This is a genomic window from Paraburkholderia sp. BR10937, from assembly GCF_040965695.1.
GTDB lineage: Bacteria > Pseudomonadota > Gammaproteobacteria > Burkholderiales > Burkholderiaceae > Paraburkholderia.
In genome coordinates this window covers 1-225,731 of record NZ_JBFRCL010000002.1, presented here as the reverse complement: position 1 = coordinate 225,731, position 225,731 = coordinate 1, and the positions used below count along the sequence as shown (strand labels likewise).

General features: G+C 65.0%; 203 protein-coding genes, 11 pseudogenes and 1 riboswitch (1 of these 215 running past the window's edge). Of the genes and pseudogenes, 106 read left to right on the top strand and 108 right to left on the bottom strand.

The features are described 5' to 3' along the window. Positions 1–79, top strand: the final stretch of a protein-coding gene (locus tag AB4Y44_RS03000) for a YMGG-like glycine zipper-containing protein (RefSeq protein ID WP_368698662.1). The gene continues 737 nt to the left of window position 1, outside the view; only the last 79 of its 816 coding nucleotides appear in the window; its start codon lies off the left edge, out of view; the stop codon is at positions 77–79. 26 nt (positions 80–105) lie between these two features. Here AB4Y44_RS03000 and AB4Y44_RS02995 read toward each other — a convergent pair whose 3' ends face one another. The 4 genes from AB4Y44_RS02995 to AB4Y44_RS02980 all read right to left on the bottom strand — a co-directional run bounded on the left by AB4Y44_RS02995 (position 106) and on the right by AB4Y44_RS02980 (position 3,311). Further along, on the bottom strand, positions 106–678 hold the full coding sequence (locus AB4Y44_RS02995) for a hypothetical protein (protein WP_368698661.1): 573 nt from the start codon (positions 676–678) through the stop codon (positions 106–108). Between the two features lie 205 nt (positions 679–883). After that, positions 884–1,012 (bottom strand): hypothetical protein, encoded by a 129-nt coding sequence (locus tag AB4Y44_RS02990; protein ID WP_342923225.1) that lies wholly within the window; start codon positions 1,010–1,012, stop codon positions 884–886. Next, positions 1,009–1,407, bottom strand: coding sequence for a 2-oxoglutarate dehydrogenase (locus tag AB4Y44_RS02985; protein ID WP_342923226.1), 399 nt, complete (start codon positions 1,405–1,407; stop codon positions 1,009–1,011). The genes AB4Y44_RS02990 and AB4Y44_RS02985 overlap by 4 nt, the downstream gene beginning before the upstream one ends. A gap of 83 nt (positions 1,408–1,490) precedes the next feature. Continuing rightward, a complete protein-coding gene (locus AB4Y44_RS02980) occupies positions 1,491–3,311 on the bottom strand; it encodes a peptidase S10 (protein WP_342923227.1) in 1,821 nt (606 codons plus the stop codon). Positions 3,312–4,145: 834 nt separating this feature from the next. On the opposite strand from AB4Y44_RS02980, the gene AB4Y44_RS02975 reads away from it, so the two are divergent. The 3 genes from AB4Y44_RS02975 (at position 4,146) to AB4Y44_RS02965 (ending at position 8,831) form a co-directional block, all read left to right on the top strand. Further along, positions 4,146–5,309, top strand: a complete 1,164-nt coding sequence (locus AB4Y44_RS02975) for a hypothetical protein (RefSeq protein WP_368698660.1) — start codon at positions 4,146–4,148, stop codon at positions 5,307–5,309. Positions 5,310–5,369: 60 nt separating this feature from the next. Continuing rightward, on the top strand, positions 5,370–6,470 hold the full coding sequence (locus AB4Y44_RS02970; RefSeq protein ID WP_368698659.1) for a TAXI family TRAP transporter solute-binding subunit: 1,101 nt from the start codon (positions 5,370–5,372) through the stop codon (positions 6,468–6,470). 234 nt (positions 6,471–6,704) lie between these two features. Continuing rightward, positions 6,705–8,831, top strand: coding sequence for a D-(-)-3-hydroxybutyrate oligomer hydrolase (locus AB4Y44_RS02965; protein WP_368698658.1), 2,127 nt, complete (start codon positions 6,705–6,707; stop codon positions 8,829–8,831). A gap of 30 nt (positions 8,832–8,861) precedes the next feature. Here AB4Y44_RS02965 and AB4Y44_RS02960 read toward each other — a convergent pair whose 3' ends face one another. Next, positions 8,862–9,740 (bottom strand): LysR family transcriptional regulator, encoded by an 879-nt coding sequence (locus tag AB4Y44_RS02960; RefSeq protein ID WP_342923231.1) that lies wholly within the window; start codon positions 9,738–9,740, stop codon positions 8,862–8,864. Between the two features lie 159 nt (positions 9,741–9,899). Between AB4Y44_RS02960 and AB4Y44_RS02955 the strand changes: the two genes are divergently transcribed. Continuing rightward, positions 9,900–11,366 carry an MFS transporter gene (locus AB4Y44_RS02955; protein WP_368698657.1) on the top strand — a complete coding sequence of 489 codons (1,467 nt, stop codon included), beginning with the start codon at positions 9,900–9,902 and terminating at the stop codon, positions 11,364–11,366. Between the two features lie 340 nt (positions 11,367–11,706). On the opposite strand, the gene AB4Y44_RS02950 is transcribed toward AB4Y44_RS02955, so the two are convergent. Continuing rightward, positions 11,707–11,928 carry a hypothetical protein gene (locus AB4Y44_RS02950; RefSeq protein ID WP_342923233.1) on the bottom strand — a complete coding sequence of 74 codons (222 nt, stop codon included), beginning with the start codon at positions 11,926–11,928 and terminating at the stop codon, positions 11,707–11,709. Positions 11,929–12,285: 357 nt separating this feature from the next. Between AB4Y44_RS02950 and AB4Y44_RS02945 the strand changes: the two genes are divergently transcribed. Beyond that, a complete protein-coding gene (locus AB4Y44_RS02945; RefSeq protein WP_342923234.1) occupies positions 12,286–12,453 on the top strand; it encodes a hypothetical protein in 168 nt (55 codons plus the stop codon). On the opposite strand, the gene AB4Y44_RS02940 is transcribed toward AB4Y44_RS02945, so the two are convergent. After that, entirely contained in the window at positions 12,436–13,713 is a 1,278-nt protein-coding gene (locus tag AB4Y44_RS02940) for a divalent metal cation transporter (protein ID WP_342923235.1), read from the bottom strand. The two genes, AB4Y44_RS02945 and AB4Y44_RS02940, sit on opposite strands and share 18 nt — an antisense overlap. A 163-nt stretch (positions 13,714–13,876) precedes the next feature. Here AB4Y44_RS02940 and AB4Y44_RS02935 point away from each other — a divergent pair, with 163 nt between their 5' ends. From AB4Y44_RS02935 to AB4Y44_RS02920, 4 genes are all read left to right on the top strand, one after another. Beyond that, positions 13,877–14,434 carry a sugar O-acetyltransferase gene (locus AB4Y44_RS02935; protein ID WP_342923236.1) on the top strand — a complete coding sequence of 186 codons (558 nt, stop codon included), beginning with the start codon at positions 13,877–13,879 and terminating at the stop codon, positions 14,432–14,434. Positions 14,435–14,582: 148 nt separating this feature from the next. Further along, positions 14,583–15,392 carry a methyltransferase domain-containing protein gene (locus AB4Y44_RS02930; protein WP_342923237.1) on the top strand — a complete coding sequence of 270 codons (810 nt, stop codon included), beginning with the start codon at positions 14,583–14,585 and terminating at the stop codon, positions 15,390–15,392. A 51-nt stretch (positions 15,393–15,443) separates the two neighbouring features. Beyond that, the gene (locus tag AB4Y44_RS02925) at positions 15,444–16,817 is read left to right on the top strand and encodes an LLM class flavin-dependent oxidoreductase (protein WP_368698656.1); all 1,374 of its coding nucleotides are present in this window, start codon (positions 15,444–15,446) and stop codon (positions 16,815–16,817) included. 139 nt (positions 16,818–16,956) lie between these two features. Next, positions 16,957–17,895 (top strand): DMT family transporter, encoded by a 939-nt coding sequence (locus AB4Y44_RS02920; RefSeq protein WP_368698655.1) that lies wholly within the window; start codon positions 16,957–16,959, stop codon positions 17,893–17,895. On the opposite strand, the pseudogene AB4Y44_RS02915 reads toward AB4Y44_RS02920, so the two are convergent. Then, positions 17,862–18,752, bottom strand: a pseudogene (locus AB4Y44_RS02915) (alpha/beta fold hydrolase); the annotation flags it as partial. The gene AB4Y44_RS02920 and the pseudogene AB4Y44_RS02915 overlap by 34 nt on opposite strands. A 95-nt stretch (positions 18,753–18,847) precedes the next feature. Between AB4Y44_RS02915 and AB4Y44_RS02910 the strand changes: the two are divergent. Further along, a complete protein-coding gene (locus tag AB4Y44_RS02910) occupies positions 18,848–19,768 on the top strand; it encodes a LysR substrate-binding domain-containing protein (protein ID WP_368698654.1) in 921 nt (306 codons plus the stop codon). Between the two features lie 112 nt (positions 19,769–19,880). Beyond that, positions 19,881–21,110 (top strand): MFS transporter, encoded by a 1,230-nt coding sequence (locus tag AB4Y44_RS02905; protein ID WP_368698653.1) that lies wholly within the window; start codon positions 19,881–19,883, stop codon positions 21,108–21,110. A gap of 57 nt (positions 21,111–21,167) precedes the next feature. On the opposite strand, the gene AB4Y44_RS02900 is transcribed toward AB4Y44_RS02905, so the two are convergent. Beyond that, positions 21,168–21,560, bottom strand: coding sequence for an isochorismatase family protein (locus tag AB4Y44_RS02900; protein WP_368698652.1), 393 nt, complete (start codon positions 21,558–21,560; stop codon positions 21,168–21,170). A 122-nt stretch (positions 21,561–21,682) separates the two neighbouring features. Between AB4Y44_RS02900 and AB4Y44_RS02895 the strand changes: the two genes are divergently transcribed. Next, entirely contained in the window at positions 21,683–21,949 is a 267-nt protein-coding gene (locus AB4Y44_RS02895) for a hypothetical protein (RefSeq protein ID WP_342923243.1), read from the top strand. A gap of 375 nt (positions 21,950–22,324) precedes the next feature. Here AB4Y44_RS02895 and AB4Y44_RS02890 read toward each other — a convergent pair whose 3' ends face one another. Further along, complete coding sequence (locus AB4Y44_RS02890) at positions 22,325–22,948, bottom strand: ABC transporter ATP-binding protein (RefSeq protein WP_342923244.1); 624 nt, start codon at positions 22,946–22,948, stop codon at positions 22,325–22,327. Positions 22,949–22,959: 11 nt separating this feature from the next. Next, positions 22,960–24,159 (bottom strand): hypothetical protein, encoded by a 1,200-nt coding sequence (locus AB4Y44_RS02885; protein WP_368698651.1) that lies wholly within the window; start codon positions 24,157–24,159, stop codon positions 22,960–22,962. Positions 24,160–24,452: 293 nt separating this feature from the next. Here AB4Y44_RS02885 and AB4Y44_RS02880 point away from each other — a divergent pair, with 293 nt between their 5' ends. The 10 genes and pseudogenes from AB4Y44_RS02880 to AB4Y44_RS02835 all read left to right on the top strand — a co-directional run bounded on the left by AB4Y44_RS02880 (position 24,453) and on the right by AB4Y44_RS02835 (position 34,643). After that, positions 24,453–26,804 carry a TonB-dependent receptor gene (locus tag AB4Y44_RS02880; RefSeq protein WP_368698650.1) on the top strand — a complete coding sequence of 784 codons (2,352 nt, stop codon included), beginning with the start codon at positions 24,453–24,455 and terminating at the stop codon, positions 26,802–26,804. 25 nt (positions 26,805–26,829) lie between these two features. Further along, positions 26,830–27,468, top strand: a complete 639-nt coding sequence (locus AB4Y44_RS02875) for a MotA/TolQ/ExbB proton channel family protein (protein ID WP_368698649.1) — start codon at positions 26,830–26,832, stop codon at positions 27,466–27,468. Next, positions 27,465–27,869, top strand: coding sequence for an ExbD/TolR family protein (locus AB4Y44_RS02870; protein WP_368698648.1), 405 nt, complete (start codon positions 27,465–27,467; stop codon positions 27,867–27,869). The genes AB4Y44_RS02875 and AB4Y44_RS02870 overlap by 4 nt, the downstream gene beginning before the upstream one ends. A 61-nt stretch (positions 27,870–27,930) precedes the next feature. Continuing rightward, the gene (locus tag AB4Y44_RS02865; protein ID WP_368698647.1) at positions 27,931–28,563 is read left to right on the top strand and encodes an energy transducer TonB; all 633 of its coding nucleotides are present in this window, start codon (positions 27,931–27,933) and stop codon (positions 28,561–28,563) included. Positions 28,564–28,718: 155 nt separating this feature from the next. Then, positions 28,719–29,090 (top strand): annotated as a pseudogene (locus AB4Y44_RS02860) (helix-turn-helix domain-containing protein); the annotation flags it as partial. Positions 29,091–29,220: 130 nt separating this feature from the next. After that, positions 29,221–30,147, top strand: coding sequence for a pyridoxal-phosphate dependent enzyme (locus AB4Y44_RS02855; RefSeq protein WP_342923250.1), 927 nt, complete (start codon positions 29,221–29,223; stop codon positions 30,145–30,147). A 425-nt stretch (positions 30,148–30,572) separates the two neighbouring features. Further along, positions 30,573–32,120: pseudogene (locus AB4Y44_RS02850) on the top strand (phospholipase C); the annotation flags it as partial. A gap of 524 nt (positions 32,121–32,644) precedes the next feature. Next, positions 32,645–33,142 carry a hypothetical protein gene (locus AB4Y44_RS02845; RefSeq protein ID WP_342923251.1) on the top strand — a complete coding sequence of 166 codons (498 nt, stop codon included), beginning with the start codon at positions 32,645–32,647 and terminating at the stop codon, positions 33,140–33,142. Between the two features lie 148 nt (positions 33,143–33,290). Next, the gene (locus tag AB4Y44_RS02840) at positions 33,291–33,692 is read left to right on the top strand and encodes a DUF1488 family protein (protein WP_368698646.1); all 402 of its coding nucleotides are present in this window, start codon (positions 33,291–33,293) and stop codon (positions 33,690–33,692) included. 255 nt (positions 33,693–33,947) lie between these two features. Continuing rightward, on the top strand, positions 33,948–34,643 hold the full coding sequence (locus AB4Y44_RS02835) for a phosphatase PAP2 family protein (RefSeq protein ID WP_342923252.1): 696 nt from the start codon (positions 33,948–33,950) through the stop codon (positions 34,641–34,643). Positions 34,644–34,788: 145 nt separating this feature from the next. Here AB4Y44_RS02835 and AB4Y44_RS02830 read toward each other — a convergent pair whose 3' ends face one another. Then, a complete protein-coding gene (locus tag AB4Y44_RS02830; protein ID WP_342923253.1) occupies positions 34,789–36,888 on the bottom strand; it encodes a protein kinase in 2,100 nt (699 codons plus the stop codon). A 531-nt stretch (positions 36,889–37,419) separates the two neighbouring features. Between AB4Y44_RS02830 and AB4Y44_RS02825 the strand changes: the two genes are divergently transcribed. The 3 genes from AB4Y44_RS02825 to AB4Y44_RS02815 all read left to right on the top strand — a co-directional run bounded on the left by AB4Y44_RS02825 (position 37,420) and on the right by AB4Y44_RS02815 (position 38,404). Further along, positions 37,420–37,692: a hypothetical protein gene (locus AB4Y44_RS02825; protein ID WP_028204749.1), complete on the top strand. Its 273-nt coding sequence runs from the start codon at positions 37,420–37,422 to the stop codon at positions 37,690–37,692. 96 nt (positions 37,693–37,788) lie between these two features. After that, positions 37,789–38,061 carry a hypothetical protein gene (locus AB4Y44_RS02820; RefSeq protein WP_368698645.1) on the top strand — a complete coding sequence of 91 codons (273 nt, stop codon included), beginning with the start codon at positions 37,789–37,791 and terminating at the stop codon, positions 38,059–38,061. A 127-nt stretch (positions 38,062–38,188) separates the two neighbouring features. Continuing rightward, positions 38,189–38,404: a hypothetical protein gene (locus AB4Y44_RS02815; RefSeq protein ID WP_368698644.1), complete on the top strand. Its 216-nt coding sequence runs from the start codon at positions 38,189–38,191 to the stop codon at positions 38,402–38,404. Positions 38,405–38,406: 2 nt separating this feature from the next. On the opposite strand, the gene AB4Y44_RS02810 is transcribed toward AB4Y44_RS02815, so the two are convergent. Next, the gene (locus AB4Y44_RS02810) at positions 38,407–38,649 is read right to left on the bottom strand and encodes a hypothetical protein (protein ID WP_266227853.1); all 243 of its coding nucleotides are present in this window, start codon (positions 38,647–38,649) and stop codon (positions 38,407–38,409) included. 58 nt (positions 38,650–38,707) lie between these two features. Then, on the bottom strand, positions 38,708–39,175 hold the full coding sequence (locus AB4Y44_RS02805; RefSeq protein WP_368698643.1) for a lecithin retinol acyltransferase family protein: 468 nt from the start codon (positions 39,173–39,175) through the stop codon (positions 38,708–38,710). Between the two features lie 478 nt (positions 39,176–39,653). On the opposite strand from AB4Y44_RS02805, the gene AB4Y44_RS02800 reads away from it, so the two are divergent. Both AB4Y44_RS02800 and AB4Y44_RS02795 read left to right on the top strand, forming a co-directional pair. Beyond that, positions 39,654–39,947 carry a hypothetical protein gene (locus AB4Y44_RS02800; protein WP_324140722.1) on the top strand — a complete coding sequence of 98 codons (294 nt, stop codon included), beginning with the start codon at positions 39,654–39,656 and terminating at the stop codon, positions 39,945–39,947. A 68-nt stretch (positions 39,948–40,015) separates the two neighbouring features. Continuing rightward, entirely contained in the window at positions 40,016–40,735 is a 720-nt protein-coding gene (locus tag AB4Y44_RS02795) for a PP2C family serine/threonine-protein phosphatase (RefSeq protein ID WP_368698642.1), read from the top strand. Positions 40,736–40,768: 33 nt separating this feature from the next. On the opposite strand, the gene AB4Y44_RS02790 is transcribed toward AB4Y44_RS02795, so the two are convergent. The 9 genes from AB4Y44_RS02790 to AB4Y44_RS02750 form a co-directional block, all read right to left on the bottom strand. Further along, positions 40,769–42,088: a sigma-54 dependent transcriptional regulator gene (locus AB4Y44_RS02790; protein WP_342923257.1), complete on the bottom strand. Its 1,320-nt coding sequence runs from the start codon at positions 42,086–42,088 to the stop codon at positions 40,769–40,771. After that, positions 42,085–45,156: a peptidase domain-containing ABC transporter gene (locus tag AB4Y44_RS02785; RefSeq protein WP_368698641.1), complete on the bottom strand. Its 3,072-nt coding sequence runs from the start codon at positions 45,154–45,156 to the stop codon at positions 42,085–42,087. The genes AB4Y44_RS02790 and AB4Y44_RS02785 overlap by 4 nt, the downstream gene beginning before the upstream one ends. 18 nt (positions 45,157–45,174) lie before the next feature. After that, positions 45,175–45,927 carry a peptidylprolyl isomerase gene (locus AB4Y44_RS02780; RefSeq protein ID WP_342923259.1) on the bottom strand — a complete coding sequence of 251 codons (753 nt, stop codon included), beginning with the start codon at positions 45,925–45,927 and terminating at the stop codon, positions 45,175–45,177. Positions 45,928–45,975: 48 nt separating this feature from the next. Continuing rightward, on the bottom strand, positions 45,976–47,361 hold the full coding sequence (locus tag AB4Y44_RS02775; protein WP_368698710.1) for an HlyD family efflux transporter periplasmic adaptor subunit: 1,386 nt from the start codon (positions 47,359–47,361) through the stop codon (positions 45,976–45,978). Between the two features lie 22 nt (positions 47,362–47,383). Beyond that, on the bottom strand, positions 47,384–49,246 hold the full coding sequence (locus AB4Y44_RS02770) for an FHA domain-containing protein (RefSeq protein ID WP_368698640.1): 1,863 nt from the start codon (positions 49,244–49,246) through the stop codon (positions 47,384–47,386). Between the two features lie 177 nt (positions 49,247–49,423). After that, entirely contained in the window at positions 49,424–50,812 is a 1,389-nt protein-coding gene (locus tag AB4Y44_RS02765; RefSeq protein WP_368698709.1) for an efflux transporter outer membrane subunit, read from the bottom strand. A 208-nt stretch (positions 50,813–51,020) separates the two neighbouring features. After that, positions 51,021–51,290, bottom strand: coding sequence for a hypothetical protein (locus tag AB4Y44_RS02760; protein ID WP_069262261.1), 270 nt, complete (start codon positions 51,288–51,290; stop codon positions 51,021–51,023). A gap of 324 nt (positions 51,291–51,614) precedes the next feature. Beyond that, positions 51,615–52,040, bottom strand: coding sequence for a DUF4399 domain-containing protein (locus AB4Y44_RS02755; RefSeq protein ID WP_133187104.1), 426 nt, complete (start codon positions 52,038–52,040; stop codon positions 51,615–51,617). Positions 52,041–52,091: 51 nt separating this feature from the next. Further along, positions 52,092–52,517, bottom strand: coding sequence for a DUF4399 domain-containing protein (locus AB4Y44_RS02750; RefSeq protein ID WP_342923261.1), 426 nt, complete (start codon positions 52,515–52,517; stop codon positions 52,092–52,094). A 527-nt stretch (positions 52,518–53,044) separates the two neighbouring features. Between AB4Y44_RS02750 and AB4Y44_RS02745 the strand changes: the two are divergent. The 5 genes and pseudogenes from AB4Y44_RS02745 to AB4Y44_RS02725 form a co-directional block, all read left to right on the top strand. Continuing rightward, positions 53,045–54,190, top strand: a pseudogene (locus AB4Y44_RS02745) (formylglycine-generating enzyme family protein); the annotation flags it as partial. Between the two features lie 687 nt (positions 54,191–54,877). Further along, positions 54,878–56,956 (top strand): xanthine dehydrogenase family protein molybdopterin-binding subunit, encoded by a 2,079-nt coding sequence (locus tag AB4Y44_RS02740; protein WP_368698639.1) that lies wholly within the window; start codon positions 54,878–54,880, stop codon positions 56,954–56,956. Next, on the top strand, positions 56,953–57,474 hold the full coding sequence (locus AB4Y44_RS02735) for a 2Fe-2S iron-sulfur cluster-binding protein (RefSeq protein WP_342923263.1): 522 nt from the start codon (positions 56,953–56,955) through the stop codon (positions 57,472–57,474). The genes AB4Y44_RS02740 and AB4Y44_RS02735 overlap by 4 nt, the downstream gene beginning before the upstream one ends. A 2-nt stretch (positions 57,475–57,476) precedes the next feature. Then, positions 57,477–58,496, top strand: a complete 1,020-nt coding sequence (locus AB4Y44_RS02730) for a hypothetical protein (protein WP_368698638.1) — start codon at positions 57,477–57,479, stop codon at positions 58,494–58,496. 19 nt (positions 58,497–58,515) lie between these two features. Then, positions 58,516–59,127: a hypothetical protein gene (locus AB4Y44_RS02725; protein WP_368698637.1), complete on the top strand. Its 612-nt coding sequence runs from the start codon at positions 58,516–58,518 to the stop codon at positions 59,125–59,127. 31 nt (positions 59,128–59,158) lie between these two features. Here AB4Y44_RS02725 and AB4Y44_RS02720 read toward each other — a convergent pair whose 3' ends face one another. Then, on the bottom strand, positions 59,159–59,980 hold the full coding sequence (locus tag AB4Y44_RS02720; RefSeq protein WP_368698636.1) for a flagellar brake domain-containing protein: 822 nt from the start codon (positions 59,978–59,980) through the stop codon (positions 59,159–59,161). Positions 59,981–60,277: 297 nt separating this feature from the next. On the opposite strand from AB4Y44_RS02720, the gene AB4Y44_RS02715 reads away from it, so the two are divergent. From AB4Y44_RS02715 to AB4Y44_RS02700, 4 genes are all read left to right on the top strand, one after another. Further along, a complete protein-coding gene (locus AB4Y44_RS02715) occupies positions 60,278–60,847 on the top strand; it encodes a sigma-70 family RNA polymerase sigma factor (RefSeq protein WP_342923267.1) in 570 nt (189 codons plus the stop codon). Positions 60,848–60,863: 16 nt separating this feature from the next. After that, positions 60,864–61,166 (top strand): hypothetical protein, encoded by a 303-nt coding sequence (locus AB4Y44_RS02710; RefSeq protein ID WP_368698635.1) that lies wholly within the window; start codon positions 60,864–60,866, stop codon positions 61,164–61,166. Between the two features lie 73 nt (positions 61,167–61,239). Then, the gene (locus AB4Y44_RS02705) at positions 61,240–63,021 is read left to right on the top strand and encodes an ABC transporter transmembrane domain-containing protein (RefSeq protein WP_342923269.1); all 1,782 of its coding nucleotides are present in this window, start codon (positions 61,240–61,242) and stop codon (positions 63,019–63,021) included. Positions 63,022–63,290: 269 nt separating this feature from the next. Further along, positions 63,291–65,048: a peroxidase family protein gene (locus AB4Y44_RS02700; RefSeq protein ID WP_368698634.1), complete on the top strand. Its 1,758-nt coding sequence runs from the start codon at positions 63,291–63,293 to the stop codon at positions 65,046–65,048. An 8-nt stretch (positions 65,049–65,056) separates the two neighbouring features. Here AB4Y44_RS02700 and AB4Y44_RS02695 read toward each other — a convergent pair whose 3' ends face one another. Next, positions 65,057–65,797 carry a hypothetical protein gene (locus AB4Y44_RS02695; protein ID WP_368698633.1) on the bottom strand — a complete coding sequence of 247 codons (741 nt, stop codon included), beginning with the start codon at positions 65,795–65,797 and terminating at the stop codon, positions 65,057–65,059. A 267-nt stretch (positions 65,798–66,064) separates the two neighbouring features. Between AB4Y44_RS02695 and AB4Y44_RS02690 the strand changes: the two genes are divergently transcribed. Further along, positions 66,065–67,435: an MFS transporter gene (locus AB4Y44_RS02690; RefSeq protein ID WP_342923278.1), complete on the top strand. Its 1,371-nt coding sequence runs from the start codon at positions 66,065–66,067 to the stop codon at positions 67,433–67,435. A 95-nt stretch (positions 67,436–67,530) separates the two neighbouring features. Here the strand turns inward: AB4Y44_RS02690 and AB4Y44_RS02685 are convergent. The 3 genes and pseudogenes from AB4Y44_RS02685 to AB4Y44_RS02675 form a co-directional block, all read right to left on the bottom strand. Continuing rightward, positions 67,531–69,090 (bottom strand): annotated as a pseudogene (locus AB4Y44_RS02685) (phospholipase C); the annotation flags it as partial. Positions 69,091–69,526: 436 nt separating this feature from the next. Next, the gene (locus tag AB4Y44_RS02680) at positions 69,527–70,273 is read right to left on the bottom strand and encodes an SDR family NAD(P)-dependent oxidoreductase (protein WP_342923279.1); all 747 of its coding nucleotides are present in this window, start codon (positions 70,271–70,273) and stop codon (positions 69,527–69,529) included. 69 nt (positions 70,274–70,342) lie between these two features. Continuing rightward, positions 70,343–70,558 carry a hypothetical protein gene (locus AB4Y44_RS02675; RefSeq protein WP_254357275.1) on the bottom strand — a complete coding sequence of 72 codons (216 nt, stop codon included), beginning with the start codon at positions 70,556–70,558 and terminating at the stop codon, positions 70,343–70,345. 176 nt (positions 70,559–70,734) lie between these two features. Here AB4Y44_RS02675 and AB4Y44_RS02670 point away from each other — a divergent pair, with 176 nt between their 5' ends. Then, positions 70,735–72,678, top strand: coding sequence for an aconitate hydratase (locus tag AB4Y44_RS02670; protein WP_368698632.1), 1,944 nt, complete (start codon positions 70,735–70,737; stop codon positions 72,676–72,678). A gap of 29 nt (positions 72,679–72,707) precedes the next feature. On the opposite strand, the gene AB4Y44_RS02665 is transcribed toward AB4Y44_RS02670, so the two are convergent. The 7 genes from AB4Y44_RS02665 to sufB are packed head-to-tail and all read right to left on the bottom strand — an operon-like array spanning position 72,708 to position 78,692. Next, positions 72,708–73,040, bottom strand: a complete 333-nt coding sequence (locus AB4Y44_RS02665) for a non-heme iron oxygenase ferredoxin subunit (RefSeq protein ID WP_342923281.1) — start codon at positions 73,038–73,040, stop codon at positions 72,708–72,710. Position 73,041: 1 nt separating this feature from the next. After that, positions 73,042–73,368: an SUF system Fe-S cluster assembly protein gene (locus AB4Y44_RS02660; protein WP_342923282.1), complete on the bottom strand. Its 327-nt coding sequence runs from the start codon at positions 73,366–73,368 to the stop codon at positions 73,042–73,044. Between the two features lie 28 nt (positions 73,369–73,396). Next, the gene (sufU, locus tag AB4Y44_RS02655) at positions 73,397–73,849 is read right to left on the bottom strand and encodes a Fe-S cluster assembly sulfur transfer protein SufU (protein ID WP_069262276.1); all 453 of its coding nucleotides are present in this window, start codon (positions 73,847–73,849) and stop codon (positions 73,397–73,399) included. Further along, positions 73,846–75,099: a cysteine desulfurase gene (locus tag AB4Y44_RS02650; protein ID WP_342923283.1), complete on the bottom strand. Its 1,254-nt coding sequence runs from the start codon at positions 75,097–75,099 to the stop codon at positions 73,846–73,848. The genes sufU and AB4Y44_RS02650 overlap by 4 nt, the downstream gene beginning before the upstream one ends. Then, positions 75,096–76,421, bottom strand: coding sequence for a Fe-S cluster assembly protein SufD (sufD, locus tag AB4Y44_RS02645; RefSeq protein ID WP_368698631.1), 1,326 nt, complete (start codon positions 76,419–76,421; stop codon positions 75,096–75,098). The genes AB4Y44_RS02650 and sufD overlap by 4 nt, the downstream gene beginning before the upstream one ends. Next, on the bottom strand, positions 76,418–77,230 hold the full coding sequence (sufC, locus tag AB4Y44_RS02640; RefSeq protein WP_342923285.1) for a Fe-S cluster assembly ATPase SufC: 813 nt from the start codon (positions 77,228–77,230) through the stop codon (positions 76,418–76,420). The genes sufD and sufC overlap by 4 nt, the downstream gene beginning before the upstream one ends. A gap of 13 nt (positions 77,231–77,243) precedes the next feature. After that, a complete protein-coding gene (gene sufB, locus AB4Y44_RS02635; protein ID WP_342923286.1) occupies positions 77,244–78,692 on the bottom strand; it encodes a Fe-S cluster assembly protein SufB in 1,449 nt (482 codons plus the stop codon). A 351-nt stretch (positions 78,693–79,043) separates the two neighbouring features. Here sufB and AB4Y44_RS02630 point away from each other — a divergent pair, with 351 nt between their 5' ends. From AB4Y44_RS02630 to AB4Y44_RS02620, 3 genes are all read left to right on the top strand, one after another. Further along, the gene (locus AB4Y44_RS02630) at positions 79,044–79,307 is read left to right on the top strand and encodes a hypothetical protein (protein WP_368698630.1); all 264 of its coding nucleotides are present in this window, start codon (positions 79,044–79,046) and stop codon (positions 79,305–79,307) included. 81 nt (positions 79,308–79,388) lie between these two features. After that, positions 79,389–79,649 carry a DUF1488 domain-containing protein gene (locus AB4Y44_RS02625; protein ID WP_028204289.1) on the top strand — a complete coding sequence of 87 codons (261 nt, stop codon included), beginning with the start codon at positions 79,389–79,391 and terminating at the stop codon, positions 79,647–79,649. A 349-nt stretch (positions 79,650–79,998) separates the two neighbouring features. Beyond that, positions 79,999–80,154, top strand: a complete 156-nt coding sequence (locus tag AB4Y44_RS02620) for a hypothetical protein (RefSeq protein ID WP_342923288.1) — start codon at positions 79,999–80,001, stop codon at positions 80,152–80,154. On the opposite strand, the gene AB4Y44_RS02615 is transcribed toward AB4Y44_RS02620, so the two are convergent. Together AB4Y44_RS02615 and hpnJ are read right to left on the bottom strand one after the other, a co-directional pair. Further along, positions 80,151–81,845, bottom strand: a complete 1,695-nt coding sequence (locus AB4Y44_RS02615; RefSeq protein WP_342923289.1) for an ATP-binding protein — start codon at positions 81,843–81,845, stop codon at positions 80,151–80,153. The genes AB4Y44_RS02620 and AB4Y44_RS02615 overlap by 4 nt on opposite strands. Before the next feature lie 257 nt (positions 81,846–82,102). Next, entirely contained in the window at positions 82,103–83,524 is a 1,422-nt protein-coding gene (gene hpnJ, locus AB4Y44_RS02610) for a hopanoid biosynthesis associated radical SAM protein HpnJ (protein WP_368698629.1), read from the bottom strand. A 280-nt stretch (positions 83,525–83,804) separates the two neighbouring features. Between hpnJ and AB4Y44_RS02605 the strand changes: the two genes are divergently transcribed. Then, entirely contained in the window at positions 83,805–84,161 is a 357-nt protein-coding gene (locus AB4Y44_RS02605; protein ID WP_324141858.1) for a hypothetical protein, read from the top strand. Here the strand turns inward: AB4Y44_RS02605 and AB4Y44_RS02600 are convergent. The 3 genes from AB4Y44_RS02600 to AB4Y44_RS02590 form a co-directional block, all read right to left on the bottom strand. Then, on the bottom strand, positions 84,154–84,747 hold the full coding sequence (locus AB4Y44_RS02600) for a recombinase family protein (protein ID WP_342923523.1): 594 nt from the start codon (positions 84,745–84,747) through the stop codon (positions 84,154–84,156). The genes AB4Y44_RS02605 and AB4Y44_RS02600 overlap by 8 nt on opposite strands. 34 nt (positions 84,748–84,781) lie before the next feature. Beyond that, positions 84,782–88,861, bottom strand: a complete 4,080-nt coding sequence (locus tag AB4Y44_RS02595; protein ID WP_368698628.1) for a CheR family methyltransferase — start codon at positions 88,859–88,861, stop codon at positions 84,782–84,784. A 76-nt stretch (positions 88,862–88,937) separates the two neighbouring features. Next, positions 88,938–89,927, bottom strand: a complete 990-nt coding sequence (locus tag AB4Y44_RS02590; protein ID WP_368698627.1) for a chemotaxis protein CheB — start codon at positions 89,925–89,927, stop codon at positions 88,938–88,940. Between the two features lie 149 nt (positions 89,928–90,076). On the opposite strand from AB4Y44_RS02590, the gene AB4Y44_RS02585 reads away from it, so the two are divergent. Genes AB4Y44_RS02585 through AB4Y44_RS02570 form a run of 4 tightly spaced genes read left to right on the top strand, consistent with a single transcriptional unit; the run spans position 90,077 to position 93,541 of the window. Next, positions 90,077–91,009 carry a hypothetical protein gene (locus AB4Y44_RS02585; RefSeq protein ID WP_342923526.1) on the top strand — a complete coding sequence of 311 codons (933 nt, stop codon included), beginning with the start codon at positions 90,077–90,079 and terminating at the stop codon, positions 91,007–91,009. Beyond that, positions 91,006–91,677, top strand: a complete 672-nt coding sequence (locus AB4Y44_RS02580) for a gluconate 2-dehydrogenase subunit 3 family protein (RefSeq protein WP_368698626.1) — start codon at positions 91,006–91,008, stop codon at positions 91,675–91,677. Before AB4Y44_RS02585 ends, AB4Y44_RS02580 begins: the two co-directional genes overlap by 4 nt. Further along, the gene (locus AB4Y44_RS02575) at positions 91,667–93,328 is read left to right on the top strand and encodes a GMC family oxidoreductase (protein WP_368698625.1); all 1,662 of its coding nucleotides are present in this window, start codon (positions 91,667–91,669) and stop codon (positions 93,326–93,328) included. Before AB4Y44_RS02580 ends, AB4Y44_RS02575 begins: the two co-directional genes overlap by 11 nt. Positions 93,329–93,388: 60 nt before the next feature. Continuing rightward, complete coding sequence (locus AB4Y44_RS02570; RefSeq protein ID WP_176732830.1) at positions 93,389–93,541, top strand: DUF6496 domain-containing protein; 153 nt, start codon at positions 93,389–93,391, stop codon at positions 93,539–93,541. Between the two features lie 55 nt (positions 93,542–93,596). On the opposite strand, the gene AB4Y44_RS02565 is transcribed toward AB4Y44_RS02570, so the two are convergent. Next, positions 93,597–93,779 carry a hypothetical protein gene (locus tag AB4Y44_RS02565; protein ID WP_342923528.1) on the bottom strand — a complete coding sequence of 61 codons (183 nt, stop codon included), beginning with the start codon at positions 93,777–93,779 and terminating at the stop codon, positions 93,597–93,599. A gap of 143 nt (positions 93,780–93,922) precedes the next feature. On the opposite strand from AB4Y44_RS02565, the pseudogene coxB reads away from it, so the two are divergent. From coxB to AB4Y44_RS02545, 4 genes and pseudogenes are all read left to right on the top strand, one after another. Beyond that, positions 93,923–94,906: pseudogene (gene coxB / locus AB4Y44_RS02560) on the top strand (cytochrome c oxidase subunit II); the annotation flags it as partial. A 52-nt stretch (positions 94,907–94,958) separates the two neighbouring features. Continuing rightward, the gene (gene ctaD / locus AB4Y44_RS02555) at positions 94,959–97,550 is read left to right on the top strand and encodes a cytochrome c oxidase subunit I (protein WP_368698708.1); all 2,592 of its coding nucleotides are present in this window, start codon (positions 94,959–94,961) and stop codon (positions 97,548–97,550) included. Further along, the gene (locus AB4Y44_RS02550; RefSeq protein ID WP_342923529.1) at positions 97,547–97,996 is read left to right on the top strand and encodes a hypothetical protein; all 450 of its coding nucleotides are present in this window, start codon (positions 97,547–97,549) and stop codon (positions 97,994–97,996) included. Before ctaD ends, AB4Y44_RS02550 begins: the two co-directional genes overlap by 4 nt. Further along, complete coding sequence (locus AB4Y44_RS02545; RefSeq protein ID WP_368698624.1) at positions 97,993–99,291, top strand: cytochrome c; 1,299 nt, start codon at positions 97,993–97,995, stop codon at positions 99,289–99,291. The genes AB4Y44_RS02550 and AB4Y44_RS02545 overlap by 4 nt, the downstream gene beginning before the upstream one ends. Positions 99,292–99,364: 73 nt before the next feature. Here AB4Y44_RS02545 and AB4Y44_RS02540 read toward each other — a convergent pair whose 3' ends face one another. Next, complete coding sequence (locus AB4Y44_RS02540) at positions 99,365–99,664, bottom strand: hypothetical protein (RefSeq protein ID WP_368698623.1); 300 nt, start codon at positions 99,662–99,664, stop codon at positions 99,365–99,367. 171 nt (positions 99,665–99,835) lie between these two features. Here AB4Y44_RS02540 and AB4Y44_RS02535 point away from each other — a divergent pair, with 171 nt between their 5' ends. Further along, positions 99,836–100,573, top strand: a complete 738-nt coding sequence (locus AB4Y44_RS02535) for an MgtC/SapB family protein (RefSeq protein WP_342923532.1) — start codon at positions 99,836–99,838, stop codon at positions 100,571–100,573. Between the two features lie 24 nt (positions 100,574–100,597). On the opposite strand, the gene AB4Y44_RS02530 is transcribed toward AB4Y44_RS02535, so the two are convergent. The 5 genes from AB4Y44_RS02530 to katE all read right to left on the bottom strand — a co-directional run bounded on the left by AB4Y44_RS02530 (position 100,598) and on the right by katE (position 107,970). Then, positions 100,598–102,385, bottom strand: coding sequence for a glycoside hydrolase family 15 protein (locus AB4Y44_RS02530; protein ID WP_368698622.1), 1,788 nt, complete (start codon positions 102,383–102,385; stop codon positions 100,598–100,600). A gap of 439 nt (positions 102,386–102,824) precedes the next feature. Beyond that, on the bottom strand, positions 102,825–103,109 hold the full coding sequence (locus AB4Y44_RS02525) for a hypothetical protein (protein ID WP_368698621.1): 285 nt from the start codon (positions 103,107–103,109) through the stop codon (positions 102,825–102,827). A gap of 21 nt (positions 103,110–103,130) precedes the next feature. Continuing rightward, positions 103,131–104,924 carry a thiamine pyrophosphate-requiring protein gene (locus AB4Y44_RS02520; RefSeq protein WP_368698620.1) on the bottom strand — a complete coding sequence of 598 codons (1,794 nt, stop codon included), beginning with the start codon at positions 104,922–104,924 and terminating at the stop codon, positions 103,131–103,133. A gap of 103 nt (positions 104,925–105,027) precedes the next feature. Beyond that, positions 105,028–105,849 carry a CHAD domain-containing protein gene (locus AB4Y44_RS02515; RefSeq protein WP_368698619.1) on the bottom strand — a complete coding sequence of 274 codons (822 nt, stop codon included), beginning with the start codon at positions 105,847–105,849 and terminating at the stop codon, positions 105,028–105,030. 24 nt (positions 105,850–105,873) lie between these two features. Continuing rightward, positions 105,874–107,970, bottom strand: coding sequence for a catalase HPII (gene katE, locus AB4Y44_RS02510; protein WP_368698618.1), 2,097 nt, complete (start codon positions 107,968–107,970; stop codon positions 105,874–105,876). A gap of 229 nt (positions 107,971–108,199) precedes the next feature. On the opposite strand from katE, the gene AB4Y44_RS02505 reads away from it, so the two are divergent. The 5 genes from AB4Y44_RS02505 to AB4Y44_RS02485 all read left to right on the top strand — a co-directional run bounded on the left by AB4Y44_RS02505 (position 108,200) and on the right by AB4Y44_RS02485 (position 114,281). Beyond that, positions 108,200–109,144 carry a cation diffusion facilitator family transporter gene (locus AB4Y44_RS02505; RefSeq protein ID WP_342923537.1) on the top strand — a complete coding sequence of 315 codons (945 nt, stop codon included), beginning with the start codon at positions 108,200–108,202 and terminating at the stop codon, positions 109,142–109,144. Positions 109,145–109,254: 110 nt separating this feature from the next. Next, entirely contained in the window at positions 109,255–109,854 is a 600-nt protein-coding gene (locus AB4Y44_RS02500; RefSeq protein WP_368698617.1) for a (2Fe-2S)-binding protein, read from the top strand. Further along, a complete protein-coding gene (locus AB4Y44_RS02495) occupies positions 109,851–110,882 on the top strand; it encodes a xanthine dehydrogenase family protein subunit M (protein WP_368698616.1) in 1,032 nt (343 codons plus the stop codon). Before AB4Y44_RS02500 ends, AB4Y44_RS02495 begins: the two co-directional genes overlap by 4 nt. Beyond that, complete coding sequence (locus tag AB4Y44_RS02490) at positions 110,879–113,161, top strand: xanthine dehydrogenase family protein molybdopterin-binding subunit (RefSeq protein ID WP_368698615.1); 2,283 nt, start codon at positions 110,879–110,881, stop codon at positions 113,159–113,161. The genes AB4Y44_RS02495 and AB4Y44_RS02490 overlap by 4 nt, the downstream gene beginning before the upstream one ends. Positions 113,162–113,183: 22 nt before the next feature. Next, the gene (locus AB4Y44_RS02485; protein ID WP_368698614.1) at positions 113,184–114,281 is read left to right on the top strand and encodes an enolase C-terminal domain-like protein; all 1,098 of its coding nucleotides are present in this window, start codon (positions 113,184–113,186) and stop codon (positions 114,279–114,281) included. A gap of 11 nt (positions 114,282–114,292) precedes the next feature. Here the strand turns inward: AB4Y44_RS02485 and AB4Y44_RS02480 are convergent, their stop codons facing one another. From AB4Y44_RS02480 to AB4Y44_RS02465, 4 genes are all read right to left on the bottom strand, one after another. Beyond that, positions 114,293–114,973 (bottom strand): hypothetical protein, encoded by a 681-nt coding sequence (locus AB4Y44_RS02480; RefSeq protein ID WP_368698613.1) that lies wholly within the window; start codon positions 114,971–114,973, stop codon positions 114,293–114,295. 111 nt (positions 114,974–115,084) lie between these two features. Then, positions 115,085–116,053 (bottom strand): ROK family protein, encoded by a 969-nt coding sequence (locus AB4Y44_RS02475; protein ID WP_368698612.1) that lies wholly within the window; start codon positions 116,051–116,053, stop codon positions 115,085–115,087. A 42-nt stretch (positions 116,054–116,095) separates the two neighbouring features. Continuing rightward, complete coding sequence (locus tag AB4Y44_RS02470) at positions 116,096–116,413, bottom strand: hypothetical protein (RefSeq protein WP_342923544.1); 318 nt, start codon at positions 116,411–116,413, stop codon at positions 116,096–116,098. A gap of 42 nt (positions 116,414–116,455) precedes the next feature. Then, a riboswitch (SAM-I-IV-variant riboswitch) is annotated at positions 116,456–116,559 on the bottom strand. 126 nt (positions 116,560–116,685) lie between these two features. After that, entirely contained in the window at positions 116,686–118,440 is a 1,755-nt protein-coding gene (locus tag AB4Y44_RS02465; protein ID WP_368698611.1) for an IlvD/Edd family dehydratase, read from the bottom strand. A 222-nt stretch (positions 118,441–118,662) separates the two neighbouring features. Between AB4Y44_RS02465 and zwf the strand changes: the two genes are divergently transcribed. Next, positions 118,663–120,285: a glucose-6-phosphate dehydrogenase gene (zwf, locus tag AB4Y44_RS02460; RefSeq protein ID WP_368698610.1), complete on the top strand. Its 1,623-nt coding sequence runs from the start codon at positions 118,663–118,665 to the stop codon at positions 120,283–120,285. Between the two features lie 22 nt (positions 120,286–120,307). Continuing rightward, positions 120,308–121,147, top strand: coding sequence for an ROK family protein (locus AB4Y44_RS02455; protein WP_342923547.1), 840 nt, complete (start codon positions 120,308–120,310; stop codon positions 121,145–121,147). Positions 121,148–121,155: 8 nt separating this feature from the next. Here the strand turns inward: AB4Y44_RS02455 and AB4Y44_RS02450 are convergent. From AB4Y44_RS02450 to AB4Y44_RS02440, 3 genes and pseudogenes are all read right to left on the bottom strand, one after another. Further along, positions 121,156–121,640, bottom strand: a pseudogene (locus AB4Y44_RS02450) (cyclopropane-fatty-acyl-phospholipid synthase family protein); the annotation flags it as partial. A 134-nt stretch (positions 121,641–121,774) separates the two neighbouring features. Next, on the bottom strand, positions 121,775–123,595 hold the full coding sequence (locus AB4Y44_RS02445) for a chloride channel protein (protein ID WP_342923548.1): 1,821 nt from the start codon (positions 123,593–123,595) through the stop codon (positions 121,775–121,777). A gap of 95 nt (positions 123,596–123,690) precedes the next feature. Then, a pseudogene (locus AB4Y44_RS02440) lies at positions 123,691–124,365 on the bottom strand (LysR substrate-binding domain-containing protein); the annotation flags it as partial. Between AB4Y44_RS02440 and AB4Y44_RS02435 the strand changes: the two are divergent. Beyond that, positions 124,365–125,567 carry an FAD-dependent monooxygenase gene (locus AB4Y44_RS02435; RefSeq protein ID WP_368698707.1) on the top strand — a complete coding sequence of 401 codons (1,203 nt, stop codon included), beginning with the start codon at positions 124,365–124,367 and terminating at the stop codon, positions 125,565–125,567. The pseudogene AB4Y44_RS02440 and the gene AB4Y44_RS02435 sit on opposite strands and share 1 nt — an antisense overlap. 99 nt (positions 125,568–125,666) lie before the next feature. Beyond that, positions 125,667–126,191, top strand: coding sequence for a cytochrome b (locus tag AB4Y44_RS02430; RefSeq protein ID WP_342923619.1), 525 nt, complete (start codon positions 125,667–125,669; stop codon positions 126,189–126,191). Positions 126,192–126,200: 9 nt separating this feature from the next. On the opposite strand, the gene AB4Y44_RS02425 is transcribed toward AB4Y44_RS02430, so the two are convergent. The 10 genes from AB4Y44_RS02425 to AB4Y44_RS02380 form a co-directional block, all read right to left on the bottom strand. After that, entirely contained in the window at positions 126,201–126,629 is a 429-nt protein-coding gene (locus AB4Y44_RS02425) for an ExbD/TolR family protein (RefSeq protein ID WP_368698609.1), read from the bottom strand. Beyond that, positions 126,626–127,324 (bottom strand): MotA/TolQ/ExbB proton channel family protein, encoded by a 699-nt coding sequence (locus tag AB4Y44_RS02420; RefSeq protein ID WP_368698608.1) that lies wholly within the window; start codon positions 127,322–127,324, stop codon positions 126,626–126,628. The genes AB4Y44_RS02425 and AB4Y44_RS02420 overlap by 4 nt, the downstream gene beginning before the upstream one ends. Positions 127,325–127,337: 13 nt before the next feature. Beyond that, a complete protein-coding gene (locus tag AB4Y44_RS02415; protein WP_368698607.1) occupies positions 127,338–128,093 on the bottom strand; it encodes an energy transducer TonB in 756 nt (251 codons plus the stop codon). Between the two features lie 13 nt (positions 128,094–128,106). Continuing rightward, a complete protein-coding gene (gene pqqE / locus AB4Y44_RS02410) occupies positions 128,107–129,225 on the bottom strand; it encodes a pyrroloquinoline quinone biosynthesis protein PqqE (protein WP_342923554.1) in 1,119 nt (372 codons plus the stop codon). A gap of 1 nt (position 129,226) precedes the next feature. Further along, positions 129,227–129,514, bottom strand: coding sequence for a pyrroloquinoline quinone biosynthesis peptide chaperone PqqD (gene pqqD, locus AB4Y44_RS02405; RefSeq protein WP_069262319.1), 288 nt, complete (start codon positions 129,512–129,514; stop codon positions 129,227–129,229). Next, a complete protein-coding gene (gene pqqC / locus AB4Y44_RS02400; RefSeq protein WP_368698606.1) occupies positions 129,511–130,230 on the bottom strand; it encodes a pyrroloquinoline-quinone synthase PqqC in 720 nt (239 codons plus the stop codon). The genes pqqD and pqqC overlap by 4 nt, the downstream gene beginning before the upstream one ends. A 2-nt stretch (positions 130,231–130,232) precedes the next feature. Then, positions 130,233–131,156 (bottom strand): pyrroloquinoline quinone biosynthesis protein PqqB, encoded by a 924-nt coding sequence (gene pqqB, locus AB4Y44_RS02395; protein ID WP_342923556.1) that lies wholly within the window; start codon positions 131,154–131,156, stop codon positions 130,233–130,235. Positions 131,157–131,222: 66 nt separating this feature from the next. Then, complete coding sequence (gene pqqA, locus AB4Y44_RS02390; RefSeq protein ID WP_006410019.1) at positions 131,223–131,297, bottom strand: pyrroloquinoline quinone precursor peptide PqqA; 75 nt, start codon at positions 131,295–131,297, stop codon at positions 131,223–131,225. 226 nt (positions 131,298–131,523) lie between these two features. Continuing rightward, complete coding sequence (locus tag AB4Y44_RS02385) at positions 131,524–133,512, bottom strand: sigma-54-dependent Fis family transcriptional regulator (RefSeq protein ID WP_368698605.1); 1,989 nt, start codon at positions 133,510–133,512, stop codon at positions 131,524–131,526. Positions 133,513–133,789: 277 nt separating this feature from the next. Next, positions 133,790–136,105, bottom strand: coding sequence for a TonB-dependent receptor (locus AB4Y44_RS02380; RefSeq protein WP_368698604.1), 2,316 nt, complete (start codon positions 136,103–136,105; stop codon positions 133,790–133,792). A gap of 436 nt (positions 136,106–136,541) precedes the next feature. Here AB4Y44_RS02380 and AB4Y44_RS02375 point away from each other — a divergent pair, with 436 nt between their 5' ends. The 3 genes from AB4Y44_RS02375 (at position 136,542) to AB4Y44_RS02365 (ending at position 139,918) form a co-directional block, all read left to right on the top strand. Further along, positions 136,542–138,269, top strand: coding sequence for a methanol/ethanol family PQQ-dependent dehydrogenase (locus AB4Y44_RS02375; RefSeq protein WP_368698603.1), 1,728 nt, complete (start codon positions 136,542–136,544; stop codon positions 138,267–138,269). A gap of 94 nt (positions 138,270–138,363) precedes the next feature. After that, complete coding sequence (locus AB4Y44_RS02370) at positions 138,364–139,584, top strand: c-type cytochrome (protein WP_368698602.1); 1,221 nt, start codon at positions 138,364–138,366, stop codon at positions 139,582–139,584. Positions 139,585–139,603: 19 nt separating this feature from the next. Then, complete coding sequence (locus tag AB4Y44_RS02365) at positions 139,604–139,918, top strand: high-potential iron-sulfur protein (protein ID WP_368698601.1); 315 nt, start codon at positions 139,604–139,606, stop codon at positions 139,916–139,918. Positions 139,919–139,938: 20 nt separating this feature from the next. Here the strand turns inward: AB4Y44_RS02365 and AB4Y44_RS02360 are convergent, their stop codons facing one another. After that, positions 139,939–140,679 (bottom strand): SDR family oxidoreductase, encoded by a 741-nt coding sequence (locus AB4Y44_RS02360; RefSeq protein WP_342923562.1) that lies wholly within the window; start codon positions 140,677–140,679, stop codon positions 139,939–139,941. A 98-nt stretch (positions 140,680–140,777) separates the two neighbouring features. After that, the gene (locus AB4Y44_RS02355; protein WP_368698600.1) at positions 140,778–141,362 is read right to left on the bottom strand and encodes a TetR/AcrR family transcriptional regulator; all 585 of its coding nucleotides are present in this window, start codon (positions 141,360–141,362) and stop codon (positions 140,778–140,780) included. A 150-nt stretch (positions 141,363–141,512) separates the two neighbouring features. Here AB4Y44_RS02355 and AB4Y44_RS02350 point away from each other — a divergent pair, with 150 nt between their 5' ends. Continuing rightward, the gene (locus AB4Y44_RS02350; protein WP_368698599.1) at positions 141,513–142,247 is read left to right on the top strand and encodes a metallophosphoesterase; all 735 of its coding nucleotides are present in this window, start codon (positions 141,513–141,515) and stop codon (positions 142,245–142,247) included. A gap of 37 nt (positions 142,248–142,284) precedes the next feature. Here AB4Y44_RS02350 and AB4Y44_RS02345 read toward each other — a convergent pair whose 3' ends face one another. Both AB4Y44_RS02345 and AB4Y44_RS02340 read right to left on the bottom strand, forming a co-directional pair. Next, a complete protein-coding gene (locus AB4Y44_RS02345) occupies positions 142,285–143,274 on the bottom strand; it encodes a zinc-dependent alcohol dehydrogenase family protein (protein WP_342923565.1) in 990 nt (329 codons plus the stop codon). Between the two features lie 41 nt (positions 143,275–143,315). Then, positions 143,316–143,564: pseudogene (locus tag AB4Y44_RS02340) on the bottom strand (alkene reductase); the annotation flags it as partial. A gap of 233 nt (positions 143,565–143,797) precedes the next feature. Here AB4Y44_RS02340 and AB4Y44_RS02335 point away from each other — a divergent pair. Continuing rightward, the gene (locus AB4Y44_RS02335; RefSeq protein ID WP_368698598.1) at positions 143,798–144,292 is read left to right on the top strand and encodes a DUF3237 domain-containing protein; all 495 of its coding nucleotides are present in this window, start codon (positions 143,798–143,800) and stop codon (positions 144,290–144,292) included. 26 nt (positions 144,293–144,318) lie between these two features. Here the strand turns inward: AB4Y44_RS02335 and AB4Y44_RS02330 are convergent, their stop codons facing one another. Then, entirely contained in the window at positions 144,319–146,040 is a 1,722-nt protein-coding gene (locus tag AB4Y44_RS02330; protein ID WP_368698597.1) for a dihydroxyacetone kinase family protein, read from the bottom strand. Between the two features lie 368 nt (positions 146,041–146,408). Here AB4Y44_RS02330 and AB4Y44_RS02325 point away from each other — a divergent pair, with 368 nt between their 5' ends. Together AB4Y44_RS02325 and AB4Y44_RS02320 are read left to right on the top strand one after the other, a co-directional pair. Next, complete coding sequence (locus AB4Y44_RS02325) at positions 146,409–149,159, top strand: putative bifunctional diguanylate cyclase/phosphodiesterase (RefSeq protein WP_368698596.1); 2,751 nt, start codon at positions 146,409–146,411, stop codon at positions 149,157–149,159. Continuing rightward, complete coding sequence (locus AB4Y44_RS02320; RefSeq protein ID WP_368698595.1) at positions 149,134–150,633, top strand: diguanylate cyclase; 1,500 nt, start codon at positions 149,134–149,136, stop codon at positions 150,631–150,633. The genes AB4Y44_RS02325 and AB4Y44_RS02320 overlap by 26 nt, the downstream gene beginning before the upstream one ends. Before the next feature lie 17 nt (positions 150,634–150,650). Here AB4Y44_RS02320 and AB4Y44_RS02315 read toward each other — a convergent pair whose 3' ends face one another. The 3 genes from AB4Y44_RS02315 to AB4Y44_RS02305 are packed head-to-tail and all read right to left on the bottom strand — an operon-like array spanning position 150,651 to position 156,438. After that, entirely contained in the window at positions 150,651–152,126 is a 1,476-nt protein-coding gene (locus tag AB4Y44_RS02315; protein WP_368698594.1) for an efflux transporter outer membrane subunit, read from the bottom strand. Next, complete coding sequence (locus AB4Y44_RS02310) at positions 152,119–155,307, bottom strand: multidrug efflux RND transporter permease subunit (RefSeq protein ID WP_368698593.1); 3,189 nt, start codon at positions 155,305–155,307, stop codon at positions 152,119–152,121. The genes AB4Y44_RS02315 and AB4Y44_RS02310 overlap by 8 nt, the downstream gene beginning before the upstream one ends. Before the next feature lie 12 nt (positions 155,308–155,319). Continuing rightward, entirely contained in the window at positions 155,320–156,438 is a 1,119-nt protein-coding gene (locus AB4Y44_RS02305; RefSeq protein WP_368698592.1) for an efflux RND transporter periplasmic adaptor subunit, read from the bottom strand. Between the two features lie 498 nt (positions 156,439–156,936). Between AB4Y44_RS02305 and AB4Y44_RS02300 the strand changes: the two genes are divergently transcribed. Next, positions 156,937–157,263 carry an RcnB family protein gene (locus AB4Y44_RS02300; RefSeq protein ID WP_342923572.1) on the top strand — a complete coding sequence of 109 codons (327 nt, stop codon included), beginning with the start codon at positions 156,937–156,939 and terminating at the stop codon, positions 157,261–157,263. Positions 157,264–157,350: 87 nt separating this feature from the next. Here AB4Y44_RS02300 and AB4Y44_RS02295 read toward each other — a convergent pair whose 3' ends face one another. Together AB4Y44_RS02295 and AB4Y44_RS02290 are read right to left on the bottom strand one after the other, a co-directional pair. Beyond that, positions 157,351–157,731 (bottom strand): SHOCT domain-containing protein, encoded by a 381-nt coding sequence (locus tag AB4Y44_RS02295; RefSeq protein WP_110383799.1) that lies wholly within the window; start codon positions 157,729–157,731, stop codon positions 157,351–157,353. Positions 157,732–157,862: 131 nt separating this feature from the next. After that, complete coding sequence (locus AB4Y44_RS02290) at positions 157,863–158,423, bottom strand: hypothetical protein (RefSeq protein ID WP_342923573.1); 561 nt, start codon at positions 158,421–158,423, stop codon at positions 157,863–157,865. A gap of 87 nt (positions 158,424–158,510) precedes the next feature. On the opposite strand from AB4Y44_RS02290, the gene AB4Y44_RS02285 reads away from it, so the two are divergent. Beyond that, positions 158,511–160,367, top strand: coding sequence for a beta-galactosidase (locus AB4Y44_RS02285; RefSeq protein ID WP_368698706.1), 1,857 nt, complete (start codon positions 158,511–158,513; stop codon positions 160,365–160,367). On the opposite strand, the gene AB4Y44_RS02280 is transcribed toward AB4Y44_RS02285, so the two are convergent. Then, the gene (locus tag AB4Y44_RS02280) at positions 160,364–162,286 is read right to left on the bottom strand and encodes an enterotoxin (RefSeq protein WP_368698591.1); all 1,923 of its coding nucleotides are present in this window, start codon (positions 162,284–162,286) and stop codon (positions 160,364–160,366) included. The two genes, AB4Y44_RS02285 and AB4Y44_RS02280, sit on opposite strands and share 4 nt — an antisense overlap. Positions 162,287–162,582: 296 nt before the next feature. Between AB4Y44_RS02280 and AB4Y44_RS02275 the strand changes: the two genes are divergently transcribed. The 4 genes from AB4Y44_RS02275 (at position 162,583) to AB4Y44_RS02260 (ending at position 166,255) form a co-directional block, all read left to right on the top strand. Then, entirely contained in the window at positions 162,583–162,879 is a 297-nt protein-coding gene (locus AB4Y44_RS02275) for a hypothetical protein (protein ID WP_368698590.1), read from the top strand. A 356-nt stretch (positions 162,880–163,235) separates the two neighbouring features. Further along, a complete protein-coding gene (locus AB4Y44_RS02270) occupies positions 163,236–164,012 on the top strand; it encodes an ABC transporter substrate-binding protein (RefSeq protein WP_342923577.1) in 777 nt (258 codons plus the stop codon). Positions 164,013–164,109: 97 nt separating this feature from the next. Next, a complete protein-coding gene (locus tag AB4Y44_RS02265; RefSeq protein ID WP_368698589.1) occupies positions 164,110–165,225 on the top strand; it encodes a succinylglutamate desuccinylase/aspartoacylase family protein in 1,116 nt (371 codons plus the stop codon). 334 nt (positions 165,226–165,559) lie between these two features. Continuing rightward, positions 165,560–166,255: a phosphatase PAP2 family protein gene (locus AB4Y44_RS02260; RefSeq protein WP_368698588.1), complete on the top strand. Its 696-nt coding sequence runs from the start codon at positions 165,560–165,562 to the stop codon at positions 166,253–166,255. Positions 166,256–166,298: 43 nt separating this feature from the next. Here the strand turns inward: AB4Y44_RS02260 and AB4Y44_RS02255 are convergent, their stop codons facing one another. From AB4Y44_RS02255 to AB4Y44_RS02245, 3 genes are read right to left on the bottom strand one after another with little or no spacing between them, the layout of a single operon-like run. Then, positions 166,299–167,741, bottom strand: a complete 1,443-nt coding sequence (locus AB4Y44_RS02255; protein WP_368698587.1) for an aldehyde dehydrogenase family protein — start codon at positions 167,739–167,741, stop codon at positions 166,299–166,301. A 23-nt stretch (positions 167,742–167,764) separates the two neighbouring features. Next, positions 167,765–168,943, bottom strand: a complete 1,179-nt coding sequence (locus AB4Y44_RS02250; RefSeq protein ID WP_368698586.1) for a fumarylacetoacetate hydrolase family protein — start codon at positions 168,941–168,943, stop codon at positions 167,765–167,767. 25 nt (positions 168,944–168,968) lie between these two features. Then, the gene (locus AB4Y44_RS02245) at positions 168,969–170,753 is read right to left on the bottom strand and encodes an IlvD/Edd family dehydratase (protein WP_342923620.1); all 1,785 of its coding nucleotides are present in this window, start codon (positions 170,751–170,753) and stop codon (positions 168,969–168,971) included. A 324-nt stretch (positions 170,754–171,077) separates the two neighbouring features. On the opposite strand from AB4Y44_RS02245, the gene AB4Y44_RS02240 reads away from it, so the two are divergent. From AB4Y44_RS02240 to AB4Y44_RS02230, 3 genes are all read left to right on the top strand, one after another. After that, positions 171,078–172,430 carry an MFS transporter gene (locus AB4Y44_RS02240; protein WP_368698585.1) on the top strand — a complete coding sequence of 451 codons (1,353 nt, stop codon included), beginning with the start codon at positions 171,078–171,080 and terminating at the stop codon, positions 172,428–172,430. Between the two features lie 307 nt (positions 172,431–172,737). After that, positions 172,738–173,520 (top strand): transporter substrate-binding domain-containing protein, encoded by a 783-nt coding sequence (locus tag AB4Y44_RS02235; RefSeq protein WP_321921838.1) that lies wholly within the window; start codon positions 172,738–172,740, stop codon positions 173,518–173,520. 8 nt (positions 173,521–173,528) lie between these two features. Beyond that, positions 173,529–176,276: an EAL domain-containing protein gene (locus AB4Y44_RS02230; protein ID WP_368698584.1), complete on the top strand. Its 2,748-nt coding sequence runs from the start codon at positions 173,529–173,531 to the stop codon at positions 176,274–176,276. Positions 176,277–176,298: 22 nt separating this feature from the next. On the opposite strand, the gene AB4Y44_RS02225 is transcribed toward AB4Y44_RS02230, so the two are convergent. Next, entirely contained in the window at positions 176,299–177,204 is a 906-nt protein-coding gene (locus AB4Y44_RS02225) for an SDR family oxidoreductase (protein WP_368698583.1), read from the bottom strand. Positions 177,205–177,245: 41 nt separating this feature from the next. Then, positions 177,246–177,998 (bottom strand): SDR family oxidoreductase, encoded by a 753-nt coding sequence (locus tag AB4Y44_RS02220; protein WP_368698582.1) that lies wholly within the window; start codon positions 177,996–177,998, stop codon positions 177,246–177,248. 117 nt (positions 177,999–178,115) lie between these two features. On the opposite strand from AB4Y44_RS02220, the gene AB4Y44_RS02215 reads away from it, so the two are divergent. Then, a complete protein-coding gene (locus AB4Y44_RS02215; protein WP_342923586.1) occupies positions 178,116–179,030 on the top strand; it encodes a LysR family transcriptional regulator in 915 nt (304 codons plus the stop codon). Positions 179,031–179,069: 39 nt separating this feature from the next. Continuing rightward, positions 179,070–179,179: pseudogene (gene dkgB, locus AB4Y44_RS02210) on the top strand (2,5-didehydrogluconate reductase DkgB); the annotation flags it as partial. Between the two features lie 14 nt (positions 179,180–179,193). Here the strand turns inward: dkgB and AB4Y44_RS02205 are convergent. Then, on the bottom strand, positions 179,194–180,333 hold the full coding sequence (locus tag AB4Y44_RS02205) for an iron-containing alcohol dehydrogenase (RefSeq protein ID WP_342923587.1): 1,140 nt from the start codon (positions 180,331–180,333) through the stop codon (positions 179,194–179,196). Between the two features lie 175 nt (positions 180,334–180,508). On the opposite strand from AB4Y44_RS02205, the gene AB4Y44_RS02200 reads away from it, so the two are divergent. The 6 genes and pseudogenes from AB4Y44_RS02200 (at position 180,509) to AB4Y44_RS02175 (ending at position 185,244) form a co-directional block, all read left to right on the top strand. Next, positions 180,509–181,444 (top strand): LysR family transcriptional regulator, encoded by a 936-nt coding sequence (locus tag AB4Y44_RS02200; RefSeq protein WP_368698581.1) that lies wholly within the window; start codon positions 180,509–180,511, stop codon positions 181,442–181,444. A 116-nt stretch (positions 181,445–181,560) separates the two neighbouring features. Further along, positions 181,561–182,082 (top strand): 2,4'-dihydroxyacetophenone dioxygenase family protein, encoded by a 522-nt coding sequence (locus AB4Y44_RS02195; RefSeq protein WP_368698580.1) that lies wholly within the window; start codon positions 181,561–181,563, stop codon positions 182,080–182,082. A 5-nt stretch (positions 182,083–182,087) separates the two neighbouring features. Continuing rightward, positions 182,088–182,219 (top strand): annotated as a pseudogene (locus AB4Y44_RS02190) (SDR family NAD(P)-dependent oxidoreductase); the annotation flags it as partial. 97 nt (positions 182,220–182,316) lie between these two features. Then, a complete protein-coding gene (locus tag AB4Y44_RS02185) occupies positions 182,317–183,618 on the top strand; it encodes an MFS transporter (RefSeq protein WP_342923590.1) in 1,302 nt (433 codons plus the stop codon). Between the two features lie 27 nt (positions 183,619–183,645). Continuing rightward, entirely contained in the window at positions 183,646–184,374 is a 729-nt protein-coding gene (locus AB4Y44_RS02180) for an SDR family NAD(P)-dependent oxidoreductase (protein WP_368698579.1), read from the top strand. A gap of 54 nt (positions 184,375–184,428) precedes the next feature. Continuing rightward, the gene (locus AB4Y44_RS02175; protein WP_342923592.1) at positions 184,429–185,244 is read left to right on the top strand and encodes an IclR family transcriptional regulator; all 816 of its coding nucleotides are present in this window, start codon (positions 184,429–184,431) and stop codon (positions 185,242–185,244) included. Between the two features lie 29 nt (positions 185,245–185,273). Here the strand turns inward: AB4Y44_RS02175 and AB4Y44_RS02170 are convergent, their stop codons facing one another. From AB4Y44_RS02170 to AB4Y44_RS02155, 4 genes are all read right to left on the bottom strand, one after another. Next, entirely contained in the window at positions 185,274–185,708 is a 435-nt protein-coding gene (locus AB4Y44_RS02170) for a phosphate-starvation-inducible protein PsiE (RefSeq protein ID WP_069262357.1), read from the bottom strand. Between the two features lie 102 nt (positions 185,709–185,810). Beyond that, positions 185,811–186,689 (bottom strand): 4-hydroxy-tetrahydrodipicolinate synthase, encoded by an 879-nt coding sequence (locus AB4Y44_RS02165; protein ID WP_368698578.1) that lies wholly within the window; start codon positions 186,687–186,689, stop codon positions 185,811–185,813. Position 186,690: 1 nt separating this feature from the next. Then, a complete protein-coding gene (locus AB4Y44_RS02160; protein ID WP_368698577.1) occupies positions 186,691–186,948 on the bottom strand; it encodes a hypothetical protein in 258 nt (85 codons plus the stop codon). A gap of 174 nt (positions 186,949–187,122) precedes the next feature. Beyond that, on the bottom strand, positions 187,123–187,443 hold the full coding sequence (locus AB4Y44_RS02155; protein WP_342923595.1) for a hypothetical protein: 321 nt from the start codon (positions 187,441–187,443) through the stop codon (positions 187,123–187,125). Positions 187,444–187,488: 45 nt separating this feature from the next. Here AB4Y44_RS02155 and AB4Y44_RS02150 point away from each other — a divergent pair, with 45 nt between their 5' ends. The 4 genes from AB4Y44_RS02150 to AB4Y44_RS02135 all read left to right on the top strand — a co-directional run bounded on the left by AB4Y44_RS02150 (position 187,489) and on the right by AB4Y44_RS02135 (position 190,378). Beyond that, positions 187,489–188,073: a hypothetical protein gene (locus AB4Y44_RS02150; RefSeq protein ID WP_342923596.1), complete on the top strand. Its 585-nt coding sequence runs from the start codon at positions 187,489–187,491 to the stop codon at positions 188,071–188,073. Between the two features lie 101 nt (positions 188,074–188,174). Continuing rightward, positions 188,175–188,510: a hypothetical protein gene (locus AB4Y44_RS02145; protein WP_342923597.1), complete on the top strand. Its 336-nt coding sequence runs from the start codon at positions 188,175–188,177 to the stop codon at positions 188,508–188,510. A gap of 150 nt (positions 188,511–188,660) precedes the next feature. Next, complete coding sequence (locus AB4Y44_RS02140; RefSeq protein WP_342923598.1) at positions 188,661–189,944, top strand: diguanylate cyclase; 1,284 nt, start codon at positions 188,661–188,663, stop codon at positions 189,942–189,944. Positions 189,945–189,991: 47 nt separating this feature from the next. Then, the gene (locus AB4Y44_RS02135) at positions 189,992–190,378 is read left to right on the top strand and encodes an MAPEG family protein (RefSeq protein WP_342923599.1); all 387 of its coding nucleotides are present in this window, start codon (positions 189,992–189,994) and stop codon (positions 190,376–190,378) included. A 71-nt stretch (positions 190,379–190,449) separates the two neighbouring features. Here AB4Y44_RS02135 and AB4Y44_RS02130 read toward each other — a convergent pair whose 3' ends face one another. Further along, positions 190,450–191,805 (bottom strand): pyridoxal-dependent decarboxylase, encoded by a 1,356-nt coding sequence (locus AB4Y44_RS02130; RefSeq protein WP_342923600.1) that lies wholly within the window; start codon positions 191,803–191,805, stop codon positions 190,450–190,452. Positions 191,806–191,838: 33 nt separating this feature from the next. Further along, positions 191,839–193,098: an MFS transporter gene (locus AB4Y44_RS02125; protein ID WP_368698576.1), complete on the bottom strand. Its 1,260-nt coding sequence runs from the start codon at positions 193,096–193,098 to the stop codon at positions 191,839–191,841. A 120-nt stretch (positions 193,099–193,218) separates the two neighbouring features. Here AB4Y44_RS02125 and AB4Y44_RS02120 point away from each other — a divergent pair, with 120 nt between their 5' ends. Continuing rightward, a complete protein-coding gene (locus AB4Y44_RS02120) occupies positions 193,219–193,665 on the top strand; it encodes a helix-turn-helix domain-containing protein (protein WP_342923602.1) in 447 nt (148 codons plus the stop codon). 12 nt (positions 193,666–193,677) lie between these two features. Here the strand turns inward: AB4Y44_RS02120 and AB4Y44_RS02115 are convergent, their stop codons facing one another. From AB4Y44_RS02115 to AB4Y44_RS02095, 5 genes are all read right to left on the bottom strand, one after another. Next, positions 193,678–195,078: an amidase family protein gene (locus AB4Y44_RS02115; protein WP_342923603.1), complete on the bottom strand. Its 1,401-nt coding sequence runs from the start codon at positions 195,076–195,078 to the stop codon at positions 193,678–193,680. Between the two features lie 42 nt (positions 195,079–195,120). Continuing rightward, on the bottom strand, positions 195,121–196,317 hold the full coding sequence (locus AB4Y44_RS02110; RefSeq protein ID WP_342923604.1) for an MFS transporter: 1,197 nt from the start codon (positions 196,315–196,317) through the stop codon (positions 195,121–195,123). Between the two features lie 148 nt (positions 196,318–196,465). Further along, positions 196,466–197,254, bottom strand: a complete 789-nt coding sequence (locus AB4Y44_RS02105) for an alpha/beta fold hydrolase (RefSeq protein ID WP_368698575.1) — start codon at positions 197,252–197,254, stop codon at positions 196,466–196,468. A 51-nt stretch (positions 197,255–197,305) separates the two neighbouring features. Continuing rightward, complete coding sequence (locus AB4Y44_RS02100; protein ID WP_368698574.1) at positions 197,306–197,662, bottom strand: DUF4148 domain-containing protein; 357 nt, start codon at positions 197,660–197,662, stop codon at positions 197,306–197,308. 274 nt (positions 197,663–197,936) lie between these two features. After that, a complete protein-coding gene (locus tag AB4Y44_RS02095) occupies positions 197,937–199,769 on the bottom strand; it encodes a cytochrome c biogenesis protein DipZ (RefSeq protein ID WP_368698573.1) in 1,833 nt (610 codons plus the stop codon). 318 nt (positions 199,770–200,087) lie between these two features. Here AB4Y44_RS02095 and AB4Y44_RS02090 point away from each other — a divergent pair, with 318 nt between their 5' ends. Then, positions 200,088–200,651 carry a thioredoxin family protein gene (locus AB4Y44_RS02090; protein ID WP_342923608.1) on the top strand — a complete coding sequence of 188 codons (564 nt, stop codon included), beginning with the start codon at positions 200,088–200,090 and terminating at the stop codon, positions 200,649–200,651. 55 nt (positions 200,652–200,706) lie between these two features. Here AB4Y44_RS02090 and AB4Y44_RS02085 read toward each other — a convergent pair whose 3' ends face one another. Further along, positions 200,707–201,447, bottom strand: a complete 741-nt coding sequence (locus AB4Y44_RS02085; protein WP_342923609.1) for a class I SAM-dependent methyltransferase — start codon at positions 201,445–201,447, stop codon at positions 200,707–200,709. Positions 201,448–201,527: 80 nt separating this feature from the next. Between AB4Y44_RS02085 and AB4Y44_RS02080 the strand changes: the two genes are divergently transcribed. Further along, positions 201,528–201,938, top strand: coding sequence for a GFA family protein (locus AB4Y44_RS02080; RefSeq protein WP_342923610.1), 411 nt, complete (start codon positions 201,528–201,530; stop codon positions 201,936–201,938). Between the two features lie 5 nt (positions 201,939–201,943). Here the strand turns inward: AB4Y44_RS02080 and AB4Y44_RS02075 are convergent, their stop codons facing one another. The 3 genes from AB4Y44_RS02075 to AB4Y44_RS02065 form a co-directional block, all read right to left on the bottom strand. Beyond that, entirely contained in the window at positions 201,944–202,351 is a 408-nt protein-coding gene (locus AB4Y44_RS02075; RefSeq protein WP_342923611.1) for a GFA family protein, read from the bottom strand. A 75-nt stretch (positions 202,352–202,426) separates the two neighbouring features. Continuing rightward, the gene (locus AB4Y44_RS02070) at positions 202,427–202,954 is read right to left on the bottom strand and encodes a cytochrome P460 family protein (protein ID WP_368698572.1); all 528 of its coding nucleotides are present in this window, start codon (positions 202,952–202,954) and stop codon (positions 202,427–202,429) included. 11 nt (positions 202,955–202,965) lie between these two features. Next, complete coding sequence (locus AB4Y44_RS02065) at positions 202,966–204,009, bottom strand: alpha/beta hydrolase (RefSeq protein WP_342923613.1); 1,044 nt, start codon at positions 204,007–204,009, stop codon at positions 202,966–202,968. Between the two features lie 411 nt (positions 204,010–204,420). Between AB4Y44_RS02065 and AB4Y44_RS02060 the strand changes: the two genes are divergently transcribed. Beyond that, complete coding sequence (locus AB4Y44_RS02060) at positions 204,421–204,669, top strand: DUF4148 domain-containing protein (RefSeq protein WP_368698571.1); 249 nt, start codon at positions 204,421–204,423, stop codon at positions 204,667–204,669. Between the two features lie 40 nt (positions 204,670–204,709). Then, positions 204,710–205,132 (top strand): organic hydroperoxide resistance protein, encoded by a 423-nt coding sequence (locus AB4Y44_RS02055; protein WP_133181099.1) that lies wholly within the window; start codon positions 204,710–204,712, stop codon positions 205,130–205,132. 80 nt (positions 205,133–205,212) lie between these two features. Here AB4Y44_RS02055 and AB4Y44_RS02050 read toward each other — a convergent pair whose 3' ends face one another. Both AB4Y44_RS02050 and AB4Y44_RS02045 read right to left on the bottom strand, forming a co-directional pair. Continuing rightward, positions 205,213–206,247, bottom strand: a complete 1,035-nt coding sequence (locus tag AB4Y44_RS02050) for a 2-hydroxyacid dehydrogenase (protein WP_368698570.1) — start codon at positions 206,245–206,247, stop codon at positions 205,213–205,215. A gap of 232 nt (positions 206,248–206,479) precedes the next feature. Then, complete coding sequence (locus AB4Y44_RS02045; protein WP_368687203.1) at positions 206,480–206,842, bottom strand: DUF4148 domain-containing protein; 363 nt, start codon at positions 206,840–206,842, stop codon at positions 206,480–206,482. A gap of 322 nt (positions 206,843–207,164) precedes the next feature. Here AB4Y44_RS02045 and AB4Y44_RS02040 point away from each other — a divergent pair, with 322 nt between their 5' ends. Then, entirely contained in the window at positions 207,165–207,290 is a 126-nt protein-coding gene (locus AB4Y44_RS02040; RefSeq protein ID WP_256094506.1) for a hypothetical protein, read from the top strand. A gap of 255 nt (positions 207,291–207,545) precedes the next feature. Here AB4Y44_RS02040 and AB4Y44_RS02035 read toward each other — a convergent pair whose 3' ends face one another. Continuing rightward, positions 207,546–207,674, bottom strand: a complete 129-nt coding sequence (locus tag AB4Y44_RS02035) for a hypothetical protein (protein WP_368698569.1) — start codon at positions 207,672–207,674, stop codon at positions 207,546–207,548. 284 nt (positions 207,675–207,958) lie between these two features. Here AB4Y44_RS02035 and AB4Y44_RS02030 point away from each other — a divergent pair, with 284 nt between their 5' ends. The 3 genes from AB4Y44_RS02030 to fusA all read left to right on the top strand — a co-directional run bounded on the left by AB4Y44_RS02030 (position 207,959) and on the right by fusA (position 212,522). Further along, positions 207,959–209,527, top strand: coding sequence for a nodulation protein NfeD (locus AB4Y44_RS02030; protein WP_368698568.1), 1,569 nt, complete (start codon positions 207,959–207,961; stop codon positions 209,525–209,527). Further along, on the top strand, positions 209,524–210,285 hold the full coding sequence (locus tag AB4Y44_RS02025; RefSeq protein WP_342919597.1) for a slipin family protein: 762 nt from the start codon (positions 209,524–209,526) through the stop codon (positions 210,283–210,285). The genes AB4Y44_RS02030 and AB4Y44_RS02025 overlap by 4 nt, the downstream gene beginning before the upstream one ends. 182 nt (positions 210,286–210,467) lie before the next feature. Beyond that, on the top strand, positions 210,468–212,522 hold the full coding sequence (gene fusA, locus AB4Y44_RS02020; RefSeq protein ID WP_368698567.1) for an elongation factor G: 2,055 nt from the start codon (positions 210,468–210,470) through the stop codon (positions 212,520–212,522). Positions 212,523–212,634: 112 nt separating this feature from the next. Here fusA and AB4Y44_RS02015 read toward each other — a convergent pair whose 3' ends face one another. The 3 genes from AB4Y44_RS02015 to AB4Y44_RS02005 all read right to left on the bottom strand — a co-directional run bounded on the left by AB4Y44_RS02015 (position 212,635) and on the right by AB4Y44_RS02005 (position 215,846). Next, positions 212,635–213,003 (bottom strand): hypothetical protein, encoded by a 369-nt coding sequence (locus AB4Y44_RS02015; protein ID WP_368698566.1) that lies wholly within the window; start codon positions 213,001–213,003, stop codon positions 212,635–212,637. Between the two features lie 198 nt (positions 213,004–213,201). Then, on the bottom strand, positions 213,202–214,284 hold the full coding sequence (locus AB4Y44_RS02010) for a T6SS immunity protein Tli4 family protein (protein ID WP_368698565.1): 1,083 nt from the start codon (positions 214,282–214,284) through the stop codon (positions 213,202–213,204). Then, entirely contained in the window at positions 214,281–215,846 is a 1,566-nt protein-coding gene (locus AB4Y44_RS02005; protein ID WP_368698564.1) for an esterase/lipase family protein, read from the bottom strand. Before AB4Y44_RS02005 ends, AB4Y44_RS02010 begins: the two co-directional genes overlap by 4 nt. Before the next feature lie 357 nt (positions 215,847–216,203). On the opposite strand from AB4Y44_RS02005, the gene AB4Y44_RS02000 reads away from it, so the two are divergent. Continuing rightward, a complete protein-coding gene (locus AB4Y44_RS02000) occupies positions 216,204–216,920 on the top strand; it encodes a TetR/AcrR family transcriptional regulator (RefSeq protein ID WP_368698563.1) in 717 nt (238 codons plus the stop codon). Between the two features lie 76 nt (positions 216,921–216,996). Continuing rightward, positions 216,997–217,917 (top strand): alpha/beta fold hydrolase, encoded by a 921-nt coding sequence (locus AB4Y44_RS01995; RefSeq protein ID WP_368698562.1) that lies wholly within the window; start codon positions 216,997–216,999, stop codon positions 217,915–217,917. Between the two features lie 12 nt (positions 217,918–217,929). Here the strand turns inward: AB4Y44_RS01995 and AB4Y44_RS01990 are convergent, their stop codons facing one another. Genes AB4Y44_RS01990 through AB4Y44_RS01980 form a run of 3 tightly spaced genes read right to left on the bottom strand, consistent with a single transcriptional unit; the run spans position 217,930 to position 219,180 of the window. Beyond that, entirely contained in the window at positions 217,930–218,673 is a 744-nt protein-coding gene (locus AB4Y44_RS01990; protein ID WP_069266943.1) for a response regulator, read from the bottom strand. Next, positions 218,636–218,800 carry a hypothetical protein gene (locus AB4Y44_RS01985; RefSeq protein ID WP_165979342.1) on the bottom strand — a complete coding sequence of 55 codons (165 nt, stop codon included), beginning with the start codon at positions 218,798–218,800 and terminating at the stop codon, positions 218,636–218,638. The genes AB4Y44_RS01990 and AB4Y44_RS01985 overlap by 38 nt, the downstream gene beginning before the upstream one ends. Next, the gene (locus tag AB4Y44_RS01980) at positions 218,797–219,180 is read right to left on the bottom strand and encodes a GFA family protein (protein WP_368698561.1); all 384 of its coding nucleotides are present in this window, start codon (positions 219,178–219,180) and stop codon (positions 218,797–218,799) included. The genes AB4Y44_RS01985 and AB4Y44_RS01980 overlap by 4 nt, the downstream gene beginning before the upstream one ends. 233 nt (positions 219,181–219,413) lie before the next feature. Here AB4Y44_RS01980 and AB4Y44_RS01975 point away from each other — a divergent pair, with 233 nt between their 5' ends. Next, positions 219,414–219,779, top strand: a complete 366-nt coding sequence (locus AB4Y44_RS01975; RefSeq protein WP_133181087.1) for a hypothetical protein — start codon at positions 219,414–219,416, stop codon at positions 219,777–219,779. Positions 219,780–219,825: 46 nt separating this feature from the next. Here the strand turns inward: AB4Y44_RS01975 and AB4Y44_RS01970 are convergent, their stop codons facing one another. Together AB4Y44_RS01970 and AB4Y44_RS01965 are read right to left on the bottom strand one after the other, a co-directional pair. Then, positions 219,826–221,142 (bottom strand): ATP-binding protein, encoded by a 1,317-nt coding sequence (locus AB4Y44_RS01970; protein ID WP_368698705.1) that lies wholly within the window; start codon positions 221,140–221,142, stop codon positions 219,826–219,828. Between the two features lie 186 nt (positions 221,143–221,328). Further along, on the bottom strand, positions 221,329–222,249 hold the full coding sequence (locus tag AB4Y44_RS01965; RefSeq protein ID WP_368698560.1) for a LysR family transcriptional regulator: 921 nt from the start codon (positions 222,247–222,249) through the stop codon (positions 221,329–221,331). A gap of 142 nt (positions 222,250–222,391) precedes the next feature. Between AB4Y44_RS01965 and AB4Y44_RS01960 the strand changes: the two genes are divergently transcribed. Next, on the top strand, positions 222,392–223,375 hold the full coding sequence (locus tag AB4Y44_RS01960) for an aldo/keto reductase (RefSeq protein WP_368698559.1): 984 nt from the start codon (positions 222,392–222,394) through the stop codon (positions 223,373–223,375). Positions 223,376–223,394: 19 nt separating this feature from the next. Here the strand turns inward: AB4Y44_RS01960 and AB4Y44_RS01955 are convergent, their stop codons facing one another. After that, entirely contained in the window at positions 223,395–223,661 is a 267-nt protein-coding gene (locus AB4Y44_RS01955) for a hypothetical protein (RefSeq protein ID WP_368698558.1), read from the bottom strand. A gap of 199 nt (positions 223,662–223,860) precedes the next feature. On the opposite strand from AB4Y44_RS01955, the gene AB4Y44_RS01950 reads away from it, so the two are divergent. The 4 genes from AB4Y44_RS01950 to AB4Y44_RS01935 form a co-directional block, all read left to right on the top strand. Next, on the top strand, positions 223,861–223,989 hold the full coding sequence (locus tag AB4Y44_RS01950; protein ID WP_368698557.1) for a hypothetical protein: 129 nt from the start codon (positions 223,861–223,863) through the stop codon (positions 223,987–223,989). 80 nt (positions 223,990–224,069) lie between these two features. Continuing rightward, positions 224,070–224,666, top strand: coding sequence for a GNAT family N-acetyltransferase (locus AB4Y44_RS01945; protein ID WP_368698556.1), 597 nt, complete (start codon positions 224,070–224,072; stop codon positions 224,664–224,666). A 374-nt stretch (positions 224,667–225,040) separates the two neighbouring features. After that, the gene (locus AB4Y44_RS01940; protein ID WP_342919610.1) at positions 225,041–225,412 is read left to right on the top strand and encodes a hypothetical protein; all 372 of its coding nucleotides are present in this window, start codon (positions 225,041–225,043) and stop codon (positions 225,410–225,412) included. A gap of 126 nt (positions 225,413–225,538) precedes the next feature. Beyond that, positions 225,539–225,731 (top strand): transposase domain-containing protein (locus AB4Y44_RS01935; RefSeq protein WP_368698555.1); only part of this gene is annotated, 193 nt, incomplete at its 3' end.

Genomic DNA, 225,731 nt, shown 5'->3' with positions numbered 1-225,731 from the left:
GGCGCAACAGCAGGCGCTCGCTAACTATCGCCAGGCGTGGGAGGCTTGCATGCAGGGCCGGGGCTACTCGCTGCGCTAGGTGCGGACGATATCGAAGAGACGCGCTTAGCGGAAGCCGTAAACGAGAACCTTCTTCCCCTCGAATTGTTCCTGCACACCTTGATCACAATTCGGCGGGCACGTCGTGCCGTCGGCGGTGGGGCCGGACGCGGGCGAATACGCTTTATAGACAACGGACTCGATGAGCGTCCCGTCGTCGGAAACGACGATCTGCAGGTCGGTCTCGACACCGGCCGGCACCGGCCCGCCGCTGGCATAAACCAGTTTCATGATGCCCGTGCAATCGGAATTCACGGTGTAGGTGCCGCTCTGGTACGGGTTGAAGGCAGTCTGGCCGCCTTTCGCCAAGCCGTTGATCATGCCGAAGTCGGTACGGGTGAATTTACCCGAGCCGTCGAACGTCACGATGGCGACATCATCGAGTGTCGACGGTGAGGCAAATGGGTGCAGCTTGTTGTTGCTATCCAGCAGGCCAAGAATCTCTCCATGCCCGTGAAATCCATAAGCTCCCCTTAACGTTGCGTTCGAGCAAAGGCCTCCGTCGGCGTGTGCGACGCCACTGAGCGAGAGCAGTGCAAAGGCTGCTGCCGACAACATTCTTGAATGCATGATCTTCATGGTCATCTCCTTGTCACCATAGCAGGCGTCTGGCTTCATAACGCGCAGTGAGCCATAAGCAGTCGCCGAGGGAGGCCCCGGCTCGTGCCGGTGAGCGCTCCGCTTCCTAAGCCTATGGAACCGCGCACGCTTGCGCCTCCATCATTTGATGGAGAGAGCGGGTCAGTAGGAGATTTCGGGTGCAGAAAATTCGATGGGAAAGGCGTTACGGCTTCACTGCTTGAGGCATTGCGACGGAAACGGCGTCGAGCGCGAAGCTGGCCGGGGCGCCTGCCCCCGCCGCCAGCACGCCCACGACGCCGATCACGGCCGCGCGACAGAACGGCAGCCTCATTGGCCCTGTTTCTGCAGATACTGCCGCACGTCGCTCATCGACACCCTCCCGGTATGTGCCGTGTCGATCTGATCGAAATGCTGCGCGATATACCCGAGCCCGCTGCTTTGCGCCTGCGCCTTCGTGATCGAAGCGCCGTTGCTCAACGCGGAAGTCGCGCCGAGGCGGGCCTCCACCCGCTGTTGCGCCTGCTGCTGCAATTGCGTACCGGTGGAGGGTGTAAGCGGTGCTGGCCGGTTCGACGGAAAGAATGGGCCATCCACACCGTGGCCGCCTTTCGGCAGCTGAACGGACGCCACCGCTTGCGTTGCCGCCTGCGCATGGCCTGTCGTGACCGCAGCCATCGCGCAAAGCATAAGCGGAGCAACGCACCACAGCGTTTTGAATGTAGACATGATCGCTCGCCTTCAATGAGTGAGGAGCGGGCCCCAATCGACTATCGATGATCGATGCTCGACGAAGCCCCCGGCCTGTGACGTTATTGGCCCGCTGCCGCGACTGCCGTGGAAGTCGGCGTACCCGCGGGACTCTCGTCGGGCCACGGCTGCGGAAGCGTCCAGAGCGAAAGCGCCAATGGGATGGGTTGACCACCATAGTAGCTCACGAGATCGGCCTTCATCTTCGGGCGCGCCACGTCGTCCAGATAAATCATGTGTCCGCCCTGGAAGAAGTTGACCTGCAGGTTCGGGCTCAATCCGGCTACCGTTTGCAGACGCGCGAGCTGCTTCTCCGTATTGAAGAACGGCGTGGCGAGATCGTGATAGCCGTTCTCCGCGAGCACCTTCAATTGCGGATTGAGCTGGATCGCGCCGAGCAGGTCGGGCAGCGTATCGGGCAGCGGCTGGCCGTCGTGCGAGAAGTCCCAGACCTCGATGATGTTGTCGTTCAGCGGCATGTAAGTCGCATTCGGCGCCGTGTAGCCGAGATAATCCGGCATCTGCGTGGCGAGTGCGGTCGTGAACGGCTGCGAGATGAGAATGTCCGACGGGTCGCCGTCGCTCTGCAAACGTGGATCCGAATTCGGCAACGATACGCGCCCATCGTAACGACCAATCGTCGTGCCCGGGATCAGTTCGTTATTGAACGGATTCACGTTGAAGTAGCCATTGAGCGCCTGCAATGTGAGGCTCGAGGGCCAGCGCCACGAATCCAGCGTTTTCTCGGGCGGAAAGACCGGCTTGCCCAGCGCGTCGGGAATGCCGAGTTGACTCAGCACCCACGATTGCGCGTACTTGCGGAAATGCTTGTACTGGCCCGTCGCGAAGATCTCCGACTGCAACGCAAAGAGGCCCTGATCGATCAATGGCGGCGAAACCAGATTGAAGTAGGCGGCCACCTCCGCATAGCCGGGGTAATAGCCCGCGAGTGTATCGGTATCGAGCACCAGGCCCGCCGTCGAATCCGTAATGGCCGTCGCCTCGATCGCATCGGCAAAGTAGTTCAGGATGGACGACTGCAGCACGATGCCGGTCAGCTGCACGCCCGCCGCTTCGAGCGCGAGCGCAAGCATGTCGGTGCGCGGCGTGCCATACGATTCGCCGTAGAGATAGATCGGCGAACTACCGCGGTTATTCACGGCCAGATAGCGCTTGATGAAATCGCGCATCACGTTCACATCGGGATCGCAGCCCCAGAACTTCTGGTTCGTGTTCGGCAGAATGGCCTCCGAAAGCCCCGTGCCCGGCGGGTCGATGAACACCATGTCCGTCGTATCGATCAGGCTCTCGGCATTGTTGACGAGCGGAAAGTTCGGCCAGTTGGTGAGCAGCGGATCGGGCGTAGCGACACGCGTTGGCGCAAACGAGCCGAGACGCAGCCAGATCGACGACGAACCGGGTCCGCCGTTATAGATGAACGTCACCGGCCGCGGCGAGCCGTTCGTGGCCGGCGCGGTATAGGCGACATACGACATCGTCGCCTCCGGATTGCCGTTTGCGTCCGAAGCGGTCAGATGGCCGGTTGTCGTCGTGTAGTTGATCGTCGTCTTGCCTGAGGTCCACTGGTAATGCATGATCGCGGCTTTTTCGGCGACCTGCGATGCGGCAAGGCCATCGTTGGCGTTCGGCGAGTAGGCGATCGGGTCCGTATAGGGTTGGTTGGCGTTTGGCGAGTTCGGCGTTTGCGCGGCGGCTCTCGCGCTTGCCGAAACCTGGTTCATTGCATTCGCGGCAGACGAGGACGGGCTATCGCCACCACCGCAACCCGCCAGCATCAGCACGCCGATGGCGATCGCGCCTGCATGGCGCAGCGGGCACCAGGTGCGGCTCGAGCCCACGCTGGATTTACTGTCCGGATGCATTGTTATACCCCTTCGAATGATCACGTCACACTACGCGGGGGCCGCGTACGCCGGCAAAAACGCCTTGAATAAAGGCATCGAAATTCAAATGCCATTACTGGCAGAAAGCGGCTGACATTTAACTTTCCATTCCTGACAAAGTCGATTCAATTCAAGCTTCATTTATTTACTATGGATGACTAAATAACACATAGAGCATCGGGCGAAACCATTGAGTTTCGCCGACGGGATTGCGCTGGAAATATTTGGTAATGAAAGGTGGCAGAGGAAAAATAGGAGGCGCCGCAGTACTTTGTCAAGGGCTAGTTTCGGAACCTATGCGCGCTGATTCGTTGCGCACGCAGCAATTGCGTCGAGCATGAAAAAGCCGCATGCATGCGGGTCGGCAATGCGGGATCTCGTTGCAACGCGGCCGTGAGTGAAGGGCAAACGGGACGTTCGACAATGCCCCACAGGCTGCCTGAATGATTGCAATCCGTAGCTTGCGCATCGCGCCAATACATCCAATTGGGGCCATACTTCTCGTTCGGTGCAGGACCGTCAAGAAGGACGCCGGCTTATTTAGCTACTCTTATAAATAAAAACCGCCACGGTAAAAAATTCCGCCACGCGATCTTTACCACAACGCACTCAACACGCATATGTGCGCTGGGCAACAACGGAGATTGACGCGCTGTGCGAAATCAACCATATTTTCTCCAGACGGCTGCGCTCGGTCCGGCCCCGTCGCTTTCCTGCGCATGCAGATCGTGAGTTCCGCGAGGCCATGCCCATCGCTTCAACGACGATTCTGAGCATGCCGAAATGGCATCGCCATAACGGTAGGACGACATCATGTCCGCTCAGATTGGTCGCGACCAGAATTTCCCCGCAGCGTGCAAGCGTTGCGGCGGGCTGCTGTACGAGAACTTCGAATTCTGCCCTTACTGCGGCACGGATCTTCCACTCGACAAAGTTTCGCTGGGCACCCATCCGAAAGCCACGTTGACACCCCTCGGCGCCACGGCGGCAGCACCCCCTGCCCCCGCGGCACCGAAGCTCGCGCAGGCGGTCGTGCACGCGACCGACGGGCCGTCGCTGGACACCGGCTACCCGCACGCCGCACAGCACGCCGCAGCGCTTACGCACGGGTTGCACTTCTCGCACATGTCGCAACGGATCTTTCCCAGGGGCCTGTTCGTGATCGCACTGATTCTTGCGTTCGCGTACGGCACGTATCTGCTGCTCGGTGCGAACCGCCAGCGGGAGGGCACGGCCAGCGAAGCGACCCTGCACTCTTCGGGCGGTTCGGTTTCAACCGATGCCTCTGTGCGACAGACCGATGAGATGCCCCCCGGCGCCGCCAGGCAGATCAGCGAGCAGCCGCAATCGCCCCCGCGCAATGCGCACCCCGCACCGCAATTCGCGGACGTGGCCGACGGTCTGCGTGTCGCGCGGGCCAGTCTTGCGGAAAACAATCTGTTCGACGCGAAGGCCGTGGCCAATGCCGTGCTCGCGCGCGACGGCGGCAACGAGGAGGCGCGCGCGCTACAGAACGATATCGCGGCGCGCGAGCAACGGCGCGACAGCGCGCTGCAAAACGCGGACCGCTGCGTCGCGCAGCGTGCCTGGGCCTGCGTGCAGCAACAAGCTTCGGAAGCGCTCGCGATCGATTCGAGCAGTCAAGCCGCGCAATCGTTGATGGAGCGCGCCATCGTATCGACGGCCTGGAAGCCCCTCAGTCCACCCAATGGCGCTCAGCAAACGAACGCGGCAGCGGCGTTGCCGCGCGGCGCGAACACCGTGCGGCTGCCATCGTCGCAGGATTGGAACACGAGCGCCTCGCCGCCGCCACTGCCCGGCGCCATGAACACTGCGAACCTGACGAACGCCACGCACGCGGCAAACGTCGCGACGGCCGCCAGTCCCACCGGCGGCGACAACAGCGTCGACGCCCAGCAGCGCGCGATCGTGCAAAACGGCTGGAAGCACGCCGCGCCGTCTGGTACCGCACATTAAACAGGATTCCATCACGTATCGAAGTCTGCCGTACATCGCAAACAAGGCGGGAGAGAGACCATGCTGAACACGACTCTAGCGGGAGTGGCGGCGCTGATCGCCCTGCTTTTCCCGGTGCTCGCCGTCGCCGCCGAGGTCGACGCGCACTACCGCATCGTGACCGGCCCGGAGCGCGGCACTTACATTCAGATCGGCCAGGACCTCGCGAAATGGGTCGCGCAGCCGGCGGGCATCGACCTCGAAGTGATCCCATCGAAAGGGTCGGCGGAAAACGTGCAGCGCATGCGCTTCGAGCCCGGCGTGAAGCTCGCGCTCGTGCAGTCCGACGTCTACCAGGCCTACGTCGACATGGCCAATTCCGGCAACGAAGAGGCCGGCACGCTGATACGGCCACTGCGACTCATCATGCCGCTCTATGACGAAGAAATTTACTTCGTCGTGCGTAACGACTCGCCGATGAAGACGATCAACGAGATCAAGGACAAGGTAATGAGCGTCGGCCTGATCGGCAGCGGCACCGCGCAGTCGGCGACCACGCTGTACCGCCTCATGTTCGGCCAGCCGATTCCCGAGCAGAACGCGCAGCACCTGAGCAACGAAGACGCACTGGCCGCGCTCATCGTCAAGAAGATCGATGTGGCCATCATCGTCGCCGGGCAGCCCGCCAAGCTCTTCACCGACATGAACCCCGAGCTGCTGCAGCAGATCCGCTTCCTGCGCGTCGATGCGAACGCGCCGGAGACGGCGCGCGCAAAGCAAACCTATTATCCCGCGACGATCCACGTGTCGAGCTACCCGAACTGGCTCAAGGAAGACGTGCCGACGTGGACGGTCAAGGCCTTTCTCGTCACCTATGACTACAACCTGCGCGATACGGTCGGCAACCTGAAGCGTTTTGCCGATTCGCTCTGCGCGAACTTCGACAACCTGCAGGAGCACGGCCATCCGAAGTGGAAGCAGGTGAAGCTCGATCTACCGGGCCTCGGCAAAGGCTGGCAGTACTATCCGCCCGTCGAGCGACGCCTGAAGGCCTGTTTCGCGCATCGCGCCGCGATGCAGGCTGCCACCGGTTCGACCGCGGCGCAAGGCGCTCCCGCCGCGCAGAAAGTCGATGGGCGGCCATGCTCGGATCAGGAGCGCCTGCTCCTGCTCTGCAAATAATCCCGCAAGGAATCCTCTGAGGGAACGCGGTTCCCATCGCTCGCGAACACCAGCAAGGGGGCCCTTCCAACGCCAGCACGGCGTGGAAGGCGATCCCCTTGCGCCCGCATGCAATCTCTCCTGGTATCTGCTTTCAGGATGTCCTAATGTCCATGGGTGCCGTCATGCCGGCACGTCGAAACGGTCTTCCCGATGCAGTGCGTCCTAGCCTAACAACAAACAAAGGAGACACCCATGAGAGGTACCCCGTTCACAGTCCGGCGCATAACGGCACGCCTGTGTGCCGCGATCGCCATTGCAGGCGCGGCGCTCGCGCCCGGCGCACACGCTGCCGGGAACAACGCCAGTCACCCGGCATTCAACCGACTGCCGTCGTTCGTGGTGGCGAGCAGTCTGCAAGCCACCAGCTACGATGGCGTCAGCGACGATCTGTTGACCGCCGGGCTCGGCAAAACCGGGCTTGCCGGGGCGCAACCGGCCATCGCGAACCCCGCGGCCCCGACGGCGGCGGAACTGCGCCGGCTCGCGATCTGGTCGAACTATCGCGCGCTCGTCGATATCAGCGCGCACGGCGGTTATGGCCGCTTCTGGGGGCCCAACGTCGATGTATACGGCAACGACACACTGGGTGAAGGCAAAATTGCCGGCACCGAATATCTCGCGTTCGCCGACGACGGCAGCGGCCGCCAGAACGTCAGCCTGCTCGTGCAGGTGCCGACCAGCTTCGATCCGGCGAACCCGTGCATCGTGACCGCCACGTCGTCGGGTTCGCGCGGCGTGTACGGCGCGATCTCGGCGGCCGGCGAGTGGGGGCTCAAGCGCGGCTGCGCGGTCGCCTATACCGACAAGGGCTCGGGCAACGGCGCAGAAGAACTGATGAGCGGCCTCGTGACGTTGATCGATGGCGTCACGGCCAACGCCGCAACGGCTGGACGCACGAGCATTTTCACCGCGAACGTGCCAGCGGGCGCGCTCGCCGCATACAACCAGAAGTTTCCGAACCGCTATGCGTTCAAGCACGCGCATTCGCAGTTGAACCCCGAAGCGGACTGGGGCAAGGACACGCTCGAAGCGGTCCAGTTCGCGTACTGGGTGCTCAACCAGCAGTTCGCGCCGCGCGTCGACGCATCGAATCGCGGCGTGCGCTACGCGCCCGGCGACATCACGACGATCGCGGCTTCCGTCAGCAACGGCGGCGGCGCGTCGCTCGCGGCTGCCGAAGAGGACACGGGCAAGTGGATCACGGCAGTGGTGGTCGGCGAACCGCAGATCAACGTGCGCCTGCCCGGCGACGCGCAAGTCATGGAAGGCGGTCAGCGTATTGCCGCGGCCGGCAAACCGCTGGCCGACTACATGACGCTCGCGAACCTGCTGCAACCGTGCGCCGCGCTCGCGGACGCCGCCGCCGGCGCGCCCTACCTCACCGCGCTGCCCCTGGCGACCACGACCGCCATTCGCCAGGCGCGCTGCACCTCGCTCGCGGTGGCAGGCTATATCCACGGCGGCGACACGCAGGCGCAGGCGAACGACGCGCTCGCCCGCCTGCATGAGGCCGGCTATGAAGCGGACTCCGATCTGCTGCAGGCGCCGATGTGGGATTCACAGGCCGTGCCGGCTGTTGCGGTGACCTACGCCGACGCCTACACGCGCTCGAGCGTGCTCGACAATCTGTGCGGATTCAGCTTCGGTACGACGAATGCTTCGACGGGTGCCGCGGGCGTTGCGCCCGCCGTCTCGCCGATGTTGACCATCTTTGGCGTGGGCAACGGCGTGCCGCCGACCAATGGCGTCAATCTCGTCTACGACGTCACGCCGCCTGGCGGCGCCGACCATCGGCTCGCCACGGCCGATGCCAGCTTCGCGGGCGCGGCATGTCTGCGCGCGTTGTGGACGAAGGGCGATCCGCGCATGCGCCAGAGCGTCCAGGCGATCAGCGTGAATGCGAACCTGCACGGCAAGCCCGCGATCATCGTGCAAGGCCGCAGCGACGCGCTCGTGCCGATCAATCATGCCTCGCGCGCGTATCTCGCGGCAAACAGCGAACGCGAAGGTTCGCGCAGCCACCTGTCGCTATACGAGGTGTTGAACGGGCAGCACTTCGATGCGTTCCTCGCCGTGCCGGGCTTCGATACGCACTTCGTGCCGGTGCACTACTACAACATCGCGGCGCTCAATCTGATGTGGAGTCATCTGAAGAATGGCACGCCGCTGCCGCCTTCCCAGGTCATCCGCACGATCCCGCGCGGCGGCAGCCCGGGGGCGGCGCCGGCGCTGGGCCTCGCGAACCTGCCGGCCATCGTGGAGAACCCCGGCAGCAATGCGATTCGCGCGAACGACGGTGTCGTGAACGTGCCGCATTGAAGCGCGAAGGACGCTGTCGCGGCGGTCGCCTCACACCAGCAGTTGCCGCGACAGCACTTCCCTCGCCTGTGTCACGGTGTCCCCTTCGCCGGGATGCGGCGGCAGGAGCGAGAACACGGCATCGGGCAACGGCGGCAGCCGGTGCTTCGGGCCGAGCCGCATGAGGCCCTCCCCGATTGCCGACGCGCACAGGCAGCCCACGCCCAGGCCGGCTGCCAGCATGGACTGCAGCCCGGCCACGCCCGACGCGCTGTGAACGAGCACGTACGGGATGTCGTTTTCTTCGAGCGAGCGCACCGCGACCTGGTGCATCATGCAGTCGCCCGGTAGCAGCACGAGCGGCAACGCCTGTGGCAACTGCTCGGCGAGCGCCGGTGACGCGACCCAGTAGAGCGGCTCGCGCAGCAACTCCCAGCGCGCGTCCGCGTCGGTGGCGGCGGGCCGGAACGGGCCATGCGACAGGTGCATGACCACGCCGAGATCGATCTGCCGCTTCGCATAGGCGAGCTCGATATCGGCGCTCTTCATCGCGCTCACGTGCAAGCTCAGCTGCGGATAGCAGTCGCGCAGCCGCACGAGCAAACCTGCCACCTCGTTGGTGCGGAAGTACTCGGTGATCGCGACGCGCAGCTCGCCCTTGATGGCCTGGCCGCGCACGTCGTCGAAGGCCGCTTCGTTGAGCGCCACGAGACGCCGCGCATGGTCGAGCAGACGCGTGCCCGCGGGCGTGAGTTCCACACCGCGCTTGCTGCGCACGAAAAGCGGCATGCCCGCGCGCACCTCGAGCTTGCGAACCTGCTCGCTGATCGTGGATTGCGAAAGATGCAGCAGCGGTGCCGCCGCCGAAAGGCTGCCCACGTTCGCCACTGCCGCGAACGTCTTCAACTGGTCGAATTCGAAGCCACGCATGACATTCCGCATCTATCGAGTAACTCGATGGATACTACCATCAATTCCCGCTTTTCCGTCAGATAGAGATTGACCAGAATGTCGACTGGACGCTCACGCTGCGCGCGTGCTGGATCGCGCAGCCTGACGAAATCCGGCCCTTTATCGCTGAGCACACTCATGTCTGACAATACGTACGCCGCCTGCGCCGTAGCACCGCGCGCCGCCGACGCCAGCCACGGCCATCACGGCTGGGCGCTGGTCGTTTTGCTGGTGGGCGCGATTCTGCCGCCGCTCGACTACTTCATCGTGAATCTCGCGCTGCCCGCCATCCGCGACGGACTCGGCGCGAACGCGTCCGAACTCCAGCTGGTCGTCTCGGCCTACGCATGCGCGAATGCCGTCATGCTGATCACGGGCGGGCGCCTCGGCGACCTGTACGGCCGCAAGCGCATTTTCATGGTGGGCATGGCAGGCTTCGTCGTCGCCTCCACGTTCTGCGGCCTCGCCACCAGCGGCACAGCGCTCGTCGCCGGACGCATCCTGCAAGGCCTGTTCGCCGCGACCCTCGCGCCACAGGTGCTCGCCACGATCCGCAGCGTATTCACGCCGCACGAGCAGGTGCGCGTGATGGGGCTCTACGCCTTCGTTTTCGGTGTTGCCGCGGTGATCGGCCAGCTTGGCGGCGGCGCGCTCATCAGCCTGCATCCGTTCGGCCTGGGCTGGCGCGCGATCTTTCTCGTCAACCTGCCCATCGGCGTGTTCGCGCTCATCGGCAGCTGGCGCTTCATCCCGGAAAGCCGGCCGCCGCGCGGCAAGCGCATCGACGTGCCGGGCACCCTGCTGCTGTCGCTGGTTCTGCTGATGCTCGTCTATCCGCTCACGCGCGGGCGCGAGGCGGGCTGGCCGCTGTGGATGCTCGTCTGCCTCGCCGGCTCGCTGCCCATGCTGGGCGTGCTGCTGCGCGTGGAGTGGCGCAGCCTCGTCAGCGGCAAGGATCCCCTGCTCGACGTGCGCCTCTTCCGCAATCCGGTCGTCGCGCTCGGCCTCGTGCTGGCGTTCCTCTTCTATACGATGAGCGCGTTCTTCCTGACCTATGGCATTTATCTGCAAGGCGGCCTGCACTGGACGCCGCTCGCTTCTGGACTCGCAATCCTGCCGTTCGGCATCGGCTTTCTGTCCAGCCCGCTGCTGATGCCGCGCCTCGTGCACCGGTTCGGCGGTTATCGCGTGCTGACGCTGGGCTTCGTGATGCTCGCGGGCGGACTCGCGATTGCGGCTGCGCTCGCGGGCGAGGTGCAGCCCGGCGCGGGGTTCTATCTGGGACTCGCGGCGATCGGCATCGGCCAGGGGCTCGTCTTGCCTTCCGTCGTGCGCATCGTGCTGGCCGAAGTGGAGCCCGAGCGCGCGGGCATCGCCTCGGGCATGGTCACGGCAACGCTGCAGATCGGCGCCGCCGTCGGCGCGGCCACGCTAGGCGGCCTGTTCTTCTCGACGCTCGGCGCGGCGCCCAGCGTCATCGACTACGCCCATGCGTTCAGGACGACAATGTTCGCACTCGTCGCGATCCTGCTGCCCTGCGCGCTGCTCTCCACCGCGCTGGGACCGCTGCATCGGCGCACGCATGCGAACGGTCCCGCTGCGTAAACGAATACGCAGAGATTTGCTGCGGAATCCTCGCTCTCAGAAGTCGATCTGCGCGGAGAGCAGCACGGTGCGCGGCGCGGAGGTCGTGAGGTAGGTGCCCCGCTGGATCCAGTAGCGGCTGCCGAACAGGTTCTCCACGTTCGCGCGGAACACCACGTCTTTCTGGGCGATCCGCGTGCTGGGGGAAGTTGTATGGACAACGGCGCGCTGACTCGCATGCCGCTTTCACGACCTGGGCCACGAGGCATCGAAGTATAGCGGCAAGGAAAACGCCGGCGCGAGGCCGGCGATCTTTCAGCGCACCTGCGATTAAATTGGATGCCTAACTATATTTCCTGCCTCACTGGGCCTGGTCACCCACGGGAGGAAATACATTCCAGTAGCCGTCGTCGTGCTGAAAGAAGAACAGCGCGTGAAATCCCGTTGTCTGACGCGTCTCCACGCACACGTAGCGCGCCCTGCCCGAAGGGGTATGACCAAACGCGGTGACATGCACCGGCGAGGTCGGTGCGAGCCATTTTTCGACCTGGTAACGCAGTGACTGCGTCTTCGTGCGTCTCATCTGGTCCTCCCAGAGATCGGTTAGTTTTGCAGCCCTTTTCGCCGGAAACCGCGAAAACACCCTGCACAAACCGAACGTTCTTGATGCAAAGCGCAATTCTTACCGCGTTGCATCAAGTGTTTGAGAAAGCACTTTAACTATAGCCAGAAAAGCCCTTTGCGACATCGATTTCAGCAAGATAGCAACAAAACAACGGAAATCGGGAAACCTGCGGCTGGCTGCGTCGCGCGAGCCTCGCTGATGCGCCGCACCAGGCTGTGAAATGAATGGAAACGTATGCGATGCGTGAGGCACGCCGTCCCGGCGTATCCTGATTCGATGGCAGCGAGCCCCGGGATCTTTACACTGGCGATCGAAATGATGAGACACGTGTACGTTGCGATTTACATCTTGTTGTTGATAGCCGTTATCGTCGGCGTGGATATTATTTTCCTCAAGAATCTTTTCTGGCTGCGGCTGGCCGTGAACATCGGCATCGTCGTGGTGTTCGCCGCCGTCTACTACGCACTATTGAAGAATCTGTAAGCCAGCGATCGCGAGTGAAGGACGCAAACCCTGCAGCGCGCCCCACGCACCCGCGGCACACACGACCGCGCCCACGAAAACCACGAGCCACAAATAAAGCCCGCGGGGCCGATACCGTTGCGGGAGCGCGGTGACGCTCAGGGCGACGAGCAACCCCAACACGAGCGGCAGCATCAACGTGTTGACCACTTGCGCCGCAACGTTCAGGGAAACGAGGTCGGGCGCGAGCCAGACAGCCCAGGCACTGCCTGCAACGGCCAGCGCATACGCGCCGTAGAACCAGGGCGCGCGGTCGGGACGGACCTCGAGCGAGGCGCGGTAGCCGAACACATCGCCGAGCCCCCATGCCAACGCGAGAGAACTCACGATGGCGGCCACCAATGCCGCACCGAGCACGCCCGCGCCGAAGAGCAGGCGGCCCGCAAACGGGCCCGTGACGGCAACGAGCGCATTGCTGATTTCGCCGATGCTGTCGAGGGAGCGCGGCTCGCCATGCGCCGACAGCGTTGCCGCCGCCGCGACGAGCACCGCTGCCGTCAGCAATTGCGTGAGGACGGCGCCGACCGCCGTCTCGACTCTGGCCGACGCGAAGTCCTTCGCCGTGAGGCTGTCCGCGACCGCCGCCTGCTGATAGAACACCATCCACGGATTGAACGTCGCGCCAATGAGCGCCGCCGCCAGATAGCCGGCCTCACGGCCGCCCGCTGCCAGGTGGGTCATCTGCGGGACCATGACCTGGAGTTCGTGGCGCGCGCTCCATGCGACGGCGAAGAACGTCAGGTCGAATGCACCGATGGCAATCGCGATCCGGTCGACGCGCCTGTGCGAGCCCGTGAGCACGATGCCGGTCAACAGCACGACGGCGAGCGGCAGCGTGACGGCACGCGATACCCCATACATTTCCCCCACGCCGGCAACGCCGGTGAACTCCGTCACGAGCGACCCGAGCACGGCCACGACCAGTCCCGCCGCGGCCAGCGCTGCCCAAACCGGTCCGAAGCGCGAGCGGACGAGTTCGCCATAACCGCGCCCGGTGAAGATGCCAAGACGCACGGTCAGTTCCTGAACCATGTAGAGCAGTGGAACCAGCCCAAGCAGCACGGGCAGGAGCCGCAGCCCCGTTTGCGCGCCGGCCTGCGCGGCCGTCACGACGTTGCCGGCGTCGCAGTCGGCCAGCATCACGAGCAGCCCCGGGCCCCACAGGGCGAGCCGGCGCAGTCCTCGCGAAACGGTTTGCTTGAGCGTCGGGAGCCGGGTCATGCGTTCTGAAAGATTGCACCTGTAGTATCTGTCGCGCGATTGTAGCGTGCGAGTCCGGACCCGCTGTCCCCGGCACAGCCTGCGCGCGAACCGGGATGTCGAGATGGCTGGACAGATCAACCTCTGAGGCACAATCCGGCGTATCACTGGAGAAAAACGACGCATGGCGAATGACGACCGCACCACGATAGTTGCCAGACGAACGCCGGAATCCGCGGCCATGACGGCCAACCTCAAACGGGCGATGACGATCACCGCCAGGATCAACCGGTTGACCTTCGACGATGCCGATGAAATTCGGGCCTTGTTCAGCGAACTCATCGGCAAGCCGGTCGACGACCGATTTCTGTTGATCCCGCCGTTCTACACGACCGGCGGGGTCGAGATCCGCGTGGGCCGCAATGTCTTCGTCAACCAGAACTGCACGTTCTATGACCTGGGCGGCCTCGAGATCGCCGACGACGTGATGATCGGCCCGAACGTCAGCCTCATCACGTCCGGCCATCCCATCGAGCCTTCGCGGCGGCGCGACGGCGTCGTCGCAAAGCCTATCGTGATCGAGAGAAACGGCTGGATCGCCGCCGGCGCGACCATTATCGGCGGCGTAACCGTCGGCGAGAACTCGGTGGTGGCGGCGGGATCGGTCGTCACCAAAGACGTTCCGCCGAATACGCTCGTCGGTGGCAATCCAGCGCGCGTCATCCGTTCGATTGCGGAGTAAGGAACGGCCCCCGCAGATTGAAAGTCCGCCGTAGCAGCGGAATCGACGCGAACGTGCTCGCGCTACTATGAATAGCTCAATTGCTTGTTTGTGGTGAGATAACCGATCGGCAAGAATGGCCCTGCCAAACTTTGGTCAGGACCACGATATGTCGAACGCGCCCAGCCTTCAACTCGATTCCGCCACGCTCGTCGAAGCATACGACCGGCTTGGCATTCGCCAGTTTCATCACGGTCTGCAACTGCTCGACGTGCTCGGCTTGCGCGAAGGCGAACGCGCGCTCGACGTGGGTTGCGGCACGGGCCGTCTCACCGAGTCGGCGGCGCAGCGCGTAGGCCAACACGGTGAAGTGCTCGGGCTCGATCCGTTGCCGCTGCGTGTGCAGCGCGCGCTCGAACGCGCGCAGGGCCGCTTCGCCGTGCGCGTCGGCCGCGCCGAAGCGCTGGACACGGTGCCCGATGCGCACTACGACGTGGTGTATTTCAACAGCGTGATTCACTGGATCCCCGATCAGGCGCAGGCGCTGCGCGAAGCGTGGCGCGTGCTCAAGCCGGGTGGCCGGATCGGCTTCACGACCATGCCCGAAGAAGCGCCACACGACCTGCATGTCGTGCTGCGAGCGCTGTTTGCTGGCGAGCCCGAGTGGCAGCGCGCTGGAATCGGTGCGCCGAACAAGCTCACGCGCGAGCGCTCGGCAGCCCTGCTACAGGGCGCCGGCTTCGAAGTGACGTACAACGAGATTCGCACCTTCGGCGACAGCTTCGACAACGTCGACGATGTGCTCGCCTTCAGCCGGTCCAGTTCGTTCGGCAATTTCCTCTCCTCGCTCACGCCAGGGGACGTTGCGCGCGTGCGCGCACGGCTCGCGAGTGCGCTCGAACCGCATCGCAGCGCTCGCGGCTATGCGCTCACGCGGCGCATGATCATCGCCGCGGCGCACAAGCCGCTCGCACACTGAATCCCTGCCTTCCATTCCGCAGCGAACACCGACCACAATCGAGGAGCACACATGAGCGCAGCACCGCGACGCCAGGGACAATTGAGCCTCGGCGCCTTCCTGATGGAGACGGGCCACCATATCGCCGCATGGCGCCACCCCGATGCGCACGCCGCCGGCGGCCTCGATTTCGCGCACTACGCGGAGCTCGCGCAAACGGCCGAGCGCGCCAAATTCGACGCCGTCTTTTTCGCCGACAGCGTGAGCGTACGCGACACGCATGTGCCCTCGCTCTCGCGCACCGCGCGCGCCGATCATTTCGAGCCGATCACGCTGCTCTCCGCGCTATCGGTGGTCACGAAGCACATCGGGCTCATCGCCACCGTGTCGACCTCGTTCAACGAGCCCTATAACGTTGCGCGCAAATTCGCCTCGCTCGACTATCTGAGCGGCGGCCGTTCGGGCTGGAATCTCGTGACGTCGAGCACCGAAACCGAAGCGCACAACTTCAGCCTCGACAAGCATCTCGATCACGCCGTGCGCTACGAGCGCGCGAAAGAGTTCTACGACGTGGTTTCCGGCCTTTGGGACAGCTGGGAAGACGATGCCTTCATTCGCGACAAGACAAGCGGCATCTACTTCGACTCGCAGAAACTGCACACGCTGGACTATCGCGGCAAGCACTTCAAGGTGCGCGGCCCGCTCAACGTCGCGCGTTCGCCGCAAGGCTGGCCCGTCGTGGTGCAAGCCGGCGCCTCGGAGGCCGGCAGGGAACTCGCGGCGCAAACGGCAGAAGTGATTTTCGTCGCGCACCAGACGCTCGAGGAAGCGAAGCAGTTCTATGGTGACGTGAAGGGGCGGCTCGCACGTTACGGCCGCCGCCCCGAGCATCTCAAGATCATGCCGGGCATTTTCCCAGTGATCGGCAGCACGCAGGAAGAAGCGCAGGAGAAGTTCGACGCGCTGCAGGCGCTGATCCATCCGAGCGTGGGACTACAGCTGCTCGCGAACATGTCGGGCGGCCTCGACCTCTCGCAGTATCCCGTGGACGGCCCCGTGCCCGACCTGCCGGAGACCAACGGCGGCAAGAGTCGGCAACGCCTGCTGCTCGATCTCGCGCGGCGCGACAACCTCACGATACGCGATCTTTATCTCCGCATTGCAGGAGCGCGCGGGCATCAACAGGTGATCGGCACGCCGCAGAGCATTGCCGACCAGCTACAGCAATGGTACGAGGAAGAAGGCGCCGACGGCTTCAATATCATGTCGCCGTGGCTACCCGGCGGCCTCGACGAATTCGTGCAGCACGTCGTGCCCGAATTGCAGCGACGCGGGCTCTTTCGCACGGAATATACGGGGCGCACGCTGCGCGAGCATCTTGGCTTGCCTCGTCCCGCGAACCGCTTCGCCACGCATCGAGAAGACCCATTGCGCGTCGCTTCCTGACTCCGTTGATCGACAATCCACATTTCATTCCACGCCGAAATATTCGTCCCGTAGATGCCCGCATACTGGCGATACGCGCTCAAACTTTGGCGCGTGGCCCCGCAATCTCACTTCGTCTGCGTGAAATCGATCGCCCAGTATGCAAGCCACGACTGCGAGCAGGTCGACCGGACTCGATCTGCTCTTGCTCCTCGCACTTTCCACGCTTTGGGGCGCGTCCTATACGTTCATTCGAGTTGGCGTGGCGACCATCCCGCCGCTTACGCTGATCGCCGCGAGAACGTCGATTGCCGGAACGCTCCTTCTGCTCTGGATGCTGGCGCAGCGCATTCCCATACCGCGAGACCCGGCCGTGTGGCGTCGCTTCGCCGTGCAGGCGCTGCTCAATAGCGTGATTCCCTTTACCCTGATCGCGTGGGCCGAACGTTCGGTGGAAGCCGGCCTGGCGACCATCCTCAATTCGACCTCGCCGGTCATGGCGTTCCTCGGCACGTGGCTGATTACCCGCCACGAACAGCTCACCGCGCGCAAGCTGTTCGGCGTCGCCGCGGGCCTCGCCGGTATATGCCTCGTGGTCGGCGCGAGCGCATTCAAAGGACTCGGCCAGCAAATCGTTGCGCAACTGGCGATCGTCGCCGCGACGATCTGCTATGCCGGCGCGGCGATCTACGCTCGATCGTTCAAGGGACTCTCGTCGGTCGCGCCCGCTGCGGGATCGCTAGTCGTGGGCGCGGCCCTGCTGGTCCCCGTGACTCTGGCCGTCGACCGCCCGTGGACGCTTCATCCGTCACTGCAATCGATCACAGCGCTGATCGCCCTCGCCGTTTTTTCCACGGCGATCGCGTTCGTCATCTACTTCCGGCTCGTTCAGACGCTGGGTTCGGTTGGCACGACGGCGCAGGCCTATTTGCGCGTGCCGATCGGCGTGGCCATAGGCATGGCGTGGCTCGGTGAATCGCTCTCGACCTCGGCATGGCTGGGACTCGGCTGCGTCGTTGCCGGCGTCGTCGCGATGACGCTGCCATCGGCCAGCCAACGCCGCGCGAGCGGCCACAGGCTGCGCTCGAACCGCGAGTGAAAATACGCGAAGTGCCCGATGCTGCGCTCGCCGATTGAGGCGGGCGCGATGCGTACATGTGTCGACTGGCTCTGGGTGAAATAACGCAGCGTGCGTTCGATCGCGCGGATCGTGCCGAACGGGTCATCGGGAAAGCTGACGGCGAGGATCGGCGCACGCATGTTGCCAAAGCGCGCGACGACGTCCGCGCGCTGCTCGGGCGTGCGCGCGAATGACCCTTTGCCGAGCGTGTCTTCGAAGCGGGCGCGGCCCCGGCTCCAGATCTTCGCGACGCCGCGCGGCGTGTCCTCCATCCATCCGAACCACGATGCGGGGAAATACCCCATCAGTCCCGTCAAAACCGGCATCACGACATGCCATTTCCAGAGCATGAGCGGCATGCTGCGCGGCGCGTAGTCACGCCAATACGCGTACTGCGTGCCGACGGTGAAGACGCGCCGAATCAGATGATTCGACGGCGCGAGCCCGATCAGGAAGCCGCCGATGCTATGCCCAACGACGTCGATCGGCTGCCCCGCGAACAGGCTTCGCGCATAGTGCAGCACCGCCTCGAAATCGCGTTCGCCCCATTCCAGCCAGCTCGCGTCGAGCGTTGCGAGCGCGACGGGCTGCGAGCCGCCAATGCCACGGTAGTCGTAGACCAGGACATCGAAGCCCTGCTGGTACAGCCATGCGCCAAAGCGGAAATAGTAGTCGCAGCGCACCGACGTGGCCGAATTGACGATGACTACCGGCCGCGACGCGTCCGCGTTCAGCAGCGCGTGACGACGCCACACATAAGCGCGAAGCGTAAAGCCATCGGCGGCGGTGATGGCAACGGCGAGAGGACGCGCCTCGCCCGGATCGGCTGAATGCATGAACGTGCTCCATGAAGAAACCGGAGTGTCGATTTCACTTGACCCCGGCCGCCGCTTCAATCAATCTTTGCGCAGCTTTCGCATGAGGAAAACGCATGTCAGTGCCGCTCGTGAAACTCCCTCCTCTCGACCTCGTTCGCGGTTTCGTTGCGGTGGGCCGGCGCATGAGCATCACGCTCGCCGCCGACGACCTGTGCGTGACCCAGTCCGCCGTGAGCCGCCAGATCGCCGCGCTCGAAGAGGCGCTAGGCGTGCGTCTCTTCAACCGCGGCTATCGTTCGATCTCGCTCACGCCGGAGGGCGAGCGCCTGCTGCGCGTTGCGGACAGCGCGGTGCAGCAGATGCAGGAAATCGTCGGCGCGCTGGCCGCGCCTCAGATGCGCCAGCCGGTGACGATCACCGCCAGCATCGGCATTGCCGGCCTGTGGCTGCTGCCGCGCATCGGAGAGTTGCAACGCCTGCTTCCCGATATCGATCTGCGTCTTGCGACCTCCGAAAAGGTGCTCGACCTGCGCGCCGAAGGCATCGATCTCGCCTTGCGCTACGCGCCGGCCCGCATCGCGCCGGAGTCAGCGAATCGCGCGGTGCATCTGTACGACGAATACATATTGCCGGTCGCGCATCCATCGTTGAACGTGAAGAAGCTCGACGCGGCCACGCTCGCGCGCCACGTGCTGCTCGAATTCGAAGGCGTGCGCCGCCCGATGCTGCGCTGGGCGGATCATCTGGGCGCGCGCGGCCTCGACGGCGCGCCGCTTCGCGGCGTGCTCCGTTTCAACCAGTACGACCAGGTCATTCAGGCCGCCACCGCCGGCCGCGGCATCGCGCTCGGGCGCCTCGCCCTCGTGCAGCCGCTGCTTGCCGACGGCAGGCTAGCCGCCGTCGGCAATGCGCGCGCCGAGGGCCCGACCGGCTACGCCTACTGGCTGCATCGGGCCGACGAAGCGCCGCGCGACGACGTGCGCGCCGTCATCGACTGGATCGTCGAGCAGGCTCGCCAAAGCCATGCCACATGATCACGACGCATGCGAAGCGTGCCAAAAACTCGCTTGAGCCCACTCGCCTTCCCGCGCTCTACTAGGCGCAACGCGGCGCAACTGCGAAGCGCCCGGTGCGAGGAGGCGAACGATGACCGGAATGGACGAGGCATGGCGCCGCCGCTGGCTGCTCGTGATCGCGGGTGGCGTGGTGATGGGCGCGGCGCTCGGCGTGCGCAACGTGCAAGGGCTTTTTCTGTTGCCCGTCACGCTCGATCGCGGCTGGTCGCGCGAGACGTTCGGTCTCGCGCTCGCGCTGCAAAACCTGCTGTGGGGCGTCGCACAGCCGCTCACGGGCATGATCTCCGACCGCTTCGGCTCCGCGCGCGTGATCTTCGCGGGCGCCCTGCTCTACGCACTCGGACTCGCGATGATGGCACTCAGTGCTACGCCTGGCATCTACACGTTTGGCGTGGGCGTGGTGCTCGGCGTGGCGTTGTCCGGAACGGCGTTCGGCGCCGTCTATGGCGCACTCTCGCGGCTTTTTGCAGCCGATCAGCGCAGTTGGGCGCTGAGCGTAGCGGGCATGTTCGGCGGCCTGGGCCAGTTCTGCGTCGTGCCGCTCACGCAAGGGATAATCGGCAGATTCGGCTGGGTCACGGCCATTCTCGTGCTCGCCGCCATGATGCTCGCCAGTGCGCCGCTCGCGGCATGGCTGCGCGATCGCCCGCTACCGCGCAGCGGCGCGATCGATACGCACGACACCTTGCGCCGTGCGATCGGCAAGGCGTTCGCGCATCGCGGCTTCTGGCTGCTCAATCTAGGCTTTTTGTCTTGCGGCTTTCAGCTAGCGTTCATCGGCGCGCACCTGCCGGCGTATTTGCTCGACAAGGGCATGAGCGCACGCGAAGCGAGTCTGGCGCTCGCGCTGATCGCGCTGGCCAACACGGCAGGCACGTTTCTCTGCGGTTACGCTGGGGGATTTCTGCGGCGCAAGTATCTGCTCTCGGCGATCTACTTCGCTCGTGCGGGTGTGATGGCGCTGTTCCTCGCCTTGCCGCTCTCGCCGTTCACGCTTTATGTGTTCGCGTTCGCGATGGGATTCATGTGGCTCGGCACCGTGCCGCTGACGAGCGGAATCGTTTCGCAGATGTTCGGCGTGCGCTATATCTCGACGCTGTTCGGCTTCGTGTTTCTCGGGCATCAGATCGGCAGTTTCTTCGGCGTCTGGCTGGGCGGCGTGGTGTTCGACGCGACGCATAGCTATGGGCTGCTCTGGCAAGGCTCGATTGCGCTCGGCATCATCGCGGGATTGATGCACTTGCCGATCGACGACGAGCGGGTCGCGCAGCGCGCCATGATCGCGGGCCAGCCTTCGTAAGCGAGGTGTTGGCCGTGCGCATCAGGCAGGTCATGCTGGCCGTTTCATTCGGAGCGCTTATTCTCTGGACGTTCGCGGAGTATCTCGCACCGTCGACGATGCTTGCCTTGCTCTCTGGCGCCGCATTTTGCAGATGATCGTGCCGCGGCCGGCGCCCGCGACGATGACTCGGGTCCGCCCTTCCGGCAGCGCTTCCAACAGACCATCGGCGGTAGCGTCGAAATGTTGCTTTGCAACAGTCGTCGAGCACAAATCCTTAATTTCCTGTGCGTTTTCGCCGAGAGCGCCCGGATTCTGTTCTGTCCCGATGACCGGAACATCGAGACCCCGAGCAATCCGCCCGAGCCTGAGGGCTTGAGCGACAACGGATGCGCCGTCGTGAATCGCCGGCATCAGTCTCGTTTGCAAGTCGATCAGAACTACGATCGATTCGGAATGGCTATGCAGCATCGCGAATCCTTTTCGCAGATTGCAGTGCGCAAAATTGGCACCTGTCAGGGATATTACTAAGTATGCGACAAATGGTCGCCATGCGACTCTATCTCCCAATGCCATTCCCTATGGAGCCAGGCATGCAAGCAGAGACGCTAAAGAAAGCAAGAGCCGCCACCTTTCTCACCCGGTCGGCGCTGTGTCTGATGCTGTTGCCAGTTGCCTGTCTAGTCTGGGCACTCCAGGCGTATCCGCCACAGGAAGCAATCTGGGTTTGCTTCTCGCTGGCAATCTATATCTGGCCTTTCGCCGGAGTCCTGTTTGTGATTTCAGCGGGATTCCACGTCGGCAACCACGCTCGCCGACTCGAGAAGGACGCCGGATTCCGCGAGGCGCATGGGCACTAACTAGCCCGCGTGCCGTTCTGCCAAACGGTCTGCCGTCGATGCTCGCATAGAAGCCCGTTGAAAACAGCGGGCTTCTCATACGCGACTCGCCATTTGTCAGGACTGCCAATATGGCTGGTTAGCAAACCTTACCGGCACACCTGCCTCCGCCACCGGCGCGGGGCACAACGACGCACGCAGCGATGCTGCGGGTGACGCGGCGCTTTGCGTGCGCTCAGCTACCACGTGCGCCTGCACACTCCAATCCGCTCGACATCCTTAACGCGTGTCCATTTGTCGGCGCCAGCGGCTCCGCGCGCCCCGGCGCGCGCAATCGCGACCGGTCGATGTAGCCATAGCCGGACGAGTCACGCATGTGTGCAGACGGACGGCATCTCACACGGCCATACCAAGGTCGGCAAAACTCGTGACTTTCGCCTCGCAAGCGTGCGCAAGCCGCAAATCGTGACTCGAAAAGAAGACCGCACTGTCTTTAGCCAGATTCCTGAACAGGTCGATGAGAACTGCGCGCGCGGCGGCATCGAGCCCGTTGCCCGGTTCGTCCGCGATGACGACGGCGGGCTCGCCCAGCATCGTCGCCGTCAGGAATAGCTTCTTGCGGGTACCGAGCGACATCTGTTCGAAGCGCTTATCGAGGTGTGGTGCGAGGCCGAAGCGATCCGCAAGATCGAGCGTGCTGGTGTCGACGGTGGTCTTCTTCGTCGACGCCACGAGTTCGAGAAACGCCCTACCCGTCTGGAACGGATACGCCATGCAGTCGTCGGGCACATAGGCCAGCGCGGATTTCGCCTTGAGCGGATCGGCACGCAGCGAATGACCGTCGAGCCAAACCTCCCCTTCGTCGGCGTCGATCGCGCCGGCAAGGATGCCGAGCAACGTGGATTTGCCACTGCCGTTTTCATCGCAGAGTGCCACGCATCCGGCACCGCTGGCGTAATGCAATCCGTGGAAGATGACGCGCTCGTCGAAGCGTTTGCCGAGGTTTTCGAATCGGAGCATGGTGAAATCAATCAAGTGAACAATGGCCAGACGACAGCGACCCAGATCGCGGCCGACATCGTGCCGAGCAGGACGGATTGCCGGGGCGCGTAACGCTGCGGGAGATACAGCAAGGCAACGAGCGGCGCGCCCGAGCACAAGAGCGCCGCAGCCGACCACCACGGCAAACCGTGTGCGACCAGCAGCAGCGGCGCAACGCAGGCGAACGGCAGCGCCAGCGCGGCGACCGTCAGCATATCGGCACGCGGCTGTGCCGCCGCTGCAATCGGCAGCGATCGCATGAACTGCCCCGCGCGCAGGTGCGCCGCGCGCAAATCGCGATAGGTCGCCGCGGCGACCAGCGCAGTCACGGCCTGAGAAATCAACGTCAGGGGCACGGCGCGCGCGTCGAAGTTCCAGAGTCCAAGCAGCAAGCAGGTGGAGGCCGTGACGGAACCCATCACCAGGTAGCGTGCGAAGACGCCTGCGGCGCGATTCCACACGATGCCGATCTGCAGCTTCGTCACAGGCGAAAGGCCGTGCCCAACGTTAGCGCGCACGCGGCCCATGAGGCGGCGTAAGAGCGCGCCAAGCGGTCCAGGCCATGAAGTCGAAGCAGCCGGTCTACGGGCGATCGCAAACGCCGCGAGCAGCAGAGGTATGAGCAGCAGTGCCGGCCTGATCGAATCGCCCGTCTGCAGCGCGCCGACCAGGATGAGATTGGCGGCGACCAACGGAACCGCGTTGCGCGCGCTGCGCGACAGCGCAGTCAATTGCCATCCAAGCGTAATCAGCAGCAGATCGAGAACGAACAGATAGTTGCCGGCCTTCTGCGGCAGAAAGGCCAGCGCGACCGCGGCGGCGAGCACGGGCAGAAACAGCGGCGCACTCGCGACGAGCACGACGGCAATATCGACGGCGCGGCGGCGGCCATGGGATGCAGGCAACGAATCGAGGAAAGTCGCGAACGCGCCGCCGGTGATAGCGCTACGTTGCGCGAGCACCCACAGCATGCCGACGGCTTCGAGCAGGTGCACCCACACGAACCGCCATTGCATGCCATGCGAAGGCGCGAGCGCCGCGAGGACCGGCGCACCGAGAATCCGCGTCTGCGCGAACACCGGCATCGCCGGCAGCAACAGCAGGATTGAAAGCGTCAGCGCCTGCCAATGTCTGCGCAACAGGCGAGACGTTGCGTGGGCGTACCAGCGCAGTCGGCAGGACATCATCATGTTTTCAAGTTCCCTTAACGCAGTCGCGGAATCGTGCACGAGGCGGACTCGATATCGTGCCACGCCGGCTGCGGTGCAACAACCGCACCCACCTTCCGTCGGCACTCACGTCTCTATTATTTAAAATAACCAACAAATAACTTTCATATTTATTTGTCTACCGACTTTCGATTTTTATTCAGTCAACTCTGGCGGGATTGAAATGCAATGTTATATCATTGCATTTCAATCCCGCGACAAGCCGAGGCTTTGTGAGGTGCGCGCGGAAAACAATAACGCTTCCAGACCGCATCATGATCCACCGCACACTCATCGCCCGCGCGGCGCTAGTCTCGTTCGCCATGATCACAGCCAGTCAGGCGCAGGCCGCAGACGCCGGCACCACACTCAACGGCACAGTGAAGGATACGACCGGCAAGCCGGTGGGTCATGCCGCCATCGTGCTCCAGGACGCGAGCGGCGCGCAGGCGGGACAAATCACGACCGATGCGACTGGACATTTCGAACTCCTTCACATTGCCACGGGTACCTACGCGGTGACCGTCACGGCGCCCGGTTTCGCCGCAGCCTCGCAGCTCGCGACCACGGCGCCTGCGAGTCCGGCCAGCGTGGCCGTGGTTCTGACCAGGGGCGACACGCTCGACGTGCAGGTCAACGCGAAGCGGCTCAACGAGGCGCGCAACGGCCTGCTGCCGGAGACGGGCAGCAGCATCTACCGGATCACCCAGGCCGACATCCACGCCATGCCGCAGGGCCAAAACACGCCGCTGAACCAGGTGCTGCTGCAGGCCCCCGGCGTCGCGGACGACTCATACGGCCAGGTGCATGTACGGGGCGACCACGCCGACCTGCAATACCGGATCAACGGCATTCTGATTCCCGAGCCGATCAGCGGTTTCGGGCAATCGCTCGATACGCGCATCATCGACCAGCTCAATCTCCTGACCGGCGCGCTGCCGGCCGAATACGGCTATCGCACGGCCGGCATCGTGGATATCCGCACCAAATCGGGCGATCTCGGCAACGGCGGCTCGATCGATGTCTACGGCGGCAGTCACCAGACCATCCAGACGAGCGCCGATGTCTACGGCAGCAAGGGCGATTTCAGCTATTACTTCAGCGGCTCGCTGGGCGAAAACAATCTGGGCATCGAGGCGCCCACCGCGTCGCCGAGCCCGATCCACGATCACACGCGCCAGGGCAATGCCTTCGGGTATATGTCGTACATCATCAACCCGCTCACGCGCGTGAGCGTGATGTTCGGCACGACGAGCAACCAGTTCGAGATCCCGAATACGCCCGGGCTGACACCGAACTTCATGCTCGCCGGCGTGCCGACGTTCGACTCCGCCAACCTGAACGAAACCCAGTCGGAGCTGAACAACTTCGCGGTCGTCGCTCTGCAGGGCACGAACGGCGGGGCGCTCGACTATCAGGTTGCGCTTTTCACGCGCTATACGCGCACCCAGTTCAACCCGGACCCGGTCGGCGACCTGATTTTCAACGGCGTCGCCTCGCAGGACTTTCACAGCGATACCGCCAACGGCCTGCAGGCCGATACCACGTACCGGCTGAGCGACCACCACACGCTGCGTGCCGGCGTGCTCTTTCAGCAGGAGCATGCGAACTTCTGGGACAACGTGTCCGTATTCCCCGCGGACGCCAACGGCAATCAGACCTCGGATGTGCCCTTCACGCTCTCCGATTCGAGCAGCAAAACGGGTTACCTGTACAGCGCGTATATCCAGGACGAGTGGAAGATCAACGACAGACTCACCCTGAACTACGGTCTGCGCTATGACGGTATGGACGAATACGTGCAGGCGAACCAGTTGAGTCCGCGCATTGGCGCGGTGTTCAAGCTGACGCCCACCACGACGTTTCATGCCGGCTACGCCCGCTACTTCACGCCGCCTTCGTTCGAGCTGGTATCCAGTTCCACCATCAGCCGCTTCAATGGCACGACTAATCAGAGCGAGGTCACGCAGAACGATCCGGTGCAGCCCGAGCGCGCCGATTACTTCGATCTTGGCGTGACCCAGCAAGTCGGCGCGGATCTCACGCTGGGGCTGGACGCCTACTACAAGAAAGCGCACAACCTGCTCGACCTCGGCCAGTTTGGCGCGGCGCTCATCTATACGCCGTTCAACTACCAGTACGGGCGTGTATACGGCGTCGAATTCACGGCCAACTACAAGCATGAAAACGTGTCGGCGTATCTGAACCTCGCCTACAGCCGCGCAATGGGCAAGAACGTCACTTCCTCCCAGTTCAATTTCGGCGCGGACGAACTGGCCTATATCAGCAACAACTGGGTATTCCTCGATCACGACCAGCGGGTGACGGCGTCCTTCGGCGGCGCCTACAACTGGCATCGCACTACCTTCACGATGGACGGCACGGCAGGCAGCGGCCTGCGCAACGGCTTTGCCAACACCGGCAAGATGCCCTTCTATGCGCAGATCAATCTGGCCGTCATCGAGGATTTCAACCTGCCCGTCGTCGGCAGGATGGATGGGCGTGTCGTGGTGGTCAACGCATTCGGCAGAACCTATGCGTTGCGCGATGGTTCCGGCATCGGCGTGTTCGCGCCTCAATACGGTCCCTATCGCGCGTTCTATGCAGGACTCACCAAATATTTTTGACGAAACCAGATAACCGGGTGCTTCCATGCAAGACTGGACAGGAATCGTGCAGGCCGCGCGGATTGGCGGATGGGTCGTTTATCCGCTCACGCTGCTCGCCATCATTGCGCTCGTCATCACGCTCGATCGCGCGTGGGTGTTCTGGCGCTTCGCGGTCATTCCCGCCGCCCCGCAGACGCAAGCCCATGCGGCGGACGAGCCTGATCGCACCGCTGCGCTTCTGCGACTGCCCCCGCAGCACGCATTGCGCAGGCTGCTCGAACCGTTGATCGGTCACGCGGCGAAGCCCGCATGGTGGATCGAGGCCAGGGCCGGCGCGCTCGCACTCGACGTGCAGCGCGACATGTCGAGAGGCCTGTGGGTGCTCGAAACGATCGTGACAGCCGCACCGCTGCTCGGTCTGCTGGGGACGATCGTCGGCATGATGCATGCGTTCCGCCTGCTCGGAAATAGCGGCCTCGTCAATCCCGGCGGGGTGACCGGCGGCGTGGCGCAGGCGCTGGTGGCGACCGCCATCGGCCTCGTGATCGCACTGGTCTCGCTGTTTGCCTTCAACTATTTTTCGAGGCGCATCGACAGGCTCATGGACGAGCTCGATGCGATCGCGAGCACGTGGCTCAGCAACGTGAGACTCGCGCAGGAACACGAGGCGCAAACGTCATGAAGCTGCGCCGTTCCCGGGCATCGAAGCGCGGTCGCATCGAAATCATTCCGATGATCGATGTGATGTTCTTCCTGCTCGCCACCTTCATGCTCGCGTCGCTCACGATGCAGCGGCTCGACGCGGTCAAACTCGATCTGCCGCGCGGCGCGGCGCAACCGCTTGCCGCGCAGCAGCCCCTCACGCTCAGCGTAAGCCGCGGCGGACAGATCGCGGTGAACCGCCAGGACGTGCCGCTCAATGAAGTGGCGGGAACGGTAAAGCGGCAGCTTGCTGCCGATGCAAACGTGGTGGTGGCCGCGGACGCCGGCGCTCCGAACGGGCTGGTCGTGCAGGCGATGCTTCAGGCCCGTCTCGGCGGAGCCGGCCATTTCCTCATTGCGGTCCACCGTGACCAGCCGTAGCATCGCGCGCTTCGTCAGGCTGCTGGACGCGCGCGGCCCGAGAGCCCTGGCCGGATGCGTCGTGGCGCTCGCGGCGTGGGCCGCATTCGTCAGTATGTTCGTGGCCGGTCTTGCTGAAAATCCGCAACCTGCCCGTCCGTTGACGCTCGATGCGCGCATGGTAGAAATCACAACGCCAGCGCCGCCCCATCCGCAGGCCGCCGTCGCACGCCCTGCGCCGAGCATCGCAGCGCCATCCCGCCCTGCACACGTGGCTCGCCCGATGAATCGGCCTGCGGCGCCGGCTCCCACGCGCTTGACTGCGCATACCGATTCCCCGTTGGCGGCGCCTGTGCCCGCGCCGCCGGCCGCGACAACAACCCATGCCGACGCCGAAACCGCATCGGCCACCTCCGCCCCGTCTGGCACCGCTTCCGCAGCGTCCGGCGATACCACCGCGCATCCACTCATCCAGCCGTTGCCAGTACTTCCCGATGATCTGCGCGAGTCTGCGTATCGGGCCATCGCGCTAGCTCGCTTCACGATCCATCCCGACGGTTCGGTCGACGTCGCGCTCGTCAAACCCACCCAGAACCCGCGCCTGAACCAGTTGCTGCTGGAGACGCTTCGAAACTGGCATTTTTTCCCCGCAATGAAGCAAGGGCATCCGGTCGAAAGCGAACAGGACATCCGCGTCCATTTCAATATCGAGTAAGACCGGCAGCGCGGCAGCTGACATATACTCGTCGTGCCGCGCCGGAAGAAGCCTCGAGTAGCTCGACGCTCGCGTCTGGTGCGGCCCCTTAAATCTGCCGCAAGAGTGACTACGTGATTTGAAATGAGCGATGGCGTGGAGTACAAACGGCTCGTCGATCGGAATGGCTTTCCCTGCTGTATTGCCTGTTTAACCAGTCGGGAGCCATCAAGCCGATGGCCATTCAAGGCATGCTCTCGCCCGTTCATTGGCAACGGCTCAAAGACTATTGCCGGTTCCATCTGGCCGACAAAATCACGCTCGATGAACTGGCCACCTTGTGCGGCCTGGGGCGCTTTCATTTTTTGCGTCGCTTCAAGCAGACGGTTGGCATGACGCCTCACGCCTGGCTGCTGCGTCTGCGACTGGAACACGCGTGCACCTTGCTGGCACGCGGCAAGCAAACCATCGCCGAAGTCGCCCAGGGCGTCGGGTTTTACGATCAAAGCCATTTCAACAAGGCGTTCCGTCACGCGTTTGGCGTGGCCTGTCCGCCTACTGAGCCGATGGGCCTTCACTCGCCTCGCGCATCAATTTTTTACAAGCCAGACTCCCCCTTCCTCTTTAGGATCAGCAGAAGACCGGTTGGTCCGATCGCAAACCTGGAAGCCCATCGCAATGAATCTGCACTTTGAAACCCCTTTGGTGGAGTCGCGCGCCTTGAGCGTCCCTGCTGAACAATCCGTGTGGCTCAAGCTCGACGCCTTGCAGCCATGTGGATCGTTCAAGATCCGGGGCATCGGCCATGCTTGCGCGGTCCACCAAAGTCGTGGCGCGCAGCGTTTCGTTTCCTCGTCCGGGGGGAATGCGGGTCTCGCCGTGGCCTATGCGGGCCGGCGCCTGGGCGTTCCGGTGCTAGTCGCGGTGCCGGAAACGACGACGGAACGCGCCAAGGAGTTGCTCCGCCTGGAAGCTGCCGAGGTCGTCGTGCACGGCAGTTCCTGGCAAGAGGCAAACCAGTTCGCGCAGACTTTGCTGGGCGCGACGGACGCGTTTCTGCATCCCTTTGACGATCCGCTGCTGTGGCACGGCCATGCCTCGATGATCGATGAAATTGCCCAGGCCCGCTTCAAGCCGGATGCCGTCGTGCTTTCCGTCGGCGGCGGCGGTCTGCTCTCAGGCGTGGTAGAAGGCTTGCAGCGCAATCATTGGCACGACGTGCCAGTGTTGGCCGTCGAAACCGATGGCGCCGCTTCACTCCATGCCGCTATCGAGGCAGGTCATACGGTGGCGTTGCCGTGTATCTCCAGCGTCGCCACCTCACTCGGCGCCAAGCGCGTGTGCGAGCAGGCATTGCGCTGCGTGCGCGAGCACCCTGTCCACAGTCTCGTCGTGTCGGACTCCAGCGCACTCGCTGCCTGCGAGCGTTTTCTCGCGGATCACCGCATTCTGGTCGAGCCGGCTTGCGGCGCAGCGCTGTCCGTCGCCTACGAGAGGCATCCGGCCTTGACCCGATACAGGAAGATTCTGGTTGTCGTATGCGGCGGCGCAACGGCCACCATCGACCAGATACGCGCGTGGGCTAGCGAGGCAGATAGCCGATGACCTTGTGCCCGCGACGGCGGAAACGATAGAATCTTCTCCGCCGAAAATAGAGTGGAAGGTTGGTATCTCCTGCGCCCAGTTGCGCAACGGCCGCTTTGACGGCGCGGATCTACGCTCTGTAGACCTAAGCGGGTTTCGACTCTCCGATGTGCTGCAGCATCTCAAAGGCACGATACTCTCTGTCGATCAAGCCGTGATGCTGGTTGGAGACTGCGGCGTGCGCGTGGTGTAACCCCATGAAGGCCAGCACGAGCTGGCCTTTGCCTGCGATCGCCACGGCAACGTCAGCCGGGAACTCCCATTGCGCTACGAGGAAACGCCACTTACAGGAGCCCGACATGCACCGGCGTCATCTAGCGCTTGGTTCGCTCATAGCCGCGACATTCTCATTGCCCATTGCATGGGGTGCGAATGACGACCAGCACATGAATCGGCCGAACGATCTTCATACTGCCACCCCGATCAAGCACCTGGTCGTGATCTATGGAGAGAATGTCTCGTTCGATCACTACTTCGCGACCTATCCGCATGCGGCAAATCCCTCAGACGAACCGACGTTCAACGCGCTGCCCGGTACGCCCAGGGTGAACGGTCTGACCGGCCCCCTCCTCTCCAGAAATCCGAATGCCACGAATCCGGCCAATGGTGCGGGCGCAGCGAACCCGTTCCGCATCGACCGTACGCAGGCGGCCACCGCCGACCAGGATCACGCCTATGCGGCAGAGCAGCAAGCCTACGACAACGGCGCCGTCGACCTGTTCCCGAAGTACACGGGCAAAGGGACGAACGACAGCGCCAGTGAGTCTGGAAGCCATCGCGAGGTGATGGGCTATTACGACGGCAACACGGTCACTGCGCTGTGGAACTACGCGCAGCGCTTCGCGATGAGCGACAACGCATGGTCGTCGACCTATGGCCCCTCGACGCCGGGTGCCCTGGAGGTGGTCTCCGGTCAGACCAACGGCGTGAAGCCCGTGCTCACGACGAAAAAGCCGTCGGCCCCGGGCTCCTACTACGTGAACGACGGGCAGGGCGGCTTCACGCTGATCGACGACGTCGATCCAGCCTATGACAGCTGCTCGAGCCAGCGCGACACCATCATGATGACGGGCAGGAATATCGGCGACCTCCTGAACGCCCGCAATATCTCGTGGGGCGGTTTCATGGGCGGCTTCAACCTTCAGACGGTGAACAGCAATGGCACGACCGGGTGCAGGCGCAGCACGCTATCGGCAGTCGTCGGTGCAGCCACGGCTGACTACGTGCCACACCACAACTGGTTCCAGTATTACGCGTCGACGTCGAACCCGAAGCATCTGCGCCCGAGTTCGATCGAGGCGATCGGGCATACCCTGGAAAGAGATGGCCGAACTCCGGACCCAGCCAATCATCAGTACGATTCCGACGACTTCTTTGGCGCGGTGAGCGCGGGGAACTTTCCGGCCGTGAGCTTTCTCAAGGCCCCCGCTTTCCAGGACGGTCACGCGGGCTATTCGGATCCACTCGACGAGCAGGCTTTCGTCGCGAAGGTCGTCAACTTCCTGCAGCGCCAGCCGGACTGGAACAGCACCGCCATCGTCGTGACGTGGGATGACTCGGATGGCTGGTACGACCATGCTTACGCGTCGCCGACGAGCGCGTCATACGATTCGGTCGCCGACCACCTGAACGGCCAGGGAAAATGCGGTACCGGCCCGGCGCAGGATGGCTTGAACGGTAAGCCCGTGAACGGTCGCTGCGGCCCGGGCGCACGCATTCCGTTTCTCGTCATTTCACCCTGGGCGAAGGAAAATTACGTCGACCATACGTTGATCGACCAGTCGTCGATCGTTCGCTTCATCGAGGACAACTGGCTCGACGGAGAACGCATCGGCGGCGGATCGTTCGACAGCAAGGCAGGCAGCATCATGGGCATGTTCGATTTCGGCCGCAGCGACGAAGACCTCGCGCAGCGCAAGCTGTTTCTCGACCCGCCGACGGGGCTGCCAGTCGATCAGCCTGCGAAGGTCTGGCGCCAGGCAGCGCGGAATTCGAGAGGCATTCCAGTTTTGATTTCGATTCAATGCAAGGGGAAACGATGCAGTGCGCGCCATTTCTACACTAGCTTCTTGTAGATATGTCAACGCATCTCCGCGCTTCATTTCCTCAGTTTGCAGCCTCCTCATAATTCATATGGTTGATTTGAAATCCAAATCTGCCTCACCTTCATGTGCTGGTCGCTAAGCGGCCGCCCCGGAGCGCCGCGGGCGCTATGGCTGATTGCGGCTTCGGTCGCGGCACGGGATAAAAAACGTGGCGCTATGTATCGAACGAATAACGCCCTCGCCTTTACACAGACCGTTGCAAATCTTCCTGACGCTCGAGAGGGTACGAGTATTGCGCCACAAGCGAAGCACGTTGCCGTGAACGCCGATTGCCAGATGACACAAAGAGACCCAGACGGCTTTTGGAATTGCGCGACGCGATACCAGACATTTGCATGAGCGGGGGCTCTTCTATGTCGAACCGACACGAGGCCTCTCCTGCCGAGACGGGGGAGGTTCTGGTACTGGTGGGCGCCGCCTTCGCTGTGCTTGGCGGCTGGCTCGTCGCAATGGGTTCCACGCCCTACTACGTCGTCACCGGCCTCGCGCTGATCGGCTCGGGTACCCTCATGGTGCGAAGCCGCCTGGCAGGCGTCTGGAGCGTCTTTTTCACACTCGTCGCGGCACTCGTCTGGTCTATCTCCGAAGTCGGGCGCGACGGCTGGAAGCCCATGCCGCGCCTGCTGTTGCTCGCGTTGCTCGGCATCTGGTTCTACCTCAACATCGTCGTCGGCAATTCGGCGATCGCCCGTCCCGTTCGCGTCGTGGCAGGCGTCGCGGCGGTGGTCTACGCCCTCACGATCGTCGGCATGTTCTCGCCCAAAGTGCCCATGTCAGTGGCGCAACACCTTCGCTATGGACCGCTATCTGCGCCCCACAACAGCAGTACGTCGTCCGATCAGGGCAACTAGCACTGCCGGACATTTTCGCTGCGAAAGATTTGAGAATTGATTTCGATTCAAACGGCGAACCCCTGATGCGCGCTTTCGGGCTGCATCAGACGCGCGAGGAACACCAGTTGCTTGAAGACAGGTCCGGAAGTCACAGAGGTAAGCCACCGTGCTCATACAATTTCCAGACGAAGATGCCTTCTACCACGCGAGTGGCACGATCCGCTATCGCGCCGTCGTCGACGGCACATGGGTCATGTGCGAAATATCTCCGGAGGCCCTTGAAGACTATTTCCGTGCGCGCTCGGGTCGCGCCGGCCTGTTGGCGGCCTTCGCAACACATAGAAAGGAGATCGAATCAATCACAAGACAAATTCTTCCCCATCGGATCTCCGCTGGACGCTGTCAGCTTTTCTTGCGAGACTGCCTGTACCGGCCAGGAAGGAACGAAGCCGACATGAGGCACAACAGGGAAATCATGGAAGCCGCACGACGCGACGAGACAGCAATCACGAGCGCATGCCTACCCTCCGACATGGAGGCTCTCGAGGCTGGAAGTGCGTTGACGTGAGCATGCGCTCTGCGATGTCATTCCCTTGAATGCGAATGCGGCCGGGTCCTTGACGCACTGCAGTGTGATCGAAGGCACGCTATATGCGCACGTTCGGGATTGCATCGCAGCAACTCGCCGCTGCGAACTGCTTTCACCGTGTGCGCTGGCTTGAAAAGAAGATGAATAGTGCCTTGCGTATGTGGCGCGGAGGCGGTTGAGAATTCTGTTCGAAACCGCTCTTCTCACGAATTCATCAGCGGGATGGCCACAATAATGAACAGCTTCGATACCGTCATTCTGGGAGCCCTCACCCAACTCCAGCTTCCGCCCCAGGTCGACTACGCCATTGGGGTAATTGCCGACTTCTACACGTTCAAGGGTTATCTGTTAATCCCGTTGTTGTGGTGGATCTGGTTCCAGCCACACGAGCGGCGTGGCTGGCGCCGCGAGATCGTACTCGCCACGCTGGCGAGCGGACTGATTGCATTAGCGGTGGGGCGCCTCCTTGCGCGCATTCTGCCGTACCGGGAAAGGCCGCTATTCACGCCGGACCTGCATCTGCATTTCGCCTCGTCGCCCGTGCAGCTCGCCGGGCTGATGCACTGGAGTTCCTTTCCAAGCGATCACGCCATGCTGTGGACGGCAGTGGCAATGGGGATCTTCCTTGTCTGGCGAGGCATCGGCATTCTTGCGTTTCTGTCTGTCGCGGCATTCGTCTGCTTTCCGCGCGCGTACCTGGGTTATCACTACCCGACGGATCTGCTCGTCGGCGCCTTGATCGGCATCGTGATTACCTGGATCATGACGCGCAGAGCCGTGAGAAGGCGCACGGTCAAACCCTTCATGCGCTTCGTCATGCGCTACCCCGGGCCGGTCGCGGCGGTCGGTTTTCTGCTCTGTTTCGAACTGGTCACGCAGTTCGACGACCTTCTACGGCTCGCCCATTCGGTACTGCATACGGCGACATGACTGATGCCGGCGTCGAACCCACGCCAATCGTGGCTGCGGGCTTTCCCGTCCACCGCCTTCACGATGGTGATGGCAACGGCTTCATTCGGACTGCTACGTACCGCGATGAGATCGGTCACGGGGAAATGACGACCCTGGCAGTCCACTATTGCGTATCACTACGCGCGTGCGTCGTGATCTGTACGAAATCGGCGACGATACGCCCTGCGCCGTAGTGTGCTTCCATCTGCTTCAACTGCTGCCCCACGGCCGCAAGGTAAGCCGAGCGAGACTCCGAAGCCGGACGCAGCCCATCGAATAACGGCGCCGGCGTAATCAGCAAAACGATCATCTCCGTGCCGAACGGCTTGTCCACGAGCCAGTATCCCGATCCTCCGACCGTCGCCGAGAAGCCGGCCGGCGCCTGGTTGTCGCGCTCGACGTTGCTGGGAACGAGATGTACGACACTGCCGTCGAGCGCGAAATAGTCCACGTTGACGTATGACTCGTAGTGCGGGGTGGTGATATCGACGATGAGCGGCATGCCCTGCGTCAGGCGCGCGTCGAGTGGCCGGGTATGGATCGTCGCGCCGCCGCCGGCCAGATGGTTGGCGCGCCAATACGGCGCGAACGCGCTCACGACTTCGCAGTTGTGGTTCTCGACCGCTGTCACATCGAGTTTCGCGGCCTGCCCGCCGGGCGTTTGCGCGAGCGCGTCATGAACGTGCGCCATGTTCTCGCCAGTATTGGCAAAGCCACGCACCTGGACCACGTGCTCGGGCAGCGAAGCCGCAAGCGCCGAGCACGGAATCCGCGCGAGCGTCGCGTTCAGCGCGGCGATCGACGCCGCGTCGGCCACTGGCGCGCTCGATGCCGGGGCCGCTGCAACCGCGCTCGCGGCTGCCACGCTAGCCACAACCGCGGCTGGCACTGCGGCAAGCACCGGCGAGGCCGGCGCCTCCGAGGCCGCCTTCGTCGCACTGGCGGGCGCCATAGCGACCACGGAGGGCTTTGCGCCCGTTTGCCCATGCCCGGAAAGCACGCGATAGCCTAGCCATAGCCCCGCAGCGACGACGACCGCGCCCACGCCAATGGCGCCGACCCGGGCGCCCGGGAAGGCCGATGCATGCGTGAGCACGCCCATGCCTTCGAGAAACTGATTGACGCTCGCGGTGCGCGAGGCGCGGTCGAACGAAAGCGCCGCACTCAAGGTGCGCCATTGACCGCGATCGAGCCCAGTCGGCCGCTCGACGCGCAACTTGTCGCTGCGTGCCTGGGTGGCTGATTTGCGGTTGAACGGATGCTTGCCGGTGAGCAGTTCGTAGGTCACACAGGCGAGCGCATAGACATCGTCGCGCGGGTCCGGGTCGTGATGCTCGAACATCTCCGGGCTCGCATAGGCGGGTGTGATGCCACCGAGTGTCGCGGGATCGAAGACGGTGACGTCGGGATCTTCTTCGGGCCGCTGGAACACGCGCGCAATGCCGAAGTCGATCACTTTCACGTCGCCGCCGTCGGTGAGGAAAACATTCGCGGGCTTGAAGTCGCAATGCACGAAGCCGCGCTCGTGCGCATAGGCCAACGCCTGCCCCATCCCGGCAATGATGGGCCGCGCCTTTTCGAACGGCATACCCGCGAAACCCGGCGCGCGCAGCAGCTTGCTGAGCGGCTTGCCCGACAGATATTCCATCGTGAGGTAGACGAGCGGCCCGTCGCGGTCGAAGTCGTACACCGTGACGATATTGCGGTGCGCGAGCGTCTGCGCCTTGCGGGCCTCGCGCTGCAGTGCGATCAGCGAAGTCGGCTGCCCGCGGAACTGCACGTTCAGCACCTTGATCGCGATATAAGGTTTGCGGTCCGAAGCTTCCAGTTTGCGCAAATCGAGCGCCTTGTAGACGGTGCCCATGCCGCCCACACCCAGGCATTCTTCGAGCACAAAGCGTCCGTTGAGCGTGTCGCCGATCCCCTTCACGTGTTCCGCATCGTCGCCCGTGGTGGCGGTACGCGCGGCAGCAAGGGCTTCGTGGATGCGAGTGGAGTCGTCCACGGCCGCCGCGTTGTCCTCGCGATGTTCGATGCGGCGCAGGACCTCGGTATACACGGCGTCGGGCAGCGGATGGACAGTTTGCGTCGCGTCCACCGCTTCGCGCAGGCGCGCACAATTGGCCGCGTCGACCGCGAGCACGTGGTCGATCTCGGCGAAGAACGCCTCGCGTGAGAGCGCCCCGCTCTGGAATGTCTGGATCAGCTGCGCAAGGCTCATCATTCGTACGCCTTCAACTCGGCTTCAGGATGGCCGAGGCGCTTTGGGTCACACGTTAACGGCGCACGATCGCGCCGCGTGTGGCTGCTGCCGCGATCCCCGTCGAGTCCGCTGCAACGCGGTCCCGTCATCTTTAAAGCATACAGAGTCGCCGCCGGATCTGCGCGCACCGTGATCTCAGCCGGCACACGCGCTTGCAACCATGCAACAAGGTCTGATGAGAGAGTAATCTGCGGCAACGCGCAGTGCAATCGGTGCCTGAACCAGGCCTTTGGCTCGCACGTGTCGCCACAGAACCAACGGCCTCGCCACGCGCTGTTGGGCTTCCACCATCAGCGTTTTCGCGCGCAAGCGCTGCCAGCTGTCCTCCCCGCACCCGGCGGCTTGCCGCAAAGCCCCGTCGCACAAGGCGTCGCGCGCTTCGTGAGGCTAGCGCGAAGGCGCTGGCACACCCTGTGCATCAAGAGGAGCGAGCCCGCAAGATACTGCAGCTCAATCGCCAACTACCCCGTACTGCCCTTCTGGAGAACTGTCATGAGCAAGCTGATGATCGCCGACCTGAGCGTCGCGCAAGAACTCGACCGCAAAGCAATGAGCGCCGTTCGCGGCGGCGGCGGCCTGAGCCTCTGGCCCGGCTACTACCCGGCGCCGTCGTTCAAGTACGACACGACGAACTTCAACGCCCAGCAGTTGATCGGCCAGACGAACACCATCGAGAACAACGTGGGCAACGACGTCGCCTTCGCGCAGAACATCCACGCGACGGTCAACCCGGTGCAGACGGCCCACAACACGATCAACTTCTGATCGTCCCGCCGGCGGCGCGGCCGCACGCTGCGTTCATGCGCGTGCCGCGCCCGCCCGGGTCCATCCGTCCTATTCATCAGCAACTGGAGGCTCATCATGAGTTCCCTCGTTATCCGCGAGCTGGCTCCTGGAACGGCGCTCGACCGCCGCGCCATGACAGCCGTACGCGGCGGCAACGGCAGCTCCTACGGTGGCTACGGCCCGATCGCCAACATCACCGTCTCGCCGAACATCGTGCAGAACATCTCGCAGGTTCAGGTGGTCGACGTCGCCGCGCTCAACAACATCGGTTATATCGGCGCTGGCTTCGGGTCGCTGAATCTCAAGGTCAATCCCGCGCAATACGCGAACACCGGAGTGACGTTTTAGCCGCGGCCGCGATGGGATCATGCAGACGGCGCCGCGAGGCGCCGCCTGCTTGTTTACGTGCGCCGCGCGCCACCGCCTATACTCAAACGACTCCCCTCTAGCCCAATCCGCTCACGTGGAGCAGACCATGAGCATTATCGTCATCAAGGACCTTCCGGAAAGCGTGGAACTGGACAGGCAGGCCATGGCCGCGATCGTGGGCGGCGCCCGCGTCGCCTCGCAGCGCACGCTACTCGTGCCGCGGCCATTTATCGGTGTACGTGTGGAGATCGAAGGCTCGCCCGCGCAGCGGGGGCCGGCAACCGTCCCCACGGCGCGGCCCCGCACGACGCTGCTGCGCTGAATTCAGGCAGCGCGCGCGGTCATCGCCGCACGCGTGCTGGCAGGCGGAAATACGCACCACGTGCCATCGTCGTGACGGAAGAAGAAGATTGCAATCGTGCGCGCGGGATGCACCGCTTCTACGCAGACATAGCGCAGCCGTTGCTCCTGTGTGCGGCTGAAACGCACCACACGGGCCGGCACGCGCGCGTTGGGTGCGAGCCACTTGTCGACGAGGGTGCGCAGTGAAGTTTCGGCGGAATTCATGATGGTCTCCGATGCAAGTGGCGATGCGTGTCGTAATGGTCTCGACTGGATATGGCATTCACACCGCCTGCGCGGCGTACGTTTGGCGGCTGTCCTGCACGCGGCGCGCGTGAATCAGCGCGCGCACCACGCGCAAGCCGGCCAGCGGATGGGCAATGCAGGTGCGGACCTGGTCGCTGCGGCCCTTGCCGTCCACGCACCAGGTGCAGAAGTGTTCGCAGTTGTTGCTGAGCAGGCGGTAGCGGTCTTCGCCGAGACGCGAGCGCGCACGCGCGACGGCTTCGCGGCCCTCGAAGGCCGCGCACGGATGCGCAACGACGGCGACTTCGTAGCCTGCCGCGAAACGTTCGAGCGTGACCTCTTCGATCGGACCGCGATGCAGCGACACGCACAAGCCGGCGTAATGGACGACGCGCCCACCGCCGATATAGATGCCGTGATGGCTGTAGCCCGCGCGACGCGACACGAGATGCGCGCCGAGCGGCGGTTCGTCTGCGTGCATCGTCGGTTGGAGGTCGGGGCTCATGGCTGCATCCGTCTGGCTGGTTGCCGGCTTCCGGTGCTGCTCAACGGTTTGCCGGTTGCCAACTACCCTGCATCAGACATGCCAGGCGGCCGATCACGGTTGTATAAGGCGTAGCGGGAGAAGGTAGGTGCTGGAGGCACCCGTATGTCGGCGACGTGCCAACTCGAGCACTTCGATTGTGTCGGCGCCAAACCATCAGTTCGCCGCCAAACCTCCTCACGAAGCGGGATCGCGTATGTGTCGGAGTCCTGATGACGACCGGCAACCAACGTGTTGGCGAACGCACGACCCTTTGCACCGCGGCCGCACGAGACGCGGGCGCGGGCGGAACGCGCTGCGCGAATGCGATGTCATATGGGGCAAGCCTCGCGGGGAAATGACGCGCGAGCGCCGCGTTTCGCTGAAAAATGGCATGCTGCTTGCAAGGTATGGTCGGAACGCCGCGTGCCCGCGGCCATCATCTTGACGGAGACCTGTCATGACCTCGCTCGCCATCACCGACCTTCATCTGCAATGCGATCTCGACCGCAAGGCCATGTCGTTCATCCGGGGCGCAGGCGCGCCGTGGGTATTCGGCTGGATACAGCCCTACGAGCCCGCGCAGCCTTCGCCGCTCGGACCCGTCATCAATCTCTACCAGACCAACAACACGTTCTACGCGAATCAGGTCGTCAATCAGTACCAGACGCTCGACGTGACCAATTCGGCGTCGAACTCGAACGTTGCGGTAAACGTGGGCCAGAACGGCAGGAATAACGGACTCGTCGCGTAGCCTATGGAGGCTCGATCGTGACAGGCGGATTGTTATGGAGTTCGGCATCGCGCACTGACGTAGGCCGTGTGCGGGCGCTCAACGAGGATGCATGTCTCGATCAGCCCCAGCGGGGCTTGTGGGCAGTGGCCGACGGCATGGGCGGGCACACGGCGGGCGATCTGGCCAGCGGCATGATCGTGCAGGCGCTTGGGGCCATTGTCGTGCCCAACGCGCTCACCAGTTTCTCGGCCACGGCGCGCGGCACGCTGCAGACGGTGAACCACCAGTTGCGCGAAGAAGCGGCGCGGCGCGGGGTGCGCATGATCGGCAGCACCGTTGCCGTGCTGATGGCGAAGGGGCGCGAATTTGCCTGGTTATGGGCGGGCGACAGCCGCATTTATCTGTATCGCGATGCGCAGCTCGAAGCGCTCACGACTGACCATAGCTACGTGGCGGAGCTACAGGCGCAGGGGCATTTGAGCGCCGAAGCGGCGCGCCATCATCCATCGCAGCATTTGATAACACGGGCCGTCGGTGCGGCAGACTGGCTTGATCTGGACGAAGGCCGCATCGTCGTGCGCGACGGAGACCTCTTTTTGCTTTGCAGCGATGGGTTGAGTAATGAAGTACAGGCGCCCGAGATGGTACGGGCGCTCGAGGCTGGGGATTGTCAGCATGCCACTGATTTGCTCGTTGAGATGGCCTTGCAGGCTGGGGGGCGGGATAACATTACCGCTGTCGTTGTGAAGGTCGATGATCCGGTTGCGTCGGATCGGACGCTGGTTAATCCTGCTGTTGGGCGTTAACCGCGACAAAATAGCGCCCGCTGGGCACCAAACTCAAGCCCCCTTCTCATGATTCACCTTCTCGGCATGCCGAAAATCCTTAGAATGAATCCCATGCTTCTTGAGCAGCATCTGCAAATGCGACCGATTCATATCACAGCGCCTCGCGAGCTCCGCGACCGTCCCCCCGGTCTCCTGCAACCCGCGCTCGAGAAACGCCCGCTCGGCCTCATCGCTCGCAGCGCGCTTCGCATCGCTCAGTGACAGCGGCGCACCTGCCGCTTCGGCCTCCGCCACCCGCAAAGCCAGCGCAGCAGACTTAGGCCGAATATCGTCGGGCAGATGCTCGATATCGGCCGTCTCACCCGCAAGGCACGAAAGCCGATACACGAGATTACGCAGTTCGCGAATATTCCCTGGATAAGCATACGTAAGCAGAAAATCGCGCAGCTTGGGCGTAAGCTTCATAGGCCGCCGCTTGAGCTGCGCAGCGGCCTCGTCGCCGAAATAGGCAATCAAAAGCGGAATCTCGTCGTTGCGTTCGCGCAGCGCAGGCAGCGTGACATGAATCACGCTCAGCCGATAAAACAGATCCTCGCGAAACAGCCCCTGCGCGGCGAGTTCGCGCAAATTGCGGTTGGTCGCGGCAACGATGCGCGTGTCGACCCCGATGGGCTCATCGGAGCCCACCCGCTGTATCTCGTGCGATTCGAGCACGCGCAGCAGCTTCACCTGCCCCTGCAGCGGCAACTCGCCGATCTCATCCAGAAAGATCGTCCCCGTATGCGCGCTCTCGAACTTCCCTTTGCGATCGCTCGACGCCCCCGTGAACGCCCCTCTGCGATGCCCGAACAACTCCGATTCGAGCAGGTTCTCGGGTATCGCGCCACAATTCACCGAGATGTACGGGCGGTCGGCGCGCGCGCCGTTGGCGTGGATCACCTTCGCCATCAACTCCTTGCCCGTACCGCTCTCGCCGTCGATCAGCACGGGCAGGTCGGTCGGCGCCGCCTTTTCCGCGATCTCCAGCGCGGCGAGCAGCTTCGGGTTGTCGCCGAATATGCCTTCGAAGATGAAGCTGCGTTCGATCAGCGCCTCGCGCCGCCGGTGCGCGGTCGGCGTGAGCGCGTCCGGCCTCGCCAGCGCATCGAGCGCTTCGGGCGCCTCGGCCGCGACTTCGACGAAGCGCTCCTTGCGCGAGAGTTGCATGACTTCGTCGCGCAGCGCGTTCGACTGGTTCAAGAGCTTCTCGATGTCGGTGCGTTCGAGCCGCGGCGCCCAGCGCAGCGTCGAGCGCAGGATCTCGATCTTCTCGAGCAGCCCCGCATATGACACAACCGAGCTGCCGAATCCGTGCGGGTCGAAAAGTTTCATGACGCCCCCAGCTGCTTTTGTACGAGCTGGAAATACATGCCCTTGCGCTCGACGAGTTCTTCGTGCCGCCCCTGCTCCACGATCGCCCCTTCGTAGAGCACGAGGATCTTGTCCGCCCGCATGATGGTGCTCAACCGGTGCGCGATGATCAGCGCCGTGCGGCCCTGCAGTATGTCGTGCATGTTCGAAAGGATGTTGCTTTCCGACTGCGTGTCGAGCGACGAGGTGGCTTCGTCGAACACGAGCAGCCGCGGGTCGTGATAGAGCGCACGCGCAATGCAAAGACGCTGGATCTGCCCGCCCGACAGGCCCATGCCGCGCTCTCCCACCACCTGCTCGTAGCCGAGCGGCATCTTGCTGATGAACGCGTGCGCATCGGCCATGCGCGCCACTTCCTCCATGCGCCGCCAGTCCGGCGTGGCATCGCCGCATGCGATGTTCTCGGCAATCGTGCCGGAGAACACGAGGTTCGTCTGCATGACGTAGCCCACCTGGGCGCGAAAGTACGCGTGGTCGATCGCGCTCATGTCGTAGCCGTCCACGTTGATCTTGCCTTCGGTCGGCGCGTAGAAGCCCACCAGCAGCTTCGCGAGCGTCGTCTTGCCGGAACCGCTGCGCCCCACGATCGCCACCATCTGGCCGCGCCCCACGGAAAAGCTGATGTTTTCCAGCACATACGGCGTTTCGTTGCCGCCATAGCGGAAATACACGCCGTCGAATTCGATGTCGCCCTGCAGGTCGGGAAGCAGCACGCGCGAAACGAGGTCGGCGGGCTTCTGCTCGGGCTCGATGTCGAGCACGTCGCCCAGCCGCTCCATTGCGACCGCCGCGTCGTTCATGAGGCTCCAGAGCCCGACGAGGCCCATGAGCGGCGCGAGCACACTGCCCATAAACGCATTGAACGCAATGAGCTGGCCGATGCTCAACTCCTGATCGAGCACGAGCGTGGCGCCCGCCCAGAGAATCACGATCGTGGTCGCCGCGTTGAGCAACTGGCTGCCGAGGCCGACGAGAATGTTGAAAGCCTGCGCGCGATACTGCACTTCGAGCGACTTCGCGTACTTGCGCTCCCACTTGAGGCGCACCGCTCTTTCTATTCCCATGCCCTTCACGGTTTCGACGCCGCCAAGCGTCTCCATCAGCATGGAGCGCGCATCAGTGGACACGGCAAAGACTTCGCGCGCGTAGCGCTTGATGCGCGGCGTGGCAATGGCGGTGAGGGCCATAATGGGAATCACGAACGCGATCAGCAGCAGCGTCAGCTTCACGTTGTAGAGGAACATGATCGTGAAGTAGATGAAGATCATCAGCAGGTTGAGCGCCGTCGTCACCGTCGATTCGGTCAGGAACGCGCGTATCGTCTGGTTCTCCTGAAAGCGCGCGAAGATATCGCCTGTTTTGCGGCGCGCGAAAAACGAGAACGGCAGCGACATGGTGTGCTTGAAGAACTGCGACATCATCGCGAAGTCGAGACTGCGCACCATGAAATTCGACAGATGCGCGCGTATCGTCGTCATGAGCTGCGTAAACACGTGCGAAATAATGAGTCCCACGATCAGGAGATGCAGCAGGCTCACGTTCTGGTGGACGATCACGCTGTCGAGAATGTTCTGGATGATGAGCGGCGGCACCACGCCCAGCAGCTGGATCACGAAGGTTGCGAGAAACAGGTGCGCGAGTATTTTCCGGTAGGGCAGCAGATAGCCGATGAAGCGCACCCATGGCGAGCGCGTCGCAGCCTGAGCGCCCGTGGTCTCGCCCGCCGTGAACAGCAGGCACGTGCCGTTCCAGCCGCGCTCGAACGCTTCGACGCTCAGCTTGCGAAAGCCGAGCGCCGGGTCTGCCACCCTCACCCACTGCTTCGACACGCCGTACACGACGATATAGTGGTAGCCCTCCCAGTGCGCGATGAAGGGCAGCTCGAACCCTTGCAGCGCCTCGAACGTGCACTGCACGCCGCGCGTGGTGAAGCCCAGAGCCTCGCCGGTGCGCGCGAGACTGTCGAGCGTCGCGCCCTGCGTCGTCACGTTCGCGAGGTCGCGCAGCTTGCCGAGCGTCATGGGAATGCCGTAATGCCGGCAGATCATGGCGAGGCACGCCGCGCCACAATCCATCTCCTCGGCCTGCTCGACCAGCACGAAGCGCTTGATCACGCGTTCCCTGAAGGTCGCGTCCGCGCCGCTGTCCACGGCGACGGGCCGGCTGCGGCGCTCGGCGAGCTTCTTCTGCCGCTGCAGTTCGCGCTCGTTGAAGCGCACGCGCTCTTCCAGCACCTCGCGCAGCTTCGGGTTGCGCTCCAGCATGAAATGCACGGTCTTCTCGGGAATCACCAGCAGCCGCACATCGGTGAGCGCCGTGACGCTCGCGAGCTGATCCTGGCGCAGCAGGCACGCGCGTTCGCCGAAGATCTCCCCCGCGCCGAGCTTCGCGATCTGATAGACGCTGCCTTCTTCCTCGCGCGCGATACTGACTTCGCCCTGCCGCACGACATACAGGCGCGTGTCGCCACCGGCGCCCTGATGGATGATTTCCTTGCCCGCGCTCACGCGCTTGACACCCACGCTCGACACATACTCTTCCAGTTCGGCGCGCGAAAGCTTGCCACGCAGGTCGAACAGCCGCGTGACGAAGCCGCCCGCGGAGCTGATCGCCACATAGCTCGTCACGAACGACTGCGCGGCCGGATTCGCGGCCAGAAGTGGTTCGAGCGCGGCACGGGGGATGCAAAGCACCTCGGTCTTCGCGGAGGCGCGCACCGACACCTCGTGCCGGTAATCGCGCAGCATGGCGATTTCGCCGAACACTTCGCGTTCCTTGCGCACGCCGAGACTCATTTCCTTGCCGCGCTCCTCGGCGATGAGCCGCACGGAGCCCGAGCGGATCACATAGAGTCCGGCTGCGGGCTCGCCGCGCTTGCACAGGGTATCGCCGAACGCGTAGCTCTGCGTTTCGACCTGCGCGGCGAGACGGTCGAGTTCTTCGCGCGAAAAGAGCGAGAGCGGTTCGACCGATGCGAGAAAATCCACCAGCGACGGCGCGCTGGCCGGTAGGGGCGCCTGGGTGTCCATCTGCGTGGCTCTGCGCGCTCAGTGCGCATCGATGATATGTTCTTGCGCGCGCTCCGCGAGCCACTCTTCGCGCAAGAGCCGCCGCACCTCGGCAGAAACGTCCGCTTCGAGCGACGCCGGGTGCTTTGCCGTCACGCAGAAAATTTCGAAGAACGAGCCGTCCGGCGCGGGAAACGGGCCGAGCAGGTCGCCGACCTGCGCATTGAACACCTTCGCCTCGATGTCCGTCTTCAACGACCCGCGCAGCACCTTGCCGATCACGCCGCCGCGCTCGCTGGTATCGGCGATCGAATGCTCGCGCGCCATTTCACCGAACGCCTGCGGCTCGTCCTCCAGGATCGACATCACCTCGCGCGCCTTGCCTTCGGAGTCCACCACGATGTGGCTCACTTCGATGCTGTCGAATTTCGGCGAATTGAGCTTGAAATAGCTTTCGACCGCCTCGTCGTTGCAGATCAGGTTGAAGGTCTTCTCCTGATAGAGCGTATCGGTAATGAAGTGCTCGAATTCGTCGAGGCTGATACCGAACACGTCCAGGTAGCGATTCATGTCCGCCGCGCGGTGCAGCCCCCGTACGCGGCGAAACTGGTCGGCGCGTTGCTGGATTTCGTCGGGCTCCACCTTCACGCCCATTTTCTTCGCGGCGATGACCGTGAGCCGGTCGCGCACCTGCTGTTCGACCAGGCTCTCGAACTGCCCCGTGAGTTTCAGCACGCGGATGAAATCTTCCGTGCCGATCGCTTCATCGTCGATCCGTACGATTGTCGTCATTGCGTTCCCCTGATTTCTGATTCCCGAATACTGAACTGGTTAGTGTCTTCAGCCTGCGACCTGGCGGAACGGGTCCAGCGCGAAATCGATCAGGCGCCGCTCGCGCACCACGATTTCGGCGGTTGCCGTCATGCCGTAGCGCAACGGATAGGTCGCGCCGCCAATCGAAAAATGATTGCGCGCGAGACGCACGCGCCCCTCGTAAACCGGCTCCTTCGTCTGCGCCTGCGGCTTGGTGGTCGGCGAAATATATTCGAGCGTGCCGTCCACCACGCCATAGCGCTGGTACGGAAACGCGTTGAATTTCAGCTTGACGGCCAAGCCCTCGTGCAGGAACGCGCGGTCCTGCTCCGCAATCGCCACCTTCACGACCGGGCGCGCGTTGGCCGGCGCAATGCCCCCTAGCGGCGTGTTCGCCTGGATCTTGTCGCCGGGCTGCGTCGTCGTCACGTCGGTAATCACGCCCGAGACTGGCGCGAGCACGAGCAGGAAATTGTCCTTGTCGATGTTCTCGAAGCGGATACGCGCCGCGGCGTCGGCGGCAAGGCGCGCGGTCTGCACCTGCAGGCGCAGCTTGTCCTCGGTATTGGCGATTTCGCGCTCCGTCGCGTCGTATTCGATGCGCAGCGACGTGAGCTGCCCGGCGCTGCCTTCGAGCTGCGCCTTCGCCTGGGCGAACTCGTGGCTCGTTTGCGCCTGCAATTCGCTGAGCCGCGCCTGGGCGATCCGGTAGTTGTTATCGGCCTGCAGGAATGCGCTGCGCTTTTCCTCGACCTGGCTTTGCGACACCCCGCCGCCGCCGGGCAGTGCGAACAGGCGCTCGTACTTGTCCTGGTCTTCCTTCGCGAGGTCGCGCACGTGGCGCGCGTTGTCGATATTGCCGCGCGCCTCGTCGAGCTGGGCGTTCTCGGCCTGCTGGAGCTTGCTCGTGCCCTCCGCCACGCGCGTTTCGTGCAGATGCGTTTCAACGTCCATCTGCGCCTTGAGCGCCTCGGCCTTGCGCTCCATGAGCGCCTTCTTCTCGGGGAACTCCTTCCAGTCGCGCTCGGCGTCGTCGAGCTTCAGACGCGCGTCGAGCGCGTTGGTCGCTGCCTGGATCGCGCCGCGCGCGTTGATGCGGCCGATCACGTCGTCCTTCTCCACGGGCTGGCCTTCGGCGATGTAGATGTCCACGAGCTCCCCATCCACGGGCGCATAAATGCGGCGCACTTCGGATTCCGGGGCAAGCGCCCCCGGCGCACTCACGATGACGTCGGCGCGGCCGACGAACGACCACAGGAGGCCGCACACCACGAGCGCCACCATCGTGATGATCGTGGCTTCGATGAGGCGCCACGGACGCGCCGTGAGGATCGCCACGCCTTCCTCGCTGTGGTCGCCCAGCGCCTCGCCAAGCGGCCGCGGCGGCTCGGGCGCGGCACGCCCCCCATGCATGCCGAACGCCTTGCTCAGGCGCTCAATGAGTTGGCGCGGATTCACCATGCCCTCCCGCTAGCGCCAGCTTTTCGAGCGCGCCCGCATGGGCTGCGAACGGCGGCGTGGCGAAGTGAGCGGCGGCCAGGCTGTCGTGCACGGCCTGCGCATGGCCCGCGTGCGCCTCGCTGTCGATCTGCTGATACTGGTCGACGTCGGCGCGTACCGCATCGAGCCCGGCGAGGCGCGGATAGCGCTGCGCATAGTCGTTCAGCATCGCGGTGAGCGCGTCGAAGCGATCGCTCGCGAGCGCGCTGTCGATTGCCTGATGGATGCGATCGAGCGCGGCCACATACACGGAGTCATCGCTCTGCAGCTTGCGCAAGTGGCTGAGCGAATCCGCATACACGCCAGCAAACGCCGGCACATACGCCGAGATGCGGTCGAATGCACGCTGATGCTCGCCGGGGTCGTCGTTCCAGCGGCTCGTCAGCGCGTGGATCGGCGCCTCGTCGCGATAGATGCGGATCGGCGCCTGCGAACCGCCCCGTCCCAGCACGAACGATTGCAGTGCGCCGATCCAGCCGATGTTTTCCACGAGCGGCGCGGCGTCCGGATTGTGGCGCGCGAGCGTACGCATGTCCTCCACGATGGCGCGCGCACGGTCGAACGCGCGCGCGTTGATCGCGGCGACCCAATCGGGCACGTTCGCCTTGATGAGCGCTTCCGTCCCCATCGCGCGCCACGTGCTGTCGTTCGGGTGGCGCGTGAGATATTGATCGGCCATGCGCGCCGCGCTTTCGAACTGTCCGCTCGTGAGCAACGCCTGCATCTCGCGCTGCGGCGCGCCCTGGAAATACGTGAGCGCGACGAGTGCGAGGATCACGGCGATCCCGCCGCCGCCCCAGCGCGCGAACGCGCCCATGTTGATCTTCCCGCTGCCGCCCAGCGCTTCGCTCAACTCGCTCAGGAAGAGCTCGATCCTGCCGCGCCGGCGTCGCGCGTCGTGGCCCGGTTCCGGCGCGGGTCGCGGCGCATCGGGGTTGATTTCGTCGTCCTGCGCCGGCGCGGGCGGCGTGCAGAAAATGTCGAGAAACGAGTGCGCGCTGCCAATGAACGTCGTGCGGTCGGCGTCTTCGGCGAGCACCGAGGCGCGGTGTTCGCGCGTCGCCGTCACGGTGGCATCGCTTCCACTCGTGCTCTCGAGGCCAATCCGGTAGACGAAGTGCTCGCCGCCAAAGGCGATCCGCTGGCCTTCTTCGAGCTTGACCGCGTGATCGTCGAGCCGCTGGCCGTCGAGGAACGTGCCGTTGGTGCTGCCGAGGTCTTCGACGTACATCGCGTCGTCTTCGGCGTAGATGTGCGCATGACGCCGCGACAGATAGTTCACCTGGTGCGGATACGCGTCGTGATACTGCGAGAAGGTCTCGTCCGCCTTGCTGACCAGGAACGGAAAACTCGTGACGACGATCTGCTGCAAACCGAGATCGGCGCGCTCCGGCGTGAGCGTCACCACGGTCGCCCGCACGGGCGCGCGCACCGTGCGCGGCGCGAAACTCACGCGAAACGCGAGCGCGCCGGCAAAGCTGAGTTCGTCGCCGTCCTTGAGCACGTGGGGCTTCTGGGTGACTTCGATACCATTGACCGCCGTGCCGTTCTTGCTGCCCAGGTCGGCCACGTAGGCCGCTGCGCCCTCGCGGAAGATGCGCGCGTGACGGCGCGAGACATCGACCACGACTTCTGGCCGCGCCGCGGCAAAAGGCGGCTGTGTCCGCCCGACTGCGAAAAGATCCTTGTCGATGCGGATTTCGCCCAGCTCCGCATGCGATATCGGCCGCAGCACGATATCGAACGTCCGGTCGAGCGATGTCTGGCTCTCGGCAATGGAAGCGGCGTCAGGCACCATGATTCCGCCAGCGATCAGCAGTTGTGAGCCGGAATGCGCGTGGCGCAAGCGCCGCGTGCGCACTGACTCTCCGTGTGAAGCCGCGCGCCTTGCACCTGGCGATCGGGGTGTGAGAAAAGTGTAGGCGACTGTTGGCTGGAGTCAAACAACTGACGCGGTCCGCTGCAACGAGCGCGCTCACTTGACGGGCGCTGCCGACACAGCGGAATTCGAGGCCACGTTGGCCACATCGACGTCGGGCCAGCCGCCGCCGATCGCCTTGTAAAGGGTGACGGTGTCGCTCAGGATCAGCTCATGGTTGGCAAGAAGCGACTGTTCCGCATTCGCGAGCGAACGTTCGGACTCCAATACTTCGAGCTGCGACACGAGCCCTTCCTTCAACTGCGCCTCGACCTGCGCCGCGACGGTGCGCAGACGCTCGTTCTGCAGCAGCAGTTCGATGCGCTGCTTTTTATGTGCGTCGAGGTTCACGAGCGCGTTCTCGACTTCTTCGAACGCCGTGAACACCACCTGGCGATACTGCTCTTCGGCGACCTTGCTCTGGGCCTCGGTCGTCTTGATGTGGGCATGCACGCTGGGGTCGAACATCGGGAAGTCGATGCTCGGCATGAAGCTCAGCGTGAACACCTTGAACAGATCGGAGAGCGAGAACGCCGCCGTGCCGGCGCGGCCCGTGAGACTGAGGGTCGGCAATTGCGCGAGCCGCGCGGAACCGACTTCGTCATACGATTCGAGAATGCGGTACTGCGCGGCCACCACGTCGGGGCGGCGCCCCAGCAACTGCGCGGGCAGGCCCATGGGCACGTCCGGCAGCTTCACGCGCTGGCGCAACTGGCCCAACGGCATCCTGAACTCGCCCGCGGGCACGCCGACCAGTGTGGACAGCGCGTTTTCGGCGGTATCGCGCTCGCGATGCAATTCCAGCAGTTCGTTCGTCACGCCATTGACTTCCGCGCTCTGGCGCAGCACCTCGGTTTTGGGCGCAACACCGTTTGCGTACATCTGCTGGTAGATGGTGAGAATCTGCTTGTTCCGCTTGAGCGTGTCTTCCTCGTCGCGGATCTGATCGTCGAACTGGAGAATCTGGAAATAAGTGCTCGCCACATTCGCAACGAGCGTCAAATAGCCTGCACGCCAATCCGCTTCGCTAGCGTGATACTCGGCCTTTTGGGCCTGCACGCTTTTTTCGACTTTGCCCCAGATATCGATGTCCCAGTTGACCTGAGTGGCGACGTTATAGGTCTTCGAGAGCGCTAGCCCCGTGCTCTTCTCATAGTCGATACCCGCGCCCGCGTCGACCGTCGGAAGTGCACCGGCCTGCACTTCCCCGATCTGCGCGCCGGCCACGCCAATGCGCGCCGCCAGCACCCGGATATCGACATTGCCCGCAATCGCCTTATCTATGAGTGTATTCAGGTAGGGATCGTCGAACTCTTTCCACCACTGCGGATTGACCGTATCGGCCGCGGAAAACGTGCGGCTCGTATGCGCCCAGGCGTCCTTCTCAGGCATGTCCGGGCGCCGATACGCAGGCGTACTCAGATCCGTGCAGCCGCACAGCGCCACGGCACACAACCCGGCCGAACCGACGACGCGGGTCAGCCAGCGCGACGCGCCGCGACGTACGTGTGCGGCGGACGGCGAGAGCAGTGTGTTCACGATCGACTCCTTAAGGGAAAGGCGGCGAAGGACGCGACGAAGAAGCGGTGTGCAGCGGATGCGGTGGAGGGCGGCGCCGTTGGAGGCGGGTAAGCCTCCACGGCTGGCAGCACGATCAGAAGTTGATCGTGTTGTGAGCCGTTTGCACGGGGTTGGTCGAAGCGTGGAGGTTGTTCACGAACGCCACGTCGTTGCCCGTGTTGGACAGGATGGTGTTCGTCTGGCCGATCAGCTGCGATGCGGAGAAGTTGGTGGAGTCGACCTTCACGCTCGGCATCGTCGGGTAGCAGACGGGCCACAGGCCCAGGCCGCCGCGCACGGCGCTCATTTCACGGCGGTCGAGTTCTTGTGCGACGCTCAGGTCGGCGATCATCAACTTGCTCATGGCAGTTCTCCAGAAAAGGATGCAACAGTGTTGGGATTGTGAGCTGCAAGGTTGCGGGCTCGGGTCCAACAAGGCATGAGGCGTGCCAGGTGCGCGAGCGCGCGTGCGCATGGCGGCGCATCGCCCGTTGCACAAGGACAGTTCTGGAATTCCCGGAGTCTCATGCGCGGCGCGTGGCGCGCGCGGGTCAGGCGTGGTGATGGGCGCGCGCCAACGCGTCAATCGGCTTATGTCGGCGCACTGCGAACACTGTTTGTGGGGGAACGTGAAAGCGTCGCAAACGTTCGTGCATCGCCTTGGCGTGCGCGACCCGATTCGTATGGATCACTTAACGTAGATGGTGATTTTCTTCGAGTACACCGGCGGGTTGTGCGGCACGTGGTGCGCGTCGCCCATCAGCAGCTGCAGCGTATGTTTGCCCGGCGGCAACTGCAACATGGTTTCGGTCTGGCCGGCGCCGAAGTGCAGATGGTTGCGATCGGATGGAATGGGCTGATCCATCGGCGGCAAGTCCGTATCGACGAGCAGATGGTGGTGGCCCGTGTTGGGAAACTCGACTTCCGCAGGCGCCACGCCCATGTTGCGCAGGCCGAACCAGACGCGGAATGGCCGCCCGGCCGGCATGACCTGGCCGTCGTTGGGCCAGCCAATATAAACGTGCGCGTTCGGGTCGGCCGGCGTCGTGCCTGCATGCGCCGCACCGCCCGCGAGCAGCACGAGGCTGGCAGCAAAAACGAGGAACCTGTTCATGGCGTGCACTCCCGCTTCTTTTGCGCTGCGGCTAAAGCCGGACGTCCTTCGCTACTTGACCGTGACCGTGATCTTCTTCGAGTAGACCGGCGGGTCGTGCGGCACGTGGTTGTAGTCGCCCATCAGCAACTGCAGCGTGTGCTTGCCCGGCGGAAGCTCGACCCGGGCTTCCGTCTCGCCCGCGCCGAAATGCAAATGATTGCGATCCGACGGGATCGGCTGATCGAGCGGCGGCAGGTCCGTGTCGATGAGCAGGTGATGATGGCCTGTGTTCGCCTTGTTGATCCCCTTGGGGCAGACGCCCATGTTGCGCAGGCCCATGCGCACCCAGAACTTGCCGGTGGGAATCGTCGCGCCGTCCGGCGGCCAGATGATGTAGGCCTCTGCGCCGGGCGGCGACGGAGTGCGCTCGGCAAACGCGAGGCGCGGCATCAGAACGGCCGCTGCCAGGGCCAACAGGGTTGCTCTTCGTTGCATCTTCGTGCTCCTTGTTCGGCAGACGGCGCGCCGCTTTGGAGTTCGGTGCGTGTTCTACAGCTTAGGACGGATTCAAGCGGATGGAGGTAAATCGGCGCGGCGCGTGCGGGTGCCACCCAGATACTGCATCGCCCGGCGTGCGTGCTATTTTGTAGTTGTGCGCAGGCAGTGCGTTTGCCAGCGGCGGCTTGCGTATCCCGCGAGCGCGGCCGGCGGCTGCAGCGGGGTAGCGCACCGTCGGCATTGAAAGGCGATGACGCCTGGGTTGGCACCCGGGTTGGCACCTGATAGGGAGAACGAACATGTGGCGGCTAGTGTTGCCTGTGTGCCTCTTGATCTCGCTAGGCCTGACCTCGACACTACGCTCGGCCGCGCCGGCAGCGCATGACCGTTCGGCTCCGGCACGCGAGCAGCCGCGTCTCGAGCCGCAAGACCCTGGCCGGTACGCAAGCGCCCACGCCGCGCACGAGCGCCTCACCGCGGCTGGCGCAGCGCGGCAACGCTATGGCGTCGCGATCGTGCGCGTCGGCCTGATGCCGAAAGACACCTCCCAGGAATACGAGATCACGTTCTGGAATTCGATCAAGGACAGTCAATACGCGAGCGACTACGAGGCGTATCTCAAGGCCTATCCGAACGGACGCTTCGCGCCGCTCGCGCAGGCCCGCCTGACGCGTTTGCGTGCGGAGGCATCGAAACCAGCTGCAGCGTCCGCCGCGCCCGCTACGTCCGCCCAGTATCCGGCTAGCAGCCCCGCTGCCGCCGCGCCCACACCAGCACCCGCACCAGTGCCAGCGCCTCAGGCAAAGACACCGCCGCCCCCGGCCGCGCCGCCAGCCGCACAGACCAAGGCAGCGCCCGCCTCCGCACCGCCGGCCGCCGCAACGACCGCGGCAACGGCTGCAGCCGCGGCGGCAGTCGCGGCGAAGGGCAACCCTGCCCTTTCGAAGCCGGGTCCGCACGACATTCAGGACTGCCCATCTTGCCCGGTGCTGGTCGCGGTGACGCCCGGCAACTTCACCATGGGCATCGACACCGACGACGCCTCGGAGCGGCCCGCGCACCACGTGACGATCAGCCATAGCTACGCACTCGCGAAGTATGCGGTGACGGTAGCGCAGTGGAACGCGTGCGTCGCCGCGAACGCGTGCCCGCGCCTGTCGAACGAGAACAACGCCTCGCCAAACGCCCCCGTGCGCGACCTGAGCTGGGACGACGCGCAGCAATACGTGAAATGGCTTTCGAAGATCAGCGGCAAACCCTACCGCCTGCCGACGGAGGCGGAATGGGAATATGCCGCGCGCGCCGGCACCGAAACGCGCTACTGGTGGGGCAACGACATGCGCAAGGGCACGGCGAACTGCAAGGACTGCGGGCCGCCGTGGCACGTCGAGGCGCCCGACGACGTCGGCTCGTTCCCGGCCAATGCGTTCGGCTTCTACGACATGGCCGGCGGCGTTTGGGAGTGGGTCAGCGACTGCTGGCACAACTCGTACAAGAACGCGCCGAACGATGGCCACTCGTGGGACGAGCCCAACTGCCAGACGCGCGTGATCCGCGGCGGATCGTGGCGCGACGGCGCGGGCTATATGCTCGCCGCCACGCGCTTCAAATACGACAGCAGCGTGCGCTACGAGGCCAATGGATTTCGCGTAGCGCGCGACATGAAATAACGCAGATTACGCTGCGGGTCTCGCCTGGAGACGCACATGGCTTGCGATGTTCCGATCACTCGCCGGACATTCCTCAAGGCCATGGGGAGCGGCGCGGTCACGATGTCGGTCAGTTCCATCACCGCATACGCGGCCGCCAGTCCAGCCGCACATGCCGCGACGGGCGCCCACTCCGCGCCACAGGCACCGAACGGCGCGCCCGACTGGGCGCCGGAGCCTGGCAAGGCGCGCTGGCGCATCGACGGCGTGAGCAAGGTCACGGGCGCGAAAATCTACGCGCGCGATTACAAGGCGCGCGACTTCGACGGCTGGCCGAAAGAAGAAAACTGGCTATACGCGCTGCGGTGCAATTGCGTCGACAAGATTTTCGAAGACTTCGACCTGAGCGTATTGCCGAACAATCTTCGCCCAATCGCCGTGGTTTCCAACCAGACGTTGAATGACAATCGCATCTATCTCGCTGCCGAGAAGGATCCGGTAGCGAGCCAGGATATCTATCTTTTCGCACAGAAAGGCAAACCCGCCAATTGCTACGGCCAGCCCGTCGCCTTATTGATCTTCGAAGACTTCGACACGTATCGCCGCGCGAAGAAACTGCTCGATTTCAACGAGTCGGTGATCCGGTACGGAGCAACGGTGCCGGAAAGCGCCATCACCACCTTGTATGCGACCGCATCCAAGGTTTATGTGCGCGACGACGCGAGGTCGTTTTCGAACCTCCAGAGGAGCAGCCTCCCCGTTGAGAAATTCACCAACGCACGCAACAGCGCAAGTAAAGAGATTTACGATCGGGCCAGCGCCAAGGTCGACAGCAAGGCCTGGCACCAGTTCGACGGTGCTTTTAAAACGCCCGCCATCGATCCCGTCTTCATGGAACCGGAGTCGGGGCTGGCGTGGTTTCAGGCGGATTCCGGTTGTCTGAACCTGGTGCTCGGCACACAATCGCCGCGCGGCGACTGCCTGGCCGCAGGTAAGGTGTTCAAGGACAGCAATATCGACGTCAAGCACGTTCACGTGATCAGCTGCTACCCAGGCGGCGGATTTGGCGGCCGCGACGAGTCGTATTTTCCCGTTTATCTCGCGCTCGCCGCGCCCTTCGCGAAGGGGGCGTTGCGCTGGCAGCAATCGCGCTATGAACAATTTCAGGTCGGATTGAAACGCGCGGAAACGGATTTCACTGAGTCCATCTGGCTCGACGATAGCGGCAAGCTCCAGGCACTCGTCAGTTCCTTCAGCTTCAATGGCGGCGCCAAGGAAAATCTCACAGGCCCGGTTGGCGACCTTGCCGCCATGAGCGCCATGAGCTGCTACGACATTCCGCGCGCCATTGCGCAAAGCTCCGTGAGGTATACGCCCGCGTTGTTCGGCGGCTCGCAGCGCGGCTTCGGCGGCCCTCAGGCTTATCTCGCCATCGAAACGCTCATGGACGAGGCCGCCCAGGCGCTGCACAAAAGTCCATTCGACATCCGGCGCACTAACCTGCTCCGCAAGCAGCACGGCAAAACGCTCACTGGCGCACCCATTCTGTTCCATCTGCAACTCGCCGACCTGCTGAACCAGCTTGAAGCGCACGAGCTATGGCGCAACAGGGAAAGCGTGCGCGCGCAACGCCACGCGCTCGGGTTGCGATATGGCGTTGGGCTCGCCATGTCGAACCAGGCCTACGGTACCGGCAAAGACGCCGTATTCGCGATGGTGCAGATTCAACCGAACGCGGGCCTGCATGTGCTCACGCATTACACGGACATGGGCAATGGCGCAGCGACGACGTTGGCCCTGGCTCCTTCCGCATGCCTTGGGCAGAACGCGCAGAAAATCACCATGAACGAAGTCGAGGCGTTTCAGATACCGGGTTTCGATTACACAACGCTGGGCATCCTGGATGCTCCCGGAAGCAAAGCGATCTCGGCCCCCTTTGGTTCTTCGAGCGCCTGCCTCGGTGCGTTCCATCACTTTCAGGCCGTAGACCGCGCCGCGATGGTGTTGATGCTGCAAAGCGTGCTGCCCGCCGCACGTGCAATATGGAACAGCCCGCACGTCGAGCGGCATGACCTCAAGTGGACAAATGGCAAGCTGGGCGCCACCGGTCACCCGGCAATCAGCTGGCCCGCGTTGCTCGACGAGATCAACCGCCAGCAGTTGCCTACTGTGGCCGCCGCCCATGTCACCTATGCCGGCGGGTTCTGGAGAAGCCAGTACACGTTCGCGTCGGGCACCGTCGTGATGGACTGCGACTACATCGCCGTTGGCCCCGATACGCACCATCTCAAGGGCCTGCCTCACGGCGCGTTGCTGCCGCCACGCGATACGTTCAATTTCGGGCGCACGAACTATGCGCCTTCGGCGGCGCTTGTCGCGGTCTCCGTGAGCCCCGAATCCGGGCACGTGAGGGTCGAACATGTCGTCACGACGCTCAGCGCCGGCCGTCTGATCTGTCCAGAGATCGTGCAGGGCCAGTCGCAAGGCGCAGTGGCCATGGCGATGAGCAATGTGCTGAGCGAATCGTGCCCGCTGGGCAATGACGGCCCCGGCAACGGCACGTGGAATCTCGACCGATACCTGATCACGCGCATGACCGATGTCCCGCGGCAGGAACTGATCGCGCTGCCGCCGCCAGATGGAGACCATCACAGCGCGCGCGGCATCGGCGAGGCCGTGATGTGCCCCATCGCGCCGGCGCTGCTGAACGCGCTGGCCATGGCGACCGGGCATCGCTTCAGGGAAACCCCCGTCACGCCCGACAAGATACGCGAGGCCCTGAAGTGAACGAAGCCAACATCAGGATTCACGTAAACGGACGCGCCGTCACCGTTCCGGCCGCCGATACCGACATGAGCCTCGGCGAATTTCTTCACGAGCGAATGGACCTGACGGGTACCAAGGTGTGCTGCGGCATTGGCGCGTGCCGTGCATGCACCGTGGGCCTGCGCAGCAGCCGCGACGCGCTGATGGAAAAGACCCTGGCGTGCGTCACGCCCGTGAGCGCGGTCGCGAATCAACATATCTACACCGTGGAGAGCCTCGCGGACGGCAACAGGCTTTCGCCGCTGCAGCAGACGTTTCTCGAGTCTTTCGCGTTTCAGTGCGGCTATTGCACGCCTGGCTTTCTGATGGCGGCGACCGCCATGCTCGAACACGTGAAGGCATACCGTATCAGCGCAGACCAGCTCGAAACGGAAATCGACACCTGGGTGGGCGGAAACCTGTGCCGGTGCACAGGCTACGTGAAGTATCGCGAGGCGATTCGCAAAGTCGCGCTAATGCAGATGAAAAGCGGAGGATGACCATGTCTGTCCGCGCCCGCTTGTTCGCTTTGTGCTTCCTCTTCGCCGTGCCGCTTGCTGCCTTTACGCATGAACAGACCTTGCTCGAGTACGCCGATCAATGCGTGAGAGAAATTGGCGAAATCCCGCCATTCAACTGCAATGACGGAACCGATATTCCCATTACGATCGATGGGAAACCGACTGGGCCCAACGAGTCCCCGAAGCGATGCGATAAGCCCTCTTTGCTGAGCCCGCGTGCCGAAGCAAAAGGTCAATGCATTCCGTTTTCGAAAATCCTGAATCTGTCGCGCGGCAACACGCAAATTTCCGCGTACTGCCGTCGCGATGTGCTGCGCCCCGACAAGGATCCGCACTATGACGGCGTAGTCGTCGTGATGCATCACTCGGGCAATGGCAAGACCTGCTGGTTCGAGGCGAAGGCGCCACCGCCACCACCGAAATCGCAAGCTGACGTGCCCGCAAGTAGCGGAATCGTCGCGACCCGCGTGCCGCCGCCAAACGAGAGAAAGCCGCCCGCAGGACGGACCTCCGCAGTCGAATTCTGGGCAACACCCGCAGTGGTCGCCTCCGGGAACCCCACCTGCCTCAAATGCCACGACGCGGGCCCCTTCATCTTCAGCCCGTATATCGGGCAGGTGTGGGACAAGGTGCCCACGGATCCATGGGGGAAGTACTCGAGCATCGGGCAAGCTTTCTCGTCGTATCGCCTCATGACGATGAGCACACCGGGCAACACCTGCATTGGCTGTCACCGCATTGGCAGCGAGCAAAGCTGCACCGCCTTTCTCGGGCTTTCGGTGGGCAAGCTGAACGCGCCAGGCAACGACCAGCTCGCCAACACTTATCCACTAAACCACTGGATGCCGACCGACAACGCGATGAGCAAAGAGCAATGGGACAAGGCAAACGTCGCGTCGGTCGAGGCGTTACTGGCCTGCTGCAGTGATCCCGCGCACAAAGACCCGAATTGCACGTTCACACCTATGCCTTCGAGTTCGAACGACCGATCATTGCACTGACCCAAACGAGGAGCCTGAAATGGCAGAGAACGTGAGCGCGTACGTCCTTTCGCGCGCCAGCGTTTCGCTTTACATGAACATGTTCGGATTCGACGACGAAGAGCTCAACGCAATCCTCATGCAGCAGGCGCTCGACCCGACCATCACCATGATGATCACGCTCGACAAGAGCCAGGCGGGCGGCGTGCACGAAAAGAAGCTACTCGAATCCGATATCGCGCAGAACCCGGTCAAATTCAACACGTTCTTCGTGATCGGCGAGTCGGCGGCCCATCAAATCAGTCATACGAAGGGATTCGTTGCCGATGGCAAGGTGGGCGGCGAGGGATCGGTGAACTGGTCGGCATCCGGCGAGGGCACGTTCGTGATCAAGGGCGCACCGGGAGGGCCGGGCTACCTGGCGCAAAACAACACGCAGACCATCTTTACGGACCCCGACACGATCAACCGGTTTCAGACCGAATTGATCGCCGAGCATATGACGGCGAAAGCGCAGGGCTACACACTCGCCGCTGCGCCGTCGACCGCCACGCCGGCCGCGCCGGCCACCAAAGCCGCAGCCAAAACTACGGCCACCGCGGCGGCCGCCAGGAAAAGCGCGGTGGCGACAAAGCGCAACAAGCGGAACTAGCCGCCACCAGGCGCCATCGCGTAGAACGTGTTCAGGTCGGCATGCCGGCCCAGTAAGACACGGCGTCCTGCCGGTCGAACACGAACGTCTTGAGGGCGACCTGGCTCTCGGGAGAAAGCGTGTCGAATTCGAGTCCATGCAGGGTGAGTCCTGCCTGTGGGGTATCGGCGCGCAGATTGCGTATCACGGCGACGGCCTGGAACGTCGCCCCCACGTTCCCCGCTTCGATGGGAAACACCACGCAAATACGCTCGCCGACCTCGCCGATCTTGCGTCCGGCGGCGAGCGACATGCCCAGCACACTGATATCGCAGCCAATGCCTACCCGGTCCAGTTCCGAGCCCGTCAGGTCCACGCCATAGCGCACCGCGAGTTGCGTACGCACGCGCACGGCCCGGCGTTCGCGCAGCCGGCGAATCGTGCCCGGTTCGGAGAGCACGAGATAGCGGAACGGATGCGTGCAGACCGCCTCGACGGTGCAGACGAGCCAGAACACGGCTTGTGTTGCGATCGCAACGATCTCGACCTGTTCGCCCTGGAACGGCTCCCACGCGGGTTTGGCCGCGGCGGGTGGCGTGACGAACATTGCGCCGCCCGGCCGGAAACCGATCAGCCGGCACGGCAGCATCTCGCGCCCCGTGCCCGCCTGGCTGCGTATGCCCAGCAGCGCGCCAATGGCGAGGTTCATGTCGTCCAGCGTCAACGGCCCTTTGCCACGCTCGCCACGGTCGGCCAGGCCGTCTTGCGTGCTCGCGAGACTCGCCTCCTCCGCCGTGTTGCGATAAGGCTGGAAGTGCGCGAAGAGGAAGTCGCGCTGCTCGCTGTTCAGCACCCCGCCTTGCGGCAGCAGCATCGTTCCGTCATGGTGAAACACCGCCAATGGCAGCGGCGTTTCGAGGGGCAGTTGCCCAGGGTCCCCGAGGAGTTCCAGCGTTTTTGACGCAGTACCGCTGCCAGGCTCGTGAAGGTGCATGACCGATAGCGTGTGAATTTGTTGGTTTTGTTCGATGCTGCATTGTGACCGAAATATAGTGAGCGATGTCAATAAAATATGCCGCTATTTCTTGCCTTGTTTAACGAAATATGCGCGCCACATAGAGCCGCAGAGCAAGCGTCACAATATTTCTCTTTCCGGATCGTCTACACGGGTATGGAACCGCCGCCCACCCCCAGCCCGCAGAGTACGCAGGACCGCGAAATCGCCGACACCGTCGCCCGCGAGCGCCCGAGGCTGCGCAATTTCATCCGCCGCCGCGTGCTCGACCAGGACGAAGCCGAGGACATTCTTCAGGACGTATTCGAGGAACTGGTTCAGGCGTGGCGGCTGCCGGAGCCCATCGAGCAGGTTGGTGCGTGGCTCTTTCGCGTGGCGCGAAATCGCATCGTCGACCGCTTTCGCAAACGCAAGGAAGTGCCGCTCATCGAGCCGCAAGAAGATGAAAGCGAATACCGCCTCGACCTCGCGCTGCCCTCGCCCGACGCCGGCCCCGAGGCGGCGTACGAGCGCGCAGCAATGCTCGACGCGCTGCGCGCCGCGCTCGACGAATTGCCCGCCAGCCAGCGCGAGGTGTTCATCGCGCACGAACTGGACGGGCGCAGCTTCAAGGAGCTGGCCGCCGCGAGCGGAGTTGGCGTGAATACGCTGCTGGCGCGCAAACGTTATGCGGTGCTGCATCTGCGCGAACGTTTGCGCGCGTCATGGGACGACCTCGAGAATTGAACCGAAGGAGAATGAAATGAAGTTTCGCCGCAAAATATTCGCCAAGGCGCTGCTGATGATAGCGGTCATCGCCCTGCTGGGCGCGATCGTCATGGGCCTGTGGAACTGGATCGCACCCGCGATCGTCGCCAACGCGCATGCCATCGACTATCCACGCGCGATCGGCCTGCTGGTGCTGTGCCGGATCCTGTTCGGCGGCTTCCGCGGGCATGGTGGCTGCCGCCGGCGCATGCACTGGCACCAGTGGCAACAGTGGCAGCACATGACGCCGGAGGAGCGCGAGCACCTGCGCAATGGAGCCACGCCGCCCGCGCAGTAAGCCAGCCCATGGCCAGCCTCGTCCTGCCACGGGCTGGCACAATCCATCCATTGCCGATCCGCCAGGAAGCTCCATGTCAGACGTCGCCGCCCGCCGCCCTTCACGCGTCGCGCCCCTCTTCGCCCTTTTGCCCTTCCTGCGCCCCTATGCGGGGCGCTGGGCGCTCGCCTTCCTCGCGCTCCTGACCTCGGCGGGCGCGACGCTCGCGCTGCCGGTGGCGTTCAAGTACCTGATCGACCGTGGCTTCGCGAGCGGCGACCGTACGCATATCGACCGCTATTTCATCGCGCTCTTCGTGGTTTCGCTGATCCTCGCCGCGGCGACGGCACTGCGCTTCTACTGGGTCTCATGGCTCGGCGAGCGGGTGACGGCCGACTTGCGGCGCGCCGTGTACGACCACGTGATACGCATGAGCCCGCAGTTCTTCGAGACCACGCAAACAGGCGAAGTGCTCTCGCGTCTCACCACCGACACGACCCTGATCCAGACCGTGGTGGGCACCAGTCTCTCGCTGGGACTGCGCAACGTGCTCCTCACGGTCGGCGGCGTGACGATGCTCGTTGCGACGAGCCCGGTGCTGTCCGGCTATATCATCGCGACACTGGTCGTTGTGGTCGCACCTATCGTCATCTTCGGGCGGCGCGTGCGGCGGCTTTCGCGCGCGAGCCAGGACAAGGTGGCGAGCGCAAGCGCTCTGGCGGGCGAAGTGCTCAACGCCATGCCCACGGTGCAGTCGTATGCCCAGGAGTCGTTCGAGGCCAAACGCTTTGGCGGCGCCGTGGAAGCGGCCTTCGAAACGGCGCTCACACGCATTCGGGCGCGCGCCGGGTTGACGGCCGTGGTGATCGTGTTCGTGTTCGCCGCCGTCGTGTTCGTGCTCTGGCTCGGCGCGCAGGCCGTACTGGCCGGGCAGATGAGCGCCGGCCAGCTGTCCCAGTTCATTCTCTACGCGGTGTTCACGGCCGGCGCCGTGGGCGCCGTTGCCGAAGTGTGGGGCGATCTGCAACGGGCCGCGGGCGCCACCGAACGGCTGCTGCAACTGCTCGCCGCGCGCTCGCCCGTGGCGCAAGCGGCGGCGACCGTGCCGCTGCCGGCTCACGGCGCGGGCATCCGCTTCGACAACGTTGGCTTCTCCTACCCTTCGCGCCCCGGCATTGCGGCGCTCGACGCCTTCTCGCTCGACGTGCGCCCGGGCGAGCATGTCGCGCTGGTCGGTCCGTCGGGCGCAGGCAAGACCACACTCTTTCAATTGCTGCTGCGCTTTTACGACCCGCAATCGGGGAGCCTCAGCATCAACGGTGTGCCAACGCAACAGGTGTCGCTCGCCGCGTTGCGCCAGGCGATCGGCGTCGTGTTGCAGGAGTCGGTGATCTTTTCGGGCAGCGTGCTCGACAACATTCGCTACGGCTCGCCCGACGCCACGCTCGAAGCCGTCCAGCGCGCCGCGGCCATGGCGGCCGCGGCCGGCTTTATCGAGGAACTGCCGCAAGGGTACGACACGTTCCTCGGCGAGCGCGGCGTGCGCCTTTCAGGCGGTCAGCGTCAGCGCATTGCCATTGCGCGCGCGATCCTCAAGAACCCGCCCATTCTGCTGCTCGACGAGGCCACCAGCGCGCTCGACGCCGCGAGCGAACGCCTCGTGCAAACGGCGCTGGACAACGCTGCCCAAAACCGCACGACGCTCGTCATCGCGCATCGTCTCGCCACCGTGCAGCAGGCCGACCGCATCATCGTCATGGAGCAAGGCCGCATCGTGGCGCAAGGCCGGCATGCGGACCTGCTGCAGAGTTCGCCGCTTTACGCGCAGCTCGCGGCGCTGCAGTTCGGCGCGCAACACACGCATACCGTCACGTAACCATCAGCCGGGTGGCCTGGGCGCGATTGGCGATTGCACACCTGCGTTGTCGGACGTTCGCAAATCGAAGCGCCGCCCAAGCGTGGGTTAGCGCACATTCAGAGCTTTCAGAAAGATTAATCCTGCTTCCTGTCAATCCGCCCTCTGAGTTTGCGGCGATCGTCGCCGCTAACCTCAAAATAATCCATTCAGTCCGAAGTCGAACGGGGTCCTTCGCCGGCTCTCCCGCGAAGTGTCTTTTCTGCGATGAATTACTTAGGAGAACGATTATGAATCCCCAAGGTACACCCCGCGACCTCGTCGAAGCCCATGCGGGAATGAGCGGCCTGAACGAAGAGTTGACATCGATGTTCCCGCCGCGTTTCAACCACTATGACCCCGCGGACCTCGCCGTACTCGCGCGCGGCATGCAGTCGGCGGCGGATACCGTATCGAACGATCCCGACCCGGAGGAGAACCTGTATGTGCCGGCCGGTTACACGTATTTCGGCCAGTTCATCGATCACGACCTGACGCTCGATACCACGTCGCAGCTGACCTTGATCCAGGCGCGCACGACCGGCCAGCTGCCGACCAACCTGCGCACGCCGCGCTTCGACCTCGACAACGTATACGGCCCGGGACCCGACGACGCGCCCTACATGTATGCGGACGAGAACCACCCGCACAAGGGGATTTATCAGGGCGCCTCGCTGATCGAGGGGCACGACGATCTGCCGCGAACCCAGAATGCCTACAACGCCCGCGCGATTATCGGCGACAAGCGCAACGACGAGAATTCGATCGTCTGCCAGATCCAGATGCTGTTCCTGCGTTTTCATAACCGCGTGGTCGCGCGGCTCGCGAAAGCCGACAGCACGCTGCGCGGCAGCGATCTGTTCGAAGCGGCGCGCACGCAGGTGCGCTGGGCCTATCAGCGCGTGCTGGTCGAAGACTTCCTGTATCGGATCGTCGATTCGTCCGTCGTCGACGCCTTCGTGACCGCGCACGACCAGGACCGCGCGCATGCCTACAAGCTCTATGGTCCGGGTCCCGCGAGACGCAACCTGCCGCGCGAATTCACGGGGGCCGCGTACCGCTACGGCCACTCGGGCGTGCGCAACGGCTATGTGCTGAACGACAATTTCAAGGCACCGATATTCGACGGCACGAATACGAACAAGGACAGCCTCGTCGGTTTCGACCGGTTGCCCGAAACACACGTGATCGACGACTGGCAGCGCTTCTTCCCGCGCGAGCATCCCTTGCCGGGCGAAAAAGGCGGGCCCGGACTCGATGGCGCGAACAAGGCCGCCGCCGGTGTTGCCGACAATGCTTCGAACGACGTCAAGCGTCTGCAATACGCGTACAAGTTCGATCCATCGCTCGTCGATCCGCTTTCGCAACTCCCGCACAGCGTGTCCGAAGTGCCGATTCCGGCCGCGGCAGACAAGCTGGCATCGGCAAAGGGCTTCCGCTCGCTCGCCATGCTCAACCTGTTGCGCGGCAACGTCTATGGCCTGCCGAGCGGCGAGACGGTGGCAAGCGCGCTCGGCGTGCCGCCGCTCGGTCCCGACGAACTCGTGGTCCGCACCCAGGTTTCGAGCGATCCGTCGAAGACCTTCCGCTTCGATCGCATCGCCTCGCTGAATGTCGATGGCGCGAGCCCGGCGCTTGGCGACACGTTCAAGGACGACACGCCGCTTTGGTTTTATATCCTCGCTGAAGCGCAAGTTCCGGTGCTCGAGCTTGCGCCCGTGGGCGAGACGTTCGGCGAGGACGCGATGCTCGGCACGCAGGACGGCAAGCTCGGGGTCGGCGCATTGACGCGTCTTGGCCCGGTGGGCGGCCGCATCGTCGTCGAGGTGTTCTACGGGCTGCTGGACGAGGACCCGGATTCGATCATCCATCGTACCGGCAGCCCGCCCGCGCTCGAGGCCGAGATTTTCAGCAACGCGCCCGCCACGTTCTCGCAGATCATCGCGTTCGCGACCGCCGGCGAATGGCGACTGATGCCGCTGATGGCCGTCGTCGATCTGGCGGCCTGAAGTCCCCGCTACCGAGGGGCGGCCAGGCGCGCGACGCTGCGCGCCTGGCGCGGCAGCACGATATACATGCCCCATGCCACGAGCAGGATCGCGCGCAGTGCGTTCGCGAGTGGCTGCGCAGAGGAGACCCCGACATTGGTAATGGCGAGGCTGGCCGGCAAGGTCCACGCATAAGTGATCAAGCCGAGCAGCGTGGCGCGCCAGAAGCCGAACTGCCGGGGCGCGGGCATGGCGTGCGCGGCCAGCCCGCGTCGCACCATGTACCCCACGAGCGGCAGGCTGAGCAGCACATAAGCAAACATGGGCACGATGAAGGGCATGCCGGCGATCGCAAGCGAAACGGCTGGCGAGGATTGCGCGAGGTCGTGCGGAACCCGGTTCGCGGCGAATGCCATGAGCGGCGTCGCAATCTTTCCGAGCGCGAGACGCAACACCGAGAAAGCCACCACGAAGAGCAGCGCGCTCGCGAGCCACTGGCGCCAGGCGCAGGACCACCAGAGATAAAGACGCCGGCCGGACGACACCCGCGGAGTCAGCGTAAACAGCGCCCACTTGTCCCGGCGCGCGCCGATGCATGCGAGCACAACGAACAGCATGCCCGCGATGACGAATACGTCCTCACTCCACACGATCAATTGCAGAGGCTGATCGACGCTCGCCGAAGCCGGCGTGGACGAGGCGAAATTCTGCAGATGCCGCGCAATGTACTCCGAAGGGCTGAGGGCCTGCGCGGTTTGCTGTGGCGTCATTGCGCCTCCGTGTTGCGTGATGCACTGCCGCATGGCGATTTCATTCAAAATACGCACATTGCATCACAACGTGACATATCATCGGCTTGTATAACAACGTCTCAACCCATGCCGATCAGGATGGAGCGATAGCGAGGGACGTATCACTTCCACCGATCCGGCGAAGCCAACATCCCGGCCGAATGGGGCACGTTTTTTGCGCGCTACCGGGAGCCTTGGCCATGCGTTTTGCATTGGCCGTATCGCCCTTGCCTTGGGGGGTCCGAAATGAATGCAGATCAACCGGGAGCCACGCTCCTTTCGGAGGAAGACGCCCACCGCCAGTTGCGCCGCGCTGTGATTGCCAGCACCATCGGCACGACGATCGAATGGTACGACTTTTTCCTCTACAGTATCGTCACCGGGCTTATCTTCGCGAAGCTCTACTTTCCTGAATCCGACCCGCTCGTTGGCACCCTGCAAGCTTTTCTGATCTATGCCGTAGGCTTCATTGCACGGCCAGTCGGCGCGGCCATCTTCGGCCACTACGGCGATCGCGTCGGCCGCAAAGCCACGCTGATCGTCACGCTGCTGCTCATGGGGCTCGCCACCTTCGCCGTGGCCTTTGTGCCGACCTATGCATCCATCGGCATCTGGGGCGCCGTTCTGCTCACAGTGCTGCGCTTCATTCAGGGCGTGGGCGTAGGCGGCGAATGGGGCGGCTCGGTCCTGATGTCGATGGAATGGGCGCGCACCAATTCGCACCGCGGCTTCGTCGCTTCCTGGCCGCAATTCGGCGTGCCGGCGGGACTCTTCATCGCCAATCTCGTGGTGCTCGCCGTCAGCGCGTTCTCGGGAAACGCCTTCATGACGTGGGGATGGCGGGTTCCGTTCCTGCTGAGCATCTTGCTTGTCGCGATCGGTCTCTATATCCGGCTGAGCATTCTTGAAACGCCGATCTTCGCGAAGCTCCTCGCCGAGAACAAAATCGAGAAAACGCCGATGCTCGAAGTCATTCGCCGCCAGCCCAAGGACATTCTCCTCTCGGCATTGGCGCGCATGGCCGAACAGGCGCCGTTCTACATCTACACGGCCTTCGTCTTCACGTATGGCGTGAAGACGCTGCACGTTTCGCGCGACCTCATGCTCACCGCGGTTCTGGCGGCCGCCGTGCTGCAGTTCGCGACCATTCCGTTCTTTGGGCACGTGTCCGACCTGATCGGACGCAAGCGCATGTACATGATCGGCGCGGTGGCTGCGGGCATCTTCGGCTTTATCTACTTCGGCATGCTGGACACGAAAAACACGGCGTTGATTTTTGCGGCCGTGGTGCTGTCGCTCGTGCCGCACGCCATGCTCTATGGTCCGCAGGCGGCGTTCATCGCCGAATCGTTCACGGGTCGGCTGCGTTACAGCGGCGCCTCACTCGGTTACCAGTTGGCTTCCGTGATCGCGGGCGGCCCGGCGCCGCTGATCGCAACGGCGCTCTTCGCGTACTACCGCACGGGTTATGCAATCGCGATCTATATCGCCGTGTGCGGTGTGATCAGTCTGCTCGCCGCCTGGCGCATGGGCGATTACACGAACAAGGATATTTCGCGCGAATACGACGACGCGCACGGAACAGGCGATCACGGTCACGCTTCCCACCCCGCGTGATCGACTGCTGAAAAACACAGCGCGCCCCTGCCTGATGAACCTGGCAGGGGCGCGCTTCTTTTTACCCATCAACAACAGTCATCGATCCTGAACGCTCAGACTTTCGGTGCCTTGTCGAGCACCACGCCCGTCGTCGGGTCGAGGTACAGCCTGCGGTCTTCGTGGCCGCGGCCGCGACGGTCGAAGTCGAACATGCCCATGATGCTGCCCGACGTCGCATCGAACGAACCGCCGCCGATGCGCTGACCGTCAAGCCAGTTGTCTTCGATGAAACGCACCACGGAAGACTGGTCGATCAGCGTATGGTCGACGTAGTTCTCGCGAGCCCACGGCGAGATCACGACGAACGGAATGCGCGTGCCCGGACCGCAGCGGCCGTTCACGGGCTTGCCGTTCAGGCCGGCAGGCGCCGAACCCGTGCCGCAGATGCCGGCGGCCGTCAACTGGTCGGCAACGCTGTCGTACGAAGCGCTGGTGGGTTGCGCGTAGGCATGGTCGTACCAGCCGTCCGAGTCATCCCATGCCACGATCACGGCCGTATCCTCCCAGTCGTTCTGCTGCTGCAGGAAGTTCACGACCTTCGTGACGAACGCCTGCTCGTCGAGCGGATCGGAATAACCGGCGTGGCCGTCCTGGTAGGCCGGGGCCTTCAGGAAGCTCACCGACGGGAAATTGCCCGCCTTCACGGCAGCGAAGAAGTCGTCGGTATCGTACTGGTGATTCGCCGGGTCGGGGTTGCCGTTCTTGCCCTCGGTGTGCCCGATCGCGGCGAGCGAGCTCGGACGCAGATGCTGCGGATTCGAGGTCGAAGCGTAGTACTGGAACCAGTTGTGGTGCGGAATATAGTCGGCCGTCGCCGCGCCGACCACCGGCGAGAGCGTACTGCGCTTGCAGCCGGTCGTGCCGTTGCTGTTCGTCGTCGCGAGGTTGAAGCCGCCCATGAAGCCGCCCCACGAGACGTTACGCGCGTTCAGCAGGTCGCCGATATTCTTGCCGGTCATCTGCGCCGTGTCGGTCGCGCTCGAGCAGAGGTCGTAGGCCGGATCGACGTCGTTGATCATCGTAAAGCCGTTCTGCCCGTCGTTCACATAGTACGAACCGGCCGTCGAAGGCTTCTTCGTTGTGAGCACAGCCTTCATACCGTTGGTCTGGCCCGAGACCAATTCGAGCGCGCCCGGCGTCGAAGGACCGTAGGTCGACGTATAGGCGTTGTCGCTCATCGCGAAGTGCTGGGCGTAGTTCCACAGGGCCGTGACCGTGTTGCCGTCGTAATAGCCCATCACCTGGCCCTTCGTGCCGAACGCGCCGGCGCCGCCGCTCGTGCCGTTACCCGTGTACAACGGGAACAGGTCGGCGTGGCCGTCGTCGTATGCCTGCTGCTCGGCCGTATACGCGTGGTTCTGGTCGGCCGTGGCCGCCTGCGTGCGATCCAGGCGGAACGGATTGGCCGCGCCCGTGCCATTGGCCGTGTTCGTGAAGTTCGGGTTCTTCGTCAGCAGCGTGCCAGAAAGACCGTTCACTTCGGGCGTACCGGGTTGCGCCCTGAATGCAGGCTCGCCGGACGGGTTGGTTGCGTGCGGATAAGTCGCGAAGTAATGGTCGAACGAAACGTTCTCGCCATAAATCACGACCAGGTGCTTGATCGGAGTGGCGGTGTGATTGTGTTCCGGATGATTCTTGTCGTGATCGTCACCAGCACTCCACGCAACTGTCGATGCGAGTGCTGCGGCTGTGAGCGAACCAACTGCGACATGACGCCATTGCATTTTCGGCTCCTGGTTGGTTTCGTATTGTCGGGATCACCGTGAAGCCGGGTGAAGGCGTTATGCAGCTCGCATCGTGGCGCTCATGCCAGCTGAATGCGGAGGCTACACGGCATGAGGATTAGAGCATCGGGGTATGAATGCTCAGCGTCAGACTCCTTACGAAATATTTTCGACTGGAAAGTTTGGCGCCGATTCGCTGAAGCGATAAAGCCAGACTAAATTAAGGTATGAAGATTGCGCAGCGCGCTGATGCGCACCGGTTAGCAAACAAGGCGAACTCAATGAACCGGGCCGCGACGCGGCGGCCCGAAAATGAACAGGCGGCCTAGATGAAACTGACGCCGCCGTTGACGGCAATGGTCTGCCCCGTGACGAAGCCGTTGCCGATCACCATCAACACGACCTGTGCGACCTCATCGGCTTCGCCGAGGCGGCCAACGGGCAGCCGCTCGGCGACGTTCGCGGCTTTCAGCGGCGCGGCCATTTCCGTGTCGATGGGTCCGGGCGCGACGGCGTTCACGGTCACGCCTTCCCGTGCCACGCGCGAGGCGTAGCCGCGCGTCAAGCCTTCGAGGCCCGCTTTCGAAGCGTTGTAATGAACGCCGACGAGGCCCGCGCCGCGCGCGGCCGCCGACGACAGATTGACGATGCGGCCCCAGCGGCGCGCGCGCATGCCGGGCAGCACCGCCTGCGTGCAAAGAAACGCCGACTTGAGATTGACGGCGAGCGTGTGGTCGAATTCGGCCTCTGTAAGCGACTCGATGTCGCTGAACGTGCCGGTGCCGGCGTTGTTCACGAGTACATCGACCGCGCCGAGGCGGCGCTCGATCTCGCCGATCATGCTCGTGACCTCGCTGGCCGACGACACGTCGGCGCGCACCGCGAGCGCGCGGCCCCCGGCGCTTTCGATCTGCGCGACGACCTGGTCCGCCTCGTCAGCGCGCTGCCGGTAGTTCACGCCGACCGCGGCGCCAGCCGAAGCCAGCGCCACGGCAATGGCGCGTCCGATTCCGCGCGAGCCGCCGGTCACGAGCGCAACGCGATGATTGAGGTCGGGTAAGAGAGCGGACATGGCGGACTCCTTCAGCGATGGGTTGCCACTACACCGCCGCCGTTGCGCAAGATGCTCGCCTCGACGCGCTCACGGCGCGGTGCCGATGCCGCCGCCCGGGCCCGCCAGTTCGCCGTCTACGCCCAGTTCAGCCGCATGGCCGTGCACGTTCGCACGGCCGCCACGGCGCGAAAACGGCGGGGTGCGCAGTTTCGCGCGGCGACGCGGGCCGGAAACCGGGTCCAGATAAAACATGACGAGCGTGCCTGCCGCGGCGGCCGCTGCGAGATGGAACAGTGCCTTCATGGATGCCTCTCGATAGTTGCAACGCATGCAAAGCGCGGAACGCGGCGCGATCGACTTGATTGAGTCGACCGGCCATTGCATCGATCCGCGCAGCAATTATGCCGCCGACAGCTGGGCGCAGGCATTGCTCCATTCGATTGCAAAGCCCCTATGCCCACCCAGAATGAGGGACGATCATGCACCTCAATGTCGCTCAAAAACTCATCGCTTCGCATCTCGTACACGGCAAGCTTTCCGCGGGCGATGAAATCGGCATCTCCGTCGACCAGACCTTGACCCAGGACGCAACCGGCACGCTCGTCATGCTCGAACTCGAGGCCATGGGCCTCGATTACGCAAGAACGAAGCTCAGCGTGCAATACGTCGATCACAACCTGATCCAGGAAGATTACCGCAATGCCGACGACCACATCTTCCTGCGCAGCGCCGCCGAACGTTTCGGCCTGTGGTATTCGAGGCCCGGCAACGGCGTGAGCCACCCCTGTCATCAGGAAAACTTCGGCAAACCCGGCGCAACCCTGCTCGGCTCCGACAGCCACACGCCCGCGGCGGGCGCACTCGGCATGCTGGCGATCGGCGCGGGCGGGCTCGAAGTGGCGCAGGCCATCGCGGGCGAACCGTTCCTCACGCGCATGCCGCAAATATGGGGCATCCGGCTCACAGGCAGTCTGCCCGACTGGGTCAGCGCCAAAGACGTGATTCTCGAAATGCTGCGCCGCCATGGCGTCGACGGCGGTGTTGGCAGGATCATCGAATATCACGGCCCGGGTCTCGCGGGTCTGAGCGCAATGGACCGTCACGTCATCGCCAACATGGGCGCGGAACTCGGCGCGACGGCGAGCGTATTTCCCTCCGACCGGGAAACGCGGCGCTTCTTGCGCGCCTGGCAACGCGAGAACGACTGGAGCGAACTGGGCGCCGATGCGGGGGCCGCCTATGACATCGAGGACGAAATCGATCTCTCGTCGCTGGAGCCGCTCATTGCCATGCCTTCGAGCCCCGGCAATGTGGTCACCGTGAAAGAGGTGGCCGGCGAGCCCATTTATCAGGCCTATATCGGCTCCTCCGCCAATCCCGGTTACCGCGATTTCGCGGTGGCCGCGGCCATTGTGCGCGACAAGGCCGTGCACGAGCGCGTGTCGTTCGACGTCAATCCCACGTCACGCGCGCAGCTCGAGATGCTCTCGCGCGAAGGCTACGTACAGGATCTGCTGCACGCGGGCGCACGCTTGCATCAGGCGGGCTGCAACGGCTGCATCGGCATGGGCCAGGCGCCGGCCACGAGCACGCTGTCGCTGCGCACCGTGCCGCGCAATTTCCCGGGCCGCTCGGGCACGCCCGAAGACAAGGTTTGCCTCGTGAGTCCGGAAACGGCCGCGGCGTCCGCGCTCGCGGGGGAAATCACCGACCCGCGCACGCTGCCGATGCCCTACCCGCGCATCAGCGACCCCGATCACCCCATTGTTCATCGCGCCATGTTCGCGAGACCGCTGCCGCGCGAAGACGCGGCCGAAGTCGCCTTGAAGAAGGGCCCCAACATCGCGAGCCTGCCGGACTTCGAGCCCTTGCCCGAAAGCTTCGATTTACCCGTGTTACTGAAGGCCGGCGACAACGTGTCCACCGACGAAATCCTGCCTGCGGGCGCCCGCGTGCTGCCGTTTCGCAGCAACGTGCCGAAGCTGGCCGAATTCGCCTTCGAGCGCATCGACGACACCTACGCGAAACGCGCACGCGACACGGGCGATCATTGCGTGATAGGCGGCGGCAACTACGGGCAGGGCTCGAGCCGCGAACATGCCGCGCTCGCGCCGCGATTTCTCGGCCTGCGCGTGGTGATTGCCAAAAGCTTCGCGCGCATTCATGCCCAGAATCTCGTGAATTTCGGCATTCTGCCGCTCACGTTCGCCAATGAACAGGATTACGAATCGATCAAAGCTGGCGACACGCTCCATTTCGAGGGCATCCAGACCGCGCTAGCCTCGGGCAAGCCATTGAAGATCACGCTGGAGGACGGCAAACGCACGCTCGAAACCCGCCATACGTTGACGCGCCGGCAGGTCGAGTACCTTCGCAGTGGCGGCGTGCTCAACTGGACGCAGCAGCGACTGCAGCGTACGTAAGACGTGGGGCGTCGGCAGGGGCGCCGCGCTCAGGAAAAGCCCTCGTCCCAGCGCGTATCGCGCACCTGCACCATGCCCGCTTCCACGCGCACCGCGAACACCGCGACGTCCTCGTACGCGGGCGGCGCGAGCACCTTGCCCGTCTTGATGCAAAAACGGGCGCCATGGCGCGGGCAAATCACCTCGTCGCCCTCCACGTCGCCGCCCGTGAGCACGCCGCCGTCGTGCGGACAGGTGTCCTCGATGGCATAACAGGTCCCTTCGAGATTGAATACGGCGACCGCTGTGCCGTCCACATCGACGCGGCGCACGGAACCCGGTTGAAATTCGGCATATGGCGCCACGTCCACCCATTCGGCCATGTCAGAGCATCCCCAGTTGCAGCAGCGCCGCTTCGGACATGCGTGCCTTCGTCCATGGCGGGTCCCAGACCAGCTCCACGTTCGTCTCGCTCACGCCTTCCACCTCGTTCACGTATTCCTCGACCGTGCCGGGGAAGGTTTGCGCGACCGGGCAGCCGGGCGCGGTCAGCGTCATGCGGATCGTCACGTGACCCGTTTCGGCGTCCACGTCCAGTTGATACACGAGCCCCAGATCGTAGATGTTCACCGGTATCTCCGGATCGAACACCGAGCGCAGCGCGTCGATCACGCGTTCACGCAGGTCGTTGCTCGCCGTTTGCGTATTCATCGTCAATTGCCTCCAGGCACGCGCAGATTCACTCCGTCGAAACGGTCCCGCGCTCGTCGCGCAACGCGGCGTGCAGTGTGTGCCACGCGAGCGTCGCGCATTTGATGCGCGCCGGAAATTCGCGCACGCCCGCGAGCACCGCGAGCTTGCCGAGCCCTTCGGCAGAGGCCGGGCGGTCCGAAGGCGCCGTTGCCATGGCGTGAAAGCGTTCGAACAGCGCCTCGACCTCCGCTTGCGTGCGGCCCTTGAGCGCCTCGGTCATCAACGAGGCCGAAGCCGTTGCAATCGCGCACCCGGCGCCCTCGAAGCCGGCGTCCTTGACCACGCCGTCCTCGATACGCAGATACAAGGTGACGCGGTCGCCGCACAACGGGTTGTAGCCTTCGGCGCTATGCGTTGCACCGGGCACCGTGTGACAGTTCCGCGGCCGCCGGTAGTGGTCGAAGATCGTTTCCTGGTACAGGTCGCGCAAGTCGCTCATAGCGGAAACACCTCCTCGACGCGCGCGAGTCCGTCCAGCAGCGCGTCGACTTCGGCGCGCGTGTTGTACAGCGCAAACGAGGCGCGCACGGTGGCCGGCACGCCATACCGGTCCATCACCGGCATCGCGCAATGATGGCCCGTGCGCACGGCCACGCCGCACTGGTCGAGTATCGTGCCGATGTCGTGGGCGTGCGCATTCTCCACGACGAACGAGACGATGCCGAGTTTTTCTCTCGCCGTTCCAATCCTTCGCACGTTAGGCATCGCACGCAATGCCGCGTCGGCATACGCGAGCAGATCGGCCTCGTGCCGCTGCGCTACTTCCAGGCCGATCGCGCTGACGTAGTCCAGTGCCGCGCCGAGCCCGATCGCGCCGGCAATGTTCGGCGTGCCCGCTTCGAAGCGCCACGGAATGACGTTGTACTCGGTCTTCTCGAACGTCACGGAGCGGATCATGTCGCCGCCGCCCTGCCACGGCGGCATGGCTTCCAGCAGCGCAGCCTTCGCATACAGCGCGCCAATGCCCGTGGGACCGTAGATCTTGTGCCCCGAGAACGCGTAGAAGTCGCAATCGAGCGCGGCCACGTCCACGGGAAGATGCGCAATCGCCTGCGCGCCGTCGACCAGCACCGGCACGCCGCGCGCATGCGCAAGCTCGATCATCTGCACAAGCGGATTGACGGTGCCCAGCGCATTCGACGCATGCGCCACCGCCGCCATCCGCGTGCGTGGGCCGAGCAGGCCCGCGAAGGCGTCGAGGTCGAGCGTGCCGTCGTCGTCGATCGGCGCCACTTTCAGCAGCGCGCCCGTCTGCGCGCAGACGAGTTGCCACGGCACGATATTCGAGTGATGCTCCATCGCGGTGATGAGCACTTCGTCGCCGGGTTGAAGACGCGGCCGCGCGTAGCTTTGCGCCACCAGGTTGATCGCTTCCGTGGTGCCGCGCGTGTACACGATCTCCTTCTCGTGCGCCGCATGGATGAAACGCGCAATGCGCGCGCGGGCGCCCTCGTAGGCATCGGTCGCGCGCTGCGACAGCAGATGCACGCCGCGATGCACGTTGGCATTGTCGTGCTCGTAATAGGCCTGCTCGGCGGCGATCACGCTCGCCGGCTTCTGCGTCGTCGCCGCGTTGTCGAGGTACACGAGCGGCTTGCCGTGCACGCTTTCCCGCAGAATCGGAAAGTCGCGGCGCCAGCCGATGACCGCTTCGGTGTCGGGAATGCCCACCGGTTCGAGTAGATTCATGACAGTCCCCGCAGGTACTCGCCACCGGGCAGGCGCGCGAGCAGCTGTTGTGTGAGCCGGCTACGCAGCGCGGCGCTTTCCACGCGATCCACGCTCACGCGCGCGAACGACCACACGAGGAGCGCCCGCGCCATGCGCTCGTCTATGCCGCGCGAGCGCAGATAAAAGAGCGGGCTCTCGTCGAGCTGGCCGACGGTCGCGCCGTGCGTGCACTTCACGTCGTCGGCGTGAATCTCCAGTTGCGGCTTCGTGTCGATCTCGGCGTTGCGCGAAAGCAGCAGATTGTCGTTGCCTTGATGCGCGTTCGTCTGCTGCGCGTCCTGATGCACGATCACGCGGCCATCGAATACCGCATGAGACGCGCCGTCGAGCACGCCGCGATAGTATTCCCGGCTCGTGCCGCGCGGCATCTCATGGTCGATGCGCGTGTGATGATCCACGTGCTGCCGCGCGCTGACGAAATACAGGCCGTTCAGGTCGGCTTGCGCGTCTTCCGCGTCGAGGCGCGTGTCGATCTGCGTGCGCGACAACGCGCCGCCGAACGCGAACGAGTGCGAGGTGAAGTGGCTCGCGCGCCGCTGCGAGACGCCCACGTGCGCGATATGAAACGCGCTGCGCGCTTCCTGCTGGATACGGCAATGCTGAACGTCGGCCTCTTCGTCGGCGACGATTTCCGTGGCGGTGTTGACGAAATAGGCTTCGTCGGTAATGCCCGCGAACTGCTCGACGATCGAGCAACGCGCCCCCCGCTCCGCGACCACCGCGTTGAATGGATGCATGGCGAGCGCGGCCTCGCTGCTGAAGAACAGCACGTGCAGCGGCCAGTCCAGCGCGCAGCCGGGCGGCAGCACGACCACGTAGCCGTCGCTGCGAAACGCGCCGTTGAGCGCCGCGAAGCCGTCCTCGGGCGCGCGCCGCGCCATGATCGATTCGACCCGCTCAGGAATCCTGCGCATTGCCTGCGCGAGCGTGCCGACAAACGCGCCTTCCGGCAAAGGCGGCAAGGACGAGAGCTTCGGCACGTGGCGGCCGTTCACGAACACGATACGGCCGCCCGCGTCGGCGGGCACGAGGTCGTCGATCAGGCGGGCATAGTCGGTTTGCTCGCCGTCCGAAGGCATGAAATGCCAATGCGGCTTCGCAATCGGCATCACATTGGTGTACTTCCACGCTTCAAGTTGCGTGCCGGGAAAGCCCAGCGTCTCGAACCGGTCGAACGCGTGCCGTCTCGCCTTGCGCAACCACGGCAGCTCGACGCCCGCCAGCGTCCCCGCCATCGTGCGGAAGGCGTCGCGGTAATGCTCGCGCGTTGATTCGCTCATCGTTGCTCCCTGGCCGCTGCCGTGTGTTGCGTCCCGGCCCCTTGCCCCGCTGCGGGTTCGTCGCCATCCTGCTCGCCGAGCCAGCCATACCCCTTGCGCTCCAGCTCGAACGCAAGCTCACGCGAACCCGAGCGCACGATGCGCCCCTGCGAAAGCACGTGCACCTGGTCCGGCACGATGTAGTCGAGCAGGCGCTGGTAGTGCGTCACGAGCACGATGGCCCGGTCCGCGCTGCGCATCTGGTTCACACCACGGGCGACGAGTTGCAACGCGTCGATATCGAGCCCGGAGTCGGTCTCGTCGAGAATGGCGAGACGCGGCTCCAGCACCGTCATCTGCAGCACCTCGTTGCGCTTTTTCTCGCCGCCCGAAAATCCTTCGTTCACGCCCCGGTAGAGCAGGTCTTCCTTCATCTCCATGGCCGCCATTTTTTCCTTCACCAGCGCGAGAAAGTCCATGGCGTCGAGTTCCGCCTCGCCACGATGCTTGCGCTGCGCGTTGAGCGCGGCCTTGAGCAGATAGATATTGCTCACGCCAGGTATTTCCACCGGATACTGAAACGCGAGAAAGAGCCCGCGGCGCGCGCGTTCATCGGGCGCAAGCGCGAGCAGGTCGCAGCCGTCGTACTGCACGCTGCCCCCCGTGACCACATATTGCTCGCGCCCCGCCAGCACATGGGCGAGTGTGCTTTTGCCGGAGCCGTTCGGCCCCATGATCGCGTGAACCTCGCCCGCATTCACGCGTAAATCCACCCCGCGCAGAATCGGCTTGCTTTCCACCTCGACATTCAGATTGCGGATTTCCAGCATTCTTTTCTCCCTCTCAACCTACGCTGCCTTCCAGGCTCACGCCCAGCAGCTTCTGCGCTTCCACGGCGAATTCCATCGGCAATTCCTTGAGCACGTCCTTGCAAAAACCGTTGACGATCATCGACACCGCGTCCTCCTCACTGAGCCCGCGCTGCCGGCAATAGAACAACTGGTCTTCGCCGATCCGCGACGTGGACGCTTCGTGTTCGACTTTCCCGCTCGGGTTCTTCACCTCGATATAAGGAAACGTGAAGGCGCTGCAACGGTCGCCGAGCAGCAGCGAATCGCACTGCGTGTAGTTGCGCGCGTTTTCAGCCGAGCGCGCCATTTTCACGAGCCCGCGATAGGCGTTCTTGCCGCGGCCCGCCGAGATCCCCTTCGAGAGAATCGTGCTGCGCGTATTGCGCCCGATATGCACCATCTTCGTACCGGTATCGGCCTGCTGATAGTGGTTGGTGAGCGCCGCCGAATAGAACTCGCCGATCGAGTTGTCGCCCTGCAGGATCACGCTCGGATACTTCCACGTGATGGCGGAGCCGGTTTCGACCTGGGTCCACGAAATCCGGGCGTTGGCCTCGCGGCAGTCGCCGCGCTTCGTCACGAAGTTGTAGATGCCGCCGCGCCCTTGCGCGTCGCCCGGATACCAGTTCTGCACCGTCGAATAGCGGATTTGTGCGCCTTCCAGCGCAACGAGTTCCACCACGGCGGCGTGCAGCTGGTTTTCGTCGCGCATCGGCGCGGTGCAGCCTTCCAGGTAGCTCACGTAGGCGCCCTTGTCGGCCACGATGAGCGTGCGCTCGAACTGGCCCGTGTTGCGCGCGTTGATGCGGAAGTAGGTGGACAACTCCATCGGGCAGCGCACGCCAGGCGGGATATAGCAGAACGATCCATCGCTGAAGACGGCCGAGTTGAGCGTCGCAAAGAAGTTGTCGGTGTACGGCACGACCGAGCCGAGATACTGGCGCACGAGGTCCGGATGGTCGCGAACCGCTTCCGAGAACGAGCAGAAGACGATGCCAAGCTCGCCCAGCTGCCGCCGGAACGTCGTGGCAACCGACACGCTATCGAATACCGCGTCCACGGCCACGCCCGCGAGCATCTCGCGCTCCTGCAGCGGCACGCCGAGCTTTTCGTAAGTGCGCAGGAGTTCCGGATCGACTTCGGCGAGGCTCTTCGGACGGTTCGCCTGCGTGTGCGGCGCCGAGTAGTAGGCGATGTCCTGGAAGTCGATGGGCGGGTGCTCGATGCTCGCCCAATGCGGCTCGGTCATCGTGAGCCAATGCCGGTAGGCGGCGAGCCGCCATTCGAGCATGAAGTCCGGCTCCTGCTTGCGCGCCGAGATGAGACGGATCACGTCCTCGGACAAACCGCGCGGCAACGTGTCCGACTGCACGTCCGAAACGAACCCGTGCCGATATTCCCGCCGCAGCAATTCCTCGAAGGTTTTCGCTTGTGTATCCATGACGTTATTACGGTCTCCTTTACACTCACGACCTCATTCTAGAACCCCTGGCATAACCCTGGCATGGCCGGGGTTTAACCGCAGCGCATGAGGCGCGCGGCAGGCACGCCCGATGCGGAAGACCCTTCTCACCAGAGAGGAATGACAATGCATCCGCGCGAAGCCGACCCTTCCTCTACTAGTTCTCGCGGCCGACCATGCCGAGCGTCAATCCCGTCAACGCCGGGCCCATTACCGAACCCCCGACACATCGGCGTTGTTTCACTGACGACGATGGCCGTACGTCCACGCTCGCGGGCATGCGATTCGCGACACCTTGGAGGGCATGACGATGAAAACCAGGGAGAAGCCATGAAGCCACTGCATGTTCCCGTCCGGGGCGCGATCGCCTGTGTGACGCTCGCCGCCGCCTCGCTGTCCGCCCGGGCGCAGAGTCAAACGCCCGCTCATCCCCCTGCGCCGCCGATGGTGAAGCCGCCGGCAGCCGTGCCTGGCACGGCAAGCGAATCGAACCCCACCAACCCCGACAACATGCCTGTGAAGAAACCCAAGGGGCCCGCCATCCACGACAAGATGATGCGCAGCGACCCCGCCAGCGACGCTCAGGCCAAATAGAACAAAAAGAAGCGCAAAAAGAACTCACCATTGGCTGCACCAGGCTCTACCCTTAAACGATAGAACTCACGGAGGACCAGGATGAGAATCGAATTCACGAGTCGCCGTCACGCTGTGGCTGCCGCACGCGTCGCGTTCGAAGCCAACGTGGACAACCGCCCGGTATGGTGCAGCGTGTCGCTCGACGCGCTGAACGACCGCTTCGGCAACACCGGCACGTCGGCGCATGCGCTATTGAGCGCCTTCGAGGCGAACCGCCCGAGCATCGAACTGGCCGCGCGGCACGCGCTGGAGAAAAACGGGGGCCAGTCCGTGGAGCTCGAAACGCGCGATCTGGAGTAAGCGCGCCGACGCAAGCGCAATGGCAATCGCAACCGGGTTCGAATCGTCAGCCGAACTGGCCTGCTCCCGGCAGGCCTCGATACTTCCCCAAAGAACTCAAGAGCGCTCGCCCGAGTGCCAGTTTGGCGAAGCCGAAGTGTCCGCAATGGCTGGCATCCGTACATGCCCGCACGGTTCAATTGCGCATCGCAATCGGCTAATCTTTGCTTGCGTCCGCGACCAGCGCCACCCTTTCGTGTGCGTCGCGTTGTTTCCCCCGGCGCTTGCCGCGGAACGCACCCTGCCAGCCACACTACGCTTGAACCCGTTCGCCTCGACGCGACGGCCCTGACGTGACAAGGAGGCAGACATGGACGCACTACAGTGGGGAACCGCCATCGGCGTCATGGTATTGGTCATCGCGGCCACGGCCGTGATCGCGCACTATCGCCGCGAACGGCGCCGCGCAAGCCAGTTGCGCAACCTCCACCACCACAACGGCATCCGCTCTTCGCACCTGCGCTAGCCGGCCTCGCGCCAGGCGTCTTGCGCGCACGTCGCGAGCATCGCGCGCAGCCGTCCGATATCGGCGGGCTTCGCGAGATGCGCATGGAAGCCGGCCGCCAGCGCGGCCGCCCGGTCGCCGTCCGAAACATGGCCGCTCAGCGCGACCAGCATCACGTCGGCGTGATCCGGCATGGCGCGCATGCGCTCCGCCAGCTCGTAGCCGTTCATGCCCGGCATGCCGATATCGACGAGCGCGAGATGCGGCTTCCATTGCCTCAGCACAGTCAGTGCGCTCGTGCCGTCGCCGGCCGTTCTGACTTCATGCCCTTCCAGCTCGAGCAACGCGCCGAGTGCGAAACACGCGTCGGCATTGTCGTCGACGATGAGCACGCGCGCCGGGCCGTTGCCCGCCAGCACGGCGGCGGGCGGCTTGACGGCTTCGGCGCTGCCGGTTCGCACGGGAATCGAGAGACGCGCCAGCGTGCCGCGTCCGATCCCCTCGCTCGTCACGAGAATCTCGCCGCCATGCAGCTGCGCGAGCCGCTGCGCGATGGGAAGCCCGATGCCGAGCCCCCCTTCCAGCTGCGCACTCTTGCCCGCGAATTGCGCAAACGGCTCGAAAATGCGCGAGAGCACGGCCGGGTCGATCCCGATGCCGTTGTCGCGAATCGAGATCTCGACGCAGCGCGCGTCGCCGGTGCCCGTCTGTTCGACGACGAGCGCGATCTCGCCGCCGTCGGGCGTATAGCGCACGGCATTGGACAGCAGGTTCACGATCACCTGCGTGAGCCGCGTCGGGTCGGCGAACAGCCGCAGATCGCCGGCAAGCGGACGCACGCTCAGCGTATGCCTGCGCGCCTGCGCACGCTCGCGGATGGAGGCGAGCGCGTCGGAGAGGATTTCGTTCAACGACGCATCGGTGGGATCGACGCTCAGCTTGTCATGGTCGAGGCGCGAGGCATCCTGCAGTTCGTCCATCAGACGTTTGAGCTGCGCGATCTGGCGCTGCGCAACTGCGAAGTATTCGCGCTGCGGCGCGCGGTCTTCGCAGATCATCTGGAGCGCCTGGAACGCGTTTTCGAGTGGCGCGAGCGGGTTGCGGAACTCGTGCGCGAGCACGGCGATCACTTCCGAATAGCGCTGCGTCTGCATGCGGCTATGGTCGCGCGCCTCGACCAGCTCGAGCGCCGGGCCGGCCACGGCGGCAAACTCGCTGAGCACGCGCTGGTCTTCGCGGGTGAAGCGCGAACGTTCTTCGAGCGAGGCGGCCCAGATCGCACCCAGTTGCCGCCCTTTCGAAACGATGGGCAGGATGAGCGCCTCCTGCACGACGGCGCATGCGGGGGCGAGAACCGGGAAATCGTCGCTCAGCGCGGTGAAAAGCAGCGGCTTGCCGGCTTCGAGCACGACGGCGCACGGGCAGTCGTTCCAGTGGATTCGGGTTCCGCACAGGTTCGCGAACTTGCCGGCCACGCTGTGCCAGCGAAAGTAGCGCTCTTCGCCTTCGCGCTCCAGCAAACTGATGCCGGCCGATTGCGCACAGCACAGACGCATTGCAAAGTCAGCAATCCTCTGCAACAACACTTCGCGTGAATCCAGTTGCGCGGTGACCAGTGCGAGCAGCGCCTGATTCTCGCGCGCATGGTCGGGCGCGCGAGACGGCCGCGCATCGATGTCGGCGATGGCGGGCGACCTGCCTTCCGGTGCCATTGCGGTCTCCTCCGGTGGCCCGATGAAGCTATTTATGGCGTACGTAATAGGGCTGAGCCATTTTATGCACCACCGGAAAGAATGTTAATTGCCGCAGGTCGTTCGTAATGACAGCATTTCGGTCAGGCGCGTGCTGCACGCCGCAGCGCGACTTGTGCGCAATTCTGCCGACGAAAAAAAGCGGGGACTGTGCCAGACGAGTGACAAGGAAAACGCCCGGAATGCCGGGCGTTTTCCTGAAGGGGACGCTGGCGGCTTCAGACCTTGCGCGCGCGGAGATATTTGAAGAACTCGGCGCCCTCCTGCAGGCGCCGCTTCATCATTTCCCAGCTCACCAGCATCTCGCGGACGATTTCCCAGATCTTCGACGGCCGGAAATAGAAGCGCTTGTAGAACTCCTCGACGCCAAGGTAGATCTCTTCGCGCGACAGGTGCGGATAGCCGATCGTCGAGGCCTGGGTGCCGGCCGAATTGATGAGCGTAATGACCTTGGTATCGTTCAGCCAGCCATTTTCGACCGCCTGCTTGTGCAGCACCGTGCCGGGATAAGGCGCGGCGAGCGAGACCTGAATGGTATGGGGATTGATCTCTTTTGCGTACTGTATGGTCTTCTGGATGGTTTCGTGCGTCTCGCCCGGCAGGCCGAGGATGAAGGTCCCGTGAATCTTGATGCCGAGCTTGCGGCAATCCTCGCTGAACTGGCGCGCGAAGTCCGTGCGTACGCCCTTCTTGACGTTGACGAGAATCTGGTCATCGCCGGATTCGAAGCCCACGAGCAACAGACGCAAGCCGTTGTCCTTCATCACCTTGAGCGTCGAGTACGGCACGTTCGCCTTCGCATTGCACGACCACGTCACGCCCAGCTTGCCCAGCCCGCGCGCGATCTCTTCGGCGCGCGGCCTGAGATCCGTGAACGTGTCGTCGTCGAACATGATCTCCTTGATTTCGGGCATGTTGTCCCGAATCCATTTCACTTCTTCCAGCACGTGCTCGACCGAGCGCGTGCGATAGCGATGGCCCCCCACCGTATGCGGCCAGAGGCAGAAGGTGCAGCGGGACTTGCAGCCGCGCCCCGTGTAGAGCGAGAGATACGGATGCTTGAGATAGCCGCTGAAATAATGCTCGGGCGTGAGGTCGCGCTTGTAGATCGGCGAGACGAAGGGAAGCTGATCCATGTCCTCGAGGATCGGCCGGGCGTCGTTGTGCATGATGCCGCCGTCGGGCAGCCGATAGCTCAGGCCCAGGATCGAGTCGAACGGACGCCCCTGGGAGATCTCGAGACAGGTGAAGTCGAATTCTTCGCGGCACACGAAATCGAGCGCGTCGCTCGCGGTCAGCGAACCATGCGGATCGACTGCCACCTTGGCGCCGATCATGCCGATGAGGACCGTGCTTTTGCGCCGCTTCAGGTGCTCGGCGAACTGGATGTCGCTCTGGAACGAGGGCGAACTCGTGTGAATGATAATGAGTTCGTATTCCTGTGCAATATCCAGGGTCGCTTCGAGCGTCAGGTCGTCTGCGGGGGCATCCACTACGCGGCTGCCTTCGACCAGCGCGGCGGGCTGAACGAGCCACGTGGGATACCAGAACGAGCGGATTTCGCGCTTCGTCTGGAAGCGCGAGCCCGCGCCGCCATCGAAGCCTTCGTACGAAGGTGCCTGCAGAAACAGCGTTTTCATGAATGCCCTCGGAGAAAAATCGTGAATTTGTCTCGAAGCCTACAAAAACATGACACTTTTGCCGGATGGCGGCTTTGCCCGGGTCAAGAATACTACGACTTGCTGCCGCGGCACGTCGAAAAAACGTCTGTACCCGCTTATCGAAAGCCCCACTTAACAAGGCCGCCGCCGGTCGAACACAGTAGAACCCCGCATTCGTCGGCATGAGCGATGCTTTCTGTACTATATTTTTCTGGCATCCGCAGCAGCATTCACAGCGCTCCAAACCGGGAGGCGATGTATGTCGCGATATCACGACATGCCGGAAGGCGTGCCGGTAGGCAATGGCCACCGTATCAGCCCAGCGGACTTTCTGCTGATGGCAGGCTTTCTCGCCTACCGTGCCCCGCTCGCATCGGTCGATGCCCGCGCGGCGGCCCGGCGTATCCTCGATGCGGTGCTCAGTGCAGCGGCCGCGCACGGCTTCGCGGATTCGGCCGTGCTCGAATCCATGATGGCGAGCGCCGAAAAATCGGCCGATGTGCGCAGTCTCGCGGAGCAAGCCAGCGCGGCAGTGGGTGACACGTTCGCTTACATGCAGGTGATACGCGGGGCTGGCGTCGCGCTGGAAGCCGACCCTTATACGCTGGTTACTTGAGATCCGGTGTTCCCGCGGCGGCGCGTATGCGCAGGACCGTCTGCCGCGAAGTGCCGAAGCGCCGCGCCACCTCGCTCACCGAGAGCCCGCTGCCCAGCGAACTCATCACGCGCGCGCGGTCGTGCGCCGAGAGCGAGGCGGGCCTGCCCGTGGGGCGCCCGCTGCGCTGCGCGGCCTTCAGGCCGTTGCGGCTGCGTTCGCTGCGGGTGGCCGCCTCCATGCGCACCACCGCACGCAGCATCTTGACCGCTTGCGGCTCGGGGCGCCCCGTGAGATCGACGCCGCCCAGTTCGACACAGCGCACGCCAATCTTTCCCTTGCGGCAGTTGAGCAGCGTGGCGAGCACGTCGCGCGCGTTGCAGCCCAGGGCGGAAAGCTGCAGAACCACGAGTTCATCCTCGGGATCGATGCGTCCGAGCAGTCTCGTCAACGCGGGCCGTTCGGCGGCGGCCACATACGGCGCCACCGCGTCCATGGCCACGCGGCTGAGCGCCACCGTGTAGCCCGCCTTGTCGAGCTGGATCAGTTCCCGCTCGGGAAACTCGCCCTCGCTTGCGCCGTTGATGTAGAAAAACGTCCGTTGCACACGTGGCTCCCGTACTCGCCCGGAGGCGCGCGAACTAGCGTCGCAAGCGCGCGAAAGTCGCCAGCAGGTCTTCGAGCAGCACCGGCTTCTTGAGGTGCGCGTCGAAACCCGCCTGCTCGGACTGCTCCACATCGGCCTCCTGGCCAAAGCCGCTCAGCGCGATGCAGATCACCGACTCGAGCGCGGGCTGCGAACGCAGCTTGCCGATGAACTCGTACCCGTCCATGCCCGGCATGCCGAGATCGGAGAGCACGAGATCCGGCGCGTTGCCGTTGAGCAGCGTCAGCGCTTCCTCGCCGCTCGTGGCCGTCTGCACCTTCGCGCCTTCGCTCTCCAGCAGCAGCTTGAACGTTTCGACCGTGGTGGCGTCGTCGTCGACCATCAGGATACGGAGCCCTTGCAGCGACGCGATGGCCGCGCCGTCGCTGCTTTCCGCATGCGCGAACGAACGCTGTATCGGCAGCGTCACCGTGAACGTCGCGCCGCGCCCGAGGCCTTGCGACTCCGCGCGCACGCTGCCGCCGTGGATCGTCACGAGTTCCCGCACGAGCGCGAGACCAATGCCGAGACCCGAGCGCCGCGCGGCGGACTGGCGGCTTTGCTTGTACATGTCGAAGATGTGCGGCAGCAGCGCCGGTTCGATGCCGGTGCCGGTGTCCTTCACGCGCAGCACGGCTTCGCCTTCGACGACCTCCAGCGAGACGTCCACCGAACCGCGATTGGTGAACTTCATCGCGTTGCTGATGAGGTTCCAGACAATCTGTTCGATGCGCGTGAAATCGGCGTGCAGGATCACTGGCGTCTGGGTGATCGAGACGTTCAGCGCAATGCCGCGCTGCTGCGCCTCGAACTGCACGGCATGGCAAACGCGCTGCACGATCTCGCGCATGTCGACCGCCGAGCGCATGACCGAGAGCTTGCCGGTGCGCACGCGCGAGATGTCCAGCAAGTCGTCGATGATCTGCGCCTGGCCGACCACGGTGCGCCGGATCGTGTCCGCGGCGCGGGTGAGGTTCAGGCTCTGGCGCGTTTCCGGCGCCCGCGCAATGAGTTCCGCGCTCGCCGAGATCAGATTGAGCGGGTGCTTGAGTTCGTGCGACACCACGGCGAGAAACTCGTCCTGGCGCCGCTGCCCGTCGCGCTCGCCGGCGTCGCGCACCTGTTCGAGCGTGGCGTCGCGCAGGTCCGCGTCCGCGGGCACGAGTTCGCCCAGGTCGCGCGCGATCTTGGCAAAGCCGCTCACGCCCGCTTCATCGAGGCGCGAAAGCACGCCGCTCGCGAAAAAGCGCGTGCCGTCCTTGCGCAGGTGCCAGCGTTCCTCGTCGGTGCGGCCATGCTGGCGCGCCAGCGCGAACTCGCGGTCGGCGACCTTGTTCACGCGGTCTTCTTCGGTCGAGAGCAGATCGGCGGACTGGCCGATCATTTCGGCCTCCGTATAACCGAAAATGCGTTCCGCGCCCGCGTTCCAGCTCGTGATGTAGCCTTCGTCGTCGAACGTGATGATCGCGTAGTCCTTCGTGCCCTCGGCGACGATGCGCATGCGTCGCTCGCCTTCGCGCAACTGGTCTTCGGCCTGGCGGCGCCCGGTGATGTCGATGAACGAGAGCACCGCGCCGTCGATACGGTCTTCGGTCGTGCGGTACGGCACGAAGCGCGCGAGATACCAGCGCCCGTCGTTGCTCTTCAGCTCGCGCTCGATCAGGCGCAGCGAGTCGAAGGCTTCGGCGGCGTCGTCGGCGAGCTTGTCGTATTCGAGCCGGTGCGTGATATCGAGCAGCGAGCGGCCGATATCCGAGGGAATGATGCTGAACACGTCGGTCGCGCGCGGCGTGTAGCGCTTGATGCAGATGTTGCGGTCGACGAAGATCGTGCCGATATCGTTCGCCGCGATCAGGTTCTGCAAGTCGTCGTTGATCTTGCTGGTCTCTTCGACCTTCGACTTCAGTTCCGCGTTGACGGTGGTGAGTTCCTCGTTGATCGACTGCAGCTCTTCCTTGCTGGTTTCGAGTTCCTCGGTCGCCGAGCGCAGTTCCTCGTTGATCGCCTGCAGCTCCTCGTTGGACGCCTTCAGTTCCTCCGTCGAGGTTTCCGACTGCTCGATGGTCGACTGCAGCTGCTCCTTGGTGCGCTGCAATTCGCGTTCGAGCTGGGTGATGATCGGGTCCTTCTGCACGTCCACGGAAACCGTTTCCGCCCCGCTCATGCTGTCTTCGACTTCGTCGAAGAGCACCAGCACGAAGTCGGCGTTGGCCTCGGGGTCGTGCACCGGCCGCGCCGTCATGTTGACGAAATACGAGCGCCCGTCGCGCTCCAGACGCACGCGCCGCGCCTCGACGCTGCGGTTCGTGTGCAGCGCCTGGTAGATCGCGGTGCGCAGCTCGAGCCGCAATTCCGGGCGCACGGCGGCGACGATGTTGTGCGAAGGCTCGCCGCCGGAATACTGCAGGAAGCGGCCCGCGCGGTCGGACAGATGCACGATTTCCGAATCGCGGCTCACCAGCACGCTAGGCGGCGCGTACTGCTCGACGAGGCGCTGGTGCAGGTCGCCGAACGAAAAGCGGCGGCGGCCCGGCGGCTGCACGGTCGCGACCACGGGCCGCGCGTTCATCGTGCCGGCAATCGCCACCGGCACGGGCGTGTCGCCGCGCACCGCCATGTTCGCGCGGTAAATGCGGTTGCGCTTGTCCACCACGGTGAACATCGAACTCACGCTGTCCGCCGACTCGGAGCTGCCGAGGAACAGCACGCCGCCCGGACGCAGTGCGAAGTGGAACATCTTGAGGATTTCGATCTGCGCTTCGCGGTCCAGATAGATCAGCAGGTTGCGGCAGCAGATCAGGTCGAGGCGCGAGAACGGCGGATCGCTCAGCACGTTGTGATGCGCGAACAGCATGTGCTCGCGCAGCTCTTTCTTCACACGATAATGCGCGGCGTCCTTGGAGAAGAACTGGCGCACGCGTGCCGGCGTGACGTCGGCGAGGATCGAATCGGGAAAGAGGCCCGTGCGCGCGAACGAGATCGCGCGTTCGTCGATGTCGGTCGCGAAGACCTGGAACGAGGTGCCTTCCGTCGACTTGAGCGAGCGCTCCTGGAGCAGCATCGCCAGCGAATAGGCCTCCTCGCCCGTGGCGCAGCCCACCGACCACACGCGGATGCGGTCCTGTTCGCCACGCCCTTCGAACAATTGCGGCAGGACTTCGCGCTCGAGCACGTCGAACGCTTCCTTGTCGCGGAAGAAGTTGGTGACGCTGATGAGCATGTCCTGCAGCAGCGCCTGGGTTTCCTCGGGATGCAGATGCAGATGGTCGCGATACGCCTGCAGGTCGGTGATGCCGTTGACCTGCAAGCGCCGTTCGATGCGGCGCAGGACCGTGGCGCGCTTGTAGTGGCGGAAATCGTGCGCCGTGCGCGTGCGCAGGATGATCATGATCTCGCGCAGCGCCCGCTCGGCCGCCTCGTTGATATGCTCTTCGCGCCGCTCCTCGCTTTCCGCGACGGGCAGTTGAATTTCCTTCGTCGTCGACCAGAGGTCCATCAGCCGCTGCGGCATCTCCGCCGCCGTGATGACGAAGTCGACCATGCCTGTGGCGATGGCGCTGCGCGGCATGCTGTCGTATTCCGCTTCCGAGGGATCCTGGGCAAACGTGATGCCGCCCATTTCCTTGACGCGCGAGAGGCCGGCCGAGCCGTCCGAGCCCGCGCCCGAGAGCACGATGCCGATGGCGCGCTCGCGATGCGTTTCAGCGAGCGTGCGGAAGAACACGTCGATCGCCGCGCGGCGGCCCTCCTGAGGCTGACTGGGGGAAACGCGCAGATAGTCGTCCACCATCGCCAGATCGAGTGAAGGGGTGATGACGTACACGTGGTCGGGCTCGATGGGCGTCGGGCTCGTCACCTCCACCACGGGCATGTCGGTCGCCTTGCGCAGCAGCGCGGCCATACTGCTTTCGTGGTCGGGCGCGAGATGGACGACCACCACGAACGCCATCGAGGTGTGGGAGGGCAGCGATTCGAAGAAGGCCAGCAGCGCGCTAAGGCCGCCTGCCGATGCGCCGATACCGACGATCGGGTAATTGGTCTGGCTGCGGGGCATATGGCCACGTCGTTTCGGCATGGTTGCCAGGTCCTGAAGGTGAAGTGAATAGCGTTCGCACTCGCGCGTCCCATAAGCCGCGTGTGCTGCGCCGACATTATCCCTCCAGGAGCATCGACTGCAATAGTCCTGCCGCATCCCCCGCACGCCGCGCGGTCGCCTCCTCGCGCTGCTGTGCATCGAAGTCGCCGCATTGCCGGTAGTGCTCGCTCTGGGCAAGGCTCATCGATTCGCGCTCGCGCAGCGCCCGCAGCGCGTCGCGCAGCGCGCGCTCCACGTCGCGGCTGCGCCCCCGGTTGAGCGAGGCCGCCGTGTAGGCGTGGCCCGTGTGGCAGCGGTAGCGCAGCAGACGCGAGTAGTCGAGGCGCCAGAGCGTGCCGTTGCACTCGGGACACGTGAACGTCGAAGGCGTGCCGATGCGGTTCAGATCGCCGGCCAGTCCTTTGCCCTCGCGCCACGCGCGCTGCTCCGTGCTGATGAGTTCGGCGGTGCGGCGCCTCGCGAGGATTTCGTCGGCCGTCGCGGGCGGCACGCGGCCCGTCAACTCCACGAGCCGGTGGGCCATGCCCGCGAGCGGCAGGATGTAGTCGGCAAAAGGCGCGGCGTTGAGCGGCATTTCGCTGGCGAAGGCGTCGGATGGGTCCTGGACGATCCCGGTGCCGCCACAGGCCTGGATGGCCTCGAGGCCGGACGCGCCGTCGTCGAGCAGGCCCGTGAGGATCACGCCGATGCCGCGCGGCCCGAGTTCCGAGGCCACGCTGCGAAACAGCGGGTCGATGGCCGGGCGGGCAAAGTTCTCCTTTGCGGCATGCACGAGACGCAGGCGCGAGCCCTCGACGATCATGTGCTGGTCGGGGGGCGCCACGTAGATCCGGCCGGGCGACCAGGTTTCGCCGTCCTCGGCATGCACTGCGCGCAGCGGGCCCGCGCTGCTGAGCAGCGACGGCAGATGGCTGTAGTGGCTGCCCACGTGAAGCACGATTGCGATCGTCGCCTGCAAGTCGGGCGGAAGCCCGGACACAAGACTTCGAAGCGCATCGACGCCGCCCGACGATGTGCCTATGGCGATGAAGTCTCGGTAGATCAATTTGTGTCCAGGCTGGCGGGTGAATCGGGTTAATCAGTCGTTTGGCGCAATTGCCGTGCCTGCACGGGTGGCAGAGAGCGAGCGCGGTGCCACGGCATCTGCCTTGCTGTTTCGTCCGGGACTGACGAACCGGGATGGAGGGCAGACCGATGACACAATCCACGCGCGCCGTCGCGGCCATGGCGAGCGTCGCGGCGGGCGCCGCGCTCGCGATCTGGTCCACGCGCAACCTGCGCGAGTCGGCGCACGCGCGTGCGAGCGGCAAGCACGTGGTCGCGGCGCGCAGCTTCAATCATGGGTCGGCGCTGCTCGCGCTCTCCGTGCTGGCCGACAGCGCCATGGAGCACTATCGCGGCTCGTTCGAAAACCGTGCGATGTATCTGCCGCCCGCCGTGGCGCTCTGCGCGCTCGCCGCGGCGCTGCACGGCGGCGCGGACCGGCGCGCTGCCTCGCACCGGCTGCGGCATGCGATCCAGCTCACCAGCGCCGCGACCGGCGTGACGGGCACCGCCTTCCATCTTTACAACGTGACGAAACGGCCCGGCGGATTCAGCTGGCATAACGCCTTTTACGGTGCGCCGGCGGGTGCGCCCTTCGCGCTGGTGCTCTCCGGCGTGCTGGGTGCGGTCGCCGAGCAGTTGCGGGACGAGCCCGGGCACGACCCGCGGCTCTTCGGCATGCCCGCGGGCAAGACGCTCGCCCTGGTGGCCGGCGCGGGACTGCTCGGCACGGCGGCCGAAGCGGCGCTGCTGCATTTTCGCGGCGCGTTCCAGCATCCGGCGATGTATGCGCCCGTGACCATCGTGCCCGTGAGCAGCGCGCTGCTCGCGCATGCGGCGTTGGCCCCGCCCCGCCAAGCGGCCCGCGCGAGCGTGTTCGCGCGCTTCTGGCTGCGGCTCACGGCGGCGCTCGGCTTTGCGGGCTTCGGCTTTCATGCGAACGGCGTGGCGCGCGCGCAGGGCGGCTGGCGCAACTGGTCGCAAAACCTGTTTGCGGGGCCGCCCCTACCCGCGCCGCCCGCCTTCAGCGCGCTCGCGCTCGCCGGGCTCGCCGCGCTGCGTATGCGGGAGACCGAACGATGACCCGGACGCCAACCTATCCCGGCTACGACGTGCTCGCCAAACGCGACACGCCTTCGTGGGACGCCCCCACGCGCGCGGTGATCGACGCGCGCGTAAGCACACCGGAGCGGGCGCGCTATCTCGGTCCGTCGCACTGGCAAACGCTGGTGGCGCTGTGCGACACGATCGTCCCGCAGCCCGGCAACGCCCACGGCGAGCCCGCCCCGCGCGTGCCGGTCGCCGCGCTCGTGGAAGGCAAGCTGCTCGACGACCGCCGCGACGGCTTTCGCGACGCCCGCCTGCCGCCATTGCGCACCGCGTGGGAGACGGGGCTCGCCGCCCTCGATGCGGAAAGCGTGAAGGCCTACGGCGAGCACTTCGCGCAGTTGCAGGACGAACGGCGGCGCGCGCTGGTCGCCCGCATGCAGCGTGGCGACCTGCACAGCCGGGCCTGGCACGGCATGCCTTGCGACGTGTTCTTCAAGAAGCGCGTGCTGCACGATATGAGCGCCGCCTACTGGTCGCACCCGCTCGCGTGGAGTGCGATGGGCTTTGGCGGCCCGGCGAATCCGCGCGGCTACGTACGCCTGTACACGAGCCGGCGCGATCCGTGGGAAGCCGTCGAAGCCGCCGACGAGAGCGACGCGGCGCAGGTGGCCGCCCGCAGGGAGAACGAGCGTGTGCGCTGATCTCGCCGACCTAACCGACGCCAGCGAGGCGCCGCGCGGCAAGCACGGCCGCGCGCCCGACGTGTTCCGTCGCGGCGGCTGGATGCCCATGCGCGAATACGCGCTCGACGACCCGGTGGATTTCGCCATCGTCGGCACCGGCGCGGGGGGCGCGACGCTCGCTTGCCGGCTCGCCGAAGCGGGCTTTCGCGTGGTGGCGTTCGACGCGGGCGCGTGGTGGCGGCCGCTGGAAGAATTCGCCTCCGACGAGACCCACCAGGCCAAGCTCTACTGGACCGACGAACGCATTTGCGACGGCGAGAACCCCTTGCAGCTCGGCAGCAACAACAGCGGCCGTGCGGTGGGCGGCAGCACCGTGCACTTCGCCATGGTCTCGCTGCGCTTTCGGCCCGAATGGTTTCAATCGCGCACGAAACTCGGCTACGGCGCCGACTGGCCGCTCGACTGGCGCGAGATGTGGCGCCACTACGCCGAAGTCGAGCAGGCGCTCGGCATCTCCGGGCCGGTGAATTATCCGTGGGGACCCAAACGCCCGCGCTATCCGTATCGCGCACATGAAATCAACGGCGCGGGCCTCGTGCTCGCGCGAGGCTGCGAGGCGCTCGGCATTCCCTGGGCGCCCACGCCGCTCGCGACGCTCTCCGCGCCGCGCGGCGACGCGCACCAGTGCGTCTATCGCGGCTTTTGCGTGACGGGCTGCTCCACCAACGCCAAGCAGAGCGCGCTCGTCACGTGGATTCCGCGCGCCGTGCGCGCGGGCGCGGAAATCCGCGACCTAGCGATGGTAGGCCGCATCGAAACCAACGCGCTGGGTCGCGCCGCCGGCGTGCATTTTCATCGCGAGGGGCGCTGGCATTTCCAGCGCGCCCGCAACGTGGTGGTGGCGGGCTATGCGATCGAAACGCCGCGCCTGCTGTTGCTTTCCGCGAACGGACGCTTTCCCGAAGGCCTCGCGAACCGCTCGGGACTCGTCGGCAAGAATCTCATGGCGCAGACGAACCAGGCCGCGTGGGGCGCATTCGACGACGAGATCCGGTGGTACAAGGGACCGCCATCGCTGGCGCTCACCGAACACTGGAACTATGAGGACGCAGGCAAGGACTTTCACGGCGGCTATTGCTACATGAGCCAGGGCCCGCTGCCGCTCGTCTGGGCGGCGACGCAAACGAGCCGCGGCCTGTGGGGCGACGCGCTCATGCGCGAGATGACGAAGTACAACCATCAGGCGGGCCTCAAGATGGTGGGCGAGACGCTGCCGCAGGAACGCAACCGCGTGACGCTAGCCGACGAGAAAGACGCGCTCGGCCTGCCCGTGGCGCGCGTCACCTGGTCGATGGGCGAGAACGACCGCCGGCTCGTGAACCACGCGCTGGACTATATGAGCCGCGCGCTCGCCGCGGCGGGCGCGCGCGACATCTGGACCCAGGACGACGACACCTGCCACCTGAACGGCACGGCGCGCATGGGCCGCGACGCGCAAGCGAGCGTCGTCGATGCGGACTGCCGTTCGTGGGACATTCCGAATTTGTGGATCTGCGACGGCTCCGTGTTTCCGACCGTGGGCGGCGTGAATCCTTCGCTCACCATCCAGGCCGTTGCGTGCCGCACCGCCGAGCGCATCAAGGCGCTGGCCGCGCGCGGCGAGCTTTGATGACCATCGCGCGGGCACGCGTCGTGCGTTGACGCAGATGTTTTTCAAAAGGAGGCCATCATGCCACTCAGCAAGGGAAAAACTCGCGAAGCGATCTCGAAGAACATCAAGACGGAAGTGAAGCAAGGCAAGTCGCAGAAGCAGGCCGTTGCCATCGCGCTGAACCAGGCGCGCAAATCCGGCGCGAAGATTCCGAAGAAGAACCAGAAGTGATCGGGCGCGCCGCGCACGCGGCGCGTCTTTCATCACGCGTTTCGTGTTTCGCGAGTTAGCCATCCTCGCCGACTTCGGCAGGTTCCGGCAGGTCCGGCAACTCGTGCGGCTCCGCCTGAGGGGCGCCAGATTCGCGCTCGTCGGGTTCGGCGCCGCCGCCCGGATCGTTCTTTTTCGGCGGCGTGGCGGGCTCCATCTGGACGCGTCGAAAACGGGGCAGGTCGTAAGGGCTTTGCATGCTCGATCTCCATAAAAAACGCCGGTAAAAGCGCGTAGCGGGTCTGCCGGGATCGCGCAGCGCGTGTGCCTGGCTCGCGCAGCGGTGAGGCGTGCATGGGCATGCCGGGTGCGCAGGCGAAAAACGTTCTGGACGCCTACGCTGCTGCGCCGCTCATGACCCCACTTGCCTACTTCCTGCACAGCGCGGGCCCCGCATCGGGTCCGGTGCAGGCGCTCGACTGGGGCCTCGCCCTCCTGTGCGTGGGCGTGTGCATCGTCATAGCGTTGTTGCTCTATCTGGCGATCCGGCGCAGGCGTCGCGGTGGCGCGGCGCAAGATGAAGCTTTGTTGCAAACCAACGTTGCCGACGAGCAAGGCGAGCGCACGGCGAACCGCATCGTTGCCGTCGGCACGGCCATTTCATCGGTCCTGTTGCTGGGCGCGCTCGTGGCGATGCTGCGCGTGCTGGCCGCCGTGGCCGACCCGCCGCGCGAGCCTTCGCTCACCGTGACCGTCACGGCTTACGACTGGTGGTGGAAAGTGAGCTATCGAACGCCCGAGGGCGCGAGCTTCGAAACCGCCAACGAAATCCACATTCCCACGGGCGAGCCCGTGCGCGTCGATCTGCAAAGCGCCGACGTCGTGCACGCGTTCTGGGTTCCGGCGCTCGCGGGCAAGACGCAGGCCATACCCGGCCAGGTCAATCACCAGTGGATCGAGGCAGACCATCCCGGCGTATGGCGCGGGCAGTGCACGCAGTTCTGCGGGCCCCAGCACGCGCACATGGCCATGGAAGTGGTGGCGCAGGCCCCCGCCGATTTCTCGCGCTGGCTCGAGGCGCAACAGCAGCCCGCCGCAGCCGCGCAAAGCGGCGCGACGCGGCGTGGCGAGCAACTGTTCGCCGCGCGCTGCGGCGGCTGCCATGCGGTGCGCGGCACGCAGTCGGGCGGCGCGCAGGCGCCCGACCTCACGCATCTCGTCTCGCGGCGCCTGATCGCCGCGGGCACGCTCGCGAACACGCCCGTCAGCCGGCTCGACTGGGTCGCGCATGCGCAGCAGCGCAAGCCCGAATCGCTCATGCCCGACATCGCCCTCACCCCCGCCGAGGCGAGCGACCTCGGCGCGTGGCTCGACACACTTCAGTGACATGAACGATATCCCAGCCACTCCTGCCGCTTCCGACCGTCCCGCCAGCGCGATGGTGCCGCGCCGCCCGCGTGCGGGGCGCCTCTCGCGCGTGCCGGAAACGGGCACGGCGCCGCTCGACGAAGCCACGCTGCGCCGCCTCGAACAGATCTGGGAAACGCGCCCCGGCTGGCGCGGCTGGCTCTGCACGGTGGATCACAAGACCATCGGCATCCGCTACCTCGTCACGGCGTTCGTGTTCCTCGTGCTGGGCGGCGTGGAGGCGCTCATCATGCGCGCGCAGCTCGCGCGCCCCAACGAAACGCTGCTCACGCCCCAGCAATACGACCAGCTCTTCACGATGCACGGCGTGACGATGATCTTTCTCTACGCGCTACCGGTGCTGAGCGGCTTTTCGAACTACCTGTGGCCGCTCGTGCTCGGCTCGCGCGACATGGCGTTCCCGCGCCTGAACGCGCTCTCGTACTGGGTCTTTCTCGGCGCGGGCATTCTGCTCTACGCGAGCTTTTCCGCGGGACAGGGCGCCAATGCGGGCTGGTTCAACTACGTGCCGCTTTCCACGGCCGCCTACGACCCCGGGCCGAACATCGACGTCTACGCGCTCGGCATGGTGCTGCTCGGCATTTCCACCACGGTGGGCGCGGGGAACTTCGTCATCACGTTCCTGCGCATGCGCGCCAGCGGCATGTCGGTCGCGCGTCTGCCGATTCTCGTCTGGGGCACGCTCACGGCTTCGGCCGCCAATCTGCTCGCCGTGCCCTCCGTGAGCCTCGCGTTCCTCATGCTCTGGCTCGACCGCAACGCAGGGGCGCACTTCTTCGACATCTCTGCCGACGGGCGCCCCCTGCTGTGGCAACACCTCTTCTGGATCTTCGCGCACCCGTGGGTCTATGTCGTCGTGCTGCCCGCCATGGGCATCGTGTCCGACGCGCTGCCCACGTTCTGCCGCCGCCCGATCGTCGCCTACGCGGCCGTTGCGCTCTCAACGGTCGCGACCATGCTCGTGGGCTTCGTGGTATGGCTCCATCACATGTTCGCGACGGGCCTGCCGCCGCTCGCGCTGGCCTTCTTCGGCGCGGCCAGCATGGTGATCTCCGTGCCGAGCGCGATTGCCGTGTTCGCGTGGATCGCCACGATCTGGACCGGCAGGCCCGTGTTCAAGACACCGTTCTACTACTTCGCGGGCTTCGTGCTCATGTTCACCGTGGGCGGCGTTTCGGGCGTGATGACCGCCGCCGTGCCGCTCGACTGGCAGCTCACCGACACCTACTTCGTCGTGGCCCACCTCCATTACGTGCTGCTCGGCATCAACGTGTTTCCGGTGCTGGGCGGCCTCACGTACTGGTTCCCCAAGTTCACCGGACGGCTCATGCACGAGCGCTTCGGCAAGTGGACCTTCTGGGTCACGTTCATCGGCTTCAATCTGGGTTTCTTTCCGATGCACATCTCCGGGCTCCTCGGCATGCCGCGGCGCATCTATACCTACCCGGAAGGCATGGGCTGGGACACGGCCAACCTGCTCACGAGCATCGGCGCATTCGTGTTCGCCATCGGCATCGCCATGTTCATCGGCAATGCGATCGTGAGCGCGCGGCGCGGCGCACGCGCGAGCGCGAACCCATGGAATGCGGCGGGCCTCGAGTGGGCGACCTCGTCGCCGCCGCCTCCGTACAACTTCGCGATCCTGCCGAGCGTGCGCTCGCGAGACCCGCTCTGGCAGCCCGATGCGAATGTGCCGCGTCCCGGCTACCTGCTCCATCGCGGGCGCGAGGCGCTGGGCGTCACGCCGCTCGCGGGCGAACCCGACGTGATCCTCAAGATGCCCGAGGACAGCTACGCACCGTTCGTGCTCAGCGTGGCCTCGACGCTCGTGTTCGTCGGGCTGCTGCTTCATTCGACCTCGTTCACGGCGCTCGCCGGGCTCGCCTGCGGACTCGCGCTGCTTTCGTGGCTGTGGCCGCGGCGCTCGCTCGGACAGCGCGAACCGTTCGCGCCGCAAGCCACCACGCCCGCCGGCAAAGTCGCCGAGACGACCGCGATCCGCAGCGAAGACGAAACTCTCGCCCTGCCCGTTGGCAGTGCCGGCGAACATGCGGGCGGCTGGTGGGGCGTGCTCACGCTCGTCGTGACGGAAACCGCGCTGTTCGGCTATCTGATCTTCTCGTACCTCTATCTCGCTTCGCAAAGCGCGCAGCCCTGGCCGCCCGAAGGCCTGCCCAAGCTCGGCATGAGCGGACTGAACACGGCGCTGTTGCTCGCCAGCAGCGTGTTCGTGTGGCTCGCGGGCGCGTTCGTGCGGCGCGCGCGTTCGCGGCCCGCGTTCTGGTCGATGATCGTCGGCATTGCACTCGGCGTCGCGTTCGTCACGATCCAGTTCTTCGAGTGGCACGACCGGCCCTACGGGCTCGCGACGCATCTCTATGGTTCGCTCTACTTCACGATCACTGGCTTTCACATGGCCCACGTGATGGCGGGCGTGCTGATGCTAGCCGCGCTCGCGTTCTGGATCGCGCGCGGCTATTTCGACGGCAGACGCGATGCGGCGCTCACCATCGGCGGCCTGTACTGGCACTTCGTCGACGTGGTGTGGCTCTTCATCTTCTCCGTGCTCTATCTGTCGCCTTACTGGATGCGAGGACGATGACGCAGCCCGCCGCTCCCGCGCCCCCGGCCCCGCCAGCGCCCGTGCCCGCGCGCATCCGGCCCACGCTGCGGCAGCATATTGCCGTGTGGTACGGCATTTTTGGCGTGCCGGCCATCTGGGCGGGTCATGTGCTGTTCTGCCAGACGCTCGCGGCCACCGCCTGCGCGGGCGGCGTCCCGCAACGCAATGGCGAGCCCTGGCGGGTCGTGCACTGGACGCTGGCGCTCGTCTCGGCCGCCGCGTTCGCGCTGGCGCTCACCGGCGTGCTGCTGGCGCGGCGCACGTGGCGCGCCAGCGCCGCCGTCAACACGCCACAGCGCGACACCTTCCGCTTTCTCGCGTGGAGCAGCACGGCCGTTGCCGTGGCGTTCACGATCGCGCTCGTGTTCACGATAACGGTGCTGTTCGCGTTGCCGCTCGAACGGCTATGCGGGACGTTGCGATGAATGCCCGCGCCTGTTCGAGCGCTGTGCTTGCCGCCCTCGCGCTGCTCGCCGGCTGCCACCGCGACGAGCCGTTCGCGACGACGAAACCGCCGCCCGATGCCGCCCAGATCGCGCTCGGCGAAAAGCTCGCGAAAGCGGGCGATTGCGCCTCGTGTCACGACTCCGCCAAACGCGAACCCTTCGCCGGCGGTCTCGCCGTGAATTCGCCGTTCGGTCCCATCTACGCGAGCAACATCACGCCCGACCCCGTGCACGGCATCGGCGACTACACGCCCGCGCAGTTCGCCGCAGCCTTGCAGCGCGGCGTGGCACGCGACGGCAAGCGGCTCTATCCTGCGATGCCTTATCCTTCGTTTGCGGCGCTCCACGCCAGCGACGTGAACGCGCTCTATCAGTACTTCATGTATGGCGTGAAGCCGGTGCCGAATGCCGCGCCGCAAACGCATCTGCCGTTTCCGTTCAACCAGCGCTGGGTGATGATGTTCTGGCGTCTCGCGTTCGCACAACATGGCCGCTTCGAACCGGACCCCGCGCACTCCGCGCAGTGGAATCGCGGCGCGTGGCTCGTGCAGGGACTCGGCCACTGCGGCGCGTGCCACACGCCGCGCGGACCCGCCTACAACGAAATGGGCTACACGCAAAGCAGCCCGCTCTACCTCACGGGCGGCGTGACCGACCACTGGTACGCACCGAATCTCACGGGCGACCCCGGCAGCGGCCTGGGCCGCTGGAGCGCCGACGAGATCGCCGCGTTCCTGCGCGACGGCCACAACGACCGCGCCTATGCGTTCGGCGCCATGGCGCCCGTGGTGGGCGCGAGCACGCAATACCTGGGCGACGACGATCTGCACGCCATCGCCACCTATCTGAAGTCGCTGCCCGCACGCGAGGCGAGCGGCCAGTATGCCGATTCCGCGGCCGCGCGCGCCTCGACCATGGCGGCGCTGCATGGCGGCACGCCGGAGCGGCCTGGCGCCGGCCTCTATCTTTCGTACTGCGCGAAATGCCACGGCGCCGACGGCGCCGGCAAACCCGACAAGGCGCCACCGCTTGCGGGCAGTGCGCTCGCGCTCTCGTCCGACGCGACCAGCGTGCTGCGCCTCATCGTCGAAGGCAGCCAGAGTCCGCAAACGAGCAACGGTGGCACGCCGCGCAAGATGCCCGCGTTCCGCACGCAGTTCACGGACAGCGAGATCGCCCAGGTGGCGAGCTTCGTGCGCGGCGCGTGGGGCAACAACGCCCCGCCCATCGCGCCCGCCGAAGTCACGCGGCTGCGCGGTGCGATCCACCGTTGAGTGCGTCCTTAAAAACAGGGCGCGCGGTTGCGAACGACCGCACGCCGTGTGGATCAGGGGCTAGCTGACGAGTTCATTGCCCCTTGGTGTCGCTGCTTGCGTCTGCACCTGGGGTGTTGGTCGTGTCGTTCATCTGTTTGGACATCTTCTTCGTGTGCTTCTTGTGATGGGTAGTCTTGTGCGTCGTACCGGTCGCGGAAGGATTCTGCTCGACGCCTTGAGTCTGCGCCGGATACACCTCGCTCGCGCCGCCCGTTGCAGCGCCCGGACTCGTGCTGCTGCTGCCGCCGCCCGAACCCTGTGCGAGCGCGAGACCCGATGCGGCAAGCGTCACGCCTGCCAGTGCAGAAATGAAATAGTGTCGTGGCTTCATGGTTGGCTTTCCTCGTCATCGTCTGGATGGAAAAACGGGCGGCCATGCTGAACACCACCCGCGCGCGAGCCCTTCATCCCGCACAGGGTGTGCCACACCCGCAAGCGTCTGCCGCAGCGCAAGGGCATACGCCTTGCGCGCGCTTTGGCGTCACTATGGCCCGAGCCCGCGATGAACCCCGCCGCACTCATGAACCCGATGCCGCTCGTCGTTACCTGGCCCGATTTCGCGGCCCGGCTGATCGTGGCCATTGTGGCGGGCGCGCTGATCGGCCTGAATCGCGGCGAGTCGGGCAACGCGGCCGGGCTGCGCACGACCTTGCTCGTGTGCCTCGCCGCCTGCCTCACCATGCTTCAGGTGAACGTGCTGCTCGTGCTGCACGGAAAACCTCAGGATTCCTTCGTGACGCTCGACCTGATGCGGCTGCCGCTCGGCATTCTTTCGGGCGTGGGCTTCATCGGCGCGGGGTCGATCCTGAGAAAGGACGGACTCGTGCAAGGCGTCACTACCGCGGCGACCATGTGGTATGTCACGGTGATCGGGCTTTGCGCGGGCGGCGGCCAATACGTGCTCGCCATTGCGGGCACCTTGCTCGGGCTCGTCGTGCTGCATACGCTCGAGCACATCGAGCATCGCCTGCCGCGCGGCAGACGCGCCTATATCACGCTGGGCCACGATGCCGGCAACGATGCCCGCAAGCTGCTCGACGACGCGTTGCGAGGACGCCGCTGCCGTGTGGTGCTGCTCGGTGTCACGCATCACACGGCGGAAACGGCATCGCACCAGCGTCTCGACGCCTCGTTCGAAGTGCGCTGGCTGGCGCCCCCCGGCGACGACGCCGTGGAAGCCGCGCTTTCGTCGCTCGTGGCGCGGGTGCACGAAGAGGCGTCGTGGTCGATCGAGCGATGAGCACGGTGCTGTGCTCGCGCTGGCTCACCTGGCGCGGCGATGGCCTTGCGCCGATCCGCTCAGCAGCATCGCCGTCTTGACCACGGCCAGATGACTGAGCGCCTGCGGAAAATTGCCCGCCAGCCTTTTCGCGCGCACGTCATATTCTTCGGCGAGCAGACCGACGTCATTGGCCACGGCGAGCACGCGCTCGAACTGGGCGATGGCCTCGTCCTCGTCGCCGCGCAGGTAGAGACAGTCGGCCATCCAGCACGAGCATGCGACGAAGGTGCCTTCGTCGGGCGCTTCGTCGCCCCCGCGCCGCCAGCGTCGAATCAGCCCGCCTTCGCCCAGTTCCGCGCGAATCGCGTCAATGGTGGCCGACATGCGCGGCTCATCGGCTTGCATGAAGCCCACCAGCGGCATGAGGAGCACGCTCGCATCGAGCGCCTTTTCGCCGTAACCGCGCACGAATGCGCCGCGCCGGGCGTTCCAGCCGCGTTCGCAGACCTCTTCGTGCAGGGCCTTGCGCATCTGCAGCGCGCGTTGCACCTGCGGGTCGCCCATGCCCGGACCGTCTTCGCACCAGTGCTTGATGAAGCGGTCGAGCGCGACCCACGCCATGACGCGCGAGAGCGTGTAGTGGCGCGCGTGCCCACGCGTCTCCCAGATTCCCGAGCCCTGCTTCCCGCCATGATCGAGCAGCCAGCCGATCAGGCGCGCTTCGAGTTCGGCTTCCTCGTGCGCCGCGACGATGCCCGCGCGCCGCGTGAGATAGAGGCAATCGAACGCCTCGCCGAACACATCCGGCTGATACTGCGTGCACGCCGCATTGCCGAAGCGCACGGGCCGCGCGCCCTGCCAGCCCGCGAGGTGCTCGACCTCGCGCTCGCGCGGCACGTGGCTGCCATCCACGCAATACATCACGTGTATGTGCCCGCGCACGTGGCCGATCGTGCGCAGCAGCCAGTCGCGCCAGGCGCGCGCTTCGTCGTGAAAGCCCGCTTCGAGCAGCGCTTCCAGCGCGAAGCTCGCGTCGCGCAGCCAGCAATAGCGATAGTCCCAGTTGAGTTCGCCGCCCGGCGCCTCGGGCAAGGACGTGGTGGGCGCGGCGACCATCGCGCCCGTGGGACGGTAGACCAGCGCATAGAGCGTGAGGAGCGAGCGCCGCACCGCCTGCGGCCAGAGCGTGCGATCGTTGTCGAAGTGGTCGATCCAGCGGCGCCAGTGACGCTGCGTGTCGTGCAGCGCCGTGACCGCGGATGCCGGATCGACGCCCCCGGCCTCGCCCTGGCATAGCGTGAAGACGAAGCGCTCGCCCGCGCGCACGGTGAACGCGGCCTTGAGCGCCTGCGCGTGAACGCGCAACGGCACCTCCGCGCGCAAGGTCAATGGGCCACACGCAGCGTGCACGGTCGCCGCGCCGTTTGCGTCTATCGCGGCTCGCGCAGCGGACCCGTCGGCGCCTTGCGGCTGCACGATCATGTGCATATCCACACTGCCGTGCGTGCCTTCAACGATGCGCATGATGCACGCCTCGCCGCTATCGGCCGCCATGAAGTCGGTCACACGCGCGCTGCCGTGCTTGCTTTCCCAGCCGGTTTCGACCACGAGCGTGTCGCGCTGGTAGCTGCGGCTCGCGCGGCACGCCGGATCGGCGGGCGCAAGGCGCCAGTGGCCATCGTCTTCGCCGCCGAGCAGCGCGGCGAAGCAGGGTTCGCTGTCGAAACGCGGCCAGCAGAGCCAGTCGATCGAGCCGTCGCGAGCGAGCAGCGCCGCGCTGCAACCATCGGCAAGCAATGCGTAATCTTCGATAAGGCGTGTTCGGGTCATGGACTTTAGCGCCATCCGCGCATGAATGGGCGCGATCGAACCTGTGCAAGCACTTCGGATTCCCGAAAGGTTCGCAAGCATAATGAGGGCGCGTCCCTTTGCGACGGCTGCGTACCGTCTTTTCGCGTTGCAGTGGGCCACGCGCCAACTTGCATCAATTACGCGTAAGGCTTGAAACGCGTGCGCAGCGCACCCTCGGCCATGCGGTTTTTAGCGGCGCGCGGCACGCGCGATGCGCGCTCCCGTGTTTCGTAGCCGTACTTGTCAACGGAGGAACACGATCGGAGGTGCCTATGCGAAGACGTCGATGCCGTCCAGCGCCGCATGGCCGAGGCGCAGGTGCGCCGCGTGCCGGTCGTGAACCGCTGGCGCGAATTGGTCGGCGCGATCTCGATTGGCGATATCGCCACGCGCTGCGCAGGCGTCCAGCGCGAACGCCTCACGAATACACTCGAGGACATCTCGCAGCGGCGCGTCCGCGCAGTGATAGAACGCCCGCCACATCGCGGCCGAGCGTATAGGGCAAGTCGCCTTCGGTAACGAGCGGATAGCGGCCCTGCAGCGTCTTGAGATCGACGGGATTGAGCGCGGCGGCCTGCACTTCGATCAGCACTTCGCCATGCCCGGGCTCGGGCACGCTCAGGCTCTCCTCGCGCAACGACTCCACGCCACCAAAGCGCGGCACGCGCCAGGCGAGCATCGTCTCGGGAATATCAGCGTCCATCGATGGCTCCTTGTGCGCGCATCACTTCTTGCCCGGGATGACACTCGCCATCACCTGGCGCGCCGTGTTGGCAATCATGCCGCCTTCGTCCGGGTCGCCTTCCATGAGCGCGCGCGCGAAGTGGCGCGCCTGCTCGATCGTCACGTGCGGCGGCAGCGGCGGCACGTCGGGATCGGTCTTCACTTCGAGCACCACGGGGCGTGGCGAAGCGAGCGCCTGCTCCCAGCCGTCGCCCAGCTGCTCCGCGTTGTCCACGTAGATGCCCGTGAGCCCCACCAGTTCCGCAAAACGGTGATACGGCACGTTGGGAATGTCCTGCGAGGCTTCGAATTTCGCATTGCCCTGCATCACGCGCTGCTCCCAGGTGACCTGATTCAGATCCTCGTTGTTGAACACGCAACAGATCCAGCGCGGGCTCGCCCATTGGCGCCAGTACTTCGCCACGGTCACGAGTTCGGCCATGTTGTTCATCTGCATGGCGCCGTCGCCCACGAGCGCGATCACGGGCCGTTCGGGATGCGCGAACTTCGCCGCGATGGCGTACGGAACCGCCGCCCCCATCGAGGCGAGACCGCCCGACAGCGAACACATCATGCCGCGCCGGATCTTGAGGTCGCGCGCATACCAGTTCGCGCACGAGCCCGAGTCGCTCGTGACGATCGCGCCATCGGGCAGGCGCGGCGACAGCTCGGTCACCACGCGCTGCGGGTTCACCTTGCCGCTCGTCGCCGCGTGCGCGCGGTCCTCGAGCACGCGCTGCCAGCGCTCGCCCGCATGGATGAGGCGGTTGCGCCAGCTCGTGGCGTTCTTCTGCTCGAGCAGCGGCAGGAGCGCACGCAGCGTGGCCGCGCTGTCGCCCACGAGGCTCACCTCCATCGGATAGCGCACGCTGAGCATGCCCGCGTCGATATCGATCTGCACCGCGCGCGCGTCGCCTTCCTTCGGCAGGAATTCCGAATACGGGAAGCCGGAGCCGACCATCAGCAAGGTGTCGCATGAAGACATCATCTCGTCGGTCGGCCTGGTGCCGAGCAGGCCGATGCTGCCCGTCACCCAGGGAATGTCGTCGGGCACCACGGCCTTGCCGAGCAGCGCCTTCGCGACGCCGGCGTGCAGGCGCTCGGCCACGGCGACCACCTCGTCGCCGGCATGCATGGCGCCCGCGCCGACGAGTATCGCCACCCGGTTGCTCGCGTTGAGCACCTCGGCCGCGCGCTTGAGGTCCGCCTCGCGCGGCACCACCTCGGGCGCGCTGTAGCCCACGCCGGAATGCGCCGTGCCGTGCTTGCGCGCGGGCGGCTCGTACTCGAGCTCCTGCAGGTCGTTGGGCAGCACCATGGCCGTGACCGTGCGCCGCGAGCGTGCGATGCGCACCGCGCGGTCCACCACGTGGCGCACCTGCGCGGGCACGCTGGGCTGCTGCACGTAGGCGCCCGCCACGTCCTTGAACATCGAGACGAGGTCGAGTTCCTGCTGATAATGCGCGCCGAGCGCGGCGCGCGCCTGCTGGCCCGCGATGGCGAGCACGGGCATATGGTCGAGCCGCGCATCATAGAGCCCCGTGAGCAGGTGTGCCGCGCCCGGCCCCGACGTGGCGATGCACACGCCCAGCTCGCCCGTGAACTTGGCGTGCGCGCTCGCCATGAAGGCGGCCATTTCCTCGTGGCGCGCCTGCACGAATTCGATCTTGCCGTGCGCGCGCTGCAGCGCGCCGAACATGCCGTTGATGCCGTCGCCGGGATAGCCGTAGATGCGCCGCACGCCCCATTCGTGCAGCCGCTCGACGATGAAGTCACTCACTGTGGTGGTCGCCATGTGCCGTTCTCCTTGCGGATGGTCCGAGTCGTTTGCCGTGTTGGCGTCACCCGCGCAAACGCCGAACCTGGAGCCGGGCGAGACTGGCGGCTTTCATCTCCCCTTAATCGAGCAGCTTCGCCGCTTTTTTCCGGCGCTCCCTGCGTTCGCGACGCAGCGCCGAGAGCGCGGCATCGGCCTTCGCACCGTCCGGGAAGATCTCGCGATGGTGCGCGAGCAGGTGTTCGCTCGCGACTGCATCGTTTAGCCTGCCGAAACGATCCTGAAGTTTCTTGAGCGACTTCATACCCCGGTTGTCGCGGCGCGGCAGTATCGATCCGAAGAACTCGAGCAGATAACGCAGGCGCTTCGCCCCCTTGCGCACCTCGTGCCACGCGGCGTAATCGCGGCGTTTTGCGCTGCGCGCTCGCCGCATGCGCTTAGCCAGCGACCGGCGCGCCACGCGCACTCGTTGGCGCGCGAGGCGCTTGAGCGGCGTGCGGCGCGGCGACGTGTTCAACGCCCGGTTCACCTCATGCAGCATGTCGCGCAGCGCGTGCTTGAGATCGGCGGCAGAAAGCGTCTGTCGAGCATGCTCGCGGGCCGCGTGTCGTACCGACGCAAGACGCTCGTTCGCGAGCGCGCCGTCCTCGCCCAGCAGCGAGACAGCGATGTCCCAATCGCGCGCCTCGCCCGCGGCCGATGCCGCACGCTTGAGAAATGCGCGCTGCCGCTCGACCCGCGCCCCCCCGAGTAGCGGCCGCCACGCCCACAACAGCGTGCGCAGCCGCCGCAACGCGACGCGCAGCCTGTGCAGCGTCTCCGGCTCGGTGTCGAGCGCGGCGACACGCCCAAGCGCCTCGTGCACCAGCGGCTGCGCATAGCGTGAGAACTGCGATTGCGCGTCGCTGCGCGCGTTTTTCGGTCGTGTACCTGGCTTGTCCATTTGAACTTTCCCTCCCACACGCGCTCACGCCGGCACTGCCAGCGTCTGCGTCATGCGTGACCACACGCGATGCTGTCCCGCCGCTTCGATGAATTCCTCGAGCACGCGCTTGAGTTCGGCTTCGTCGCCGCTCGCGACGCCGTCCGCGTGATCGGGCAACTGCGCGGCGGACAGCACCAGCCGCCCCGTATCGACCGCGCCTATCACCTTCAGATGCTTGAACGCTTCGAGCACGAAGTGACGCGCATCGCCCGACTGCGTGAGCGCCTCCGTGGCCTTCTCGCCGCCGGGGACGAACACCGCATCGAACATGACGGAGGGCATGCCGGTGACGGTCGCATCGGGCGCGATATCGCCGATCGGTGCGAGCGTGGGTGCGATGACGAGCGCCGTTGCGCCCTCCAGCGCAAAGGCGTCGCGCAGCCGCGTGAGCAAGGCGGGGTCCGCGCCGGGCGCGGTGAGCAAGGCGATCTTGCGCGCCTTGATGCCGGGCTGCACGCGCTTGAGCAGGCTGAGCGAGGGCGAACTGGCCGTGCTCGGCTTGCCTGGCGTTGCGCCCGCTTTTGGCTTTGGCAAGCCCAGCGCCAGCGCCACGCTCGAGGCGAGGTCCGCGTCGATATTCGCGAGAATGGCGTTGACCTGGCGCTCGCGTATTTCCGGCTTCGTGACCTTGCCCAGTTCGAAGGTGTAGGCGGCCTTGATGTGCTCTTTCTCCGGCTCCGACATGCTGTTGTAGAACATCGTGGCCTGCGAGAAGTGGTCCGCGAACGACTCGCTGCGCACGCGGATCTTCACGCCGTCCATGCGTTCCTGGTAGCTTTCGAAGCCGCCGTCCTTCGGCTGTGTTTCCTTCGGCCACCCGCCGCTCACCGAATTCGGTTCGTACGAAGCCTGGCCGACGTTGAGGGTCTGCCGGTGCATCGCATCGCGCTGATTGTTCTGGTACGGGCAGACTGGCCGGTTGATCGGAATCTCGTGAAAGTTCGGGCCGCCGAGACGGCTGATCTGCGTGTCGGTATAGGAAAACAAACGCCCTTGCAGCAAGGGGTCGTTCGTCAAATCGATGCCCGGCACGATATGGCCCGGATGGAACGCGACCTGCTCCGTCTCCGCGAAGAAGTTGTCCGGATTGCGGTTAAGCGTCATCTTGCCGATGATCTTCACCGGCACCTCTTCTTCGGGCACGAGCTTGGTCGGATCGAGCAGATCGAAGTCGAACTTGTGCTCGTCGCTCTCCTCGATGACCTGCACGCCCAGTTCGAACTCGGGGTAATCGCCGCGCTCGATCGCCTCCCACAGGTCGCGCCGATGAAAGTCGGGGTCCTTGCCTGCGATCTTCTGCGCTTCGTCCCAGAGCAGCGAGTACGAGCCCAGTACGGGCCGCCAGTGCCACTTGATGAAGCGCGCGCGCCCTTTGGCGTTGACGAAGCGAAACGTATGCACTCCGAACCCTTCCATGGTGCGCAGGCTGCGCGGGATCGCGCGGTCGGACATGGCCCAGATGACCGTATGGGCGCTTTCCGGCACGAGCGAGACGAAGTCCCAGAACGTATCGTGGGCGGTGCCGCCCGTGGGCATTTCGTCGGGGGCCTCGGGCTTCACCGCATGCACGAAGTCGGGGAACTTGATCGCGTCCTGAATGAAGAACACGGGCACGTTGTTGCCCACCAGATCGAAATTGCCCTCGTCTGTGTAGAACCTGGTGGCGAAGCCGCGTATGTCGCGCACGGTGTCCGATGAGCCGCGCGGGCCCTGCACCGTCGAAAATCTCACGTAGACGGGCGTTTCCTTAGCGGGGTCCTGCAAAAAGCCCGCGCGCGTGAGTTCGGCCTGGGACTCGTACACGCGAAACACGCCGTGTGCAGCGGAACCGCGCGCGTGCACGATGCGCTCGGGAATCCGTTCGTGGTCGAAGTGCGTGATCTTCTCGCGCATGATGAAGTCTTCGAGCAGCGAAGGGCCGCGCGCGCCCGCACGCAAGGTGTTCTGGTTATCCGCGATCTTCACGCCCTGGTTGGTGCGCAGCGCCCCGCCGTCCGCATGCGCGCGAAACGATTCGAGGCTCTGCGATTTCGCGTCGGTGGGCTGATGCTTGCCGTGGGGGCGTTTGTGTTGTGTCATGGGGTGGCTCCTGGTTAGTGTTCCGAACGGCTCGCCACAATGGGAAGGCGAGCGCCGACACCAACCCGGAGCGCAAGCGATGTGCCGTTGCAATCGCGCATGGGGCGCGTGCGCCCACGGCACGCGATTTGCGCGCCTGCCCGCTATCAGGAATGCGCGAACGGGAGCACGCGATGGCTGCAGGGATCAAGGCGATCGACGTTGCGGCACGCGACATGCCGGAGTTCTGATGGAGCGCGGCGCGCCTGCACACGCGAACGCCACGGTCCCGCGCGCCGTCTACTACGCGCTCGCGTCGAATGTCGTGGTGGCCTCGTGCAAGTTCGCCGCCGCGGCTTACACGAATTCGGGCACCATGCTCGCCGAGGCCGCGCACTCCAGCGCCGATTGCCTGAACCAGTTTTTGCTCATCGCGGGCCGGCGCGCGGCCCGCAACCAGCCCGACGAACAGCATCCGCTCGGCTTTGGCCGCGAGACGCACTTCTACGCCATGCTCGTCGCGCTGCAGTTCTTCTTCGTGGGCGGCCTGGTTTCGATGGCCATCGGGGCATGGCGGCTCTGGCATCACAACGGCGTGGATCATGTGCAGGTCGCCCTGGGCGTGCTGGCCGTTGCCGCGCTTGCCGAGGGCAGCGCGTTGCGCGCATCGATCCGCTCCATCGACCGGCGGCGCCGCGCGGGCGGTCTATGGCGCTGGTTTCGCGAAACCGGCGAACTGGAGAACATGCTCTCGATCGGCGAGGACGCCGCGGCGCTCGTGAGCCTCGTCGTCTCGATCACGGGCACGGGGCTGTCCGCGCTCACCGGCTGGGCGGGCTTCGACGCGCTCGGCAGCATCGGCGTGGGCGGCGTGATGATGATGACGGCCGTATTCGCGCTTCGCGAGATCAAGTCGCTGATCGTGGGCGAAGCGGCACGCGCGAGCGTGCGCCGGGCCATGCGCGCGTGGCTCGATGCACGCCCCGAGATCGGCCGCGTGGTGAGTCTCGTGGTGCTGCGCTGGTCGGACAGCCTCTTCGTCGCGGTGCAGGCCGAACTCGCCGAGCGCTGCGATGCCGTCGAGCTCGTGCGCACCATCGACCGTGTCGAAAACGACTTGCAGCAGGCGTTCCCTGCTGCGCGCTGGGTGTTTTTCGAGCCGGAACTGCGCGAGCATGGCGGGCATCCGCTATAGGTTCAAGGGCGCAATCGCATGTGCCCCCGCACGCAATCCAGCCACCAGGCAAGCGCATTGCGCACTGCGTGATCTCACCCACACCCACCCGCCCTGACAACGAGGCCGTCATGCACACAGCCACCCGCACCCGCGCGCCGCGCGCGCACGACGCAAAGGCGAGGCACGATGACACGCAGCTTCGCAGCGAGGCCGCGAGCCCGCCCGAAGCCGTGCCGATCGAACTCATGATCAACGGCGCACACCATGCGCTGCGCGTCGAACCGTGGACCAGCCTGCTCGACCTGCTGCGCGAGCAGTTGCATCTCACCGGCACGAAGAAAGGTTGCGATCACGGCCAGTGCGGCGCATGCACGGTGCTCGTGAACGGCACGCGCATCAACGCGTGTCTCGCGCTCGCCGTGTCGCACGACGGCGCGGAAGTCACGACGATCGAGGGACTCGCGCAGGACGGCGCGCTGCACCCCGTGCAGCAGGCCTTCATCGACCATGATGCGTTTCAGTGCGGCTACTGCACGCCGGGCCAGATCTGCTCGGCCGTGGGGCTACTCGCCGAAGGCCACGCGCATTGCCACGACGACGTGCGCGAGCAGATGAGCGGCAATCTGTGCCGCTGCGGAGCCTACGTGAACATCGCGAACGCCGTGGAAGGCGTGCGCCGCGCGCAGAACCTCGCCAGCCGCGAACAGGAAGAAGGAGACGCGCCATGAACCGCTTCTCGTACGCGCGCGCGAAAAGCGTGGCCGACGCCGTGCGCCTGCACTACGTCACCCCCGGCGCCGAATTCCTTGCCGGCGGCACGAATCTCGTCGACCTGATGCGCGAGGACGTCATGCGCCCCGCCGCGATCATCGACATCACACGGCTGCCGCTGCGCGACATCGAGGCGACGAAAGACGGCGGCCTGCGCATTGGCGCGCTTGCGACCAATAGCGCGCTGGCATGGGACGCGCGTGTGCGCGAGCGCTATCCGCTGCTCGCGCAGGCGCTGCTCGCCGGGGCATCCGCGCAGATCCGCAACGCGGCGACCGTGGGCGGCAATCTGCTCCAGCGCACGCGCTGCCTCTACTTTTACGACCCCGCCACCTGCTGCAACAAGCGCGCGCCGGGCACCGGCTGCGCCGCGCTCGACGGCGTGAACCGCATGCACGCGATCTTCGGCGCGAGCGAACACTGCATCGCCACGCATCCGTCGGACATGGGCGTCGCGCTCGAAGCGCTCGATGCCACGCTGCACGTGGCGGGCCGGCGCGGCACGCGCACGCTGCCGTTCGACAGCCTGCACCGCCTGCCGGGCCACACGCCGCACCGCGAAACGACGCTCGCCGACGAGGAACTGATCACCGCCGTCGAATTGCCGCGCGAGGGTTACGCGCAGCACTTCACGTATCTGAAGCTGCGCGATCGCCAGTCCTATGCGTTCGCGCTCGTTTCGGTCGCGCTCGGCGTGCGCGTGGAAGACGGCACGATACGCGCGCTGGGCTGCGCGCTGGGCGGCGTCGCGCACAAGCCCTGGCGCGACCGCGGAGCGGAACAACGGCTGATCGGCCGCGCTGCCGACGACACGCGCGCCATCGAGCGCTACGCCGACGCCGTGGTCGCGCACGCCGACCCGCGTCCCGGCAATGCGTTCAAGGTGGATCTCGCGCGGCGCGCGATCGTGCGCGCCTTCGAACAGGCGCTGGCGCCCCGTGCCGGGGGCGCTGGCGCGGAAGACTCCGGGGAGGAACCAGCATGAGCACCGCCTATGAAACTCGTCGTGCCGCCACGCCGGCCACGCGCATCGGCGCGCCGCTCTCGCGCGTGGATGGCCGCAGCAAGGTCACGGGCGCCGCGCGCTACGCAGCCGAATTCACGGCCACGGGGCTCGTGCACGGCGCGGTCGTCAACGCCACCATCGCGCGCGGCGAGATCGTCGCCATCGACGCGTCCGCGGCGCTCGCGCTACCGGGCGTGCTGCACGTGCTCACGCACGAGAACCGCCCCACGCTCGCCGAAGACGACGCGGCATGGAAGGATCAGATCGCACCGGGCGGCAAGCCGTTTCGCCCGCTCGCCGACACGCACGTCGCCTTCGCGGGCCAGCCCGTCGCGCTCGTGGTGGCGCAAACGCCGCAGCTCGCCCACTACGCGGCGTCGCTCGTGCGGGTGCGTTACCGCAGCGAGGCGCATCAGACTGAACTGGGCTGTATCCTGAAGCATGCCGTCAATCCCTCTACCGAGAAGGGCGGCTTCGAGCCGCCGCCGGCACCGCGAGGCCACGCATACCGGGCGCTCGCGCGCGCCCACGCCCGGGCCGACGCGTTTTACAGCACGCCCGCGGAATTCCATCAGCCGATGGAGATGCACGGCTGCACCGTCGTGCCTTCGGCCGACGGGCGTTACACCGTCTACGAAAAAACCCAGGGCGTGGTCAATACTCAGCAGTACCTGATGAAGGTATTCGGCCTGGCGCAGGACCGCGTGCGCGTGATCTCGCCGTTCGTGGGCGGCGCGTTCGGCTCCGGCCTGCGGCCGCAATATCATCTGCCGCTCGCGATGATGGCGGCGCGCGCGCTGCGCCTGCCCGTGCGCGTGACGCTCACGCGCGCGCAGATGTTCACCATCGGCCACCGGCCCGCCTCGATCCAGCACGTTGCGCTCGCCGCGCAACGCGACGGCCGCCTCGAAGCGATCATCCACGAAGCCGTGGGAGAAACCTCGCAGTTCGAGGACTTCACCGACGTGGTCGTCAACTGGACAGGACGGCTCTATCGCGCGCCGCACGTCCAGCTCGGCTACAAGCTCGGGCGGCTCGACGTCTACACGCCGCTCGACATGCGCGCGCCCGGCGCCGCGCAAGGCCTCTACGCGCTCGAATGCGCCATGGACGAACTGGCCGTCGCACTGGACATGGACCCGCTCGAACTGCGCATCCGCAATTACGCCGACGAAGACGCGAACAAACAGTTGCCGTATTCGAGCAAGGCGCTGCTCGACTGCTACGCGCAAGGCGCCGAGCGTTTTGGCTGGGGCGCGCGCATCGCTACGCCGCGCGCCATGCGCGAGGGCCATGAACTGGTGGGCTACGGCATGGCCACGGGCATCTGGGAGGCATTGCAGACCGAAGCGACCGTGCGCGCCGTCCTCACCGCGCAAGGGCGGCTCGAACTCGCCAGCGCCACGGCCGATATCGGCACCGGCACCTACACCGCCATTTCGCAGATCGCCGCCGACGCCCTGCACATGGCCATCGACGATGTCGAGTTCACGCTCGGCGACACATCGCTACCGCCCGCGCCGATCGAAGGCGGCTCGTGGACCGTGGCTTCCGTGGGCAGCGCCGCATCGCTCGCCTGCACGCAACTGCGCTCGCGCCTCGCACAACTGCTGCCCGCGCACGGCGGCGTGGCGTTCGCCAATCTCGACCCCGGCATGCTGGACGAAGCGCTCGTGATCGAAGACGGTGAAGTGAGGTTGAGGAGCGAGAGCGCTGGCCGACCCGAAACGCGCGCCCGCATTGCCGACGTTCTCGCCGACGCGGGCATGAAAACGCTCGAAGCGCAGGTCACGCTCGAGCCCGAGGCGCTCCAGAAGCAGTATTCAATGGCGACACACTCGGCCGTGTTCGCCGAAGTGCGCGTGGACGAAGCGCTCGGCGTGGTGCGTGCGGCGCGCGTGGTGAGCGCCGTCGCGGCGGGCCGCATCGTCAACCCGAAGACGGCCGCGAACCAGATCGCCGGCGGCGTGGTATGGGGCATCGGTATGGCGCTGCACGAAGAAGCGCAGTTCGACCATACGCTCGGGCGCATCATGAACCACAACTTCGCGGAGTATCACGTGCCGGTGAATCGCGACATCGGCGAGATCGACGTGCTGTTCGTGGACGAGCACGACGACGTGGTGAACCCGCTCGGCGCGAAGGGTGTGGGCGAGATCGGCGTGGTGGGCGTGGCCGCCGCCGTGGCGAACGCGATCTACAACGCCACGGGCAAGCGCGTGCGCGATCTGCCGATCACGCTCGACAAGCTGCTGTGAAACCGGCACGCGCCACGACGCCATGAACACCACCCGGATGACGCGCCTCGAAGCCCGCGCCTATACGATCCCCACCGACGCCCCCGAAGCGGACGGCACGATCGCCTGGCGTTCCACCACGCTCGTGCTGGTCGAAATCGACGCGCTCGGCTTCACGGGCGTCGGCTATACCTATGCGCATGCGGGCGCGACGGCACTCGTGGAGAGCGTGCTCGGCGACGCCGTGCGCCAGCACGACCTCTTCGACATCGCGCGCATCAACCTCGACATGCAGCGGGCCGTGCGCAACATCGGCCGGCCGGGCCTCGCGGCCTGCGCGATTTCCGCCGTCGATGCCGCGCTCTGGGACCTCAAGGCGAAAGCGCTCGGCATCCCGCTATGCGCACTGCTCGGTATGCAGCGCGAGCGCGTGCCCGTGTACGGCAGCGGCGGCTTCACGAGCTACGACCTGAAAACGCTCACGAAGCAACTGCGCGGCTGGGTCGAGGACGAGGGCTGCGCGTGGGTCAAGATGAAAGTCGGCGCGCAGCCGGGCGACGACCCGGCGCGTGTGAAGGCGGCGCGCCAGGCGATTGGCAGCACGGCGGACCTCTTCGTCGACGCCAACGGCGCGTATGAGATCAAGGAGGCGCAGCGGCTCGCGCAATGCTTCGCGCAAGAAGACGTGCAGTGGTTCGAAGAGCCGGTCTCCTCGGACGACCGCCGCGGCCTCGCCGCGCTGCGCGCCGCCCTGCCCGCGCGCATGGCGCTGGCGGCCGGCGAATACGCCTATACGGCAGACGACTTCCGCGCGCTGCTGGAAAGCCACGCCGCGGACGTGCTGCAGGCCGACGCCACGCGCTGCTGCGGCATCACGGGCTTTCTGCAGGCCGACGCGTTGTGCGATGCGTGGCATACGCCGCTCTCGGCGCATTGCGCGCCGGCGCTGCATCTGCACGTGGCGTGCGCGGCGCGGCGCCTCGTGCATATCGAGTGGTTTCACGATCACGCGCGCATCGAGGCCATGCTGTTCGAAGGCGCGCCGCGCCTGCACGCCGGGCAGATCGCGCCCGACCTCGCGTGCCACGGTCATGGCCTGACGTTCCGGCACGCCGACGCCGAACGCTACGCCGTGCGCTGACGCGCCGTCATTCAACTGTCAGGTGGCCGCGCGGGCACCTGCTGCCAGCCGCCGGGGCAGGTACGAACGTACGGGTAGTAGGTCTGCGACGCGACGCAGTAGTACCAGACGCCGTATGGCGCCTCGCCGTCCTGGCCGGTTTGGCCGCCTTGTCCGTACTGCTCGTTTTGATCGTACATATTGGCGCCGCCGTACTGGGGCTCGACCTGATACTGGGCCTGGCCCTGGCTTTGTTCGATCCACTGCGTGGGCTGCGAGAAGTCGCCGGAAACGTAGGGGTAGTAGACGCTCGCGACGTACGGCGGATAGTAGTACGGATAGAACGGATAGCCGTAGATGAAGCCGGGGCCGAAGTAGAAGCCGACGCTCGCCGATCCGCAGCAGCCATACCAGCCGTGATAGTAGCCGCCGTGGTGCCAGCCGTAGCCGCGGTAGTAACCGCCGTGGTAATAACCGCCGTGATACCAGCCGCCGCCGTGGTAGCTGCCGTTATAACCGCCGTGGTAGCCGCCGCTCCAGCCGCTGCCGCGATTCACGCCGCCATAGCCGCCGCCCCAGCCACCGCCTCCACCGCCGCCCCAACCACCGCCGCCGCCATGCATCCATCCGCCGCCTCTCCCCGCGCTCGCCCCGGCGCTGATGCATAGCGCCACGAGCACGAGCAGGAGTCTGCACAATTCACGCGCTTTCATGATGCTTACCCCGGTAGCCGCTGACCGATACGCTGACCGATAGCCGTCTGGCTTCATAGATTAGTTTAGGCGTCGGAAGCCCTTTTTTCCTGTGCGGGCGATCACGGCGCGCTACGGCTCGCGCCAGTCGTCCTGCCGCGCGATGATGGCCGCGCCGATGAGTCCGCCGTCCTGCCGGAACGCGCCCGGAACCACGACGCGTTCGCGAAACTGCCGCAGCGTGCGCTTGCGCACGGCCGCATCCAGCGCGTCGATCAATGGGGCCACATTTGACAGGCCGCCGCAAACCGGGACGACCGAGGCGCCCGTGATATTGACCACGGCTGCGAGCGGCTCCGATACCAGTGCGAGCCAGGCGGAAACGGTGCGCCGCGCGCGAGCGCCGCCTCGCTGCCAGTCGTCGAGCAGGGTATGGCTGTCTTTCTGTTCGTCGTGCAGGAGTGCGTGGAGCCGTTCCAGACCGCGTGCCGCGCCGATGGTGTCGACGCAGCCCAGGCGCCCGCAGCCGCAACGCAAGGCCCTCACGGGCTGAGCGTGGCCCGTGCCGTCGAAGTCGACGTGCGTGCTGACGGGCAGCCCGTGGCCCCACTCGCCCGCGATGCCGCGCGCACCGCCGACCACACGGCCGCCCACGACGAGCCCGCCGCCGACACCGGAACCGAGGACCACGCCAAACACGACATCGTGGCCCGCACCCGCGCCCTCGACGGCCTCGGCCAAGGCGAGGCAGTCCGCGTCGTTGGCGATGCGGATGCGCCGCTGGAGCCGGGACGACAGCGCCGCGCCGAGCACGCGGCCCGAGACGCAGGGGACGTTGGACGCGCAAATCACGCCGCTTGCGGGATCGACCGCCCCTGCCATCGAGATGACGAGGGGCGAGCGGGTCTCGCCGACATGACGGGCCGCGAGGGCTTCGAGGGCCGTGCCGAACGCCTCCCAGCTGTCGACGGGCGTCGGCACGCTTTCGACGAGGCGCACGCTGCCCGGGCGGTCCGATACACCGAGCCTGATGTACGAGCCGCCGATGTCCGCGACAAAGACGCGTGGGTGTTGCCCTTGTTCAACGCTGGTGTCTGGCACCCTGGCTCCTCGTTCAGTGCATCGGCGCAGCCAGCCGACGTTTCAGCGGGCGCGCACGAAATGATGCTCTATCTTCGCGCGCAACACGCCGTCGACGGCCGCGAGCTGTTCGCGCAGCCGGGCCGCCCGCCGTTCGGTCATGTCGCCAAATACGATTTTTTGCTCGAGCACGTCGCCGAAGCGGGTCACGGCCCATCGGTCGACGACCACCTGTTCGTCGTCGAGCACGCCGGCGGCAGTCGAAACGACGCCGAGATCCAGACCGGATACCAGATGAACGGTGTGAGTCAACGTGAAGCCAGGGAGGCAGTGCGACAGGTCTTCACAGACGGTCGACGAGGAGGAGGTATCTTGATGCATGGTGGCTCCGGATGAAGGTTGATCGAACCGGTGCCAGCCAGGCTGTTCCCGTTTCGTTGCCGTTAATCGGCCGCATCGCCTCGAGGGCTTCCACCTTGCCCGGGAGGGCAGGTTGGCGTCGGTCAGTCCGACTCTGGATGCTTTGCTGCTGCTTGATTTCTCTTGTTCGATATTTCGAACGAGCATTCATTATACCGAAATCAGGACGCCGGGCAAGCAGCGCGGCCACGCGCATCTTCACACCCGGCTTTCCCGGCCTTCCGGCCCGCAAGCTACTTCCTGGGGACCGCGCCGCGCGTTTCGGTCGCCCTGAGGAAATCGAAATCGGCGCCCTGGTCGGCCTGGGTCACGGTGTCCAGAAAGAGCTTGTGATAACCGCGGCTTGCCGTGGGTGCAGTCACCGGATTCGCCTGCGCCCGGCGCCGCAGTTCTTCGTCGTCCACGAGCAGGGCAATCTCGCGGCTGGCCACGCTCAAGCGGATGCGGTCGCCGTTGCGGACCTGCGCGAGCGGGCCGCCGATGGCGGCTTCCGGCGTGACGTGCAGCACGATCGTCCCGAATGCGGTGCCGCTCATGCGTCCATCCGAAATCCGCACCATGTCTTTCACGCCGGCCCGCGCCAGCTTCTTCGGGATCGGAATATAGCCGGCCTCGGGCATGCCCGGCGCGCCTTTGGGCCCGATGCGCTTGAGGACGATCACGTCGTCGGCCTGCACGTCGAGGTCGTCGGAGTCGATGCGGTTCGCCATATCGGTCGCATCTTCGAACACCACGGCGCGGCCCTCGTGCTCCATGAGTGCCGCCGATGCGGCCGATTGCTTGATGACCGCGCCGCCCGGCGCAAGGTTGCCGCGCAGCACGGCGAGGCCGCCTTGCGGGTAAATGGGCGCGCTGAGCGGCTTCACGACGTCCTGCGCGAAGCGCGGCCCGGCGCGCTCCATCTCCTCGCCCAGGGTGCGGCCAGTCACGGTCATCGCGTCGAGATGCAACAACGGCTTCAGTTCGTGAAGCAGCGTGGCCATGCCCCCAGCCCGATGAAAATCTTCCATGTAGTGCTCGCCGGATGGCTTCAGGTTGAGCAGCACCGGCGTTTCGCGGCCCATGCGGTCCACCCCGTCCAGATCGATGTCGAAGCCCATGCGCCCGGCAATCGCGGCAAGATGCACGATGCCGTTGGTCGACCCGCCAATGGCCAGCAGCACCCGCAAGCCGTTCTCGAACGACTCGGCGCTGAGCACCTGGTCGATGGTGAGCCGCCGTCGCGCCATCGCCACGACTTGCGCGCCGGTCTGCTCGGCCACGCGCATGCGCTCCGAGCTCACCGCCGGCGGCGAAGCCCCGCCCGGCATCGTCATGCCCATGGCTTCCGCCACGCAGGCCATCGTGCTGGCCGTGCCCATGACGGCGCAGGTGCCGACGCTCGGCACGAGGCGGTCGTTCACTTCGGCGATCTCGTCCGCCGTGACTTCGCCCGCGCGAAACTTGCCCCAGTAGCGGCGGCAATCCGTACACGCGCCGACGCGTTCGCCGCGGTGCGCGCCCGTCACCATCGACCCGGTAATGAGCTGGATGGCCGGAATGCCCGCCGATGCCGCACCCATCAACTGCGCGGGCACCGTCTTGTCACAGCCGCCGATGAGCACGACCGCGTCCATGGGCTGCGCGCGGATCATCTCCTCCGTATCCATCGACATGAGGTTGCGCATGAACATGCTGGTTGGCTGCGAAAAGCTCTCGTGGATGGAAATGGTCGGGAATTCCATCGGCAAACCGCCCGCCAGCAGGATGCCGCGCTTGAGCGCCTCGAGCAGCTGAGGCACGTTGCCATGGCACGGGTTGTACGCACTGCCCGTGTTCGTAATGCCGATGACGGGACGCGCCAGCGCGTCGTCGGTATATCCGGCGCCCTTGATGAAGGCCTTGCGCAGGAACAGCGAGAAGTCCGTGTCGCCGTAGTTCGTCAGTCCGCCGCGCATGCCGTGCGGATCATGGGAATCTTTTTCGTCGGGGGAGTGCTTGTCGGACATAACCACCATCCTCGGGTCGGTTCATGCAGATTGATCGAAGTGCCGTCGCCGGTAAGGGTACTGCGAATCGCGCCATCGGCGAGGTGGCGAGCGGCCCGACGTGCGCGCCCACGATATTACAAAATGCCTTCATTGGCGGATTGAACTCAATGCGCGCAAACTCGGTCAGTCAAGGTACCGGATTTGCTCGCCGTATTCATTTCGGCCCACTGAAGCGAAATCATGTCGACGAAACCGACCCACCCTGCCTCTTCCAGCGAAGCTTCCCGCGCGGCCCCCAGCGCGAAGGTGCCTGCGCATCCACGCGGCGCACCGGCCGCGCCCGCCTCGCCCCCCGGCAAGCATCCCGCGCCGCCCTGCACGCTCGTGATCTTCGGCGCGGGCGGCGATCTGACCAAACGCCTTTTAATGCCGGCGCTCTACAACCTCGCCGTCGACCGCCTGCTCGACGACGGCATGAAGATCATCGGCGTGAATCATGGCGAGCGCGAGACGAAGGCGTGGGCCGACGACCTGCACGCCTCGCTCGAAAAATTCGCCGCCGACAAGGCGAGCACCTTCCACGCCGGCAAGCTCGACGACAAGGCATGGGACTGGGTCGCGCAGCGGCTCACCTATATGGCGGGCGAATTCGAGGACGACAGCGCGTTCGAGCGGCTCGCGCAGCAGCTGAACGGCAAGTCGCGCGGCAGCGTCGTGTTCTATCTCGCCGTGGGCGCGCGCTTCTTCAAGCCGATTATCGAGCGTCTCGGCAAGGCCGGGCTGCTCGACGAGGGCAACGACAGCAACGGCGTGTTCCGCCGCATCGTGATCGAAAAGCCCTTCGGCGCCGATCTCGCTTCGGCGCGCGACTTGAACCAGCATGTGCTGAGCGTCGCGAACGAATCGCAGGTCTATCGCATCGACCATTTCCTCGGCAAGGACACAGTGCAGAGCATTCTCGCGCTGCGCTTCGCCAACGCGATGTTCGAGCCGGTCTGGCGGCGCGAGTACATCGACAGCGTGCAGATCACGGCTTCGGAAGTGATCGGCGTGGAGGGCCGCGGCAAGTTCTACGAGCAGACCGGCGCGTTTCGCGACATGGTGCCCAATCACCTGTTTCAGCTGCTCGGCATGGTCGCCATGGAGCCGCCCAACTCGTTCGACGCCGAAGCCGTGCGCAACAAGAAGGCCGACATCTTCGATGCGCTCAAGCCGCTCACGCCCGACGACGTGGTGTTCGGTCAATACGCAAAAGGCCCGGCGGGCGTGGGCTACCGCGAAGAACCGGACGTGGCGCAGGACAGCCGCACCGAGACCTATGCTGCCGCGCGCGTGCAGATCGACAACTGGCGCTGGGCAGGCGTGCCGTTCTATCTGCGCACCGGCAAGCGCCTCGCCGCGCGTCGCACGGAGATTTCGGTGCAGTTGAAGAGCGTGCCGTTCCTGCTCTTTCGCGACACGCCGGTCGATACGCTCACGCCAAACGTGCTGACGCTGCGTATCGACCCCTCGCATGGCACGAGCTTCGACTTCAACGTGAAGACGCCGGGGCCGGTCGTGCAGATCGGCCCCGTGCATTCGTCGTTCGACTACGACGACTTCTTCGCGGAGCGCGCCAACGTGGGCTACGAAACCCTGCTCTACGATTGCATGCTCGGCGACCAGACGCTCTTTCAACGCGCCGACGGCATTGAAGCGGCATGGTCGACCGTGGATGGCGTATTGCACCCGGAACTCGACGCCGCGCTTCCCGTGTACGAGTACGCCGCGGGCGGCGAAGGGCCGGCGCAGGCCGATGCGCTGCTCGCGCGCGACGGCCGGGCGTGGCGCGCCCTCGCGCCAGCGCCGGCGAAGAAGACGTGAACCCGACAGCCAAGGAGAACGTATGACCAGAATCGAAAAAGCGGTCAAGAAAAGCGCTGTGAAAAGCGCGGTCAGTGCAGCGCACACCCCGCAGGACATCGAACACATTCTCGCCATCGACGTAGGCGGCACGGGCCTGAAGGCCGCGATCATCGACGCGAACGGCGCGATGCGCACGCAGCGCGTGCGCGTGGCGACGCCGCATCCGTGCCCGCCCGCCTTGCTGGTCGAAACGCTCGCGACGCTCGCCGGCCCGCTGCTCAAGCAATATCCGGCTACGCACGTTTCGATCGGCTTTCCTGGTTTCGTGCGCAACAATCACGTGATCACGGCGCCGCACCTCGGCCCCGACGACTGGAACGACGTCCCGCTCGCACAGATGCTCGGCGAGCGCCTGGGCATTGCGTCGGTGCGCATGATCAACGACGCGGAAATGCAGGGCCTCGCCGCGATCGAAGGGGAAGGACTGGAATTCGTGATGACGCTCGGCACGGGCGTGGGCACGGCCATGTTCCGCGACGGCGAACTGATGCCGCACCTCGAACTCGCGCATCACCCGGTCAGCAGGAAGCGCGCTTACGACGAGTACATCGGCGACGCCGCGCGCAGCAAGGCGGGCAACAAGCGCTGGAACGCGCGCGTCGAGAAGATCATCGGCATCCTCGACTCGCTCGTGCACTACGACAAGCTGTGGATAGGCGGCGGCAACGCGGCTCGCCTCACGTTCGATCTGCCGCCGAACGTGGCGACCGTGTCGAACGACCGGGGCATCGAGGGCGGCGCGCGTCTGTGGCATCCGCGTTCGGTGCGCGAAACGCGGCAACTGCCCGCGGCCACGCAGCGCGCGGGCAAGTTCCGCTAACGGACGGCTTAACTCACGCCGGGCCAGGGCAGCGCGCTGGCCCGCGTGCCCACCTTGCGCCCGACGATCTCGTAAATCGACACCTCGTCGTGTTCGAACGCCGTGGCCCAGTCACGCAGGTATTGACGCCACGTTTGATATTTCCGGTCGTTCACGAGTTGGCGCAGCGCCATTTCCTTCGCGCGGAAGTTGTCCTCCCACAGGCAAGGCCCGCGGCCTTGACACACTCGCTCGCCCATTCGAACTGATTCTTCGACTGCGTGATGGCTACGCAGCGCGCGCCGTATTGCTGCGCGGCCCGAATGACCAGTGCGCCCCAGCCGCAATCGACATCGAGCAGGCGGTGGCCGGGCTGCAGGCCGATCTTCGTGAGCACATGGTCGATCTTCTTGAGCTGCGCCGTGGCGAGGTCTTCTTCGCCGCTTTCGAACCACGCGCACGAGTAGACCATTCTCGGGTCCAGCCACATCGCGAAGTATTCATTGGGCACATCGCCCAGGTGCGTGTCGCGCTCGGTCAGCACGCGCGTCGCAAATGATTTGAGGAATGAGCCAAACCCCTGTTTTGCTTTTCCCTCATCAGGCATCTATTTCTCCGTTTTGGCGCGTTGCGTTGTGCGGACAGGGCTCAGTGTTTGGCTTCGGCGCGCTCGTCCGTCATGCCCGGGCGCTTGCTGGTGGGTGCGAAGCGCTCGTTGCGCGGCACCCACACGCGGCGGAACTGTTCGCGCTCGCGCTCTTCCGTAAACACCGAAAGCGAAGGCTTGACGAGATCGTGGCGCGACACGATGCCGAGCAGGCGGCGGGTCTTGTCGTCGTCGACGACGGGAACGCGGTCGAGCCCCGTGATCGCCAGGCGCGCGGCCACGTTCCGGCAGGTCTCGCCGGGCAGCGCGACTTCGGGCAGTGCATCGGAGAAAAGCGCGCCAATGGGCGCATCCGCGGAACTGGGCAACGCACGGTCGAGCAGCGCGCGGTCGGCCATGCCCACGAGCACGCCGTTGTCGACCACGGGGAACGCGCGGAACTTCTGCTGCGCGCCGAAGTAGGTGCGCAGCACGTCGGCGACCGGCGTGCGGGCGTCGATCGATTGCACGCCCTGGGTCATGACCTCATCCACGTAGTGCCGCTCGAGCGGGTCGATGCTGTATTCGCGGTAAATGTGATAGCCGCGGCGCGCGATCTTCTCGGTGAGAATCGAGCGGCGCATGAGCAGCACCGTAAAGCCGTACGCCACCGCCGCCGAAGCGAGCAGCGGCAGCAAGGCATTGGCGTCGCCCGTGAGTTCGAACGCGAACACGGCGGCCATGACCGGCGCGCGCATCATGCCGCCGAGCGCGGCCGCCATAAAGATGAGCGGCCACACCGCGGGCTCGTGGCCCGGCATGTACGGGCCGGCCAGCGCGCCCACGCCCGCGCCCATCATCAGCAACGGTGCCAACACGCCGCCCGAGGTACCCGAAGCGAGCGCAATGACCCAGATGATGGCCTTCACGACGACGATGCCGATCACCGCCTGCATGGCGAGGTGATTGTGCAGCAGGTCGCCGATCACGTCGTAGCCCACGCCGAGCGCGCGCGGCTGGAAGTACCCGCCAATGCCCACCGCGATGGCGCCGAGCGCCGGCCACCACATCCAGTGAATCGGCAGCTTGCCGAACAGGTCCTCGACCTTGTAGAGCCAAGTGGACAGGCCCCACGACAACGCACCCGCGACGAGCCCGGCAATGCACGACGACACGATGCCGACCGTGCCGAGCGGCATGGTTTGCAGCGGAAAGAGCGGGCCGCTGCCGAGCAGCAGCGGCCGCGTGAATCCGGCGACGGCGCAGGCAATGGCGACGGGCAGCAGGCTGCGCGGCCGCAGTTCGAACAGCAGCAGCTCGATGGCGAGCAGCACGGCGGCGACCGGCGTGCCGAACACCGCGGTCATGCCCGCCACCGCACCCGCCACGAGCAGCGCCTTGCGCTCTGCCCCCGAAAGGTGGAAGAACTGCGCGATGAGCGAACCGATCGCCCCGCCCGTCATGATGATCGGGCCTTCTGCCCCGAACGGCCCGCCGCTGCCGATCGCAATGGCGGACGCAAGCGGCTTGAGCACGGCGACTTTCGGCGACATCTTGCTCTTGCCGAACAAGATGGCTTCGATGGCTTCGGGAATGCCGTGGCCGCGGATCTGCTCGGAGCCATAGCGCGCAATCAGCCCCACGATCAGGCCACCGATCACGGGCATCGCAACCACGAGCAGGCCGAGCGTGTTCTCGGCCGGCGAATGATTCGCCGTGGAAAACGACTGGAAGAAGAACAGGTTCGTAAAGAAGCGGATGAGGTGCAGGAGAAAGTCCGCCGCGACGGTGCTCAACGCGCCGCCTGCAGCCGCAATGGCGCTAATGCGCAGAAGCCGGACATCGGTCGCGAAATCGCCCCTGTCGCCGTTGTGATTGCTCATGGTTCCTCTTGCCGCTCGAAATCGGTCAGTAACGTCCTCCGCACTTTATATCACATTATGATGTAACTTGTGGCGCTGGCCGAATCCGTCGCCGCTCAAGCGCGGGCAGCGCCGCTACCCTTGCGCGCTTGCCCGCCCCCATCGGCGAAGAGTTCGACCACGAGTTCGCGCAGCCAGCGGTTGCCTTCGTCGTGCTGCACGCGCGCGTGCCAGAGCAAATGAATCGGCGCGGCGGGCAGCTTCATGGGCAGCGCGCTCAGGCTCAGCGAAAACGGCTTCGCCAGTTGCAGCGCCAGCCGCTCCGGCACGGTGGCGATCAGATCGGTGTGCTCGAGGATGTAGCCCACGCTCATGAAGTGCGGCACCGAGAGCCGCACTTGACGTTTCACGCCGCGCCGCTTCAGCCATTCGTCGACCTGGCCGTGCCCCGTGCCCGCCGACACCACCACCAGATGCTCGGCCTCGCGCCAGACCGCGAGCGTGAGCGCCGCGCTCTCCAGCGGATGCCCCCGCCTGAAGAGGCAGACATAGCGCTGATCGAAGAGGCGCCGCTGATAGAAGCCGCCCTTGAGTTGCGGCAGCAACCCGATGGCCAGATCGACCCGGCCGTCGGCCATCTCGTCGCTGAGATTGACGCCCGTATTGCGCACGGTGTTGAGCGCGACGCCCGGGGCGTCGCGCGCGAGGCGCTCGAGCAGCGCGGGCAGAAACACGACCTCGCCGATATCGGTCATGCCGATCGTCATGGTGCGCGTGGCGCGCAGCGGATCTGAAGATTGCGATCGTCGGCGCTGGCATCGGCGGCCTCACACTCGCGCTCGCGCTGCGCGAGCACGGCATCGACGCGCAACTCTTCGAGCAGACCGACGCGCTGCGCGAAGTGGGCGCAGCCGTCGCGCTCTCGGCCAACGCCACGCGCTTCTACGAGCGCATGGGCCTGCGCCCGGCCTTCGAGAAAGTCTGCGCGGAAGTGCCGGGGCTCGTCTATCGTGACGGCCGCAGCGGCGCGGTGATCGGCCACCATCGCGGCGCACCGGACTCGCGCGGGCAATTCGGCGGCTCGTACTGGGGCGTGCATCGCGCCGATCTGCAAGCGGTGCTGTCGGGCGCGGTCGGGCTCGAGCGCATCAAGCTCAGCCACCGGCTCGTCGATCTCGCGCAGCATCCCGACCGCGTGAGCCTGACCTTCGCCAACGGCGAACGCGTCGATGCCGATCTCGTGATCGGCGCCGACGGCGCGCGCTCGATCACGCGGCGCTGGATGCTGGGCTACGACGACGCGCTGTATTCGGGCTGCTCGGGCTTTCGCGGCGTGGTGCCCGCGCAACGCATGGACCTGTTGCCCGACCCCGAGACCATCCAGTTCTGGGTCGGGCCGGGCGGCCATCTGCTGCACTATCCGATTGGCGACAAGGGCGACCAGAACTTCCTGCTGGTCGAGCGCCATCCCTCGCCGTGGCCGTCGCGCGAGTGGGTCATGCCCGCCCAGGAAGGCGAGCAACTGCGCCTTTTCAGGGACTGGCACCCGGCCGTCGTGCAGATGATCACCGCTGCCCCGATCAGCCAGCGCTGGGGGCTGTTCCACCGCCCGCCGCTCGGCCGCTGGAGCAAGGGCCGCATCACCTTGATCGGCGACGCCGCACATGCGCTCGTGCCGCACCACGGCCAGGGCGCGAACCAGTCGATCGAGGATGCCGTGGTGCTGGCCGACCAGCTGGCGAAGGCGGGATCCGGCAACTGGCGCGAAGCGCAGGAAGCCTCCGAGCGCCTGCGCCGGGGCCGCACGCGCAAGGTGCAGTACGCTTCGATCACCACGGCGGACGTGCTGCATCTGCCCGACGGCCCCGCCGCGCAGGAACGCAACGCCCGGCTCGGCTCGCGCGAGGGCGTGCTCAATCATCTGGACTGGATCCACGATTTCGACGCGCTGGCACAGGAGCCGAACGAGCGCCAAGGGGGGACATGGCTTTAAAGGGGGTCGGCAAGTTGCACAGTTAATGATCCGTTAATCTGGGCACGCTAGAATCGCCGCTTTCAACCGATCATTTCTGAGCACGGAGCGCCCATGCAAATCGCCGCCGATTCGCGCTATGACTTCGTTGCGCGCCTGCTTCACTGGCTCGTCGTCGCACTCGTGGCGGCGCAGTTCGTGATCGGCTGGACCATGCCCGATGTGCACCGCGACACGCGCCCCGTTGGCGAAATTGCGTGGCATCTGGGCGTCGGCACGGCGCTCGTCGCCGCCATGGTGTGCCGTCTGGTCTGGCGCGCAACCCATCGCCCGCCGCCCGACGACCAGACGCCGTTCATGCGCGCCGTGGCGGCCCTCACGCATGTCGGCCTCTACGCCCTGCTCATCGCCGTGCCCGTGCTCGGATGGATCAACGCCTCGTCGCGCGCGTGGGACGTCACGCTGTTCGGCGCCATCCCCCTGCCCGCGCTCTCCGCTGCGGGGTCGTCGTTCGGGCACGCCATGGGCGACGTCCACAGCGTGCTCGCGTGGGTGCTGTTCGCGTTCATCTGCCTGCATGTGGCCGCAGCGCTCTTTCATCGTTTCGTGCTCAACGATCGTGTCTTGCAGCGCATGAAGCTTTGACGCCAGCGGTCATTGGCCGCGCGGCGGCGCGTCCGGCTCGGTTACGAAGCCGACCTTCGCGAGTCCCGCCGCGCTCGCCGCCGCGAGCAGCTGCGCGACACGCCCGTACGGCGTGGCGCGATCGGCCGAGAGCCGGATTTCGGGCTGCGGCGTGAGCCGCGCGGCTTCCGCCAGCCGTGCCGATAGACCGGACTCCTGCACAGGCTGCGCGTTCCAGCTCATGTGGCCAAGCGCATCGACGACGATATCGACGTGCGGCGCGGCCAGGTCCTCGCGCTGGCTGCTCGCGCGCGGCAACGCCAGCTGCGCGGCATGGTGCAGAACCGGCAGCGTCACCATGAAGATGACGAGCAGCACGAGCATCACGTCGATGAGCGGCGTCATGTTGATGTCGGCCGTCGGCATCGCTTCCTCTTCCACATCGCAATCGTCGTTCATACCCGTTCCTTCATCGTCGCACGCGGCGCAGGCGCGCTGCCTGTGAGCAACAGCGCGTGCACGCCGTAGGCGAAGCGGTTGAGCTGCGCGACGATATCGCGCGAAACACGCGCGAGCGCGTGGTGGCCAAGCACCGCGGGAATCGCCACGCACAGGCCGAGCGCCGTCATGATGAGCGCTTCGCCAACCGGCCCCGCGACGTGCTCGAGAGTGGCGTCGCCACTCGCGCCTAGTGCGAGCAGCGCATGGTAGATGCCCCACACGGTGCCGAGCAGGCCGACGAACGGCGCCGTGCTGCCGATCGAGGCAAGCAGGCCAAGGCCGCGCTGAAGACGCGTCGAGCTCTCGCTCACCGAAGCCCTGAGGCTGCGCAGCAACCAATCGCTCAGGTCGACGCGCCCGCGATGCGCGGCGCCGCTCGCCTCGTGGTGCGCCAGCGCGCGCTGGCCGGCGCTGGCCAATTCGAAGAACGGCGTGCCGGGGCGGCCCAAGGCATCGACGCCATCGTCGGCGTCGCCGGCTTCCCGGAAGCGCCTTTGCGCGGCGCCGCCATGGCGGCGCAGATGCGCGAACTCGCACGCCTTCAACACGATCACCGACCACGACACGACCGACATCGCGACGAGCAGCGCCGCCACGAAGCGCGTCATCGGATCGCCCTGAGCCCACAGGTGCGCGATTCCATAGGTTGGCATGAGGTCCTCCGTTTCATTCGCTGAGGGTGAACGTGAACGGCACGTCGGCGCGGGCGGCCGCCGGCTTGCCGTCCTCGGCATACGGCTGGCAGCGGCTCGCGAGCGCGGCGTCGCGCGCCGCTTCGTCGAGCCTCGTGTAGCCGCTGGTCGTCGCTACGCGCGCGGCGACTACATGGCCGTCCGCTGCGGTATCGACTTCGATGATGGCCGTGCCCGCCTCGGCGCGGCGCAAGGACTGCGCGGGATAGTCGGGCTTCGTGAGCGCGCAGTCCAGATGGGCGACCCGGCGCGGCGTGTCCGCGGCCGGCGCCTGGGCGACGGGGGCGGGTTGCGATTGCGGCTGCGATCCGGCGAGGCGTTCCGTTGGCGTCGCGGCTTCGGGGGCAGCGTGTGCGGGCGGCGGAGGCGTTAGCGGCGGCGGCAGCGTGCGCGTGATGCTTTGCGCACGCACAGGCGCAGGTGGACGCGTTCGAGCCGGCTCCACACGATGATTTCGGCTTGCTTCATGAGTGGGTCGGCTCGGCGAGGACGTTCGCGCAGGCGCTTCGCTCTTGTGCGACTCCGGCGCGATCAGCACGGTGCCGATGACCCTCACGCGCACCGGCACGGCGCGTGACGCGGGCGCCCCCCACCGCGCCACTACAATCAGCGCGGCATGCAGCGCGAGCACGCCCGCAACCACAGCGGCAATTGCAGCACGCCGCCCCAACACGTGCGGGCCGAATACCACACGCTCACCGCGATCGAAGCGCGCAACGACCGACGCCATGTCGATTCTCCACTCAAAGCGCGAGCGAGTTCTGCCGGCTGCGGAACACGATCGGCCGCTCGTCGTCGCGCGTCGGCCGTCTCGCGAATGCCACGGTCTGCACGATGCGGTCGTGATGCGGCGACTTCGCGCACACCGGGTCGGCCGCGGCGGCGTCGCCGGTCAGCAGGTAGGCCTGGCATCGGCAGCCGCCATGGTCGGCGTGACGCTCGTCGCAACTGCGGCAGGGCTCGCGCATCCAGCCGTCGCCGCGAAACGCGTTGAACGCTTCGCTCTCGTACCAGATCTGCCGCAGCGGCACGTCGCGCACGTTCGGCAGCACGAGGCCCGGCAACGAACGCGCCGCGTGGCAAGGCAACGCCGCGCCATCGGGCGCCACGCCGAGAAACACGCTGCCCCAGCCGCTCATGCACGCTTTGGGCCGCTGTTCGAAGTAGTCGGGCACGACGAACAGAATGCGGCACCGCTCGCCAATCCGGGCGCGATAGCGGTTCACGGTCTTCTCCGCTTCGCGAAGCTGCTCGGCGGTAGGCATCAATTGATCGCGGTTGAGCATGGCCCAGCCGTAATACTGCGTGTTCGCAAGCTCCAGATAGTCGGCGCCCAGTTCGAGCGCCATGTCGATGATCTGCTCGATGTGCGGCAGGTTGAAACGATGCAGCACGCAGTTGAGGACCATGGGATAGCCATGCGCCTTCACGAGCCGCGCAACCTTGCGCTTCAGTTCGAACGTGCGCGTGCTCGTGAGAAAGTCGTTGAGCTCGCGCGTGGAATCCTGCATCGACACCTGGATATGATCGAGCCCGGCCTTCCTGAGCCGCTCGATGCGCTCGACGTTCAAGCCGATCCCGGACGTAATCAGGTTCGTATAGAAGCCAAGCTGGCGCGCATGCGCGACGAGCGCTTCCAGGTCGTCGCGCAGCAGCGGCTCGCCGCCGGAAAAGCCGATCTGCGCCGCGCCCAGTTCGCGAGCGGCGCTGATGGTCGCGCGCCATGCTTCGGTGTCGAGTTCCTCGCCGTGCCGCGCGAAGTCCACCGGGTTGTAGCAGAACGCGCAATGCAGCGGGCAGCGGTAAGTCAGCTCGGCGAGCAGCCAGAGCGGCTTGGGCGGAAGTGCAGTAGCGGTCGCCATGTCAGTCGAGCCAGCCGCGCAGCCGCGCGTGATCGAGAAAGCGGTAGACGTCGGGCGCCAGCTCGGAGGTGCTGAAAAGCCGCTCCAGCTCGCCAATGATCTCGTCGAGTTCATGCGCGCCGTCACAACGCGCGAGTATCTCGCCCGCGCTCGAATTGAGCTGCACCATCCCTTCGGGATACAGCAGGACGTACGCGTCCTGGGCCGCCTCCCACTGCAGGCGGTACATGCCGCGCAAGCGCGGGCGCAGCGGCACGCCGCTGCCTGCATCGGGCACTATCGGGTTCATATCGGCCACGCCTTTTCGACCGCATCGAGGATCGACCAGAGAATGTCGAGCTTGAACTGCAGGATCTCCACCGCACGCTGCTGCTCGGCGGGCGTGCGGAAATGGCTCAGCGTCACTTCGAGCCCGTGTTCGACGTCGCGCTGCGCGAGCGGCACGCGGCTGCGAAAATATTGAAGGCCTTGCGGCTCGATCCACGGATAATGCGAAGGCCAGCCCGCGAGCCGGTCCAGATGAATCTGCGGCGCGAACATCTCGGTAAGCGACGAACACACGCCCTCCTGCCACGGCGCACGCCGCGCGAAATTCACATAGGCGTCGACCGCGAAGCGCACGCCGGGCAGCACGAGTCGTTGCGACCACATCGTGTCCCGATCGACGCCGACGGCTTCGCCCAGGCGCACCCAGGCTTCGATGCCGCCTTCGTTCTCGCCTTGCCCGTCGTGGTCGGTCAGACGCTGAATCCAGCGGCGGCGCGTGGCGCGGTCGGGGCAGTTCGAAAGAATCGCCGCATCCTTGAGCGGAATGTTGATCTGATAGTAAAAGCGGTTCGCGACCCACCCGCGGATCTGCGCGGGCGAGCAACGCCCGCCGTTGAGCATCCGGTTGAATGGATGGTGGATGTGATAGCGCGATTCGAGCGCACGAAGACGCGACTCGAATTCATTCGCAGTCCATGGTATTGCGTGCGTGTTTTCAAAGTTGAGAGGTGCGTTCATCGTCATACCTGGAACTGCATGCCGTCGTGGGCCACGTCGATGCCGTGTGCACGCAGTTGCGCGTGCTCGACGGAATGCGGGTCGAGAATCGGATTGGTGTTGTTGATATGCGTGAGCACCTTGCGCGTGCCACGCGGCAACGTGTCGAGCCAGTCGATCATGCCCGGCCGGCCGTCGTCACCGCGCTGCGCGAGATGCCCCATGTCGGCCGCGTGTTTCGTCGAGAGGCCGAGGTCGATCATTTCGGTGGTGCTCCAGAACGTGCCGTCCACGAGCACGAGATCGGCTTGGCGCATGGTGCGGAGCACATCGGTGCTCATCTGTGCGAGACCGGGCGCATAGAACGCGCGCGTGCCCGCCGCGACGTCCTCGATCAGGAGTGCGATATTGTCTCCCGGCGCGGATGCCTCGCGGCGCGGCGAATAGGGCGGCGGCTTGCTCTCCACGGGTAGCGCGGTAAAGCGCAGGCCGGCGCAAGCGGCAATCGTGAACGGCTCGTCCGGCGCGATCGTGTGGGCTTCCACGCCGCAGTAGTGGCCGAGCAGCGGCACGAGCGGCAACCCGCCCGACAGATCGTCGAGCACCGGCGCGCACGCATAGAGCGGCAGCGGCGAGGTGCGTTCGCGCAGCATCAGCAGGCCCGTTACATGGTCGATCTGCGCGTCGGTCAGCACCACGGCCGCGAGCGCGCTATCGCGCGTGGCGCGCGCGGGCTGCAGATCGGGATGCGAGCGCAACTGCGCAAGCAGATCCGGCGACGCGTTGACGAGCACCCAGTCCACGCCGTCGCCGCTCACCGCAATCGACGACTGCGTACGCGGCAGCACATCGCCGCACGCCTGCCGCGCGCGGCGGCAATTCGCGCAGTTGCAGTTCCATTGCGGCAGGCCGCCGCCCGCACCTGAACCCAGTATCCTGATCTTCATGATCGTTCTCGCTGCATGCCGCCCGCCACGCTCTGATGGCCGCGCGGACGGCACACTGCCGTGCGCTCAGCGGTTGGCGATATACATCGTGATTTCGAAGCCGAAACGCAGGTCGGTATAAGCGGGGGTGGTCCACTGCATGACATGTCTCCTTGTTTGAGATTGAGGCTGCATACCGCATCGAATGTGCGGCCAGTCTCTTCAAAGCAAGGGGCATGCCGATGCGGGCCAGCGTTCGCCCGATGCGGCCAGTGCTGCCTGCGTGGGGAAGGGTGTTGCGTTTCGGAACACGGGTGCTACAGGATGCAACACCCGTGGGACAGAGGAGGAGACAGAAAGCGGCCTGGCCGCGCGCGCGAATGGCGCTTCAGGCGTCGCCCGAACCGCGACCGGGATCGGCGGCGGGCATCTTGCGGTAGATGGTATTGCGCGACACGCCCAACGCCCGCGCTGCAGCCGACACGTTGCCGCCGTGGCGCGCGAGCGTGGCCGCAATGGTCGAGGCGGTCACGTCTTCGAGGCGAGCATCCTCCGGCACCAGCGGCTCCGCGTGGACATGCGCCGGGGGCAATGCCTGGGTCTGGCCGCAGCAGCGCAGGTCGTCGAAGAAGTCGTCGGGCAGGTGCTCGCGGCGGATCTGGCCATCGTCGTCGACCATGGCCGCGGCCGTGCGCAGCAGGTTGCCCAGCTGGCGGAAGTTGCCGGGCCACGCGCAGCGCTCGAACAGCGCCATCACGTCCGGTGCGACGCTGAGCGGCAGGACGTCCGCACGTCCGTGCGATTCGCGGTGCAGGAGCTTCTGGATCACGACCGCGAGATCCGTGCGGTCGCGCAGCGGCGGCAGGCGCACCACGAGGCCGTTGAGCCGGTAATACAGGTCCTCGCGGAAGCGGTTCTGCGCGATCATCTCGCGCAAGTCGCGGTGCGTTGCGCAGATGATCGCGATATCGACAGGGATGGTCTTCGTCGATCCGAGCGGATTGACCATGCGTTCCTGCAGCACGCGCAACAGGCGCACTTGCAGCGGATACGGCATGTCGCCGATCTCGTCGAGAAACAGCGTGCCCCCGTTCGCCTGCAATAGCTTGCCCGCCGCGCCCTTGCGCCGCGCGCCCGTAAACGCGCCCTCCTCGTAGCCGAACAGCTCCGATTCAATAAGCGTTTCCGGAATCGACGCGCAATTCACCGCCACGAACGGCTGGTCGCGGCGCGGCGAATCGTTGTGAATGGCCTGGGCGAGCAGCTCCTTGCCCGTGCCGGTTTCGCCGGTGACGAGAACCGGGATGTCCTTGCCGATCACCTTGCGCACCTTCGCGATCACGAGTGCCACTTGCGGATCGCCCGTGTCGAGGTAGCTCAGCCGCGAGAGGCCCATGGAAGGCGTCTGCGCCGTCGCATAGGCGGCCGGCTGCGCAGCCGAGCCATGCACCACGACGGGTCGGGCGCCTTCAGCCAGCGTCGCGCGCCGGAACTGCACGCGCGCGCAAACCACCGCCCCGCTCGCGAGATTGAGCATGAGGTGCGATTCCAGCCCAGCACGCATACTGTCGATCAGCTGCGCGCTGGTGGTCTGGAATAGCGACGAGAGCGTATGGGCACGCAGCGCGGCGAGCGAGAGGCCGAGCTGAAACTGTGCGCTGCGGTTGGCCGAGAGAAAACGCCCGTCACACGTGAAGGCGACGATTCCCTCCATCAGCGTGCCGAGGAATTCCGGGCGGCCATGAAACGAGACCTGCAGCGTCTCCTGGAAAGTCGTCGCAAACAAATGATTCTCAATCATCTGCACGGACATGCGCGCGAGCGCCATGGTGTGCTGGTGATAGCTGCGATGATCGCCCGTCACGTCCAGCACGCCGATCACGTCGCCGTACGGGTCGAAGATGGGCACGCTCGAGCAGGTGAGGAAGCGGTTCGCCGCGAGGTAATGCTGGTCGCCGTGGACGACCATCGCACAGCGCTCGGCGAGCGCGGTGCCGATCGCGTTGGTGCCCTGGCGGTCCTCGGCCCAGTTGGCGCCGGGCCGCAGCGCGACCTTTTCGGCGCGCTGGAGGAAATCGTCGTCGCCGATCGAATGCAGGATCAAGCCTTCGGCATTGGTCAGCACGATCATGCTTTGCGTGTTGACGATCTGCTCGTGCAGCGTCTCCATGACCGGCGTGGCATGCATGCACAACACGCGGTTCTGCTCGCGCTTCAGTTCGAGGCCCGCCCCCGAAAGCACGTCGTAATCCGGTCTCGCGCCTACGCGCAGACCGAAGGTCTCCGAGCGCTCGTGCGCCTTCTGAATGGCGGGCGCGGGCCAGCCATTGGACACCTGGACCGCTTGCCCCGCGGCCATCTGTACGTCGTCGCGCATGCTCTCCTCCACGATTGGCCGGTACCTTGCCGGACACTTCGGTATTTCTCTGTGTCCTCTATTAGCAAGCTCCGGGCCATCCGGCCTTCGATTCCAGGCAGCCGGTTTGCGCCGAACGCGCGCGCGACGCGCAACACGCTGTGTAAGCGAACCGTATGCAAGGCAGCGTGCGTCGATCGAAACACGTGCCGCGCGATTCGCCTGCCTGTGTATTACCGCAAATGACCCGCGTGGAGGAATGCGGACTCACCCCGATGCGTACACTCGGCCCCTGAGTTCAATCCCAGGCGTAATGGAGGCCCACCCAGAAACCGCGCGGCGCGCCTGGTCCGACGAATTGCTCGTTCACCGGATTCGCGCCATCGAACGTGTGGCCGGGCCCGTTGAAGAAGTTCCGGCCCAGCACGCCGAAGCTCGCATAGCGCCTGTCGAACAGGTTCGTCACGTTCGCGTAGACCTCCAGCCGTTTCGTGACGCGATAGCGCGTGTCGAGATCCACGAGCACATAGCCCGCGATCTTTCCATTGGCATCGTGATTGTTTTCGTCGCCTTGCGCATACACGCCGCTGCGCCACGTGATGTTCGTGCCGATGCTCCATTGCGCCGTGGCCGCGTAGTCGAGCCGCAGCTTGACGGCATGCGCCGGAATGCCGGGCACGTGGTCGCCCGGCCGCACCGTGATGACGCCGTTCGCATCCGCCGAGGAATTCGCCGGGCTCTGTTCGGTCCATGTCGAGCGGTAGGTCGCGTCCACATAGCTGTAGTTCAGGCCGATGCCAACGGGGCCGAACGCCGTGTGGCCCGCCAGCTCGACACCCTGGCGGCGCGTCTTGCCGACGTTCTGAAAATAGCCCCGGGTGCTGCCCGCCGCACTCACGAACTCGATGTCGTTGGAGAGCGTGGTGCTGAACGCGGCGGCGCTCCACGTAGTCTGCGCGCCGATACGACCGCGCGCACCGGCCTCGAAAGTCTTCGAGACCACGGGTTGCAGCGCCGGATCGGCCACGAAGTCGTTCGGCAACGAGCATGGCGCAGCCGGGTCCGCGCACGCAAGCTCGATTGCGGTGGGTGCGCGCATGCCCTCGTTGTAGGTCGCGTAGATGGTGACGGCGGGCAGCGGATTCCAGTTGAGCCCCACGGCCGGATCGAAGCGCGAGAACGTGTGATAGCCGTCGAGCAGCGGCTGCACGCCGCTTTCGTCTGCGATGCGCGCGCTCGCCCGGTCATAGCGGCCCGACAGCGTGAGCGTCCATTGCGGCGTGAGCGTGAGCGTCTCGTTCAGGTAGATGCCATAGTTCGCGTTGCGCGTTTTTGCATCGGTCTGCTGAACGAAGTCACCGATGCCGACCGTCGCGCGGTCGGGCGTGAAGGCGGCGTCCTGCGACGACGAAACGTAGCGCGAGTTCGCAAAGTCCGCCGCCACGCCCGCAACGAGCTGGCTCGCCATGCCGCCCAGCTTGCCGAGCAGTGTCAGCTGCAGGCTCGCGCCAAAGCTGTCCGTCGTGACGATGGAATCGACGTTGCTGCCCTCCAGCGTGTCGACGTTGCCGTCCGCGTCGATCGAGCCGTAGTCCGTGTTGTTGTTGCTGCTCACGTTCTCGTTGCGCAGATGGCGATAGTAGGCGTTGCCGCTCAGCTCCACGTTGTCGTTGAAGAAGTGTTCGCCCGAGAGCGTGAGGTAGCCCACGCCGTTGCGGCTCAGGTCCGGAAACGTATAGGCCTGTTTCGGGTTGTCCAGAAACGAGCGCGGAATGGTCTGGCTGCCGTACAGCTGGTTGTCCTCGCCGCCGCCCGAGATCGAGAGCGTGGTGTCGTCGTCGGTATAGCGCAGCTTGCCGAATCCCTGGCGCACGCGGCTCGCGTTGTGGTCTGCCCAGCCGTTGTCGTTCGTGACGTTCGCGTTCGCGTAGTAGTCGACATGCGACCCGAGCGTGCCGCCCTGCTCGAACTGCGCGCTCTTGCGCCCCCATGAGCCGCCCGAGAGATCGATGTCGCCGCCGGGGCTCGTGCGCCCGTTCTTCGTGGTGATCGCGATGGCACCGCCCAGCGTGTTGAGGCCGTAGACAGGATTCGAGCCTGGAATGAGCTGGATCCTGTCGATCGCGCCGGCCGGTATCAGGTCCCAGTTCACCACGTCGCCAAACGGCTCGTTCACGCGCACGCCGTCGACGAACACCGACAATCCCTGAGGCGTGCCGAGCACTGGCGAAGCCGTGAAGCCGCGATAGTTCAGGTTCATCTGAAACGGATTGCCTTGCGCGTCGGTCACGCTCACGCCCGGCAGGTTCGTGGCGAAGAAGTCGGTCAGCGTTTCGCGGTGCTGTGTCGCGAGATCCTGCGCGTTCACGGTCTGCACGTTGGCCGGCACCTTCGCGAGCGGAGTACCGATGCCGAGCAGCGGCGTCGTGCCGACCACCACGACAGCGGGCAGCACGAGCGGACCCGGCGCTACGCTCATCGCGCTGTTATCCGCTGCGCTCTGTGCCTGCGCGATGGCCAGCGTGCATGTACCGGCGCACAGCGCACCGAGGGCGAGGCTCGTGCCGAGCGTCGCATACGCGCGCCTGGCGCCCACCGCCTTCTCTGGGATCAACTTTCGTCTCCATCTGTTTTATCCGCTCGTGCAGTTCGACCCCGTAGCGTCGAGCGCCGACCGATGCACGCACAACCGTCTCCTCTTTGCCGTGATCTAGCCAGGAGCGTGCCAGCGTGCATGGCGGCGCCCTGTGCCATGCCGCGCTTGTCATCGGCACGATGCGATACCGCGCAGCGCTTTTCTGAGCGAGCGGCCCACTGTCACGTTCGCCAACACTTTTCGCCGCGGTCTGTACCGGAATGCAACACATCGGCCACACGCGGGGCACCTCGCCGGGAAGCCGTTCAACCGGCTGCATCGCCCGACACGCAACGCTTCGCGGCGAATGGCATACGACTTGCGAGAACGGCAGCGCACCCGGACCGGCCCCATCCCCGCGCATCCAGCCTGACCGCTTCCCGGCCGTGCATCGACAAATATTCAGGAGACGAAGATGAAGAGACGCTCGGCTGCGGCAAGCCGGCTTGCGACCTGCGCCTTGGCCATCGCAGCGGCGATGTCCTTGAACGCGGGCCCAGTGGATGCCGCCTCGGACTATCCGCCCGTGACCTATGACCGCCTGACCCGCGCGCAAAGCGACCCGGGCTGGCTCACGTACTACCGCAGCTACAACGGCCAGTCGCACTCGCCGCTCAAGCAGATCGACGCGTCGAACGTCGGCGAGCTGAAGCAGGCGTGGAGCTACCAGTTCCCCGCCGAACTGAAGCAGGGCTTCGAGGCGACACCGATCGTCAACGGCAACTACCTGTTCGTCAGCACGCCGAAAGACAACGTCTACGCCTTCGATGCGAAGACCGGCGCGCAGCTCTGGAAATACGAGCCGAAGCTCGGCGCGGAGTCGTTCAAGACCGCGTGCTGCGACGTGGTGAACCGCGGCGTGGCGCTGTACGGCAAGAACGTCTATATCGCCATGCTGAGCGGCGAGATCGCCGCACTCGACGCAAAGTCCGGCCAGGTGGTCTGGAAAAAGCAGATGTTCGAGCCGGGCCTCGGCTATGCGTTCTCGCTCGCGCCGCTCGCGCTCGACGGCTCGATCGTCGTAGGCACCTCGGGCGGCGAGTACGGCATTCGTGGCTACATCGCCGCGCTGAAACCCGACGACGGCGCGATCGTGTGGAAGCGCTACACCATTCCGGGCTCCGGCGAAAAAGGCGCGGAGACCTGGCCCGACGGCATGCAGGCGCACGGCGGCGGCGCCGCGTGGCTCACCGGCACCTACGACGCCGCGAGCCGCACGCTGTACTGGGGCGTGGGCAACCCTGGCCCGTGGCTCGCCGCGCTGCGCCCCGGAGACAATCTGTACTCCGACTCACTGCTCGCGCTCGACCCGAAGAACGGCAAGCTCAAATGGCATTACCAGTACACGAGCAACGACACGTGGGACTATGACGGCGTCAACACGCCGATCCTCGCGAACATCCAGTACAAGGGCAAGGATTACGACGCCATCATCCACGCCGACCGCAATGGCTTCTTCCACGCCATCGACCGTCAAACGGGCAAGCTGATCTACGCGGAGCCATTCGTGAAGGCGACCTCGGTCACCGGCTACACGGACGACGGCAAGCCGGTTCAGGACCCGTCGAAATACCCGAAGGCCGGCACGACCATCGACACCTGCCCGAGCTTTCTGGGCGGCAAGAACTGGTGGTCGGTGTCCTACGATCCGGAGCGGCACATTGCCGTGGTGCCCGCTCTTCACGCGTGCATGAGCCTCTCGGGCAAGTCGGTGAGCTATATGGAAGGCCTGCCCTATCTCGGCGAAGGCTTCGAAATCAAGCCTGAACCGGGCAGCGAAGGCTATGGCGAACTGCAGGCCATCGACGTGAACACCGGCAAGAAGCTCTGGGGCCACTGGAGCAAGATGCCCTGGAACGGCGGCGTGGCGACCACGGCCAGCGGTCTCGCGTTCAGCGGCTCGCTCGACGGCCATCTCTATGCATTCGACGTCGCCACCGGCAAGGTGCTCTGGGAAAGCCCGCAGCTCGCGAGCGGCATCGTCGCGCAGCCTTCCGTGTTCGAAGTCGACGGCAAGGAGTACGTCGCCGTGCTGGCGGGCTACGGCGGCGCGAACCCGATCTGGGGTGGCCCGATGGCCGATGTGGCAAAGGATGTCCCGCGCGGCGGCACGCTCTACGTGTTCGCGCTGGACCGGGGCTGAACCTGGGCTGAACGACGCTCTCGCCTTTCGCCGCACGCATGTGCGCAAGCCACGCGCGCTTGCGTGCGGCCCGACTTCACTGGAACACACGATCATGAATATCCGGATCACCTGGCTCGCCGTGGCCGCCGCGCTCGCGGCAGGCGGCGCGCACACCAGCGCCCAGGCGGCGGCGAACGCCGTGCGTGTCTGCACGCTGCCGGGCAGCCCCACGGTCGCGCTCGACCGGGCCGTCGCGCGCGCCGTGCTGAAAACCGCCGGCGTGGCCGCAGCGTTCGTCACACGCGGCATCGACGACGATGGCGGCGACGACGGCATCTCGGCGCACGAACTCGCCAGCGCGCTGGGCCGCGACTGCGACCTCGTTGCGGGCTTCCCGCGCTCGAGCGTCGCCGACGCATCGGGCTCGCAGATGATTTTCTCGCAAGGCTACCTGCGCTCGGGCTATGTCAGCGTCACGTTGCGCCACCCGCGCGCCGCCGCACCCGCTGCCGACGGCAAGGAAACGGTCGCGGCGACCTGGTCGAGCCCGTCGCAGCTCATCGCCGTGCAGCAGAAGAACGCGCGCTTCGACCTGGAGAACACCTCCGAGCTGACCGTCGACGCGGTCGCGAAAGGGCGTGCACAGCGCGCGATCGTCTGGTATCCGGCCGTCGTGGCTTACCAGCGCGCGCATCCACAGCATCAATTCGCAGTCGCGGCGACGGCATCGCCGTATGCCGCCTGGCATCTCGTGTTCGCATCGGGCGCCGGCATGCGTGCGCTGCAAACGCGCATCGACGACGCCCTTGCCCGCATGAATGACGACGGCCGTCTCGCCGCACTCACGCGCGGCTGGACGTTGCCGGAAAGCGCCGCGAGCGAGGCGCGCTCGAATGCGCCCTCGCTCGAAAGCACGAAGGCCTCATATCGGCGCAGCGCCATGCACGGCCCAGGCGCCTTCATCAAGGTCGCCGCAACGACTGGCGGCAACGCGCCCGCATTCGATCACGAACAGGTCGAGCACGGCCAGCATCTTTATTCGGAATCCTGTGCGAAATGCCATGGTGCGCAACTCGAAGGCATCACCGCACCCGCGCTGAGCGGCCCGGCCTTCGCGCCGGCCGCGAATTCGCATCTGACCATCGGCGGCATCTATCAGTACATGTCGACCAACATGCCGGCCGACCGACCGGGCAAGATGAGCGATCAAGAATACGCCGATCTGATGGCCTTCCTGCTCTACACGAACGGCTATGACACGGGCAACGCAAAGCTCACTTCCGAAGCTGCGCAATCGTCGACCACGCCGCTCAACGCCGGACCGCGCCACTAACCCAACCCAGGAAACCCGCATGATCTCCCGCAATCGCAGAACCTTCATCCTTCATACCGCCGGTATTTGCGCCGCGCTCGCCACGGCCGGCCGCGCACTCGCCGGCCCCGCCCTCGTCGACGAGAACGACACCACCGCGAAGTCGCTGGGCTATCGCGCCAAAGCCAGCAGCGTCGACGCAGGCAAGTATCCGAAATACGCAGCGGGTCAGCGCTGCGCGACTTGCCGCTTCTATGCCGGCGCGGCGGTCGACGCCTCAGGGGCGTGCCCGATGTTCCCGGGCAAGGCGGTGGCCGCCGATGGCTGGTGCAACGTCTACGCCCAGCGGGCCTGAACACTCGCCACCACGCGCGCTCACAGCGCCATGCCGCCGTCGATGGTGAGGCTCGACCCCGTCATATAGCCGGACTCCTTGCGCGCGAGCCACGCAACGAGCCCGGCGATCTCGTCCGGGTCTGCCGCGCGCTTGAGCGGAATGAGCGGCTCGATCGCCTCGATGTGTTCGGCGGTCATGTCGGTGATCGTCGGCCCCGGCTGGATATTGTTCACCGTGATGCCGCGGCTCGCGAGATCCACGGCCGCGCCCTTCACCATGACGGCAACGGCGGCCTTCGTCATCGAATACACGCTCGAACCCGGGTGGCCGCTGCGCACCGCCGTGTTGCTGCCGATCGTGATGATGCGCCCGCCCTCGGTCAGTTGCGCGGCAGCAGCCTGAATGGCCAGAAAGACGCCGCGCACGTTGATGCTGAGCATGCGATCGAGATCCTCGACGCTCACGCTCGCAATGTCGCCGAGCATGAGGATGCCCGCGTTGACTACGGCGATGTTGAGTTTTCCGAACCGTTCCACGGTCTGCGCAACAGCGCCCCGAATGGCGACCGGATCGGCGCTATCGGCGTGAATGGCCAGACCCGCGCGGCCTGCGGCTTCGATAGCGGCAACGGTTTCGGCCGCGCGCTGTGGCGCCGATACGTAGGTCAGCGCGACATCGGCGCCTTCCTGCGCCAAACGTCGGGCCGCCGCCGCGCCAATGCCGCGCGAACCGCCGAATACGAGCGCGGTTTTTCCCTTGAGTGTGACAGGTGCTTCCATCTATTTCCCCTTTTTTGACAGATCAGTCCATAACAAGACAAAAAATGAACCGCGCAACTACGGTTTGCGCGGTTCGATGGTTGTCGATTCAGCTCAGATCAGCGCGCCCTGAAACGGTCGATGGCGAAGCGCGCCAGCGCGCGCAGGCTCTTCGCGTCGCTGCCGCCGCGCGCCGCGAGTTGGATGCCCTGCATGGTCATCAGCACAAAGGCCGCGGCCTGGCGCGCGTCGAGGCTGGTGTCGATTTCGCCGGCCGCCTGGCCTTCGCGAATACGCTCCACGAGACGCTTCGAAAGACGCGGCGCGACCTTGTTGCGCAGCGCCACGAGTTCCGGGTCGGCGGCGCCGAATTCGCTCATGGCCACGACGCCCATGCAGCCTAACGCGCGCTCGTCCTCGTCGTCGGCGACGAGGCCCAGCAGGAGCGCCTCGATGCCGCCCAGCGGCGACGCGCTGCCATTCAGGCGCGCGATATGCCCTGTCGTGCTTTCGCCTTGATAGCGCTCCAGCGCTTCGAGGTAAAGCTTGCGCTTGTCGCCGAACGCGTTATAGAGGCTCTGCCGCCCGATGTTCATCGCAGCGAGCAAGTCCTCGGTGGACGTCGAGGCATAGCCTTTTGCCCAGAACACGCGCAGCGCGCGCCCCAGTGCCTCGTCCCGATCGAATTCTCTAGGTCTGACCATGACGCGAGAATAGAATTTGTTGACTGATCTGTCAATAACCGGTGCGATCCATGCAATACGCAAATACGAACGATCGGCCGTGGACACGGGGGGGCGAATCGTCCAGAATCGCGCAATTCACGACTTTCGCGGCCAGCCTCCGTTCGCACCATGAAAATCGCGGCGCTTTCCGACATTCACGGCAATTTGCCCGCTCTCGAAGCGGTGTTCGACGATATCGAGCGGCAAGGCGCAGACGTGATCGTCAATCTCGGCGACATCCTTTCTGGCCCGCTTTATCCGTCGCAAACGGCGGACCGGTTGATGCGGCTTGGGTTGCCCACGATACGCGGCAACCACGAAAGACAGCTGCTCGGCGCGGATGGCACTCACATGGGGCCGTCGGACCGCTTTGCACGCGGCGTGCTGAGTGAAGAACAGCTGGCGTGGGTCGGCGCATTGCCTGCCACGCTATGGCTCGAAAGCGACGTGCTGCTCGTGCACGGCACGCCACAGGACGACCTCTCCTATTTCCTCGAAACCGTCACGGCCAGCGGATGCCGAACGGCCACGCACAGTGAGGTCAGACGCCGCGCGGCCGAAGTCGAGGCCGCGTTGATCCTGTGCGGCCATACGCATCTCGCACGCTCGATGCAGCTCGCCGACGGCCGCCTCATCGTCAACCCAGGCAGTGTCGGCCTGCCCGCGTACGAGGACGCGCATCCGTTTGCGCATCGCATGGAATCGGGGACGCCGCACGCGCGCTACGCGAGCGTCACTCGCACGCTGCGCGGCTGGGAGGTGGAGTTTCGCACCGTGGAGTACGACTGGCACGCGGCCGCCGAACGTGCCGCTTCCAATGGCCGGCCCGACTGGGCAGCGGCGCTGCGCACCGGTTATTGCTGATCGTTTTTGCCGATGCTGGGCGCCGCGCATCGGCAGACTACACCGTCACCACGATCTTGCCGAACTGCCCATTGGTTTCGAGGTAACGGTGCGCATCCACCATCTGCTCGAACGTGAACGTGCGGTCGATTACGGGCTTGAGCGCGCCGCTTTCGAGTCCCTTTAGCACGTATTCCACCGCGGCCTTGCGGCGCTCTGCGTCGCCGCTGGTGAGCCAGATGTTGTGGGCCTTCACGCTCACGACCTTCGCGATCATCTCCAGCACGGGCAGCGTCGTGGCACGTTCATCGAGCGCGCCGTAGAGATACGCGATCCCCTGGAAAGACAGCGCCGAGATCAGCTTCGCGAAGTTCGGGCCGCCGACCGGATCGAAAACGACACGCGCCCCCTTGCCGCCGGTGATGCGCATGATTTCGTCCTGCAGATCCGTCTCGTCGGTCACGACCACGTGCGCCGCGCCTGCGGCGAGCAACGGCTGCTTCTTGGAGGCGTGACGCGTGACCGCGATCGACGTCGCACCGGCATAGTTCACGATCTGGATCGCCGCGAGTCCGACACTGCTCGACGCGGCCGGCACGACGACGTAATCGCCAGCGCCCACCTTCGCATCTTCGATCAGCGCGCCGTATGCGGTGAGGAACATCATCCACACCGACGCGGCCTCAGCGAACGAAAGCGATTCAGGATGCCTGACGACTGCATAGTCCGGCACGACGATGCTTTCTCCATACGTGAAGTACTGATTCATCGAAAACGACGGGATCACGTTGACCTTGTCTCCCGGTGCGATGCCGACTACTCCCTCGCCCACGGCGTCGACGATGCCGGCCGCTTCGTATCCGAGTCCTGCCGGAAAGCGCACAGGCTCGATGTACCGGTCGGCGCGCCACATCGCTTCCGCGCGATTCAGACCAATGGCTTTCACGTTGATGCGAACTTCGCCGTGGCCGGGGGCGCGTACCGGTTCGTCCACGAATTGCAGTACTTCCGGGCCACCTGCTTGTGCAAACCTGACTGTGCGTGACATGACTGACTCCTGCTTCGATTGATGAGGACGTAATGAGCGCATCACAGGCTCATCGCGGCCTGTGAGTTCGACTGATGAACCGGGAAATCCGAGTAATGCTTTTCGTCGCCGCCCCGGAATGCGGCGCGCACATAGGGCGTCAGCGGCAGCTTGTGCTTCAGACGATACGGCAAGTGCGGGTTTGACGAGAAATGCCTGCCGAACGCCACGAAATCCGCGTCGCCCGACGCCACGATCGCTTCGGCGCTCTCGCCGTCGAAGCCGCCAGCCGCGATGATCGGCCCGGTAAAGCGGGGGGCATGCCTCGCGGGCATGGCTAACCGGGCGCGGCCGTACCCGACCACGAGGTCGACCGCCGGCGCCTCGCGTGGAACCCACGGGCGAATTCTCGTTGCGCCACCGCCCAGGCCAGAGGCCGCTCGCATACACTGATGCGGCCCACCGGTTTCTCGCCGCTGAAGAAGCGTTATCCGACGACGTCCGCAAGCCCGCCATCAACGTGAACGGCTCCAAGGTGACCACCATGTCCACGCCTCGTTTCGATGAACTCCCGCCCTCGCTCCAGGCGGTGCAAACCCGTCCGCTCTTTGTGATGCGGCTCGACGTCAAGCCGATCGAGATCGTCGGCCAGACCGGGGGCGCGTTGCGCCGTGTCGGCATCGTGCCGTCCGGCACGTTCGCAGGCGAGCGCCTTTCGGGCGTCGTGCTCGACGGCGGCAGCGACTGGCAGACCGTGCGGGGCGACGGCAGCACGACGCTCGACGTGCGGCTGCTCCTGCGCACCGACGACGGCACGAATCTGCTGATGTCGTATCGCGGCGTGCGCCATGGCGACCCGGAAGTTTTGCAGCGGCTCGACCGTGGCGAAGCCGTGGACCCCGCCAGCTACTACTTTCGTACCAATCCCGTCTTCGAAGCGCCCGCGGGCAAGTATGAGTGGCTCAACCGCGTCATGGCTGTCGGCACGGGCCACCGCTTTCCGGGCGGCCCGGTCTACAGCATTTTTGAAGTGCTCTGAGCGACGCGTTTCGCCGCCCCAGCGCCTCACGCCGCGCCGATATGCGGCTGCAGCGCCTTGAGCCAGCACGCCACCACCACCGCCCCGCCATCGGGCGTCCCGATCGCCCGCGCGCCGAGATAGCTTGCCCGGCCCGCGCGCGGCGTCATTTGCGCCGTGCTTTTCGCACCGGACTCCGCGGCGCTCACCGCCTGCGCCCACGCCTCGCCCACGGGGCGCGCCGACTTCAAGGCGCTTTCCAGCGCAGCGACGGCGGGAACGAGCGCATCGAGCATCGTGCGGTCGCCGGGCTTCGCCCCGCCCAGTTCGCTGATCGCCTGAGCCGCAGCGCGCATGGCGGCCGCCCAATCCCGCGCGTCGGGCTGCGCCTTCTCGCCGAGCGTGCGCGAGGCGCGCAGCAGCGCCGTTGCGTAGAACGGCCCGGAACTGCCCGCTATCGCGCGGCGCAATGCCGAGCCGAGGGCGGCGAGCGCGCTGCCCGGCGAACCGAGCGCGCCTTGCGGCATGGCGAGCATGGCCTGCGCGGCGCGCTGCATGCTCGCGCCCAGATCGCCGTCGCCGGCCCGGGAATCGAGGTCCGTGAACAACGCTTCGTTCTCGATCAATGCGTGCGCAACGGCATCGAGCGCGGGCTTCAGTCGCTGCGCCCATGCAACGCTCGCCGCGTCCGCAGGCGTCGCGCCCGCCTCGGCGCGCATATCCGCTGCTGAAAGCGTCGGCTCGATGCGGATTCGCCGGTTGACCATGCCGACGCCGGGCCACGCGCGCGCTTCGGTGGCCGCGTCGAGCAGCGCCAGCTTCGCATCGTCGAGCCGCAGCACGGAGATCGAACAGCCCGGCATATCGAGCGCCGAAAGAAACGTGCCGGTCCACGCCCGCTCGACCGTCACATGACAGCGATTCAGGCCCTCGAATGCATCGCGCATGATGATCGCCAGTTCCATCGCGGGCGTCGCGCCCAGTCCGTTCACCAGCAGCGCCACGCGCTCGCCGCTTTTCAACGCCAGGTCTTCGACGATGTTGGCGAGCAGCGTTTCCGTCAATTCGCCCGCCGCCATCGGCACCGTGCGCTCCACGCCTTTCTCGCCGTGGATGCCCATGCCGAGTTCGATCTCGTCGTCGGCGAGACGAAAGCCGGCTTGCTCCGCGCCGGGCAGAGTGCAGCCGTCGAGCGCCACGCCCATCGTGCCGAGATTCGCGGCCACGCCGCGCGCAATCGCGGCCACGAGGCTTAGCGCGTCGCCGCGCGCCGCCGCCGCGCCCGCGATCTTGTGCACCAGCACCGTCCCCGCAATGCCGCGCCGCTGATTGCGCTCCGTATGCCCGCGCAATGACACGTCGTCAGACACGATGACGATTTCGACCGGCATGCCCTCGGCTCGCGCCAGTTCGGCCGCGAGACCGAAATTGAGCCGGTCCCCCGTGTAGTTCTTCACGATGAGCAGCGCGCCGTTCGGCCCCGCGCTCGCGCGAATCGCGGCCAGCACGGCGTCGGTGGATGGCGACGTGAACACCTCGCCGCACACGGCGGCCGTGAGCATGCCCTGTCCGACATAACCGCCATGCGCGGGTTCGTGGCCGCTGCCGCCCCCCGAAATCACGGCGACGGGGCGCTCGGCCGGGCTGGGCAGCGGGTTGCGAACGAGCACGTTTTCGTTGCCGAGCACGGCGACATGCGGCGCAGTACGCGCAATGCCCTCGAGCATTTCGCGCACGACTGACGAGGGATCGTTGACGAGTTTCTTCATGGGAGTCCCTTGAACGAGTAACCGGAGGCAAAAACGAGGGGCAGATACGAGAGGGAAAAACGGCGGACCGCGCGAGATCCTTCATGCCATGAGCGGTATTGAAGCACGGGCGTCGAATGCATTCCGGATGTCTGTCCCACGCGTAGCGCCAGCATCCAGGCATCTAGGTAAAAACACCCATCAAAGCGGTACGCCAACTACCCGTTATTCAGACAGTAGCGACCGATCACGCACTTGCCGTGCCTTCGCCGTCTGCACGCCCGGAACACCATGGCCCCTCTGCCCCCCGGTGCCTTCACCAGTAACCTGCCCACCCCGGCCGAGCAACGCGGCGCGAGTGGCGATGTGCCGAATCGCGTTGCGTAGCGATGAACGTAGCTGAACTCTCCGGAACCCCTCCACAGGCCCCGTCCCGCGCGCCCGGCAAGGGAGTCGCCGTAGCGCTAGCCGTGGCGCTGATCGTCTGCGTGGCCATCGGCGCGATTCTGAGCGCGAATCTTTCGCGCGGCACGGCCGACTCGCGGCTTCGCCGGGAACTGAGCATCACGTCGGAACTCGAAGCCCTGCTTACGCTGCATATCGCGGCGAATACCGACTTCCTCAAAGGCGTCGGCACGGCGGGCTACACGTCGCGCGCGTGGCCGATCAAGCGGGCCGCCGTCGTGGCCGGTATTTACGACCGCCTCGAGCACGACTTTGCCGGCGCGCCGCGCAACGAGCGCACGATCCACGAGTTGCGCCAGTTGAGCGCCGTCTGGCCCGGGCAGCTCGACGCGGCCGCGCGCAACATCGCGCTCGCCGACGCGGGCGCGAGGCTCGAGCCCGCCCTGATGCAGCGAGCGAACGAAACGCTCAGTTCCATCATGTCGCTGCTCACGGAGCTGCGCTCCGAGCAGCGCGAGCAGATCAAGGTCGTGCAGTTCGGCGCGCAGGCCCAGCTCGCGCGGCAAAAAATCTCGCTGATCGGCACGGCGACAGCCGGCGCATTGCTGCTGCTCTTCACGTTGTTTACGAGCCACCGCGCGGCGCTTTCCCGCAGCGCCGCGAAGATCGTCGCGCTCGAGGCCGAGCGGCGCTTTCGCGAGTACTTCGAGCAGCATCCGGTTGCGATGCTCATCTTCGATGTGCGCTCCTATGCGATCCTCACCGCCAACGCCGCGGCCCAGCGCCAATACGGCGCGAGCCTGCAGCAGCTCAAGGGCATGTCGATCGAGCGGCTTCGCCCGCAGGCCGAAACCGGCGCGTTCCGCCGCGACCTGCACGGCTACGTCAATTCCGGCGCGCAAAGCGGCGCAGGCGGGGTGCGCCGGCATGTGCGCGTCGACGGAGAAGTGATCCACGTCGATATCGCCTGGCATCTGCTCGACTATGCGGGCCAGGAAGCGTGCTTCATCACCGCGCACGACGTCACGGCGCACGAACAGGCGAGAGAGCACTTGCGCATTCGCAGCCGGGCGCTGGAGGCCTCGAGAAACGCCGTGATCATTTCGCAAAAGGTCGACGGCGAAAGCGTCATCACGTACGCCAACGCGGCGTTCGAGCGCATCACCGGCCGCGCCGTGGCGACGGCAAATGGCGCCGGGCATTGGGACATGCTCGATTGCGATAAAGCGTCCGCCGATGCCCATATCGTTCGCAGTGCCATGCAATCGGAGCGCGAAGGCGAGGGCCTGCTCAAATGCTGCCGGCCCGATGGCTCGCCCTACTGGATCGAGCTGCATGTCGCGCCGGTGCTCGACGAGCGCAATCGCCCCACGCACTGCGTGACGGTGTTCAACGACGTTTCCGAGCGCATCCGCTATCAGGAGCAGTTGCGCCTGCAGGCCAACGAGGACTCGCTCACGCATCTGCCGAACCGGCTCGGCCTCAAGGCGCGTTTGCGCGAGCTGGTCAGGACGGCCCTCGACGCGCAGCAGAAGTTCGCGCTGGTGTTCATCGACCTCGACAACTTCAAGGAGGTCAACGACTCGCTCGGCCATACCGCGGGCGACGAGGTGCTGTGCGAAGTGGCGCGCCGCCTGTCCGCCAATATCGCCGAGGGTGAGATGGTGTCGCGCTATGCGGGCGACGAGTTCGTCGCTGTGCTCTACGGCCGGGGCAATGTCGATCACTTCGTCGCCGCCGCGGCAAGCATGCAGGAATCCTTGACGCATGGCCTGCTGATCGGCAATAAGGTCATCGTGCCGCTCGCCTGTGTCGGCCTCGCGGTGTTCCCCGATCATTCGAGCGATCCCGATTCACTCCTCAAGTACGCCGACTCGGCCATGTACCGCGCCAAGTCGGTGGGACCGGGCAGCATGCAGGTGTTCGACATGGCCATCGCCACGCAGAACCTGGAGCGGGCGAGCCTCGCGCAGGCGTTGCGCCTCGCCGTGGCGTCGCGCGCGTTTGCCGTCGCGTGGCAGCCGAGAGTCAACCCGACAACGGGCGAGACGATGGGTTTCGAGGCGCTCGTTCGCTGGCACGACGCGGAGCGCGGCCAGGTGAGCCCGGCGCTGTTCGTGCCGCTCGCCGAGGAAAACGGCCTGATCGTGCAGATCGGCGAGTTCGTGTTCGAGGAGGCCTGCCGCCAGGCCCGCGAGTGGGCGCGCGAGCACCCGGAGATCGTCGTTTCGGTCAACGTTTCGCCGGTCCAGTTCGTGCGCGCGGATTTGCCCGCCATGATGGCGGAAACGCTCGCGCGCACCGGCGTGAGCCCACGCAATATCGAGCTGGAAATCACCGAAGGCGTCCTCATGGCGCCCCGTTCGCTCACCACGCTGCGCGCCCTTCGCGAGATGGGGCTCTCGGTCGCCATCGACGACTTCGGCTCGGGCTATTCGAGCCTCGGCTATATTCGCAGCTTCATGCCCGATCGCCTCAAGCTCGACATGTCGTTCGTGAAGGGCATTGGCCACTCGCGCGCGGACGAGGTCATCGTGAAGGCCGTGCTCGCGCTCGGCCATACGCTCGGCATGCGGGTGGTGGCCGAGGGCGTGGAAACGCTGCGGCAACTGGAATTCCTGATCGAGAACGGCTGCAACGAAGCGCAGGGCTACTGGTTCTCACGCCCTGTGGATGCCGCGAGCGCGCAGTCTTACCTGGAAGCGAGCCATGCGGCCAGCATTCAGCAACGGTAACCTGCTCAGATGGCTCACGGGGCCGCGCACCATTTTCTATGGCAGCCTGGCGGTCGCCTTCATCATGGCGTCGCTCTGTGCGACGGTGCTCTACGAGAGCCGCCACGACGCCCTGGAGCGCGCGCGGGAGAATTCGCGCAACGTCGCGCTCATTGCCGAACGCGACATCGAGCGCAACCTCGAGCTCTATGCGCTTTCGCTGCAAGCCGTGGTCGACGGCATCGGCCGGCCCGACGTCATGGCGCTGCCCGCGCCGCTGCGCAGCCAGCTGCTGTTCGACCACGCCATTACCGCGCAATATCTGGGCTCGATACTCGTGCTCGACGAAACGGGCAACGTCGTCATGAATTCGGCCACCGGCGCGCCGCTCAACGCCAATTTCGCCGACCGCGACTACTTCACGGTTCAGCGCGACAACCCCCATACTGGCCTGTTCGTCAGTACACCCTACCGTTCGCGCCTGCGCAACGGCTCGCCCATCATCGCACTGAGTCGCAGGCTTGCGCATCCGGACGGCTCGTTCGCCGGCATCGTCATGATCGCCATTAACCTCGAGTATTTTCACCAGCTGTTCGCCGGTCTATCCCTCGGCAGCCACGGGGCGATTTCGCTGATCGCGCAGGACGGCACCATGATCATGCGCCAGCCCTACGATCCGGCCGTGGTGGGACGCAACATCCACAACGCGAGTACCTTCCGCCACTTTCTGGCTGCGAAGGAGGGCAGTTTCTCGGACACGTCGTCGATAGACGGCGTGCGCCGGATGTATTTTTTTCGCAATTTTCCGCGCCAGCCGCTCATCATCATGGTGGCGGAAGCCGAACCCGATATCTACGCCGCGTGGCGGCGGCGTGCGCTGACCATCGGCACGCTCATGGGCACCTTCGCCGTCGGCTTCGTCGGCCTCTCGTTCGTGCTCGCCACGCAGTTGCGGCGCAGGATGCGCGCCGAGTCGGAACTGCAACTGCTCGCGCGCACCGACAGCCTCACGGGCCTGAACAATCGCCGCACGCTCGGCGAAATCCTCGAACAGGAGTGGCGGCGCGCCAGGCGCGCGCGCAGCGTGTTCTCGCTGCTGTTCGTCGATATCGACCGCTTCAAGGCCTATAACGACCAGTACGGCCATCAGGCCGGCGACGACGCGCTCGCCGCCGTGGCGCGCTGCATCGGCGAAAACATCCGCCGGCCCGCGGACACCGCCGCACGCTACGGCGGCGAAGAGTTCATCGTCGTGCTGCCCGATACGCTGCTCGAAGGCGCCTGCGCGATCGCCGAGGAGATCCGCCATGCGATCAGCGAACTCGCGATCGAGCATGCGGGCAGCGAGTATGGCCGCGTCACGGCGAGCATTGGCTCCGCAAGCTGGTCGCCGGACCAGGATGTCGATGTCACGCAGGTCATCAAGGCGGCGGATCAGGCGCTGTACGACGCGAAAGCGCGCGGCCGCAACCGCGTCGCCATGTGTGGCGCCTGACTGGCGCGGCTACGCGGCTACGGGTTGGCGACGCTGTTGGAAGCGGTGTCCGCGTGATCGGGCCGGGGCGCGTCCTGCCCGCCTCCCAGCGCCACATAGAGCGACGCGCCGTTTTGCAGCGCCGCCGCGCGTAGCTGGATCAGTTGCTGTTGCGCCGCGAACAGGCTGCGCTTCGCATCGACCACTTCCAGGTAGATGGAAATGCCGTTGTCGTAGCGCAGTTCCGCGGCCTCGGCGAGGCGCGACTCGGAGGCCACCGCGCGCTCCTGTGCCGCGATTTGCTCCTGCAGACGCTGGCGCGCGATCAGCGCGTCGGAGACTTCGCGAAACGCCACCTGAACGGCCTTCTGGTAGTTCGCCACGAGTTCGGTCTGACGCGCTTCGGAGAGACGCACTTGCGCGCTGCGGCGCCCCGCGTCGAAGATCGGCAGCGTGACGAACCCGGAGATGAGCCACGCCTGCTTGCCGGGCACGAACAGGTCGCTCAGTTCTGGAGACACATAGCCGAAATTGCCCGTGAGCGAAACACGCGGGAAATAGTCCGCACGCGCGGCGCCGATATCGGCGTCGGCCGCTCGCAGCGACTGCTCGGCTGCGCGAATATCGGGGCGCAGCGCGAGCAGCGAGGAAGGCAGGCCCGCGTCGAGCGTGCCGAACTGGTCGGCGTCGGCCAGCGCATGGCGCTGCGTCATGTCAGCGGCATCCGGCAGCGGTCCGCCGATCAGGACAGCCAACTGATCGCGCTGCTGGCCCGTCGTTCTTTGCAGCTCGGCAAGCTGCGTCTGCGCCTGGGTGACGAGAATGCGCGCCTGCTCGTAGTCCACGAGCGAGGTCGCCCCCGCTTCGAGACGCAGCCGCGCGACTTCCAGCGCATACTGGCGCGTTTCCAGCGTGTGCTGCGCGAGGTCGATGCCCTCGTTGCCCGAGAGGATCGCATAGTAGGTCGCCGCCACATTGCTGATGAGCGAGAGACGAAAGGCTTCGTTGGCCTCCATCGTCGCCAGATAATTGCGCCGCGCCGACTCGCTCTGGTTGGCCACGCGCCCCCAGAAGTCGAGTTCGAACGACGTGACGGCCACCTGCACGCTGTACTGGTTGAAGTGAATCGACGTGTTGTTGTTGGGCAGTTCGGGCTCGATGGAGTTGAGCGGCGTTTTGGTGCGGGTAGCGTCGGCGCCCGCGGCCACTTGCGGAAACTGCGCGGAGCGCTGCACGCGGTAAAGCGCCTGAGCCTGCTCGATGCGCGCAACCGATGCCGCCAGATCGCGGTTATGCGCCAGCGCCATGGCAATCAACTGCTTGAGCGCCGGGTCGCGAAAGAAAGTCTCCCAACTGAGCTCCGAAGCGAGACGCTCGCCGCCCGGCGCGGCGATGTCCGCACTCTCGTAGCTTTGCGCAATCGGCAACTCCGGCTGCTGGTAACGTGGCGCGAAGTTGCACGACGCGAGCGTCAGGCATGCCGTGATCGCCGTCCACCTGGCAGGCTTACGCATCGTGCGCTCCCGCGGGCCGCGCATCTTCTTCGTCATCGTCGCGCATGCGTTTGCGGCCCAACCATCGGCGCGCCACCACGTAGAACACGGGCGTAAAGAAGATGCCGAAGAACGTGGCCGTGAGCATACTGCCCATGATGCCCGTGCCCACCGCCTGCCTGCCCGCCGCGCCCGCGCCCGTGGCGAGCACGAGCGGCAGCATGCCGAGCACGAAGGTCACGCTCGTCATCAGGATCGGCCGCAGGCGCTGGCGCGCACCGTTCACGGCCGCGCTCACGGTATCGCTGCCCGCGGCCTCCTCCTTGATCGCGAACTCCACGATCAGAATGGCGTTTTTTGCCGCGAGGCCGATGATGGTCACGAGGCCGATATTGAAGTAGATGTCGGCGGAAAAACGCCGCGCCATGGTGAAGAGCACCGCGCCCAGCACGCCCAGCGGAATGATGAGCAGGACGGCAATGGGGATCGCCCAGCTCTCGTAGAGCGCGGCGAGCAGGAGAAACACCACGACGAGCGAGAGCAGCAGCAGCGCACCGATCTGCCCGGCCGCCTGCTGTTCCTCGAACGCCGTGCCGGTCCATTCGTAGGTCAGGCTGCCGGTAAGAACGTGGTCAGCAATGCGCTCCATCTCCGCGAGCGCCGCGCCGCTCGAACGGCCCGGCGCCGCCTGCCCCGAGATCGTGGCCGAGGGAAAGCCGTTGTAGCGTTCGACCTGCTGCGGCCCCGCGCTCCAGTGCACGCTCGTGAATGCCGAGAACGGCACCATCTCGCCCACGTCGTTGCGCAACCGCAGCGCGCCGACATCCTCGGGCCGCATGCGCTGGTCGGCGTCGGCTTGCATGAGCACGCGCAGCACGTTCCCCTCGTAGACGAAATCGTTCACGTAGTTCGAGCCGAATGCGAGCGCGAGCGCGCTGTTCACCTGGCCGATCTGCAGCCCCAGCGCGCGCGCCTTCACACGGTCGATATCGACATAGAGCTGCGGCGCGGGCGGCAAACCGTCGGGACGCACGCCCACCAGCAAGGGGCTGCGCGCAGCTTCCGCCAGCATGCGCGCGCTCGCCTGCTGCAGCGCCGCGCCGCCCACGCCGCTGCGGTCGAGTATCTTCATCGTGAAACCGCTCGCATTACCGAGCGCGGGAATGGCCGGCGGATCGAGCGCGAAGACGAGCGCTTGCGGAATATTGCGGAACGCCGCGTTCGCGCGCGCCACCAGCGCCCCCGCCGAATTGGCCGCGCCCGGCCGCTCCGACCACGGCTTCAGGTCGACGAACGACATCGCCGCCGACTGGCCCTGGCCAAAGAAGCTGAATCCCGTGACGGAGGCGATATTGCGCACCTGCGGCTGCTGCCTGAGAAAGGCCTCGACCTGATCGACGACCTGTTGCGTGCGCTGCGCCGTCGCGCCGGGCGCCGCCGTATACGCGACGAAAATGTGCCCCTGGTCCTCGCCCGGAATGAAGCCGCGCGGCAACTGGGTGAAGAGGAACCCGGTCGTCGCGCACACCACGACGAATACGAGGAGCCAGCGCACCGGGTTGCGCAGCATCGCCTGCACGGCCAGCACGTAGCGCTCGGTGGCGGTTTCCATGCCGCGGTTGAATCCATCGAACACGCGCCGCTGCATGCGGGCCGGCCAGTGCGTGGCGGCGGGCTTGCCGGTGCCGTCGCCGGTCGTCGTCCTGCTGCCCAGCAGCGTTGCCGACATGGCCACGCCCAGCGTCAGCGCGAGCAGGGTCGAGAGAAAGATCGAGACGGTGAGCGTGACCGAAAACTGGCGATAAATCGCGCCCGTCGAGCCCGGAAAGAACGCCATGGGGACGAACACCGCAATGAGCACGAGTGTGCTCGCAATGGCGGCGCCCGCAATCTGACCAACGGCCTTGACGGTCGCCCGCCGCGAACCGAGTCCCTCTTCCTGGATCACGCGCTCGACGCTTTCCACCACCACGATCGCGTCGTCGTTGAGAATGCCGATCGCCACGACCATGGCGAACAGCGAAAGCAGATTGATGGAGAGTCCGAACAAAAAAATGCCGACGCACGTGCCGATCAGCGCGATCGGGACGACCAGCGTGGGAATGAGCGTCGCGCGCCATTTCTGCAGGAAGAGGAACACGATGACCGTCACGAGCAGCAGCGCCTCGACCATGGTGCGCAGTACGCCGCTCAGCGAAGTCGTGATGAACGGCGTCGTATCGAACGGCACGACCCATGCCACGCCCTTTGGGAAGGTCGGCTGCAATTGCGTGAGACGCTGGCGCACCCCGCGCGCCACGGCCAGCGCATTCGCGCCGCTCGCGAGCTGAATGGCGATCCCGGCGGACTCCCTGCCGTTCACGCGAAAGCGAAAGCCATAGCTGTCGTTGCCCAGCTCCACGCGTGCGACGTCGCCTACTCGCACCGTCGAGCCATCCGGGTTCGAGCGCACGATGACCTCGCGGAACTGCTCGGGCGTCGAAAAGCGGCCGCGCATGACGATCTGCGCATTGAGTTCGGCACCCGGCGCAATGGGCTGGTCGCCGAGGCTGCCGCCCGCAGTCTGGCTGTTCTGCTCCTGGATGGCCGTCATCACTTCGTTGGCCGAAATACCGAAGCTGCTGAGTTTTTCCGGATCGATCCAGATCCGCATGGCATACGACGAACCGAACAGCTGCGCGTCGCCGACGCCGGGAATGCGGCGCAATTCGTTGACGATGTTATTGGCGGCAAAGTTGCCCAGTTCGACGGCCGGGATCGACCCATCGGCGGACTGCAGCGCAACAAGCATCAAAAAGCCCGACGACGCCTTCGTGACGCTCACGCCCACCTGCCTCACCTCCAGCGGCAGCCGCGGCTCCACGCGGCTCAGGCGGTCCTGAACTTGTGAGAGCGCCACGTCGAGATTCGTGCCGGGCCTGAGCGTGACGGTGATCTGCGCCGTGCCGTTCGAGCGGCTCTGCGACGACATGTAGAGGAAATTGTCGACGCCGTTCATCTCGTCTTCGATGATCGACGTGACCGTGCGGTCGAGCGTGTTCGCATCGGCGCCGCTGTAGACCGCCGATATCGTGAGCGAGGGCGGCGCGACGTCGGGGTACTGTTCGATTGGCAGCAGCATGAGCGCGAGGGCGCCGAAGAGCGTGACGAACAGCGCAACGACCCACGCGAAGACCGGCCGGTAGACGAAGAATCGGTTCATGAGGCGCGCCGCTCAGGAGTGGGCCGGCGCGGCGAAGGGATGGGCGTCCACGCGCTGCCTCGGCTGCACCCTTTGCCAGCCGTCGACGATGACGCGCTCACCCGGCTCCAGCCCATCCTTCACGACCCATTGTCCCGCTTCCTGCGGGCCGAGCACGACATTGCGGCGCACGACGGTGCCGTCGTCGGCAACGAGCGAGAGGTTCGCCCCGTTGCTGTCGAACTGCACGGCGCGCGCGGGGACGACGAGGCCGTTCGGTATCGTGCCGATCACGACGCGCCCGCGCACGAACTGCCCCGGCAACAAGATGCGCGATGCATTGTTGAAGCGCGCGCGCAGCACCTGCGTTCCGGTGGAAGGATCGACGACGAGGTCGGTGAAGTCGAGCACGCCCGGCTCGCCATAGTCGTCGCCGTTCGCGAGCGTGAGCCAGACTTGTGCGCGGTCCGCGGCTGGTGCAGCAAGCGTGCCTGAGGCGATCTGTTTGCGTACTTCCAGCAACGAAATATTCGATTGGGTAAAAACGGCGTTCACAGGCGTTAGCTGGTTGACCTGCGTGAGCAAGGTCGCGCCCGCCGCACTGACCAGCGCGCCTTCGGTAACGAGCGCGCGCCCCACACGGCCCGCGATCGGCGCGCGCACCGTGCATCGATCGAGCCGAAGCTGTGCGAGCGTCACCGCGGCGCGTGCGTCCGCAACGTTCGCGTCGGCCTGCTGCAGTGCGGCCGTCGCGGCCTCGAACTCCTGGGCGCTCACGACCTGGCGCGCCACCAGCGGCTTGAAGCGCGCCACCTCCGAGGCTGCATTGCCCTGCACGGCGCGGGCCCGGTTGAGCGCCGCCTGGGCCTGCTGCAATGCGGCCTCGTAGTCGCGCGAATCGATCAGAAAGAGCGGCGCGCCGGCGCGCACGTCGGTGCCCTCCTCGAAGAGCCGCCGCTCGACGATCCCGTCCACGCGGGCGCGCACCTCCGCCGAGCGGATCGCTTCGATACGCCCCGGCAGTTCGATCTCGCGGGGAATCGATTGCGCCGCAACCGTTACGACCAGCACGCTCGGCGGCGGTGGCGCCGCGCCGCTCTGGGCTTGCCGGTCGCGGCATCCGTTGCCCGCCAGCAGCAACATTGCCGCCATGGCGATCAGCCACGGTCTACAGCGTCTGGGTTCGCAGTTTGGCACGCGAGGCTCCACCGAAAAATAGAGACGGTACGCGCGTTCCCCGAACGGCTCATTGCGCAGTACTCGACCGGATCATTGCGATGTTCACTCAAACTGCGAATTACAGCCCCCGATGTGCGCAGTCCGCGAGCCGCAGCAGCGCGCGAAATGCGCATAACGTTTCGATCGTTATCTAACAAGCAGCGCTTTCATGCATTCACGGGAATTACGCAAAAGCGCCACAAAATCAACCATTCGTAAATTACTTGAAGTCGGAATTCCGTTTACTACTATGGATAGACGCTTCACACCCTTATTCACACCGCTAGATTCGTTCGTTTTCCAGCCTTTGCCCATACGCTTTTAAGGGCACGTTCGCACAACTGGATATCACGGCTTTCGGGATGTTCTATAACCGAAGAAGCCATAGGTCATGGCGACGTCAATCATCTTCTTGCCTCCGGAGATCGAATCATGAAAAGCCAACTCGTCCTCTCAGTCATCGCTGCGCTCCTCGTCGGTGTCTCCTCTTCAGCAATTGCGCAAGGCACATCCGGTGGAGATCAAAGCCAGGGGACAGGTCGCCAGCAGGTCATGCCGACCATGCCGCATCGCGACTGGCACGAGGGCCAACAGGTTCCCTCGAAGTATCGGCACTACAACTATCAGATGCAGGACTGGAAGTCGCATAACCTGGACGCACCGAAGCGCGGCCAGCAATGGCTTGGCGTGAATGGCGACTACGTGCTGGTGACGAGAAGCAACTGGAGGATCTCGAAGATCGTACCGGGTACTGAATGACCGGATGACGCGGCGGGCTACGTTGCCGTAGCCCGCGCAATTACTGCATGATTCAGGCATGGACGCTCGCCATGCCTGCCGCCCTTCTCACTCGACGAGCCGCGCGCGCAGGCGCTTGTATTCGTCGTCGGTAATCGAGCCTGTCGTTTTCAGCTTGTCGAGCTTTTCGATTTCGTCCGCCACACTGTAGCCCACAATGTGGCGCAGTTCTTCGCGCGCCTTCTGCGCCCGCTCCTGGTTGCGATGCGCCATGTCTCTGCCCTGCGTGAGGACATAGGCAAATATACCGATATAGGGCAGAACAATCAGAAAGATTACCCAGACGATCTTCAGGAAGCCCGATATGTCGGTTCGACGGAACAGGTCGCTCGTGATCGTGATGAACAGCCAGAACCACAGAATGAACATGAATATCGAAAACGCATCGATAATAAAGTTCGAAAACGTAAAGCCATTTGCGAAGATCATGAATCGCCTCCGTCGGTTTTGCGTGTGTAAAACGGCAACCGCACACTGATACGGGCATCGATGGCGACACCGTGTGCGCGCGAAACGTGATGCACGGCCGCGACGCGGCCGCCGACTGCACTTTCGTCAGGTCAGATCAGCTCGCGCCTGCGCTCCCGGCCGCCAAACGGCACCACGGCCATGGAAATGAGATCGAGCCCGAGGAACAATCCGAGCAAGGGTAACGGCACGCTCGGGAAATTGGCGGCGAGAAAAATGGCGAGCAGGAAAGACAGCGCCGCGCTGACAATGCCGATATTGTTGATGTTCACGTCCTGCCCGACCGACGCAATGATCTTGAAGAAGCCGTCGAGTACGAAGAAGATCATGAGCATCACGGTAAGCCCGCGCGCCCGTGCGCTGTCATTGACCAGAATGAGAATGCCGATGAGTATCGGCACGATGACTGGCGGAATGCGCCGGATAGCGAGTTTCCAGTCTTTCGTCGTGAAGAGATTCAAGGCATGCACGAAGCCGCAGAACAGCAGCATCCTTGCGATGAAAAGCGTTCCAATCAGGGACCTTGTCGAGAGCGACAAGACGATGCAGAAAATTCCCGCCGCGACGAGAAGCGTTGAACTGGCAATCGGAAAAATAGCACGCTTTTTCATATTCGAATGTAACTGCGTCAATACGGTTACATAGCTCGGCATATCTGACTTGCGCGTATTCTCGCCGAATTATAGGCTTAAGCGAAATTAAGCGTTCTACGATCAGCCGTGGAAGTATAGTGCGTGAGTGTGCAAATACAAGGGCGCGATTGCACCGCGAGCACCGTGAACCTCGAACGCAGCCACACCTTCTCGTTCAGCCCCGACGGCGAGCGCTTCCTGCTCGACGGCAAGCCCGTGCAGATTCGCAGCGGCGAGATGCATCCCGCGCGCATACCACGCGAGTACTGGCTGCATCGCATTCGCATGGCCAAGGCGATGGGCATGAACTGCATCGCGTTGTACATCATGTGGAACTACCACGAGCCGCGCCCGGGCGTGTTCGACTTCGTAAACGGCAACCGCGATATCGAAGCCTTCATCCGCCTGTGCCAGCAAGAAGCGTTGTGGGTGTTGTTGCGCCCGGGCCCCTACGTTTGCGCCGAATGGGACCTGGGAGGCCTCCCAGCTTACCTGCTGGGCGAACCGGACGTCCAGCTGCGCACCGACTCCGCCACCGATGCCCGTTACATGGCCGCAGTTACACGCTATATCGGCGAACTGGCTCCCCGCATCAAGCCGTTGATGATCGATGCCGGCGGCCCGATCCTGATGATCCAGATAGAGAATGAATTCGGCTCGTACGCTAGCAATCCCGCTTACCTCGAAGAACTGAGGCAGCTTTGGCTGCGGGGCGGCATAGCGGGACCCTTCTACACCGAGGACGGTCTCGCGCAACTCGAGCGCAATCGCACGACGGTGACGGGTGGCGCCATCGCGTTGAGCAACGGCAACGCGGCGCAAATCGCCACGGTGCGGCGCGCGTTTCCTGCCGTGCCCGCGATGGCGGGCGAGGTCTACCCGGGCTGGCTGACGCATTGGGGCGAGCCGGAATTCGCGGGACTCCATTACGATCTTTCCGCCATCTTGACGGCTTTCATGCAGTCGCAATTGTCGTTCAACCTCTATGTCATTCACGGCGGCACGAGCTTTGGCTTTTATGCCGGCGCGAATGTCGATGAGTCGGGCAATTATCAACCCGATATCACGAGCTACGACTATGGCGCGCCAATTAACGAGCAAGGGGCCGCCACCGCGAAATACCTGAAGTATCGCGACATCATCGCCCGTTATCTGGCCGAGCCGTTGCCGGAGATTCCGGACGCGATACCCACGGTCGCGGGCCACAGCGTGACGCCCGCCCTCTTCGCCTCGATCTGGGACAACCTGCCCGCGCCTCTGCCGCGCGAGTCGAGCGTCGATCCGCAGCCGTTCGAGCACTACGGTCAGACGTCCGGCCTCATGTTGTATCGCAGACAGTTGCGGGCGCAACCTGTTCGTGCGCTGGATATCAGCGACGTTCATGACTATGCGGCGGTTTTTGTCGACGAGCGCTACGCGGGAGGCGTCTCGCGCGCGCGTATTCCGCACGGCTATGCACAGCGGTTACACGTGACACATCGCGCGCCGCTCGCATTGCCCGCCACAGTGACCGGTGCGCTGGAAATCCTGGTAGAGGCCATGGGGCGCGTCAACTTCGGGCCTGCGATCGTCGACCGCAAAGGACTACTCGCGCCCGTGAAGATGCAATACGCCGACGGGTCCGTTTCCTCTATCGTGGCATGGGAAGTCTTTTTGCTGCCGATGGATGAGGCGTACATCGCCGGGTTAGAGGCACGCTGCACGAATCCGCTGAAACCCGGGCTCTTTTTCAAGGCACGCCTGGTTCTGGATGAAATCGGCGACACCTGGCTCGATATGAGCCAATGGACCAAGGGCGTGGTCTGGGTCAATGGGCACAATCTCGGGCGCTACTGGCGTATCGGCCCGCAACAGCGCTTGTATTGCCCCGCGCCGTGGCTCACGCAAGGCGAGAACGAGGTACTGATCTTCGACCTGCACCAGATCGAAACGAAGCCTGTGCAACTGGTGAATTCGCTGTATTAGTCGCCACCGGCCGGCAGCAGCTCCAGCGTGAGCACTTCGAACGGTGCGAGCTGGATATCGCACGGCACGTCCGCGTCCAGGATTGCGGGCATGCCGATCGTGCCTGCCTGCCAGAGACTCCGCGCATGGAACCGTGCCGCCGCCTCGGCCGGCAATTCCAGTTGATGGCGCAGCGCCAGGCCAAAACGCTGCGCCTGCTCGTGCGGATTGCGCAGCGTCACGATGGCCTTGTGCGGCGCCCATGCAGCCCAGCCGTAGATGGCCGCTTCGTCGGGCGCGCCGCCGATCCAGTGGCTGTCGCACAAGACGTCGCCGTTCGCGCGCGCCCATCGGGCCGCTTGCGCGAGCACGTTCCAGTCGTCCTCGCCCAGCAGCGATGGCGTGATGTAGAGCTCCTGCAATTGCGTACCGCTCGCGAAGAAGGACCGCACCTCGTGCGCGAATGCATCGCCTGCCGGCGCATTCAGGCGTGGATTGCACTGTGCAACGACAATGCCGTGCAGCATCAGGGAATTGAGCGGAAAGAGCGGGCTGCGCAGCACGACGTTGCGGTACGTCTGCGCGTCGCGATACGTGATCCAGCGCTCGCGGCTCGTGCCGCTGCCCGCCTCACCGTCGTCGCTGCCGCCGCGCCAGATCGCGTCGACGTAGCGCAGCCAGAACGGCGAGGGCTGCGTGCCCGTCGAGAGATTGATGAAGATTTCCGGTTTCGCCGCGCGAATGTCGCCGATGAGCTGGATCGCCGCGTCCCAGTCGCTATCGAAAAGGCTGCCGGGAAAAACACGATCCGCGTTGCCGGTGCCGTCGAACTTGAACTGGTTCACGCCGTCTCTCGCGAGCAGGCTCATCACGACTTCGTGAAAACGCTCGTAATAGCGCGGCCCCGATAACGCGAAGCCATTGTCGATGACTTCATAGCCCGCGGCGCGGCCATGCGCGACGCGCTCGTCCTTCGGCGCGCAATAGCCGCCCCAGGGAGACAGCCAGACGCCGGGCGCACCGCCATAGCTCGCCGCCGCCTCGCGCAGCGGCACGAAGCCATGCGGAAACGCCGGGCTGAAATGCCAGCCGCCACCAAGGTCGTCCCAGCCATCGTCGAACAGAAACGAATCGATCTGCACGCCGCGCGCGGTATGCAATGCGCGGCCGATGGTTTCGATGCGCTCCAGCGCCTGGTCCTGCGTATAAGGCGTGAGGTAGCCGATATCCCACCAGCTGTTGTAGTGCAGAAACGGACGATATGGGCGGGCGCGCACCTGCTCGAGACAGGTGGCGAAATCGCGTCGCAACTGACCGTCGCGAGCCACGCCCGCCACGGCGGAGAAAGTCAGCGTTCGGTTCTTTTGCAGCGGCAACGTGCGTTGCAGCGTAAAACCGATGCTATCTGCTTCCACGTGGCTGGTTGCAAGCGGCAACTCGAAGCCCAGGTAGAAGTTGCCCGCGATGACCGGCGTGCCCTTGCATTCGCAGCCGCTCTGCGCGCCGGCAGCGCGCGCCTGCAGCAATGAAACGACGGCAATGGCTTCATCCTGGCGCAGGGCCGTCACGTTCATCAGCATGCGCAGATATCGCGCGCCGTCGCGCTGCTCGACGCTCCATTGAATCGCGAGGCGGTCCTGACCGTCGCCCAGCGTGATGCTCACGCGCCGGCCCGCGACGCGTTCGGCCAGGCGCGATGCGTGGGGGTTGGCCGCGAGCGCCTCTTGCCGTACCGGTGCGAGCACCCGCAATGCGGCCAGACCGAGTGTGGTGCCATCCGCGAATGTCAGCGCGAACGGCGCGACGATTGGCAGCTCGCATGCCCCGGCGCAATCGACCAGCGAGAAGCGGGTGAGGTGTTCATCTTCGAGCGCCCAGCGCAATGCAACGGCATGGTTCCCGAACGAGCAGACATCGCCCTGTGTCCGGAATGCGGGCATGCAGGCTTGCGTAGAAGTTCGATCGTCGGTACGCATGGGCAACCTGTCTCGGGCGCGAGCAGCCTCTATAGGGTAATGGCAATGGCGCAAACGTGTAATGACCCCAAAGCGGCGCACCCACGTGAACGGCCATTCAGCGCCGTGCGTTTAGCTTATGGGAACCTTAAGGCCGCCTTTTTTCGCGCGGCTTTACCAGCGGTTACACGATTGACAAATCTGCGCATCCCGTTCGCAAGCTCAGCGACTAGAATCCGCTTCCATCGCAACCGCGTCCGTTGACTGGAATTGAGATCATCATGAATCGCCTGACGTTTTATCTCCTCGCAGGACTCGCAGGGACGTGTGTCAGCACAGCGGCATCCGCCCATGCCGATATCGGTGTCTATCTCGGCGTTCCCGGTCCGGTCTATGCCGCGCCCGAGCCGGTGTACGAGGCACCGCCGCCCGTCGTTTATGCAGCACCGCCCGTTGCGGTCTACGAACCGGCTCCCGCCTACGGCTACTACCGCTACGACCACGACGACGAACACCACTGGCACGACCACGGCCGTCATCGCGGCTGGGAACATCACCACGGCGACGACGACGATTGACCGGCGCGCCCGCCACCCTGATCGTTGCGCGCGCAACTTCATGCGCGCGCCTGCCGCTCCCTGCATGGGCAAGTCCCGCGCTCCCTCACCTCCTGTTCGGCCAGATTAGCCCGCCCACAGTTGTCTAGCCAATAAGCGCTTACAACGCGTGCCCCACCCGCCTCCCGCCCTTCCTTTCCGTGTGCAACGCGCACGTGTCAGCACGTTTACACCCTCCGCCAGCAAAAACCCTAGTTGTCTCAATATATGAGAGCCGTTATCTTGTCTATACAACACGGCTGACGTGACAGCCCGCTGTTGACCATGCCGCCATCCCTCATGGCGGCGTCGAAAGATATACTGGAGACTCCACGTCAATGAAGAAGTTTGCCCTGTGCATCGCGATGCTCGCCGTCGCCACCTCCGTCTGTGCGAAGGACTGGACCACGGTCCGCTTCGGCGTGGACGCCAGTTATCCCCCGTTCGAATCGAAGAGCACGGATGGCAAGCTGGTCGGCTTCGACATCGACGTCGGCAACGAAATCTGCAAGCGCATCAACGCGAAGTGCGTCTGGGTGGAAAGCGAATTCGACGGCATGATTCCGGCGCTCAAGGCGAAGAAGTTCGACGCCGTGCTCTCCTCGATGTCGATGACGCCGCAGCGCGAAGCGCAAATCGCGTTCTCGTCGAAGGTATTCCACACGCCTAGCCGCCTCGTCGCGAAGAAGGGCTCGAGCCTCCAGCCCACTGCCGATTCACTGAAGGGCAAGACGGTCGGCGTCGAGCAGGGAACGACCCAGGAAGCCTATGCAAAAGCCAATTGGGCACCGAACGGTGTGAAGATCGTGCCTTACCAGGATCAGGACCAGGTCTATGCGGACCTGCTCTCGGGCCGCCTCGACGCCGCGCTGCAAGACGCCGTGCAGGCCGACCTGAGCTTCCTGAAGACCCCGCGCGGCGCAGGCTTCGCGTTCACGAACGGCGAACTCAGCGATCCCGGTGGCATCCTCGGCAACGGCGCCGCCATCGGCTTGCGCAAGGACGACGCCGACCTGAAGGTGAAGATCGACAAGGCGCTCGCCGACATGCTCAAGGACGGCACGTACAAGAAGATCGAATCGCGCTACTTCGCATTCGACGTGTACGGTTCCTGAGCCTGACCGGAGCACACGATTAGCGACGAAGGCGCGGGACACTCCCGCGCCTTTTGCCCTTTCCGCCGCCTGCAACTCTCCCCGCCCTCTCGCCATCATGCAGATTCAGACCCATCCGCTCATTTCGCCGGCGCTCGGCACCGCGCGGCACCTCACGAGCTTCCACTACGGCCCCACCGGCGCACAGAAGATCTACATCCAGTCGTCGCTGCACGCCGACGAACTGCCGGGCATGCTGGTCGCCTGGGCGCTGCGCCAACGCCTTGCCGCGCTAGAAGCCGCAGGCAAGCTGCACGGCGAGGTCGTCGTCGTGCCCGTGCCCAATCCCATCGGCCTCAATCAGCGCCTGCTCGGTCAGCTGCTCGGCCGCTTCGAAAGCGGCACCGCGGCCAACTTCAACCGCCACTTCCACGATCTCGCCGAACTCGTGCTCCCGCGCGTCGGCTCTCGCCTGAGCGGCGACGCGCAGCAGAACGTGGCCGTCGTGCGCGCTGCGATGCGCGAGGCGCTCGACGAACAGGCGCCCACCACCGAACTCGGCTCGCAGCGTCTTGCGCTTCAACGCCTGTCGTACGACGCCGATGTCGTGCTCGATCTGCATTGCGACTTCGAAGGCGCGCTGCATCTCTATACGAACCCCGACCTGTGGCCCGATGTCGAGCCGCTCGCGCGCTATCTCGAAGCGAAGGCCTCGCTGTTCGCGCTCAATTCGGACGGCAATCCCTTCGACGAGATCCACAGCTTCTGCTGGTCCGCGCTGCGCGAGCGCTACGGCAAGCGCTTTCCGATTCCCAACGGCGCGGTTTCCGTGACGATCGAGTTGCGCGGCCAGGCAGACGTGAGCTACGACTTCGCCGAACGCGACGCGAACGCCATCATCAATTACCTCACGCATCGCGGTGTGATCGAGGGCACGCCCGCGCCGCTGCCGGCGCTCGAATACCCGGCCACGCCGTTCGCGGGCGCCGAAGCGCTCATCGCGCCGGCCTCCGGCGTGCTCGTGTTCCGCACGCCGGTTGGTGTGAGGGTCGAACCGGGTCAGCCGATTGCCGATGTGGTCGACCCGCTGACCGATCGCGTCGTCACGATCACGAGTTCCGTGACCGGCATGCTGTACGCACGCCAGCGCACGCGCTTCGCCACGGCGGGGATGGAAGTCGCGTGGGTGGCAGGCGCCACGCCCTTGCGCAGCGGCTCGCTGCTGCCCAATTAGGCGATGAAACCGGGCAAATCGCCCGAAATGATGTGGGGTCATGCCCGATAACGGACACGTTGCGCGGCCCAGTTCGTTTGGAAACGAAACGATGTGTGACGGGGCGTAACAGCGGCCCAGCAGGCACACCGCACAGGACGACGCCTGCCGCTGCGGCGCAGTGAGGGCGGGAGCAAGCGCGATTTACACTTGCTTTCGATTCTTTACCTATGCGCACTGAGTTGAAACTTACGATTGTCAGCGCCTGGAACATCGGGCCAAAGGCGGCCGGAGACCTCCGTTTCCGGCCGCCTTTCTCATTCGTAAATAGAACCAGCGGAATGGCCCACAATAAATGAACAGCGTCGATACCGTCATTCTGGGAGCCCTCACCCAAGTCGATCTGCCGCCACTGCTCAATCACGCGATCCGGGTGATGGTGGGACTCTATACGTTCAAGGGTTATTTCCTCATCCCGCTCATCTGGTGGATCTGGTTCCAGCCCAACGAGCGGCGCGCGTGGCGGCGCGAGATGATGATCGCCACGGTGGCCAGCGGCCTGATCGCACTCGCCGTGGGACGCCTCCTCGCGCGTTTTCTGCCGTTCCGGCAACGGCCGCTCTTCAATCCCGATCTGCACCTGCATTTCGCCTCGTCATCGCTGCGGGCGGCCGGGCTCACCGACTTCAGCTCGTTTCCGAGCGATCACGCCATGCTGTGGGTGGCGATTGCGATGGGGATCTTTCTGGTATGGCGTGTGGTCGGCGCGCTGGTGATGTTGTATGTGGTACTGATTATCTGCTTGCCGCGTGCGTATCTGGGCTATCACTACCCCACGGATCTGATCGCGGGCGGCGCAATCGGCGTGGCAATTACCTGGCTGATGACGCGCGATGCCGTCAGGAAGCGGACGGCCGAGCCCGCACTGCGCCTGATGGTGCGCTTTCCCGGGGCGGCTGCCGCATTCACGTTTCTCGTCTGTTTCGAACTGGTCACGCAATTCGACGATCTGCTGCGGCTCGCCCACTCCGTGGTGCACGGGATGATCTGAAAACCGGCGCGGGCGGCGTCTTCGGCACGCCGCCCGCGCGGCTTCACACTGCGCCCGGATTGACGTACGCCGTCTTGACTGTGGTGTAGAACTCGCGGGCATAGCTGCCTTGCTCGCGCGGGCCGTAGCTCGAACCCTTGCGGCCGCCGAACGGAACGTGATAGTCCACGCCCGCCGTTGCGGTGTTCACCATGACCATGCCAGCCTGCACATGGCGGCGGAAATGGTTGGCATGACTGAGCGACGTCGTGCAGATGCCGGCCGACAAGCCGAACTCCGTGTCGTTCGCCACGGCGAGCGCCTCGAGATAGTCCTTCACCTTGATGACCGAGGCGACGGGGCCGAACACTTCTTCGCGGTTGATGCGCATTGGCGCGGTCGTGCCGGTGATCAGCGCGGGGGCAAGGAAATAGCCGCGCGTGGTACCTTCCACGCGCTCGCCGCCGTACACCTCGCCGCCCTCTTCACGTGCGATTGCAATGTAGCGCTCGTCCTGCTGAAGCTGCTTGTCGTCCACCACCGGCCCGATATGCGTGCCGTCCGCCAGCGCGTCGCCCGTCTTCAGCGTTTTCATGCGCGCCTTCATCGCTTCGATGAAGCGGTCGTGAATGCCTTCGGTCACGATGAGGCGGCTCGACGCCGTGCAGCGCTGCCCCGTCGAGAAGAATGCGCCGTTGATGCACGCTTCGACGGCGACGTCGAGATTGGCGTCGTCGAGCACGACCATGGGATTCTTGCCGCCCATTTCCAGCTGGAACTTCTTGCCCGTTGCAAAGCACTTCGCGCCGATCGCGCGGCCCGTCGGAACCGAGCCGGTGAAACTCACGGCATCGACATCGGGCGAGCTGACGATCGCCTCGCCCACCACCGAGCCGCGGCCCATCACGAGGTTGATCACGCCGGCCGGCGCGCCCGCTTCCGCAATGATCTTCACGAGCTCCCAAGTGCTGGCCGGCACGAGGTCGGCGGGCTTGATGACGACCGTATTGCCATAGGCCAGCGCGGGCGCGATCTTCCAGGCGGGAATGGCAATCGGAAAGTTCCATGGCGTAATGAGCCCGATCACGCCGATCGGCTCGCGCGTCACTTCGACGGTCATGCCGGGGCGCACCGAAGGCACGATCTCGCCGCCCAGGCGCAGCGCCTCGCCGGCAAAGTACTTGAAGATCTGCGCGGCGCGGCCCACTTCGCCGATGGCCTCGGGCAGCGTCTTGCCCTCTTCGCGCGCGAGCAGGCGGCCCAGCTCGGCCTTGCGCGCGAGAATCACGCTGCCCACCTGGTCGAGCAGATCGAAGCGTTGCTGCGGCGTGGACAGCGACCACTGCGCAAAGGCCTTGCGCGCGGCGGCGATGGCGTCGCGCGTCTGCGCGTCGTCTGCCTGCGCGAACTCGCCGATCGCGTCGTCGAGATTGGAGGGATTGATGTTGGTGGATGCCGTGGCGCCGCGCACCCACTGGCCGCCGATGTAATTGTCGAACTGGTTCATGTCGCGTTTCCCGATTCAGTGGCTCACAGCAATCCGCGCGCAGCCAGATTGCGATAGAGCGCGCGCACGCCGAAGGTCCACGGCGCGAGTGCCGTGCTCAGTTGCACGGTGTTGATCAGCGCGCCGAGTTCCGGCGCGGAAATGGTGACCTTGTCGCCCAGGTGATGCGTAAAGCCGCCGCCTTGCGTGTCGCGATCCTTGATCGGCGAGAACATGGTGCCGAGAAACAGCATGAAGCCGTCGGGATACTGATGATGCGGGCCCCACGTCTGCGCCACGAGGTCCGCCGGGTCACGGCTGATTTCGCTCATGTGGCTGATGCCTTCCAGGACGAAGTCATCGTCCGTGCCCTCCACGCGCAGCGCGACGCTCGTCTTGCGCACCGTGTCGAGGCTGAACGATTCGTCGAACAGACGCACGAACGGGCCGATCGCGCACGAGGCGTTGTTGTCCTTGCACTTGCCGAGCAGCAGCGCCGAGCGGCCTTCGATGTCGCGCAGATTGACGTCGTTGCCGAGCGTCGCGCCGACGATCTCGCCGCGGCTGTTCACGGCCAGGACGATCTCCGGCTCGGGGTTGTTCCAGACCGAAGCGGCCAGCAAGCCGACAGCCGCGCCGAAACCCACCGCCGACATGGGCTGCGACTTGGAAAACACTTCCGCGTCGGGCCCAATGCCCACTTCCATGTACTGGGACCATGCGCCGCGCCGCTCGAGTTCCGCCTTGAGCTTCATCGCGTCTTCCGAGCCCGGCTTGATCTTCGAGAGATCGGTGCCGATCGTGGCCGCGATGGTTTCGCGCACTTCCTGCGCCTTGGCGGGATCGCCGCCCGCCTGCTCCTCGATCACGCGCTCGATCAGGCTTACCGCGAACGTCACGCCGCAGGCCTTGATGGCCTGCACGTCATTGGGCGCGAGCAGACGCAGCGCGGGCTCCGCACTGCCGGGCAGATTCGCTTCGATCAGTTTTTCCACCGGGCCGAGCGATTCGCCGCTCACCGTGCGTGCAAATTGCGCGAGGTCCTCGCGGTCGAACAGATCCGCAGTGGTCGGCGCGCTGGCCGTGATATCGATGACTTCGCCGTTGCGCACGAGCACGACAGCAGGGCCTTCGTGTTCGCCTGCCTTGCGCCACACGCGGCCAACGAGCAGCGCCTGCCCGACATCGCCGGGAAGCCAGTTTGAGGGGGTGTTCGAGGTCATGGTGCGTCCAGTTGGATGTCCGTGGTTAATGCGAATGGCGCGGGTTGCCGCGCTCGGCGATGACTTTCAGATAGAGCGTGGCCGGTTCGAGGCACCCGCCCGTGGACAGCTGCCCCACCGTCTTGCGGTACAGCTCCTGCCAGGGCGTCTGTGCCGGCGGAACGTCGAAATGCGCCGTTTCGCGGCGCCGCGCCAGCTCGGCTTCGTCGACCAGGACGTTCACGCTGCGCGCATTCAGGTCCACGCGAATGCGGTCGCCCGTTTGCAGCAGCGCGAGGCCGCCGCCCACCGCCGCCTCGGGCGACATGTTCAGGATCGACGGGCTCGCCGAGGTACCGCTCTGGCGGCCGTCGCCCAGCGTGGGCAGCGACGTGATGCCCTGGCGCACCAGTTCCGCAGGCGGCGCCATGTTCACCACCTCGGCGCTGCCCGGATAGCCCACCGTGCCCGTGCCGCGAATCACGAGAATGCAGTGCTGGTCGATTTCGAGCGACGGGTCGTTGATGCGCGCGTGGTAGTCCTCGGGACCGTCGAACACGATCGCGCGCGCCTCGAAGGTATTTTCCGCGCCCGGCTCGCTCAGATAGGTTTGCCGGAACGCGTCGCCGACCACCGACATCTTCATGATCGCGCTGTCGAAGAAGTTGCCCGAGAGCACCATGAAGCCCGCGCCGTGCTTGAGCGGATCATCGGTGGTCCTGATGACTTCGCGATCGGGCTCGGGCGTGCTGTCGGCAATGGCGCCGATGGTGCGGCCCGACACCGTGAGGCATTCGCGATGCACGAGGCCCGCGCGATCGAGTTCGCGCAGCACGCCGGGCACGCCGCCCGCGCGGTGGAAGCTCTCGCCCAGATATTCGCCTGCCGGCATGCAGTTCACGATGAGCGGTACCTGTTCGCCAACGCGTTGCCAGTCTTCGAGGCTCAGCTCGATGCCCATGTGCCGCGCGATCGCAATGAGGTGCGGCGGGCAGTTGGTGGACGCACCCAGCGCGGAGGCCACGACGATGGCATTCTCGAATGCCTCTTTCGTCATGATGCGCGAAGGCCGCATGTCGTAGCGCACGAGGTCGACAATGCGCTTGCCCGTTGCGTAGGCCATCTGGCCGCGCTCGCGGTAAGCGGCCGGAATGCTGGCGCAGCCGGGCAGCGACATGCCGAGCGCTTCGGCGAGGCTGTTCATCGACAGTGCCGTGCCCATCGTGTTGCAGTGGCCGATGGAGGGCGACGAGGCCGTCGTGAGCTCCATGAAGCCTTCGTAGTCGATCTCGCCGGCCGCCAGCAGATTGCGCGCATGCCAGATGACCGTGCCCGACCCGACACGCTGGCCGTTATGCCAGCCGTCGAGCATTGGGCCGCCCGACAGCACGATGGCGGGCATATCGACCGTTGCCGCGGCCATCAGGCAAGCGGGCGTGGTCTTGTCGCAGCCCGTGGTCAGCACCACGCCATCGAGCGGGAAACCGTGAAGAATTTCGACCAGACCCAGATAGGCCAGATTGCGGTCGAGCGCCGCCGTGGGCCGGCGGCTCTGCTCGGCAAGCGGATGGACCGGAAATTCCATCGGGATGCCGCCCGCGTCGCGAATGCCCGCCTTCGTGCGGGCCGCCAGCTCGATATGGTGACGGTTGCAGGGGGCGAGATCGCTCCCCGTTTGTGCAATGCCGATGATGGGGCGGCCCGATTGCAGTTCTTCTCGGGTCAGACCGTAGTTCATGAAGCGCTCGACATAGAGCGCGGTCATGTCCGCATGGGCCGGATCGTCGAACCATTCCTGGCTGCGCAGACGCCGTGCGTTGGGCTGGGTCATATCACTCACTTGCTTGTTCCTTGTCTCGACGATGTGGCGCGCAGGTCCACGCCATTTGTTATCGGTAACATTTCTGGATATTAGCACTTTGCACGCGCCCTGTGCACCAGGTGAGACCACGCGTTTTCCCGACCTCGGCGCCGGCCTCCGACTTGCCGTGGCGCCTCGTCTCATGCTAATTTAGCGCCCGCTGTGTTACCGATAACAAAACAGCGCGCTGTTCACAGCCAGCGCAGAGATCCAGCAAGCACACCACGAAGCTCGTGGAATCGCCTCCCCAGTACCGGGACCGTTCAAAGGCATATGTGAAAGGAGACACATCCCATGCCCACCCTGACCCAGATTGCGGACTCGCCGGCCGCCGTCAACGAAGCCGAAGAACTGCTGTACCGCAAGGTGCTGAAGCGCATCTTGCCGCTTCTGCTTCTGTGCTATGTCGTCGCCTACCTCGACCGCGTGAACGTCGGCTTCGCCAAACTGCAGATGCTCGATTCGCTCGGCCTGAGCGACAGTATCTATGCAGTGGGCGCAAGCATTTTTTTCTGGGGATACTTCCTCTTCGAGATGCCGAGCAACCTGCTCCTGCATCGCTATGGCGCGCGTTTCTGGATCGCGCGCATCATGGTGACGTGGGGCATCGTGTCTTCGTCGCTCGCCTTTATCGCGCCGCTTGCGAGTTTCTTCCACGTGCAGACCTCGACGATGTTCTACATCCTGCGGTTTCTGCTCGGCGTCTGTGAAGCGGGCTTTTTCCCCGGCATCATTCTTTACCTGAACTACTGGTTTCCGGCGCGTCGCCAGAGCGTCGCGATGTCGGGGTTCCTGATCGCCATTCCCGTGAGCCTCACGCTCGGCGGGATTATCTCGGGGTGGCTCATGGAGAACACGCATGGCCTGTTGGGGCTGGGCGGCTGGCAATGGATGCTGTTGCTCGAAGGCATTCCCTCGATTCTCGTCGCCTTCGTGGTGCTGCTGCGCATGGGCGACGGCATTCAGTCGGCGAAATGGCTGAGCGCCGCCGAAAAAGCCGTGCTGCAAAAGAATCTCGAACAGGAAAGCGCGAAGAAAACGCATAGCGCCGTGGCGGCGCTGAAAAGCCCGCGCGTCTGGCTGCTGACGTTCATCCTGCTGACCTTCAATACCGGCTTCTATGGCCTGGCATTCTGGCTGCCTTCCATCATCAAGGCTTCCGGTGTGAAGAGCACGTTCAACATCGGCTTGCTGACCGCCATTCCCTATCTCAGCGCCGTCGTCGCCATGATCTGGAATGCGTCACACTCGCGCAAGACGGGCGAGCGCCGGCTCCATGCGGCCATTCCGGCCTGTATCGGCGGCATCGGCCTGATTCTGAGCGCACTCTTCGCGCACAACGTGCCGCTCTCGATCGTATTCCTGACTATCGCCACCTGCGCGATCCTCGGACTCATGCCGATTTACTGGACGTTCCCGGGTCAGATTCTCTCCGGCACGGCCGCGGCGGCCGGTATTGCGCTCATCAACTCGGTCGGCAACCTGTCCGGCTTCACGGGCTCCATGATCACGAGCGTGGCGAAGGACCTGACCGGCGACATCAACAACGGCACCTATGCGCTGGGCGCCTGTCTGCTCGTGAGCTGCGTTCTGATTCTGTCGATTCCGAAAAGCATGCTGAAACGCGACGCGGTGGAAGAGAACTGAACGCTATGCGGATCGGCTAAATCGTCCGTTGCGAGGGCCACCTTCTGCCACCTTCGGGCTGAGCCTTCCTTACACGATCCCGTTTTGAAAATTGCGTCGGCCTTGCGCCGGCGCTTTTTTTTGGCCTCCGCGGCCCGGTCCACACGGGCAATCGTCCCGCCTGAACACCCCAGCGCCCGCACAAAAAGCGTGCAAAAAAAAACAATTGGAATTGTCTCAAGAATTGCAGCACGCTGCCGATAAGTCGTAAACACTGTTTTCCGCCCGGCGCACCGCCATCGGGCCATCGACAAGCAACGGAGACGCTGTGATTCGAAACTGCCTTGGAGGCCTGCTGCTCGCGCTCGGTTGCATCGGCACCGCGGTTGCCGCGGGCCCCGACTGCTCGCGCTCATTTACGCTCGCCCTACACGATCATGGGCTACTGTACTCCGTCGACACGGATACGGGCATCGACAAGGACTTCGCCGACGCCCTGGCGCGGCGCAGCGGCTGCCAGATCCGCGTGAGCCTGATGTCGCGCGCGCGCATCTGGAAACTGATCGAATCGGGCGCGCTCGATTTCAGTCTTTCGGGCATCGCGAACGAAGAGCGCAATCAATACGCGGATTTTGCCTGGTACTTCAGCAACAAGTACTATCTGCTGGTTCGCAAGGATTCGGGCATCCATCAACTGGCCGATTTCGAGCACAACGACAAGTTTCAGCTCGGCGTGATTCGCAGTTTCCGCTACAGCGAGTCGGCCAACCGGCTGGTCGATTCGCTCTCCGCCGAAAACCGCGTGAGCCAGGCCGGCGGCCTCGAGCCGCTTTACCAGGCGCTGATCCTTGGCCGCATTCAGGGAATGATCATCGAGCCATTCGATTATCCCGCCATCGATGAAGCGAAGATTCGGAGCGTGACCAATATCGTGGAGTTCGACGATCCACCCATTCCGCATGGACTCATCATGTCGAAGAAGGCGCTCTCGCCCGAGGAGCGGGACAAGTGGCGCGCCCTCGTCAACGAAATGATCGCCGACGGCACGGTGCGGCGCATCTTCACGAAGTATTTCAAGCCTGACCTCGCCGACTCGATGGTCCCCTTCTAGACGCCGCCATGACCCGGACGCGCCTCGTTCTGCTCCCGCTACTGGTTCTCGCCGCCGCGCTCGGCGTGACCTGGACGCTCTGGAACCACGAGCGGGAAGCGGCTCGCCACGAACTGCTCACGCAGTTCGACTACTCGCTCGGCGACGTCGTGAGCCGCATCGAACAGCGCATGGGCACGTACGAGCTGTTGCTGCGCGGCGTGCAGAGCCTGTTTGCCGCCAGCGGCGAGGTCGATCGCGGCGCGTTCCGGGCGTACGTCAATACGCTCAATCTCGACGCCAATTTTTCCGGCATCCAGGCCATCGGCATCGTCGCGTGGGTGCCGCAAACGCAAAAGGCCGCGCATATCAGGGCCATGCAGCAGCGCGGCTTGCCGGGATACGCGATCGAGCCCGACGGTCCGCGCGAGAACTACGCCCCCATCATTCAGCGCGAGCCGTATATCGGCGCCAATCGCGCGGCGCCCGGTTTCGACGCCTGGGCCGACCCGGTGCGCCGGCGCGCCATGGAGCAGGCGCGCGACACCGGCATGGCGACCATTTCCGGCAAGGTGCGCCTCTCGGTCGATACCGATCCCGGCGCCGATCCCGGCTTCGTGATGTACATGCCGGTCTACACACACGGCTCCGCGCCGGAAAACGCCACGGAACGCCAGGCGCAGCTGGTGGGCTGGGTCTATGCGTCCTTTCGCATGCACGACGTCATCGCCAGCCTTTACGGCGAGGAACCGCCCGGCCTCTCGGTCTCCATCTACGACGGCGTGGAATCGTCGCCTGACGCATTGCTCTACAGAACGTCGGGCGCCGCCGCCCATCACCTGGCGAGCGATCTTTCGGCAACCGAATATCTCGTCGTCTGCGGACACGACTGGATGCTCAAGCTGATGGCGCGCGACGGCTTCAAGGCGCGCTTCGGCCGCGACGCGGCAACCCTCATCGCGATCACCGGCACGGGCCTGAGCCTGCTGCTCGCGCTGCTCACGCGCCTCATGATGACGGGCCGCAGCCGCGCGATACGTCTTGCCTCTTCGATGACGAAGGAACTGCGCGAAAGCGAACAAAAATTCCGCGCCATCGCGGACTGCACCGTCAACTGGGAAATCTGGTGGTCGCCGGAAGGCAAGCCGCGCTGGATCAACTCGGCGGTGGAGCAGTACATCGGCTATACCGTCGACGAGTGCATGGCCATGAGCGACTTCGCCTGCACCGTGATCTATCCGGGCGACGCGTCCTACGTCGCGCCCGAATTCCGCGGCGCGCAACTGGGCTCGCGCGGCGACAATCTGGAATTCCGCTGCGTGCGCAAGGACGGCTCGCTCATGTGGCGCTCCGCCTCGTGGGTGCCGATTACCGACTCGAAGGGCGATTTCATCGGTTTCCGCACGAGCGGGCGCGACATCACCGAGCGCAAGATCGCCGACCAGCGCATCAAGGAGCTGGCCTTCTACGACGCGCTCACGGGCCTGCCCAATCGCACGCTGCTGCTCGACAACCTCAAGGACGCCCTGACCGACAGCGCGAGGAACGGCACGAGCGGCGCCCTGCTGTTCATCGATCTGGATCACTTCAAGACGCTGAACGACACGCTGGGCCACGACAAGGGCGACCTGCTGCTGCAGGAAGTGGCGAAACGCCTGGCGGCGAGCATACCCGCGGGCGACACCGTGGCGCGCGTGGGCGGCGACGAGTTCGTCGTCGTGGTGGGCAATCTGAATCCCGTTCCCTGCGAAGCGGCCCGCCAGGCCGAGGCCCTGGGCGAGCGGATTCTCGCTGTGCTCGGGAATCCTTATCGACTCGACGAGATCGACTACCGCAGCACGGCGAGTATTGGCGCAACCGTATTCAAGGGCTTCCAGGCATCGACGGACGACCTCATGAAGCAGGCCGACCTAGCCATGTACAAGTCCAAGGAACGCGGCCGCAACGCGGTGCGCCTCTTCGACCCCGACATGCAGACGGTCGTGGTGGAGCGTGCCGCGCTCGAAGCGGCGCTGCGCGAAGCCATCGAGAACGAAGAGTTCGTGCTTCACTACCAGATGCAGATCGACAGCGGCCGGGTCACCGGCGTCGAGGCTCTGGTGCGCTGGCGTCACCCCCTGCGCGGGCTCGTGTACCCGGCCGATTTCATTCCCGTGGCCGAAGAAACCGGGCTCATCGCCGAGCTGGGCAGCTGGGTGCTGCGCGCGGCCTGCACCCAGCTGGCGCGCTGGGCCATTCAGCCCGACACCGAACACCTGACCATTGCGGTCAACGTCAGCGTGCAGCAGCTTCACCAGCCGGACTTCGTGCAAAGCGTGCTGGCCACGCTCGAACAGACCGGCGCGAGGGCGGACCGGCTCAAGCTCGAGTTGACCGAAAGCGTGCTGGTCGACAACGTGCAGGAGATCATCGAGAAAATGGAAGCGCTGAAGGCCAACGGCATCGTCTTCGCGCTCGACGATTTCGGCATCGGCTATTCGTCGCTTTCGTATTTGAGGCGCCTGCCGCTCGCTCAACTGAAGATCGACCGCTCCTTCGTGCGCGATGTCCTCGTCGATCCGAACGACGCCGTGATCGCCCGAACCATCGTGGCGCTCGCGCACAGCCTGGGCCTCGGCGTGATCGCCGAAGGGGTCGAGACCGAGGAGCAACGTGCCTTCCTCGCCTCGGCCGGTTGTTACGCGTATCAGGGCTATCTGTTCTGCCGCCCGATTCCTGTCGAGGAGTTCGAGGCGGCATTGCGTGGACTCGAGGCGTCGGAGTGCATCACGCAGTAAGCGCGCCCCGCCGCCCGTTGCATCACGCGTCGCCGTGCCCGCGCGGCGCGAGCAGGTCGGACAGGCCCACGCGATGCAGCATCTCCGCCCGCACGCGGTCCAGCACGGCAAAGCCAACGTCCGCGCCGTCCTGGGTCGGGTCCACGTGCACCCGGAACGGCCGCTTGCCGAAGGGAGCATCGACCACATCGACGATCGCCTCGGCCACGAGGCCGACGTCGGCTTGCGGCGGCACGATGGCGGCGAACGCCTTCTGGATCTGCTCGCCGAACCCGGCATAGGGGCCGGCTTCATAAGCCGCGACCACGCCCTTGTCTTCCGGGCTGCCCGCATGCGCGAAGTGATTCGTGCCCGAGGTGAAGGCGCCCGGCACGATGATCGACGTTTCGATGCCCCAGCGCGCAAGCTCGCGCGCATACTGAACGGCAATCGCATCCATGGCGGCCTTCGCCGCGAAATACGGCGCGAGGTAGGGCGGCGTGCCGCCCGCGGAACTGCTGCTCGACACCCACACCACCAGGCCCTCACGCCGCTCGCGCATGTGCGGCAGCACCGCGCGGTTCACCCGCTGCGTGCCCAGCACGTTGATGTCGTACAGGTGCGCATACTGTTCCGGGCTGAACGCTTCGGCCGGCCCGAAGGCCATGTGGCCCGCGTTGTGGACGATGACGTCGATACGCCCGCTTGCGGCGATCACGCGGGCGATGCCCGCATCCACGGACGCCTGCGACTGCACGTCGAGTTCGACGGTGCGCAGATCCACGCCGTTGTGCCGCGAGAATTCCGCCATCTGCGCGACGACCGGGGCGTTGCGCCCGGCGGTCGCACGCATCGATGCGTAGACGGTATGGCCGGCGCTGGCAAGTGCTTCGGCGGCGAGGCGGCCGAAACCGCTGGATGCGCCGGTAACGACAATGACCTTCTTCATGATGGGCTCCTTGTTCGTCATGAAAACGCTTGATCAGGACATCAAACAATGCCGCCGTTCACGCGGATCGTTTGACCGTCGATCCAGCCTGCGCCGTTGCCGACGAGGAACGAGACCACCTCGGCGATGTCGTCCGCCTGGCCGAGCCGTTCGAGCGGCGGCATCTTCGCAAGGCGCTCGATCTGCTCGGGCGTCTTGTCCTTGAGGAACAGTTCGGTTGCGGTCGGCCCGGGGGCGACCGCATTCACGGTGATATTGCGGCCGCGCAGTTCCTTGGCGAAGATGTGGGTCATCGCTTCCACGGCGGCCTTGGTGGCGGCGTACACCGAGTAGCCCGGCAGCGCGAGCGCCTGGATGCTGCTCGAAAAGTTGACGATGCGGCCGCCCTGGCGCAGCTTCTTCGCGGCAATGCGCAGCGTATTGAAGGTGCCCTTGAGGTTGATCGCGACGAGCCGGTCGAACAAGGCGTCGTCCGTATCGACCAGATTGACGAGGCCCGGCTGCATGATGCCCGCGTTGTTCACCACGATATCCACGCCGCCGAAGAGCGTAATGGCCTGGTCGAACATCGCGGCCACCTGCGCGGGCACGGCCACGTCTGCCTGAATTGCCGAGGCGCGACCGCCCGCGGCGTTGATTTCCTCCACGACCGCGTTGGCGTCCGCCGCGCGGCCGGCGTAGTTGACGACGACTGCGACGCCTTCGCTCGCGAGGCGTCGGGCGATCGATGCGCCGATACCGCGGGAAGCGCCGGTAACGATTGCGACTTTGCTGGTGTTGGCTTGCGTGCTCATGGTGACTCTCCGTTCCGGTTGGGTGGGTGATGCAACGTGATGCGATGGGTGCATCTTCCCGCCAGGCGACGCCCCACGGTAGCCGCATAGCCGGAATATCGGTTATGCTTCGCGCGTATGACCATATTCAACGACCTGAGCCTGCTGCAGGCCTTCGTTGCCATCGTGGAGAGCGGCAGCATCTCCGCGGCGGCGCGCAAGCTGAACCTGAGCCAGCCCACGCTGAGCCGCCAGCTGCGTTCGCTCGAAGATCAATGCGGCGCGGCGCTGCTGCGGCGCGACACGCACCGCATGAGCCTCACGGAAACCGGCCACCAGTTCCTGGCCGACGCACAGGCACTGCTCGCGCTCGCCGAGGAGGCCGGGCAGCGCATGCGGCGCGATCAGAGCGCGCTGAGCGGCAATATCCGGGTGTTTTCCACGATCGACTTCGGCCAGTCCGTGGTGAGCCGGATGATCAGCAGCTTTATCCAGGCCCACCCGGCTGTGCGAATGGAGCTGGCCTATTCGAACCGCCCGCTCCACATGATCGAAGAGGGCTGCGACGCGGGTATCGTCGCCGGGGCGCTCACTGACGATCGCGTCGTGGCGCGCTCGCTGGGCGAGATCCGCCGCTATCCGGTTGCCTCGCCCGCCTTCCTCAAGGATCACAAGTTCGCCAGCAAGCCGGAAAGTCTCCACGGCTTACCGTGGATCGCCCTTTCGAGCCGGCAATTCGGCGGTTCGAGGGATGTCACGCTGTATGCGGGCGCAACGACGCATACGCTGCAGATCGAGCCCGTGATGATCTCGGAAGGGGTGACGAGCATGCGCGAGGCCGCGCGCATGGGGCTGGGCCTCGCCGTGTTGCCGGAATGGCTGATCGAGGAGGATCTGATCTCGGGCCGCCTCGTGCGCGTCCTGCCGAAATGGCAGGCGAAACCGCTCGCCGCGCAAATCGTCTATCCCGTGCAAAGGCGGCTGCCGCTGCGCGTGCAGGCATTCATCGAATTCGCAAGCGAATATATGACGACGGTTTTGAAGCCGCGATAACGCCTGACTCCACGCACGCGGGCGCTTCGGGCTAAGCGCCTGCTTGCGCAAACCCTGGAACCACGGACGACGACATGGCGCCGATCGCCGCGCTCGAACGCAACGGCCGTGAGGTGAGCCCCGCCGGCCTCGCCCCGCAGTGGGACTAAAACGCCGCGCCGTGTTACATCGACGATGCGAGCATGGCGCGGTAGTCGTCTTCGGAGGCCTCGCGCGGATTGGTCTTGTGGCTGTGATCCTTGAGCGCGCCCTTGATGATCTCGGGGAACAGATCGGCGCTCATACCAAGCTGCGCGAGGCCCGTCGGCAAACCGAGGCGTTCGGTCATCGCGCGCACGGCGGGCGCCACTTCGGCGCCGCTGCCCAGCCCCATCGCCGTCGCGAGGCGGGCGAGCTTGCCTTCCTCGCGCACCGAAGGCGCTTCTTCGTTGAACCGGAGCACAGCCGGCAGGAAAATCGCGTTCAGCGTGCCATGATGCAAACGCGGGTTGATGCCGCCGAGCGAATGGCTCAGGCTGTGCACGCAACCCAGGCCCTTCTGGAACGCCAGCGCACCCTGCATCGATGCGCTCATCATGTTCAGCCGCGCCACGCGGTCGCCGCCATCACGCGTCGCGCGCTCGATATGACGCCACGCGCGCCACAAGCCGTCCAGCGCAATGCCGTCCGCGGGCGGATTGAAGGCAGGCGCGAGGAAGGTCTCCATGCAATGCGCGATGGCATCCATGCCCGTCGCCGCCGTCAAACCGGGCGGCAAGCCCAGCGTGAGTTCGGGATCGCAGATCGCCACGCGCGGCACGACGTAAGGCGAGATCACGCCGACCTTGCGGCCGTCGTCGAGAATCAGAATGGCGCCGCGCCCCACTTCGCTGCCGGTGCCTGCGGTCGTCGGCACGGCGATCACCGGGGCCGTCTTCGCCGTGATGTTGGCCGCGCCGCCTTCGATCACCGCGAAGCGTTGCAACGGGCCCTCGTGCGTTGCGCAAACGGCGACGCCTTTAGCAAGGTCGATTGCCGAACCGCCGCCAACGGCGACGATGCCGTCGCATTCGCCCGCACGGTAGGCCGCCACGGCCTCGCGCACCGCCGCTTCGTTCGGATTGGGCGGGGTGCCGTCGTAGATCGTTGCGGGCGCAATGCCTGCCAGCGCGCCCAGCACGCTATCGATGATCCCCGCCGCGCGTACGCCCTTGTCCGTGACGATCAACGGCCGGCTGATGCTCACACGCTCGCATTCGTTCTTGAGCAAACGAATGGCGCCAAAATCGAACTGGATCTGGGTGACGTAGTTGATGAGGGACATAGGATTGAGCTTCAGTTATAGTGAATTCGACCGTTGCGGCAGCAAGCTGCTGCCAGCTCCAATTTGACTACCGCAATTCGGCCGCATAATGCTATTGTTTTGGGCCAGTATAGGGAGACGCCCATTACGCGATAATTGAGAAGATCTGATACAGCTATAACTTTTCCTCAACCCGATGACCCCGTCGCTCAATTCGATCATCTCCCGCCTCCATGTGAAGCAGCTCCGGCTTTTGATCGCCCTGGGCGATCACGGCTCGCTGCTGAAGGCCGCCCAACAGGTCGCACTCACGCAGCCCGGCGCGAGCAAGGCATTGCAGGAGATCGAAACGACGTTTGGCACCGCGCTCTTCAATCGCACCAATCGCGGTCTCGAGGCCACCGAGGCCGGACACTGCGCGATCCGCTACGCGCGCCTGATCCACACCGATCTCACGCATTTGCGCGAGGAACTCGTCGGACTCTCGCGCGGGCGTGGCGGACGCGTGGCGGTGGGGGTCATCATGGGCGCGGTGCCGCTGCTGACCGATGCGATTTCCACGCTGATCGCGGAGCATCCGGAAATGTCGGTTGAAATCGTCGAAGACACGAGCGCCGCGCTGCTGAGCCAGATCGATGCGGGCAGGCTCGATCTCGCGATCTGCCGCACCACGGTCAGCCAGACGCCGCAGCACTACGAGAGCCTCAAGCTGCAGGACGAAACGCTCGCCGTGATCGCCAACGTGCAGCATCCGCTGCACCGCGCGAAGAGGCTCACGCTCAAGGACACGGAGAAGTATCGCTGGGTGGTCTACCGCGCGAACATGCCGATGCGGCTGCTGCTCGAACGCGAGTTTCGCGAGGCCGAACTGCGCTTTCCCACGCATCTGCTCGAAACGACCTCCGCGTTCGCCACGCTCGCGCTGCTGCAGGGCAATCCGTCGTTCGTCGCGCTGGTGTCCATCGACGTTGCGCAGTTCTTCGCCAGCCAGCAGATGGCCTGCATCCTGCCGCTGCGCCTCGCTTCCCGCAGCGAACCGTATGAACTGGTCACGCGCCAGGGTGCGCCGCTTTCGCCCGCGGCGCGGCTGCTCATCGAAGCGCTGTGCGACAAGCAGGGCATCGAATTCTGAGTGCGAGGCACGCGGGCCCGGGGAAACCCTGGCATTGACCTAAATCAAATCCCTCCCGCACAATAAACCATATTGTGGACTTAATGTCCATATTATGGACATAACGAGAGCAACTGATGACGGACAAGCCCTATTCCCCCATGACGCCGTATCAGCTTCCGTTCCCCAAGGAAGCGCAGCAGGAAATCGTCATTCCCCACGCCATTCCCACCGACGAGCGCGTGTGGGTGCCCCAGGCCGATAACGTATGGTTCCGCCCGCTGTGCCTGAACACGGCACAGGGCTCCTGGATGAACTTGCTGCGCGTGCGTAAATCAGGTGTTCTGAGCAGGCATCGGCATCCGCAGGCCGTTCACGGCATGGTGCTCAAGGGCCGCTGGCGCTATCTGGAGCACGACTGGGAAGCGACCGAAGGCAGCTACGTGTTCGAGCCGCCCGGCGAAACGCACACGCTTTACGTACCGGAAGACGTCGAGGAAATGATCACCTACTTCCAGGTGAACGGCGTGATGTTCTATTGCGATCCGTGGGGCAACTACACGGGCTATGAGGACGTGTTCACGAAGATCGACATGTGCCGCAAGCATTACTCGGCGGTCGGTCTCGGCGAGGATTACGTGGACCAGTTCATCCGATGACCCGCGATCTGGTGGGTACCTATCACGTCTGCCGCTTCGTGGTGCCCGCCATGCGCCGCGCGGGTTCGGGGCGCATCGTCAACGTGGCGTCGCTCGCGGGCAAGGAGGGCACGCCGAAGGCGTCCGCACGCTCAGCACCGGCGCAATATTCGATCTTTCCGGCGGCCGCGCCACGTACTGATCCACGACGCACCCGAAAACACCCACACGATAACAGCCAAAAGGAGACGACCCATGATCAAAAAATCGCAACGGCTCAAACGCACACAGACGATAGCCATCGCCTTTCTGACGATAGCGGGCATTGTGAACTATCTGGACCGCAGCACGCTTTCCATCGCCAATCACTCGGTGGCGGAGGAACTGCATCTGAACGCTTCGCAAATGGGCTTGCTGCTTTCGGCGTTCTCGCTCGCCTATGCGTTCGCGCAATTGCCGGTGGGCGCGATGCTCGACCGTTTCGGCTCGCGCGTGATGCTCGGGCTCGGCATGCTGGTGTGGTCGCTTGCGCAGGTCACGGGCGGCTTCATTCAGTCGCTCAATCACTTTCTGGCGGCGCGCGTTGTGCTGGGCATCGCCGAAGCGCCGCTCTTTCCGGCGGGCGCCAAGGTCATTCATGAATGGTTCGCCGTGCGCGAACGCGGCGCGCCAACCGGTACGTTCGTCTCCTCCTCGACCATCGCGCCGATGATCGCGCCGCCGCTGCTCACCGTGCTGATGCTCGCATTCGGCTGGCGTCCGATGTTCATCATCATGGGCGTGCTCGGAGTGCTCGTCTCGGTCGGCTGGTACATGGTCTATCGCAACCGCGATCAGGTCGTGCTCACGTCCGAAGAAACGGCATGGCTCGAAGACGGCGCGACCGAAGCACCGAAGAAGAGCGCGCTAAGCTTCGCCGAATGGGGCATGCTGCTCAAGCAGCGCAACACGTGGGGCATGATCTTCGGCTTCATGGGCGTGATCTACATGGTGTGGCTCTATCTCACCTGGCTGCCCGGCTATCTGGAGAAGGAGCGCCATATCTCCATCGCGCATACGGGCTGGCTCGTCGCCATTCCCTATGTGTTCGGCACGATCGGCATGGCCAGCAGCGGCTTTATTTCCGATTACCTGCTCAAGCGCGGCATGGCGCCCATTCGCAGCCGCAAGTGGCCGCTGTGCGTCGGGCTGCTCGGCGCGGCGGCCTTCACCGTGCCGGCCGCCTACACGCCGAGCACCGCGCTAGCCATTACGTATGTTTCCGTCGCGATGTTCTTCGTGAACATGTCGAGCGGCGCGGCCTGGGCGCTCGTGAGCGTGGCGGCCCCCCGCCATCTCGTGGCGTCGCTCGGCAGCATGCAGAACTTCGGCGGCTATTTCGGCGGCTCGTTTGCGCCGGTCATCACCGGTATCGTGGTGGACCAGACGCATTCGTTCGTGAACGCCCTGCTCATCAGCGCAGCGGTGGCGTTCGCCGCCGCGTTCGTCTATCTCTTCGTCGTCAGGGAAGTCGTGCCTGAAAACGAGCGCCGGGCGGCAGCGACCCAACCCACCTGATTCATCTGTTCATTCGCACTACGCACCATGACATTCAAGGACAACTTTCTCGCGGGCAAGGCCGCGCTCGTGACGGGCGGCCACTCCGGCATCGGCGCGGCCATCGCCAACCGGCTCGCGCAACTCGGCGCACGCACGACGGCCGCCGGCCTGCCGCCGCCCGCCGGCACGCCCGATGCGCTCGATGCCGGCGTGCAACGCGCCTCGCTCGACGTGCGTTCGAGCGAAGACGTGGCGCGGCTCGTGAACGGCTTCGAGCGGCTCGATATCGTCGTGAACTGCGCGGGCGTGATCAGCCGCGGCGACGAGCACCAGATCGAAGCGTTCGAGCGCGTGCTCGACATCAATCTCAACGGCACCATGCGTGTGTGTTCGAGCGCGCGCGAGCTGCTCAAGGCCTCTTCCGGCTGCATCGTGAACACGGCTTCGATGCTGAGCTTTTTCGGCGGCGGTCTCGTGCCGGCCTATAGCGCCAGCAAGGGCGGCGTGGCGCAGCTCACGCGCTCGCTCGCCATTGCCTATGCGAGCGACCAGATCCGCGTGAATGCGCTCGCGCCCGGCTGGATCGCGACGCCGCTCACCCAGGCGCTGCAGGACGATGGCGGCCGCTCGCAGGGCATCCTCGAGCGCACGCCGATGAAGCGTTGGGGGCAGCCCGAAGAAGTCGCCAATGTGGCCGCGTTTCTCTGCTCGCCCGCCGCTTCGTTCATGACGGGCGCGATCGTGCCCGTGGATGGCGGCTATCTGTGCGCCTGATCCGCAGGAATTGCGGGCATAATGGCGCCACACATGGTGCCCGCAAGCTTTCCGATGTCGACCACTGATTCCCCCGCCTCCTCCCAGCCCGGCGACGCCAAGGGCGTGGCCGGCACGGCCGCCTTTTCGAAGTTCATTGCCGTGCTGCAGCTCATCGCCGACGCCAGCACGCCGCCGAACATCGCGAAGCTCGTGGCCGCGAGCGGCTATCCGCGCCCGACCGTGCATCGCATCGTCGCCGCGCTGCAGGCTGAAGGGCTCGTCGCTGCAGTGGGCGGCGGCAATACGTTCGCGCTCGGGCCGCGTCTCGTGAATCTCGCGAGCCGCAGCTGGGAGCGTTCCGACCTGCGCATCGCCGCCGTCGACGCGCTCATGGAACTGCGCAACACCACCTCGGAAACGGTGCACCTCGCCGTGCCCAGCGACGGCGCGATGGTGTACATCGAAAAGCTCGAAAGTCCGCACGCCGTGCGCATGGCTTCGCGTATCGGCACGCGCGTAGCGCTCACGTCGAGTTCGGTCGGCAAGGCATGGCTCGCCACGCTCACGCCGCCCGAACGCGAGCCTATGCTTGCACAGGCGCCGCGCGTGCGTTTCACCGAACATACGATGACCGACCTCGACGCGATCCGCGACGAGATCGAACTCACGGCGCAACGCGGCTACGCGGAAGACCGCGAAGAAAACGAACAGTCGATCTGGTGTTACGGCGCGGCGATTCTCGGCGCCGATGGCCACGCAGTGGGCTGCGTGAGCGTCAGCATGCCGATGTTCCGCCGCCAGGCGGATGCGAAACAGAGCTACATCGAACCCCTCCTCGCCGCGTGCCGCACCATTGCCGCGCGGCTCGGGCCGGTTTGCGTGCGATAACTCAACGTCACTACGGCAGCAGGACTGGCCTACTTCGCCTCTTCCACGCGCCGCTCATCGGTGTTGCTGGGATATTTTGCCTGCCCGAAGCGGATGATCAGCACGCCCAGCGCGATCAGCACGATCGCGCCTGCGGAAGCCAGCAAATGCAGCTCCGTGTTCGCGCCCGCGCGCAGGATGAGGTCCCGCGCAATCGACACCATGGCGATATAGAGCGGGAAGCGCACCGGTAGCTGGCCCGCCTTGAGATACTGCCCGACCATGGCGAAGATCTCGAGGTAGAGAAACATCAGCAGCAGGTCGGTCAGCGTCACGCCGTCCGAATGCACCATATGCCAGATCAGCGCGCCCATGGCGGCCACGGTGCCAATGCCGATGATCAACAGACCGAATAGTTCGGCCAGCTCCATGGCGCGCTCGAGGCGCTCCTTGATCGCTCGCTGCAAGGCGTTCTCGTACTTCATCTTTGCGGTTTCCCCATGACACGGTAGGGGGATAGTAGCGCGACAAGATGAAAGTTCGAAAATGCGGAAAAAAATCCGCGTGGGCGCGAGCGCGCAGCGAGATCAGGGCGAAGGCGCGGCGGCGCGCAGGTCGTCGAGCACGGCGCGGGCGAATTCGAGTTGCGTGACGAGCGCGGGCGAAGCCGGCCGGATCGGCATACGCGTTTCGTGCGACAGGGTGCCGTCGAGCGCCAGCATGGCCTTGATCGCACTCGGGTTCGGCGCGGCGAACAAGAGGCGCAGCACGCCCTTGAAGCGCGCGAACAGCCGCGCCGCCGCCTCGCCGTAGCCCGCCTTCACGAGCGCGTGCACATCGCGCAGCAGGTCCGGGCAAACGTGGGCGCTGGCGAGTATGCCGCCTGCGGCGCCCGCTTCGAGACACGCCAGAAACGCTTCGTCCGTGCCGCAAAGCAACGAGATGGGCAGTTGCCCCAGCGCCTTGAAGCGCTCGCTCGCGCAAGCCTTGATCGCCACGATATTGTCGATTTCCGCCAGTTCGCGCACCGTTTCGACTTCGATCGGCACGCCTGTGCGATGCGGCACGTCGTAGAGCACCAGCGGCTTCGACGTGGCACGCGCGATCTGCCCGAAGTGCCATGCGAGCCCCGCCTGGTCCGGGCAGACATACGACGGCGGAGGAACGAGAAAGCCCGCCACGTCCCACCGTTCCAGCGTGCGCAGATCGTGCACGAACGCACGCGTGTCGCTGCCGCCCAGGCCCGCGATCACGGGCACGCGCCGCGCTGCGACCTCGGTTATGGCCTGCAGCACGGTCACGCGCTCCACGTCGTTCAGCAGCGCCGCCTCGCCGGTCGTGCTGAGCGCGACGATGCCGGCAACGCCGTCATTCACGTATTTGTCGGTCAGGAGCGCCAACGCCTCGACATCCACTTCGCCATCGCGCAGCGGCGTCACGATGGGCAACCAGATTCCCTCGAACATATCAGGTCCCCTTGTTGCCGGTGCGCGGGCGCAATGCGCCGATCGTGGCTTCCGGCACGCTGCCTATCAGCGTATGCATCGTGAAGCCGATGTCTTCGGGCGCGATATCGAGCAGCACGCGCATGGCGCCGCGCACGAACGCAGTTTGCGCGACATAGACGCCGAGCGGCGAATGCAGCAGCGCCGCGAGATGCGCCCGCGCGGCTTCTTCGGTATTCGCGTTCAGCATGACTTCGAGCCAGGCACGGGGGGCCCGCAACGGAACGACCTTCGCACGCGGGCGCGGCGTCGGCGCCACGATCTCGTAACGGGGGATGGGATTTGCGCAAGCCATGAGATTTGAATTGCTATTCGCAGGTTGTGAATACAACTTCAGCGTATTCCCGAACGCGTAAAACCGGTGTTAAAAATAGCGGTGCGTCGTGTCTAAATTTCACATGCCTTGTGCGAGCTGCGGATTCAACTCGAGATGCAGAACGACGAGCCAGCGTCGCGGGCACGCGTTGGCAATCTGGAATTGCGCTTCGCGCGCACTCCCTTCGGTTCGCGCCGGTCCGATGAATCCCAGCTTCTTTGCCGTGGCCCACGCGGCGCGCGCGTCGGTCACCAGCCAGTTGCTGACGAGCACGCACGTAATGCAGCTAAAGATCACTGTCTCGAAGTCCGAAATGCCCGGATCGATTTGCTGGGTAACGTAGCCGAACACGGCGGTCAGTATCTGGTCCACGGAAAACGTAAGAAGCGCGAGCTTCAACCAGCCTCTAAAACGCGTCGGCATGGTTAACGGAAAAACACAGGATTGAACGGCGGGCGGCAAAACATGGCAATGACTCGGGCGGATTCGACGCGCCAGTGTAGGCGTGGCGTTCTTCCTCGCACAAGAAAAAATGCCGTAAAAAAGCACCGTATTTACACGCCGGCGGCCAATCTTTTACGGCTTGTTTACGCGCCGTTCGCTACGATCATGCTGATCCGCAATCTCTCGGGCCATTTCGTGTTGAAACTCCTCATTCCCGTCATTGACCGGCACGGCGCAGCCGAAGCCGCACGCCACAGCGCGTTTCTTTTCGCCGAACGCGGCATGGTGGAAGTCGAGGTCGTGGAGACGATGCAGCGAGCCGCGGCGAGCAACGGCGCCCGCAAGCGCAAACGGCACGGCCGCGACATGCTCGCGGCCACCTGCGCGATTCTCAAGGACGCGGGCGTGCCGTACCGGCTGCGCCACGCGCCGGGACCTGCGGAGCGCAGCATTGCGGCCTGTGTGGAATGCGGTGGCGCGGATATCGTTCTCGTGGACGCAAGCCATCTCGGCTTTCTGCGCAAATGGATGATGCTCGCAAGGCTCAGGCGGCTTTGCAGCGTGCCCGTGACCTTGTTGCATTGACGACGTATCGGTCCCATCGCATGCGCAACCTCTCTTCGCCGCCTCGGCGCACATTGAATGCCACACGCGCCATCAGTCCGCAAAGACGCGCATTGCTGCGCGTGTGTGCGTTGATTCTGCTGATCAGTCCCATACTGACTTCAGCGTTCGCATTTTTCGCGTATTCGAATCACCCCGATTTCGCGCTGGGACTCACGGCGTTCTTCTGCTTCATGTGCTGCACGCTGCTTGCCGTGTGGATACGCTCCGATGCACGCCATGCGTGGTCGCGCGCGCGAGAGTCGGGCTTCGTGCAGCCGGTCGCGATCCGCCCTGGCCGTGCAGTGCGCGTGGCGAGCGCCTGCCCTTCGCGGTGGCTCGTCGTGCTGCATGTGGAACTGCACGGAGGCATCGTCGCGGCGCGCCAGGCGTCGAAACCAGCGTGCGCCGCAGGGTAGCGCATCGGTAAGTCGAGTCAGACTGGGTCTGACCGAACGCGCGCGAGCCCGCATGTTCGAAAACGTCCGTTGGGCACATTACGCTGCCGCGCCGCGCAATGCGGACTACTATATCGTCAGTGTATTGGGCAACCGGGCAAAGGAGGCTCGATGGCCGACTGGTCGAACATGATGCGCGATTTCGTCGACGAAATCGCTGCGAGCGTGGCCATGATCGGCCGCGATGAGCGGGGCCAGTTCGTGGTTTCGGCCTGCAACGATCATTTCATGCGCATGACGGGCGGCAGGCGCAGCGCGATCAAGTCGTTCCCGGCACCGTTCGATTCGCTCATTCCCAACTACGCCCGAACCGAATTCCGCAAAAAACTGACCCAGTGCTTCGAATCCGGCGTCGCCCGGGAACTCGAGCAAGCCTATGACCTGAGGGACGGAACGCACTGGTGGCGCCTGTCATTGAAGCCGATACGCCACGCCGAAAGCGGCGTCTCCGTGCTCGAAATCATGGTCACAGGCCTTGAGATCACCACGAAAATGCTGCTGACGCACGAACTGGAAGTCAGCACGTCGCGCTTTCGTTCGGTCGTGGACGCAGCCTACGACGCCATCATCACGATCGACCAGCAGCATTGCATCACGCTATTCAATCGCGCCGCCGAAAACCTGTTCGGGTATTCCGCCGAGGAAATGCTCGGCCAACCGATCACGGACCTTCTGCCCGAGCGCTTCCGCGGCAATCATTCGCAATACGTCCACCAGTTCGCGCGCTCGCCCGTGCGCTCGCGGCAGATGGACGAGCGCAACCGTGTGTATGGGTTGCATCGGGATGGGTCACTATTGCCCGTTGAAATCGCGATTTCGAAAATCAACGTGGGCGGCCTGATCGAATTCACCGCCGTGATTCGCGACATCGCCGACCGCGTTCAACTGATGGACCTGCTTCAGAAGCAGGCCGTCACCGACGAGCTGACCGGCCTGCCGAACCGTCGCGAATTTGCCGATACCGTTGAACAGCTTCTGGAAGCGGACAAAACGCTCTCCGTCTTTATTCTCGATATCGATTACTTCAAGAAGATCAACGACAGCTATGGGCACGACATCGGCGACGAAGTGCTGCGCGTGCTGGCCAAGGTCGTGATGAACAGTGACAGGCGCATTGGAGTATTTGCCCGCTGGGGCGGCGAAGAGTTCGTCGCCGCCCTGCCCGAGTTCGATATCGAGCAGGCAACGGCCGTGGCCGAGGAACTGCGCCAGACCATCGAGCAGCAGGACTTCGAGCACAAATGGCGGCTGGGCAAGCCTGTGCCGTTTACGGTGAGCATTGGCGTGACGGAGCGCCTGCCGGGCGAGGATGACTTCGGTGCGATCGTCAAACGCGCGGACGTCGCGCTCTATCGGGCCAAGGGCAGCGGACGCAACCGCGTGGAAGTCGGCTAGCGCGCGCCGCAAGCATCGCATCGCCTGCTTTCGCCAGGGAGCTTCAAATGGACAGAATCGTGCTGGCCTGCGTGGCCGTGCTGGGTCTCCTGCTGTTTGGCCTCGGCCTGTCCATTTCCATGCTTCGCTTTCGCGAAGGCACGCTCTCGGGATGCGCGACGGACCCGGCCAGCCTGCTGCACAAGTTCGTGCGCGCGCATGCGAACACCGCCGAATATGTGCCCTTCCTGGCCGTGCTGTTTCTCTACCTGGGCACACGCTCGCCCTCGCCGGTCACGCTCGCGCTGATCGTGGCCGCGACCGTCTGCCGGTGCCTGCTCGTCGTCGGGCTGATCGCGTTTCCCTCGATGGCAAAACCCAATCCCGCCCGATTTCTCGGCTCGCTCGGCACTTACGCGGCCGGTATCGCGCTGAGTCTCGCATTGCTGCGTTGACTCGAGGGCATGAGCCGTGCGCGGCCATGCCGCCTCTTTCGCTGTGCGCGCAACGTTGTCACCAATGTTGGCTACGGCGCACGCGAATCGCCGCGCAGCGATGCCAGCAGTTGCACGAGCGCTTCGATGTCTTCGTCCCGCGTGCGCCACGACGACACGCTGATCCGCAACGCAGGCCGCCCTTGCCAGATCGTGCCGCCGAACCACGTTTCGCCGGAGGCCTGCACGGCGCTGCGTAGCGCCTGCGTCTGCGCATCCGTTGCGCAGCGGAACAGCACCTGGTTCAGCACGACCCGATTGAGCACCTCGTAGCCCAGCCGCCCGAGTTCCGCGCCGATGCGTTGCGCCTGCGCGTGATGGCGCTCGACCATGGCCGCGACACCGCCGCGTCCGAGCGTGCGCAGCGCCGCCCACACGGGAATGCCGCGCGCGCGGCGCGAGAACTCCAGCGTGAGGTTCTTCTGCGCGTCGGCGCTCGCGGACAAATACGCCGCGTCGCTGTTCATCGCCTCGGCCAGCGCCGTTGCATGGCGGCAAATGACCATGGCGCAGTCATACGGCGTGTTGAGCCACTTGTGCGCATCGGTCGTCCAGCTATCGGCCGCTTCGATGCCTTCGGTCAGCGCAGCCAGTGACGAGGTCCGCGCCCACAGGCCGAACGCGCCATCGACATGCACCCACGCGCCGGCCGCCCGCGCACGCGCGATGATCGGCGCAAACGGGTCGAATTCGCCGGTATTCACCTCGCCGGCTTGCAGGCACAGGATCGTACGGTCGTCGAGCGGCGGGAGTTGCGCCGCATCCACGCACCCATGAGCATCGACGGCAGCGTAGACGATGCGATCCAGCCCGAAGCCCAGGATGCGCAGCGCCTTCTTCACGGTGATGTGAGCGAGTTCGGAGATCACGACCTTGATCTCGGGCGCGCCCATCAGCCCCTGACGGTCGAAGTCCCAGCCTTGCCGTGCGAGCAGCGCGCGCCGGGCGGTGGCGAGTGCGCCGAGCGTGCACGCGGTGGCGCTGGTGCCGAAGCCCACGGCGCTCTCACGCGGCAGGTCGAGCGCTTCGAGCACCCAGCGGCCCGCGATGCCTTCCACCGTGGCCGCGACCGGCGAGTTGTCGAACGTCGAGGCGCACTGATCCCACGCCAGCATGAGCCGCTCCACCGCGGCCGCTGCGGGCAGCGCCGCGCCGATCACGAAGCCGAAATAGCGCGGGCCGTTCGAAGCCGTGGTCGCCGGCGAGCCTGCGCGGTCGAGCAGGGACAGGGTGTCTTCGGCGGGTAATCCGCTCGCGGGCAGCGGCTCGTCGAACGCACTGAGCGCCGCAATGGCTTCGTTCGAGGGGAAAACGCGCCGCGTGGCGTTGCCTTCGAGGTAGCGCAGGCCGCGCGCGTCGGCATCCGCCAGCAGTTTCAGTTCATCCATCCATGTCTCCCGGTTCGTGTTTCCGTTCAAGCTTCAATTCGATGTGCAGGCGCACGAGGCCGCGCGCGGCATGCTACGCACCGTGAGTGCCCAGAACACGAGTGCCAGCAAACTCGTGGCCGCGCCCAGCATACACACGCCATGCCAGCCCGCCACGGCATACGTCGCCGTCGTGCCGATCGCGCCCAGCCCGCTGCCAACCGCGTAGAACAGCATGTAAAGACTCACGAGCCGGCTATGCAGTTGCGCGTCGCTGCGAAAAATCAGGCTTTGATTGGTCACGTGCAGCGCCTGGCCGCCGAGATCGAGCAACACGATGCCGACCACCAGCATCCATAGCGAGTGTCCCAGCAACGAAAGCGGCCACCACGCCAGCAACAGGAGCGCCAGCGCGGCAGCGCTGGTGCGCTGGCCCCGACCCCGGTCGGCCCATTGGCCCGCGCGCGCGGCGGCCAGTGCGCCCGTCGCCCCGGCGATGCCGAAGGCCCCGATCGCCGTATGGGAGAAATTGTAGGGCGGCGCGCTCAACGGCAGCACCAACCCGCTCCAGAAGATATTGAGAGTCGCGAACATCAGCAGCGCGAGCGCGCCGCGCGTCTGCAGCACGCGATCCGAGCGCAACAATGCGAACATCGAGATGATCAACTGGACATAGCTCATCGTATCTGGCGCGCCGCGCCCCAGTTTCGGAAGCCGGCGCCACAGCGGCACGGCGAGCGCGAGCATGACGACGGCGGAGCAGCCATACACGCCGCGCCACCCGGCGAGATCGCTCACGCCGCCGGAGAACACGCGCGCCAGCAGCAGGCCGATGAACACGCCACTGCCCGCTGCGCCCACCACGCGCCCGTGCTCGTCGGGCGCGGCCGCCGCCGCCGCATAGGCGATCAAACCCTGCGTCATGGCCGTGCCCAGCATGCCCACACCCAGCATGCCCGCCAGCAGCACCACTACGGATCGCGCAAGACTCACCACGCCCAGCACGCCCGCCAGCGCCAGCAATTGCGCGATCATCAGGCGGCGACGCTCCACCCTGTCGCCCAACGGCACGAGCAGCAGCAACGCCAGCGCGCAACCGGCCTGCGTCGCCGTGACCACGCCGCCAACAGCGGCGCGGGTAATGCCGAAATCGCGCGCCAAGGCGTCCAGCAAGGGCTGCGCATAGTAGACATTGGCGACGCTCAAACCGCTCGCCACGGCGAACAGCAGTACGAGGCCGCGCGGCAACGGCGCGCGCTGCCGCACGGGAGCGCCGCGGGCCGGCGGTGCAAGCGCAACGGGGTCCGCGTCCATGATCTTCAATCCAGTTTCAAAACAAAACTGATTGAATGGTATGTCGACTGGTTTTAAAATGCAACTACGTGAGGCGTATGCATTGCGTCAATACGTTCCAGCAAGAGAGAGAGAATCGCCATGGCAAGCCGCAAATCCATGCAGAAGGAGACCTGCCCCGTCGCGCGCTCGGTGGACGTGATCGGCGATCGCTGGTCGCTGATGATCCTGCGCGACGTCTTCGACGGCATTTACCGCTTCGGTGACATTCAGCGCAATCTGGGCGTGGCGCGCAATATCCTGTCCGGCCGCTTGAGCCATCTCGTCGAGGCCGGCATTCTCGAAACCCGGCCTGCCTCCGACGGCACGACCTATCAGGAGTACGTGCTAACAAAGAAAGGGGAAAGCCTCTTCCCCGTGATCGTGGCGCTTCAGCAGTGGGGCGAGCGCCATTTGTTCGAGCGCGGCGAACGGCATTCGTGGTTGATCGACAAGGCAACGGGCAAGCCGTTGCGGTCGATGTTTCCGCAGACCCGCGAGGGGCAGGCGCTCACCCCTCACGACACCGTGGTCAAGAAGCCCGCGTGACGCCCGCCCGACTTACATGGCCGGGTCGATGGGCGAAGGCGGCGCGCCGCGTTCCTCGATGGCCTGGCCCGCCAGCAGACACAGGTCTTCGCGGAAGTGCCCGGCGACGATCTGCACGCCAACTGGCACGTCCTTCACCATGCCCGTCGAGACGACGAGTCCCGGCAAGCCCATCGCGGGCAATGCGCGCATGGTCAGCTGGGCATCCCACACGCGCTGGAATCCCGCTGCGCCCTGCATGTCGAGGTTGTCGGGGAACGGCAGTTCGCCCGAAACCGGCAGCAGCAGCACGGGATACTCCGTAAGGAACAAGCGCCACGCGCGCGTGAGCGTCGTGCGGCGCACCAGCGACGGGACCACCACGTTCTCGGGCATCGCCGCGACCTTGGCGCGCACGCCGTCCACCACCGCCTGCGCGCCCGGGTCGCCGTCACGGGCCACGGCGTCGGCGAGGGCCGGGAAGCCGTCGCCGAGCCACAGGCGTTCCTGAACTTCCCCGGCGTCGCGCAGGAGCGGCACGTCGTCGATCTGCTCGACCGTCCAGCCCGCGTCGGCGAGCCGGCGGCCGGCGTCGAGCACGGCGTCCTCCACCTCTTTCGTGATGCTCATGCCGCCCGGGCGCAGGCAAAGCGCCGCGCGCCGCGGCACGTCGGGCCCGATGAGCGGCGCCGGCGCCCACCAGGGGTCGCGCAGGTCGGGCGCGGCAAGCGCCGCGAGCGCCACGCGCAGGTCCTCGACCGTGCGCGCCATCGGGCCCGCGCCCGACATCATCTGCGCGCCGATCGGCCGCTCGGGCGACGACGCGTTGAACGCCGGCACCCGCCCGATGCTGGGCCGCAGGCCATGCACGCCGCACGCGTAGGCCGGGTAGCGCACCGAGCCGCCAATGTCGGTGCCGAGCGCGATATGCCCGATGCCGGCCGTGACCGCCGCCGCCGCGCCGCCACTCGAACCGCCCGGCGTGAGCGACGCGTTGCGCGGGTTCTTCGTATGCCCGTGGACCTGGTTGCTCGTGAACCAGCGCAGCGCGAAGGTCGGCGAATTGGTGCGGCCGAGCAGCACCGCGCCCGCGCGCACGAGGTTTTCGATGGCGGGGCTGTTGACCTGCGCGATCAGATCCTTTTGCAGCCGCGTGCCGTTGGTCGTCGCGAAGCCCGCCTGGTCGATGTTGATCTTCGTGGTCACGGGCACGCCCGCGAGCGGCCCCGGGTCTTCGCCGCGCGCTATCGCCGCGTCGATCCTGTCGGCCTGGTCGAAGACCCATTCGGGCCGGTAGTCGATCACCGCGTTGATGAGCGGATTGACGGCTTCGAGCCGCGCGAGCGCGGCCTTCGCGGCCTCGCGCGCCGACACCTCGCGCGCTCGAACCCGCCTGGCGAGCTCAGTTGCAGTTAAACGCCATAGTTCAGTCACGATCCCTCCGGTTCGTTAGCAAATTGGGAGTGGCCAGGCTTGTCAGGCGCTGGCCGATAACGTCTCGACACGCTGCCGGTCGCGCAGAACCGCCAGCGCGAGCGCCGCGAGTCCGCATGCAGCAATGAGCGCGAGCAGCGCCGCGCGGCCGCCGTGCACCAGCACCCAGCCGCCGACGGTCGGAAACCCGAACGCGCCGACGAAGTACGCCGCGACGAACCACGTGAGCGCGGCGCGGCGGTGCGCGGCAACGGAGTCGTTGACGGCCTGGAGCTGGACTATCGGGTAAGCGAGCCCGTACCCGGTGCCCAGCAGCACCGCGGCCGCCGATTGAAACAGCACGTGAAACGGCACGACGAACATCGCCGCGCTGCCCATCACCATCATGGTGAGCAGCACTTTCGTCGCGGTTTCGGAGCGCATCTTGATGACCACGCGCGAGAGCAGCCAGCGCGTGGCGATGACCGTCACCGTGTAGACGCTGAAGAAGGTCGTCGCTTTCGCCTCGGTGCCTTGCACGAGCGACATCTGGAACGTCATGAGGCCCGAGAACACGCAGCCGCCCAGCGCGATGATGACGATGGGATACACCGCGCGCGTGCGGGCGATCGCGCCCATCTTCAGCAGCCACGGGTCCGGCGAGGCCGGCTCCTGCGTCGTGGCAGCGGAAGCGGCGCGCACATGCGGCGCGAGCCGGCCGAACAGTTCGAGCAGGGCGGCCGCCAGCACGCACAGGCCGCCGATCGTGTAGAGCACGCCGCCAAGCGGCATGCGCCAGAAGCGGATCGCAAAGCCCGCCAGCGCCGGACTGCCGCCGATGCCCGTCATCTGCATCGTGGCGAAGCGCAGGAACCAGAGGCCGCGCTCGGCGTCGTTGGTGCGCTCGGCGAGCGCCATGGGCGCGGCGAGGCAGAACGCGCCCCAACCGAAGCCCACGAGAAAGCCGGGCACGACGTCGAAGCTGCTCACGTGCTCGACCAGCGCGAAGCTCACCACGCCCGCGCCCACGCAGAGCGCCGCGAGGGCGGCCATGCGCGCCGCGCCCACATGCTGGGCGACCCAGCCCGTGAGCGAGACGCCCACGAAGGTGCCGAGCGCCGCGCCCGCAAGCGCCACGCCCGTGTTGATGTCGTTCCCGCCGATGGCGTGCACGTGCATGGAGAACAGGAACGTCGCGCCGTAGCCTGCCGATGCGAGCAGGACGCCGACGAGCATGATGAGGGCACTGAATGGGCGCACGGCGGGCCTTCCGGACGATGGCGGAAGTGTGCAGATTATCAGTCCCTGTACCCAGCGTCCCATTCAGGTGCTCCTCGGCTGCGATGTCGGCGGCAAGCGAGCGGCGGCGCGGGTGGAAGCGCTTCCACCGCACGTCGGCGCGGGCCGGTTACCTTGCGTCCTGCTGCGCGTGTTCCGCCGCGTCGATGATCGCGTCGGCCACGGCCTTCGGCTGGCTCAGCATCGAGACGTGGCTGCCGTTCACGCGCGTTACCTTCGCGCCGATATGCTTCGCCATCGATTCCTGCAGCGCGGGGTCGATCATGCGGTCGCGCGCCGTCACGACGAAATACGAAGGCTTGTCGTGCCAGGCGGCCTGCGTGACCTTCTGCGAGAGCGCGCCGCTGAACCACGGGCCCTGGGTGGCCGCCACGATGCGTTGCTGCACGGGCGGCAGGTCGGGCGCGAAGTCCTCGCGGATCGCCTTGTCCGAAAGCGTCAGGTAGCCCGCCGAGTCCTTGCGCAGTTCGCGCGCCCAGGGCGCGTCCGGCTGGCCCTGGGTGATATCGGCGATCGACTGGCCGTTGTCGGGCGCGAAGGCCGCCACGTACACGAGCGACTTCACCTTCTCGTCGTTGCCGGCTTCGCTGATCACGACGCCTGCCCACGAGTGGCCGACCAGCACGACCGGGCCCTTCTGCTGCTCGATCACGCGCTTCGTTGCGGCAGCGTCGTCGGCGAGCGAGCTGAGCGGGTTCTGCACAGCCACGACGTGCAGACCGCGCGCTTCGAGTAGCGGAATCACGCGGTTCCAGCTGGAGCCGTCGGCGAACGCGCCGTGCACCAGCACGACGTTGGTGCCTTTCAGGTCCTGCGGCGGCGCGGCATGCGCCGCTTGGAGCGCGAAGAGGCCGCCGAGGAGCGCCACGGACGTGAAAATCTGCTTGATCGAAGCCATCGTTTATCTCTCTTCTCTTATCGGGTCGTTCGGTGGGTCGGGAAAGGCGGATTACGAATGCGCGTAGATCGGGCCGAGACCGGGGATATCGTCCTGCGCAGCGCGCGCCGCCTTCGCGGCGTGATGTGCCACGTGCGCAGCGGACGCATCGGACGAGCCGTCCGCCACACCGCCATACGACGACGAAGCGCCTTGCTGCGCGACCTGGGTGGCTTCCACGCGCGTCAGCGCTGCCTGGATGTTGCTCGGGTATTGGGTTTCGTCGGCGGCCGGGTTGTAGCCGGCATTCTGCAGCTGCACGAGTTCGGCGCGCACCTGCGCACGGGTGACGGGCTCGTTCGACTGGGCGAACGAGAGAACCGGGGCGGCGGCGAGAGCAGCAAGGGCGAGGAGCTTGAGGGCTTTCATGACGTTCTCCAAAGATCAATGAGGTAGACAGCGATCGGGTTCAAAGCGGGTTCGGTTCAGCGCGAGGGGTGTATCGAGCTGGCGTAGGTGTATTTGAACGTCCCGATGTATCTGCCGTGTTTCCATTTGGGGCGCGGTTTGCATGTCAACGTGTCCGCATTGCGCGCAGATACATTGCGCTACAAAAAGCCCGCCACGATGCGCGGCACGGGCCGCAACGCAAAACGCCGCCGGGCCCGCGAGGGCACGGCGGCGTGGCATGGCGTGGCGCGTCTCAGCCGAACGTGAAGCTGTAGACGTGTGCGCCCGGATCGAGAAAGCGGATCTCGAAGGTGTGGTCCCCGATGCGGCCGGACTGCCGCACGAGCTGATACAGGCGCGCGCTGGTGGCGACGCCGCTGCCGTCCGCTGCGACGTCGGCGCCATGCGCGGCGCCCGGCGGCGCGCCGTCGATGCTGATGCGAAAGCGCACGGGCTTGCCGTCGGCAGTGGGCGCGAGCACCAGATGCAGGTCGCGCGCATGGAAGCGATAGGCGATGCTCGCCTGCGGCGCGCCCGCCACGGCGGACTCGGCGCCCACGTTCCACTGGCCGCCGAACGCCCACTGGTTCAGGCCGAGCTGCCCCGGCAACGTGTACGCGGCGGCCGTATCGGCCTGCACGCGCTCCGGGTTCGCATTGCCCTGCGCCTCGCGATACCCCACATACGTTTCGCCCGAGCCGATGTCGCGTTGATCCGCGGGGGCCAGCGCGCCGCTCGCCTGCGGTGCTGTCGGCGCGGCCGCGGGCGTGGCGCGGCCGTTATCGGCCAGCAGTTGCTGGATCGCCTGCTCGGCCTGCGCGTAATCGCCTTCGCCGAAGTGGTGATAGCGCACGCGGCCCTGCGCATCGACGAGATAGAACGCCGGCCAGTACTGGTTGCCGAAGGCGTTCCAGATGCGGTAGTCGCTGTCCACGGCGACGGGATAGCGGATGTCCAGGTTGGCCAGCGCGCGCTTGACGTTGCCCGTGTCATGCTCGAAACCGAACTCCGGCGTGTGCACGCCGATCACGACGAGGCCGTCGTTACGGTAGCGGTCGGCCCACGTCTTCAGATACGGCAGGGTTCGCAGGCAGTTGATGCACGAATAGGTCCAGAAGTTGACCAGCACGACCTTGCCGCGCAACGCGTCGGGCGTGAGCGGCGCGGAGTTGAGCCACGCGTTCGCGCCGTCGAGCGCCGGCAGGCGGCCCTCCACGGGAAGGTCGACGGCGGGCGCCGCAGCCGGCAGCGACACGCGCACGATGTGGGCCGCTTGTTCGTCCTGGTCCGCTGGGCGTGCCAGGGCTTCGCGCTCCTCATGCTGCGCTGGCTCCACGCTCGGCGTTTGCCGTGCAGCAGCGGGGCTCGCGAGCAAGTCGACGAGGCGCGCCTCCACGCCATTGGTCGGCGCGCCCGGCACCAGCGCCAGCAGGCGCGTATCCACACCCAGCGCGATCGCGCCGACCGTGAGGAGCACGAGCGCACCCATCGCGCGCCGCACATGCTCGCCCACGCCGAGCGAGCGCTTGAGCGCGGCCATCGCGCGATGGCCAAGGCCCGCCACCACCGCGAGCGAACTGGCGGCACCCACCGCGTAGGCCGCGAGCGCGGCCCAGGTCAGCCAGGTCACACCGTGGCGGGCCGCGCCGGTGATGATGAGACCGAGGATCGGCCCGGCGCACGGCGCCCACAGCAGGCCCGTGGCGGCGCCGAGCAGCACGGCGGAGCCGATGCGGCGCGACGCCCCGTCGTCCTGCGAGCGCGCCATGAAGCGGTCGGCGAGCGCCGTGAGCGGGCCGGACAGGCGTGTGGCGAGCGCGGGAAAGAGCAGTGCCGCGCCGAACAGCGCGAAGAGCCCGAGCGCGACCCAGCGGCCGTACTCGCTCAGCTGCGCCGCGCCGTTCAGGCCGGCGGCGCCGAGCCCCGTGAGCAGTGCGAACGTGAGCGCGAGGCCGAGCAGCATGGGCAGCCGGCCAGTCAGGAAGGGCTCTTCGGAACGTGCGAACACGAACGGCACGACCGGCAGGATGCAGGGGCTCAGGACGGTGAACGCACCGCCCACGAATGCGATGACGATGAGTAACATGAGTTCGGTCTCCAGACGAATGTCGGCGGACTTGCCATGTGCCGTATTTCAGCGCGGGCGTGTATCCGGGGAATGTCTGGAACGCGGGCGTCGTGCATCGTCATGTATCGCGAAAGCGGCGGGATACATAGGGATACAAACACGCGCACGATGTGCAGCGGCGCGCGCGAGGCCGTGCACGCGCAGTGGACGATTTGTATCGCTACGTATCGCACCCCGGCGGCGACACACTACGTTTCAACAGTGCCGCAAGCGGGACATGAGCCAGATACGTGGGAGCGTTCCAATACGCTCGTCGTCCACACAAGGAGAACTCTCATGATCTCTCGTCTCAAGATAGCCGCTGTCGCCATCGGCCTCGCCGCCACCGCCGGGCTCGCCGCGTACGCTTCGGGCGAAGCGCCGTCGGGCGGCTCGGCCGCGCTGCAGACCGGCGCGCAGGCGCCCAACTTCACCGGCATCAACAACTGGCTCAACAGCCCGCCGCTCGACCTCACGCAGCTGCAAGGCAAGGTCGTGCTCGTCGACTTCTGGACCTTCGACTGCATCAACTGCGTGCACACTATCCCGCACATCAAGGAGCTGGATGCGCGCTATCGCGACAAGGGTCTCGTGGTGGTCGGCGTGCATACGCCCGAGTATTCGTTCGAGCGCGACACCGGCAACCTGCAGAAGGCCATCAAGCAATACGGCATTACGTATCCGGTCGCGCAGGACAACGGTTACGCGACGTGGAACGCCTATGGCAACCAGTACTGGCCGGCGGTCTATCTCATCGACCAGAACGGCAAGCTCGTTTATACCCACTTCGGCGAGGGCGACTACGCGCAGACCGAGCAGAAAGTTCGCGATCTGCTGGGCATTCAGGGCAAGCAGGGATGATCGGCTGGCGCCGCCGCTCCGGCTTGCGGGGCGGCGGCGATCACAAGGCGCTACGCTACGTATTCGCCGATACCATCAGCAGCATCGGGCGTTCGAGTTCCTCCGCCAATGCAGGCGTTTGCTGAATCTGCTCGGGCGTCGGCGCGAATTCATTCACGCGCTGAATATGGAACCCCGCGTCGATCAGCGTGTTCAGCGTGGTGCCCAGCGTGCGGTGGTATTTCAGCACGCCCTTGACGAACCAGTCGGTGCGGCGCTCGCCCTCCATGGCGTAGCCGTTGACGGGCCAGGTCTTGCGGCCCCGCTGGTCGCCCGCCTCGCCGCTGATCCAGTGCGGGTTCGCCGCCGCCATGTACACCGGATGCTCGATCGTGAAGACCAGTTGGCCGGCGCTTGCGAGCGCGCCGCGAAGGGTGCGCACGAGGCGGCCGAAATCGGCGACGTAATGAAAGGCCAGCGCGCTGTACACGAGGTCGAACGCCTCGCCGGGCAGGCTCAGCGTGTCGAGATCGCCGATCCGGTACTCGATGGCGGGGTCCGCCGTATCTGCCCTCGCGCGCGCAATCATGCGCTGCGAAATGTCGATGCCGAGCACCGAGGCCGCGCCCTGCTCGCGCATCCAGCGTGATGCCCAGCCGAAGCCGCATCCCAGATCGACCACGCGTTTGCCGCGCAGATCCGGCAGCAGCGCGCGAACTGCCGGCCATTCGGGCGCGCCTTCGAGCCCCAGCAGCTGGCGCGGGAGCTGGCTGTAGCCTGCGAGGAAATCCGGATCGTCGTAAATATTCTGCGCCATGTTTTCCCTTCGAGATCGCGAGCGAAGCAACCGACTATACGCGTAACATGCGCACGTACCCGCATAAAGGGAGAAGACCGATGTCGACGGACTGGAAAGGCCGCTGCCTGTGCGGCGCGGTGCAATACAACGCGCGCGGCGTAGCGCTCGCGCAGCTCGTTTGTCACTGCCGCGATTGCCAGCGTGCATCCGGATCGGCCGGTTTGCCGGTAGTGGTCGTGAGCGCGGCCGAATTCTCGTTCGAAGGCGCAATCCGCTCGTACACAATGACCGGCGGCAGCGGCATGCCAACTACACGAAATTCCTGTGCGCATTGCGGCAGCCTGCTCTTTGGCACACCGCAACATGCGCCGGATATCGTGACGCTCTACGCCGGAACGCTCGATGACCCTTCACGGTTTCGTGCCGAATTCGTTCAGTTCACTTCTGAGCGGCATCAGCTGGACGCCCGCGAGGCCGGCGTTGCTCAACATGCGGGACGAGCGCCCTGAGGCGCTCAAAGGTGCCGCGTTTCGCGAGGCGGATTGCCCCAGTCATTCGCGAGACCGTTGGCATACGAGATCGGTGCATCGAGGGCTTCGTTCAGGTCGAAGTCGTCGATGCACATGATATTCACGTTGATGTACGGGTAGCCCGTTCCGTTCGGCATATCGATGCGGTCGAACACGTGCACGCCGCAGTGTTTGCAGAACGGATGATGGGCGACCGGGTTGCTCCCTTCGTAGTGCGTGAGATCGCTTTCGCCCGAGTGCAGAACAAAGGCCTCTGGGCGAACCTGAACGAGCCAGAGGCGCAGGCGGCCGCAGAAGCTGCAGTTGCATTTTCCCGTGCCCTTGCTGAAATCGATCAGAGCTTCGAACTTCACCGACTGGCAATGGCAACTTCCACGGTACGTCCGCTGCATGGGGCTCTCCCGATCAGTGTGAAGACGGCTGCCGGATTATGTCATCGATCCTGAATCGGGAGCCACTGCATCCCGTCAAGGCGCGAAATGCGTAAACACGTAGTCGCGATCCTTCACCTTCGAAGCGTGGCACGCAAAACAGGTTTGGTGCTGCGCCTCGTTGGCCGGCACGCCGTTGATGAAGCGCCCGTACCCCCAGCCGCCCGTCGACGCATAGCGGCGCGAGTCCTTCACCATGACCTGCACCGTCGTGGGCTGGCCCGGCACCGTGGCCGGCCCGAAATCGTCGGACTGCTTGCGCTTGTACGCAAGCTTCACGAGGATCGTGCCGTCGGGATACGGCAGCGTCGCATTCTCGATGGCCTTGATCGCAACCGGATTGCCGAGCACCACGCGCAGTTCGTCGAGCGGCGCGGCCTCCTCGGCCGGCGCGATCATTTCCCACTTGCGGTAGCCGGGCGGAATCGTCACGCCGTAGATCGGCGAGGCGGCCTGCCCCGGCGCTTGCGTTCCTTGCTGGGCCCACGCAGCGGGACCCTGCGCGAGACCCGCGAGCAGTGCGAGCGCGACGGGCGCGCGATGCTTGAGAAAACGTGCTTGCATCGCGGCCCCCGTCACAGATGCGTGACTTGCAGGATGGCCTGCGCGAACTCCTTGGGCGCTTCCTGCGGGAGATTGTGGCCAATGCCGCCGTCGAGATTGCGGTGCAGATACTTGCCCGTGAACTTCTTCGCGTAAGCGGCCGGCGCGGGGTGCGGCGCGCCGTTGGCGTCGCCTTCGAGCGTGATGGTCGGCACGGAGATGGCCGGCGCGGCGGCGAGCCGCTGCTCGAGGCTGTCGTACTTCGCTTCGCCCTGCACGAGCCCGAGGCGCCAGCGGTAGTTGGAGATCACGATAGCCGCGTGGTCCGGATTCTGGAAGGACGCTGCGCTGCGCTCGTAAGTCGCGTCGTCGAAGTTCCACTTCGGCGAGGCGAGTTGCCAGATCAGCTTGTTGAACGCGTCGCGATTCGCGGCATAGCCCTGCGCGCCGCGCTCGGTCGAGAAGTAGAACTGGTACCACCACTGCAGCTCGGCTTGCGGCGGCAGCGGCTTGCGGTTCGCCTCCTGGCTGCCGATCAGATAGCCGCTCACGGAGACCATCCCCTTCACGCGCTCCGGCCACAGCGCCGCGACGATGTTCGCCGTGCGCGCGCCCCAGTCGTAGCCGCCCAGCACGGCCTGATCGATCTTCAGGGCGTCCATGAACGCGATCAGATCGACGGCGGTGACGGCCTGCTGGCCGTTGCGCGGCGTATCGTCCGAGACAATGCGCGTGCTGCCGTAGCCGCGCAGATACGGCACGAGCACGCGATAGCCCGACGCGGCCAGCATCGGCGCGACCTCGACATAGCTATGGATGTCGTACGGCCAACCGTGCAGCAGGATCACCACCGGACCGTTCTTCGGACCCGCTTCGGCGTAGCCCACATTGAGCAGGCCCGCGTTGATCTGCTTGAGCGGGCCGAACGATACGCCGTTGCCCGTGCGCGTGTTGCCTTCGGCGCCGCCCGCCGACTGTGCGTGCGCGAGACCGCCGAATGCGAAGTCCGCGAGCGTGAGGCCGGCGAGCGACGTGCCGAGAAGGCGACGGCGCCGGACGTTGACGGGATCTGACATGACCACTTCTCCTTGTTGTGCATGCAGGCCGCGCCCGAACGGCTTGGCCTCGTTGATGAGCCGGCGGCAGCAGATCGTTCGAATCGGTCGATCGCGCTCGCGGCGGCAGGCAAATGCCCCGGTGAATTTATAACCGGGCAGGAAAAGCGCCATGTATCCCAATGTGTCTGTTGCGAGCGCGTACACAAAACGAATCAAAAAAGCGTCGACGTGCCAGGATCGCTGCGGCGCGAGCGGGATTGAAAGAGCGGCGAGTTTGTATCGCAATGTATAAGCGCCGACGACAGACACATACCCATGCAAAACACGGCGTTCATGAAACACGGCAGATACGTCCGGTGGTTGTAATGCATCAACGCCGGAACTTGCTGATGACCGGACGGATTTCCAAACCCTTCCCAGGAGAAAGTCATGAACGTATCGAAGCTCGCCCTCGCCTTTGCCGCCAGCGCCGCAGTCCTCACCGCCGCTCCGGTCTTCGCCGCCATGCCTGCCCAGTCGGGCGCTGCGCAACCCGCGGCTCAGCAAGTCCAGGCATGGATGCCCGCCAGCAATGCGGCCAACGCAAAGATCACGCGTGCACAGGTTCGCCAGGAACTGGTTCAGGCGCAGCACGACGGCCAGCTCGCCGCGATCCAGCAGCTGTACCGCGGCAGCTAATTCATTGTCCCAACGACGCTAACCCCAGGAGATAAACACCATGACTCAGGCAGAAAAAGTGCTGTACACCGGCAAGACCCACACCACCGGCGGCCGCGACGGCGCGGCACGCAGCGAAGACGGGCGTCTGGACGTGAAGCTCTCGCCGCCCGGATCGAGCGCGCCGGGCACGAACCCGGAGCAGATGTTCGCGGCGGGCTGGTCGGCGTGCTTCATCGGCGCGATGGGCCGCGCCGCCACGAAGCTCGGCACGACGCTGCCGCGCGACGTGGCAGTCGACGCCGAGATCGACCTCATCAACGCCGACGACGCCTTCAAGCTGCGCGGCCGCCTGAACGTGACCCTGCCGGGCGTCGATCGCGAGACGGCGCAGCGCATCGTCGAAACGGCACACCAGATCTGCCCGTACTCGAAGGCGACGCGCGGCAACATCGACGTCACGCTCAGCGTGGTCGAGGCGTGATCGCGTAGCAGTAGAAAGCAAAGCGGGGCGGCTTGCGCACGCCCCGCCTGGCTTTTGCGTGTTGCCGTGCTCGTTACGCTTCAGCCGTGCGGCGCTTCAACGAGATTGGCCGGCGAGCCGTTTCGCCAGGCCTCCACGTTGCGCAGCGTCGTTTGCGCGATTTCGTTCATCGCCTCGCGCGTGAAGAACGCCTGGTGCGATGTGACGATCACGTTCGGAAACATCAGGAGACGCGCGAGCACGTCGTCCTGCAGCGGCGCATCCGAGTGGTCCTCGAAGAACAGGCCGCCTTCTTCCTCGTACACGTCGAGGCCGAGATGCCCCAGCTGGCCACTCTTGAGCGCATCGACGAGCGCGGTGCTTTCCACGAGGCCGCCGCGGCCGGTATTGATGAGCATGGCGCCGCGCTTCATCTTCGCGAGTGCGTGATGGTCGATCAGATGACGGGTTGCGGGCACGAGCGGGCAATGCAGGCTCACCACGTCGGACTGCGCAAGCAGCGTATCGAGGGGCACGTAGCGCGCGCCGAGCGCCAGCAAGTCGGCGGCCGGCGGGCCCGGATCATGGGCGAGCACCTGCATGCCGAAGCCCGCCATGATGCGCGCAAAGCACCGGCCGATGATGCCCGTGCCGATCACGCCGGCCGTCTTCCCATGCAGGTCGAAACCGAGCAGCCCGGCGAGCGAGAAGTCGCCTTCGCGCGTGCGCGACACGGCGCGCGGCAGCTTGCGGTTGAGCGCGAGGATCAGCCCGACAGCATGTTCGGCCACTGCATGCGGCGAATACGCAGGCACTCTCGCGACCGTAATGCCAAGACGCTGTGCCGCCGCAAGATCCACGTGATTGAAGCCTGCCGAGCGCAGCGCCACGAGTCGCGTGCCGCCCTTGTGGAGGCGCTCGAGCGTGGCGGCGTCGACCGTATCGTTGACGAACGGGCACACCACGTCGTAGCCGTCGGCGATCACGGCGGTATCGGCATCGAGATGCGATTCCTGGTAGTGCAGTTCGTACTGGAAAGCGGTGTTCGCCTCGGTGAACGTATCGACGTCGTACTGGCGCGCGCTGAACAGGATCATGCGCGGCCGAGCGGAAGGGGGGATCTGGGTTCCCGGCATGTTGACCTCGTGCGAGCTTCGGGGTGTGGGCGCGAAGGGCGCCGTGATGCGCATGGATGCGCCTTGAACTCGAACGTGAAAGCGTTCGCGTGTGCCGCGTAGCCACGCAAGCACATGGTAACAGCAGGTCGGCGGGGGATCGGGAACGAGTGGGCTTGGGCTGGGCCTGGACGCGGCAACGCCGCGAAGCCTGCCGGTGCGCGGCAAACTTCGCGGCGTGGTGCCGCGCGCATTACGAGTGCGCGTAGATCGGGCCGAGGCCGACGACATCCTGACCGGCCTCATCGGCACCGGCCGCGTTCGATGCGGCGCGGGCGTGCGTGCGGCTGCCTGCTGCGGATGCGCCATCGGCTACGCCACCGAACGACGACGCCGCTGCGCCGCTTTCGGCGCTCACGCGCGAGAGCGCGGCTTGCAGGTTCGCGGGGTATTGCGTGTTGTCGCTGGCGGGGTTGTAGCCGGCCTTCTGGAGTTGCACGAGTTCGGCCTTCACTTCGGCGCGGGTCACCGGTTGGCTCGACTGTGCGAACGAGAGCGCGGGAACGGCAACGAGGGCAGCAAGAGCGGCGGCGGCGAGCGAGTGTGCGAGCTTCATGGTGTTTCTCCTGACGTTGGGTGAGTGGTTGCGCACTGTTGTGTATCAACCTTGCGTAGGAGACATTTGAACGCCGCGATGTATCTGGCTTGTTTGCGCGCGAGCCCGTTTTTGCAAGCGCGCTTGTCGGGCGGACGGCCAGACACAGTGCGATACAAGAAGGCGCCCGGCCGGGTGGGCGGGGCCCGCTAGCACACCAATAAGGGGCGAATCAAAAGTGTTGCTGCACTGCACACTTAGCCCCCGCGCGCCTTGCATTCCGCCCTGAAATCCCTATAATAAGGGTTATCCCTTAGGCATTAACCCTAGAAAAGAGGAAATCATGGGTGCAATCGTCGAAAAGCTGACTCAAGTTCTGGCTGCACTGCGTCGTCTCGGCGCCGAAGCGCTGAACCGTCACCTCGAATACTGCGAACTGCTCGCAGAAGCTCAGCGCCGCTGGTACTAAACCGCGCCTGACTGCAGCAAGCGTCCCTGCCCGTACAAACGCGGGACGAGAAGTAATACGCGGCCGCATCGAGCGGTCGGTTTTTATGCGGCGCCCAGCCGTGCCTCGATTTCGGAGGCGTCCGCGCGCCGCATCGGGCCGTGATCCCGGCGCAGCCAGAAGTTCGCGTGCGCGGTCATAGGCTTGCGCAAAGCCACGCAGTTCCCGCGTGACCGGCCGGTCGTCCAGACCCCGCCGGGGGTGAGCGCGTGGCTTTCACCATGGCCACCGCACCGAATCCTGGTAGCGCGTGAGCATCAAATGCGCGACCGCGTTCGAGCGGTGCGCGGCTACGCCCTGTACGTCCTCGAAGCTCGCCGCATCGATGCAGCGAAGCGCGACCATAGGGCTCGTTGCCGTATGGGTCCGTGCGATTCCGTAGTCCTCTTGCCGTTTAGTTGCAATAGCAACGACTTGCCGGCCGCAAGATGTTCGCCCCGCAGCCCGGCGCGCGAAATCCCGATTCCTCCATTGCCTTCGGCGCCGCGGATTAAGTGCGCGGCGCAACGTTCGGCGCGTTTTCGCGCCATTCGGGCCGGTTCGCGCTTTGGGCGGAAAGCGCCTAATCTTGAGGTATCGGCTCTTGCCCCATCTGTGAGCCGGAACGTGCGCCACCTTCCGGACTTCCGATGCGCGATCATCGCCCCTCGCATGCCGCGGTGCACGACGCGCCGCACGCTCACCCGCACCACCCGCTTACGGCGCGGCTTGCCCGCGCCGTTGTGTTCGTCGCCTTGCTCGTCGCGTGGGCCGCCCTGGCGGCCGCGCTGGCCGTGCCGGCTACGCTCGCGGCGCCGAGGCCGCCCGTCGTCGTCATGACGGTGAACGGCGCGATCGGGCCCGCCAGCGCCGATTTCATCGTCCGCTCGCTGGAGCGTGCCGCGCGCGAGCGCGCGCCGCTTGCGATCCTCGAACTGGATACGCCAGGCGGCCTCGACACGTCGATGCGCCAGATCATCAAGGCGATCCTCGCCTCGCCGGTGCCGGTCGCGACCTTCGTCGCTCCCGGCGGCGCGCGCGCCGCGAGCGCGGGCACCTATATCGTCTACGCAAGCCACTTCGCGGCCATGGCCCCGGGGACGAACCTCGGCGCGGCATCGCCAGTGCAGCTCGGCGTGGGCGGCGGCGGCGGCGGTGGCGGCGGCGGTGGCGGTGGCGGTGGCGGTGGTTTTCCAGGCGGCCCGCCAGGCGCTCCCGAGACCGCCTCCGGCGCCTCGGCCCCGCACGCCGACGACAACGAATCGACGGAGGCCCGCAAGGTCATGCACGACTCCGCCGCCTACATTCGCGGCCTCGCGCAGCTGCGCGGGCGCAACGCGGCGTGGGGCGAGCGTGCGGTGCGCGAGGCCGTGAGCCTCTCGGACGAAGAAGCGCGCGACCAGCACGTGATCGATCTGATCGCGCAGGACCCCGCCGATCTCGCGCGCCAGCTCGACGGCCGCACCGTCACGACGACGGCGGGCACACTGCGCGTCGCCAGCGCGCACGCACCGCTCGAAGTCGTCGCGCCCGACTGGCGCAACCGCTTCCTCTCGATCGTCGCCGACCCGAACGTCGCGCTGATTCTGCTGACCATCGGCATTTACGGGCTCTTCTTCGAGTTCGCCAACCCAGGCTTCGTACTCCCCGGCGTGGCGGGCGCGACCTGCCTGCTGGTGGGCCTTTTCGCCATGCAGCTGCTGCCCGTGAACTACGCGGGCCTCGGGCTCGTGCTGCTCGGGCTCGCATGCCTCATCGCGGAGGCGTTTCTGCCGACCTTTGGCGTGCTGGGCTTCGGCGGCATCGTGGCGTTCGCCATCGGCGCGCTCATGTTGATGGACACCAGCGCGCCTGGCTACGGCATCCCCATCCCGCTCATCGCGGGCCTCGCGCTAGGCGGCGCGGCGTTCGTCGCCACCGTCTCCAGCGTGGCGCTGCGCGCGCGGCGCCGGCCCGTGGTGACCGGCGCGGAGGCGATGGTCGGCGCCACGGGCGAAGTGATCGACGAGGGCCTGCACCCCGACCCGCGGCCTGGCCACGCAGCCTTGGCCACGGGCTGGGCGCGCGTGCACGGCGAGCGCTGGCGCGTGGCGTGCGCCACGCCGCTCGCCGCCGGCAGCCGCGTGCGCGTGAGTTCCCGCAGCGGCCTCACGCTCACCGTCACCCCGCTGCACGGCGCGGCACACGAGAAGGCAAACGACAAGGGAGAACATTCATGATCGGCTTCACGTTCGGCTTCACAGGTCTTCTGATCGCGCTGCTGGTGCTGATCGCCTTGTCGTCCATCCGCATCTTCAAGGAGTACGAACGCGGTGTCGTGTTCATGCTCGGGCGCTTCTGGAAGGTCAAGGGGCCGGGCCTCGTGCTCATCATTCCCGTGGTGCAGGTGGCGGTGCGCATCGACCTGCGCACTGTCGTGTTCGACGTGCCTTCGCAGGACGTCATCACGCGCGACAACGTTTCGGTGAAGGTGAACGCCGTGGTCTATTTCCGCGTGGTGGACCCGGAAAAGGCCGTGATTCAGGTGGCGCGCTACATCGAGGCGACGAGCCAGCTCGCGCAGACCACGCTGCGCGCCGTGCTCGGCAAACACGAACTCGACGCCCTGCTCGCCGAGCGCGAGCAACTGAACGCCGACATCCAGAAAGTGCTCGACGCGCAAACGGACGCATGGGGCATCAAGGTATCGAACGTCGAGATCAAGCACGTGGACCTCAATGAGACGATGATCCGCGCGATTGCCCGCCAGGCCGAAGCCGAACGCGAGCGCCGCGCCAAGGTGATTCATGCGGAAGGCGAACTGCAGGCGTCCGAAAAATTGCTGCAAGCCGCGCAATGCCTCGCGAAGCAGCCGCAGGCGATGCAACTGCGCTATCTGCAGACGCTCACCACCATCGCCGCCGACAAGAACTCCACCATCGTCTTCCCGCTGCCGATCGAACTGCTCAACGCGCTGATCGAGCGATTGGGCAAGTGATCCGGCCCCTCGGTTGCGAGCCGCTTGCGCCTTCGGCAGTTCAACTGAATATTGCAGCGCAGCGAAAATAATGGGGCAACGCACTGCGCGCGCCCGTGCACGCTTCTTTTGAGCTTGGGATTGGCAGAGCACGGAAATATCGCCAATAATTGCCGAACATCCACTAACGGACGACGGCGGCCATGGATTACAGTCCCGAAGCCATCCGCACGATCGCTCTGGTCGGCCATGCCGGCTGCGGCAAGACCTCGCTTGCCGAAGCGCTCCTGCACCAGGGCGGCGCGCTGCACGCGCCAGGCAGCGTGAATCGCGGCACCGCCCTCTGCGATTTCGATCCCCTCGAACGCAAGTACCACCACTCCCTCAACTCCGCCATCGCCCACCTAGACCACCAGGACACGCGCATCTACCTGCTCGACACACCCGGCTACCCGGACTTCGCCGGCATGTCGATGAGCGCGCTGCCCGCGGTGGAAACAGCGGCCATCGTCATCAATGCACGCACCGGCATCGAAATGACGACGACCCGCATGATGGCGTACGCGCAGCAACGCAAGCTGTGCCGGATGATCATCGTGAACGGCATCGACGCCGAAAAGGTCGATTTGCCGGGGCTTCTCGAGCAGATCCAGGAGACCTTCGGCAAGACCTGCCTGCCGATCAATCTGCCTGCGCAGGGCGGCAGCGAAGTGGTGGACTGCTTTTTCAACCCGGCCGGCGAGGCCGATTTTTATTCAGTGGAAGCAGCGCACAATGCGCTCGTCGACCAGGTGATCGAACTCGATCCCGAGTTGATGGAGTTGTACCTCGAACAAGGCGAAGCCATCAGCCCCGAGCAACTGCACGAGCCGTTCGAACGCGCGCTGCGCGAAGGCCATCTTGTGCCGGTCTGCTTCACCTCCACGGCGACCGGTGCGGGCATCGCGCAACTGCTCGACGTGTTCGTGCGGCTCTTGCCCAATGTCACCGAAGGCAATCCGCCGCTGTTCTACCGCGAAGTGGAGGGCAAGGAAGGCAAGGAGCCCGTGCGCGCCGAGCCGGATGCCGACAAGCACGTGCTCGCGCATGTGTTCAAGATCGTGATGGACCCGTATATCGGCAAGGTGGCCGTGTTTCGCATTCATCAGGGTACGGTGACGCGCGACAGCCAGCTTTATATCGGCAACGCGCGACAGCCGTTCAAGGTGGCGCATCTGCTGATGCTGCAGGGCAAGGAGCATACGGAGGTGCAGCGCGCGGGTCCTGGCAATATCTGCGCGGTGGCGAAGGCCGACGACATCGGCTTCGACGCCGTGCTGCACGACGCGCCCGAGGACGGCAACATCCACCTCACGCCGCCTGCGTTTCCCAATCCGATTTACGGTCTCGCTATCGAGCCGGCGCGGCCCGGCAACGAGCAGCGCGTGTGGGAAGTGCTGCAAAAGCTCGCGGCGGAAGATCCCTGCCTGCAGATCGATCACCCCGAAGGGACCAATGAAACCGTGGTGCGCGGGCTGGGCGAACTGCACTTGCGCTACATGCTGGAGCGGCTCACCGACCAGTACAAACTCGAAGTCGTGACGCGCCCGCCGACGATTGCGTGGCGCGAGACGATTGGCGGCAAAGCCGAGGGCCATTGCCGCCACAAGAAGCAGACGGGCGGCGCGGGCCAGTTCGGCGAAGTCATGCTGCGCGTGGAGCCCCTGCCGCGCGGCGCGGGCTTCGAGTTCGTGGATGCCGTGAAAGGCGGCGCGATTCCTTCGCAGTTCATGCCGGCCGTGGAAAAGGGCATCTTGCAGGTGATCGACAGCGGACCGCTCGCGGGCTTTCCCATGCAGGACGTGCGTGTGATCGTGTACGACGGCAAGCACCATCCGGTGGATTCGAAGGAAGTGGCGTTCGTTACCGCGGGGCGCAAGGCGTTTATCGATGCGGTGCTGAAAGCGCAGCCTATCGTGCTCGAACCGATTGTCGACATCGAAGTCATGACGCCCGAGGCCGCGATGGGCGACATCATCGGCGATCTTTCTTCTCGACGTGGGCAGGTGCATGGCACGCGCACGATGGGCGGACAGGCGATGGTCATTGCGGGGAAGGTGCCGCTTGCCGAGCTCAACGATTATCAGTCGCGGCTGAATTCACTCGCGGGCGGGCATGGCAATTACAGCATTCAGTTGAGCCACTACGATCCAGTGCCGCCGACGCATCAGGAAAGGCTCGCGGCGCAGCATAAGGGGCGGGGGGAGAGTGTGGAGTGAGGGGCTCAGGATTGGTGACGGCGAGGCGCCCGGATTGATGCCCGCAGCAATGCAACGGGCTTGGGCGCACTACCATACCTGAACCGCCGCCGCTTTTCTCCGTATCTGTCGTTCAAGATAGCAACCACTCAGCCGCAATCGCGAGCGCGAGTATCGCCATGCAGTGCAGCGCTATTCCATATCGATAGTGGATCGTGGTCCGCATATCGGGTTCGCACGCCCACCTGCGCAACACGATCTTAATTAGTGCCGTAATGGCCCATAGGAATGAATATAGCAGGGCTCCTCCGAGAATAAACACGTCTCCAATACCGACTGCCAAATCTTGCCACCCTCCTTGATGGTCCGTGTTGTGATTCCATACCAGAAGAGTAATAACAAAGAACGCTTCCGCGCCGAAAGCGCACACCAACAGCAGCGGAAAATCATCACTTTCCTTCGATCGATATTGTGTCAATTTCGTCTGTTGGCGATTCACCATATTTCCCAAGTTCCTCTTGATTCTTCCGATCGTTGACGACTTCATCTGACATGGCGGAGGACTTGCACTAACAGCGGATTCAGCCGATCGCGACATCGGTTTTACTGGTCTGGGATGCCGCCTACGTCGCGTCAAACGCCACCGTTTTGCGCTATGCCCATCGTCTTGTTTGAAGTTCTTTTTTTGCTCACACGTGTTTCAGAGCGCTCCGGGCCTCATCCGCACGGTCCTCGATACGGCATCCCACAGCGCAACGGCTTCGCCGGTGGAGAGTGATCCCCTGTCCAGCTTCACAAACTTCCCCTGAATCAGCAGTTGTCCCCCGGTATACATATCCAGAGACAAATACGGCGAAGTCGGCCCGCTCGTAGTTTCATTGACAGTAAGCGTAAATAAGTTGCCGCGGCCGCCCCCAGGTCGCCTGGTCTCGCTCAACCATTCCTCGGCCTTCAGACCCGACAGGTCCACGATACCCTTCCTGATATCACTACTGTCTGCCGCTTTGAACATCGCACGGACTTCCGGGCTTTCGATGCGCTGCAGGAGCGTCGTATTTCCTTGAGGCTCAGTATCGACCGATACGTCGAACGAGACGTCGCGGTTATTCGCCATCCTAAATCCGCTGTCTACGTATTGATCGCTTGACGCCGCGCTCGGGAAGAAGCCGCCCGCGAAGCATACCCCCGGCTCGGATGGAATCTCCTCTTTTGGGCGACCTCGTAGTCTCCCAAGCAGAGTCAATACCACCCCTACTTTCTCCCGAAGTCTGTTCTTGACCGTCATCTTCTGCACCAACACGTCATTGGTCTGATCCGGGTGGGTATAGTCAAAGGTTTCGACCTTAAGTGAGATCCGATACCCGTGCTCCCACATGTACGCTTCAATCTGCCGCGTGGCTGGATCAGAATAGACCGAGCCGCGATGTATGAAATAGCGCGCCTCTTTTGCGAATACGCTTTCCGCAGAGTACAAGAATGGATACGCGTCAATGCTTTTCGTCCCCTTCAGTTGCGCTTCACGTTGCGAGACTTCCTGCCGGTACGCGTCTTCGGTCATCGCTTTCGTTTCTATATTGACGCCCCCAATTGTTGCATAGCCGCTTTCAGTTGCGTCCTCCGGCAAGTCGATTAAGTAGCGGCCCACACAACGCGTTTTCAGATTTCCAGTCAGTTCGGTCACGGTATGTTTTTCCTCTTGACTTAACGGTCCCGATTGGTGATTGCATCCGGCGATTGTGAAGATCACACAGCCGGTTGCCAGAATTTTTCCGATTCCTTTCATGCCTTGTAGTCCAAGTTCGTTCCCTTGACGCTCTGCACGATGCGCGTAATGGCATGAAGGGTGAAGAGACGGGTTGCGTGCAGGTTGTAGGCCTTCTCGTGTTTAACATCGGCAAAGCCTGTGCACGAGCGCACCTGATGGCCGGGAGCACGCCCCGAACGAACCGGAACCGTACCATCGCCTTGTTCGTCGGCATCCCGCAAGACAAACGTGGAATACACCGTGTTTCCGCTCTGCATCGTCCTGACCATCTGACCACCAGACGCGGGGTCTCCGGTTCCACGTTTTCCGAGTAGGTCGGCAATAGGCGGGGCATCCCCGCGCAGAATCAACGGCGTCTGCTGTACCCAAGTGACGTTACCGTATGCCGGGTGTTTCTCGTCGTCGCCATAGAACGCATACGTGTTCGCATGGTATCGACAACGAATCGCAACGTGAAAACTCCGAACTCGTCGTCGAATCAAGTCAACATAAGTAATCCAATCCTGATCGACAGTTTTCTTTGCGGTGTCGAGTGGGTTGAGCAGCTGGTCATCACACAGCCCCCACCAAGTTCCACGTACCGTATAGATTTCGTCATACGGGTCTGATTCCGGCAGCGCAACAAACGCGAGACCATCCCTAATGTTGAGCCAACGCATACCGTAATCGTGGCTCGGCAGCAATTGCAGCGGGCCGGGTGCGCTCCCGACTACTGCGGTCATCGCCGCCGCTGTGGGCCCCACCGCCATTCCTGTCACTTCCTCTGTTCCAGCCTTCATCCGCTTGTAGGTGGCGGCCGCGCCCGTGGCAGGCATCACGCCATGCACAATACCCAGCACCTTGTCGCGCTTGCCCATGACTTCCGAGTAGTAGCGGGCCACCAGACCCCCCATCGAATGGGTGACGAGAATCACCTTGTCGCACTGGTACTTGAATTTTTCGCGATACCATGCCGTAATCTCTTCGATGCGCGCCGCCAGGCGAACTGCGGATATATCGTTCGATTGCAGCCAGTTGTAGCCGACCGCGTATACGGGAAACTGATATTTGTACGAGAGTGCCACCTCGTCACGTTGCAGCTTCTCCAAGCCGGGCGTAACAATGTGGCACAGACTTTCGCGTAGGCCTTTGCGTCCGTAGTCTGTGTCCGCGTGTGTGTCGTTCAGCGCATTCTCGAGCCACACCAGCCACTCGCCGTAGCTTATGTTTGCAACTTCTCCCCAGCCGCGCCGGCGCAACTCATCTTCTGTCTGTGCCGTGCCGGTCGCAATCTCGCCACCACCATAAACCTGGGTCATGTCCGGGTTCAGAATGCGTTTGCGAATGGCAGGTCCCTTTTCCGCCCACAGCCCAACTGTCGTTAGGCCGTCGAGTAGCCAGACCGGTTCGACTTGTTTGCTGTCCTTTTTCGCCAGGTTCGTTCCCATGATGCCAGGCACGAACACCACTGGAATGACGCGGCGCGGGATCATGTAGCAGACAGCTGTACTGTCGTCAGGCGGTGAAGTAAATGACGAGTAGTGAACCGATCCGTCTTCAGCAGTCTTCGACTGAATGATGCGATCTTGTTGTGTAGCCAATGCACATTTCTCCCATTTTCGAGCGATGCGCTAACGAAAGGAACAGACACGGAACCACGCATGCAGATGGCCTGCTTGCCAGTGTTGGCGGCATGTGCGGCGTAGTGGATCGGGATTGCGCAACCTGGGAGGCCTCGCAATGCTGAGATTGTTCAGCCCGTCTCGCGCTTATAACGTGCGGCCGGCGCTACCTCAATCGCTCCGAGTCCGAAAATTCGGCTCCCCTTGACGGATCGCAATGCTGTGGAGGTATTGATCTACCTTTAGATCTTCTGATTGACCACGAATGGCAGTATTTGTGTTCGCAGGCACATGCGTCTTCGCACCACATCGCAAACGACACCAATAAGGACCGGCGTGAACTGCTGGCACGCTCCGAATCAGGTGTTCGAGATCAGAATATTCGACCGTATCACCTTGATTAGGAAACGAACATTTCCTATAATCTCCCCCATGGCATCCGAGCACCCGTCCCAACCCCTGGCCCGCAGCCCCGGCCGCCCACGCGAATTCGACATGGCAACCGTCGTGGATGGCGCCGTGCGCGTCTTCCGCGAGCGCGGCTACCACGCCACTTCCGTAGGCGACCTCAGCGAAGCAACGGGCCTGACCGCAGGGAGCCTCTACAAGGCATTCGGCGACAAGCGCGGCGTCTTTCTCGCCGCGTTCGACCACTACGTCACCACACGCAACGCCGAATTGCGCCACCGCATCGACAAGCAGTCCAAAGCAAGCGAGAAGATTCGCGTCATCTTCCTCTTCTACGCCGAATCGTCGCACGGCAGCGAGGGCCGGCGCGGCTGCCTCGTGGTTTCCAGCGCAACGGCGCTCGCCACTTTCGACGACGAAGTCGCCACGCGCGTCGAAGCCGCCATGCGGCGCACCGAAGAGATGCTGCGCGAACTCCTCCAGCAAGGCCAGCAAGACGGTTCGGTTGCAGCGGAAATCCATGTCCCGGCGATGGCGCGTACCTTGCTCGCCCTGCTCCACGGCTTACGTTTGATCGGCAAATCCGGCCGCACGCAGCGGGACATGCTAGCCGCCGCCGACGAAGCCATGCGCTTGCTGCGTTGAAATTTTTTTGGCTAATTTGGAAATGATTATTTCCAATCGATGTCAACGTTCCCTGAACCCATAGGAGTGTCACGCCTTGAGTACGCCCCCACGCATCATTGACCACGGTCCAGCGTCGCTGGCCGATCCCATCGTGCCCGGCTTCGCGCATCGCTTCGAAACCATCGAAGGCACGCGGCTCCACTACGTGATCGGCGGAAAACAGGATGGCGAAACAGTCGTGCTGCTGGCCGGCTATCCGCAAAGCTGGTTCGCGTGGCGCAAGGTCATGCCGCTGCTCGAGGAGCGTTATCGCGTGATCGCACCGGACCTGCCCGGCCAGGGCGACTCCGACCACCCACAGGGTGGCTACGACACCCAATCGCTCGCGACCGCCCTGCACGCATTGCTCGGCAAGCTCGGAGCGCGCCGCTACCACCTCGCCGCCCACGACGTCGGCGCCTGGGTCGCTTACCCCTATGCGGCGCTATTCGGCGATGAAGTGTCGAGCCTTGCGTTGCTCGACGCCGGCATTCCCGGCGTCACGCTGCCGGATGCACTGCCCGTCGCGCCCGAGCGCGCGTGGCGCACCTGGCACTTCGCCTTCCATGCGGTGCCCGATCTGCCGGAGTTGCTGATAGCGGGCAACGAGCGCGCGTATCTGGAGTGGTTTCTGCGCCGCAAAACGGCGAATCCGCAAACCTTCACGGATGCCGATATCGACGAGTATCTGCGCGTGTTTACGAAGGAAGGCGGATTGCGCGCAGGGCTGGCCTACTACCGCGCGGCCGACGTTTCGGCGCGCCAGAATCGCGAGTTGCGTACGCGCGGCAAATTGCGGATGCCCGTTCTCGCGCTGAGTGCCGATCAGGGCTCGATCCCTGACATGGCCGGTCCGCTGCGCCCTTACGCCGATGAGGTGCAAGGCGCGACGCTGGCCCATTGCGGTCATTTCCTGCCGGAGGAGCAACCCGCGGCCGTGGCCGAAGCACTGCTGCGTTTCTTCGGCCAAGCCTGACGCGGGCCGGCGTTACTCCGGTGCTTCGACCGTGGTCACCGCCGAGGAGAACACATACCCCTCGCTGCGCAGCGTCTTGATGTACCGCGGCTCGCGCGCCTCGTCGCGCAGGCGTTGGCGCAGCCGGCTCACGAGCAGGTCGATCGAGCGGTCGAACGCGTCGGCCTGGCGGCCTTGCGTGAGGCTCAGCAACTGGTCGCGCGTGAGCACGCGCTGCGGATGGTCGAGAAACACGCGCAACAGCCGGTATTCCGCGCCGCTCAGCGCGACGATCGTGCCCTCGGCGTCGAGCAGATGCCGCGCCGTGGTGTCGAGTCGCCAGTCGCCGAACGCGAGCAGTTGCGCCGCCTCGCTCACTTCCATGCCCGGCGGCAGCATGCGTGTGCGGCGCAGCACCGAGCGGATGCGCGCGAATAGTTCACGCACGGCGAAGGGCTTGGGCAGGTAGTCGTCGGCGCCCATTTCGAGGCCCACGATGCGGTCCGTCTCCTCATTGCGCGCGGTAAGCATCACCACGGGCACGGCGCGGAACTTGCCCGCGCGCAGTTCGCGGCACAGCACGAGCCCGTCGTCGCCGGGCATCATGAGGTCGAGCACGATCAGGTCGGGCGCGCCGCCCTCCAGCACCGAGCGCATTTCGCGCCCGTTCGCGGCCAGCGACACGCGCATGCCGTTCTTTTCGAGGTAGGCTCCGACCAGTTCACGTATGCCGCGATCGTCATCGACGATCAGAACGTGATCCATCTTTTCCGTCATTGGTATTTTTCTCCTTGCGCGCGAGGCGTGAACGGGTTTCTGCGATGCACGAACAGTACACCGGATGCGCAATCTCCGCAGCCAGGCCGCTCGCCGCGAAGAACAGGATGGCGAGCAGGCGTTTCATGCGTCCTCCACCAGGGAAAGACTAGCACCGTCGGCAACCGACGCTTCGAGCGCGTAGACATCCACGCCCTCCAGGCAGCCGAGATTGACGCGCCAGCGCGCCGGGTCTCTGCGCGTCTGGTGAAACGGATAAATGCCACAGTGCCTGCAGAAATAGTGCTTCGCCACGCGCATATTGAACTGGTACAGCGTGAGCGCGTCTTCGCCCGCGAGGATCGTCAGTTCGCTTCCCTCGAAGGGCGGGCTCATCAGCGCGCCCTTGCGGCGGCACAAGCTGCAGTTGCAACGCCCGGCCGGCTCGATCGGCGCGTGGACTTCGAACTTTACCGCACCGCAATGACAGGAACCCCTCCAGCGGGTCGTGCTCGTCGACGTGCTCATCTTGCTCTCCATTGATTTCGATGGGTGATGGATAGCGCGCCACCCGCCGCGTACAACCTGGAACCGCCCCGCCCGATTCGGGACGACAATGTCCGCTAGCGCCCATCCGGCGCGCCGCATATCGACCTGAAATGGCCGGCGATGACCACAGCCGGGCCAGCCACAAACCGGCATTGTTTATGCTCGCAAGCTGATAGCGAGCGAAACGCAGAGAACGGCTCCAGGAGGTCCCCATGAAATGTCTGCGCATCTACGCCGACGCCCAGGGTGAGTCCCATTTCGAGGACATCGATATCCCGCTCACGCCGCTCGAGCTCTTTCCCAACATCCCGCCCATTTACCTGTCGACGTGGGAGCCGGCGAAGGCGGTGCGCTTCGGCTGGGTGCCGGCCGGCCTCAAGGAGGCGGACTGGCACACTACGCCGGTTCGTCAGTTCGTGATCTGGATGACCGGCTGGGTCGAGTTCGAAACGAGCGACGGCGACACGCGCCACTGCGAGCCGGGCACGGTCGTGCTGTGCGAAGACACCATTGGCAAGGGCCATCGCTCGCGCCACCCCGAGGAAGGCCAGTTCAACGTGTTCATTCCGCTCGCCTGAGCCACCGCCTGACCCACGCGACCGGGCGCTCGCGGCGCGCCGCCTTTCACGCTTGCGCACCGCTGAGCACGAGCCGCCCTTCCAGCCCGCCTTCGGGCCGGTTGCGCAGCGTGAGCTCTGCGCCCATCGCCACGGCGAGCTGGCGCGAGATCGCGAGGCCCAGGCCCGTGCCGCCCGTGCCCCGGTTGCGCGACGTTTCGAGCCGGTAGAACGGCTCGAATACCTTATCGAGCGCTTCCTCGGGAATGCCGGGACCGCTGTCGAGCACCGAGATCGTGACGGTCTTGTCCTGCGGCGACGCGCTCACCTCGATGGCCGCCGTGCTCCCATACTTCAGCGCGTTATCGACGAGATTGCCGACGATGCGGCGCAGCGCCTGCACGCGCGTGACGATCGCCACGTTCAGGCGGCGCTCGAAGGTCACGGGCGAGCCCGCATCCACGTAGTCGCATACGAGGCTGTCGAGCAGCGCGTCGAGGTCGACGCGGGCGGGCGCTTCGCCGGTGCCGTGCAGCGTACGCGCGTAGGCCACACCCTCCTTCACCAGCTGCTCCATCTCGTGCAGGTCCTGGGCGAGCTTGCCCGCTTGCGCTTCGTCGTCCATCTGGTCCACGCGCAGCCGCATGCGCGTGATCGGCGTCTGGAGATCGTGGGAGATGGCCGCCAGAATCTGCATGCGCTCGGCCACGTGCGCCGAGATGCGCTCCTGCATCGCGTTGAACGCGCGCGCCGCGCGCGCCACTTCGGAGGGCCCTTCTTCCTCCAGACGTTCCGCCTTCAGGTCGGGACCGAGCGCGTCGGCCACGCGCGCGAGTTCGTGCAGCGGCCGCGTGGCGGTGCGCACCGCGAACCAGCAGCACGCCGCCAGCACGACGAGCTGGGCGATGAGCACGGCCGGCAGCCAGCCCGACAGGGGCAGGGCGGGACCCGGGCGGTAATCGATCGTGAGCGGCGAGCCGTCCGACAGCTGCAGGTGAATCTGCAAGCGTTCGTGCTTGCCGGGCACCGAATTGGTCGTGAGCACGTACTTGTCGCCCAGGCCCGCCGCAATGGCCGAGGCCACGTTCTTCGAGCGGCTCGCTTCGGGCGGCTCGCCCGGCGTGCCGGGACCGAGGATGAAGCTATAGGTGCGCCGCGCGAGCTGCGGCAGCCACGCGGCGCGTTCGGCAGCGGGCAGATGGTCGAGCAGCGCCACGGAGATGGCGACTTCGCGCGAGATGTAATTGGTCATCATGTTCGCGGTGGCGTCGTTGCGCTCGGTCATCGTGAGTTTGAACGACAGCCCCTGCGCGAGCGCGAGGCCGATGCAAAGGATCAGGGCGAGGCGCGCGAACAGCGTGCGCGGCCAGTGCAGCGCGCTCATTGCCGCGCCGCCCGCTAAAACCAGCGGTGTGCGGCGGGCCGCAAGTCCATCGGCGTGCATGTTCGGACTCCGTGTGCAGGGAATGATGCGTTTATACCCTATGCCGCGAGCGGCTTTGTATCTCACTGTATCGGTGCGGGCGCGGGACACAATACATTGCAGGCTTGTTCGTTTCACCGCGTCCTTTCACGTTTGCGGCTTGCGCTGCGGTGCGGTATCGGCCCATTCGCGCACGGCCTGCGCGAACAGACGCAGCGCCGCGGGCGGATGGCGATTGGCCGGATAGTACAGGCAGAGCCCCGAAAACACCGGCCCCCACTCGGGCAGCAGGTGGACGAGCCGCCCGGCGGCCACATGCTCGGCCACGAGCGTTTCCGGCACCCAGGCCACGCCCACCCCGGCGAGCGCCGCCTCCACCATCAGGTTGAGGTTGCCGAGCGTGAGCGGCCCGTCCACGTCGATGCTGGCGCTCTTGCCGCGGTGCGCGAAATCCCAGCGGAACAGTGCACCGCTCTCGAAGCGAAAGCGGATGCAGCGGTGCTGCTCCAGGTCGTGCGGCGCGCGCGGCGGCGCGTGCTGCGCCAGATACGCGGGCGAGGCCACCGCCCCAAAGCGCATGTCCTGCGTGAAGCGCACGGCGATCATGTCGCGCGGCACGTCTTCGAGCACGCGCACGCCGGCGTCGAACCCGCCCGCCACGATGTCCACGAGCCGCGAATCCGCCACGAACTCCACGCGGATGTCCGGATAGCGGGCAAGGAACCCCGGCAACACATGACGAATGAGCGGGCGCGCGCCCGATTCCGAGGCGCTGATGCGGATCGATCCCGAGGGCCGGTTGCTCGCGGTCGCGACGTCGTTGACGGCGTCTTCGAGATCGGCCATGGCCGGCCGCACGCGGCCGAGCAACTGCTCGCCCGCCTCGGTCAGCGCCACGGAGCGCGTGGTGCGGTTCAGGAGGCGCACGCCGAGCTTCGCCTCCAGGTTGCGCACGGTATGGCTCAGCGCGGAAGGCGAAACGCCCAGCACGCGCGCTGCGCCGCTGAAGCTGCGCTGCTCGGCGATCGTCACGAAGGCCGTCAGTTCGGATAAGCCGGTGCGCACCATTTGTGAATTTCCCTCAATACCCCATGCAAGTTTAGCGGGATTGTTGAGCGGCCTGCAGCAACCTACACTCGGTCGGGTAGAAGGCGGCTCCCGGGCGAACGGGAGCGCCGGTCATTTCAGTTCACGCAAAAAGGAGCAAGACATGCAAAAGCGCACACTCGGCAAGAACGGCCTCGAAGTTTCCGCGTTGGGCCTTGGCTGCATGGGCTTAAGCTTCGGCTACGGCCCCGCCACCGAAAAGAACGACGCGATTCGCCTGATCCGCAAGGCGTTCGAGCGCGGCGTCACGTTCTTCGACACGGCCGAAGTCTACGGGCCCTTCGTCAACGAAGAACTGGTCGGCGAGGCGCTCGCGCCGATTCGCGACCAGGTGGTGATCGCCACGAAGTTCGGCTTTCAGGACGGCGATTCGAAGAAGCCCATGGACAGCCGCCCCGAGCGCATCCGCGCCGTGGCCGAGGCGTCGCTCAAACGCCTGAAGACCGATCGCATCGACCTGTTCTATCAGCACCGCGTCGATCCGAACGTGCCCATGGAAGACGTGGCCGGCACGGTCAAGGACCTGATCCGCGAGGGCAAGGTCAAGCACTTCGGCCTTTCCGAAGCGGGCGAGCAGTCCATTCGCCGCGCCCACGCCGTGCAGCCCGTCGCGGCGCTGCAGAGCGAATATTCGCTCTGGTGGCGCGAGCCGGAACACAAGGTGATGCCGGTTCTCGAGGAGCTGGGCATCGGTTTCGTGCCGTTCAGCCCGCTCGGCAAGGGCTTTCTCACCGGCGCGATCGACGAGCGCACGTCGTTCGACCAAAGCGATTTCCGCGCCATGGTGCCACGCTTCACGGAGGAGAATCGCAAGGCGAACGCGGGGCTGGTCGACGTGCTCGGCCGCCTCGCCGAGGGCAAAGGTGCGACGCGCGCGCAGATCGCGCTGGCGTGGCTGCTCGCGCAAAAGCCGTGGATCGTGCCGATTCCTGGCACCACGAAGCTTGCGCGGCTCGACGAGAACGTGGGCGCGGCCAGTGTCGAGTTGAGCGCGGGCGATCTCGCCGCCATCGAAGCGGCGCTCAACGAGATCCAGGTCGTGGGCGACCGCTATCCGGCCCAGTGGCAGCAGCGCGTGGACCGCTAAGCCTGCGCGCGCGGCTCGCTCACACCCACAACCGGTACATCCAGAACGACTCGTCCTCGACATAGCGCTGCGCGAAGTCGGTGGGCGAGCAGCCGGTCATGCGGCGGGTCGTGCGGCTCGAGTGCGCCTGATCCGCGAAGCCTTCGTCCTGGGCGAACGCCGCCCAGTCGAAGGCCTGACCGTTGGCGAGGCGCTCCGTTGCCGCGAAATACACGCCTTCGGCCTTCACGAGCGAGTGCCACTCGCGCAGCGAACGCCCGCTGTACGCCTTGATGCTCCGCTGCATCTGGCGCTCGCGCCAGCCTGGTACTGGCGGCTCGCGGGGATCATTGCGCGAGCGGCACATGCACCGTGTCGCGAAGCACCATCTTTTTGCACCATATTTACGGGCTTCGTTCTACGCTGTACGCAGGCGATCACTGATTCGATCTCCGTACTTCCGTGCTCACGCGGCAACGCTGAGCCCCATTCTGGCGAGAGCGAACGTGCTGAAAATACTGATTCCCATCTTTGACGCGCGTGGCACGGCCGAGGCGGCCCGTCACAGTGCTTTCCTGTTCGCGATCGTCGACGCCAGCCATTTCGGCATGTTGCGCAAGCTGGGCATGCTCTAGAAGGTTTGGCGGCTGCAAGCAACGCGCATCACGCTGCTGCATCGAGGCGCCGGTTCTTTTACTCCAAAGCCGATACATTCATGATCGCAACAGAAGAACACGACGAATGGCTCAGCCTGGATCCGTCTGAAATGGTTCGGCTCCAGATCCGCCGGTTCGACATCCATCGCGATTCATCGGAATTGATTGCGAAGCTGCTTCGCAGCGCCGCCTCCAGCCTCGACAGGAAAGAGGGAATTGGCAGCTACTACGCAAGTCGCGAATCCGGGCGGCGGCGAAGCGCGAAAGCGGAGGCGTGCTTTATCGCCGCGTGCAGGGGTCAGCTTGTTGGAACGCTGACCATCGAGGGATCCAACCTCTCCTCGCCGTGCCGCCACTACCGGCGCCGGGACGTTGCAACGATTCACCGGTACGGCGTCGATCCGCGTTGGCAACATCTGGGCATTGGCCGGGCATTACTGTCGTTTGCCAATCGTTGGGCAGCGGCCCTGGGCTATGCGCAACTGGCTCTCGATACGCCAGTTGCCGCGGGCAGTCTTCTCGACTTCTACCATACGTTGGGGTTCAGGCTTGTCGATACGGTCCACTTCCCCGGTTGCGCCGATGACAGCGCCGTACTCAGTCGTCCTACATTAATTGGCTGGCGGCATGCTCATGCGTCGCACGAGCGGCACTGAATTCACTTTCCTGTGGACGGCTTTACGCTCTTTTTACTTGCCGCAGAAAGTTAGCGCATTAAAATATTGCGGTAACCCAATACGGAGATGTTCCATGAACATCCGATGTCCTCGTCCCCCTGGTTGTTCCTTGCCTGACAGACAAGACGTCTGAGCCCTCTCCTCAAGCCACCGTCTTGCCAGCAGGCAAATGGTGCGCGTCCCGGCAGCATTTCCGCACGACCCTCATTGTCATCTGAACACCGCGATTGCGGTTGATCAGCCGTCGGCTCCTACCCGATCGGTTCGCACGTCACTGCAATGCGGAAAGCACCCTAATCCTGTTCGGCCATTAGCCGAATGGATATCAACAGCAATCGATTCAGGAGTTTTCCATGTTTGAAATGAACAAGAACTACACCCGCGAATTCATCCACCAGGTCTGTGGTGGCAACAAGCAGGCATTTCTTCCCATGAAGAACGGCAAGGTCGTCGCCGCCTGTTTGCGGACGGACCTCAATCCACAAGCGCCGGATGTCATCATCTGCAACAGCAGTGCTTCTGCGAATGCGGCTGGGCGAACGCTGTCGGCACAACGCGACGCCATCCCCGTATTCATCAAGACGGACACCGACGCCTACCGGTTTGCGGGGCTGTATGCTCCTGACGAGTCCTTCGTCACCCCGCTTTCCTGCGCGCCGTATGTGCAAAACTGTGGATTGACGTCCGCGCAGGTTTCGCGCGTCATCAAGATGCAACGCCGTTAAAGCAAGGCATCTGACAAAAGCGCCCCCTTGACGTTAATGCCGTTCAGTTAAGCCTGAACGGCATTGTTGTTTTGATGGCGAGAAGGTGTTGTAAACGACGCGCCGAGCTGTTAACTTTTCGGCGCGATGCTTTCCAGTCACCTGACCTTTCTGCTCGAAGCGCAACAGCCGGCCGACCTCAGCCGGCTGGCCGAGCATCTGCCCTATGAATGGATCGAGCGGGCGGTGCAGGCTACCGGGGCGGCCAGTATTCGGCGCCGGCGTTTGCCTGCTGAACAGGTGGTCTGGCTGGTAATCGCGCTGGCGATGTACCGGCACT

Excerpts from the sequence above, each read along its gene's own strand:
- AB4Y44_RS02580 (WP_368698626.1), top strand. The coding sequence starts at position 91,006 with ATGACCCGGACGCCAACCTATCCCGGCTACGACGTGCTCGCCAAACGC.
- AB4Y44_RS02075 (WP_342923611.1), bottom strand. The coding sequence starts at position 202,351 with ATGCAGCGGACGTACCGTGGAAGTTGCCATTGCCAGTCGGTGAAGTTC.
- AB4Y44_RS02595 (WP_368698628.1), bottom strand. The coding sequence starts at position 88,861 with ATGCCGAAACGACGTGGCCATATGCCCCGCAGCCAGACCAATTACCCG.
- AB4Y44_RS02185 (WP_342923590.1), top strand. The coding sequence starts at position 182,317 with ATGATCAAAAAATCGCAACGGCTCAAACGCACACAGACGATAGCCATC.
- sufU (WP_069262276.1), bottom strand. The coding sequence starts at position 73,849 with ATGAGCGACTTGCGCGACCTGTACCAGGAAACGATCTTCGACCACTAC.
- AB4Y44_RS02055 (WP_133181099.1), top strand. The coding sequence starts at position 204,710 with ATGACTCAGGCAGAAAAAGTGCTGTACACCGGCAAGACCCACACCACC.
- AB4Y44_RS02240 (WP_368698585.1), top strand. The coding sequence starts at position 171,078 with ATGCCCACCCTGACCCAGATTGCGGACTCGCCGGCCGCCGTCAACGAA.
- AB4Y44_RS02705 (WP_342923269.1), top strand. The coding sequence starts at position 61,240 with ATGTCAGACGTCGCCGCCCGCCGCCCTTCACGCGTCGCGCCCCTCTTC.
- AB4Y44_RS02775 (WP_368698710.1), bottom strand. The coding sequence starts at position 47,361 with ATGCATGGGGGGCGTGCCGCGCCCGAGCCGCCGCGGCCGCTTGGCGAG.
- AB4Y44_RS02260 (WP_368698588.1), top strand. The coding sequence starts at position 165,560 with ATGAACAGCGTCGATACCGTCATTCTGGGAGCCCTCACCCAAGTCGAT.
- AB4Y44_RS02540 (WP_368698623.1), bottom strand. The coding sequence starts at position 99,664 with ATGAAGCCACGACACTATTTCATTTCTGCACTGGCAGGCGTGACGCTT.
- AB4Y44_RS01945 (WP_368698556.1), top strand. The coding sequence starts at position 224,070 with ATGATCGCAACAGAAGAACACGACGAATGGCTCAGCCTGGATCCGTCT.
- AB4Y44_RS02195 (WP_368698580.1), top strand. The coding sequence starts at position 181,561 with ATGACGGACAAGCCCTATTCCCCCATGACGCCGTATCAGCTTCCGTTC.
- AB4Y44_RS02650 (WP_342923283.1), bottom strand. The coding sequence starts at position 75,099 with ATGAATCTACTCGAACCGGTGGGCATTCCCGACACCGAAGCGGTCATC.
- AB4Y44_RS02295 (WP_110383799.1), bottom strand. The coding sequence starts at position 157,731 with ATGATCTTCGCAAATGGCTTTACGTTTTCGAACTTTATTATCGATGCG.
- AB4Y44_RS02785 (WP_368698641.1), bottom strand. The coding sequence starts at position 45,156 with ATGGACACCCAGGCGCCCCTACCGGCCAGCGCGCCGTCGCTGGTGGAT.
- AB4Y44_RS02695 (WP_368698633.1), bottom strand. The coding sequence starts at position 65,797 with ATGACGCCACAGCAAACCGCGCAGGCCCTCAGCCCTTCGGAGTACATT.
- AB4Y44_RS02995 (WP_368698661.1), bottom strand. The coding sequence starts at position 678 with ATGAAGATCATGCATTCAAGAATGTTGTCGGCAGCAGCCTTTGCACTG.
- AB4Y44_RS01960 (WP_368698559.1), top strand. The coding sequence starts at position 222,392 with ATGCAAAAGCGCACACTCGGCAAGAACGGCCTCGAAGTTTCCGCGTTG.
- AB4Y44_RS02585 (WP_342923526.1), top strand. The coding sequence starts at position 90,077 with ATGACACAATCCACGCGCGCCGTCGCGGCCATGGCGAGCGTCGCGGCG.
- AB4Y44_RS02040 (WP_256094506.1), top strand. The coding sequence starts at position 207,165 with ATGGGTGCAATCGTCGAAAAGCTGACTCAAGTTCTGGCTGCACTGCGT.
- pqqE (WP_342923554.1), bottom strand. The coding sequence starts at position 129,225 with ATGGCGACCGCTACTGCACTTCCGCCCAAGCCGCTCTGGCTGCTCGCC.
- AB4Y44_RS02090 (WP_342923608.1), top strand. The coding sequence starts at position 200,088 with ATGATCTCTCGTCTCAAGATAGCCGCTGTCGCCATCGGCCTCGCCGCC.
- AB4Y44_RS02670 (WP_368698632.1), top strand. The coding sequence starts at position 70,735 with ATGCACCTCAATGTCGCTCAAAAACTCATCGCTTCGCATCTCGTACAC.
- AB4Y44_RS02660 (WP_342923282.1), bottom strand. The coding sequence starts at position 73,368 with ATGAATACGCAAACGGCGAGCAACGACCTGCGTGAACGCGTGATCGAC.
- AB4Y44_RS02690 (WP_342923278.1), top strand. The coding sequence starts at position 66,065 with ATGAATGCAGATCAACCGGGAGCCACGCTCCTTTCGGAGGAAGACGCC.
- AB4Y44_RS02030 (WP_368698568.1), top strand. The coding sequence starts at position 207,959 with ATGCGCGATCATCGCCCCTCGCATGCCGCGGTGCACGACGCGCCGCAC.
- AB4Y44_RS02490 (WP_368698615.1), top strand. The coding sequence starts at position 110,879 with ATGAGCACCGCCTATGAAACTCGTCGTGCCGCCACGCCGGCCACGCGC.
- AB4Y44_RS02035 (WP_368698569.1), bottom strand. The coding sequence starts at position 207,674 with ATGGTCGCGCTTCGCTGCATCGATGCGGCGAGCTTCGAGGACGTACAG.
- AB4Y44_RS02425 (WP_368698609.1), bottom strand. The coding sequence starts at position 126,629 with ATGAACGACGATTGCGATGTGGAAGAGGAAGCGATGCCGACGGCCGAC.
- AB4Y44_RS02855 (WP_342923250.1), top strand. The coding sequence starts at position 29,221 with ATGAATCTGCACTTTGAAACCCCTTTGGTGGAGTCGCGCGCCTTGAGC.
- AB4Y44_RS02225 (WP_368698583.1), bottom strand. The coding sequence starts at position 177,204 with ATGAAGAAGGTCATTGTCGTTACCGGCGCATCCAGCGGTTTCGGCCGC.
- pqqB (WP_342923556.1), bottom strand. The coding sequence starts at position 131,156 with ATGAAGATCAGGATACTGGGTTCAGGTGCGGGCGGCGGCCTGCCGCAA.
- AB4Y44_RS02500 (WP_368698617.1), top strand. The coding sequence starts at position 109,255 with ATGCACACAGCCACCCGCACCCGCGCGCCGCGCGCGCACGACGCAAAG.
- sufD (WP_368698631.1), bottom strand. The coding sequence starts at position 76,421 with ATGAGCGAATCAACGCGCGAGCATTACCGCGACGCCTTCCGCACGATG.
- AB4Y44_RS02455 (WP_342923547.1), top strand. The coding sequence starts at position 120,308 with ATGACCAGAATCGAAAAAGCGGTCAAGAAAAGCGCTGTGAAAAGCGCG.
- AB4Y44_RS02230 (WP_368698584.1), top strand. The coding sequence starts at position 173,529 with ATGACCCGGACGCGCCTCGTTCTGCTCCCGCTACTGGTTCTCGCCGCC.
- AB4Y44_RS02985 (WP_342923226.1), bottom strand. The coding sequence starts at position 1,407 with ATGTCTACATTCAAAACGCTGTGGTGCGTTGCTCCGCTTATGCTTTGC.
- AB4Y44_RS02345 (WP_342923565.1), bottom strand. The coding sequence starts at position 143,274 with ATGTCACGCACAGTCAGGTTTGCACAAGCAGGTGGCCCGGAAGTACTG.
- AB4Y44_RS02835 (WP_342923252.1), top strand. The coding sequence starts at position 33,948 with ATGAACAGCTTCGATACCGTCATTCTGGGAGCCCTCACCCAACTCCAG.
- AB4Y44_RS02290 (WP_342923573.1), bottom strand. The coding sequence starts at position 158,423 with ATGCCGAGCTATGTAACCGTATTGACGCAGTTACATTCGAATATGAAA.
- AB4Y44_RS02605 (WP_324141858.1), top strand. The coding sequence starts at position 83,805 with ATGTCGCGATATCACGACATGCCGGAAGGCGTGCCGGTAGGCAATGGC.
- AB4Y44_RS02525 (WP_368698621.1), bottom strand. The coding sequence starts at position 103,109 with ATGGACGCTGATATTCCCGAGACGATGCTCGCCTGGCGCGTGCCGCGC.
- AB4Y44_RS02980 (WP_342923227.1), bottom strand. The coding sequence starts at position 3,311 with ATGCATCCGGACAGTAAATCCAGCGTGGGCTCGAGCCGCACCTGGTGC.
- pqqC (WP_368698606.1), bottom strand. The coding sequence starts at position 130,230 with ATGAACGCACCTCTCAACTTTGAAAACACGCACGCAATACCATGGACT.
- AB4Y44_RS02025 (WP_342919597.1), top strand. The coding sequence starts at position 209,524 with ATGATCGGCTTCACGTTCGGCTTCACAGGTCTTCTGATCGCGCTGCTG.
- AB4Y44_RS02700 (WP_368698634.1), top strand. The coding sequence starts at position 63,291 with ATGAATCCCCAAGGTACACCCCGCGACCTCGTCGAAGCCCATGCGGGA.
- AB4Y44_RS02965 (WP_368698658.1), top strand. The coding sequence starts at position 6,705 with ATGAGAGGTACCCCGTTCACAGTCCGGCGCATAACGGCACGCCTGTGT.
- AB4Y44_RS02165 (WP_368698578.1), bottom strand. The coding sequence starts at position 186,689 with ATGTTCGAGGGAATCTGGTTGCCCATCGTGACGCCGCTGCGCGATGGC.
- AB4Y44_RS02065 (WP_342923613.1), bottom strand. The coding sequence starts at position 204,009 with ATGTCAGATCCCGTCAACGTCCGGCGCCGTCGCCTTCTCGGCACGTCG.
- AB4Y44_RS02905 (WP_368698653.1), top strand. The coding sequence starts at position 19,881 with ATGACCGGAATGGACGAGGCATGGCGCCGCCGCTGGCTGCTCGTGATC.
- AB4Y44_RS02825 (WP_028204749.1), top strand. The coding sequence starts at position 37,420 with ATGAGCAAGCTGATGATCGCCGACCTGAGCGTCGCGCAAGAACTCGAC.
- AB4Y44_RS02315 (WP_368698594.1), bottom strand. The coding sequence starts at position 152,126 with ATGCGTAAGCCTGCCAGGTGGACGGCGATCACGGCATGCCTGACGCTC.
- AB4Y44_RS02050 (WP_368698570.1), bottom strand. The coding sequence starts at position 206,247 with ATGCCGGGAACCCAGATCCCCCCTTCCGCTCGGCCGCGCATGATCCTG.
- AB4Y44_RS02350 (WP_368698599.1), top strand. The coding sequence starts at position 141,513 with ATGAAAATCGCGGCGCTTTCCGACATTCACGGCAATTTGCCCGCTCTC.
- AB4Y44_RS02010 (WP_368698565.1), bottom strand. The coding sequence starts at position 214,284 with ATGAAAGGAATCGGAAAAATTCTGGCAACCGGCTGTGTGATCTTCACA.
- AB4Y44_RS02135 (WP_342923599.1), top strand. The coding sequence starts at position 189,992 with ATGGACAGAATCGTGCTGGCCTGCGTGGCCGTGCTGGGTCTCCTGCTG.
- AB4Y44_RS02255 (WP_368698587.1), bottom strand. The coding sequence starts at position 167,741 with ATGAACCAGTTCGACAATTACATCGGCGGCCAGTGGGTGCGCGGCGCC.
- AB4Y44_RS02530 (WP_368698622.1), bottom strand. The coding sequence starts at position 102,385 with ATGACCCGAACACGCCTTATCGAAGATTACGCATTGCTTGCCGATGGT.
- AB4Y44_RS02710 (WP_368698635.1), top strand. The coding sequence starts at position 60,864 with ATGAAGTTTCGCCGCAAAATATTCGCCAAGGCGCTGCTGATGATAGCG.
- AB4Y44_RS02805 (WP_368698643.1), bottom strand. The coding sequence starts at position 39,175 with ATGAGCCCCGACCTCCAACCGACGATGCACGCAGACGAACCGCCGCTC.
- AB4Y44_RS02675 (WP_254357275.1), bottom strand. The coding sequence starts at position 70,558 with ATGAAGGCACTGTTCCATCTCGCAGCGGCCGCCGCGGCAGGCACGCTC.
- AB4Y44_RS02335 (WP_368698598.1), top strand. The coding sequence starts at position 143,798 with ATGTCCACGCCTCGTTTCGATGAACTCCCGCCCTCGCTCCAGGCGGTG.
- AB4Y44_RS02725 (WP_368698637.1), top strand. The coding sequence starts at position 58,516 with ATGGCAGAGAACGTGAGCGCGTACGTCCTTTCGCGCGCCAGCGTTTCG.
- sufB (WP_342923286.1), bottom strand. The coding sequence starts at position 78,692 with ATGGATACACAAGCGAAAACCTTCGAGGAATTGCTGCGGCGGGAATAT.
- AB4Y44_RS02445 (WP_342923548.1), bottom strand. The coding sequence starts at position 123,595 with ATGAGCAATCACAACGGCGACAGGGGCGATTTCGCGACCGATGTCCGG.
- AB4Y44_RS02935 (WP_342923236.1), top strand. The coding sequence starts at position 13,877 with ATGGCGAATGACGACCGCACCACGATAGTTGCCAGACGAACGCCGGAA.
- AB4Y44_RS02990 (WP_342923225.1), bottom strand. The coding sequence starts at position 1,012 with ATGAGGCTGCCGTTCTGTCGCGCGGCCGTGATCGGCGTCGTGGGCGTG.
- AB4Y44_RS02750 (WP_342923261.1), bottom strand. The coding sequence starts at position 52,517 with ATGCAACGAAGAGCAACCCTGTTGGCCCTGGCAGCGGCCGTTCTGATG.
- AB4Y44_RS02485 (WP_368698614.1), top strand. The coding sequence starts at position 113,184 with ATGAACACCACCCGGATGACGCGCCTCGAAGCCCGCGCCTATACGATC.
- AB4Y44_RS02815 (WP_368698644.1), top strand. The coding sequence starts at position 38,189 with ATGAGCATTATCGTCATCAAGGACCTTCCGGAAAGCGTGGAACTGGAC.
- AB4Y44_RS02900 (WP_368698652.1), bottom strand. The coding sequence starts at position 21,560 with ATGCTGCATAGCCATTCCGAATCGATCGTAGTTCTGATCGACTTGCAA.
- ctaD (WP_368698708.1), top strand. The coding sequence starts at position 94,959 with ATGGTGCCGCGCCGCCCGCGTGCGGGGCGCCTCTCGCGCGTGCCGGAA.
- AB4Y44_RS02760 (WP_069262261.1), bottom strand. The coding sequence starts at position 51,290 with ATGAGCAAGTTGATGATCGCCGACCTGAGCGTCGCACAAGAACTCGAC.
- AB4Y44_RS02870 (WP_368698648.1), top strand. The coding sequence starts at position 27,465 with ATGAAGCTGCGCCGTTCCCGGGCATCGAAGCGCGGTCGCATCGAAATC.
- AB4Y44_RS02355 (WP_368698600.1), bottom strand. The coding sequence starts at position 141,362 with ATGGTCAGACCTAGAGAATTCGATCGGGACGAGGCACTGGGGCGCGCG.
- AB4Y44_RS02045 (WP_368687203.1), bottom strand. The coding sequence starts at position 206,842 with ATGAAGCTCGCACACTCGCTCGCCGCCGCCGCTCTTGCTGCCCTCGTT.
- AB4Y44_RS02100 (WP_368698574.1), bottom strand. The coding sequence starts at position 197,662 with ATGAAAGCCCTCAAGCTCCTCGCCCTTGCTGCTCTCGCCGCCGCCCCG.
- AB4Y44_RS01965 (WP_368698560.1), bottom strand. The coding sequence starts at position 222,249 with ATGGTGCGCACCGGCTTATCCGAACTGACGGCCTTCGTGACGATCGCC.
- hpnJ (WP_368698629.1), bottom strand. The coding sequence starts at position 83,524 with ATGAAAACGCTGTTTCTGCAGGCACCTTCGTACGAAGGCTTCGATGGC.
- AB4Y44_RS02790 (WP_342923257.1), bottom strand. The coding sequence starts at position 42,088 with ATGAAACTTTTCGACCCGCACGGATTCGGCAGCTCGGTTGTGTCATAT.
- AB4Y44_RS02715 (WP_342923267.1), top strand. The coding sequence starts at position 60,278 with ATGGAACCGCCGCCCACCCCCAGCCCGCAGAGTACGCAGGACCGCGAA.
- AB4Y44_RS02420 (WP_368698608.1), bottom strand. The coding sequence starts at position 127,324 with ATGCCAACCTATGGAATCGCGCACCTGTGGGCTCAGGGCGATCCGATG.
- AB4Y44_RS02730 (WP_368698638.1), top strand. The coding sequence starts at position 57,477 with ATGTCTGTCCGCGCCCGCTTGTTCGCTTTGTGCTTCCTCTTCGCCGTG.
- AB4Y44_RS02615 (WP_342923289.1), bottom strand. The coding sequence starts at position 81,845 with ATGGCACCGGAAGGCAGGTCGCCCGCCATCGCCGACATCGATGCGCGG.
- AB4Y44_RS02495 (WP_368698616.1), top strand. The coding sequence starts at position 109,851 with ATGAACCGCTTCTCGTACGCGCGCGCGAAAAGCGTGGCCGACGCCGTG.
- AB4Y44_RS02720 (WP_368698636.1), bottom strand. The coding sequence starts at position 59,980 with ATGCTGCTGCCGCAAGGCGGGGTGCTGAACAGCGAGCAGCGCGACTTC.
- AB4Y44_RS02095 (WP_368698573.1), bottom strand. The coding sequence starts at position 199,769 with ATGTTACTCATCGTCATCGCATTCGTGGGCGGTGCGTTCACCGTCCTG.
- AB4Y44_RS02180 (WP_368698579.1), top strand. The coding sequence starts at position 183,646 with ATGACATTCAAGGACAACTTTCTCGCGGGCAAGGCCGCGCTCGTGACG.
- AB4Y44_RS02770 (WP_368698640.1), bottom strand. The coding sequence starts at position 49,246 with ATGGTGCCTGACGCCGCTTCCATTGCCGAGAGCCAGACATCGCTCGAC.
- AB4Y44_RS02890 (WP_342923244.1), bottom strand. The coding sequence starts at position 22,948 with ATGCTCCGATTCGAAAACCTCGGCAAACGCTTCGACGAGCGCGTCATC.
- AB4Y44_RS02080 (WP_342923610.1), top strand. The coding sequence starts at position 201,528 with ATGTCGACGGACTGGAAAGGCCGCTGCCTGTGCGGCGCGGTGCAATAC.
- AB4Y44_RS01990 (WP_069266943.1), bottom strand. The coding sequence starts at position 218,673 with ATGACGGAAAAGATGGATCACGTTCTGATCGTCGATGACGATCGCGGC.
- AB4Y44_RS02780 (WP_342923259.1), bottom strand. The coding sequence starts at position 45,927 with ATGACGACAATCGTACGGATCGACGATGAAGCGATCGGCACGGAAGAT.
- AB4Y44_RS02205 (WP_342923587.1), bottom strand. The coding sequence starts at position 180,333 with ATGTCCCTCATCAACTACGTCACCCAGATCCAGTTCGATTTTGGCGCC.
- AB4Y44_RS02215 (WP_342923586.1), top strand. The coding sequence starts at position 178,116 with ATGACCATATTCAACGACCTGAGCCTGCTGCAGGCCTTCGTTGCCATC.
- AB4Y44_RS02505 (WP_342923537.1), top strand. The coding sequence starts at position 108,200 with ATGGAGCGCGGCGCGCCTGCACACGCGAACGCCACGGTCCCGCGCGCC.
- AB4Y44_RS02920 (WP_368698655.1), top strand. The coding sequence starts at position 16,957 with ATGCAAGCCACGACTGCGAGCAGGTCGACCGGACTCGATCTGCTCTTG.
- AB4Y44_RS02015 (WP_368698566.1), bottom strand. The coding sequence starts at position 213,003 with ATGGTGAATCGCCAACAGACGAAATTGACACAATATCGATCGAAGGAA.
- AB4Y44_RS02105 (WP_368698575.1), bottom strand. The coding sequence starts at position 197,254 with ATGGCTTCGATCAAGCAGATTTTCACGTCCGTGGCGCTCCTCGGCGGC.
- AB4Y44_RS02520 (WP_368698620.1), bottom strand. The coding sequence starts at position 104,924 with ATGGCGACCACCACAGTGAGTGACTTCATCGTCGAGCGGCTGCACGAA.
- AB4Y44_RS02620 (WP_342923288.1), top strand. The coding sequence starts at position 79,999 with ATGGACGCACTACAGTGGGGAACCGCCATCGGCGTCATGGTATTGGTC.
- AB4Y44_RS02910 (WP_368698654.1), top strand. The coding sequence starts at position 18,848 with ATGTCAGTGCCGCTCGTGAAACTCCCTCCTCTCGACCTCGTTCGCGGT.
- katE (WP_368698618.1), bottom strand. The coding sequence starts at position 107,970 with ATGACACAACACAAACGCCCCCACGGCAAGCATCAGCCCACCGACGCG.
- AB4Y44_RS02880 (WP_368698650.1), top strand. The coding sequence starts at position 24,453 with ATGATCCACCGCACACTCATCGCCCGCGCGGCGCTAGTCTCGTTCGCC.
- AB4Y44_RS02970 (WP_368698659.1), top strand. The coding sequence starts at position 5,370 with ATGCTGAACACGACTCTAGCGGGAGTGGCGGCGCTGATCGCCCTGCTT.
- AB4Y44_RS02365 (WP_368698601.1), top strand. The coding sequence starts at position 139,604 with ATGATCTCCCGCAATCGCAGAACCTTCATCCTTCATACCGCCGGTATT.
- AB4Y44_RS02385 (WP_368698605.1), bottom strand. The coding sequence starts at position 133,512 with ATGCGCGACGACGTACAGATGGCCGCGGGGCAAGCGGTCCAGGTGTCC.
- AB4Y44_RS02310 (WP_368698593.1), bottom strand. The coding sequence starts at position 155,307 with ATGAACCGATTCTTCGTCTACCGGCCGGTCTTCGCGTGGGTCGTTGCG.
- AB4Y44_RS02175 (WP_342923592.1), top strand. The coding sequence starts at position 184,429 with ATGTCGACCACTGATTCCCCCGCCTCCTCCCAGCCCGGCGACGCCAAG.
- AB4Y44_RS02375 (WP_368698603.1), top strand. The coding sequence starts at position 136,542 with ATGAAGAGACGCTCGGCTGCGGCAAGCCGGCTTGCGACCTGCGCCTTG.
- AB4Y44_RS02120 (WP_342923602.1), top strand. The coding sequence starts at position 193,219 with ATGGCAAGCCGCAAATCCATGCAGAAGGAGACCTGCCCCGTCGCGCGC.
- AB4Y44_RS02545 (WP_368698624.1), top strand. The coding sequence starts at position 97,993 with ATGAATGCCCGCGCCTGTTCGAGCGCTGTGCTTGCCGCCCTCGCGCTG.
- AB4Y44_RS02570 (WP_176732830.1), top strand. The coding sequence starts at position 93,389 with ATGCCACTCAGCAAGGGAAAAACTCGCGAAGCGATCTCGAAGAACATC.
- AB4Y44_RS02625 (WP_028204289.1), top strand. The coding sequence starts at position 79,389 with ATGAGAATCGAATTCACGAGTCGCCGTCACGCTGTGGCTGCCGCACGC.
- AB4Y44_RS02630 (WP_368698630.1), top strand. The coding sequence starts at position 79,044 with ATGAAGCCACTGCATGTTCCCGTCCGGGGCGCGATCGCCTGTGTGACG.
- AB4Y44_RS02895 (WP_342923243.1), top strand. The coding sequence starts at position 21,683 with ATGCAAGCAGAGACGCTAAAGAAAGCAAGAGCCGCCACCTTTCTCACC.
- AB4Y44_RS02875 (WP_368698649.1), top strand. The coding sequence starts at position 26,830 with ATGCAAGACTGGACAGGAATCGTGCAGGCCGCGCGGATTGGCGGATGG.
- AB4Y44_RS02415 (WP_368698607.1), bottom strand. The coding sequence starts at position 128,093 with ATGGCGTCGGTCGTTGCGCGCTTCGATCGCGGTGAGCGTGTGGTATTC.
- fusA (WP_368698567.1), top strand. The coding sequence starts at position 210,468 with ATGGATTACAGTCCCGAAGCCATCCGCACGATCGCTCTGGTCGGCCAT.
- AB4Y44_RS02885 (WP_368698651.1), bottom strand. The coding sequence starts at position 24,159 with ATGATGATGTCCTGCCGACTGCGCTGGTACGCCCACGCAACGTCTCGC.
- AB4Y44_RS02470 (WP_342923544.1), bottom strand. The coding sequence starts at position 116,413 with ATGCATCAAGATACCTCCTCCTCGTCGACCGTCTGTGAAGACCTGTCG.
- AB4Y44_RS02280 (WP_368698591.1), bottom strand. The coding sequence starts at position 162,286 with ATGCCCGCATTCCGGACACAGGGCGATGTCTGCTCGTTCGGGAACCAT.
- AB4Y44_RS02060 (WP_368698571.1), top strand. The coding sequence starts at position 204,421 with ATGAACGTATCGAAGCTCGCCCTCGCCTTTGCCGCCAGCGCCGCAGTC.
- AB4Y44_RS02170 (WP_069262357.1), bottom strand. The coding sequence starts at position 185,708 with ATGAAGTACGAGAACGCCTTGCAGCGAGCGATCAAGGAGCGCCTCGAG.
- AB4Y44_RS02665 (WP_342923281.1), bottom strand. The coding sequence starts at position 73,040 with ATGGCCGAATGGGTGGACGTGGCGCCATATGCCGAATTTCAACCGGGT.
- AB4Y44_RS02220 (WP_368698582.1), bottom strand. The coding sequence starts at position 177,998 with ATGAGCACGCAAGCCAACACCAGCAAAGTCGCAATCGTTACCGGCGCT.
- AB4Y44_RS02300 (WP_342923572.1), top strand. The coding sequence starts at position 156,937 with ATGAAAAGCCAACTCGTCCTCTCAGTCATCGCTGCGCTCCTCGTCGGT.
- AB4Y44_RS01975 (WP_133181087.1), top strand. The coding sequence starts at position 219,414 with ATGAAATGTCTGCGCATCTACGCCGACGCCCAGGGTGAGTCCCATTTC.
- AB4Y44_RS01955 (WP_368698558.1), bottom strand. The coding sequence starts at position 223,661 with ATGCAGCGGAGCATCAAGGCGTACAGCGGGCGTTCGCTGCGCGAGTGG.
- AB4Y44_RS02755 (WP_133187104.1), bottom strand. The coding sequence starts at position 52,040 with ATGAACAGGTTCCTCGTTTTTGCTGCCAGCCTCGTGCTGCTCGCGGGC.
- AB4Y44_RS02515 (WP_368698619.1), bottom strand. The coding sequence starts at position 105,849 with ATGGACAAGCCAGGTACACGACCGAAAAACGCGCGCAGCGACGCGCAA.
- AB4Y44_RS02480 (WP_368698613.1), bottom strand. The coding sequence starts at position 114,973 with ATGAAAGCGCGTGAATTGTGCAGACTCCTGCTCGTGCTCGTGGCGCTA.
- AB4Y44_RS02975 (WP_368698660.1), top strand. The coding sequence starts at position 4,146 with ATGTCCGCTCAGATTGGTCGCGACCAGAATTTCCCCGCAGCGTGCAAG.
- AB4Y44_RS02370 (WP_368698602.1), top strand. The coding sequence starts at position 138,364 with ATGAATATCCGGATCACCTGGCTCGCCGTGGCCGCCGCGCTCGCGGCA.
- AB4Y44_RS02250 (WP_368698586.1), bottom strand. The coding sequence starts at position 168,943 with ATGACCTCGAACACCCCCTCAAACTGGCTTCCCGGCGATGTCGGGCAG.
- AB4Y44_RS02950 (WP_342923233.1), bottom strand. The coding sequence starts at position 11,928 with ATGAGACGCACGAAGACGCAGTCACTGCGTTACCAGGTCGAAAAATGG.
- AB4Y44_RS02330 (WP_368698597.1), bottom strand. The coding sequence starts at position 146,040 with ATGAAGAAACTCGTCAACGATCCCTCGTCAGTCGTGCGCGAAATGCTC.
- AB4Y44_RS02305 (WP_368698592.1), bottom strand. The coding sequence starts at position 156,438 with ATGGCGGCAATGTTGCTGCTGGCGGGCAACGGATGCCGCGACCGGCAA.
- AB4Y44_RS02070 (WP_368698572.1), bottom strand. The coding sequence starts at position 202,954 with ATGCAAGCACGTTTTCTCAAGCATCGCGCGCCCGTCGCGCTCGCACTG.
- AB4Y44_RS02140 (WP_342923598.1), top strand. The coding sequence starts at position 188,661 with ATGGCCGACTGGTCGAACATGATGCGCGATTTCGTCGACGAAATCGCT.
- AB4Y44_RS01985 (WP_165979342.1), bottom strand. The coding sequence starts at position 218,800 with ATGAAACGCCTGCTCGCCATCCTGTTCTTCGCGGCGAGCGGCCTGGCT.
- AB4Y44_RS02940 (WP_342923235.1), bottom strand. The coding sequence starts at position 13,713 with ATGACCCGGCTCCCGACGCTCAAGCAAACCGTTTCGCGAGGACTGCGC.
- AB4Y44_RS02680 (WP_342923279.1), bottom strand. The coding sequence starts at position 70,273 with ATGTCCGCTCTCTTACCCGACCTCAATCATCGCGTTGCGCTCGTGACC.
- AB4Y44_RS02085 (WP_342923609.1), bottom strand. The coding sequence starts at position 201,447 with ATGGCGCAGAATATTTACGACGATCCGGATTTCCTCGCAGGCTACAGC.
- AB4Y44_RS02465 (WP_368698611.1), bottom strand. The coding sequence starts at position 118,440 with ATGTCCGACAAGCACTCCCCCGACGAAAAAGATTCCCATGATCCGCAC.
- AB4Y44_RS02810 (WP_266227853.1), bottom strand. The coding sequence starts at position 38,649 with ATGAATTCCGCCGAAACTTCACTGCGCACCCTCGTCGACAAGTGGCTC.
- sufC (WP_342923285.1), bottom strand. The coding sequence starts at position 77,230 with ATGCTGGAAATCCGCAATCTGAATGTCGAGGTGGAAAGCAAGCCGATT.
- AB4Y44_RS02550 (WP_342923529.1), top strand. The coding sequence starts at position 97,547 with ATGACGCAGCCCGCCGCTCCCGCGCCCCCGGCCCCGCCAGCGCCCGTG.
- AB4Y44_RS02945 (WP_342923234.1), top strand. The coding sequence starts at position 12,286 with ATGATGAGACACGTGTACGTTGCGATTTACATCTTGTTGTTGATAGCC.
- AB4Y44_RS02245 (WP_342923620.1), bottom strand. The coding sequence starts at position 170,753 with ATGACCCAGCCCAACGCACGGCGTCTGCGCAGCCAGGAATGGTTCGAC.
- AB4Y44_RS02535 (WP_342923532.1), top strand. The coding sequence starts at position 99,836 with ATGAACCCCGCCGCACTCATGAACCCGATGCCGCTCGTCGTTACCTGG.
- AB4Y44_RS02830 (WP_342923253.1), bottom strand. The coding sequence starts at position 36,888 with ATGATGAGCCTTGCGCAGCTGATCCAGACATTCCAGAGCGGGGCGCTC.
- AB4Y44_RS02955 (WP_368698657.1), top strand. The coding sequence starts at position 9,900 with ATGTCTGACAATACGTACGCCGCCTGCGCCGTAGCACCGCGCGCCGCC.
- AB4Y44_RS02925 (WP_368698656.1), top strand. The coding sequence starts at position 15,444 with ATGAGCGCAGCACCGCGACGCCAGGGACAATTGAGCCTCGGCGCCTTC.
- AB4Y44_RS02125 (WP_368698576.1), bottom strand. The coding sequence starts at position 193,098 with ATGGACGCGGACCCCGTTGCGCTTGCACCGCCGGCCCGCGGCGCTCCC.
- AB4Y44_RS02270 (WP_342923577.1), top strand. The coding sequence starts at position 163,236 with ATGAAGAAGTTTGCCCTGTGCATCGCGATGCTCGCCGTCGCCACCTCC.
- AB4Y44_RS02360 (WP_342923562.1), bottom strand. The coding sequence starts at position 140,679 with ATGGAAGCACCTGTCACACTCAAGGGAAAAACCGCGCTCGTATTCGGC.
- AB4Y44_RS02565 (WP_342923528.1), bottom strand. The coding sequence starts at position 93,779 with ATGCAAAGCCCTTACGACCTGCCCCGTTTTCGACGCGTCCAGATGGAG.
- AB4Y44_RS02930 (WP_342923237.1), top strand. The coding sequence starts at position 14,583 with ATGTCGAACGCGCCCAGCCTTCAACTCGATTCCGCCACGCTCGTCGAA.
- AB4Y44_RS01980 (WP_368698561.1), bottom strand. The coding sequence starts at position 219,180 with ATGAGCACGTCGACGAGCACGACCCGCTGGAGGGGTTCCTGTCATTGC.
- AB4Y44_RS01970 (WP_368698705.1), bottom strand. The coding sequence starts at position 221,142 with ATGAGCGCGCTGCACTGGCCGCGCACGCTGTTCGCGCGCCTCGCCCTG.
- pqqD (WP_069262319.1), bottom strand. The coding sequence starts at position 129,514 with ATGAACCCGATAGTGCCCGATGCAGGCAGCGGCGTGCCGCTGCGCCCG.
- zwf (WP_368698610.1), top strand. The coding sequence starts at position 118,663 with ATGTCGACGAAACCGACCCACCCTGCCTCTTCCAGCGAAGCTTCCCGC.
- AB4Y44_RS02820 (WP_368698645.1), top strand. The coding sequence starts at position 37,789 with ATGAGTTCCCTCGTTATCCGCGAGCTGGCTCCTGGAACGGCGCTCGAC.
- AB4Y44_RS01940 (WP_342919610.1), top strand. The coding sequence starts at position 225,041 with ATGTTTGAAATGAACAAGAACTACACCCGCGAATTCATCCACCAGGTC.
- AB4Y44_RS02265 (WP_368698589.1), top strand. The coding sequence starts at position 164,110 with ATGCAGATTCAGACCCATCCGCTCATTTCGCCGGCGCTCGGCACCGCG.
- AB4Y44_RS02275 (WP_368698590.1), top strand. The coding sequence starts at position 162,583 with ATGAATCGCCTGACGTTTTATCTCCTCGCAGGACTCGCAGGGACGTGT.
- AB4Y44_RS02800 (WP_324140722.1), top strand. The coding sequence starts at position 39,654 with ATGACCTCGCTCGCCATCACCGACCTTCATCTGCAATGCGATCTCGAC.
- AB4Y44_RS02320 (WP_368698595.1), top strand. The coding sequence starts at position 149,134 with ATGCGGCCAGCATTCAGCAACGGTAACCTGCTCAGATGGCTCACGGGG.
- AB4Y44_RS02845 (WP_342923251.1), top strand. The coding sequence starts at position 32,645 with ATGTCGAACCGACACGAGGCCTCTCCTGCCGAGACGGGGGAGGTTCTG.
- AB4Y44_RS02130 (WP_342923600.1), bottom strand. The coding sequence starts at position 191,805 with ATGGATGAACTGAAACTGCTGGCGGATGCCGACGCGCGCGGCCTGCGC.
- AB4Y44_RS02200 (WP_368698581.1), top strand. The coding sequence starts at position 180,509 with ATGACCCCGTCGCTCAATTCGATCATCTCCCGCCTCCATGTGAAGCAG.
- AB4Y44_RS02325 (WP_368698596.1), top strand. The coding sequence starts at position 146,409 with ATGAACGTAGCTGAACTCTCCGGAACCCCTCCACAGGCCCCGTCCCGC.
- AB4Y44_RS02960 (WP_342923231.1), bottom strand. The coding sequence starts at position 9,740 with ATGCGTGGCTTCGAATTCGACCAGTTGAAGACGTTCGCGGCAGTGGCG.